At 23.8% G+C, this 230686-nt stretch carries 232 protein-coding genes, 13 pseudogenes and 1 other annotated feature (2 of these 246 only partly in view); of the genes and pseudogenes, 126 read left to right on the plus strand and 119 right to left on the minus strand.

Annotated features, from left to right (window positions below; translation table 4 throughout):
- The 4 genes in view from AACK89_RS04555 to AACK89_RS04570 are tightly spaced (at most 16 nt apart) and all read left to right on the plus strand, a layout consistent with a single transcriptional unit that may run on beyond the window.
- A protein-coding gene (locus AACK89_RS04555; RefSeq protein WP_338977503.1) for a hypothetical protein crosses the window boundary here: on the plus strand, positions 1 to 19 show its end. Its footprint begins 764 nt before the window's first position; only the last 19 of its 783 coding nucleotides appear in the window; its start codon lies off the left edge, out of view; its stop codon occupies positions 17 to 19.
- Positions 3 to 1571, plus strand: a complete 1569-nt coding sequence (locus AACK89_RS04560; protein WP_338977505.1) for a hypothetical protein — start codon at positions 3 to 5, stop codon at positions 1569 to 1571. Before AACK89_RS04555 ends, AACK89_RS04560 begins: the two co-directional genes overlap by 17 nt.
- Positions 1572 to 1575: 4 nt before the next feature.
- Positions 1576 to 1698, plus strand: coding sequence for a hypothetical protein (locus AACK89_RS04565; RefSeq protein ID WP_338973392.1), 123 nt, complete (start codon positions 1576 to 1578; stop codon positions 1696 to 1698).
- Between the two features lie 16 nt (positions 1699 to 1714).
- Positions 1715 to 1921, plus strand: a complete 207-nt coding sequence (locus AACK89_RS04570) for a hypothetical protein (RefSeq protein ID WP_338977508.1) — start codon at positions 1715 to 1717, stop codon at positions 1919 to 1921.
- A 37-nt stretch (positions 1922 to 1958) separates the two neighbouring features.
- Here AACK89_RS04570 and AACK89_RS04575 read toward each other — a convergent pair whose 3' ends face one another.
- The 12 genes from AACK89_RS04575 to AACK89_RS04630 all read right to left on the minus strand — a co-directional run bounded on the left by AACK89_RS04575 (position 1959) and on the right by AACK89_RS04630 (position 6712).
- Positions 1959 to 2795, minus strand: coding sequence for a hypothetical protein (locus AACK89_RS04575; protein ID WP_338977511.1), 837 nt, complete (start codon positions 2793 to 2795; stop codon positions 1959 to 1961).
- Between the two features lie 117 nt (positions 2796 to 2912).
- The gene (locus tag AACK89_RS04580; protein WP_338977513.1) at positions 2913 to 3170 is read right to left on the minus strand and encodes a hypothetical protein; all 258 of its coding nucleotides are present in this window, start codon (positions 3168 to 3170) and stop codon (positions 2913 to 2915) included.
- Between the two features lie 295 nt (positions 3171 to 3465).
- Positions 3466 to 3618, minus strand: coding sequence for a hypothetical protein (locus AACK89_RS04585; protein ID WP_338977516.1), 153 nt, complete (start codon positions 3616 to 3618; stop codon positions 3466 to 3468).
- 220 nt (positions 3619 to 3838) lie between these two features.
- Positions 3839 to 4003 (minus strand): hypothetical protein, encoded by a 165-nt coding sequence (locus AACK89_RS04590; protein WP_338977517.1) that lies wholly within the window; start codon positions 4001 to 4003, stop codon positions 3839 to 3841.
- Positions 3990 to 4178: a hypothetical protein gene (locus AACK89_RS04595; protein ID WP_338977518.1), complete on the minus strand. Its 189-nt coding sequence runs from the start codon at positions 4176 to 4178 to the stop codon at positions 3990 to 3992. Before AACK89_RS04595 ends, AACK89_RS04590 begins: the two co-directional genes overlap by 14 nt.
- Positions 4179 to 4193: 15 nt before the next feature.
- Positions 4194 to 5018: a RecT family recombinase gene (locus AACK89_RS04600; RefSeq protein WP_338977520.1), complete on the minus strand. Its 825-nt coding sequence runs from the start codon at positions 5016 to 5018 to the stop codon at positions 4194 to 4196.
- Entirely contained in the window at positions 5011 to 5139 is a 129-nt protein-coding gene (locus tag AACK89_RS04605) for a hypothetical protein (RefSeq protein WP_255495922.1), read from the minus strand. The genes AACK89_RS04600 and AACK89_RS04605 overlap by 8 nt, the downstream gene beginning before the upstream one ends.
- A gap of 9 nt (positions 5140 to 5148) precedes the next feature.
- Positions 5149 to 5340: a hypothetical protein gene (locus tag AACK89_RS04610; RefSeq protein WP_338977522.1), complete on the minus strand. Its 192-nt coding sequence runs from the start codon at positions 5338 to 5340 to the stop codon at positions 5149 to 5151.
- 95 nt (positions 5341 to 5435) lie between these two features.
- A complete protein-coding gene (locus tag AACK89_RS04615) occupies positions 5436 to 5726 on the minus strand; it encodes a hypothetical protein (RefSeq protein WP_338977523.1) in 291 nt (96 codons plus the stop codon).
- A complete protein-coding gene (locus tag AACK89_RS04620) occupies positions 5719 to 6369 on the minus strand; it encodes a PD-(D/E)XK nuclease family protein (protein ID WP_338977524.1) in 651 nt (216 codons plus the stop codon). The genes AACK89_RS04615 and AACK89_RS04620 overlap by 8 nt, the downstream gene beginning before the upstream one ends.
- A complete protein-coding gene (locus AACK89_RS04625) occupies positions 6362 to 6484 on the minus strand; it encodes a hypothetical protein (RefSeq protein WP_338977525.1) in 123 nt (40 codons plus the stop codon). The genes AACK89_RS04620 and AACK89_RS04625 overlap by 8 nt, the downstream gene beginning before the upstream one ends.
- Positions 6485 to 6502: 18 nt before the next feature.
- Entirely contained in the window at positions 6503 to 6712 is a 210-nt protein-coding gene (locus tag AACK89_RS04630) for a hypothetical protein (RefSeq protein WP_338977528.1), read from the minus strand.
- A gap of 776 nt (positions 6713 to 7488) precedes the next feature.
- Between AACK89_RS04630 and mgtA (AACK89_RS04635) the strand changes: the two genes are divergently transcribed.
- The 17 genes from mgtA (AACK89_RS04635) (at position 7489) to AACK89_RS04715 (ending at position 17874) form a co-directional block, all read left to right on the plus strand.
- On the plus strand, positions 7489 to 10212 hold the full coding sequence (gene mgtA, locus AACK89_RS04635; protein ID WP_338977531.1) for a magnesium-translocating P-type ATPase: 2724 nt from the start codon (positions 7489 to 7491) through the stop codon (positions 10210 to 10212).
- A 147-nt stretch (positions 10213 to 10359) separates the two neighbouring features.
- Positions 10360 to 10662 (plus strand): hypothetical protein, encoded by a 303-nt coding sequence (locus AACK89_RS04640; protein ID WP_338977533.1) that lies wholly within the window; start codon positions 10360 to 10362, stop codon positions 10660 to 10662.
- A 40-nt stretch (positions 10663 to 10702) separates the two neighbouring features.
- Positions 10703 to 11266 carry a hypothetical protein gene (locus AACK89_RS04645; RefSeq protein ID WP_338979285.1) on the plus strand — a complete coding sequence of 188 codons (564 nt, stop codon included), beginning with the start codon at positions 10703 to 10705 and terminating at the stop codon, positions 11264 to 11266.
- Entirely contained in the window at positions 11163 to 11948 is a 786-nt protein-coding gene (locus AACK89_RS04650) for a hypothetical protein (RefSeq protein WP_338977534.1), read from the plus strand. Before AACK89_RS04645 ends, AACK89_RS04650 begins: the two co-directional genes overlap by 104 nt.
- A gap of 217 nt (positions 11949 to 12165) precedes the next feature.
- Entirely contained in the window at positions 12166 to 12585 is a 420-nt protein-coding gene (locus AACK89_RS04655) for a hypothetical protein (protein ID WP_338977537.1), read from the plus strand.
- 141 nt (positions 12586 to 12726) lie between these two features.
- On the plus strand, positions 12727 to 12906 hold the full coding sequence (locus AACK89_RS04660) for a hypothetical protein (protein ID WP_338977539.1): 180 nt from the start codon (positions 12727 to 12729) through the stop codon (positions 12904 to 12906).
- A gap of 352 nt (positions 12907 to 13258) precedes the next feature.
- Positions 13259 to 13459 (plus strand): hypothetical protein, encoded by a 201-nt coding sequence (locus AACK89_RS04665; protein ID WP_338962426.1) that lies wholly within the window; start codon positions 13259 to 13261, stop codon positions 13457 to 13459.
- An 18-nt stretch (positions 13460 to 13477) separates the two neighbouring features.
- Entirely contained in the window at positions 13478 to 13600 is a 123-nt protein-coding gene (locus AACK89_RS04670; RefSeq protein WP_338977542.1) for a hypothetical protein, read from the plus strand.
- Entirely contained in the window at positions 13593 to 14249 is a 657-nt protein-coding gene (locus AACK89_RS04675; protein ID WP_338977544.1) for a PD-(D/E)XK nuclease family protein, read from the plus strand. The genes AACK89_RS04670 and AACK89_RS04675 overlap by 8 nt, the downstream gene beginning before the upstream one ends.
- Positions 14236 to 14397 (plus strand): hypothetical protein, encoded by a 162-nt coding sequence (locus AACK89_RS04680; RefSeq protein ID WP_338977546.1) that lies wholly within the window; start codon positions 14236 to 14238, stop codon positions 14395 to 14397. The genes AACK89_RS04675 and AACK89_RS04680 overlap by 14 nt, the downstream gene beginning before the upstream one ends.
- A gap of 96 nt (positions 14398 to 14493) precedes the next feature.
- Entirely contained in the window at positions 14494 to 14688 is a 195-nt protein-coding gene (locus AACK89_RS04685) for a hypothetical protein (protein ID WP_338977547.1), read from the plus strand.
- On the plus strand, positions 14679 to 14876 hold the full coding sequence (locus tag AACK89_RS04690; protein ID WP_338977548.1) for a hypothetical protein: 198 nt from the start codon (positions 14679 to 14681) through the stop codon (positions 14874 to 14876). Before AACK89_RS04685 ends, AACK89_RS04690 begins: the two co-directional genes overlap by 10 nt.
- Entirely contained in the window at positions 14869 to 14994 is a 126-nt protein-coding gene (locus AACK89_RS04695) for a hypothetical protein (RefSeq protein ID WP_338977550.1), read from the plus strand. The genes AACK89_RS04690 and AACK89_RS04695 overlap by 8 nt, the downstream gene beginning before the upstream one ends.
- A complete protein-coding gene (locus AACK89_RS04700) occupies positions 14987 to 15904 on the plus strand; it encodes a recombinase RecT (protein ID WP_338977551.1) in 918 nt (305 codons plus the stop codon). The genes AACK89_RS04695 and AACK89_RS04700 overlap by 8 nt, the downstream gene beginning before the upstream one ends.
- A gap of 15 nt (positions 15905 to 15919) precedes the next feature.
- Positions 15920 to 16261 carry a hypothetical protein gene (locus AACK89_RS04705; RefSeq protein WP_338977554.1) on the plus strand — a complete coding sequence of 114 codons (342 nt, stop codon included), beginning with the start codon at positions 15920 to 15922 and terminating at the stop codon, positions 16259 to 16261.
- A gap of 501 nt (positions 16262 to 16762) precedes the next feature.
- Complete coding sequence (locus AACK89_RS04710) at positions 16763 to 17020, plus strand: hypothetical protein (RefSeq protein WP_338977556.1); 258 nt, start codon at positions 16763 to 16765, stop codon at positions 17018 to 17020.
- Between the two features lie 2 nt (positions 17021 to 17022).
- The gene (locus tag AACK89_RS04715; RefSeq protein WP_338977558.1) at positions 17023 to 17874 is read left to right on the plus strand and encodes a hypothetical protein; all 852 of its coding nucleotides are present in this window, start codon (positions 17023 to 17025) and stop codon (positions 17872 to 17874) included.
- A gap of 32 nt (positions 17875 to 17906) precedes the next feature.
- On the opposite strand, the gene AACK89_RS04720 is transcribed toward AACK89_RS04715, so the two are convergent.
- From AACK89_RS04720 to AACK89_RS04775, 12 genes are all read right to left on the minus strand, one after another.
- On the minus strand, positions 17907 to 18113 hold the full coding sequence (locus AACK89_RS04720) for a hypothetical protein (RefSeq protein WP_338977560.1): 207 nt from the start codon (positions 18111 to 18113) through the stop codon (positions 17907 to 17909).
- A gap of 19 nt (positions 18114 to 18132) precedes the next feature.
- Positions 18133 to 18255, minus strand: coding sequence for a hypothetical protein (locus AACK89_RS04725; protein ID WP_338977563.1), 123 nt, complete (start codon positions 18253 to 18255; stop codon positions 18133 to 18135).
- A 4-nt stretch (positions 18256 to 18259) separates the two neighbouring features.
- On the minus strand, positions 18260 to 19630 hold the full coding sequence (locus AACK89_RS04730; RefSeq protein ID WP_338977565.1) for a hypothetical protein: 1371 nt from the start codon (positions 19628 to 19630) through the stop codon (positions 18260 to 18262).
- Entirely contained in the window at positions 19614 to 20390 is a 777-nt protein-coding gene (locus AACK89_RS04735) for a hypothetical protein (RefSeq protein WP_338977568.1), read from the minus strand. Before AACK89_RS04735 ends, AACK89_RS04730 begins: the two co-directional genes overlap by 17 nt.
- A gap of 5 nt (positions 20391 to 20395) precedes the next feature.
- Positions 20396 to 21589 (minus strand): hypothetical protein, encoded by a 1194-nt coding sequence (locus AACK89_RS04740; RefSeq protein ID WP_338977570.1) that lies wholly within the window; start codon positions 21587 to 21589, stop codon positions 20396 to 20398.
- A gap of 20 nt (positions 21590 to 21609) precedes the next feature.
- Positions 21610 to 21795 (minus strand): hypothetical protein, encoded by a 186-nt coding sequence (locus AACK89_RS04745; RefSeq protein ID WP_338977573.1) that lies wholly within the window; start codon positions 21793 to 21795, stop codon positions 21610 to 21612.
- A 4-nt stretch (positions 21796 to 21799) separates the two neighbouring features.
- Positions 21800 to 22285, minus strand: a complete 486-nt coding sequence (locus tag AACK89_RS04750; protein WP_338977576.1) for a hypothetical protein — start codon at positions 22283 to 22285, stop codon at positions 21800 to 21802.
- Positions 22286 to 22301: 16 nt separating this feature from the next.
- On the minus strand, positions 22302 to 25157 hold the full coding sequence (locus AACK89_RS04755; protein WP_338977578.1) for a hypothetical protein: 2856 nt from the start codon (positions 25155 to 25157) through the stop codon (positions 22302 to 22304).
- Positions 25126 to 26433: a hypothetical protein gene (locus tag AACK89_RS04760; protein WP_338977581.1), complete on the minus strand. Its 1308-nt coding sequence runs from the start codon at positions 26431 to 26433 to the stop codon at positions 25126 to 25128. The genes AACK89_RS04755 and AACK89_RS04760 overlap by 32 nt, the downstream gene beginning before the upstream one ends.
- A gap of 3 nt (positions 26434 to 26436) precedes the next feature.
- Positions 26437 to 27789 carry a phage terminase large subunit gene (locus AACK89_RS04765; RefSeq protein WP_338977583.1) on the minus strand — a complete coding sequence of 451 codons (1353 nt, stop codon included), beginning with the start codon at positions 27787 to 27789 and terminating at the stop codon, positions 26437 to 26439.
- Positions 27783 to 28178 carry a terminase small subunit gene (locus tag AACK89_RS04770; protein WP_338977586.1) on the minus strand — a complete coding sequence of 132 codons (396 nt, stop codon included), beginning with the start codon at positions 28176 to 28178 and terminating at the stop codon, positions 27783 to 27785. The genes AACK89_RS04765 and AACK89_RS04770 overlap by 7 nt, the downstream gene beginning before the upstream one ends.
- A gap of 167 nt (positions 28179 to 28345) precedes the next feature.
- A complete protein-coding gene (locus AACK89_RS04775) occupies positions 28346 to 28681 on the minus strand; it encodes a hypothetical protein (RefSeq protein ID WP_338977587.1) in 336 nt (111 codons plus the stop codon).
- Between the two features lie 225 nt (positions 28682 to 28906).
- Here AACK89_RS04775 and AACK89_RS04780 point away from each other — a divergent pair, with 225 nt between their 5' ends.
- The 4 genes from AACK89_RS04780 to AACK89_RS04795 all read left to right on the plus strand — a co-directional run bounded on the left by AACK89_RS04780 (position 28907) and on the right by AACK89_RS04795 (position 32146).
- The gene (locus AACK89_RS04780) at positions 28907 to 30082 is read left to right on the plus strand and encodes an Mbov_0401 family ICE element transposase-like protein (RefSeq protein ID WP_338977589.1); all 1176 of its coding nucleotides are present in this window, start codon (positions 28907 to 28909) and stop codon (positions 30080 to 30082) included.
- 356 nt (positions 30083 to 30438) lie between these two features.
- Positions 30439 to 30921 (plus strand): hypothetical protein, encoded by a 483-nt coding sequence (locus tag AACK89_RS04785; protein ID WP_338977590.1) that lies wholly within the window; start codon positions 30439 to 30441, stop codon positions 30919 to 30921.
- A 12-nt stretch (positions 30922 to 30933) separates the two neighbouring features.
- Positions 30934 to 31614, plus strand: coding sequence for an AAA family ATPase (locus AACK89_RS04790; protein WP_338977592.1), 681 nt, complete (start codon positions 30934 to 30936; stop codon positions 31612 to 31614).
- Positions 31586 to 32146 carry a hypothetical protein gene (locus AACK89_RS04795; RefSeq protein ID WP_338977594.1) on the plus strand — a complete coding sequence of 187 codons (561 nt, stop codon included), beginning with the start codon at positions 31586 to 31588 and terminating at the stop codon, positions 32144 to 32146. Before AACK89_RS04790 ends, AACK89_RS04795 begins: the two co-directional genes overlap by 29 nt.
- Positions 32147 to 32213: 67 nt before the next feature.
- On the opposite strand, the gene AACK89_RS04800 is transcribed toward AACK89_RS04795, so the two are convergent.
- The 6 genes and pseudogenes from AACK89_RS04800 to AACK89_RS07680 form a co-directional block, all read right to left on the minus strand.
- Positions 32214 to 32450: a hypothetical protein gene (locus AACK89_RS04800; RefSeq protein WP_338977597.1), complete on the minus strand. Its 237-nt coding sequence runs from the start codon at positions 32448 to 32450 to the stop codon at positions 32214 to 32216.
- Positions 32451 to 32641: 191 nt separating this feature from the next.
- Positions 32642 to 32920 carry a hypothetical protein gene (locus tag AACK89_RS04805; protein WP_338977598.1) on the minus strand — a complete coding sequence of 93 codons (279 nt, stop codon included), beginning with the start codon at positions 32918 to 32920 and terminating at the stop codon, positions 32642 to 32644.
- 60 nt (positions 32921 to 32980) lie between these two features.
- A complete protein-coding gene (locus AACK89_RS04810; protein ID WP_338977599.1) occupies positions 32981 to 33739 on the minus strand; it encodes a hypothetical protein in 759 nt (252 codons plus the stop codon).
- 144 nt (positions 33740 to 33883) lie between these two features.
- Positions 33884 to 34222: a hypothetical protein gene (locus tag AACK89_RS04815; RefSeq protein WP_338962903.1), complete on the minus strand. Its 339-nt coding sequence runs from the start codon at positions 34220 to 34222 to the stop codon at positions 33884 to 33886.
- Between the two features lie 9 nt (positions 34223 to 34231).
- Positions 34232 to 35791: a PTS fructose transporter subunit IIC gene (locus AACK89_RS04820; protein WP_422397459.1), complete on the minus strand. Its 1560-nt coding sequence runs from the start codon at positions 35789 to 35791 to the stop codon at positions 34232 to 34234.
- 99 nt (positions 35792 to 35890) lie between these two features.
- A pseudogene (locus tag AACK89_RS07680) lies at positions 35891 to 36299 on the minus strand (fructose PTS transporter subunit IIA); the annotation flags it as partial.
- 279 nt (positions 36300 to 36578) lie between these two features.
- Between AACK89_RS07680 and AACK89_RS04830 the strand changes: the two are divergent.
- Positions 36579 to 37844 carry a rod shape-determining protein gene (locus tag AACK89_RS04830; RefSeq protein WP_338977603.1) on the plus strand — a complete coding sequence of 422 codons (1266 nt, stop codon included), beginning with the start codon at positions 36579 to 36581 and terminating at the stop codon, positions 37842 to 37844.
- A 39-nt stretch (positions 37845 to 37883) separates the two neighbouring features.
- Here the strand turns inward: AACK89_RS04830 and AACK89_RS04835 are convergent, their stop codons facing one another.
- Positions 37884 to 38420: a BspA family leucine-rich repeat surface protein gene (locus tag AACK89_RS04835; RefSeq protein WP_338977604.1), complete on the minus strand. Its 537-nt coding sequence runs from the start codon at positions 38418 to 38420 to the stop codon at positions 37884 to 37886.
- Positions 38421 to 38518: 98 nt separating this feature from the next.
- Positions 38519 to 39181 (minus strand): FMN-dependent NADH-azoreductase, encoded by a 663-nt coding sequence (locus AACK89_RS04840; RefSeq protein WP_281749612.1) that lies wholly within the window; start codon positions 39179 to 39181, stop codon positions 38519 to 38521.
- 337 nt (positions 39182 to 39518) lie between these two features.
- Here AACK89_RS04840 and AACK89_RS04845 point away from each other — a divergent pair, with 337 nt between their 5' ends.
- A complete protein-coding gene (locus AACK89_RS04845) occupies positions 39519 to 39869 on the plus strand; it encodes a hypothetical protein (RefSeq protein WP_338977607.1) in 351 nt (116 codons plus the stop codon).
- Here the strand turns inward: AACK89_RS04845 and AACK89_RS04850 are convergent.
- Complete coding sequence (locus tag AACK89_RS04850) at positions 39866 to 40069, minus strand: hypothetical protein (protein ID WP_338977609.1); 204 nt, start codon at positions 40067 to 40069, stop codon at positions 39866 to 39868. The genes AACK89_RS04845 and AACK89_RS04850 overlap by 4 nt on opposite strands.
- A 368-nt stretch (positions 40070 to 40437) precedes the next feature.
- Between AACK89_RS04850 and typA the strand changes: the two genes are divergently transcribed.
- Positions 40438 to 42282 (plus strand): translational GTPase TypA, encoded by a 1845-nt coding sequence (typA, locus tag AACK89_RS04855; protein ID WP_338977612.1) that lies wholly within the window; start codon positions 40438 to 40440, stop codon positions 42280 to 42282.
- A 74-nt stretch (positions 42283 to 42356) separates the two neighbouring features.
- Here the strand turns inward: typA and AACK89_RS04860 are convergent, their stop codons facing one another.
- Both AACK89_RS04860 and AACK89_RS04865 read right to left on the minus strand, forming a co-directional pair.
- Entirely contained in the window at positions 42357 to 42722 is a 366-nt protein-coding gene (locus AACK89_RS04860) for a hypothetical protein (RefSeq protein ID WP_338977614.1), read from the minus strand.
- Between the two features lie 14 nt (positions 42723 to 42736).
- Positions 42737 to 43087, minus strand: coding sequence for a hypothetical protein (locus AACK89_RS04865; protein WP_338977615.1), 351 nt, complete (start codon positions 43085 to 43087; stop codon positions 42737 to 42739).
- Positions 43088 to 43480: 393 nt separating this feature from the next.
- Here AACK89_RS04865 and AACK89_RS04870 point away from each other — a divergent pair.
- Positions 43481 to 44601 (plus strand): IS3 family transposase gene (locus tag AACK89_RS04870; protein ID WP_338977618.1). Its coding sequence is split into 2 segments (ribosomal slippage): positions 43481 to 43724 and positions 43724 to 44601, totalling 1122 coding nucleotides; the frame shifts between segments, so codons are not numbered across the junction.
- Here the strand turns inward: AACK89_RS04870 and AACK89_RS04875 are convergent.
- Entirely contained in the window at positions 44567 to 45019 is a 453-nt protein-coding gene (locus AACK89_RS04875) for a hypothetical protein (RefSeq protein WP_338977621.1), read from the minus strand. The genes AACK89_RS04870 and AACK89_RS04875 overlap by 35 nt on opposite strands.
- A 69-nt stretch (positions 45020 to 45088) precedes the next feature.
- Positions 45089 to 45577 carry a hypothetical protein gene (locus AACK89_RS04880; RefSeq protein WP_338977622.1) on the minus strand — a complete coding sequence of 163 codons (489 nt, stop codon included), beginning with the start codon at positions 45575 to 45577 and terminating at the stop codon, positions 45089 to 45091.
- Positions 45578 to 45859: 282 nt separating this feature from the next.
- Here AACK89_RS04880 and AACK89_RS04885 point away from each other — a divergent pair, with 282 nt between their 5' ends.
- From AACK89_RS04885 to AACK89_RS04905, 5 genes and pseudogenes are all read left to right on the plus strand, one after another.
- Positions 45860 to 47218, plus strand: a complete 1359-nt coding sequence (locus AACK89_RS04885) for a DEAD/DEAH box helicase (protein WP_338977624.1) — start codon at positions 45860 to 45862, stop codon at positions 47216 to 47218.
- 19 nt (positions 47219 to 47237) lie between these two features.
- Complete coding sequence (locus AACK89_RS04890; protein WP_338977627.1) at positions 47238 to 48137, plus strand: deoxyribonuclease IV; 900 nt, start codon at positions 47238 to 47240, stop codon at positions 48135 to 48137.
- A complete protein-coding gene (locus AACK89_RS04895) occupies positions 48137 to 49234 on the plus strand; it encodes a nicotinate-nucleotide adenylyltransferase (protein WP_338977629.1) in 1098 nt (365 codons plus the stop codon). Before AACK89_RS04890 ends, AACK89_RS04895 begins: the two co-directional genes overlap by 1 nt.
- Positions 49235 to 49520: 286 nt before the next feature.
- Complete coding sequence (locus AACK89_RS04900; RefSeq protein ID WP_338977630.1) at positions 49521 to 49643, plus strand: hypothetical protein; 123 nt, start codon at positions 49521 to 49523, stop codon at positions 49641 to 49643.
- Between the two features lie 57 nt (positions 49644 to 49700).
- Positions 49701 to 50922 (plus strand): annotated as a pseudogene (locus AACK89_RS04905) (IS256 family transposase).
- Positions 50923 to 51127: 205 nt separating this feature from the next.
- Here the strand turns inward: AACK89_RS04905 and aspS are convergent.
- From aspS to obgE, 11 genes are all read right to left on the minus strand, one after another.
- Complete coding sequence (gene aspS / locus AACK89_RS04910) at positions 51128 to 52870, minus strand: aspartate--tRNA ligase (protein WP_338977632.1); 1743 nt, start codon at positions 52868 to 52870, stop codon at positions 51128 to 51130.
- A complete protein-coding gene (gene hisS / locus AACK89_RS04915) occupies positions 52854 to 54146 on the minus strand; it encodes a histidine--tRNA ligase (RefSeq protein ID WP_338977635.1) in 1293 nt (430 codons plus the stop codon). Before hisS ends, aspS begins: the two co-directional genes overlap by 17 nt.
- 260 nt (positions 54147 to 54406) lie before the next feature.
- Positions 54407 to 56659: a RelA/SpoT family protein gene (locus AACK89_RS04920; protein ID WP_338977637.1), complete on the minus strand. Its 2253-nt coding sequence runs from the start codon at positions 56657 to 56659 to the stop codon at positions 54407 to 54409.
- A gap of 13 nt (positions 56660 to 56672) precedes the next feature.
- Positions 56673 to 57194: an adenine phosphoribosyltransferase gene (locus AACK89_RS04925; RefSeq protein WP_338977639.1), complete on the minus strand. Its 522-nt coding sequence runs from the start codon at positions 57192 to 57194 to the stop codon at positions 56673 to 56675.
- A gap of 9 nt (positions 57195 to 57203) precedes the next feature.
- A complete protein-coding gene (secDF, locus tag AACK89_RS04930; RefSeq protein WP_338977641.1) occupies positions 57204 to 60368 on the minus strand; it encodes a protein translocase subunit SecDF in 3165 nt (1054 codons plus the stop codon).
- A gap of 121 nt (positions 60369 to 60489) precedes the next feature.
- On the minus strand, positions 60490 to 61434 hold the full coding sequence (locus tag AACK89_RS04935) for an AAA family ATPase (protein ID WP_338977643.1): 945 nt from the start codon (positions 61432 to 61434) through the stop codon (positions 60490 to 60492).
- On the minus strand, positions 61424 to 62056 hold the full coding sequence (gene ruvA / locus AACK89_RS04940; RefSeq protein WP_338979287.1) for a Holliday junction branch migration protein RuvA: 633 nt from the start codon (positions 62054 to 62056) through the stop codon (positions 61424 to 61426). Before ruvA ends, AACK89_RS04935 begins: the two co-directional genes overlap by 11 nt.
- Complete coding sequence (locus AACK89_RS04945; protein ID WP_338977646.1) at positions 62053 to 62775, minus strand: YebC/PmpR family DNA-binding transcriptional regulator; 723 nt, start codon at positions 62773 to 62775, stop codon at positions 62053 to 62055. The genes ruvA and AACK89_RS04945 overlap by 4 nt, the downstream gene beginning before the upstream one ends.
- A gap of 12 nt (positions 62776 to 62787) precedes the next feature.
- Entirely contained in the window at positions 62788 to 63534 is a 747-nt protein-coding gene (gene nadE / locus AACK89_RS04950; RefSeq protein WP_338977649.1) for an NAD(+) synthase, read from the minus strand.
- A gap of 2 nt (positions 63535 to 63536) precedes the next feature.
- Positions 63537 to 64628: a DNA recombination protein RmuC gene (locus AACK89_RS04955; protein WP_338974852.1), complete on the minus strand. Its 1092-nt coding sequence runs from the start codon at positions 64626 to 64628 to the stop codon at positions 63537 to 63539.
- A gap of 23 nt (positions 64629 to 64651) precedes the next feature.
- Positions 64652 to 65938: a GTPase ObgE gene (gene obgE / locus AACK89_RS04960; protein ID WP_338977651.1), complete on the minus strand. Its 1287-nt coding sequence runs from the start codon at positions 65936 to 65938 to the stop codon at positions 64652 to 64654.
- A gap of 1079 nt (positions 65939 to 67017) precedes the next feature.
- Here obgE and AACK89_RS04965 point away from each other — a divergent pair.
- The 10 genes and pseudogenes from AACK89_RS04965 (at position 67018) to AACK89_RS05010 (ending at position 71528) form a co-directional block, all read left to right on the plus strand.
- The gene (locus AACK89_RS04965) at positions 67018 to 67536 is read left to right on the plus strand and encodes a hypothetical protein (protein WP_338977652.1); all 519 of its coding nucleotides are present in this window, start codon (positions 67018 to 67020) and stop codon (positions 67534 to 67536) included.
- Positions 67537 to 67670: 134 nt separating this feature from the next.
- Positions 67671 to 67874: a hypothetical protein gene (locus tag AACK89_RS04970; RefSeq protein ID WP_338977655.1), complete on the plus strand. Its 204-nt coding sequence runs from the start codon at positions 67671 to 67673 to the stop codon at positions 67872 to 67874.
- Positions 67875 to 67882: 8 nt separating this feature from the next.
- The gene (locus AACK89_RS04975) at positions 67883 to 68347 is read left to right on the plus strand and encodes a hypothetical protein (RefSeq protein WP_338977657.1); all 465 of its coding nucleotides are present in this window, start codon (positions 67883 to 67885) and stop codon (positions 68345 to 68347) included.
- Between the two features lie 2 nt (positions 68348 to 68349).
- Positions 68350 to 68643: a hypothetical protein gene (locus tag AACK89_RS04980; RefSeq protein ID WP_338977658.1), complete on the plus strand. Its 294-nt coding sequence runs from the start codon at positions 68350 to 68352 to the stop codon at positions 68641 to 68643.
- A gap of 3 nt (positions 68644 to 68646) precedes the next feature.
- A complete protein-coding gene (locus tag AACK89_RS04985) occupies positions 68647 to 68808 on the plus strand; it encodes a hypothetical protein (RefSeq protein WP_174480223.1) in 162 nt (53 codons plus the stop codon).
- Complete coding sequence (locus tag AACK89_RS04990; RefSeq protein WP_174480108.1) at positions 68808 to 69044, plus strand: hypothetical protein; 237 nt, start codon at positions 68808 to 68810, stop codon at positions 69042 to 69044. The genes AACK89_RS04985 and AACK89_RS04990 overlap by 1 nt, the downstream gene beginning before the upstream one ends.
- Before the next feature lie 11 nt (positions 69045 to 69055).
- Positions 69056 to 69238, plus strand: coding sequence for a hypothetical protein (locus tag AACK89_RS04995; RefSeq protein ID WP_338977660.1), 183 nt, complete (start codon positions 69056 to 69058; stop codon positions 69236 to 69238).
- Between the two features lie 119 nt (positions 69239 to 69357).
- On the plus strand, positions 69358 to 70155 hold the full coding sequence (locus tag AACK89_RS05000; protein ID WP_338977663.1) for a hypothetical protein: 798 nt from the start codon (positions 69358 to 69360) through the stop codon (positions 70153 to 70155).
- A gap of 17 nt (positions 70156 to 70172) precedes the next feature.
- Complete coding sequence (locus AACK89_RS05005) at positions 70173 to 70382, plus strand: hypothetical protein (RefSeq protein WP_338977665.1); 210 nt, start codon at positions 70173 to 70175, stop codon at positions 70380 to 70382.
- 47 nt (positions 70383 to 70429) lie between these two features.
- Positions 70430 to 71528 (plus strand): annotated as a pseudogene (locus tag AACK89_RS05010) (IS3 family transposase).
- Here the strand turns inward: AACK89_RS05010 and AACK89_RS05015 are convergent.
- From AACK89_RS05015 to rplU, 4 genes and pseudogenes are all read right to left on the minus strand, one after another.
- The gene (locus tag AACK89_RS05015) at positions 71502 to 71804 is read right to left on the minus strand and encodes a flavoprotein (protein WP_338977668.1); all 303 of its coding nucleotides are present in this window, start codon (positions 71802 to 71804) and stop codon (positions 71502 to 71504) included. The pseudogene AACK89_RS05010 and the gene AACK89_RS05015 sit on opposite strands and share 27 nt — an antisense overlap.
- A 102-nt stretch (positions 71805 to 71906) precedes the next feature.
- Positions 71907 to 72194: a 50S ribosomal protein L27 gene (gene rpmA / locus AACK89_RS05020; protein ID WP_338977671.1), complete on the minus strand. Its 288-nt coding sequence runs from the start codon at positions 72192 to 72194 to the stop codon at positions 71907 to 71909.
- Positions 72195 to 72196: 2 nt separating this feature from the next.
- Positions 72197 to 72508, minus strand: a complete 312-nt coding sequence (locus AACK89_RS05025; protein ID WP_281748879.1) for a ribosomal-processing cysteine protease Prp — start codon at positions 72506 to 72508, stop codon at positions 72197 to 72199.
- Positions 72509 to 72842: 334 nt separating this feature from the next.
- Positions 72843 to 73133: pseudogene (gene rplU, locus AACK89_RS07685) on the minus strand (50S ribosomal protein L21); the annotation flags it as partial.
- A gap of 11 nt (positions 73134 to 73144) precedes the next feature.
- Positions 73145 to 73217 (minus strand) — a sequence feature (ribosomal protein L21 leader region).
- Positions 73218 to 73513: 296 nt separating this feature from the next.
- On the opposite strand from rplU, the gene AACK89_RS05035 reads away from it, so the two are divergent.
- The 4 genes and pseudogenes from AACK89_RS05035 to AACK89_RS05050 all read left to right on the plus strand — a co-directional run bounded on the left by AACK89_RS05035 (position 73514) and on the right by AACK89_RS05050 (position 77963).
- Positions 73514 to 74023, plus strand: coding sequence for a hypothetical protein (locus AACK89_RS05035; protein WP_338976128.1), 510 nt, complete (start codon positions 73514 to 73516; stop codon positions 74021 to 74023).
- A gap of 139 nt (positions 74024 to 74162) precedes the next feature.
- Entirely contained in the window at positions 74163 to 76385 is a 2223-nt protein-coding gene (locus AACK89_RS05040) for a PQQ-binding-like beta-propeller repeat protein (protein ID WP_338977673.1), read from the plus strand.
- An 82-nt stretch (positions 76386 to 76467) separates the two neighbouring features.
- Positions 76468 to 76767 (plus strand): annotated as a pseudogene (locus tag AACK89_RS05045) (transposase); the annotation flags it as partial.
- Between the two features lie 75 nt (positions 76768 to 76842).
- Positions 76843 to 77963, plus strand: a protein-coding gene (locus tag AACK89_RS05050; protein WP_338977674.1) for an IS3 family transposase whose coding sequence is annotated in 2 segments (ribosomal slippage) — positions 76843 to 77086 and positions 77086 to 77963 — 1122 coding nt in all. Because the reading frame shifts where the segments join, the coding sequence is not laid out codon by codon here.
- Between the two features lie 84 nt (positions 77964 to 78047).
- Here AACK89_RS05050 and greA read toward each other — a convergent pair.
- Entirely contained in the window at positions 78048 to 78569 is a 522-nt protein-coding gene (greA, locus tag AACK89_RS05055) for a transcription elongation factor GreA (RefSeq protein ID WP_338973629.1), read from the minus strand.
- A gap of 109 nt (positions 78570 to 78678) precedes the next feature.
- Complete coding sequence (locus tag AACK89_RS05060) at positions 78679 to 79026, minus strand: HPr family phosphocarrier protein (protein ID WP_338977675.1); 348 nt, start codon at positions 79024 to 79026, stop codon at positions 78679 to 78681.
- A 218-nt stretch (positions 79027 to 79244) separates the two neighbouring features.
- On the opposite strand from AACK89_RS05060, the gene rpmB reads away from it, so the two are divergent.
- The 5 genes from rpmB (at position 79245) to phoU (ending at position 84237) form a co-directional block, all read left to right on the plus strand.
- Positions 79245 to 79436 (plus strand): 50S ribosomal protein L28, encoded by a 192-nt coding sequence (rpmB, locus tag AACK89_RS05065; protein WP_252320665.1) that lies wholly within the window; start codon positions 79245 to 79247, stop codon positions 79434 to 79436.
- A 224-nt stretch (positions 79437 to 79660) separates the two neighbouring features.
- Complete coding sequence (locus tag AACK89_RS05070) at positions 79661 to 80626, plus strand: PstS family phosphate ABC transporter substrate-binding protein (protein WP_338977676.1); 966 nt, start codon at positions 79661 to 79663, stop codon at positions 80624 to 80626.
- A 14-nt stretch (positions 80627 to 80640) separates the two neighbouring features.
- Positions 80641 to 82662, plus strand: coding sequence for a phosphate ABC transporter permease PstA (pstA, locus tag AACK89_RS05075; protein ID WP_338977677.1), 2022 nt, complete (start codon positions 80641 to 80643; stop codon positions 82660 to 82662).
- An 80-nt stretch (positions 82663 to 82742) separates the two neighbouring features.
- The gene (pstB, locus tag AACK89_RS05080) at positions 82743 to 83522 is read left to right on the plus strand and encodes a phosphate ABC transporter ATP-binding protein PstB (protein WP_422397460.1); all 780 of its coding nucleotides are present in this window, start codon (positions 82743 to 82745) and stop codon (positions 83520 to 83522) included.
- A 37-nt stretch (positions 83523 to 83559) separates the two neighbouring features.
- Positions 83560 to 84237: a phosphate signaling complex protein PhoU gene (gene phoU, locus AACK89_RS05085; protein WP_174480791.1), complete on the plus strand. Its 678-nt coding sequence runs from the start codon at positions 83560 to 83562 to the stop codon at positions 84235 to 84237.
- 588 nt (positions 84238 to 84825) lie between these two features.
- Here the strand turns inward: phoU and AACK89_RS05090 are convergent.
- Genes AACK89_RS05090 through AACK89_RS05100 form a run of 3 tightly spaced genes read right to left on the minus strand, consistent with a single transcriptional unit; the run spans position 84826 to position 90750 of the window.
- Complete coding sequence (locus tag AACK89_RS05090; protein WP_338973638.1) at positions 84826 to 85830, minus strand: ABC transporter ATP-binding protein; 1005 nt, start codon at positions 85828 to 85830, stop codon at positions 84826 to 84828.
- 20 nt (positions 85831 to 85850) lie between these two features.
- Positions 85851 to 89846, minus strand: coding sequence for an ABC transporter permease (locus AACK89_RS05095; RefSeq protein ID WP_338977680.1), 3996 nt, complete (start codon positions 89844 to 89846; stop codon positions 85851 to 85853).
- 40 nt (positions 89847 to 89886) lie between these two features.
- Positions 89887 to 90750, minus strand: a complete 864-nt coding sequence (locus tag AACK89_RS05100; protein ID WP_338973642.1) for a hypothetical protein — start codon at positions 90748 to 90750, stop codon at positions 89887 to 89889.
- A gap of 118 nt (positions 90751 to 90868) precedes the next feature.
- Between AACK89_RS05100 and AACK89_RS05105 the strand changes: the two genes are divergently transcribed.
- Positions 90869 to 91165, plus strand: coding sequence for a hypothetical protein (locus AACK89_RS05105; protein WP_338977682.1), 297 nt, complete (start codon positions 90869 to 90871; stop codon positions 91163 to 91165).
- A 21-nt stretch (positions 91166 to 91186) separates the two neighbouring features.
- On the opposite strand, the gene AACK89_RS05110 is transcribed toward AACK89_RS05105, so the two are convergent.
- The 4 genes from AACK89_RS05110 to AACK89_RS05125 all read right to left on the minus strand — a co-directional run bounded on the left by AACK89_RS05110 (position 91187) and on the right by AACK89_RS05125 (position 93832).
- Complete coding sequence (locus AACK89_RS05110; protein WP_338977683.1) at positions 91187 to 91669, minus strand: hypothetical protein; 483 nt, start codon at positions 91667 to 91669, stop codon at positions 91187 to 91189.
- Positions 91670 to 91740: 71 nt separating this feature from the next.
- Positions 91741 to 91884 (minus strand): hypothetical protein, encoded by a 144-nt coding sequence (locus AACK89_RS05115; RefSeq protein WP_338977685.1) that lies wholly within the window; start codon positions 91882 to 91884, stop codon positions 91741 to 91743.
- 26 nt (positions 91885 to 91910) lie between these two features.
- Positions 91911 to 92033: a hypothetical protein gene (locus tag AACK89_RS05120; protein ID WP_338977688.1), complete on the minus strand. Its 123-nt coding sequence runs from the start codon at positions 92031 to 92033 to the stop codon at positions 91911 to 91913.
- Positions 92034 to 92077: 44 nt separating this feature from the next.
- The gene (locus AACK89_RS05125; RefSeq protein WP_338977691.1) at positions 92078 to 93832 is read right to left on the minus strand and encodes a hypothetical protein; all 1755 of its coding nucleotides are present in this window, start codon (positions 93830 to 93832) and stop codon (positions 92078 to 92080) included.
- A gap of 90 nt (positions 93833 to 93922) precedes the next feature.
- Between AACK89_RS05125 and AACK89_RS05130 the strand changes: the two are divergent.
- Positions 93923 to 95022: pseudogene (locus AACK89_RS05130) on the plus strand (IS3 family transposase).
- Here AACK89_RS05130 and AACK89_RS05135 read toward each other — a convergent pair.
- The 3 genes from AACK89_RS05135 to AACK89_RS05145 form a co-directional block, all read right to left on the minus strand.
- The gene (locus AACK89_RS05135; RefSeq protein ID WP_338977693.1) at positions 94996 to 95301 is read right to left on the minus strand and encodes a hypothetical protein; all 306 of its coding nucleotides are present in this window, start codon (positions 95299 to 95301) and stop codon (positions 94996 to 94998) included. The pseudogene AACK89_RS05130 and the gene AACK89_RS05135 sit on opposite strands and share 27 nt — an antisense overlap.
- A 105-nt stretch (positions 95302 to 95406) precedes the next feature.
- Entirely contained in the window at positions 95407 to 97218 is a 1812-nt protein-coding gene (locus tag AACK89_RS05140) for a PTS transporter subunit EIIC (RefSeq protein WP_338975477.1), read from the minus strand.
- Positions 97219 to 97703: 485 nt separating this feature from the next.
- Positions 97704 to 98072, minus strand: coding sequence for a transposase (locus tag AACK89_RS05145; RefSeq protein ID WP_338977694.1), 369 nt, complete (start codon positions 98070 to 98072; stop codon positions 97704 to 97706).
- Between the two features lie 307 nt (positions 98073 to 98379).
- Between AACK89_RS05145 and lepA the strand changes: the two genes are divergently transcribed.
- Positions 98380 to 100188 carry a translation elongation factor 4 gene (gene lepA, locus AACK89_RS05150; RefSeq protein ID WP_422397462.1) on the plus strand — a complete coding sequence of 603 codons (1809 nt, stop codon included), beginning with the start codon at positions 98380 to 98382 and terminating at the stop codon, positions 100186 to 100188.
- An 80-nt stretch (positions 100189 to 100268) separates the two neighbouring features.
- Here lepA and AACK89_RS05155 read toward each other — a convergent pair whose 3' ends face one another.
- Together AACK89_RS05155 and AACK89_RS05160 are read right to left on the minus strand one after the other, a co-directional pair.
- Positions 100269 to 100460, minus strand: coding sequence for a hypothetical protein (locus AACK89_RS05155; RefSeq protein ID WP_338973909.1), 192 nt, complete (start codon positions 100458 to 100460; stop codon positions 100269 to 100271).
- 181 nt (positions 100461 to 100641) lie between these two features.
- A protein-coding gene (locus tag AACK89_RS05160; RefSeq protein ID WP_338977698.1) for an IS3 family transposase occupies positions 100642 to 101762 on the minus strand; the annotation gives its coding sequence in 2 pieces (ribosomal slippage) (positions 100642 to 101519 and positions 101519 to 101762; 1122 coding nt in all).
- A 105-nt stretch (positions 101763 to 101867) separates the two neighbouring features.
- Between AACK89_RS05160 and AACK89_RS05165 the strand changes: the two genes are divergently transcribed.
- The 3 genes from AACK89_RS05165 to AACK89_RS05175 all read left to right on the plus strand — a co-directional run bounded on the left by AACK89_RS05165 (position 101868) and on the right by AACK89_RS05175 (position 104240).
- Positions 101868 to 102221 carry a hypothetical protein gene (locus AACK89_RS05165; protein WP_338973908.1) on the plus strand — a complete coding sequence of 118 codons (354 nt, stop codon included), beginning with the start codon at positions 101868 to 101870 and terminating at the stop codon, positions 102219 to 102221.
- 75 nt (positions 102222 to 102296) lie between these two features.
- The gene (locus AACK89_RS05170) at positions 102297 to 102809 is read left to right on the plus strand and encodes a hypothetical protein (protein WP_281747851.1); all 513 of its coding nucleotides are present in this window, start codon (positions 102297 to 102299) and stop codon (positions 102807 to 102809) included.
- Positions 102810 to 103001: 192 nt separating this feature from the next.
- A complete protein-coding gene (locus tag AACK89_RS05175) occupies positions 103002 to 104240 on the plus strand; it encodes an IS256 family transposase (RefSeq protein ID WP_281749630.1) in 1239 nt (412 codons plus the stop codon).
- Positions 104241 to 104270: 30 nt separating this feature from the next.
- Here the strand turns inward: AACK89_RS05175 and AACK89_RS05180 are convergent, their stop codons facing one another.
- The 4 genes from AACK89_RS05180 to mnmA all read right to left on the minus strand — a co-directional run bounded on the left by AACK89_RS05180 (position 104271) and on the right by mnmA (position 106422).
- Positions 104271 to 104471 (minus strand): hypothetical protein, encoded by a 201-nt coding sequence (locus AACK89_RS05180; protein WP_338977700.1) that lies wholly within the window; start codon positions 104469 to 104471, stop codon positions 104271 to 104273.
- Positions 104472 to 104512: 41 nt separating this feature from the next.
- The gene (locus tag AACK89_RS05185) at positions 104513 to 104791 is read right to left on the minus strand and encodes a transposase (RefSeq protein WP_338977702.1); all 279 of its coding nucleotides are present in this window, start codon (positions 104789 to 104791) and stop codon (positions 104513 to 104515) included.
- A 69-nt stretch (positions 104792 to 104860) separates the two neighbouring features.
- Complete coding sequence (locus AACK89_RS05190) at positions 104861 to 105109, minus strand: hypothetical protein (protein ID WP_338977703.1); 249 nt, start codon at positions 105107 to 105109, stop codon at positions 104861 to 104863.
- 197 nt (positions 105110 to 105306) lie between these two features.
- Complete coding sequence (mnmA, locus tag AACK89_RS05195; RefSeq protein WP_338977705.1) at positions 105307 to 106422, minus strand: tRNA 2-thiouridine(34) synthase MnmA; 1116 nt, start codon at positions 106420 to 106422, stop codon at positions 105307 to 105309.
- A gap of 240 nt (positions 106423 to 106662) precedes the next feature.
- On the opposite strand from mnmA, the gene AACK89_RS05200 reads away from it, so the two are divergent.
- Entirely contained in the window at positions 106663 to 107823 is a 1161-nt protein-coding gene (locus AACK89_RS05200) for a hypothetical protein (protein ID WP_338976157.1), read from the plus strand.
- Positions 107824 to 107875: 52 nt separating this feature from the next.
- Here AACK89_RS05200 and AACK89_RS05205 read toward each other — a convergent pair whose 3' ends face one another.
- From AACK89_RS05205 to AACK89_RS05215, 3 genes are read right to left on the minus strand one after another with little or no spacing between them, the layout of a single operon-like run.
- Entirely contained in the window at positions 107876 to 109237 is a 1362-nt protein-coding gene (locus AACK89_RS05205; RefSeq protein ID WP_338977708.1) for a Sapep family Mn(2+)-dependent dipeptidase, read from the minus strand.
- Between the two features lie 26 nt (positions 109238 to 109263).
- Positions 109264 to 110274 carry a hypothetical protein gene (locus AACK89_RS05210; protein ID WP_338977710.1) on the minus strand — a complete coding sequence of 337 codons (1011 nt, stop codon included), beginning with the start codon at positions 110272 to 110274 and terminating at the stop codon, positions 109264 to 109266.
- 43 nt (positions 110275 to 110317) lie between these two features.
- Complete coding sequence (locus tag AACK89_RS05215; protein ID WP_338977714.1) at positions 110318 to 111868, minus strand: hypothetical protein; 1551 nt, start codon at positions 111866 to 111868, stop codon at positions 110318 to 110320.
- Between the two features lie 513 nt (positions 111869 to 112381).
- On the opposite strand from AACK89_RS05215, the gene AACK89_RS05220 reads away from it, so the two are divergent.
- The 21 genes from AACK89_RS05220 to AACK89_RS05320 all read left to right on the plus strand — a co-directional run bounded on the left by AACK89_RS05220 (position 112382) and on the right by AACK89_RS05320 (position 133725).
- A complete protein-coding gene (locus tag AACK89_RS05220; protein WP_338977715.1) occupies positions 112382 to 112984 on the plus strand; it encodes a hypothetical protein in 603 nt (200 codons plus the stop codon).
- A gap of 122 nt (positions 112985 to 113106) precedes the next feature.
- Positions 113107 to 113355, plus strand: coding sequence for a hypothetical protein (locus AACK89_RS05225; protein ID WP_338977716.1), 249 nt, complete (start codon positions 113107 to 113109; stop codon positions 113353 to 113355).
- Between the two features lie 377 nt (positions 113356 to 113732).
- Complete coding sequence (locus AACK89_RS05230) at positions 113733 to 114362, plus strand: hypothetical protein (protein ID WP_338977718.1); 630 nt, start codon at positions 113733 to 113735, stop codon at positions 114360 to 114362.
- Between the two features lie 181 nt (positions 114363 to 114543).
- The gene (locus AACK89_RS05235; protein WP_338976166.1) at positions 114544 to 115653 is read left to right on the plus strand and encodes an AEC family transporter; all 1110 of its coding nucleotides are present in this window, start codon (positions 114544 to 114546) and stop codon (positions 115651 to 115653) included.
- A gap of 130 nt (positions 115654 to 115783) precedes the next feature.
- Positions 115784 to 116788, plus strand: a complete 1005-nt coding sequence (locus tag AACK89_RS05240; RefSeq protein WP_338977719.1) for an NAD(P)-dependent oxidoreductase — start codon at positions 115784 to 115786, stop codon at positions 116786 to 116788.
- 182 nt (positions 116789 to 116970) lie between these two features.
- Positions 116971 to 117366 (plus strand): hypothetical protein, encoded by a 396-nt coding sequence (locus AACK89_RS05245; protein WP_338977721.1) that lies wholly within the window; start codon positions 116971 to 116973, stop codon positions 117364 to 117366.
- 189 nt (positions 117367 to 117555) lie between these two features.
- Complete coding sequence (locus tag AACK89_RS05250; protein ID WP_338977723.1) at positions 117556 to 117948, plus strand: transposase family protein; 393 nt, start codon at positions 117556 to 117558, stop codon at positions 117946 to 117948.
- Between the two features lie 2 nt (positions 117949 to 117950).
- Complete coding sequence (locus AACK89_RS05255; protein ID WP_338979293.1) at positions 117951 to 118373, plus strand: transposase family protein; 423 nt, start codon at positions 117951 to 117953, stop codon at positions 118371 to 118373.
- Between the two features lie 249 nt (positions 118374 to 118622).
- The gene (locus AACK89_RS05260; protein ID WP_338977726.1) at positions 118623 to 119156 is read left to right on the plus strand and encodes an XRE family transcriptional regulator; all 534 of its coding nucleotides are present in this window, start codon (positions 118623 to 118625) and stop codon (positions 119154 to 119156) included.
- 20 nt (positions 119157 to 119176) lie between these two features.
- Entirely contained in the window at positions 119177 to 120229 is a 1053-nt protein-coding gene (potA, locus tag AACK89_RS05265; RefSeq protein WP_338977729.1) for a spermidine/putrescine ABC transporter ATP-binding protein, read from the plus strand.
- Between the two features lies 1 nt (position 120230).
- Positions 120231 to 121334, plus strand: coding sequence for a spermidine/putrescine ABC transporter permease (potB, locus tag AACK89_RS05270; protein ID WP_174481536.1), 1104 nt, complete (start codon positions 120231 to 120233; stop codon positions 121332 to 121334).
- Positions 121334 to 123736, plus strand: a complete 2403-nt coding sequence (locus AACK89_RS05275) for an extracellular solute-binding protein (protein WP_338977730.1) — start codon at positions 121334 to 121336, stop codon at positions 123734 to 123736. The genes potB and AACK89_RS05275 overlap by 1 nt, the downstream gene beginning before the upstream one ends.
- An 88-nt stretch (positions 123737 to 123824) precedes the next feature.
- Positions 123825 to 124109, plus strand: a complete 285-nt coding sequence (locus tag AACK89_RS05280; protein ID WP_252319983.1) for an HNH endonuclease signature motif containing protein — start codon at positions 123825 to 123827, stop codon at positions 124107 to 124109.
- 450 nt (positions 124110 to 124559) lie between these two features.
- Positions 124560 to 126551 carry a hypothetical protein gene (locus AACK89_RS05285; protein WP_338977732.1) on the plus strand — a complete coding sequence of 664 codons (1992 nt, stop codon included), beginning with the start codon at positions 124560 to 124562 and terminating at the stop codon, positions 126549 to 126551.
- 17 nt (positions 126552 to 126568) lie between these two features.
- On the plus strand, positions 126569 to 127903 hold the full coding sequence (locus AACK89_RS05290; protein ID WP_338977734.1) for a hypothetical protein: 1335 nt from the start codon (positions 126569 to 126571) through the stop codon (positions 127901 to 127903).
- A gap of 99 nt (positions 127904 to 128002) precedes the next feature.
- Entirely contained in the window at positions 128003 to 128347 is a 345-nt protein-coding gene (locus tag AACK89_RS05295) for a hypothetical protein (protein ID WP_338977736.1), read from the plus strand.
- Positions 128348 to 128370: 23 nt separating this feature from the next.
- Positions 128371 to 129222, plus strand: coding sequence for a hypothetical protein (locus tag AACK89_RS05300; RefSeq protein WP_338977738.1), 852 nt, complete (start codon positions 128371 to 128373; stop codon positions 129220 to 129222).
- Positions 129223 to 129370: 148 nt separating this feature from the next.
- Positions 129371 to 130708 carry a hypothetical protein gene (locus AACK89_RS05305; protein ID WP_338977740.1) on the plus strand — a complete coding sequence of 446 codons (1338 nt, stop codon included), beginning with the start codon at positions 129371 to 129373 and terminating at the stop codon, positions 130706 to 130708.
- Positions 130709 to 130794: 86 nt separating this feature from the next.
- Entirely contained in the window at positions 130795 to 132936 is a 2142-nt protein-coding gene (locus tag AACK89_RS05310) for a hypothetical protein (RefSeq protein ID WP_338977742.1), read from the plus strand.
- Positions 132937 to 132956: 20 nt separating this feature from the next.
- Entirely contained in the window at positions 132957 to 133511 is a 555-nt protein-coding gene (locus tag AACK89_RS05315; RefSeq protein ID WP_338977745.1) for a hypothetical protein, read from the plus strand.
- A 19-nt stretch (positions 133512 to 133530) separates the two neighbouring features.
- Positions 133531 to 133725 (plus strand): hypothetical protein, encoded by a 195-nt coding sequence (locus AACK89_RS05320; protein WP_338977747.1) that lies wholly within the window; start codon positions 133531 to 133533, stop codon positions 133723 to 133725.
- A gap of 196 nt (positions 133726 to 133921) precedes the next feature.
- Here AACK89_RS05320 and AACK89_RS05325 read toward each other — a convergent pair whose 3' ends face one another.
- Positions 133922 to 135082, minus strand: coding sequence for an Mbov_0401 family ICE element transposase-like protein (locus AACK89_RS05325; protein ID WP_338977750.1), 1161 nt, complete (start codon positions 135080 to 135082; stop codon positions 133922 to 133924).
- A 72-nt stretch (positions 135083 to 135154) separates the two neighbouring features.
- Here AACK89_RS05325 and AACK89_RS05330 point away from each other — a divergent pair, with 72 nt between their 5' ends.
- Positions 135155 to 136861 (plus strand): hypothetical protein, encoded by a 1707-nt coding sequence (locus AACK89_RS05330; RefSeq protein WP_338977752.1) that lies wholly within the window; start codon positions 135155 to 135157, stop codon positions 136859 to 136861.
- A gap of 244 nt (positions 136862 to 137105) precedes the next feature.
- On the plus strand, positions 137106 to 137348 hold the full coding sequence (locus tag AACK89_RS05335; RefSeq protein ID WP_338977753.1) for a hypothetical protein: 243 nt from the start codon (positions 137106 to 137108) through the stop codon (positions 137346 to 137348).
- A gap of 3 nt (positions 137349 to 137351) precedes the next feature.
- Here AACK89_RS05335 and AACK89_RS05340 read toward each other — a convergent pair whose 3' ends face one another.
- The 7 genes and pseudogenes from AACK89_RS05340 to AACK89_RS05370 form a co-directional block, all read right to left on the minus strand.
- Positions 137352 to 139379 (minus strand): hypothetical protein, encoded by a 2028-nt coding sequence (locus tag AACK89_RS05340; RefSeq protein WP_338977755.1) that lies wholly within the window; start codon positions 139377 to 139379, stop codon positions 137352 to 137354.
- A complete protein-coding gene (locus tag AACK89_RS05345; RefSeq protein ID WP_338977757.1) occupies positions 139330 to 140571 on the minus strand; it encodes a hypothetical protein in 1242 nt (413 codons plus the stop codon). The genes AACK89_RS05340 and AACK89_RS05345 overlap by 50 nt, the downstream gene beginning before the upstream one ends.
- Positions 140572 to 140589: 18 nt before the next feature.
- The gene (locus AACK89_RS05350) at positions 140590 to 140712 is read right to left on the minus strand and encodes a hypothetical protein (protein WP_338977759.1); all 123 of its coding nucleotides are present in this window, start codon (positions 140710 to 140712) and stop codon (positions 140590 to 140592) included.
- A gap of 4 nt (positions 140713 to 140716) precedes the next feature.
- Positions 140717 to 142795 carry a hypothetical protein gene (locus AACK89_RS05355; protein WP_338977762.1) on the minus strand — a complete coding sequence of 693 codons (2079 nt, stop codon included), beginning with the start codon at positions 142793 to 142795 and terminating at the stop codon, positions 140717 to 140719.
- A 3-nt stretch (positions 142796 to 142798) separates the two neighbouring features.
- Positions 142799 to 144517 (minus strand): hypothetical protein, encoded by a 1719-nt coding sequence (locus tag AACK89_RS05360; protein ID WP_338977765.1) that lies wholly within the window; start codon positions 144515 to 144517, stop codon positions 142799 to 142801.
- Positions 144518 to 144573: 56 nt separating this feature from the next.
- A pseudogene (locus tag AACK89_RS05365) lies at positions 144574 to 145287 on the minus strand (IS3 family transposase); the annotation flags it as partial.
- Positions 145288 to 145395: 108 nt separating this feature from the next.
- On the minus strand, positions 145396 to 145674 hold the full coding sequence (locus tag AACK89_RS05370) for a transposase (protein WP_338977702.1): 279 nt from the start codon (positions 145672 to 145674) through the stop codon (positions 145396 to 145398).
- 470 nt (positions 145675 to 146144) lie between these two features.
- Here AACK89_RS05370 and AACK89_RS05375 point away from each other — a divergent pair, with 470 nt between their 5' ends.
- Together AACK89_RS05375 and AACK89_RS05380 are read left to right on the plus strand one after the other, a co-directional pair.
- Complete coding sequence (locus AACK89_RS05375; RefSeq protein ID WP_338977766.1) at positions 146145 to 146711, plus strand: hypothetical protein; 567 nt, start codon at positions 146145 to 146147, stop codon at positions 146709 to 146711.
- Between the two features lie 289 nt (positions 146712 to 147000).
- Positions 147001 to 148182, plus strand: coding sequence for a TIR domain-containing protein (locus AACK89_RS05380; RefSeq protein ID WP_338977767.1), 1182 nt, complete (start codon positions 147001 to 147003; stop codon positions 148180 to 148182).
- A gap of 52 nt (positions 148183 to 148234) precedes the next feature.
- On the opposite strand, the gene AACK89_RS07690 is transcribed toward AACK89_RS05380, so the two are convergent.
- Entirely contained in the window at positions 148235 to 148336 is a 102-nt protein-coding gene (locus AACK89_RS07690) for an IS3 family transposase (protein ID WP_422397463.1), read from the minus strand.
- Between the two features lie 57 nt (positions 148337 to 148393).
- Here AACK89_RS07690 and AACK89_RS05385 point away from each other — a divergent pair.
- From AACK89_RS05385 to AACK89_RS05400, 4 genes are all read left to right on the plus strand, one after another.
- Positions 148394 to 149493 (plus strand): IS3 family transposase gene (locus tag AACK89_RS05385; RefSeq protein ID WP_338977768.1). Its coding sequence is split into 2 segments (ribosomal slippage): positions 148394 to 148637 and positions 148637 to 149493, totalling 1101 coding nucleotides; the frame shifts between segments, so codons are not numbered across the junction.
- A gap of 30 nt (positions 149494 to 149523) precedes the next feature.
- The gene (locus AACK89_RS05390) at positions 149524 to 149958 is read left to right on the plus strand and encodes a hypothetical protein (protein ID WP_338977771.1); all 435 of its coding nucleotides are present in this window, start codon (positions 149524 to 149526) and stop codon (positions 149956 to 149958) included.
- A gap of 259 nt (positions 149959 to 150217) precedes the next feature.
- The gene (locus AACK89_RS05395) at positions 150218 to 150523 is read left to right on the plus strand and encodes a J domain-containing protein (RefSeq protein ID WP_338977772.1); all 306 of its coding nucleotides are present in this window, start codon (positions 150218 to 150220) and stop codon (positions 150521 to 150523) included.
- 101 nt (positions 150524 to 150624) lie between these two features.
- Positions 150625 to 150951 (plus strand): hypothetical protein, encoded by a 327-nt coding sequence (locus AACK89_RS05400; RefSeq protein WP_338977773.1) that lies wholly within the window; start codon positions 150625 to 150627, stop codon positions 150949 to 150951.
- 20 nt (positions 150952 to 150971) lie between these two features.
- On the opposite strand, the pseudogene AACK89_RS05405 reads toward AACK89_RS05400, so the two are convergent.
- A pseudogene (locus AACK89_RS05405) lies at positions 150972 to 152071 on the minus strand (IS3 family transposase).
- A gap of 908 nt (positions 152072 to 152979) precedes the next feature.
- On the opposite strand from AACK89_RS05405, the gene alaS reads away from it, so the two are divergent.
- Both alaS and AACK89_RS05415 read left to right on the plus strand, forming a co-directional pair.
- Positions 152980 to 155706 (plus strand): alanine--tRNA ligase, encoded by a 2727-nt coding sequence (gene alaS / locus AACK89_RS05410; RefSeq protein ID WP_338977775.1) that lies wholly within the window; start codon positions 152980 to 152982, stop codon positions 155704 to 155706.
- A 410-nt stretch (positions 155707 to 156116) separates the two neighbouring features.
- Positions 156117 to 157532, plus strand: a complete 1416-nt coding sequence (locus AACK89_RS05415; RefSeq protein WP_338977777.1) for a DUF3626 domain-containing protein — start codon at positions 156117 to 156119, stop codon at positions 157530 to 157532.
- A 258-nt stretch (positions 157533 to 157790) separates the two neighbouring features.
- On the opposite strand, the gene AACK89_RS05420 is transcribed toward AACK89_RS05415, so the two are convergent.
- From AACK89_RS05420 to AACK89_RS05445, 6 genes and pseudogenes are all read right to left on the minus strand, one after another.
- Positions 157791 to 158890 (minus strand): IS3 family transposase gene (locus AACK89_RS05420; protein ID WP_338977780.1). Its coding sequence is split into 2 segments (ribosomal slippage): positions 157791 to 158647 and positions 158647 to 158890, totalling 1101 coding nucleotides; the frame shifts between segments, so codons are not numbered across the junction.
- Between the two features lie 85 nt (positions 158891 to 158975).
- Positions 158976 to 159836, minus strand: a complete 861-nt coding sequence (locus AACK89_RS05425; protein ID WP_338977783.1) for a hypothetical protein — start codon at positions 159834 to 159836, stop codon at positions 158976 to 158978.
- A gap of 221 nt (positions 159837 to 160057) precedes the next feature.
- Entirely contained in the window at positions 160058 to 160261 is a 204-nt protein-coding gene (locus tag AACK89_RS05430; protein ID WP_338977785.1) for a hypothetical protein, read from the minus strand.
- A 49-nt stretch (positions 160262 to 160310) separates the two neighbouring features.
- Entirely contained in the window at positions 160311 to 160598 is a 288-nt protein-coding gene (locus AACK89_RS05435) for a hypothetical protein (RefSeq protein ID WP_338977787.1), read from the minus strand.
- A 332-nt stretch (positions 160599 to 160930) separates the two neighbouring features.
- Positions 160931 to 162029 (minus strand): annotated as a pseudogene (locus AACK89_RS05440) (IS3 family transposase).
- Positions 162030 to 162076: 47 nt separating this feature from the next.
- Positions 162077 to 162322 carry a hypothetical protein gene (locus AACK89_RS05445; RefSeq protein WP_338977788.1) on the minus strand — a complete coding sequence of 82 codons (246 nt, stop codon included), beginning with the start codon at positions 162320 to 162322 and terminating at the stop codon, positions 162077 to 162079.
- Between the two features lie 240 nt (positions 162323 to 162562).
- Between AACK89_RS05445 and AACK89_RS05450 the strand changes: the two genes are divergently transcribed.
- Positions 162563 to 163662, plus strand: a protein-coding gene (locus AACK89_RS05450; protein ID WP_338977790.1) for an IS3 family transposase whose coding sequence is annotated in 2 segments (ribosomal slippage) — positions 162563 to 162806 and positions 162806 to 163662 — 1101 coding nt in all. Because the reading frame shifts where the segments join, the coding sequence is not laid out codon by codon here.
- Between the two features lie 216 nt (positions 163663 to 163878).
- Here AACK89_RS05450 and AACK89_RS05455 read toward each other — a convergent pair.
- Positions 163879 to 164667, minus strand: a complete 789-nt coding sequence (locus AACK89_RS05455) for a rolling circle replication-associated protein (protein WP_338977792.1) — start codon at positions 164665 to 164667, stop codon at positions 163879 to 163881.
- Between the two features lie 227 nt (positions 164668 to 164894).
- Complete coding sequence (asnS, locus tag AACK89_RS05460; RefSeq protein WP_338977794.1) at positions 164895 to 166310, minus strand: asparagine--tRNA ligase; 1416 nt, start codon at positions 166308 to 166310, stop codon at positions 164895 to 164897.
- 180 nt (positions 166311 to 166490) lie between these two features.
- On the opposite strand from asnS, the gene AACK89_RS05465 reads away from it, so the two are divergent.
- The 3 genes from AACK89_RS05465 (at position 166491) to tsaE (ending at position 168505) form a co-directional block, all read left to right on the plus strand.
- A complete protein-coding gene (locus tag AACK89_RS05465; RefSeq protein WP_338977796.1) occupies positions 166491 to 166964 on the plus strand; it encodes a hypothetical protein in 474 nt (157 codons plus the stop codon).
- Positions 166965 to 167045: 81 nt separating this feature from the next.
- Positions 167046 to 167939: a nicotinamide riboside transporter PnuC gene (gene pnuC, locus AACK89_RS05470; protein WP_338977798.1), complete on the plus strand. Its 894-nt coding sequence runs from the start codon at positions 167046 to 167048 to the stop codon at positions 167937 to 167939.
- A gap of 95 nt (positions 167940 to 168034) precedes the next feature.
- Positions 168035 to 168505, plus strand: a complete 471-nt coding sequence (gene tsaE, locus AACK89_RS05475; RefSeq protein ID WP_338977800.1) for a tRNA (adenosine(37)-N6)-threonylcarbamoyltransferase complex ATPase subunit type 1 TsaE — start codon at positions 168035 to 168037, stop codon at positions 168503 to 168505.
- Positions 168506 to 168545: 40 nt separating this feature from the next.
- Here tsaE and AACK89_RS05480 read toward each other — a convergent pair whose 3' ends face one another.
- Genes AACK89_RS05480 through ileS form a run of 4 tightly spaced genes read right to left on the minus strand, consistent with a single transcriptional unit; the run spans position 168546 to position 174204 of the window.
- On the minus strand, positions 168546 to 169892 hold the full coding sequence (locus tag AACK89_RS05480) for a hypothetical protein (RefSeq protein WP_338977802.1): 1347 nt from the start codon (positions 169890 to 169892) through the stop codon (positions 168546 to 168548).
- Complete coding sequence (locus tag AACK89_RS05485) at positions 169892 to 170758, minus strand: RluA family pseudouridine synthase (RefSeq protein WP_338977805.1); 867 nt, start codon at positions 170756 to 170758, stop codon at positions 169892 to 169894. Before AACK89_RS05485 ends, AACK89_RS05480 begins: the two co-directional genes overlap by 1 nt.
- Positions 170703 to 171410 (minus strand): signal peptidase II, encoded by a 708-nt coding sequence (lspA, locus tag AACK89_RS05490; protein ID WP_338977808.1) that lies wholly within the window; start codon positions 171408 to 171410, stop codon positions 170703 to 170705. Before lspA ends, AACK89_RS05485 begins: the two co-directional genes overlap by 56 nt.
- A 31-nt stretch (positions 171411 to 171441) precedes the next feature.
- Entirely contained in the window at positions 171442 to 174204 is a 2763-nt protein-coding gene (ileS, locus tag AACK89_RS05495; protein WP_338977809.1) for an isoleucine--tRNA ligase, read from the minus strand.
- A gap of 244 nt (positions 174205 to 174448) precedes the next feature.
- On the opposite strand from ileS, the gene AACK89_RS05500 reads away from it, so the two are divergent.
- The 7 genes from AACK89_RS05500 to rpoC all read left to right on the plus strand — a co-directional run bounded on the left by AACK89_RS05500 (position 174449) and on the right by rpoC (position 186462).
- The gene (locus tag AACK89_RS05500; RefSeq protein ID WP_338977812.1) at positions 174449 to 175174 is read left to right on the plus strand and encodes a TIR domain-containing protein; all 726 of its coding nucleotides are present in this window, start codon (positions 174449 to 174451) and stop codon (positions 175172 to 175174) included.
- A gap of 394 nt (positions 175175 to 175568) precedes the next feature.
- On the plus strand, positions 175569 to 177149 hold the full coding sequence (locus AACK89_RS05505) for a hypothetical protein (protein WP_338977814.1): 1581 nt from the start codon (positions 175569 to 175571) through the stop codon (positions 177147 to 177149).
- A gap of 152 nt (positions 177150 to 177301) precedes the next feature.
- A complete protein-coding gene (locus AACK89_RS05510; RefSeq protein WP_252320294.1) occupies positions 177302 to 177514 on the plus strand; it encodes a hypothetical protein in 213 nt (70 codons plus the stop codon).
- 364 nt (positions 177515 to 177878) lie between these two features.
- On the plus strand, positions 177879 to 178370 hold the full coding sequence (gene rplJ, locus AACK89_RS05515; protein WP_338977816.1) for a 50S ribosomal protein L10: 492 nt from the start codon (positions 177879 to 177881) through the stop codon (positions 178368 to 178370).
- A 41-nt stretch (positions 178371 to 178411) separates the two neighbouring features.
- Entirely contained in the window at positions 178412 to 178792 is a 381-nt protein-coding gene (gene rplL / locus AACK89_RS05520; RefSeq protein ID WP_252320298.1) for a 50S ribosomal protein L7/L12, read from the plus strand.
- A gap of 182 nt (positions 178793 to 178974) precedes the next feature.
- The gene (locus tag AACK89_RS05525; protein ID WP_338977817.1) at positions 178975 to 182685 is read left to right on the plus strand and encodes a DNA-directed RNA polymerase subunit beta; all 3711 of its coding nucleotides are present in this window, start codon (positions 178975 to 178977) and stop codon (positions 182683 to 182685) included.
- Positions 182686 to 182709: 24 nt separating this feature from the next.
- Positions 182710 to 186462, plus strand: a complete 3753-nt coding sequence (rpoC, locus tag AACK89_RS05530) for a DNA-directed RNA polymerase subunit beta' (RefSeq protein ID WP_338979295.1) — start codon at positions 182710 to 182712, stop codon at positions 186460 to 186462.
- Between the two features lie 106 nt (positions 186463 to 186568).
- Here rpoC and AACK89_RS05535 read toward each other — a convergent pair.
- Positions 186569 to 186998 (minus strand): annotated as a pseudogene (locus AACK89_RS05535) (transposase); the annotation flags it as partial.
- Positions 186999 to 187074: 76 nt separating this feature from the next.
- Between AACK89_RS05535 and AACK89_RS05540 the strand changes: the two are divergent.
- Positions 187075 to 188174, plus strand: a protein-coding gene (locus AACK89_RS05540; RefSeq protein ID WP_338977819.1) for an IS3 family transposase whose coding sequence is annotated in 2 segments (ribosomal slippage) — positions 187075 to 187318 and positions 187318 to 188174 — 1101 coding nt in all. Because the reading frame shifts where the segments join, the coding sequence is not laid out codon by codon here.
- Positions 188175 to 188224: 50 nt separating this feature from the next.
- Here the strand turns inward: AACK89_RS05540 and AACK89_RS05545 are convergent.
- Together AACK89_RS05545 and AACK89_RS05550 are read right to left on the minus strand one after the other, a co-directional pair.
- A complete protein-coding gene (locus tag AACK89_RS05545) occupies positions 188225 to 189406 on the minus strand; it encodes a TIR domain-containing protein (protein ID WP_338977767.1) in 1182 nt (393 codons plus the stop codon).
- A 289-nt stretch (positions 189407 to 189695) separates the two neighbouring features.
- Entirely contained in the window at positions 189696 to 190262 is a 567-nt protein-coding gene (locus AACK89_RS05550) for a hypothetical protein (RefSeq protein WP_338977822.1), read from the minus strand.
- Between the two features lie 470 nt (positions 190263 to 190732).
- On the opposite strand from AACK89_RS05550, the gene AACK89_RS05555 reads away from it, so the two are divergent.
- Positions 190733 to 191832, plus strand: a protein-coding gene (locus AACK89_RS05555; RefSeq protein WP_338977768.1) for an IS3 family transposase whose coding sequence is annotated in 2 segments (ribosomal slippage) — positions 190733 to 190976 and positions 190976 to 191832 — 1101 coding nt in all. Because the reading frame shifts where the segments join, the coding sequence is not laid out codon by codon here.
- A gap of 4 nt (positions 191833 to 191836) precedes the next feature.
- Here the strand turns inward: AACK89_RS05555 and AACK89_RS05560 are convergent.
- Positions 191837 to 192265, minus strand: a complete 429-nt coding sequence (locus AACK89_RS05560; RefSeq protein ID WP_338977825.1) for a hypothetical protein — start codon at positions 192263 to 192265, stop codon at positions 191837 to 191839.
- Between the two features lie 211 nt (positions 192266 to 192476).
- Between AACK89_RS05560 and thyA the strand changes: the two genes are divergently transcribed.
- The 3 genes from thyA to AACK89_RS05575 are packed head-to-tail and all read left to right on the plus strand — an operon-like array spanning position 192477 to position 194577.
- Positions 192477 to 193346, plus strand: a complete 870-nt coding sequence (gene thyA / locus AACK89_RS05565; protein ID WP_338977826.1) for a thymidylate synthase — start codon at positions 192477 to 192479, stop codon at positions 193344 to 193346.
- Positions 193346 to 193837 carry a dihydrofolate reductase gene (locus AACK89_RS05570; protein ID WP_338977827.1) on the plus strand — a complete coding sequence of 164 codons (492 nt, stop codon included), beginning with the start codon at positions 193346 to 193348 and terminating at the stop codon, positions 193835 to 193837. The genes thyA and AACK89_RS05570 overlap by 1 nt, the downstream gene beginning before the upstream one ends.
- A 2-nt stretch (positions 193838 to 193839) precedes the next feature.
- Positions 193840 to 194577: a lysophospholipid acyltransferase family protein gene (locus tag AACK89_RS05575; protein WP_338977829.1), complete on the plus strand. Its 738-nt coding sequence runs from the start codon at positions 193840 to 193842 to the stop codon at positions 194575 to 194577.
- Positions 194578 to 194621: 44 nt separating this feature from the next.
- Here the strand turns inward: AACK89_RS05575 and AACK89_RS05580 are convergent, their stop codons facing one another.
- The 5 genes and pseudogenes from AACK89_RS05580 to mgtA (AACK89_RS07695) form a co-directional block, all read right to left on the minus strand.
- A complete protein-coding gene (locus AACK89_RS05580) occupies positions 194622 to 195335 on the minus strand; it encodes a hypothetical protein (protein WP_338977831.1) in 714 nt (237 codons plus the stop codon).
- A 175-nt stretch (positions 195336 to 195510) separates the two neighbouring features.
- Positions 195511 to 196749 (minus strand): IS256 family transposase, encoded by a 1239-nt coding sequence (locus AACK89_RS05585; protein WP_338979300.1) that lies wholly within the window; start codon positions 196747 to 196749, stop codon positions 195511 to 195513.
- Between the two features lie 47 nt (positions 196750 to 196796).
- Positions 196797 to 197081: a hypothetical protein gene (locus tag AACK89_RS05590; protein ID WP_338977834.1), complete on the minus strand. Its 285-nt coding sequence runs from the start codon at positions 197079 to 197081 to the stop codon at positions 196797 to 196799.
- A 112-nt stretch (positions 197082 to 197193) separates the two neighbouring features.
- Positions 197194 to 198342, minus strand: coding sequence for an ankyrin repeat domain-containing protein (locus tag AACK89_RS05595; RefSeq protein WP_338979302.1), 1149 nt, complete (start codon positions 198340 to 198342; stop codon positions 197194 to 197196).
- Positions 198343 to 198549: 207 nt separating this feature from the next.
- Positions 198550 to 201260: pseudogene (gene mgtA / locus AACK89_RS07695) on the minus strand (magnesium-translocating P-type ATPase).
- Positions 201261 to 201642: 382 nt separating this feature from the next.
- On the opposite strand from mgtA (AACK89_RS07695), the gene AACK89_RS05610 reads away from it, so the two are divergent.
- From AACK89_RS05610 to AACK89_RS05640, 7 genes are all read left to right on the plus strand, one after another.
- A complete protein-coding gene (locus AACK89_RS05610) occupies positions 201643 to 201843 on the plus strand; it encodes a hypothetical protein (RefSeq protein ID WP_252320689.1) in 201 nt (66 codons plus the stop codon).
- A gap of 69 nt (positions 201844 to 201912) precedes the next feature.
- The gene (gene yihA, locus AACK89_RS05615) at positions 201913 to 202527 is read left to right on the plus strand and encodes a ribosome biogenesis GTP-binding protein YihA/YsxC (RefSeq protein WP_286640905.1); all 615 of its coding nucleotides are present in this window, start codon (positions 201913 to 201915) and stop codon (positions 202525 to 202527) included.
- 901 nt (positions 202528 to 203428) lie between these two features.
- A complete protein-coding gene (locus AACK89_RS05620; RefSeq protein ID WP_338977841.1) occupies positions 203429 to 203947 on the plus strand; it encodes a hypothetical protein in 519 nt (172 codons plus the stop codon).
- A 134-nt stretch (positions 203948 to 204081) separates the two neighbouring features.
- The gene (locus AACK89_RS05625; protein WP_338977655.1) at positions 204082 to 204285 is read left to right on the plus strand and encodes a hypothetical protein; all 204 of its coding nucleotides are present in this window, start codon (positions 204082 to 204084) and stop codon (positions 204283 to 204285) included.
- Positions 204286 to 204293: 8 nt separating this feature from the next.
- Positions 204294 to 204758 carry a hypothetical protein gene (locus AACK89_RS05630; RefSeq protein ID WP_338977657.1) on the plus strand — a complete coding sequence of 155 codons (465 nt, stop codon included), beginning with the start codon at positions 204294 to 204296 and terminating at the stop codon, positions 204756 to 204758.
- A gap of 2 nt (positions 204759 to 204760) precedes the next feature.
- On the plus strand, positions 204761 to 205018 hold the full coding sequence (locus tag AACK89_RS05635) for a hypothetical protein (protein ID WP_338977844.1): 258 nt from the start codon (positions 204761 to 204763) through the stop codon (positions 205016 to 205018).
- A 47-nt stretch (positions 205019 to 205065) separates the two neighbouring features.
- On the plus strand, positions 205066 to 206304 hold the full coding sequence (locus tag AACK89_RS05640) for an IS256 family transposase (protein WP_281749630.1): 1239 nt from the start codon (positions 205066 to 205068) through the stop codon (positions 206302 to 206304).
- Between the two features lie 171 nt (positions 206305 to 206475).
- Here the strand turns inward: AACK89_RS05640 and AACK89_RS05645 are convergent, their stop codons facing one another.
- The 7 genes from AACK89_RS05645 to AACK89_RS05675 form a co-directional block, all read right to left on the minus strand.
- Positions 206476 to 206658, minus strand: coding sequence for a hypothetical protein (locus tag AACK89_RS05645; RefSeq protein WP_281748424.1), 183 nt, complete (start codon positions 206656 to 206658; stop codon positions 206476 to 206478).
- A gap of 11 nt (positions 206659 to 206669) precedes the next feature.
- Positions 206670 to 206906 (minus strand): hypothetical protein, encoded by a 237-nt coding sequence (locus AACK89_RS05650; protein ID WP_281748423.1) that lies wholly within the window; start codon positions 206904 to 206906, stop codon positions 206670 to 206672.
- Positions 206906 to 207067: a hypothetical protein gene (locus AACK89_RS05655; RefSeq protein ID WP_174480223.1), complete on the minus strand. Its 162-nt coding sequence runs from the start codon at positions 207065 to 207067 to the stop codon at positions 206906 to 206908. The genes AACK89_RS05650 and AACK89_RS05655 overlap by 1 nt, the downstream gene beginning before the upstream one ends.
- Positions 207068 to 207070: 3 nt before the next feature.
- Positions 207071 to 207364, minus strand: a complete 294-nt coding sequence (locus AACK89_RS05660; protein WP_281748421.1) for a hypothetical protein — start codon at positions 207362 to 207364, stop codon at positions 207071 to 207073.
- On the minus strand, positions 207354 to 207791 hold the full coding sequence (locus tag AACK89_RS05665; protein ID WP_338977849.1) for a hypothetical protein: 438 nt from the start codon (positions 207789 to 207791) through the stop codon (positions 207354 to 207356). The genes AACK89_RS05660 and AACK89_RS05665 overlap by 11 nt, the downstream gene beginning before the upstream one ends.
- Positions 207792 to 207799: 8 nt before the next feature.
- A complete protein-coding gene (locus tag AACK89_RS05670; RefSeq protein ID WP_281748672.1) occupies positions 207800 to 208003 on the minus strand; it encodes a hypothetical protein in 204 nt (67 codons plus the stop codon).
- 134 nt (positions 208004 to 208137) lie between these two features.
- Positions 208138 to 208656, minus strand: a complete 519-nt coding sequence (locus AACK89_RS05675; RefSeq protein WP_338977851.1) for a hypothetical protein — start codon at positions 208654 to 208656, stop codon at positions 208138 to 208140.
- Between the two features lie 835 nt (positions 208657 to 209491).
- Here AACK89_RS05675 and AACK89_RS05680 point away from each other — a divergent pair.
- The gene (locus tag AACK89_RS05680) at positions 209492 to 210229 is read left to right on the plus strand and encodes a hypothetical protein (protein ID WP_338977854.1); all 738 of its coding nucleotides are present in this window, start codon (positions 209492 to 209494) and stop codon (positions 210227 to 210229) included.
- Positions 210230 to 210258: 29 nt separating this feature from the next.
- On the opposite strand, the gene AACK89_RS05685 is transcribed toward AACK89_RS05680, so the two are convergent.
- The 3 genes from AACK89_RS05685 to AACK89_RS05695 all read right to left on the minus strand — a co-directional run bounded on the left by AACK89_RS05685 (position 210259) and on the right by AACK89_RS05695 (position 213198).
- Positions 210259 to 210426 carry a hypothetical protein gene (locus AACK89_RS05685; RefSeq protein WP_338973776.1) on the minus strand — a complete coding sequence of 56 codons (168 nt, stop codon included), beginning with the start codon at positions 210424 to 210426 and terminating at the stop codon, positions 210259 to 210261.
- A gap of 128 nt (positions 210427 to 210554) precedes the next feature.
- Positions 210555 to 211463: an ABC transporter ATP-binding protein gene (locus AACK89_RS05690; protein WP_338977856.1), complete on the minus strand. Its 909-nt coding sequence runs from the start codon at positions 211461 to 211463 to the stop codon at positions 210555 to 210557.
- Positions 211464 to 211476: 13 nt separating this feature from the next.
- On the minus strand, positions 211477 to 213198 hold the full coding sequence (locus AACK89_RS05695) for a hypothetical protein (protein WP_338977858.1): 1722 nt from the start codon (positions 213196 to 213198) through the stop codon (positions 211477 to 211479).
- 228 nt (positions 213199 to 213426) lie between these two features.
- Between AACK89_RS05695 and AACK89_RS05700 the strand changes: the two genes are divergently transcribed.
- A complete protein-coding gene (locus tag AACK89_RS05700) occupies positions 213427 to 213705 on the plus strand; it encodes a transposase (protein WP_338977860.1) in 279 nt (92 codons plus the stop codon).
- A gap of 151 nt (positions 213706 to 213856) precedes the next feature.
- On the opposite strand, the gene AACK89_RS05705 is transcribed toward AACK89_RS05700, so the two are convergent.
- The 4 genes from AACK89_RS05705 to AACK89_RS05720 all read right to left on the minus strand — a co-directional run bounded on the left by AACK89_RS05705 (position 213857) and on the right by AACK89_RS05720 (position 217227).
- On the minus strand, positions 213857 to 215095 hold the full coding sequence (locus AACK89_RS05705; protein WP_338979304.1) for an IS256 family transposase: 1239 nt from the start codon (positions 215093 to 215095) through the stop codon (positions 213857 to 213859).
- A 57-nt stretch (positions 215096 to 215152) separates the two neighbouring features.
- Positions 215153 to 215842 carry a hypothetical protein gene (locus tag AACK89_RS05710; protein WP_338977863.1) on the minus strand — a complete coding sequence of 230 codons (690 nt, stop codon included), beginning with the start codon at positions 215840 to 215842 and terminating at the stop codon, positions 215153 to 215155.
- A gap of 89 nt (positions 215843 to 215931) precedes the next feature.
- On the minus strand, positions 215932 to 216198 hold the full coding sequence (locus AACK89_RS05715; protein WP_338975443.1) for a hypothetical protein: 267 nt from the start codon (positions 216196 to 216198) through the stop codon (positions 215932 to 215934).
- Between the two features lie 168 nt (positions 216199 to 216366).
- Complete coding sequence (locus AACK89_RS05720; protein ID WP_338977864.1) at positions 216367 to 217227, minus strand: ribonuclease HIII; 861 nt, start codon at positions 217225 to 217227, stop codon at positions 216367 to 216369.
- A 131-nt stretch (positions 217228 to 217358) separates the two neighbouring features.
- On the opposite strand from AACK89_RS05720, the gene acpS reads away from it, so the two are divergent.
- From acpS to AACK89_RS05755, 7 genes and pseudogenes are all read left to right on the plus strand, one after another.
- Positions 217359 to 217679, plus strand: coding sequence for a holo-ACP synthase (gene acpS / locus AACK89_RS05725; RefSeq protein ID WP_338973757.1), 321 nt, complete (start codon positions 217359 to 217361; stop codon positions 217677 to 217679).
- A gap of 28 nt (positions 217680 to 217707) precedes the next feature.
- On the plus strand, positions 217708 to 219015 hold the full coding sequence (locus tag AACK89_RS05730; RefSeq protein ID WP_338977865.1) for a thymidine phosphorylase: 1308 nt from the start codon (positions 217708 to 217710) through the stop codon (positions 219013 to 219015).
- A 74-nt stretch (positions 219016 to 219089) separates the two neighbouring features.
- Positions 219090 to 220418: a hypothetical protein gene (locus AACK89_RS05735; RefSeq protein WP_338977867.1), complete on the plus strand. Its 1329-nt coding sequence runs from the start codon at positions 219090 to 219092 to the stop codon at positions 220416 to 220418.
- A 154-nt stretch (positions 220419 to 220572) separates the two neighbouring features.
- Positions 220573 to 221325, plus strand: coding sequence for a segregation/condensation protein A (locus AACK89_RS05740; RefSeq protein ID WP_338975399.1), 753 nt, complete (start codon positions 220573 to 220575; stop codon positions 221323 to 221325).
- Positions 221318 to 221899 (plus strand): SMC-Scp complex subunit ScpB, encoded by a 582-nt coding sequence (scpB, locus tag AACK89_RS05745; RefSeq protein ID WP_252319679.1) that lies wholly within the window; start codon positions 221318 to 221320, stop codon positions 221897 to 221899. The genes AACK89_RS05740 and scpB overlap by 8 nt, the downstream gene beginning before the upstream one ends.
- Positions 221892 to 222629 carry a pseudouridine synthase gene (locus AACK89_RS05750; protein ID WP_281748443.1) on the plus strand — a complete coding sequence of 246 codons (738 nt, stop codon included), beginning with the start codon at positions 221892 to 221894 and terminating at the stop codon, positions 222627 to 222629. The genes scpB and AACK89_RS05750 overlap by 8 nt, the downstream gene beginning before the upstream one ends.
- A gap of 134 nt (positions 222630 to 222763) precedes the next feature.
- Positions 222764 to 223102 (plus strand): annotated as a pseudogene (locus AACK89_RS05755) (transposase); the annotation flags it as partial.
- A gap of 41 nt (positions 223103 to 223143) precedes the next feature.
- Here the strand turns inward: AACK89_RS05755 and AACK89_RS05760 are convergent.
- A protein-coding gene (locus tag AACK89_RS05760) for an IS3 family transposase (RefSeq protein WP_338977869.1) occupies positions 223144 to 224243 on the minus strand; the annotation gives its coding sequence in 2 pieces (ribosomal slippage) (positions 223144 to 224000 and positions 224000 to 224243; 1101 coding nt in all).
- A 459-nt stretch (positions 224244 to 224702) separates the two neighbouring features.
- Between AACK89_RS05760 and AACK89_RS05765 the strand changes: the two genes are divergently transcribed.
- The 3 genes and pseudogenes from AACK89_RS05765 to AACK89_RS05775 all read left to right on the plus strand — a co-directional run.
- Positions 224703 to 229052 carry a PolC-type DNA polymerase III gene (locus AACK89_RS05765; protein WP_338977871.1) on the plus strand — a complete coding sequence of 1450 codons (4350 nt, stop codon included), beginning with the start codon at positions 224703 to 224705 and terminating at the stop codon, positions 229050 to 229052.
- An 86-nt stretch (positions 229053 to 229138) separates the two neighbouring features.
- Positions 229139 to 229900 carry a Pr6Pr family membrane protein gene (locus AACK89_RS05770; RefSeq protein WP_338977873.1) on the plus strand — a complete coding sequence of 254 codons (762 nt, stop codon included), beginning with the start codon at positions 229139 to 229141 and terminating at the stop codon, positions 229898 to 229900.
- Between the two features lie 102 nt (positions 229901 to 230002).
- Positions 230003 to 230686 (plus strand): annotated as a pseudogene (locus tag AACK89_RS05775) (class II fructose-bisphosphate aldolase) (it continues 50 nt past the right edge of the window).

Raw genomic sequence — 230686 nt, forward strand, 5'->3', positions numbered from 1 at the left:
TTATGGAAAACAAAAATAATATTGATTGAAATGTAAATTTAAATTATATTACAAAAGATGATTTAAAAACTATATATGGTTTTATACCAGATGCTGACCAAACTACTACTGATAATACTAAAACTGATTTTACTATTATGGCAATTGCTATTAGTAGTGAACGTATTAATACTATTACTGGTAATTTAATTGAACAAACTGGATTTAATAATTTAAATGATACTCAAAAACAATTAGTTAAAAGAGCAACAGCAAGAATGACTATATATTATTTAACTGATGGAATGGCTTTTATAAGAAGTAGTGTTTCAATTAGTGGTAATGGTTTATCAAGTAGTATTAGTCCTCCAAGTGAACCAGATTATGTATTAATGGAAGTATATAATTTATTACAACAAGCAAATTTACATACTCCAAGAAAAGCAATTAATAATTCTATTTCATGTAATACAGATAATTTTAATACACCTAATATTTTTGATGAAAGTGATAGAAGAGTAATAACATGAGATTCTGGTAATAAAACATTTTTACAAAAAATGAGTTTAATTGAAGGTACTGGTATAAAAATAGATGATGTTAGTGATACTATACCTAAATTAAAAATTCATGCTGATAGTAATATTGATTCATTATGAGAAGTTGATAAAGAAAATTCTAATTTTATTAAACCAAAAGATTTTAAAGGTATTGATGTTAATGGTAAAAGAATAATTGATGTAGGTACACCAACATTTTTAAGTGATGCTACAACTAAAGTATATGTTGATAATTTATTAGATAAAAAACAAGATAAATTAACTGCTGGTGAAAATATTAAAATTGAAAATAATGTTATTAGTGCTAATGGTGGTAGTGGTGACAGTTTATGAAATAATTCAAGTAAAGATGTAAATTTAAAATTAGCAAAAAATATTAATTTACAAGGATATAATATTACAAAAATTGCTGACCCAATTGATAAAGATGATGGTACTAATAAAAAATATGTTGATGATAAGATAAAAAATTTTAATTTAACTATTGATAAATTAGAACCATTATTTGATAATAATGTTTTTGATATACAAGAAAATAAATTTGTTGTAAAAGCTAATTTTATTACTAATATTTTAAAAAGTGCTTATATTAAAGAATTAGAAACTACAAATAAAGGTATAGTTGATGCTATTAATGAATTACATAAACGTGTTTGAAAACTTGAAGGTGATTTTGTAAAAATACAAAAAGAATTAATTGATGATGAAAAGAAAATAATAAATAATGGTAATTGAAAAGAAGTAGGAATTATTTCCGGTAAAAATCAATTTATTACTTATGATTTTAAACCTAATAAAGAGTATAGACTATCATTTACTTGACTTCCTCATGATATTAATAATTCAGTTATTCAATTTTTAAATTTTTATATTTTAAAAGAAAAAACTCCTTTTTCAGTTTTACAAACTTTTTATCAAGAAAAAAATGCTGATTTAAAATTATGTATAAGCAATAATTTAATAGCGGTTTTAAACTATAATAATGAAAAAATTGACAATTGTTTATATAAATTAGAAGAATTACAGGAATAATATTATGTTTTTTAAAATTATAAAAATTATTTTAGGTTTAATTGGAGTTTTATTATCTTCTGCAACTGCTGGTTTAATTATATTTATTATTGTAAAAATTGTATTAAAAATTAATCAAATATTTTAGAAAGGTGGTGATTAATATGGATACTACAACAATTATTATAGTTGCTAATTTATGTATTAATGGGGGTTATGTTTTAATTAAATTAGGAAAAGCATTTATTGCTTTTGGTAAATCTTTAACAGACCCTAATAAAAAAGAACTAAAAAAACAAAATAAAATTAATAAATTACAAACTAAATTAAATTCTATTAATAAACAACCAGAAATAAAAAGTATTTATTAATAATAAAAAAATGCCTATTAAAGGCATTTTTACTTATTTATAAACTCATGTGATTATAATCTCAATTTAATGAAGCATTATCGTGATTTAATGGTACTTCGCTCATATTATCACTACCATAATATTGACTTGCAGTTTCACTATTAATAGTAAATCTATTATCATTAATTAATCTTGCAGTTTCATTATTAAATGGTGTTTCTTGCATTTCTTCAATATGATGAGAAGTTTCAATAGGTAATAAATTATGTATAATTTCACTTGCACCAGCAACTATGGTAGGTACTGCATAAGCATTATTAAAATCATTATTAATACCCATAGCAACACCACTTGAAATCAAACATCCACCAGTAGCCATATTACAAATCTTTCTTATTGCTTCAAATTTATTAGGTATTAATTCTAGAATTCCATTAATAAGATTTGAAATACCATAAGCATTTAATGAAATATAAGTATCTCAATCCATTAAATGATTATCAGTAGTATTAGTAGTACTTAATAATAAATCTGGTGGAAATGGGTCAACAGTAGTAGTTGTTATTGGATTTTCTGTTGGATTAGGATTAATGGAAGAATTAGTAAACTTACTATAATTTGCTAAACCAATTGTTCCTAAACCTAATAAGATTTTTTTAGAACTATTAATTAATTTAGTTTTAGTATTTGGTCTTTGATTTAAATTTCATATATCTAAACCTAATTTTTTACCAAATAATAAACTATTAATTGAACCTAATAATGGATTACTTATTACTTGACCATAATAAGCACTTGTACCAATCATTGCACAAATTGGACTTATACCAGTTCTTATTAATTTAATTAAAGTATAATTATTCAATTGTGTAGTCTCAGCATATTGTGGCATTTTCTATTCTCCTTTATTTTTACTTATTAGTAGTTGATAGTATGTTATTAAAAGTTCTATTAGTTGTTCTTTTTTCATTTTTAATGCCCTTTTTCTTAATTCTTCTGAAGTCATTTTTTATTCTCCTTTTATAAATTTAAATTGCATATTTCCAATAGTATCTCTATTATTACCACAAATAATTAAATATCCAGTTTGATTATTTTCTAATATTCATGAATAATAAATATCTTGTGGATATAATTTTGGATATAAATTTAATGCTAATAAATAACATAAAGCATCTTCTTTATTTTTTAATAATCCAACTGTTGGACATGTTATTATTTTTGGACTTTTTTCATTATAAAATCATTCAGTTCTAATGTTTCTCATTATTTCACATCCTTTTATGAACTCATCAGCACCGTAATAAACGGTGGACTATAGAATTATAATGTTATCCAAATTTTAATAATTCTATAGTTTCGTTCTGTATAAAATAAAATTTAGGACTTACATTGACATATTTAAATAAAAATAGGAGTTAAATAGTTTATATGTCAAATGCCTATCATTTAATCTTTTATTATTGCTATTGCTCCTAAAATAAGAGCAACTAAACAAAATAATAATATGATTACTACTGGTGTAGTTGCTATCACTATTAATAATATTCCTCATCAAGGCATTATTCACTTTCCTCTTTTCATGTCATTTCAAATTCAATTTTAAATTTACCAAATAAAATAAATGTTAATAAATTATAAGGAATAGAGATTAAAGATAATAATAAAAATAATGGTAGAATTAATATTCTTAATAAGATATAAAATAATTTCATTAGTCAAATTCTCCGTTTTTTATTTTTTGTACTATCATTCATAAATTACCAGCTTCACATTCTTCACATCAGTCATTCATATTTTCAATTAAATATTTAAGTAATTTTTCTTTATTCATAATTTAACCTTTCTTTCCTAACTCTTTTATTTTGTTTTTGTTTACAAAAGTTATTACATTTATGAGCATAAACTCTACCATAGCCACATTTATTATTCTTTTTAATTTTTATTATCATTATTTAATTCTTCATTTTCATATGCTATAAAGCAGATTTGGTGCATATATCATTTTATTTTTTTAAATCAAAAAATTTTTCGATAATTTCTTATTCAATTACCATCAATTATTGATTTTTGACAATAATCACATTTATAAATTATCATTATCAAATTCTCCATTTTCTATAAATTCAAGTACTTTATAATAAGCAGTAAGTTTACCTACTTCTTTTAAAGAATCACATAAACAAATACTAATTTGTTTATTTAATCAAATAATTAATTTTTGTTTATATTCGTTTTTATATTCATCAATAATATCTTCAGTAGTAATTTCCATTATTTATTCTCCTTATTAAACTTCAAACTTTTCTATTATTTCTTCTTCTTTTTCTAATTCTTTTAATTTAGATAAAGTAGAATTTATATCAGTATTATCAATATTATTATTTGAATTAATAATTTTAACTTCATCACCAGTATTATCTTTATAAGCAATTGTTTCTTCATCAATTACTACACTTTGGTCTAATTGAAGTGCTAAATTAATATCATCTTGATTATTTAATACTATAATTGGTGTTTTATTAATTTCACGAATTAATGCTTTTACAACTGTTTTTAATGCCATTTGGTCAAAACTAGTATTTCAAGGACTATCTTCACGCTTAGTTTTACTAAATTTTTTTCTTCATTCTTGACATTCTTCAACAGTCATTCCTTTATAAAAATTATTAATTTTTCCATTTTTATCTAAAAGTGAAATATAACAATAATAACCAATTGTATTAATAGTTTTTCTTTCAAAAATTAATGCTGGATTTATTTCTCATTTATTATTTTCTTGATTAAATTTATGTGCAGTTGTTATTTTTTCTCTTTGAAAATCAACTACTAATCCAGTTCTTTGTAATAATGTTAATCAACCATCTTCTTGAATTTGCACTTGTAATTCATCACCATAAGGTATTAATGCTAATTCTTTTTTAATAGGATTAATTGAAAGATTTAATTTATATAAATTAAATAAAGCATTAAATAAACTTTGTTGATTCATATTTCTTAAATCTTTACTAGAATTTTTAATCATTTCATAATAATTTCTAAATTTTAATAATTCTTCTTTATTACTTTTAATAAAATTAGGAATTTTTAATTCATTTTTACTATTATTACTCATTATTTTCTTCTCCTTTTTTATTTAATAATTCTAAAATTTCATCTAATTTTTTATTAATTTTTCCTATATGTTTTAATAAAATTAAAATTGATTTATCCATACCAGAACTTTTCTTATCCATAATTTTCTCCTATCATTTTTTAATTGTTTTAAATCTATTATCTAAATGTATTTCAATATTTTTACTAGGATTAACTATTAAATGACTATTAATCTCAATTCAATTATTTAGATTACTATCTAATTTTTTAGGTAACTTATCAAATTCAATTGAATTACAAGAATAAATAGTTTTTTCTTTAATTGTTTTTTCATTAATCATTTTATTTCTCCTTAATTAGTTCATTAACTATTTTTTCTAAACATTTCAGACATCAATATTTACTTAATAAAATTCTTTTATTACAATATTTACATTTATTCATTATTTTCTTCTTTTTGCATTTCTTTGAATTTAAGTCAATTTAAATCTTCACAATCATTATTAAAGTCTATAAATATTCTTTCTCTATAAAGGTTTATTTGACTTTTAATAAACTTAATATCTTCTTGTAAATCTTTAATCATATTTCAAATAAATATATTTTGTTCTGGTTCATTATCTTGAAAAGTAAATAAAAAATATTTATGTAAACACATTTCTTTATATTTTAAATCTTGTTTTAAAATTCTCATTTTTTCTTTATTCTCAGGTATTTTTTTAATCATTTTTATTTTCTCCTTTAAAATATTTTGTTTTTACCTTAAATCATTCAAGTAATAATTCATTAGTTATTTCAATTTCTATTTCTTTTTGAATATTTTTATTAGTTAAATAAACATAGGTTTTATAAGATGGAAGTATGCCATTATCAAGTAACATACAATAATAAGCAGTTAATTGTAATTTAATTCTTTTTAATTTATCTTCATCAATACAAGCATAAGTTTTATAATCTACTAAATAATATTTATTTTCTTTTTTATTTAAATAAACTAAATCGGGTGTTCCAGCAATTACATTATCATTAATAGGTTTTTCAATAATAAATTCATAATTATTTTTATCTTTAAATTTTTCTTTTAAAAACATAAGTGATTTTTTACAATAAGAATAATTTATATTATTAGTTACTGGTTTTAATTTTTTTAATAAATTATTAATAATATTTTCTTGATTAATATTTTGTAAATATAATTCATTAAGTTTATGAACTCATTTACCACGAACTGAAGCATTTTTTAATACTTCTGGTGCTATATGACTATATCCAAAACCTAAATAATTATCAATAATTCTAGAAACTGATATTAATTCTTTATCATCTAAAAAATATTGATGTGTTTCTTTTTTAAAAATTAATTTATTCATATTTATTTCTACCAATTAATATTCAAAAACATTTATTACATAATCTATTACCAAAAGAAGATTGTTTTCTACATCTATCACAAGAACCAACCATTCTATATTCTCTATATTCCATAAATATTTTTTCCTTTCATTAATTAAGTTTTTCTTGATTTGTTTGATTTGTATATTGCATATCTAATTCGAATGCTAATATTTCATAATGGATAATATATGCATCTTCTAATAAATGATGTTTATAATTTTTATGAAAATTATTTGCTTCCTTAAATGTATAAAAAACTTTATACTTTGTTTCAAATGTATAATTAACTTTATATTTTATTAAATAAACGTATGCCATATTTATTTTTCTCCTTTTAAATTTTTATTGTGTTATGATATTGTTAATGAGGTATGTATTTATATATAAAACCCCCTATTTTTTTAAATAATACAAATGTAATTATTAATTAGATTAATGGGGTATTTACTGAGCCATAATAAGGCTATTCAAATTAATCTATAATTACATTAAGCGATACAGTGTAACATTTTAACTTGCTTAACATTAAATGCTCTTTTATTCTGATATAGAAGTATTTACATAAAGTACTCACTATTAGACTTCTACGACAGTTTTATTAAGTTTTAATCTTTTAACAAAAAAAGAACGATAGTTATATCGTTCTTTGTTATCCGTTTTATTTTATGAATCTATCCATTAAAGTTATGCGCCCTTTTCAGTCATTTTAACTACCTTTTATAAATTAATTATTTAAAAAATAATTAATTTATATTTCCTTTCATTTTTCTAAATAAAAAACTATTATTCTTATTTAAAAATAATAGCTTAAAAACTCATATCAAGTTTAACTAAATACTATCATATTTGATTAATAAATATAGAAAATTGATTAGAAGATTTATAATTATATTTCAACTCCTTTTAAATCATTGATGTTTACTCCTATTTTTGATATAAATAATTTGTATTTAAAATAATACAAATTTTTATTGAAAATAGAAGAATATTATTCTTAAATATTTGGTAGTTTTAAGAACTTTATTCACTAAAATAAAGTTCTTTTGATTTTAGTATACAATTAAATTATACGTTTGAAGAAAGGTTGGTTGATAATGCAATTTTTTAAAAAGAAGCATATAGAACAAAAAACAACAACCATGTTTAAACAATTTTCGCAACTATCGAAAGAAGAAGTTATCCAACAATTAGATGGTAGTATGTACGGATTAAAAAAGGAAGAAGTAGAAGACAGACTTAAAAAATATGGTAAAAATGTTTTTTCTCATAAACGATTTGTTTGATACAAAAAATTAATGCACAATATTTTTAATCCTTTTATTATTGTTTTAATGATAATAGTTATCTATAATTTTATTAGTTACAGTATTATTGATACTAATACTGATAAAAATGTTGATTTGTACAGTGCTATTATTGTTTTAGTAATGATTATTTTGAGTGTTTTTATATCTTACTTTCAAGATTATCGTTCCTATAAATCTTCAGAAAAATTACGACAATTAATTGAAACAACAGCCAGTGTTTTTAGATTTAGTAATAAAAATAAAAAAATTGATTTTAATGCTTTAAATAGTGTTGCCAATTTTACAAAAGAAGTATTAATTGAAAATTTAGTACCAGGTGATATTATTTTCTTATCTTCTGGTGATATGATTCCTGCTGACGTTCGAATTTTAGTTTCAACCGATCTATTTATTAATCAATCGGCACTAACTGGTGAAACATTTCCTGTTGAAAAACACGCTATTCATACTAAAGATGATAATAAAAAAAGTAGTATCCTAGAATTAGAAAACATATGTTTTATGGGTACTAGTATTGTTTCAGGTGGTGCTATTGCTATTGTTATTGCATCAGGTGTTAATACTTATTTTGGATCAATTGCTAGTGCAGTAACTAGTAAACGTCCTGTTACTAGTTTTAGTAAAGGTATTAAAAAAGTTACTTACATTCTTATTGGTTTTATGTGTGTAATGGTACCATTAATATTTATTGTTAATGTAATTACTAAAAATAATATTTTAACAGCGTTAATATTTTCAATATCAGTTGCTGTTGGTATTACCCCCGAAATGCTACCAATGATTGTTAGTGCTAACTTAGCAAAAGGTGCAATTAGATTATCACATAAAAAAGTAATTGTTAAAAATTTAACTAGTATTCAAAGTTTTGGTGCAATGGATGTTTTATGCACTGATAAAACTGGTACTTTAACTGAGGATAGAATTGAGTTGGTTAAACACTTAGATCCAGAAGGTGTTGAATCAAACAAAGTTTTAGAAATGGCATATTTAAATAGTTCTTTACAAACTGGATTAAAAAATAATATTGATAAAACAATTGTCCAACACATTAAAGCTCATCATAATAAAATAGTTGAAATGCCCTATCGTAAAATTGATGAAATACCTTTTGATTTTATAAGAAGACGAATGTCAATAGTAGTTTCAAAAGATAAAATTAATAATACTTTAATTTGCAAAGGAGCAGTAGAAGAAATATTAAAAATTTGTACTAAAGTTGAAATTGGAGGGAAAGTAATTGCCTTAACTGATAAAATTAAAGAAAATGTTTTAAAATTAAGTACGGAATTAAATAATGATGGTTTACGAGTAATTGCAATTGGTTATCAAGACTTTGCTAGTGACAAAACAATTTTTAAAATAGAAGATGAATCTAATTTAGTTTTATTAGGATATATAGGTTTTTTAGATGTACCTAAACCTAGTGCTATTAAAGCAATAACAACTCTTAATCAACACGGAATTGATGTTAAAATTTTGACTGGTGATAATGAAATTGTTACTAAAGCAATTTGTAAAAAGGTGGGGTTAGAACCAGGAATTCCTTTATTAGGTAGTGACATTGAAGATATGGATGATCAACATTTACAAGCATTAGTAAATAAAACTACTATTTTTGTGAAAATGGACCCATTACAAAAATCAAGAATTATTGATATTTTAAAGTTAAATGGTCACACTGTTGGCTTTTTAGGTGATGGTATTAATGATGCTGTTGCTTTGCATCACGCTGATGTTGGAATATCTGTTAATAGTGCTACTGATATTGCCAAAGAAGCATCTGATATTATTTTATTAGAAAAAGATTTAGATGTTTTAGAGCAAGGAGTGATCAGTGGTAGAAATACTTTTGGTAATATTTTAAAATATATTAAAATTACTATTTCCTCTAATTTTGGTAATTCATTAAGTATTTTAATTGCTTCAATTTGATTACCTTTTTTACCAATGATGGCAATTCAAATTTTACTACAAAATTTATTATATGATATTTCTCAATTAGCAATTCCTTGAGATAGGGTTGATGAAGACTTTATTAAAAAACCACAAAAATGAAATGCAAAAAGCATTTTACCTTTTGCATTCTGGAATGGACCGCTAAGTTCAATATTTGATATAACCACCTTTTTATTTTTAGGATACGGTTTACATATATTTGCCAACTTTGCTAATGTAGATCCTAATAGTGCTGCTGGCATATATCAACAATCATTATTTCATACTGGATGATTTATTTTAGGAGTTACTTCACAAACATTAATTGTACAATTATTACGAACTTCTAAGGTACCTTTTATTCAAAGTATGCCATCTCATCAGCTATTTTTAACAACAATTATAATTACTATTATTGGCATTAGTATTCCATATACACAATTAGGAGCTACTATTGGTTTAACACCAATTCCTTTAATTTTTTATGCTTATTTAGCTGGCGTTGTCATTGTTTATTTCATTGCTAGTCAATTATTAAAAATGATATATATAAAGGTTAATAAACGCTGATTGTAAACTAAATTTTAATTTTAAGATAAATATATTCGATTTTTTTAAAAATTATGATATAAATAAGTGTAAAACTAAAGAAAGTTTTTGTATTCCTGTTACTTTTAATAAAGTAACAGGAATTTCATATTATAGATAGGAACAGATAAAAGTATGCTAACATTAAATTGCCTTATTGATCAATTTCAAAATAAAAAAATTCAATTTTCTATTATTGAAGATTTTATGAATAATCCAAACATTAGTGATGAGGAAGTTATTGGTTTAGATAATAATAATAGAAATGCCCTTCATAATAGTTTTTTATTAGATTTAGATGAAGGAGCAGAAATAGAAGATGAATATAACTATGATCCACACGAGGAAGGTTGAGAAACTTCAAGTGAATTAATAGAATTTACAACTAATAAAATAAAACTTATTAATTGATTAATAAATTTTAAAAAAAAATGATAAAAATTTTTTAAATCAACAAGATATTGAAGGAAATTCACCTTTACATTTAGCAATTATGAAACAATATATTGTAGACTGAAAACTTGGAGGAGAGTTTAAAAATATAGCAAAGCAACTAATTAATAATTCACAAGTTAATCCCAATTTAGTAAATTTGCAAAATGAAACTCCATTTTGCAAATTATTAATACAAGAAATTAATAAAGCTGATGCATATCCGACAAATAAAGAAATTCGTGAATTAGTTAATGATTTTCAAAATAATTCTCATTTTAATATTAATAGTGTTAATATTAAAAATCAAAATCTTTTACATATTATTGCTAAAGAAGGTAATAAAACTGATTTTAGAATTAATTTTGCCATCACTAAAAAAACTAATTTTTATCAAATAGATGATAATGGTAATATACCTTATGAAATAGCAATCCTAAACAACAATTTTGATATGTTAGAAATAATAGAAAATTGCAAATATTTTGATATTAATACACCTATTGATGAGTTTAATAACACTATATTACATAGAGCAATTAGAAGTAATAATAAAAAAAATTATAAGAACACTATTATTAAAAAATGAAAATGGTGATTTACAAATTAATTTTGATATTAAAAATAAAAATAATGAAAAACCTTTTAAATTTGAAGATATGATAATTGATTGATTACATCAATTACCAAGAAATCAAAATCAAATTGAAATGATGATTATTGATTTTTTAATAACAAATGAATGTAATTATAATAATTATATAACTAGAGAAGGATTAACTTGATGAACTTTAGCTATTAAATATAACTTAAAAGAAGTTACTAATTATTTGGTTAATAGTGTATTAACTGATATTAACAAAATAGATAGTAATCCTTTTAAAAATAAAAATTATCTTCTTGATAATGAGATAAAAGAAGAAGTAGATAGTATGTTAGATGATTTATCATATGTTGATTCAAAAATTATAACATTTATTAAAAAACTTCCAAATTGTCCTAATTTTAATGAATTACAAAAAGATGTTTTAGAACAACGAGTAACTGCTTTTCATAATTTCAAAAAATATCAAACTGATCAAAATTTATCTGATAATGAAAAAGCAATTTTTAAGATATACCTAGATGCAATATTAGATGAAGATGATACAAATTGATCAGAAGAAAAGAAAACAGATTTTAATAAAGTAAAAGAATGATTAACAAAAGAAGAAGTTAACAAAGAAAAGCGTAAATTAGAAAATACAGAAAAAAATGATAGCGAAAAAAGAAGAAAGTTATCAATTGGATAACTACTACTAAAACTTTTCTTAAAAATTAATATTTTAATAAAAAAAACTGTAAAATAATAATAAATAGTTTCCATATTATTTATAAAAATAGATAAACATTATTGTAAAGTTAATTAAATTTGTTAATATTGTTACGTTGTATAAATAAAAATATTTTTATTTTTCAAAATATATATTAATTTTCTTTATTATATTAGATTTAAGGGAGCAAAAATAAATGAAAAAAATACAAATAATAACAATATTATTATTTATTTTAACTATTTTATTTATAATTTCTGGTTTAATTCTCATAGATTTTTGTGATTATCATTTTCATATTCGTAATCAAACAACGTTAAAGTTTGAAAATATAGAAAGAAATGGATTTCAAATATTAGCTATAACTAGCATATATCATATTTTAGAATATTCACCAAAATACGTATGTTATATAAGTCAAAATATTGGAAATTATTATAATTGAATAGAATTACAAATTGGAGTTATTTTTTGTATAATTTTAACTCCAATTTTTGGATTTTTTACTATTGCATTAACTTTTTTAATTATTGGTTTAAAAGTAAAAATAAAAAATAATAATTTTTGAGATGCAATCGAAAATTGTGAAATAATTAACAATTACTATATTCATTAAAATTTAATAATTTATATTTATTATTAATATTTCAATACTAACAATAATATATTATTTTTTACTATTATTATTTTTCTACATTTTAATAATGTTAAATGTTATTATATTTATATAGTTTAAAATGATATATAGGTGATATAAATGAAATTAAAAATAAAAAATATTGGTCCTTTTAATGATACTTCTTTAAATATTGGTGATATTACTATTATTGCTGGTGTTAATGATACTGGTAAAAGTTACTTAAGTAGGTTAGTTTTTGCAATGGTGAAAATTGCTACTAGTGATATTAAGTCAGAAATAATGGGCGCATCACTTTAACCCTTGGATTAATAATTGGATAACAAAGAACGATATAACTATCGTTCTTTTTTTGTTAAAAGATTAAAACTTAATACCCTGTCGGAAGAAAAATAAATTACTGTTGGTTATAGACCTATTCTTCTATCAGTATAAAAGGATTCTAATGTTAAGCAAATTAGAAAGTAACAGTATATCGCTTAATGTAATTATAGATTAATTTGAATAGCCTTATTATGGCTCAGTAAATACCCCATTAATCTAATTAACAATTACATTTGTATTATTTAAAAAAATAGGGGGTTTATATATAAATACATACCTTATTAACAATATCATAACACAATAAAAAATTAAAAGGAGAAAAATAAATATGACATACGTTTATTTAATAAAATATAAAGTTAATTATACATTTGAAACAAAATATAAAGTTTTTTATACATTTAAGGAAGCAAATAATTTTCATAAAAATTATAAACATCATTTATTAGAAGATGCATATATTATACATTATGAAATATTAGCATTTGAATTAGATATGCAATATCCAAATCAAGAAAAACTTAATTAATGAAAGGGAAAAATATTTATGGAATATAGAGAATATAGAATGAATGGTTCTTGTGATAATTGTAGAAAACAATCTTCTTTTGGTAATAGATTATGTAATAAATGTTTTTGAATATTAATAGGTAGAAAAAAATATGAGTAAATTAATTTTTAAAAAAGAAACTCATCAGTATTTTTTAGAAAATAAAGAATTAATATCAGTTTCTAGAATTATTGATAATTATTTAGGTTTTGGTTATAGTCATATAGCACCAGAAGTATTAAAAAATGCTTCAAATCGTGGTAAATGAGTTCATAAACTTAATGAATTATATTTACAAAATATTAATGAAGAAAATATTATTAATAATTTATTAAAAAAATTAAAACCAGTAACAAATTCAATAAATTATTCTTATTGTAAAAAATCACTTATGTTTTTAAAAGAAAAATTTAAAGATAAAAATAATTATGAATTTATTATTGAAAAACCTATTAGTGATACTTTAATTGCTGGAACACCAGATTTAGTTTATTTAGATAAAAAAGAAAATAAATATTATTTAGTTGATTATAAAACTTATGCTTGTATTGATGAAGATAAATTAAAAAGAATTAAATTACAATTAACTGCTTATTATTGTATGTTACTTGATAATGGCATAATTCCATCTTATAAAACTTATGTTTATTTAACTAATAAAAATAATCAAGAAGCAATTGAAATTGAAATAACAAGTGAGTTATTAATTGAATGATTTAATGCAAAAACAAAATATTTTAAAGGAGAAAATAAAAATGAAAATGAATAAAGAAAACATAGAGCAAATTAAAGAAAATATTAAATATTTAAATGAATTATTAGAATATTCGCATGATGAAGTAATTGAATTTGAAATTAGAAAACAAATTAAATATGAATTGAGTTTATTAAAAACAAGGATAAATAAGTATGAATAAATGTAAGTATTGTAATAAAAGAATTTGATTAAGTAAATATTGATGTTTGAAATGTTTAGAAAAAATAGTTGATGAAATAATTAAGGAAAATAAATAATGATTACTGAAAAATCAATTAAAGAAAAAACTATTTATTCTTGTAATTCAATTGAATTTGATAAATTACCTAAAAAATTAGATAGTAATCTAAATAATTGAATTGAGATTAATAGTCATTTAATAGTTAATCCTAGTAAAAATATTGAAGTACATTTAGATAATAGATTTAAAGGAGTTAAAAAATGAAGGTAGTTAATACTAAAAAATTACCAATATGAGCAAAGATATTATTGTCACCAATAGCAATATTGTTTATTCCAATTTGAATAATTGGTTTTATATTAACTTATATTGGTGGAATTATAACAATAATAGGGATGATGATAACATGTTCCATATTTGGAAAAATTAAAATTACAAAGGAAGAAACTTATGGATAAATCAATTTTAATTTTATTAAAACACTTAGGCAAAATTAATAAAAAATTAGATGAAATTTTAAAAATTTTAAATGCTGAAAAAATAATTTGAGATGAAGGAGAAGAAAATAATGAGTAATGATTTAATTAAAAATAAAAATTCATTAACTATTGAACAATGATTTACTAATAAAAATCAAGGTAATAATATGAGTGAAAAAGAAGTACAAAGATTTAAAAGTAATGCTTTAGCAATTAAAAATCAATTAGGTTTAGCAAAAACTAGTTTAACTACAATATTAGAAGCATGTTATCAAGCAACATTATTACAATTACCTTTAGAAAAGAATTTTGGTTATTGTTGAGTTGTACCATTTAATCGTAAATATAAAGATGAAAACGGTGATTGAATAACTGTTAAAGAAGCACAGTTTCAAATGGGATATAAAGGTTATATTCAATTAGCGCAAAGAAGTCAACAATATAAAAAAATTAATGTTATTGAAGTTAGAGAAGGAGAATTAAAAAAGATTGATTATTTAAAAGATGAAATAAAATTTAAATTTATTGAAAATCCTATTGAAAGATTAAAATCAAAAATAGTAGGTTATTGTGCCTATTTTAAATTAAAAAATGGTTTTGAAAAAAATTTATATTGAACAAGCGAACAGATAATAGAACATTTTAATAAATATAGTGAAACGTATAAAAAAAATAAAAAATTTATTGTTAGTGATTTTGATAGTATGGCATTAAAGACTGTATTAACTCAATTATTAAGAAAATGAGGAATTATGTCAGTTGATATGCAAATTGCTTATGAAAATGACCAAGCAATTATTACTGAAAATGAAAAAATATATATTGATAATCCAAATAATCATATTATTGATATTATTGATTCAAATCCTAAGTTTAAAGAATATCAAGATACTATTGATACTATTACTAATTCAACTTCAACTGATAATACTGATTTAAATTCTACTTTATCTAAATTAAAAGAATTAGAAAAAGAAGAAGAAATTATAGAAAATTTTGAAGTTTAATAAGGAGAATAAGTAATGAATAGATGTACATGAACTGAAACAATAACATTTGAAAAATTTATTCATGAACCACATTATGATGAAATTAAAAATGAACAAAGACAAAGACAATGTGAAAATATGACAGAAGAGCAATTTGATGAATATTGTAGAGCATATTGTAAAGAACATAGAATTAAAGTTGATGAAATTAATAAATCAAGGCATAAAAATTGTATTAATAAAGAAAAATTAATTATTTGATTAAAAAAGCAAATTAGTATTTGCTTATGTGATTCTTTAAAAGAAGCGGGTAAACTTACTGCTTATTATAAAGTACTTGAATTTATAGAAAAAGGTGAATTTGATAATGACTAAACAAGATATTTTAGAAATAATAGATAAATTAAAAGAATTAAAAAATTTAGATGGAATAACTATCAATATAAATATTGATGATATTAATATTGAAAATAATTAAGGAGGATACTTAATGCCTTGATGAGGGATTTTATTAATAGTAATAGTTAGTACACCAGTTGCAATAATATCATTATTTTGATTAGTTGTTCTTATTTTAGGAGCAATAGCAATAATCAAAGATTAAATAAAATGATAGGCATTTGACATATACTGTTCTTAATTTAACTCCTATTCCCTATTTTTTATTCTTGCTTAAAATATGTCAATGTAAGTCCTAAATTTTATTTTATACAGAACGAAACTAGGTAAGTGTGAAATTATGTCGCGAGAGCGGAATTCTAGAATAATAAGTTATATATTTAATATATACGTACCGTTGGACACTTATAAAGAAACAGGTCTACCTAGTCCACCGTTTATTACGGTGCTGATGAGTTCATAAAAGGATGTGAAATAATGAGAAATATTAGAACTGAATGATTTTATAATGAAAAAAGTCCTAAAGAAATAAAATGTCTAACAGTAGGATTATTAAAAAATAAAGAAGATGCTTTATGTTATTTATTAGCATTAAATTTATATCCAAAATTATATCCACAAGATATTTATTATTCATGAATAATAGAAAATAATCAAACTGGATATTTAATTATAGTTGGTAATAATAGAGATACTATTGGAAATATGCAATTTAAATTTATAAAAGGAGAATAAAAATGGAAACAAATAATTATACATTAACAAAAATAATACGCTCTTCAATAAGTCCTTTATCAGCAATGATTGGCACAAGTGCTTATTATGGTCAAGTAATAGGTAATCCTATTTTAGGTTCAATTAATAGTTTATTATTTGGTAAAAAATTAGGTTTAGATATTTGAAATTTAAATCAAATACCAAGTACTAAAACTAAATTAATTAATAGTTCTAAAAAAATATTATTAGGATTAGGAACAATTGGTTTAGTAAATTATAGTAAATTTATAAATAATGAAATTAACCCTATACAACCTACTACAACACCATTTCCTATTACAAGTACTACACCATTAATAACTACTACAAGTACTACTACAGTAGACCCATTTCCACCAGATTTATTATTTAGTAATTCTAATACTACTCATAAGAATTTAATGGACTGAGATACTTATATTTCATTAAATGTTTATGGTATAGCAAATTTAATTGCTGGTATTACAGAATTAATACCTAATAAATTTGAAGCAATAAGAAAGATTTGTAATATGGCAACTGGTGGATGTTTGATATCAAGTGGTGTTGCTATGGGTATTAATAATGATTTTAATAATGCTTATGCAATACCTACCATAATTGCTGGTGCAAGTGAAATAATCCATAATTTAATACCTATGGAAACTACAAATCATATTCAAGAAATGCAAGAAACACCATTTAATAATGAAACTGCAAGATTAATTAATGATAATAGATTCACAATTAATAGTGAAACAACTAGTCAATATGGTAGTGATAATATGAGTGAAGTACCATTAAATCATGATAATGCTTCATTAAATTGAGATTATAATCACATGAGTTTATAAATAAAAATGCCTATTAAAGGCATTTTTTAATATTAATAAATACTTTTTACTTCTGTTTGTTTATTAATAGAATTTAATTTACTTTGTAATTTATTAATTTTATTTTGTTTTTTAAGTGCTTTTTTATTAGGGTCTGTTAAAGATTTTCCAAAAGCAATAAATGCTTTTCCTAATTTAATTAAAACATAACCCCCATTAATACATAAATTAGCAACTATAATAATTGTTGTAGTATCCATATTAAATCACCACCTTTCTTTAAAATATTTGATTAATTTTAAATATAATTTTTACAATAATAAATATAATTAAACCAGCAGTTGCAGATGATAGAATTACTCCAATTAAACCTAAAATAATTTTTATAATTTTAAAAAACATAATATTATTCCTGTAATTCTTCTAATTTATATAAACAGTTATCAACTTTTTCATTATTATAATTTAAAACTGCTATTAAATTATTACTAATACACAATTTTAAATCAGCATTATTTTCTTGATAAAAAGTTTGTAAAACTGAAAAAGGAGTTTTTTCTTTTAAAATATAAAAATTTAAAAATTGAATAACTGAATTATTAATATCATTAGGCAGTCAAGTAAAAGATAATCTATACTCTTTATTAGGTTTAAAATCATAAGTAATAAATTGATTTTTACCAGAAATAATTCCTACTTCTTTTCAATTTGAACCACTTGGTGGAATTGGAGTTGGTTGTTGTTGTTTTTTATTTAATTCATTAATAGCACCGGCAATAGTTTTATCAGTAGTTTCTAAATTAGGGATTTCAGTACCAATAGTATTAATAGAAAAATAATATTTAAATTGGTCTTTATCAATTTTATCTTCTATTTTTTTATCTACTTCTTCTTTTTTATAATAATCAGATAAATCTACTTTACCACCACTTGCACTAATTTTATTATTTTCATCAATATTAATATTTTCACCAGCAATTAATTTATCTTGTTTTTTATCTAATAAATTATCAACATATACTTTAGTTGTAGCATCACTTAAAAAAGTAGGTGTACCTACATCAATGATTCTTTTTCCATTAACATCAATACCTTTATCATCTTTTGAATTAATAAAATTAGGATTATCTTTATTAACTTCTCATAATGAATCAATATTACTATCAACATGAATTTTTAATTTAGGTATAGTATCACTAACATCCTCTATTTTAATACCGGTACCAGCAATTAATCCTTCTTTTCGTAAAAATGTTTTATTTCCAGAATCTCAAGTAATTATTCTTCTATCACTTTCATCAAAAATATTAGGTGTATTAAAATTATCTGTATTACATGAAATAGGATTATTAATTGCTTTTCTTGGAGTATGTAAATTTGCTTGTTGTAATAAATTATATACTTCCATTAATACATAATCTGGTTCACTTGGTGGACTAATACTACTTGATAAACCATTACCACTAATAGATACTGAACTTCTTATAAATGCCATTCCATCAGTTAAATAATATATAGTCATTCTTGCTGTTGCTCTTTTAACTAATTGTTGTTGAGTTTCATTAAGATTTTTAAATCCTATTACTTCAATTTGATTACCAGTAATAGTATTAATGCGTTCACTTGAAATAGCAATAGCCATAATAGTAAAATCAGTCTTATTATTATCATTAGTAGTTTGGTCAGCATCTGGTATAAAACCATATATAGTTTTTAAATCATCTTTTGTAATATAATTTAAATTTACATTTCAATCAATATTATTTTTGTTTTCCATAATCTTTATACCTTCCATATCCTTGTACTACTTGTGATTTATTAACTGTACTAATAACTGATTTATTAGGTTTAGTTACTGCTCTATTTAATTGACTAACATTTTTTCTAACAGTAGCATCCATTTCTTTTCTAGTTTTATCAACTCCACCTAAATATTGATTAACAAAAATTTTATTAGCACCACTACCATGAGAACCTGTGGCTTTACACATATCAATTCAAGTTTCTCTTGAAACATTAAAATAATCATAACTTTTATTAGATGTCCGATACGTTAATGAAGCAATACCATATGTACCAGATTGTGCTTGTACTATTGGAGTTCATATACCACCTGCTAATGCACTACTAGAAAGATTTATATAAATTCCAATCATATTGTCATAATCTTGTTCTGTTAAAGAATTCATAATAATTTCTTTACCTTTATCCATTAATGACTTACCATTTAAATATTGTTTTTGAATATGTTGTAATTTAGCAATATTATTATTAGTAATATGTGTCATTATTTTTTTATGAATTACTGGTAAATTAGTTAATTTTTGTAAAACTTGTTGAAATTCAGATAATTCTTTTTGTGATTTACCTTGTCCTAATACTTTTGACATTAATTGATTTTTTAATATTCCTGCTGGATTTTTTAAAAAACTATTAAATAATGAATTACTTTTTTTAAATTTTTCTATTAATTCAGCAGTTTGAATATCACTAACAGCAGTTTCTAATATCATTCTTAACAATAATATAATAGGCATTTAAATTACTTCTTTTTTGTAAAAGTTACTTGTAAAGAACCATCATATAAAGTTTTACCTTCAACATTAGCACTTGTTGCTGTTAAATTTGAAAAATTAGCATTACCTTTTCGATAATTAGGATTTTTAGCAATAACTGCTTTTTCTACTTCATCTGCTGTTGGAGTATCACCAGCCATAGTAATAGCACCTAAATTAGTAAATTCAATTGCTGTTGCAATATCAATACTTGAAGTAACTGTAAATCCTTTAACTAAATCTGGACGTAATGCTTTACCTTCTGATACTAAAAACTTATGAAAATTCTTAACATTACCATTAGTTTGTAAAACAAAAATATTATCTTGACCACGATTAAAAGGAAATGCTAATGCTTCTTTATGAACTAATACAGCATCACATCCTAAAAAATTAAATCCTTCTTTTTTATCAATAGTTCCAATTGGATAATTTCTACCTAATCAAGGACATTCTACAATTTTAATGCCACCAATTTCTACAATTTTACCATCTTTTAATGATTGATTTGCACTATCACTACCTAATGTAGTTGTTGATAATAATACTAATGGTTTAAAGAAACTAGATACTCATAATGTATAATCTTCTTCATCTGTACCAATATATTCATCAGTAATTCTTGCTTTTAATGTTGCTAATGTATTTGATATTTTTAATCATAAAAGCATACGATAATCATCTATTTTTGGTGTACTTGGTAATGCAATTTTAATAATGTCATTATCTTTTGCTGTTTTAACTGCTAATGATAATAATTTTGCTACTAAATAAGTCTCTACTGATTTTGCTTTAGCATCAATTCAACTTGATGCTAAACTATCTGATACTAGAACATTACCATCTTCATATTTTGCACCTAAACGTTTTAAATCAAGTGTTTCTTCTTCAAAAACAATTTGTTTCTTTTTATCTAATAAAATTTGTTCAACTCTTGTGGCTGTTAAATCATTAGCACCAGCACCTGCTGTATAATCATCTGTAAGATTTCTTTTAGTAATATTATAAATAGCAGTACCAGCATCTAATTGCTCTCTATTTTCTATTGTAGCATTAATTAATGCAACTCTTTTTGATAATAAAACTTTTAAATTTTTAATATATTTAACTGATAAATCTAATTTCCCAGTTGGATTACTTGGGTCATTAATTGTTGTTGATTGTGTTGTAATAATTGCCATTTTATTATTCTCCTTCTATATTATCCTAATAGTCAATCTTTAACTAATTGTGGCATTTCATTTATTAATGTTTTATAATCATTAATTGCATTTTGTAACATATCAACATCAGTAAATTTAAAATAATTATCAATATGTAATTCAAAATCACTATCAATTCTAATATCTTGTTTTCTATATTTTTCATTAAATTCAATTTTTGTCATATTTTTAACCTACCATTCCTATTTTTCTAGTATCTACTTCATCTTCTTTTTCTTCTTTAAATTTATCTTTTACATCTAAAGAATTACTAATATTTGTATCTTTATTTTTATTAAATAAATGTGGAAAATCTTTATTTAAATTTGATAATTCTTCATCAATATCTTCTTTATCTCCAAGATATCTTTTTAATAAATTAATATTTTCTTGTGATAAATCATATTTTTTATAACTTTCTGAATGTCTAATTTCTCTATCTTTATCAGTTTTTTCTTTATATAAAGCATTATATTTTTCTTCTAATTCTTTATATTTATCTTCTAAAGTTGGTTCTTTAACTTCTTCATTTTCTGGTTCTTTTTTTTCTTCAAATTCAGATTCTTTTTCAGTATTTTCTTCTGATTTTACTTCTTCTTCCTTAGTTTCTTCTTGTTCATCTTTTTCTTTTTCTTCCATATTATTACCTTCTTTCATTTCATTTTCATTTAACATAATTACCACCACCTTTCTATGTCGCACTTTTAGGATTAATTACCAATGATACAGTTTGAAGATTTCAATTTTCTTCAAATTTTTCATAAAACGGAGCAACTGCTTGATTAGTTAATGGAGTTGTAATAATAAATTGATATTGAATTGATATTCAATCATCACTATCACCTTTAAATGCCATTATTTTAAATCAAATTGAATTTAATATTTTAACACCACTACTTGGATTGTCATTTGTTGATATTAAATTATTGATATATATATTTTTTAATCTTTCAGTATTAGTTAAAGAAGCAATTTGGTCAAATTTATTATCTTTAAAAATATTATTAATATTAAATGTTCAATTATTATTCATATCTATGTGATTACCAGAATTATTATTATAAATCGTATCATTATCTTGAAAACTTGCATTTAAACCTTGACTATCAGCAATATTACCAATATCATTTAATTTAATAATAATAGGTGTAAATCAGTTTTTAGAATTAGTATAATTTAATCCTAAATATTTATTTGAATATATTGCATTCATATTAAAATTAAAATTAAATGTGATACTTTCATAATCATCTTTAAATTTATCAATATTTTCATATCCATAATCTTTAACATTAATATCTATATAGTTTAAAAATTTACCTTTTTCTTGATTTTCTCTTCAATTTGGTTTCATTCTATAGTAATGTATATCTTTACTTGATAATGGTTCAGAAATATTATTATTAATTCCATATTGACTTTGATTACTTAAATCAATAAATATAGGATGCGCTCTCTCTATTATTGGAGGTGGTTGTATTGCTTGTGGATAATTAAATGGTCGGTCAAATTTAAAAGTATTATTGGCTAAAATAAATGTATTTTGAATTAATCTACTATTATTACTTGCTTTACCCACTGTTTGATAAGTACCACTTCAAATACTAAAATTATCATTAACAGCACCATTTCTATTATCTGGCATACTATAAAATGTTATTTTAAAATTGCTTTTACCAACAACTTTAATATCAATCATATCAATTGCTCATTTTATTATATTTGTATTAGTAAAATCTGATGGTTGTAATAATGATGTATCATTATCATCTTTTGCTAATAAATTAACTAAATTTTTATTTTTAATATCTAATTGGCCTAAATTTACTGTTTCTTGTACAGTATTATCATTAAATGATTGATTATTAATATCAAACCTTGCCATTGATAATTTATCAGTTAAATTAAATGTAAATGATGTCATATGACTTGCCGAACCTAATCCTGCTTGAATTGAATCTGGTGTATCATTTCTAAACATATCAAGTGGTATAGGATTACCACTAGGTGGTGTTGAATATAATAATTTTGTATAAAAAGTATATAATTCAGCAGATATTAAACCATTTATGTAATTAAATTGTGGAATTAACAAATTACTACTTAACTTTGCTCCAATATCTAATCCACCAACAAAAGCATTCATAAATGAGCCAAATATAGGTATAGTATTAAGATTAATTTTAATAGTTTCTCTAATTGTTAAAGGTATTTCACTAATAGGATTATAAATAAAATAATGTAAAGCATTTATAGTATTTAATTGCTTAAATTTATTATTATTCATATTATAATGAGTATTACCAATAAATTTTTTATTATTTTTATTATAATATTGAAAATATGGATTACCAGCAGTTGCATAATTATAATCTTCAATTTCAGCACCATTTAAAAAATTATTATCTCAATAATTAACTAATCTATTTGATACATCAACCTTATTAGTATTTTTAGTTTTTTCTAAATTAGTAAGTAAATGACCTTCATAATGTTGAGTTGCACCATCATCATATAATGGTAGTACTTCTTTTCTTCATTCTGTATAACCATCCATAGTTGATTGCCCTTGCACAGTTAATACATAATTAGTTTCTGGTAATGCTTGAAAACTTACTGGGTCATAAGTTGAACATTGATATTGTCATGGAAATAATAATTTACTTGGATATTGTCTATATTTATGTTGTTTAGTATTTTCAGGATTATTATCAATATCTCTTCCTCATAATGCTATTGAAATAGGTTTTACTGAACCATAAAAAGATATTTGACAATGAGTAACTGGTAATGGTGTTAAATAATTATCATCTAAAATAATATTATTATTTTCATCTAATGCTGGTAATGCTACTGGGTCAGCAGGTGCACCTAATTGCACATATTGATTAATTGCTAATCCACTATGGGCTAATTTATCATTTAATGAACTAAAAGTACATTGAATATAAGCCAATTCTTTATTTTCGTTATTATAAGTTTTACTTGCAACTTCCAGAATATATCACTGTCTATCAACTTTAATTGATTTATCAGTATTTATAACTTTATTAATTTCTGGAATCATATATAATTTATATAAATTTGAAACAATATTATTAATAAAATTAAAATTCTTTTTTTCATTTGGAATATTAATAACTACATTTTTAATTGCTTGTTCTTGAATAAAAGCATTATTTGCTGGAGTTGCTGAATAAGTAATACCTAATTGATCACTTAAAATATTTCCATAAAATACATCACCAATTTGCAATTGTTTATATGCTTCATCTGGATTATCTTTATTTTGAATAGGATAATAAGAATGGTCTCATACTGCTTGTATTGCTTCTCTACCAGTAAAGATTTTACTAAATGAAGTATAATCATTAGGTATTGAAGTTGGTGGTTTATAGCCCGTTTCTGTTGAATTTATCGCACCTAAAATAATAGTAAAAGGACATACACGAAATTGTAAATCTTTATTTTGTGTAAAATCTTTTTCAATTTCACCAGTTGATTTTCAAACTGTTTTAATTAATTGATGATTTATTTTCGGTATCATTTTTAGTTTCTCCATCAATATCTTTTACTAATCCATTATCAAAATCAATTTCTTCTTTTCTCATTCTTCTATTTTCTTTAAGAATGTTCATTGCTTCTTCTTCACTAACACCATATCTTTTAACAATAATACGTTTTCTGTTAGTTAAATCTAATGCTAATTCTGCTTCATCAATTTCAAGTGATTTTAATCTATCTGTAATAGTATTTTCTTTAATTTCAAATGTTCATTTAGATTTATCACCATCTAATCCCATTAATATAAAACATCTTTGAAATATTTCATTTCAATCACTTTGATTTAATGTTCTTTTAATTCTTGTAGTTTCCATATCTCTTGAATTAGTAATTAATACTTCTGCTTCAGTTTTTTGACTTGTAGTATCATTTACTGGACTATATCCACTACCTTCAAATGCTTTATCAATAATAAATTGAATAAATTCAGCATATTTATCTAATATTGGACTACCTTGTAAAATAGCAATTGGTGGTGTTCCACTAGTACTTCCTAAACTTCTTAAATTTGCTTGTAAAATAAATTTACCTATTAATTTTTTTAAATCAAAAGCAGTTTTAGATTGATTTATTTCTTGTTCAGTAATATCTAAAAATACACGAGTAACATTATATTCAAGTTCATGTTCAATTGATTCAAATGTTTTATTTAACAATTTTTGTAATTTTTTAATTGGTGTCATATCTGGATAATAATCACCAATAACTCCACCAAAGAAATTCTTTTTAGGTAAATTTTGCATAAATTTAACTGGAATAATACCTAAATTATGATTTTCTATTAAAGGTAATTGTAAATCTTTACTTATCTTTTCTTGTAAACCATCTAATGTAATAAAATCACTAGTAAAATATCTAATTATTTGATTTGGAGTATATGTTGTTTTAACATAAATACTTTGGTCATCATATTGTAATCTTGACCATGTACTAGCACTATATTCAGTTTCTAATACTCTTGCAACTCTTGATTGAGCATATGGCTGAGCAAAATTTAATGAAATTCTACCAGTTTTACTTTTATCAATTTGAACAATACTATAACCATAACCAGATTTAATATGACAATCTTGATAAAACAAACTATCAAAATTATTTCATTCTTTTAATTTTTCAATAGCATCTTTATATTCTTTATGTTCACTTGTTAAAGTATAACCATTACCTCATAGTAATTTTGAAGCATGATTTGCTATAATTTCTTGAAGATTTATCATACATCAATTAGGAGTTAATATTTCAGTATTATGATTATTCATATGTTACTTCCTTTCAAAATAAGGATTTATATTTGCACTTAAATTTCTAATATATGGTTCTATAGCATAATCAAATGCATCACGTAAATGGTCATTACCTGCTAATGGTATTTGTTTAATACTTTTAGGGTCTCATACAGCCAATCTAAATTCATCTAATAATGGTTGTGCATTCATACTAATATTTAAGCGTTCTGAAGCCATTAAAGCAACATTCTTACCTATTCTAAACTCAAGTCTTAATTTCACACAATCTTTAAAATATAATCATGAATTAACTTGATATTTAATTGCTGTATCATTAAGCATTTCAATAAATGTATAATTACTAAAATCACAATATACAGTTAAACCATATTCATATAACAAATTATTTTCTTTTGCTAATTTAATATAAAACTCAACTACTAATCTTGCTAATTGTTTATTATCATAACGAATTAATTTATTTTCTATTTTTAAACAATCAATAACATTAACAAATTTAAAATTATAATCAAAACCTATTAATAAACATGCTAAAGCATCATCTTTAAACCCATAATCTAATCCAGCACTAAATCTATAACTTGGTTGTAATAAGCGAGATATCTTATGGATAAGATGTGAATATATACCACCAGATTCATAACCTACTAAACCATGACTTCTTACTCTTGCAGATATTGGGTCTAGAACTTCTATTTCTAATAATTGTTGTTTATCACTATCTTTTAAATAAGTATTTAATTTTCAATTTTGATAATGATAAATAGTATTATCAATAATAGTAAATTGTTCATATTCATTAATAATTTGTTTTTCATTTTGTGGACAAGCATTTATAGTTTTTTTAATAAATTCATTTAAAATACTTCAAGGATTACAACTTTCAATTTCTAATAATTGATTTGCTCCTCTTATTGCATCTTTTAAATCTTGATAATCATTTTCAGTAATTTCATATCTTTCATCACTTCATATAATTACATAATCATATAAATAATTACTTGCTAATCCAGTTAATTTAACATTACTATTATCTTGTGAATGTAAATATTTACAAGTTATTTTACTACCATTAAATTCAATAGTTTTTTTAGTTTCACTAATAATAAAATTAATACTAGGATATGTTGCTCTAATAATTTGTTTTAATTCTTGTCAACTATCATTTAATTGTTTTGACATATTACGAATTAAATAAGCATGAATATTAATATTATCTAACATTAATAAAATACCAAGAAATTCAATATCACTAAATGTTTTACCAGATTTACGACTACCTAATTGTTTAATTTTAGTAATATTTAAAGGTTGTTTTAAATACATTCTTTTAGCAATATCTAATAAATAACCAAAATTACTTAACATTTATTTTTACCTTTATTTTCTAAACTAATTGCTATAGGGGCTGTATTATCACTACTTTTTATATCAATTTTTGTAGATAAATGATATTCTTTCACAAATGCTCTTTCTAAATATCATGCAGTATTATTTGCATTTGCTTTTAAATATCTTTGTGTATTAATATGGCGTATTTGTAAATATGCTCAATTAATTTGTTGTAAAAAAGTATTTCTCTTTTTTTGTTTTCAACTATAAAGAGTATTTTCTGTAATATCTAAATAAACTAACATACCAATTTTAGTAGGTACTTCTTCAGTTTGTTTACAATAATTAAAATATTCTTCTAATTTTTCTCTTAATGCTTTTGCATCATTAAAAATTGTTCTTATTTTTATTTTTTCTTCTTGCACATAAAAATCTCCTTTCATATGCTTTAAAAAACAAAAATTTATGCTATAATTAATATAATCTTTAAGTTAAACATCTCAAACTAACTTATTAACTTTATTAATTACTTCATATATTCTTTTATTTAATTTTTATAATATAATTATAACAAAAAATAGCATTTATAGTGCTATTTTTCAAATTTTTTTAAACAATTAGTACATATAGTTTCAGGATTATCTTTAACTTTAAAACAAATTCCACAAACTTTTTTTTTCTGTTCATCATTTAAAATATTAAAAATGCCTAATTCTTTTATTTTTTCTTCTTCTTTTTTATTACTAAAATTTTTATTATTTCATAAAATAGCTCATCCTAAAACTAAACCAAATATGTTTAATGTAACGAATAAAATAAACACTCCCATAGCATTATTTTTAAAACAATATTTAATACCATAGCGTATTAATAAAATTCAAATTACTGTTCCTATTATTCCAAAAGATATTCATAATCCTAAATCCATTTTTACTTTTATTTTCCTTTTCTATTTATATTTTCTTTTATTGTACATTATTTTATTAAAAAAGAAAAGATAACTAATAAAAGTTATCTTTTAAACGTAAATAGAATTTGCAGTTTATTTTATCGTTCTTTAATATTATACTCTAAAACAAAAAATTTTCAACAATATTTTAACAAATTTGTTAGAATAGTTAGGACAAAAAAATAAATAGAAAGGTGTTAAAAAATGTTTAGTTTTAAAGAATTTCTAAAATCTGAAATCACTAATATTTTAGCAAAATATTTTCAAAAAATCCATGATTTTGATGAATATTTTTTTCTAAATAGAGATAAAAATCAATATAAAGTTGCTTGAACATGTAATAGAACAGTAAATACTCCCATTGGAATAGGAACTTTTAGACAAAGAGTTTATTTAGATAAAATTAATAAAAAAACTTATTATCCAATTTATGAAGAATTTGGTATTAAAAAAAGAGCAAGAATTACTAATGATTTATATTTTGATATATTAGATAATTTAATTGAAAATTTAATATCAAAAAAAGGTTATTTTAATATTCAATCAGAATTTAAATATACTTCTTTTTCTAAAAATCTTATTTCAAGAATTTTTAAAGAAGCAAAAATTGAAAAATGAATACCAGAAGAAAAATTTAAAGTATTAGATAATCAAAAATTAAATATATGTGCAGATGATGCTTTTGTTACTTGTTGAGATGAAAATGGTTTAAAACAACAATATTGTTGTAGACTTTTAACTTTTAATTTAGGAAGAAAAGAGATTTATTCATATAGAAATAAATTACAAAATAAAACAACTGCATTTTTATTATTTAAAGTTAATCATCGTTTAAATCAACATGAATTATATCAATTTACCACACAAACTATTCTTAATCATTATGATATTAAATTAAATATATTAGGTGTTCAATGAGAATATCATAATTATAATTTAGTTGTTGCTGGTGATGGTGCATTATGAATTAAAGCCATGGCTAGTTGATTAAGATGTTATTATATTTTAGATAAATATCATGCTTTTAGTTATTTATGAAAATCTTTTGTTGGAGTTCGTGGTAAGAAAAAAGAATCTCATGACTGAAAAAAATTTTTAGATTCTTCAACTACTTTTTCAAGTGGTAATTGTAATAAATTACTTGATTTTTTAAAACTTAATGTTAATACTAAAACTTATAATTATTTTAAAAATAATGCTCATGGTATTGTCAATCAAAATGCTAGTTGAAATATTGGCTGTTCTGCTGAAAGTGATGTTTATCATTTTTTAAAATCTTTAACTAATGGAGCAAAAATATATAATTATCAAACATTAAATAATATGTTAATAGCAAAAGCCAATTATTTAAATAGTAGAAGTTATCTTAATAGTGGTTAATAATTTGAAATTTCATATTTTTAAAAACTAATTTTAAGATTAGGATTTTTGTGTTATTTAAATGTAATTTTGTAATTATATTTTTTAACATTTTTAAAATTTATGGTATAATTTAGTTAACAAATCATAGAATTTGCAGTTATATTGTTAATGTTACTCATAATTCTAAGGGTTAATCTCATACGTCCGAAATAATTAAGAATTTTTTTAACTTTGCTGAAGATACTTTTACACAAATTGAAAATACTGGTAGTAATTTTCTTGAAACAAATTTTAATAGTAGTGAAAAAGAAAGTACTTTATTTAAAGAAATTGAATCTATTTATAATAATATTAATCTAAATAATAAAACATTTATGCAAAAATGAATAACAAATTTCAACTATAAAATTGAAAAATTTAATAATTTTTGAATTAATTTATTAACAGACTATCATCAATTGCTAAAAATAAATGATGATTTAATTACCAAAACATTACAAAGAATTGAATTAGATACTAATAAAGATAGTTACAAAATTAAAATTATTAAATATACAATTAATATTATTAATAATGATATTTTACAAACCTTAGAATTATTTAATAATAAAGATACTGATATCATTTCATATTTAATGGCTAATATTCTTCGTGAAAACTTTCATGGTGAAAACTTAAGAAATAAAAAATATAATAATAAAGATAGTTATTTAAAACTTAGTTTAGACAATAACAAAACTTTAACGATCAATATTAATGAAAATAATAAATTTTCTTTAGAACATGAGTTTAATTATTTAGAAAATATTATTGAAAATCCAATAATTGATGCTACTTATATTAGTGATACTGACTAAATTTTAAATTTAATGATTGAAGAAAGTCTTAGTAAAAAACAATCATCATATATGTTAGAGAGTGAAAAATTAAAATTATCATTAAATAACATTTTCAAATTTAAAAAGTGTCACTACTTAGATGATTTTAAAAATAAAATTAATATTCAAAAAAATATTGAACAGTATAGTAATTTGAAATTAGTATTAATTAAACAAAAAATTAATCAAGAACTTGAAAACTATTTTGGTAATGAAAATAAAATTAACTTTGAAAATGGTAGTTTAACTAAAAATGGTATTACCATTAAACTTGCTAACTCCTCACGTGGATTAAAAATTATTGAATCATTTAAAGAAATGGTTAAAAGTGACTTTTTTAAAGAAGGTAACTTAGTAATTATTGATGAACCCGAAGCCTATATTCATCCAGAATGACAATATTTATTTACTAAACTATTATTAAATATTTCTAAAATAATTAATTTTAAATTAATTATTTCAACACATAGTCGATATATTCTTGAAAAAATAACTTCACTAGCAAGTCGTGACTTTAAAAACTTAAATTTTAAATATAATTTTATTAATAAAGATAAAAATTTTGATTCTTGTATAATTGAAGAGAATAGTTTAGATCACATTAATGAAGCTTTAAGTTATCCATATAGGGAGTTAGACGAATATGAATTTAAATGAGACATTAAAAAATAATTTAATATTTATTTATAAAAAAAATAAAAAAACATTTCGTTTGTTATCTTATAGTACTGCTTCTAAAACATATTCTTCAGAATCTGAAGAATATGCAATTGATGGTGATAATCTTAAACTTTTATGTTGTAGTCATTCACGTGGTATTAAGTCAATTGATGCTATCACTTATAATAAAAGAAATGAATTTTTATTCATTGAATTTAAAATTCAAAAAAATTTTCATGAAGACATTATTAATGATTTATCAAAAAAATTTACTGATAGCTTTATTTGTTTTCAACATAATATTGATAAAAAACATGAAATTTCTTTTGACAAAATTAAATGTTTTTTTGTATTTAATATTAGAAGAGAAACTGATCGTAATATTAGAAATATCAAAAGAATTAAAAAGAAATTAAATAATAAAGTTGATGAATTAAATAAAGAACATCGCATTTCTTTAAATTTTAAAATCATTTATTCGTCAACTTTTGATCATAGTATTGATTATTTTAAAATGGATGACTACTTTAGTGAAGTTAAGTAAAATTTATATTTTAAAATGAAAAATGCACCGTAATTAGATTATAAAATCATTATGGTGCATTTTATTTTTATTTTACTAAAATTTTTTTAGTAAACTTTTTTGATTTACTTGTTGTAAGTTTTGTATTATTTACTACTGGTTTTAATTTGTCAAAATTAACATTTTTAATATCATTATTTAGTTCTTGATTTTTACAAATTTTATATATTTTTTTTATTCTTTCATTTTTTAACATTGACTTTCTTGCTTTATAAATCTTAAATGCTATAACTGATCCAATTACTCCACCAATTGCATATGGCATAATTTTAATTAAAGTTTCAATTCCTGAAAAAAATGAAGTAATACCATTATAAAATGATTCAATATTATTACCAATATTATTAAAGAAAGTTTTTACATTATTACCAAAATCTTTAAAGGCAGTTTCAAAATTATGAACAAATGTTTAAAAACCTTCACTAATTTCATTACTCAGAGATTGAAACTCCTTACCTAAATCATTAAAAAAAATTCTACATCATTACTAACAATTTGAAAACCTTCACTAATTTCATTACCAAGAGATTGAAACTCCTTACCTAAATCATTAAAGACATTACTTGCATCATTGCTAAAAGATTGAAAATTAGTATTTAAATCTTTTGTAAATACTTCAAATTCTGAACTTATATTATCACTAAAATTATTAAAGAAAGTTTCAGTATTATTTCCAAAAGACTGAAACTGTGAACCTAAATCATTAAACAAGTCTTCGATAGGATCAAAATGCATAAGTAATCCTCCTTTAAACTATATCTGATTTTATTATTTGTTTCATTAACGTATATGATATTACATAGAAATAAGAGATTTTTGGTTTTCTTGTTTATCAGCAACAGGTTTTGAAGATAAACTTATAGACATTAAATTAGCAGCATTTATTACATCTTGAGAAATAGGATTATCCTTATTTAAAGTAGCAAAAGTCATAGGAGCAGTAGATAATGTGTTTGCTAATTCTTTTGTAAGAATATCATCGACTGAATTATTTTGAATACTCAATTCTTTTAATTGTTGTTCTTGCTTTTGAAATTTTGCATCTAATTTCATGTTTCGTAATAAAAGTTCTCTCTTTTTTATTGCTTCTTCTTTTAATGCTAATTTTTTTTCAAAATCAGTATACAAACTATTTTCTTTGTTTTGTTCAAATTCTTCTTCGGATTCTGAATCTGATGAATTATTTATATTTTCTAATAGCATGTTTTGTAATTTTTCTTGTCGTTTTGCTTTTTTTTCAGCAATATTAGCTTTGTAATTTTGTTTTACAACAGATCCTATTATTGCTCCACCAACAGCTGATGAAATTCCAATAGGCACATCAAAAATAGTATTAGGATTATTATCAGTAAGTCCTGCACCAAATCCACCTGCTAAAAACCCTATCGCACCACCTAATGTTGGTGCATGATTAGTAGCAATTTTTCCCGCTTTTTTTGCTGTACTTTTTGTTTTGGATATCATTTCTTCTTGTATTGCTTTTTGTTTTTTATAATTTTGAAAATTTTTATATTCTTTTTCTGTCATTTGTATATTTTGTATATTTTTAGGCATATCTTTTTATCTTCCTTTCAAATATTTTAATTTAATAAAAAACCTAATATAAAGAAATATCTATATTAGGATTGGACATCTATTAAATTATAATTAGAATTGTAATTTATTTTTTTAATATGTCAATTAAAATGCTTTTTTAGTTTAAATAATTAAATTATCAATAATACTCTTAATTTCTTCTGCTTCCTTAAATTCATTTTTTCGTTTGAAGGCTATACATAAATTAGATAATAAAATTTCTTGATTATTAGTTTTTTCAATTTCATTTTTTAAAACAAAATAAAGGTACCCACACTGTCAAAAAGTTGGCTTTCTAAGAACTAAATAATTAATATTATTAATCATAATAGTATTTTTAGTTTGTTTTTTTAAACTAAAAGTTGTTAATCCTTTATGATAAATAGTTATTTTTTTATCATCAATAGTTATTGTACTTCGACTATATTGATTTTCAAATCATCAATTTTTTTTATTATTCATATATTAATATTATTTTCTTTTTTTATTTTTAGTTTTAATTCCAATTTTATTTAATAACGTTAAAATTGAAGATCTATATAATCCTTGCTTTTGCAATAAAAGTGAAGTATAAATAATAGATTGTACTACCGTACCAATAATAATATCTACTGCATATCATAAAATACCAATATAACTACCATCAATATTAGTAACACCACCAAATAAAGCAATAATAAAAGAACCTCAAGCCCCAACATGACCAAGTACACCAAAACCAAATGCTAAAGCACCCGCAACAGCACTACCAATAACATTAGCAACTATTGTTCTTCATGTATCTCTCACTGCAAATGGAATAGCAGATTCAGAAATTCCCATAAACCCTAATAATCAGGCATTTCACCCTAATGATTGTTCTTGTTTTGTAAATAATTTACGACTAAATACTGTTGATGTTAATGCACAACCCAATGGTGCAATCGGAATCGCTGCTGCTACTGGTCCCATTAATCGACCACCATCTTGTACCATTAATGATGTTGCAACAAGAACAGCTGTTTTATTAATTGGACCACCCATATCAAATCCAACCATTGCTCCTAATAATAATCCAACTAAAAACCCTATATTTGGATGTAACCCCATTCAACTTAAACCATAATCCAATGCACCCATTACATATCCAAACGGTGCTGCTAAAAAGAAAGCTGTTGGAATTGCAATAATTGCTGTACAAAAAACAGGAATAATAATAATTGGCATAATTGGTAATAATCATTTTGGCACTTTTCATGAATTTACAAATCTAACTAAATAACCAGCCATTAGTCCTCCATAAAGAGCACCAAATAATGTTCATGAAACATTAGCATTACCCTGAAAAGGTTGACTTGCATCAATTTTAGAACTAGCAGTAAGATTAAACACTCCTCATCCAAATCACATTCCCGTACCAGGTGATACTAATAAAAATGTAATAATCATTAATACATGCATTAGCGTTGTACCACCAATTAATCCAGAATTAACTCCCGGTGGATTTGTTTTTAATCAAGCAAGTTGTTCTTCTCATGAATTTTTAAATTCAAATCCATTACCAAAAGTGCCTTTTGCGATACCACCAACAATAGCAAAAATTAAACCAGCAAAAACAACAAATGGTATCATATATGATACTCCACTTAATAAATGTTTTAAAATTGCTGGTTTACCTTTCGAAGCATTTAAAATGAAATCACCACTATTTCCATTGGTTTCACCGTATATTTTTGCTTTTGTTAAACTTTCTTTAATAGTTTGTTTAGCATCTTTAACTACTGGTTTTGTACCACAAGTATATGTTTTTTTACCAATAAAACGTTCTAAGTCAATTGCAACATCTGTTGCTAAAATAACGACATCCGCTTCTTTAATTTCTTGTTCTGTTAGTACATATTCTGGTCCTTTTTGACCTTGACATTCAATATGTACTTGATAGCCTAGTTCTTTTCCTGCGGTTTCTAATAATTCTTTACAAATGTAAGTATGAACTACTCCAGTTGTACAAGAAGAAACTCCAACAATTTTTTTTGTTTCCTTATTTTTCATTGTTTTTATTTCTTTTTTAGTACTATTTTTAACTGTTTCATCATTAATAAGCAATATTATTTCTTGTGAATTTGTTGCATTTTTTAATTTTTTACGAAAATCTTCATTTACAAGTTTGATTGCAAGTGTACTTAAAATATCTAAATGTAAATTTTCTGATTGTGTTTTAGGAATTATTAAAGCAATAATAAAAGTTGTTAATTGTCCATCTATTGCTTTTCAGTCAATACCATTATTATTACATAATATTAGAATTGCAGGTTTTTTTAATTGATTTAATTCTAGCGTGTGGAATTGCAATTCCACCTTCAAAACCCGTTGATGATTCTTGCTCACGAGCAAGAAATGCTTTTAGTAATTCATCACGATTAGTAATATAACCTAATGAAAATGCCAAATCAGTAATTTTAGTTAGTGCTTCTATTTGATTTTTAATATTAGATTCAAAAATAATATGTGAGTTGTTTAATAAATCATTAGTTATTTTCAATTTTACCTTCCTTTCCAATGATTATTTTATCTCCTTTTTTTAATAAAAACCAGAGATTTTTTCAGATAATTAAAATATATTTTTAACTATTTATTCAATTAAATTTAATATTTATAAAATTAGATATATTAAATACTTCAAAGTTTTTGCTGTTTTTTAAACAAAATATAATAAATAAAAATTATCAACATTAATCCCATATTTCCTTATAAATTAATATAAATAACTTATTTATAAAATCATGTAAAATTAATTTAGATAAAATTTAAGTATTTAAAGAAAGGGAAAATTAGAGAAATGTTTAAAACAAGAAAAGAAAATTTAAATCAGAAAAATAACAAACTTAAATCAATAACTGATTATCAATGATTAGCTTTAGATATCGGAACAGAAAACTTTAAAGCTAGACATATTAATATAGGTCTTAGATATGATGCTCCAACCTATTTAGCTGAAGACTATGAAAAAAATAGAATTCTTTACGGTGAAGAGGCTAAGGCTTTAACTGACAAAACAAATGAAAACGTTATTATTAAACGTCCAGTTCGTGATGGTAATATTGCTGATCCAGATGCTTTACAACGTATTCTTACTAAAATTTTTCAAGATTTTAGACTTGAAATTAAAGATTTAAAACAAAGTAAAAACAATTCTATAAAAAAAGATGAAAAATTAGATAAAAATCGTAACTTGATTGTGTTGATGGCAACACCAAGTGAAATTAATTCAGTACAAAAAGAAGCTTTAGAAAATATTGTATATCGTTTAGGAGCACTCCGTGGATTTGTACAAGAAGAAGTAAAAATGGCATCCTTAGGTTCAGGGCAAGATATTTTTGGAAGTGCAATTATGTGCATTGATATTGGTGGTGGCAGTACTGATGTTGCTATTATTAGTAATAATTCAATATTATATTCATATACAACACATTGTGCTGGTGACTATTTAATACAAAAAGTTCAAGAATATATTATAAAAAAACATGCCTTAAAAGTTGGAATAAAAGAAGCTGAAGATGTTATTAAAAATATTGGTTCACTTATGAAATATCAAGATGAAAAACCATACACAATTTCGGGTTTTTCATTACCTAGATTAAATTCTCAGCCATGAGAAACAATGTCAATTTCTAAAACTATTGAAATTACACCAGAAGAAATTCGTGCAAATGTTATGCAAGTTCAATTCAAAGAACATATTATTCCAGCCATTCGTAGAGTACTAAGAACTGCTGGTGACAAGGCTGCTGGAAGTATTAGTGATTTAAAGAAAAAAGGTAAGGGAATCACAATTTGTGGTGGTGGAGCTTATATTAAAAAAGTTGATAAATTTATTGAAGAAGAATTAGCTAAAGAATATTATATTGAAGTTAAAACTGAAAAAGGTACAAAACCAATGCGTCAAAAATATGAAGGAGATCTTTTTGAAGTGCGGACTGCTCCAAATCCTTTAGATAATGTTATTGATGGTTGTGTAAAATATCGTGATACAATTTACAAACAATTAATAATTGAACAAAATCCTAGTCGTGAAATTCTAATAAAGGACGAAGATTTAGGATAAAAAACTATAAAAATCTTAAATCAATTTAAAAATAGTATTTTAAATTATTAAAAATTTTTTAAACTTTGGTAATTTTTTTGAGTTATCAATTCCTGATTCAAAAGAAAAACATTCGTATTTCATAACATTAGATACATCTCAATTTGATATATTTTGATTAAAAGATATAGCACCATGAAACATTCAATTCATATTCGTAACATTTGAAGTATCTCAAGATGATAAATCTTGATTAAATGTTTCACAAAATATAAACATAAATTGTAAAGATGTAATTTCTGATGGTAATTGATTAGGTACTTTTTCAATTGTTCTTGGCATATTAACAACTTGAATTTCTCCCTGATCATTTTTATAAAAACCAATTTGAACAATTTCTTTACTATTTATATTTGATAAATCTCTTTCATTAGTTGTTATTTGTTTGCCATTTTTATCAATGTAAATTGTACCTTGTTGAGTTTTATTATTTAAAACATCATTTTTTTGTGAATTTGTGTTTAAAACAGTTACAGTTAAATTTCCTGCAACCGATGCAAGTGTTAAAACACTTAATGCTGTCAATATTTTTTTCATTTTTTCATCCTTCTATGAAGTTAATTTTACTTTACTACTTTTTGAAGGTAAATTCACAAAAATTATATTTTTTGACTAAAAATTTTTATTTTTTAAAGTTAAAACTTTTTTGCTGCTTCTTTAATATACTGTTCAAATTTATCTATCGTTTTTTCTGGTCCTAATGCTGGTAAACCTCCACCTTTTGCTAATATTTTAGAACCAATAAGCAAATTAGCGTCATTTTGATGAAGTTCTTGAACCTTAGTACCACAAATAAGAATTGGTTCTACTACTTTAGCACCTACAAATTCTCATGTTCCTTTTAAATAAGTTGCATGATTACCTCATAAATATCAGCCATATGGTGCTCCTTGTGTCGCCAAAATTTGAACTTTTAAATGTGGTAATAATCCTCTAGCTTCACCTTGTTTGGTATATTTATAATCAAAAGTTTTACCAGCAACTAAGATGTGATCTAAATAATTTTTTGTCATGCTAGTAACATTAAAATTTGTCATTGGTGTTGTATATATAACTTTATTAACATTTTTTAGTTGATTAATATAATAATCAGAATCTTTTTCATTAAAATATGAAGTAAAGTTTTTTTGCGTAATAGTAATACTTGCCATTGGTATTTGATTTAAATCTAATTCAATTATTGAATCTTCTGGATGAAATTCACGATAATATTTAACAAAACGAGATACTAAACTTTCAGAATAAGATAGTTCTTTTTTAATCATAGAAGAACGAATTACTAATACTTTATTTGCCATTATTTTTGCCTCCGAAATATCTAAAATAACTTTGTAATTTGATTTTATCAGTTTTTATTTATTATTTTTTAAAAAATATTAAAAAATAATAAATAAAAATATAGTTTTAGAAAAAAATGAAATATTTATTATAATTTTATCAATTTCTATAAAGTGTTATTATTAAAGTGTGTAAAAATTTTAAAAAAGTTTATAGAAAAATTTTAAATTAAATAGATATTAAATCTAAAAAATAGATATAAGTTAGTTATTATAGAGATTTTAGTACTTGTACACAAATTATAATTATTAAGAAATTTGAGATCAGACTATCAAAAAAATGGAAAGAGGTAAAAATATGAATGAAAGAAAACAAAAATTACTTGAATTGATGAATAGAAATTTAAAAATTAGTACTTTAATTAATTACAGATTTAAAATTTCTGAAATAACTAATGCAATTGCAAGTATCAATAATGATTTATATAAACAAAAAAAATATTTTTTAGAATTAGAAAATAATAGAAAATATAGAAATAAAATTCAAAGAAAATTCAATAAAAACAAAAAGATAAAAAAGAAATTAAATAAAATTTTAAACAAATATTTAGCACAAATAAAAAAATTTAGTTTTTTTATTAATAAATATAAAAAAGAACCTCAACAATTATTTGAAATATTAAGTGAATTAAATTTATTTGTAGGTTAATTAATAAATCAAGAAAACATAACAGATGAAAAATTACAATATTTATTTACAATATCTCATCAATTTTCAGAACAATTAAAAAATGAAAAACCATTAGATTTATCACTATCAAGTAAAAAACAAAGACTACAACAAGAACCATTAGATTTATCATTACCAAATAAAAATCAAATATGAAAATTAACAACAAAAATTAACACATCTTTAATTAATAAAAAACATTATACTAATACATTAGAAACACACACTAAAGACAGTTTATTTATTGAAATAAAAATATCAAAACCTAGTAGCAGTTTTATATATACAAATAATTTTAATGATATACAAACATATTTATTAACCCAACAAATGCAACAAAATAATTTTTTAAATAATAATGATAAAAGTAAATATAGAAACAAAACTGATGAAAATGAAAAAAAATCACAAATCATAAGATTTAGATAATTATTATATGTCAAAAAATCATTTTAAATAAATTATTTTTTTAATTATTTTACTAAATTTAAAAATATTGCGTATAATTTATATAATGTCAAAATTTAAGAATAACGGAGAATGAATAATGTCTGAACAAGAAAAAGTTTCTGCTGAACAAAAAATTATTAATATTGCAGTGATAGCACACGTCGATGTTGGAAAGTCAACATTAGTTGATGCTTTATTAAAGCAATCAAATATTTTTCATCAAAACCAAGTTATTGTTGAACAAATAATGGATAGTAATGTTCAAGAACGTCAACGAGGAATTACTATTTATTCTAAAAATTGTTCAATCATGCATGGTAATACAAAAATTAATATTATTGATACACCTGGTCATGCTGACTTTTCCTCTGAAGTTGAAAGAATTATGAAAACAGTAGACTGTGTTATTTTACTAGTTGATAGTGTTGAAGGACCAATGCCACAAACTCGTTTTGTATTGCAAAAAGCACTAGAACATAACTTAAATCCAATTTTAATGATTAACAAAATTGATAAAAAGGACCAAAGAATTGAAGAAGTAAAAGATGAAGTATTAGAACTTTTTATGGAATTAAATGCTAATGATGAACAGTTAGACTTTCCAACACTTTATGGAATTACTAAACAAGGTATTGCCCAATATGAATTGAATCAACCAAGCGAAAATTTAGAACCATTATTTGAAACAATTATTAAACATGCTAAAATTTCTAAATTAGTAAAATATAATGAGCCTTTACAAATGCAAATTAGTTCATTAGATTATGATAGTTTTATTGGCAGAATTGGAATTGGTAGATTATTTCAAGGTACTATTTCTGAAGGACAAGAAATAATTGTTGTTGATGATTATGATTTAAAAAGAAAAGCAAAAGTAAAATATTTATTTGTTTATCAAGGATTAAAACGAGTAGCTGTTAAAAACGCTGTTGCTGGTGATATTGTTTGCATAGCGGGTATTGAAAATATAACAATTGGTAATACTATTTGTGATAAAGATAATGTTGTGCCAATGGAACCAATTACAATACAGGCTCCAACAATGTCAATGAATTTCCTTGTCAATAATTCACCATTTTCTGGAACTGAAGGTAAACTAGTAACTAGTAATAAAATTAAAGAACGTTTAACAAGAGAATTAGAAACTAATGTTGGTTTAAAAATAGAACAATTATCCGGAAGTAATGCTGATGGTTTTAAAGTTTTTGGTCGTGGTGAATTACATTTATCTGTTTTAATTGAAAATATGCGTCGCGAAGGCTTTGAATTAGGTATTTCTAAACCGGAAGTAGTATTTAAAAAAGATGAAAAAGGACACACCACTGAACCAGTCGAAGAAATTATTTTAAATCATCCTACTGAATATAGTAGTACTGTTATTAATAATTTAAATCTAAGAAAAGGTATTATGACTAATATGGATTCTGATAATGTTCGTGATAAAATTATTTTTCATATTCCAACAAGAGGATTAATTGGATTTGGTCGTCAATACGTTAATATTACTCGTGGAACGGGTGTTATGGTTCGTAGTTTCCTTACATATGAACCATTAAAAGGCGAAATTAATAATAATAGAAATGGCGTTCTAGTAAGTATGATTACAGGGACAACATTACCTTATGCTTTAAATTCTTTAGAAGAACGTGGTACTTTATTTGTTAAACCACAAACTAAAGTGTATGAAGGAATGATTATTGGTTTAAGTAATCGTGATAAAGATTTAGATGTTAATCCTTGCAAAGCAAAACAATTAACAAATACTAGAAGTTCAGGTAATGATGAAGCTGTTAGATTAACACCACCAACTATTTTTAGTTTAGAAGAATCTTTAGAATTTATTGCTAGCGATGAATTAGTTGAAGTAACACCACAAAATATTCGTATGCGTAAAAAATTCTTGACTGAAAATGAACGTAAACAAAATAGAAATCGTAAGTAATACTTACGATTTTTTGTTTAAAGATTAAAAGGATTATAATTTACACAGTTAACTGTAGATACTCAATATTCTGATTAAATATCAATAATATCATTTAAAGACAGAATTTTTTGATTTTCTTGCAATATATCTTCTATCTGTATTGTTTCATAATTAGCAAAGTTATTAACTTCATTAATCATTAATTGAATTTGCTTATCAAGCAGTTCTTTATTTTTTTTCTTTTCAATATATTTTTTTCTGCGTCTTTTTTCTCCTTCTCTTTTTTTTCTAATAAATTCAGGATTTGATTTATTTTTTTCTAAATATTGTTTTTGTCTTTCTGCATGTTTTTGTTTTTTAGTTTTAATGTTTTCAAATGAAATTTCTACAAAAATAGCGGGAGAAGGCACAAAAATAGATTCATCTTTTGTTTTTTCGTTATTGTTATTCTCTAACATTATATCCATCCTTTTTAAAATAAATAGTGTATTAAACTTATTTTATTTATTTCATCAATAAAATTATTATCTTTTTCTATATCTCAACCATTTTTTTGATCAATTTCTTTTGTTATTTTTTCCAATTCTATTTTGATTTCTTTTAAACTAGTTTTATTAATATTATTATTTAATCTTTTTTCAATATTTTGAATTTTTATATCAATTTCATAATATCAAGTGGTATCTACAACATTGCAAAGTGGTTCTTGTATTCAAGCATGGTACATTTTTCTTTCTTCAAATCCTTCTGGAAGTTTTATTTCTTCTTTAATTTCAGCAATTAATTTATATATACTTTTTATTTTTTTAACTTTACTATACATATCTTTTTATCTTCCTTTCAAAAAAATAAAAAACCCATATACTTTAAAAATTAAAATAATGAGTTGAAAACTTAAATTAAGTTTAAAAAATTATATCATAATATCTAGAATATTTGGTGTTAAATTTTTATACATATTTTTAAAATATAAAAAAATAGTTATAGATAAATAAAACTACTCAATTGAGTAGTTTTATTTATCTTCTTCAATTTTTACTGTCATTTCTTGATCATCAAAAACAAATTTAACTTTTTTATCATCTTTTTTTATTAACAGCATCACTGGGTTTATCATTTTTTTTATTTTCAAATAAAGGTTGGATGGGTTACACTTTATTGGACACTAATTACGTAGACAAGTGAACAAATTAGTGAAAAGAAAGGAACTATAATTATGGCCAATATTAACTCATATTCAGATGAATTTAAAAAACAAATAGTAGCTTTATATCAAAGTGGTAAGTCAGTGTCTTGTCTTGCTAAAGAGTACAATGTTACAAGAGCAGCTACTTACAATTGAATTAAGCAATTTACTAATTCAGGCAGTTTTAAAACTAAAGATAATCGTTCTGTTGAAGAAAATGAATTAATTAAATTAAGAAAAGAATTAAAACAGTTACGAATGGAAAATGACATTTTAAAGCAAGCAGCACTAATAATAGGCAGAAAATAGAAATTATTGCTAAAAATAAAGTTAAATATAAAATTCGTAAAATGTGTCGTTTTTTAAAAATTTCTAAATCAACATATTATTTTAATTTAAATAAAAAAGAAGATAAAATTAAAAATAATATGTATGATGAAGCTGTTATTAGTGCTTTTAAAGAAAATAAAGAAGTTTATGGAACAAGAAGATTAAAAGTTGTTCTAGAAAATAAAGGAATTTATTTATCAAGACGAAAAATTAAAAAAATTATGAATAAACATAATTTAATATCAAAATACACTAAATTATCATTCAAAAATCATAATAACAGAGTTAATAATAGTCAAGTAACAAATCTTGTTAATAGAAATTTTAATAATAGGGTTAAAAATGAAGTTATTGTCAGTGATTTAACTTATGTTCAAGTTAATGGCAAATGAAACTATATTTGCCTATTAATAGACTTATTTAACCGCGAAATTATTGGACATAGTGTTGGATTTAAAAAAGATGCATTATTAGTATATCAAGCATTTATGCAATCAAATCGCTGTTTAAAAAATATACAAATATTTCATAGTGATCGCGGTAATGAATTTAATAATAAAATTATTAATAATCTTTTATTAGCATTCAACATTAATCGTTCTTTAAGCAAAAAAGGTTGTCCTTATGACAATGCTGTTGCTGAAGCAACTTTCAAAACTTTTAAGACCGAATTTATCAATGATAAAAATTTTACATCATTAATCCAATTAAAATTAGAATTATTTGATTATATCAATTGATACAACAACATAAGAATCCACAGCACTTTAAACTACTTAACCCCCATTAAATATCAAACACAAATGTCCACCAAAAAATAGTCCTAAAAAGGGTTGCCATTCCAGGTTTTGGTTTTTTCTTTAATTCTTTTTCATTTTTTAAATAATATTTTTGAACTATATCAAAAAGTTCATTATTTAAACTACCATCTTTATATCTCTTTTTAAATTTATAAAAATACTTATAACGCTTATCTAAAATTATTGATTTAATTTCATTAAAGAGTATAAAAGCATTTCTACTTGAAAATTTATAATTATTTTTACCTATTTTTACTAAATTATCACTTATAATATTATTTATTTTAAACTTAAATCTTTTTCTTTTAAAAAGAAAAATAACTAAAATAAAAATAAAAGTTAGCATTAATAATAATATTGATAATCCTATGATTATTCAGTCCTTTATTGAAAAATCTGATCAATTAACTAAAAACATTATATTTAAATTATTTTGCATATAAATAACCCCCTAAATTTTCTTAATATATAAATTTGCGTCATTTTATAAACAAGTTCTTCTTATCTTTTATTTTGGATAAATTACATTTAAAATTACACTTCCAATAACTAAAGGGTCATCATAAGTCATTTCAACTGTTAAAGTAGTTGGTTTAATGTTCATATTATTATATTTTAAATTACCTAAAATAATTTTTTCTTTTATTAAATTTGATTGTGGATTACTTTCAATTAGTCTCTCTTTAATAACCTCCTTTACAGTTTCTGGACTTGTCATTTTCAATTTGTCTTCAGGTTTTAATTGCAGATTTGTTTTGTTTTTGAAAATTACTGCTAAAGTTTGTTTATTATCACTAATTGATGATTGTTTAGAGATCGAATCATTTGATTTTTTTTTATTTTTTTCTTCCTCTTCTTCTTCTTTTTCTCCTTCTGTTTCGGCAATAGCTGTCATACCACCAGCAATGGTGGCTCCAATTAAAGCTGCAGAGCCGATAAGACCAGCAATAATTTTTGTTGATTTCTTCTTCTTTTTCTTTTCTTCTTCTTCTGACATAAATTACAAACCTCTTTTCTAAGCCCTTAATTTTTTTCTAAGTTAATTTTACATGATTAAAAATAATCTATTGACATTTTACTTTTATTAGAGTAGAAATTTAAATAAACAATTAGTTGTATAAATTACTGATGTATTTTTTTATTTTTTGAAAATTAATAATCTTAAACATTAAAATAGTAATTATTATTACTTTTAATAAAGTTTTTTATCTTATTTTTTAAAGAACTTAGTAAAAATAAGATAAAATATTAATATTGCATTAAAGAAAAAGGTGAACGCATGTCATTTCAACAATTTAATTTACAACCATGACTAATTGAAAATTTAAAAAAAGAAAAACTAATTAATCCAACACCAGTCCAAACCGAAATTATTCCTTTAGCATTAACTAATAAAAACTTAATTATTAAAAGTGCTACTGGTAGTGGTAAAACTCATACTTATTTAATTCCAATTTTAAATAATTGTAATGTTACTTTAAAAGTAACACAAGCAGTTATTATTACACCTACTCGTGAACTTGCTCAACAAACGTTCAATTTTTTAAAAGCTTTAATCAAAGATCAAAATATTAGCATTGCTTGTTTAGTGGGTGGCAAAGATATTATTCGTCAAAATAATAATTTAAGTAATAATCAACCACAAATTGTAATTGGAACTCCAACTAGATTAAAACGTTTATATGAACTTAATATGTTAGCAATTACTACTACTAACACTTTAGTTATTGATGAATGTGATATGTTATTTGATATGGGATTCATGGAAGATTTAGATTTTTTAATTACTAAAATGAATAAAAATACTCAAATTATGACTTTTTCAGCAACAATATTAGCCCAACTAGTTACTTGATTAAAAAAATATATTACTAACGCTACTACAATTAGTATTGATAATAAATCTCAAAAAATTCAACATATTTTTATTAATCGTCATCATCAAGATAGTAAAAAACAACTACAATCATTATTAACAATGTTTGATCCTTATTTATGCTTAATTTTTGTTAATAACAAAGAAAATATTGAAGAAATTGCAAACGTCTTAATTGAAGAAAATAAAAAAGTAGCAATCTTACATGGTGGATTACCAGCACGAGAACGTTCTCAAACTTTTAAACGTATTAAAAATTTTGAATATCAATATGTTGTTTGTTCAGATATCGCAGCACGTGGTATTGATATTGAAGGGGTATCTCATGTTATCTCTTTACAATTACCGACAAATAATCTAGAATATTATTTTCATCGAGCAGGGCGAACAGGACGAGCTAACTATTCAGGTATTTCTTATGTATTTTATGATAAGAGTGATAATTCTACTATTCATAAGTTAAAAAATTTAAATGTTCCAATAGAATACTATAAAATTAAAGATAATAAGTTACTACCAGAAATTAGTAATGACAACATCGTTGCTCATAAACGAAAAATAGAAAGAAATAAAGAAGAGCAATATGTTATTAATCGCTTTAAAAAAAATAAAAATGTAACTCCTGGTTATAAGAAAAAATTTAATAAAGATTTAGAAGCAATAAAAAAAGAAACAAGAAAACAACACATTAAAGCATCAATTAAGAAAATTAAAAAAACACAAGCAATTGCAAGAAGAAAAAAACTTTTTGATGAAAATTAATAATGAAAGAGGAAGCAAGATGGAAAATGACAAATTAATTATTGGATCTCATGTTTCAATGAAAGCACCAAAATATTTATTGGGTGCTCTTGAAGAGGCTCTAAGTTATAATGCCAATACGTTTATGTTTTATACAGGTGCTCCACAAAATACAATTCGTAAACCAACCAAAGCATTATTTATTAAAGAATTTACAGAAAAACTAATTGAAAAAAATATTGATATTAATAATCTTATTGTTCATGCTCCTTACATTATTAATCTGGCTAATAGTATTAACAAAAGTACTTACCAATTAGCAGTAGATTTCTTACGACAAGAAATAATTCGCTGTCAAGATATTGGCATTAAAACTTTGGTTTTACATCCAGGTAGCGCTGTTGGTGCTTTACCACAAACTGCTTTAGAACAAATTGTTAAAGGACTAAATGCAGCATGTTTAGAAAAACAAACTGTAAAAATTGCTTTGGAAACAATGTCAGGAAAAGGTAGTGAAGTAGGAACTACTTTTGAACAACTTCAATATATTATTAATAATGTAAAAAGACCCGAACTAATTGGTGTTTGTTGAGATACTTGTCACTTATCTGATGCTGGTTATGATCTTAATAATAATTTAGAACAAATAATACAAAAATTTGATCAACTTATTGGATTAGATAAATTATTAGTTATTCATGTTAATGATTCTAAAAACCCAATCAATGCTCATAAAGATCGTCATGCTAACTTAGGAATGGGTTATCTTGGTTTTCAAACTTTAATTAACATTATTTATCATCCATTGTTGCTTACTAAAATAAAAATTTTAGAAACGCCATGAATTAATGGTCATCCACCTTATTTAAATGAAATTAAAATGATAAGAACAAAAAAATATAATAAAGAAATTTTAGAATCATTAGGAACTAGCAAATAATGAAAAGAATTGGCATTTTTGGTGGAACTTTTGATCCATTTCATAATCAACATTTAAACATTGCAAATACAGCTTATCATAAACTTTCACTTGATGAAGTTTGAATTTTACCAACAAAACAAAATCCGTTAAAAGATAGTGTCAGTGCCAGCGATCAACAAAGAGTCGATATGATTAATTTAGTTATTAAAAACTATTCTTGAATAAAATTAAATGATTATGAACTAACAAGTAAGCAACCTAGTTATACTATTAATACTATTAACTACTTTATTGAAAACTATCCAAATCACAAATTCTTTTTTATTATTGGTTCTGATAATTTATATACCTTAAATAAATGACAAGGAATTGAACAGTTAATTAATTTAGTTAAAATTATTGTTGTTAATCGCCCTCATTATCGTAAAACATTAGAACTAATGTCAAAATACAAATGTCAAAATTTAGTAGTTCGACCAAGCAGTGATATTAGCTCTGCCAAAATTAGAAATGGTGAAATTATTAATCAAATCGATATTAAAATTAATGATTATATTAACAATAATTTAATATATAGTTATGAGCGTTTAAAAGCAAATTTGGATAACAATAGAACTGAACATTGTATTAATGTTGGTAAAATGGCTGCTAAATTAGCAATCCATTATAACGAAGATGCTAATAAAGCCCTAATTGCTGGAACTTATCATGACCTTTGCAAACAATGAAGTAAAAATAAAATGACTAAATTTTTAACAAAATATAATAAAGAAATTTTACAAGAACCATTTCCAGTTTGACATGGTTATGTAGCAGCATTGTATTTAAAAAATCATTATCAGTACCATGATGATTTAGTTCTTCATGCAATTGCTAAACACACTACTGGTGCAAACGAAATGAAAACTTTAGAATTAATAGTATTATTAGCAGATAAAATATCAATTGAACGTAACCATTATTATGTTGAAGAATTAAGAAAACTTGCCTTTCAAGATTTAACTGTTGCTTTTAAATACTATCTAGAAATTTTAAAAAAGCATTTACTAGAGCAAAAAAAACCATTAAATAATAAGTTTTTAACAATATATGAAGCGTGAAGTAATAAAAATTAACAAATAGTATCTATAGTAAAATACTTATTTATTAATTATTTAATATATAATATTAAAGAAAAGGGAAGTATAACTTAAAACAGAAGATGTATTTGTTCAGTAATGATTCCAAAATTGAATACTGATATTTATTAAGTGATTGATTTAAAAAACCAGAATATAAAGATACTTTAAATTATATAATAGATAGTAATTGTCGTTATTTTTTTAATTATATTCCATTAAAAGAATTGGGTTTACCACTATAACAAATAAAAATAAATTATTAATAAGGAGAACAAATATTATGTCCAAAAAAAATAAAACAAAAATTACTGCTTCGCCGACAAAAGAAAATACAACAGCAAAAATAAAAAAAAGCGTGACTGATAAGGAAATGTTTAGTAATCTGTGTAACTTACAAAAATAACTATGTTTAATTAATTCTAGTAAATATAATTAAATGACTAGAAAGAGTGAGTTACAGATGGCTAAAAAAGATAACTTTAATAATAATGATTCAATATCAAAAGCAGTAGATTTATTACTAGAAAATACTGAAGATTTAACAACAGTTTTTAAACCTGGCGGTTTATATAAAGAATTAACAAAAAGATTAGTTGAAAAAATGTTGAATTCTGAAATGCAAAATTATTTAGGATATGAAAAAAATCAACATAGTACTACTGAAAATGCTCGTAATGGTACAAGTTCAAAAAAATTAATAACTCAACAAGGTAAAATTGAAATTGATGTACCAAGAGATCGCAATAGTAATTTTACTCCTGTAATAGTTCCTAAAAGGCAAAGAAGATTTGATGGTTTTGATCAACAAGTTCTTTCCTTGTATGCAAAAGGAATGACATTATCTGACATTAGAATGCAGTTGCAAGAGTTATATCATGGTGCTGATATTAGTGAAAGTGTTATTAGTCAAATTACTGATGATGTTATTGATGATGTTAAAGCATGACAAAATCGACCATTAGAAAGTATTTATCCTATTGTTTATTTTGATTGTATAGTAGTTAAAGTACGACAAGATAAACGGATTATTAACAAATCAGTTTATATAGCATTAGGAGTTGATTTAGAAGGCAAAAAAGATGTTTTAGGATTATGAATTAGTGAAAATGAAGGTTCTAAGTTTTGATTATCTAATTTCACAGAAATGAAAAATCGTGGCTTAAATGATATTCTTATTGCTTGTAGTGATAATTTAACAGGCATGTCAGAAGCAATACAATCAGTTTATCCTAAAACAGAACATCAATTATGCATTGTTCATCAAATTAGAAATAGTTTAAAATATGTTTCATACAAACATCGAAAAGGTCTAGTTGCAGATTTAAAACCAATTTATAGTGCATGTAGTGAAGAACAAGCAATGCAAGCTTTAGAATCGTTTGAAAGTAAATGAAATAAACAATATCCTCAAATTACTAAATCTTGATATAAAAATTGAGATAATTTAATGGTTTTTATTAGTTATCCAGATTTATACTACAAATGCTATTGAATCTGTTAATAGTCAATTACGAAAAATCATCAGAAATAAAAAAGTTTTTCCTAATGATATGGCAGTTTTCAAAATATTTTACTTGGCAATTGAAAATATAACAAAAAAATGAACATTGCCTATTCAAAATTGAAATACAGCAATTGCTCATTTTATGATAAAATTTGAAGACAGAATTAATCTAAATTAGTAACTTTGTAAAACAAAGATACACAGATTATTAAAAAGCCTCTTGAAATTAATAATTATTAATTTAACATTATTGAAAAATTGATTTCAATTAAATTACATAATTAATCTCTAATGAAAAATAATTAAATTATTTTTCATTAGAGATTTTTAATATTTATATTTTCTAATTTTATTAAACTTCTAATCACTTTAAAATTAAAATTTTACTTCTTAAATTCCAAATTTAATATTGATAACTGATCAGATGAAATTTCACTAGGACTATTTGTTAATAAACAAATACCACGATTATTTTTAGGAAAAGCAATAGTATCACGAATTGATTCATTCTTAATTAAAAGCATTAATAAACGATCAATGCCAAAAGCAATACCACCATGTGGAGGAACTCCGTAATTAAAAGCTGATAAGAAAAAACCAAATTTATTTTCAATTTCTGTTTTACTTAAATCTAATAATTCAAAAATCTTTTTCTGTAATTTATAATCATGAATTCTAATGCTCCCACCAGCAATTTCAAAACCATTTAAAACCAAATCATAAGCATCTGCAGTTAAAGTTCCTAAATCTTTATTTTTTATATCTAATAATTTTTCAGGATTTTTTGGACTTGTAAAAGGATGATGACAAGCTTGTCATTTATTTTCTTCCTGTTCAAACATTGGTCAATCAATAATTCAAATAAATTCAAAGTTTTCAATATTATTCATAAAATCTTTATGATTAATTCGTTTTGACAAATCATTAATATAAAAACTTCTAATAGCACCCATAACTTTATTAGCAATATCTTGTTGTTCATATACGAAAATTAAAAAATTATTATTATATTTTATTTTTGATATTTCTTCTGATAAAACTAAATCATCAAACTTTACTTTAGAATTATTATGAATAATTTTTTTCTTAATTAAGTCATAAATTATTAATGTTTTTCCTCCATGCTGATTGCTAATTTCTGTTAATTTTTTTATAGTTGTTTCGTTCATTTTATCATTAACTATAAAACCCTTATAAATAAATCCATCACTATTATTGTTAATATTAATATTTATTAACTTACATGTACAACGTAAATCGGGTTTATCACTACCATATAAATCCATTGCTTGATCATAGGTAATTGATGAAAATGTTGAAGGAATATTACCAATTTTTAAAGTATTAAAAAGACTTATTAGCATATTTTCTACTATTAATTTAATTTCTTTACTAGTAGTAAATGCCATTTCTAAGTCTAATTGTTGAAATTCGGGTTGTCTATCAGCACGAAAATCTTCATCACGAAAACATTTAGCGATTTGATAATATTTGTCAATACCTGATATCATTAATAATTGCTTATAAATTTGTGGTGATTGTGGTAAAGCATAAAAATTTTTTTTTTGAATACGAGCAGGAACTAAAAAATCACGAGCACCTTCTGGTGTTGATTTTGTTAAGCAAGGAGTATCAATTTCTAAAAAATTATTTTGATTCAAAAATGTTCGTAAACAACTAAGAACTTGGTGTTTAAATTTAATATTATAATTCATTGCTGGTCTTCTTAAATCTAAATAGCGATATTGTAAACGTAATTCTTCACTAGCAAGCGTATTATCATTTTTAATAACAAATGGTAAATTAATAGAATTGCTTAATATTTCAATATCTTTTGCTACTACTTCAATCATATCATTAGCAGTTTTTGCATCTTTATTTTTTCGTAAGACAACTGTTCCAATTACTTTTAAAACAGATTCAACTTTAACATTTTTTATTTCTTGATAATATCCGTTATCTGGTTTAACAATGACTTGTGTTGTTCCGTACATATCACGTAAATCAATAAAAATACCAAATTTATTAATACGAATATCTTTAACTCAACCACTAATAATAATTTCTTTTGTAATATCACCCTGCGTTAAATTACCACATGTATGAGTTCTAAAGAGTTTTTCCATATTCTTCATTCTCCTCTAATAATAGATTTTTAACCTTACTAAGCAATTGCTGTTCAGTATCAAAAATTAATTTTATCATTTCTTTTTTAACAAAAGAATAAAAACTAACCTGATTTTTTTCTTTTAAAAATAGTATATTTTTGGCTAAACTACGATCAATAATCTGTGACTTATTTTTATCTTGATATAAATTATATTCCATATCAATATGATAATTTTCTTTACGTAATTGTAATAATAAATCGGAAGCCATTATTAATCCTAATTCGCTTAAAGCAATAATTTGTAAATCAATAATTGGTGGTTTATTAATATTTTTATTTTCTACCAATAATAACATTAATCTTTCAATACCAATTGCAAAACCAATAGCAGGAATTTTTAATGGTGAGCCCAATTCATTAAATAAATTATCATATCTACCACCACCAAGTAAAGTATTTTGACTTTCACCAATTCGTGAATCAATAGTAGTTATTTCAAAAATAATACCATTATAATAATCTAAACCACGAACTAAATGCTCATCAATAATAAAATTAACTTTATTATTTTTTAAACTATTAATAATAGTTGTAAAATATGTTTTTTCTTCATTAGTTAAAAAATCATTTAAATATGGTATTTCTAAATTTAATTTAGTACAAATTTTACAATCAAGAACTCTTAGTGGTGATACATTAACTCTAATTTGACAATTTTCACACAATTGCTTACTTTGATTTAATAATTGTTCTTTAAGTGCTATTTGATATTTATTTTTTGTTTCATTAGATCCAAAATAATTAATATTTAAAGTTAAATTTGGTATTGAAAAACTTTTTATCATTTCTAAGGCCATCATCATTACTTCAACATCAACTAAAGGATGTTTAACACCAACAGTTTCGATACCAAATTGATTAAATTGACGTTGACGCCCTTTTTGAGGTCTTTCATATCGAAACATCGAACCATAATAAAAATACTTTAACGTTTGCTTAGATTTATATAATTTATTTTCAATTATAGCACGAACAATACCTGCTGTTCCTTCAGGACGAAGAGCTAATAATCTATCATTTTTATCATTAAATTGATAAATTTCTTTCTGAATAATATCAGTTGTATCTCCCACAGCTCGTAAAAATAGTTGAGCATTTTCAAAAATAGGAGTAATAAATTCTTGATAATTATATTTAATTGCAGACTGTGTTAAAGATTTAATAATATTACGATATATAATAACCTCTTCATTATACATATCACGTGTTCCTCTTGGCTTTTGAAATTGCATACTTTTTTTTACTCCTTTTAATAAAAAATAAATCTTCTAAAAAAACGTTCCTTTATTTTAGGAACGTTTCTTAACGCGGTACCATCCTAATTCATTTACAAAATAAATGCACTTAATTATAATTTATCATATTTAATTAATTAATAATACAAGCTATTTAATGTCATAAAATTAGTTAACCAGTGTTTGCACCAACCACACCGTCTCTTAATGTTTACCCTAAATTTACTTTTAAATGCTGAAAATATTATACTAAAATATTACATAATTATTCTGTTTATTGCAATAATATCAGGAATTTTTTTAATTGATGAAATAATTTGATGTAAACGTTCAATATTAGAAACTTTAATTAAAATTTTTAAACTTCCATGATTTTCCTTAAGTTTATTATTAGCATCAATACTTTGAATTTGTGCCTTTAAATAGCCCAAAATATTTAAAACATCAGTCATCAATGCTGGTCGATCTAAATATTGAATTTGAATTTTTGAATTATAAAGATGATGACTGGTTGCTAATAAATTTCATTTAGTATCAATAATACGTTCTTTCCGCTCTGGCAAACTAACATTACGACAAATTAAACGATGAACTTTAATACCTTGCCCTTTAGTAATATAACCCGCAATTGGTTCATCAGGAATAGGTAAGCAACAATGAGCCAATGATGTTTTAGTATTGGGGGCATTTTCAATAATAATTTCATTATTACTACTTAAATTCATTGTTGTTTGTTGTTTAGTTTTTAATTCTTGAAATGTTGCTGAATCACTATATAAAATAGTAGTAACCGCCTGTTCAATTGTATAAGTTCCATTAGCAACATCTAAGCAAAAATCTTCATACGTTTTATATTTTAATGATCTAATTCTTGACATAATAACATTACGTTTTGCAATTTTTCAACGAATGTGATTTTCAATAATATATTCTTCTATTTTTTCCTTTGTTTTTTTTATTTTCTCTTTGTTTTCTGTATCTTTAATTTTATTTTCTTGATTAAATTTTTCTTGCTGATTATTTAAATATTTTTTTATTTTATGTTGAGCAAAATTGGTCTTAACAATATTTAATCAATCACGAGAAGGACGTGCAGTTTTAGCAGTTTTAATTTCAACAATATCCCCTGATTTTAAAACAGTATTAATAGGAGAATAAATACCATTTATTCTTGCACCCACTGTTGTTTCACCAATTTCAGTATGAACTTTAAAAGCAAAATCTAAAACAGTTGAACCAAATGGTAATGTTATAACATTACCATTTGGAGTTAATACATAAATTAAATCACTAAAAATATCTTGTCGAATTTCTTTTTCTAAATTATTATCTTTGGCAATATTATCTGCTAATATGTTTTCATCAACATTTGGATTTAAGTCATTTAAATTTAATATTTCTTGAAAAATATTTAATTTTTCATCAATTTCTGCTTGACGTTTCTTAGGATTTTTATTTTCCCCTTCTTTATATCTTCAATGCGAAGCTGCACCTGCTTCAGCAAAATCTTCCATTTCTTCAGTTCTAATTTGTAATTCATAAATTTCATTATCAAAAACAACAGATGTATGTAATGATTGATACATATTATTTTTTGGTGTTGCAATATAATCTTTAAATCTACCCGGAACAGGAGTAAAACTTTGATGAATATAACCCAAAATGGCATAACAACTATCAATAGAATTAGTAACAACTCTAATTGCTAAAATATCATGTATATCATCAAAATCTTTTCCAAAATAATACATTTTACGATAAATAGAATATAAGTGTTTACTACGACCATAAATTTTAAAAATTAAATTTTTATGTTGTGATAATGTTTTACTTAATTCTTTAATAATTTCATTAACTAATTTTTCACGTTTTTCACGATCTAAATTAATAAGGTTATCAATTTTTTTATACTCTTTAGGATGTAATACTGCAAAAGAACGATCTTCTAGTTCTGATTGTAATTTACGCATACCTAAACGATGAGCAATAGAAGCATAAACTTCTAAAGTTTCTTTAGCAATAATTATTTGTTTTTCAGGATTTAAAAAATTAATAGTTCTAATATTATGTAAACGATCTGCCATTTTAATAATAATGACACGAATATCATGAGCTAAACTTAAATATAATTTACGTAAATAATTAGCTTTAATTTCATTTCTTTTTTCTTTTGCAAAATGGCTAACTTTAGTTACAGCTAAAACTAAATTAGCAACTTCCAAACCAAATTCTGCTACTAACTCATCAAAAGTTGTTGGTGTATCTTCTAAAATATCATGTAAAAATCCTGCTTGTATTGAAGAGACATCTAAATGCCATAATACTAAATTGTATGCTGTTGATAAAACATGATAAACATAAGGATCACCATTCTTTCGATATTGATCTTTATGTTTTAATAATGCATATTCATAAGCTACTTTAATTTTTGTAATTTGCTTAGGATCTTTGATAAATGTTTTTGCTTCCGCTAATAATTGATTAAAATCTTTACAAGTTAAATTATTCATTATTTACTACTTATTAAAACTTAATTATTTCTAACAGCGGAATATTATCAAAATGATGTTTATTAGCAAATTCAGAAAGCGAAATTAAAGCAGCAATACCAACTGATTGAGCGTTACTTTGCTTTATTAAATTAAGACAAGCATTAATTGTCCCTGAAGTTGCAATCAAATCATCAATTATTACTACTTTATCTTTTGTTGAAAGTACATTTTGCTGCATTTCTAATATAGCAGTACCGTACTCTAAATCATAAGTTACTTTATAGGTTTTACCTGGTAATTTACCTTTTTTACGTGCAAGAACTAATTTAATACCCAACTTATATGCTATAGCAGCACCAAAAATAAATCCTCTTGCTTCAGGTGCTAAAATTGCTGTTGCTCCACATTTTTTAATAAAATCTACAAAAATATTAACAACACTTTGAAATGCTTCTGGATTACTTAATATTGGGTTAATATCTTTAAATTGGATACCTTTAATTGGAAAATCAGGAATATTAATAATAATTTTTTTTAATGATTCTTTTGTCATTGCAACCACCTATTCATTAATACCTTTAATAACATATTCATCTGCACCAATGAAATGTTTTTTAATTTTATTAATACGTTTTTTATATCTATAAACTCTTCATTTCTCAAAATAAGTTCAAATAAAAGGAGCAATAAAGTAAGATGATACTAAACTTACTATACAACCTATTAATAATGATAAACTAACTATTCAGAAACTAGGAATAATAAACATAACAATTACTGATGTTATTAATACTACACCATTAATAACTAATGTTCTTGGTAAAGCCTTTTGAACACTTTTATTTGAAATTTGAATTATTTCTTCTGTGCTAATAACTTGTGTTTGATTATTATTAATCTTAATTTCACGAATATTATCAAAAATTGACATAATACTAATTATTGTTAAAATCATTACTCCCAATAATATTCCAACAATTGAAGTAGAAATTACAATTTGGAAAATACTAATAATAGCAAGTGTCATTAGTAAACTAAAAATAATAGCTAAAATTAAAGGAATAACATAAGTCAATTGAAATCTAATAATAATATAAATTAAAATAACAATAAAAGATAAAGCAATTGAAATAATCATATTAACTAATAAATCTACACCTGACTTAGCAACAACTAGATCAATTTCTCCTCATTGTAAAATAGATTCTTGTTTTCAATTTCTAGTAATCTCTCCTAAAAAATTCTTAAACCTTTGCTGCATACTTTGAGAATTTACTGTTGTTTGAACAATAATCTTAAACTGATATGGTTTTCCTTCACCACCAGCAATTAAGGAAAAATTAATATTTTTAAAATATTTACTAAATTGACTATTATTTTGAATTTCTTTATTAATAAAATCTTTTGCTAATTCTGCTTCTTTAATAATATTGTAACTAGGATCACTTGGATCTTGAGTAATTGTACCCATTCCAACAAAATCAGTTCGTTGATCAAAACCAGAACCAAAATTAGAACCAATTACACCATAAGTAATACCTGAAGCAAGAACAATAACAGCAGAACCTGAAAGAATTCATTTTGTTAATTTATGAAAATAATTTCAGTTACTTATTTTAAGTTTTGAAAAAACATTTTTAAAATTAACTAATATTTTTTTGTCTTTTGCTTTAACTATTTGAATTTTTAACGGTTTTAATGCATTAATTAATTCTTGTTTCAATTTATTAATTTCTTGTGAAAGATTTAATTTTAAATCTTTTACTTTTGACTTATAAACTGATCTTGATTTACTATGTTCTTTTTTTAATTGCTGCTTATCAACTTTAAATTTTTTAATTAATGGTTTAACTTTATTTTTATAATTAATTTTAAACTGACATTTTTCTGAAATTAATTGTTTTTTTATTTTTTTATCATCAGTTTTAATATTATTTGTATCTATTGAATTATTTAAAACTATAGTGCTTTTTCTACTAATATTATTAGTTCCTAAAAGTTGAGGTTTATTTTCTAACCAGTTATTTCGTAATAATGTTCATAACATTAATCTTAATAAGATAATTCCAAAAATAATTACACCAAAAGTAGCAATAGAAGTCATAATAATAAAATCTTTGATAGCACGAGTTCCAAATCAGAAAATAGTTAAATTAACAATTAAAATAATAGCGCTACAATCTAATGAAGAAGATAATGTTTTCTTATTTGCTGATTTAAAAGCACTAATCAAAGTTTTACCTTGCATATATTCATTTTTAAAACGTTCCAACAAATTAATAATCGTATCTAATAATAGTGCAAAACCAATAATTAAAGCAATTACGCTTTCAGGAGCAATTATGCCATTAATGAAAACAAAACTAACAATAGTAAATAATAAAAATAATGATATTATAATTAGAACAATAACTCCTAACATACGATAATAAAACAGAACAATAGTCATAAGAACAAAGGTAACTAATATAATAATAACAACTGCAATTTTTAAAGATGTTGCACCTAGCGTTGGACTAACATTAGCATAAGATAACATAGTAAAATTATTTTTTGACAATCCTGATGTTAAAACACTTTTCATTTGTTCAACTGTTTCAAGATTAAAAGTATCTGAATTAATTGAAATACTATTGTTAGTTACTTTAACTTCACCAACTCAATATGGAATATAACGATAATCAATAACATCTTCATGTAAAATATCTGAAACATCTGGTAAACGTAATAAATCTTTAATATAAGGCAATCATGCATTCATAGGTGAACCAACAATAGGGGAAGCAAAAGGATCAAAGCGATTAGCAGGATCATATGTATTTTTTTCATCATTAGTATCAACAGAAAGACTATGAACTGAACCTAAATTATCAGAATAAATTCAATTAATACCAAATTGACCATTTTGATTAGGATTTAATAGTCGTGCTAAAGTAGGGTCTTGTGCTTTAGCTCTAGCTAAAATATCAGTACCTTTACCAAGACCTGGTGTATTATTATCTAATAATGATGTTAATGATGCTTTAATCTTACCATCAGTATCATTTTTAAGATTATCAATTATAAAAGCAAGGGAGCGAATACCCTCCATACTACTTCGAATATAATCTAATAACTGACCAATATCTGAATAAATGTAAAATGTATTTTCTTTGGCAGAAGTAAGTTCTTTTAAAACTGAATCATTTTTAACATCAAAAACAAGTTCTGGGCGATGAGTAACAGAATTATTAACAGCTTTAATAGCAGAAAACACATCACTAGTTAATAATCTTTTATCTCTTTTTGTTCAAGTAGTATCTTTGTCATCTTTCTTTTCGGTTACTAATAAGTCATTACCATCTTTATCAACAATATAAGAATAACCACGTCGTGATACACTATGAACAAAAGTAGAAATATCAACTCCCGCATCTTTACTCAACGCTAAATTATACTTATTATTATTACTGCTAGTAATGCTTTCAATGTCAACGTTACTAGTACCTAAAGGGTCAACTCTGTCTTTTAATAAATTAATAACATCTTTTTGTTTACCTTTACCATCATATTGAACTTGTGTTTGATAACCACCAGCAAACTCAATACTTAATTTACTATTATTTTCAACATATTTAGCACTAAACACTACTGAAATTATTATTGTAGAAACAATAATTATTAAACTAAAAATTCTTAAAAAAAATCCAAGATTTTTAGTTTTTCTTGTCTTAGAAGAAGTGTTCATATTTCTTCACTCCTAAATCAATTTATTTGTATAAACATAGATTGTATATTATTTAAGCACTATATAAGAATACCAACATTCGTTATAAATAACAATTGTTTTACAGTAATATCAAAAATAATTATTTTCTAAATAAAATTATATTATTATTAATATACTCTTTACCAATAATTGTTATTTTACGACCCTTAGTTGTCTTAGTAATTAAACCACAATGAATAAGTCAAGGTTCATAATGAATTTCAAGATTTTTTCTTTCTTCATTCAAAAGTTGACAAATAGTTTCAATACTCAAACTTTTATCTAAATTTACATTATTAAACAATGCTAAATATGCCAATTGTAAACTATCTAACCCTAAAGGATAAATTTGCAAAAAAAATAAAATTTGCAAAATATTAGTTTCATTTAAATCTACATTCATAACAACGCAATAATTATACAATTGTTTAATGATGTTAATAATGAGTCGCGGAATATTACAACAATGATTAGCAATAATATTTATTATATTATTTTCTAATTTTCAATTTAAACTCAAAGAAACTTGTGAAATAATACTTTTAATATCCTGATAATTATAATCAGATAATTTTAAAATATTAGGAATACGACTTATCAACGCTTTAGTTAAGATTCCTACTTTATTAGTAGCACCAATAAATGTAAAAGTGGGTAAATTAATTTTAACAATTTTATTATTATAATCTTTACCAATCATAATATTAATAAAATTACCTTCTAATGCAGAATATAATACTTCTAATATTTCATAGTTAACAACATGAATTTCATCAATAAAAACTATATCAGATTGTTTGATATTTGCTAAAATACTAATAATATCACTAGTTTTATTAATGCTTGTTCCTTCTAAACTATGAAAATTTACTTGCAATTCTTCTGCTATTAATCGTGCAATAGTTGTTTTTCCAATACCAAGAGGACCAATCAATAAAATATGACTTAAAGCAATATTTTGAATTTTACTACCTTTGATTAAAATTAGAATACGTTCAATAACATTATTTTGTCCAACAAAATTATTAAAACTACTAATACCCATATTTTATTTCCTTAATAGCTAATGCAATAATTTCTTCAACTTCCAAATCTCAATTAATATTTCTTAATAAAAAATTATTAATTACTATTGAACTAAAACCTAATTTTAATAATGTATCAAATACTAAATCTGATTTTTCATTTTGACTAGTTGTTAAATTACTTACTACTTTAATATGATTACTAAAATAATTAATAATATTATTAGCAATTTTATGAGTTATACCTTTACACTTTTGCAATATCTTATAATCTTGTTTGCTTATAGCCAACTTAATACTATCAAGTGATAGTTGATTTAATAATCTTAAAGCAGTTTTTGGTCCAATATTACTAATATTAAGTAAGTGAATAAAAAAGGTTTTTATTGGTTTTGATACAAACCCAAAAAATTGTTCATAAGTTGGTTTTTGATGAAAATAAACATAAATTTTTACTTTAATATTTAATGGTAATGTTTGTAAATTAACACCTTCAATAATATATCCATGATCATTACATTCAAAAATAATTTTATTTTCATAAAATTCTTTAATAATACCTAAAAATATTCATCCATAACTTATTCCTCTTTTTCTATTCTTACTATTAATTAGATGAAAAAGAAAAATAAACCTTTTTATTTTTTAAAATTATGTTCAATTGAAAGCACATCATCATCATTTTCAATTGTTTCTAACAATATATCAATTAATTTAATTTGTTGTTGATCAGTAATGGTAATCAATTCATGGGGAATATTAACAATTTCATTACTAATAAAATCATTAATATTATTTTTTTCTAATAAATTAGTTACAGCATTTAACTGTTTAGGATTAACTTCAATATCAATAATATCTTCATTTTTTTCAATATTAAAAATTTCAAAATCAATTATTAACTCCAATATTTCTTCAACTGATAATAAACTTGAAAATTGAATTACCCCCGTTGTTTGAAATAAATATTGAACAGAATTAGTAGCAGCTAAATGACCACCCAATTTATTAAAATAACTTCGAATATTACTTCCAGTTCGATTTTTATTATCAGTTAAACAATGAATAATTATGGCAATATTACTTGGTCCATATCCTTCATAAGTGACTGCTTCATAATTAGTTGTTTCATTTTTATTACTAGCTTTATTAATAGCACGATTAATATTATCCTTTGGCATATTTATACGTCGTGCTTTTTCTAACATTAATTTTAATCGTGGATTATTTTCAACATTTGCACCACCTAATTTAACAGCAACATAAATTTCTCTTGATAATTTTTGAAAAATTTTACCACGTTTGTTATCTTGGGCATCTTTACGATGTTTAATATTTGCATATTGTGAATGTCCAGCCATATTCTCATTCCTTTATTTTTTTCTTGTTCATTTTGGAGCTTGCGGTACAGGTATTCTTTTGTGTGCACTATTCTGATGCATAAATTCAATTTTATTAATTACTGATGATGGTATTAATGATTTATTTCCTAGTAAATATTGATCTAATTGTTCATACTTAAATTGCATTTCCATTTCATCGGTTTGTCCATCTCATAAACCAGCAGTTGGCTTACGAATAATGATCTCTTCATTAACTTTTAATATCTTTGCTGCAGCAAAAACATCTTTTTTTAACAAATGAATAATTGGTAATAAATCAACACCACCATCACCATATTTAGTAAAATAACCAATGTGTCATTCGTCACTATTATCTGTTCCTACAACTAAATAATTATGATTTTGTGCATATGCATAAAGAGTATTCATTCTTAATCTAGCTTTTAAATTTCCTAAAATTAATTTTGATTTTTCTATATTAATTTCAGTTTCTAATGTTTTTTTAAAACTTAAAAAAACATTATTTAAATTAACTACTTTGGCATTTAATTTATGAATATTAACTAAATTATTTGCATATTCTAAATCAATATCTGGTGAAAAACAAGGCATAATTAATGCTAAATGATCATTAGGAAAAGCTTTTTTAATCAATAATGCTACTACTGCCGAGTCAACACCACCACTTAAACCAACAATTAAACCTTTGGCATTTGCTTTTTTTACTTCACTTTGTAAAAATTTAATAATTTCATCTAAATATTGTTCTAAATTCATAATTATTCACTCTCTTTTATTTCTTCAGACATTTCAAAAATATTGTTATAATGTCCAGCAATTTTATTATGGGTTTTATCTAAAGTTTCAATGGCTTTATTAGTTGTATCAAAACCAGACTTAACTTTTTCTCATCTATCAACCCAACGATCAAAATCATCTTTGAATAAACGTAATTTTTTTGCCATTTTTTCTAAATTTTTATTGAAATCAATGTCTTTACGATTTTTATCAACTGTAAATAAAACAGCAGATAAAGTAGTAGGAGAGGTAATTCAAACACGTTTCTTAAAAGCATATTCAACAATATCATCAGCAAATTGTGCGTAAATAAAAGCAAATATTTCTTCAGAAGGAATAAACATTACTGCGCTAGAAATCTTATTTTTAATATTAATATATTTTCCAACTTCATCAATTCGTTTACGAATATCATTACGAAAATCTTTTAAATAATTTTCTTTAACTTTAATATCTTCACTTACTAAATACCTTTGATAGTTATCAATTGAAAACTTTGAATCAATAGCAATTCCTTCTTTTTCAGAATCTGTTTTTACATAGGCATCAACAACTTTGCCATCAATTGTTTTATATTGTCGTTCTCATAATTTTTGATTTGAACCCAACATATTAGTCAAAATTTTTTCTAAAACAAATTCACCAACATTACCACGTTTTTTAGTATTAATAAAAACTTCTTGTAAACTTTGAATATTATCATTAATTTTTCCTAAAACAGTTGATGATTCTTGTAACTTTGCTAAATCTTTAATAACATCTACTACTTGTCTTTGAATGACATCAGCATTGCGTTTATAATCATCTTCTTTTTTATCTAAATTTTTTTGAAAATTATCAATATTACTCATTAAATTAATTAATTTTTCGGTTTTATCACGATCTGAACCATTTCATGATATTTTAAAATCATTTAATTGTTCTTTTAAAGTTTCTACTTGCATTTTTAAAAAATCTTGTGCAATTGGGTCACTAGTAACATTCTGACTTTTTTTAATTTGCATATAAATTATTAAGCCACCAATACTACTAATAATTAAAATAACTACCAATAAACTAATTACTATTTCCATTTCCTATTTTCCTTTGCCCTTTTTTATTCTTCTTCTCAAATCATATCATAATTAAAAATCTTAACATGATCACCTTTTTTTATTCCTTGCTTTCTTAATTCATCATAAATTCCTAAATCTTGTAATTTAATTTTAAATAATAAAATATTATGATAATTATTTAAAGGATTTTTTTGATATATTACTTCAACGGTTTTACCAGAAATAGTTCATTGATTACTTGCAATTTTAGTAATAAAAACTTGTGGAACTTCTTCTTTATTAATATATTCATAAAGAATATGTTCTTCATTATTTTCATCATTATTAACTTGATGCAGTTGTTCTTTTTCAACAGCTTTAGCAATATCTTTAATTAATATATCCAAACTAATATGTTTCATAGCAGAAATTGCAATTATTGGTAATTTAACTTGTTCTTTTAATTTCTCTAAATTAGTTTCTGCATCTGGTAAATCAATTTTATTTGCAACAATTAAATGCGGTTTTTTTGTCAAATCTTTATTATAACTTTCTAATTCACTCATAATTAATTGATAATTTAAAAAATGATCTTGAGTCTTATCACTAATATCAATCATATGTACTAAAACTTGACAACGTTCAATATGACGCAAAAATTGTAAACCTAATCCTTTTCCTAAACTAGCTCCCGCTATTAATCCAGGCAAATCCGCCATAACAAAATTATTATTTTTATCAACTCTAACAACACCTAAATGCGGATTAAGAGTAGTAAAAGGATAATCAGCAACTGCTGGAGTTGAAGCAGAAATAGCTCCTAATAATGTTGATTTACCGGCGTTAGGCAACCCAACTAATCCGGCATTAGCCAATAATTTCAACTCACAAATTATTTCAAAATGTTGTCCAGGCATTCCTTTTTCATATATTTTAGGTACTCGATTTATTGCCGAAGCAAAACGAGCATTTCCTCGTCCACCAAGACCACCGGCAGCAATTATTATTTCTTGTTTATCTTTAATAATATCACCAAGAATATTTTGAGTTTTGTTATCTCTAATAATGGTACCCAATGGAACTTTTACATAAGTATTGGTTCCTTTACGTCCATGCATATTTTTGGGTGCACCATTTTTACCATCTTCAGCAGTTATCTCTTTATTTTTACGTAAGTCTAATAGAGTATTCATACCCGAATCACCAATAAAGATAATATTACCGCCTCTTCCTCCATCTCCACCAGATGGACCACCTTTGGCTACATAAAGTTCACGACGAAAAGCAACAACACCATCACCACCTTTGCCAGCAGTAACTTTTAATTTTGTTACATCTATAAAACGCATTTCTTACTCCTTTTTTATATTAAAAATAACTCTTATTATATAGTGTTAACATTTTTGTGTAAAATACTATTTTATTTTTCATATAATTTTAGTATACAGATATTATTGTTAAAAAAATAATAATTTACTATATCTAGTTAATATTTTTTGTAAACCATTTTTGCTTTATGAAAATTAAAAAAACATTTTTTTAATGTTAAATATCATTTAAGTTATTTTCATATATGAAAAATTATATATTAAAATAAAACTTATAGGTGTTTTTATTAATTTGCTTAAAATCAAATAAATAGTTTTTTTATTTAGTTTTATCTTTGAAAAAATATATTGTATATTGTTTTTTTTCACATATAAACTTTATTTGAGATTTATTTAAAGTAATGGGAGCGTACCGAAGATGTCGATAACTAAAAAGTTTTAAATAGCTCCTTTCTTTTTTAAATCCTTAAATTAAAAATAAATGACAAAAGATGAGAATAAAAATCTTGTCTTTTTTTGTAATTGTAAAATTTTAAAATTTTTAAGAACCCTCTTTAACGCTATTATCAACACGTGTTAGGGAACTAAAAAAGTGAACTACAACACAGTTGTTAAAAATAGTAGCTAGCATGTGGACTTGCATGGATAAATAAAAAGTGGAGTGATACCTAATAAAATATACTAACCATTTAATGGTAATTCTTGGGGTGGGAGCGGATTGGAAACTAGTATATATAGACCTGCTTAGGGAACCTACTATATTAATTCTATTCTTTATTTAACCAACCTTGCCACTCACCAGTGAGCAAGTGTTGGTTTTATTTTTTATTTTTTTTGAAAAATTTTTGGGCGAGAAAATAAATTTCAAACTTGTAAAAAAAATTGAGCGGTGCCGGTTCAATTAAAATATTAATTTGCTAAATGCAAATTAAATAAATATTGAATCGAATGCCTCAATGTTTTTTAAAATTTCACAATTTATTTTTGAGCCCAGTTTTCATGGAATGAATAAAACGAATAGTAGTATTATTAATAATCTAAAAATCAAAATATATGTTCTTTATGCTAGAAGCAACAGAACATATTAGGAAAGGATTATTATGCAAATAGAATTTAAAAAAGAACAAATTGTTAAAGATAAACCACAATCTATTCTTATTGATTATGGTGAATATAAATTATCACTTCCAAAATGAATGGTTAAAAATAATAGTTTTATTGCTGATGATAAATATACATATTGAGTTTTTAATTTAGAAAATATTAAAAGAGAATTAAGTGGTAATGAATTAATAAAATTATTAGAACCATATATTAAAGACCAAAAAATAACTGTTAATAAACCAACTGCTCCAAAAGAATATTATCTTAATGATATAAAACTTGAACCATTAAAATTTTATGAACAGCATAATAGTTGATTTATGGGTGAAATAACAGATAACAAAACTAAAATTACTAATCCTTGTTTTAAATATAACATTACGTGAGAAGAAAACAGAAAAGGTTTTAAAATAAATAATCCATATAAACATGATGATTTACCAATTAATTATATAGTTACTTCTTATAAGGAAATTTCAACTCATAATGAAAAAGTATTTTTGTTGAACATGTAAACAAAATAAATTAGATTATTTATTCTTTAATACTAATGATATAAAAACAAGAAAATATTTTTTAAGAGATAAAAATAGTAAAGCAATTTGTTATGACTGTATTTTAAATATTAGGTTAAGTAGGAGGTATAAATATGGATAAAGAATATTTAACTAAAAGAGAAACGATTTGTATACCAGACAGTGATGATATTGAATTTAAAATAGGATTAATTAAACTGATTGATGATTTAAAAAAAGATAATTTAGTTTGTGGTCATAAAGAATTTATTGAAGAATGTAAATATTGTTGATGTAATTGTGATTTAGAAATTTTTAAAACAGTTATTAGAGGTTAACTTAATTAATGCAATATGACTTAATTATTGGAATTGACCCCGCTGGAATTGGTAATAATGGAATTGTTATATATTCACCTGAAACTAATAATATTGTTTTTAATGAAACATTTAATACATTAACTGTTTTATGAACTAAAAATATGTATAAAGAAAAATTTCAATTAATTAAAGAAAAATTTATTGATAAAAAAATATTAGTTATTGTAGAAAATTTCTTTTTAAGTTCAAAACAATTATTAACTAATCCATTAGCAACACCTAAAATTATTGGTGCATTAATGGTATTAGTACAAGATGTTTTCAACTGAGATTATCTAGAAAACCACCCAAAAAATAAAACTAAAATAAAAAATTATAAAGGAAATATAAAATTAACAAAACATGAACAAGATGCTTATAAGCATATTCAATATTATTTAAAAAATCATAAAAAAATATTAATTTTTAATAATTATTTAAGGAAATTATAAAAATGAAAGATAAAACAAATTATGTCAAATTAACAGTAAAACTAAGTAACACTATTGAAGCAAAATATTACGAAAAAGGTAATAAAGAATTATATTATAGTGTTAGAGGTCAATGAAATGGATTAAACTATGTTACTTTAATTTTTAACAACCCAAAATTTTATAGACGCTGTATTTTATTAAACAAAAATGATGAAATTATAGTAACTGGTCAAATCTTTAATACTTTAAATATTCCTAAAAATCGTGCATTTTGTTCAATTAATGTCAAATGATTTAAAAAATGAAAAGAGTAAAAAATGATATTATGAAAAATTTTATTAATAGTACCAATATTAATAACAAGCATAACACTAATAATATTTTTAATATTTATTATTAAAGAATTAAAAAATGAATATAAAGTATTAAAAATATTAAGTGAAATTGCTAATCAAATTAAAAATAAGGAGAATAATTAATGATAATATTACCTACTTTGTTTGAAAATAAAGATGAAATTGAAATATTATCACCATTTCCAAAAGCAATTCATACAAGTAATGATATTAGAGCAATTATTTTAAGACAATACCCAAATGTTAAATCCAAACACATAATTGTTTCTGACCCAGAAAGTAATGTTGCATTAATAGTTGGTGATAATGATGTTTATCAAGGTTGAATTAAAGTAACAATTAAAAAATTAGAAAATTAAAGGAAAATAAAATGATTAATGATTATGAATGACTATGATATTGTGATATTTATGGTTGTAAAAATAACAATAGTAAACAAGAAATATATGTTTGCTCAATTAAAAAAGATACAAAATTAGGATTTTGTAAAACTCATTTAAATAATTATAAAAATATAACAATCGATTATGTTATTGAAATTAAAGGAGAATAAACAAATGAAAAAGGAAAAAATTAAAATTAGAAATTATGAATTTGAATTAAATTCTTATGTAGTAGATTCTTTACTAGATGTTATAAGAGAACTAATAAAAACGAATAAAGGAGATTAAAATGCCAAACGAAAATACACAATCAAATTATACTTTAACTAAATTAATTAGAACTGGAATAAGCCCAATTTGTGCAATGATTGGTACAAGTGCTTATTATGGTCAAGTAATTGCAAATCCAGTATTAGGTTCAATTAATAGTTTATTTTTTGGTAAAAAATTAGGTTTAGATATATGAAATTTAAATCAAAGACCAAATACTAAAACTAAATTAATTAATAGTTCTAAAAAAATCTTATTAGGTTTAGGAACAATTGGATTAGCAAATTATAGTAAATGAAGTGAAAATAATATTACTCCTATTATTCCTACAACACCAATTCCAATAACTACTACAACCACAACTGAGGGTCCTCCATGATTATTATTAGATAAACAAGAACATCAGTCATTAATGGATTGAGATACTTATATTTCATTAAATGCTTATGGTATATCAAATCTTATTAGTGGATTAACTGAGTTAATACCTAATAAATTTGAAGCAATAAGAAAAATAGCGAATATGGGTACTGATGGATGTTTAATATCAAGTGGTGTTGCAATGGGTATTAATAATGATTTTAATAATGCTTATGCAGTACCTACCATAATTGCTGGTGCAAGTGAAATTATACATAATTTACTACCTATGGAAACTACAAATAATATTGAAGAAATGCAAGAAACACCATTTAATAATGAAACTGCAAGATTAGTAAATGATAATGTAAGTCATTATGGTAGTGATATAAGTGAAATATTATTTGATAGAGATAATGCTTCATTAAATTGAGATTATAGTCATCATCATTTATAAAAAAGGAGAATTAAGTAATGAAAAAATACATATGATGAATTTTAAAATTTATGGTAATTACTGGATGTATCATATTTAGTACAACATTAGGTTTAATTCCAACTATTATAATTTTAGGAATTAGTTCTATTAAACCAATAGTAGTAGGTGTTTCTATTGCTTTAGGTTATATTAGTATTCCATGAAATAATTTAAGAATGGATAGGTTACACTTTATTGGACACTAATTACGTAGACAAGTGAACAAATTAGTTAAAAGAAAGGAACTATAATTATGGCCAATATTAACTCATATACCGATGAATTTAAAAAACAAATAGTAGCTTTATATCAAAGCGGTAAGTCAGTGTCTTGTCTTGCTAAAGAGTACAATGTTACAAGAGCAGCTACTTATAATTGAATTAAGCAATTTACTAATTCAGGCAGTTTTAAAACTAAAGATAATCGTTCTATTGAAGAAAATGAATTAATTAAATTAAGAAAAGAATTAAAACAGTTACGAATGGAAAATGATATTTTAAAGCAAGCAGCACTAATAATAGGCAGAAAATAGAAATTATTGCTAAAAATAAAGTTAAATATAAAATTCGCACAATGTGTCGTTTTTTAAAACTTTCTAAATCAACATATTATTTTAATTTAAAGGAAAAAGAAAAAAACAAAATAATATTTATGATGAAGCTGTTATTAGTGCTTTTAAAGAAAATAAAGAAGTTTATGGAACAAGAAGATTAAAAGTTGTTCTAAAAGAAAAGAATATTTATTTGTCACGCAGAAAAATTAAAGAAATTATGAATAAACATAATTTAATATCAAAATACACTAAATTATCATTCAAAAATCATCATAATAAAGTCAACGATAGTCAAATAACCAATATCGTTAATAGAAACTTTAATAATAGGCTTAAAAATGAAGTTATTGTTAGTGATTTAACTTATGTTCAAGTTAATCGTAAATGAAACTATATTTGCCTATTAATTGACCTATTTAACCGCGAAATTATTGGACATAGTGTAGGTACTAAAAAAGATGCATCATTAGTACATCAAGCATTTATGCACTCAAATCGTTGTTTAAAAGATATTCAAATATTTCATAGTGATCGCGGTAATGAATTTAATAATAAAATTATTGATAAACTTTTACTAGCATTCAATATTAATCGCTCTTTAAGCAAAAAAGGTTGTCCTTATGATAACGCTGTTGCTGAAGCAACTTTTAAAACTTTCAAAATTGAATTTATTAATGATAAAAATTTTACATCATTAATCCAATTAAAATTAGAATTATTTGATTACATCAACTGATATAACAACATAAGAATTCACAGCACTTTAAACTACTTAACTCCAGTTAATTATCAAAAATAAATGTCTACCAAAAAATAGTCCTAAAAAGGGTTGCCATTCCACAACAATTAAATTTGTTTTAATCGCTAAATTAGTATGAGTAATTAAATCTCCTTTAACATATGATTCTTGTTCAAACATTTCAGAATAATAAGAAAATGTTTTATCTTCTAGAAAATGTAAAGAACTTTTAGTACAAATAATATCAACTAAAAATTCTTTTTTTAATTGTTTTAATAAAATTAAGGCTTTGTTTGCTGCAATACTACCAGTAATTATTAAAGTAATATGTTTCATTATTTTCTCCTATCATATTATTAAACATAAAATAAACAAACAAAACCTATCTTCAAAATATGATAGCATTGAAAATAGGTTTTTATTATTAAAAATTTATTTTTACTTTTTATCAAGTATAACTGAAACTCGTGTTTTATTTTTTTTAAAAATAGTATACTTAACAATTCCTGATTTTAAAGCAAATAAGGTATCATCACCACCACGTCCTACATTTTCACCAGAGTGAATTTTAGTTCCACGTTGACGATAAATAATTGTTCCCTCTTTTAAACTTTGTCCATCACCAATTTTAGCACCTAAACGTTTAGAATGTGAATCACGACCATTACGAGTTGAACCCACTCCTTTTTTTGAAGCAAATAATTGTAAATTTAATTTATAAAACATAATTACACCTCCTTTATGTTAATATATTTTGGATATTGTTCTTTAATAGTTTTTAATTGTCAAAGCATTGTTTTTAAAATGATTTGACTATTATTAGTGAAACTAGCAACTTTAAGTTTAACTAATCCAGCAGTATTATTAATTACTTGAACTTGATTATTATCAAGTTCATGAAGTGCATTTAATGTACCAATAACAATGGCTGAAATCCCTGCACAAACAATATCATTTCCAATTTTTGAAAAATTAGCATGACCAGTAATTATAACTTCTACAATGTTACTATTTTGGTAATTATAAGTAACTTTAACCATAATTTAATATTACCTTAAATTATTTTTTATTATTTTCATCATCTTCTTTAACAACTTTAACAGTCATATTTTTATGATCAAAAATAGTTTTTAAATTACCTTCACTAACAACAGTTTTAGTGTTATCTGGTTCTGTAATATTATCCTTAACAACTGATTTAGTTTTAACAACTTTTTCTTTTGTAAGTTCTTTTTTTACTTTACTAACTACTGATTTTGGCTCTTTAATAATAGGAGTTACTACTTCAGAAATTACTTCTTTTTTTACTTCATCTTTAATTACTGGTTTTGATTGTTCAGTCTTCTTATCAACAAGACTTTTACCACCAAGTAAGATATCAGTAATTAATACCTTTGTATATGGCTGACGGTGTCCATACATTGTTTTTGAATTTTTCTTAGGTTTATATTTAAACACTCGAATCTTTTTTGATTTATCTTGTTTAATAATCTCACCATGAACTTCAGCACCTTTTAGGAAAGGTTTACCGAATTGTTGATCAATCATCAATATTTTGTCAAAAATAATCTTATCTTTAGCTTTGCCAACAAGTTTTTCAACAAAAATCTCTTGACCATAGGAAACGTTAATTTGTTTTCCTCCTGTTTGAATAACTACAAACATTTTTCTTATTACCTCCAGTTTAGACTCGCCTTATAGGTGGAATAAATCACTTGTTAACCTAAAGTAGAGCGGTTGAAACTGCATAAACAGTCTTAAATATTATAAAGTATTTTTTATTAAAAGCAATACAAAATTTAGTAATTATACATATAATTTAAATATAAAAATTACTAAAAAAGAAAAATAAAAAAATATATCTTTAATATTTAATATTTAATGTAACTATAATTATATCTACACTAAATTATGTAATTAATATTTTTTTATAATTATTATTAAAATTATGATATTATTTTTCTAAACTTAATATAAGTTTTTAACTCATTACTTGTTAAAAAGTAAATGAGTTTTTTTATTTTTAGAAAGGAAGATTAAAAGAGATGGCTAAAGATAAAAATATCATTAATGAAACAATTGATTATTTACCGTTGTTTGGTGCTGGATTAGGAGCAATTGACGGTCTTTCATGAACAAATCCAGTGCCTGTTACCAACATTGCGATTGGTGCTGCAGCCGGAGGAATAGCAGGTTATCAAATTAAAAAAGCTGTAAAAAATAAAGATAAAAATAAAACTAAAGTTGGAACATCATTAATTTGTGGTGCTGGTGCTGGTGTATTAAATGCAGTATTAAATCCAGAAGCATCATTAATGAATACATTAAAAGCAACTGCTGGTGGTATTGTAATTGCTAAAGGTGGTAAATATATTGTTGATAAAGGCAGTAGTTATGTAAAATCTAGACCAGAATATCAAATATTGAAACAAGGATATAAAATTAATAAAAAAGTAAATAAGATTCAAGATTTTTCTTCAATAAAAAAAGAAGCAAATTCACTAAATTCACAAAAAAAATCTTCAACAAATCAATATAAATTAAAACTAATGTAAACTGATCAATAGTAAATTAAAACATTAAAAAATTATTTAGGAATGAAAATAAAATTGATATTCAATTTAACTCATTCCTTTTTAAGTATTGAAATTCAAACAAAAAAAACAATATAATAACACTTTGGAGTGGTGAAAGATGAAAAGAAAATTAAGTTATAAAAAAATGCTAGCAACAGTTGGTGTATTAACTGTTGTATTACCAATGTCTTTAAGTATTGCATCATGTGCAATAAAAGAAAAACAAAAAAATAATGATCAAAAAATAGTAAATGCAATTAATCAAACTAATTATTCACTTGATAATATTATAATTAATAGTACTATAGATGAATTAAAAACAAACATTAGTTCAGACTTTATTAAAAATTCATTAGATGAAATTAATCAAAAAAATTTTGATAATAATTTATTTTCATTAAATAAAATTATAAATGAAAAAAATGAAGAAATTAATAATAATGACTTTAAAAAAATAGGACTTATTAATGCAAAAATTAATTATAATTATGGAAAAATTAAAAATCAATTTGTTGATTTAAAAATCAGTGTAAAATATTCAGATAAACAAATTGTTGATGCTATTAGTGAAACTACATATACAGTTAATATAACAATGAAAGATAGTTTAGAATCTATCAATAAAAAAATTAATAAATCTGAATTTATTAAAAATGAAATAAAAAATAATGATATTAAAAATGTTTTTAAATTCGAAGATTTTAAATTTAATAAAATTACTAATAATGAAGAAGATTTAAAACAAGAAGATTTAGATAAATGAGGTATAATTAATGCTAAAATCATTTTTAATTATGGAGAAATTAAAAATAAAGAAACTTTATTAATAATTAATATTAATGCTTCTTCTGAAAAAATTGTTGATGCTATTAATGAAACAAAATATACAAAAAAAGTTAATTTTCAAAGTTCAGTAATGGAATTAAATGATTCAATTAATGCTGAATTTATTAAAAATTCATTAATTTCTGAAATTAAAAATTCTTTTAAAAATAATTTATTTTCATTAAACAAAATTACTAATAATAAAGAAATTGATTTAAAAGATGAAGACTTCACAGTTAGTGGTTCTATTAATGCAAAAATTAATTATAATTATGGAGAAATTAAAAATAAAGAAACTTTATTAATAATTAATATTAATGCTTCTTCTGAAAAAATTGTTGATGCTATTAATGAAACAAAATATACAAAAAAAGTTAATTTTCAAAGTTCAGTAATGGAATTAAATGATTCAATTAATGCTGAATTTATTAAAAATTCATTAATTTCTGAAATTAAAAATTCTTTTAAAAATAATTTATTTTCATTAAACAAAATTACTAATAATAAAGAAATTGATTTAAAAGATGAAGACTTCACAGTTAGTGGTTCTATTAATGCAAAAATTAATTATAATTATGATTCATTTAAAAATTTAACTACTAATCTAACAATTATCATAGGTGAAGGTCAAATTTCTAATAAATATGAATTAAATGATGGAAAAATAAATAAATTTCTTCAAATCTCAGATAGTATAATATTTGCTGCAACAGAGAACGGAAATATTTGAGAGATTGATTTTACTAATAATACAAAAATCAATAAATATCAATTAAATGAAGAACGTATAAATAGTTTAATTAAAGCATCAAATGGTAAAGTATATGTTGGTACAATAACAAATACAATTTGAGAAATTGATTTAGAAACTGAAACTGCAGAAAAGAAATTCATTGGATTTGGTGATAAGTATGATTCTAAAACTTTAATTGAAGGTTCAAAAGATAAGTTATATGTTGGTACTGGTATTGGTAATGTTTATGAATTAGATATTAATACTGGTAATACTAAAAAATATCGTTTTGACGATTGAGGTGATGTAAATGCCCTAGTTAAAATTGCAGAAAATAAAATATACGCTGGCACTAGTGAAGGGAAATTATGAGAAATTGATTTAGAAACTAAAACCCATAAATTAAAATATGATTTTAAAAATAAAAGTAATATTATTTTTGATATTAAAGCACTATCTGATACTGAATTAATATTAGCAACAAAAGACAAAATTTATCAGTATGATTTAATCAAAAATGAAATAACAGAAAAAATTAATTTGAAAGATGGTAAAATTTTTTCTTTATCAATAGAAGATTTAAATAACAAAATATATGCTACTACTGATAATAATAATGTTTATGAACTTGATTCAAGCTTTAGTCAAGTAAAAAACAAATATGAATTAAATACTTCAGTATATTCATCATTAATAGTTGATAAAAAACTATTTGCTGGAACAATTACAAATGAGAGGAAATGTTTAGTAATCTGTGTAACTTACAAAAATAACTATGTTTAATTAATTCTAGTAAATATAATTAAATGACTAGAAAGAGTGAGTTACACATGGCTAAAAAGATAACTTTAATAATAATGTTCCAATATCAAAAGCAGTAGATTTATTACTAGAAAATACTGAAGATTTAACAACAGTTTTTAAACCTGGCGGTTTATATAAAGAATTAACAAAAAGATTAGTTGAAAAAATGTTGAATTCTGAAATGCAAAATTATTTAGGATATGAAAAAAATCAACATAGTACTACTGAAAATGCTCGTAATGGTACAAGTTCAAAAAAATTAATAACTCAACAAGGTAAAATTGAAATTGATGTACCAAGAGATCGCAATAGTAATTTTACTCCTGTAATAGTTCCTAAAAGGCAAAGAAGATTTGATGGTGGATGGGTTACACTTTATTGGACACTAATTACGTAGACAAGTGAACAAATTAGTTAAAAGAAAGGAACTATAATTATGGCCAATATTAACTCATATTCAGATGAATTTAAAAAACAAATAGTAGCTTTATATCAAAGTGGTAAGTCAGTGTCTTGTCTTGCTAAAGAGTACAATGTTACAAGAGCAGCTACTTACAATTGAATTAAGCAATTTACTAATTCAGGCAGTTTTAAAACTAAAGATAATCGTTCTGTTGAAGAAAATGAATTAATTAAATTAAGAAAAGAATTAAAACAGTTACGAATGGAAAATGACATTTTAAAGCAAGCAGCACTAATAATAGGCAGAAAATAGAAATTATTGCTAAAAATAAAGTTAAATATAAAATTCGTAAAATGTGTCGTTTTTTAAAACTTTGGAAATCAACATATTATTTTAATTTAAATAAAAAAGAAGATAAAATTAAAAATAATATGTATGATGAAGCTGTTATTAGTGCTTTTAAAGAAAATAAAGAAGTTTATGGAACAAGAAGATTAAAAGTTGTTCTAGAAAATAAAGGAATTTATTTATCAAGACGAAAAATTAAAAAAATTATGAATAAACATAATTTAATATCAAAATACACTAAATTATCATTCAAAAATCATAATAACAGAGTTAATAATAGTCAAGTAACAAATCTTGTTAATAGAAATTTTAATAATAGGGTTAAAAATGAAGTTATTGTCAGTGATTTAACTTATGTTCAAGTTAATGGCAAATGAAACTATATTTGCCTATTAATAGACTTATTTAACCGCGAAATTATTGGACATAGTGTTGGATTTAAAAAAGATGCATCATTAGTATATCAAGCATTTATGCAATCAAATCGCTGTTTAAAAAATATACAAATATTTCATAGTGATCGCGGTAATGAATTTAATAATAAAATTATTAATAATCTTTTATTAGCATTCAACATTAATCGTTCTTTAAGCAAAAAAGGTTGTCCTTATGACAATGCTGTTGCTGAAGCAACTTTCAAAACTTTTAAGACCGAATTTATCAATGATAAAAATTTTACATCATTAATCCAATTAAAATTAGAATTATTTGATTATATCAATTGATACAACAACATAAGAATCCACAGCACTTTAAACTACTTAACCCCCATTAAATATCAAACACAAATGTCCACCAAAAAATAGTCCTAAAAAGGGTTGCCATTCCACAACAAAGTAATTTAGATACTAAAGAAAACAAAACTTATAATTATCATTCTGTTTAATTATTTATAATTGATTTTTTACTTCTATAATTTTTACCCTATATGTTTCTTTAATACCTTTAATATCAACAATATCACCAACAACACAATTCATAATTGATACTGCTAATGGGCACTCATTAGAAATTAATCCTTCAAATGGATTACTTTCAATACTTCCAACAATTTTAAATTTTTCTTCTGATTCAGAAACAATTTTACCATCTTTAATTTTTACAATTGTTACTCAACTACCAACACGAACTGCTTTGATATTACTATTTTTACGTTGTTTTTGTTCTTCAAGAATAACAGCACTAGTAATAATCGTTTCAAGTTCTTGAATGCGTGCTTCATTTTTGCCTTGCTCTTCACGCGCACTAGTATAATCAGCATTTTCTGATAAATCGCCATCAGCCCTAGCTGCTTTTAATCGTTCTTTTATTGATTCACGTTCAACATTAATTCGTTTATATAATTCAGTTTTTAACTTTTCTAAACCTTGTTCTGAAATTATTATTTCTTTATTTTTGTTAATTTCGCTCATTAAATGCCTCCATTTATATAATTTAATATTTTAAGAACGTAAATAATTATATCATAAGGATAAATGGTTTTAAAAAAAGTATTCTTTTGAATACTTTTTTTAAAACCATTTACTTTATTAATTTTTCTTCTTTTAATAAAGAAATAATTTCTGATTTAACTTCTTCAAGTTTTTTATCTTCTACTTTTTCATCCATTTTTGTAATAATAAAAGCAATTTTACTAAAATTTTTTGCTTGTAAACCTAGAAAATTAAGAACTGACTTAGCTTTAACTTTAGTTTCATTACCAGTAAGTTTTACTGACTTCGTAATATCTGCATTATCAGGTAATTTAATGACTTCTACCTCAATATTTTTATACTTACTAATAGCAGCTGCAATTTCTGCTATTGGTCGTGCATGTAAACCAATCTTTTTTTCATCATCAATTTGCACAGCATAAATAATACAATTCATTTTTTTCCTCCAAGATTTCTTAAAAATTTGTATAATATAGTTTATTTATAACATATTTTTTATTTTTTTAAAAAAAATATATAATTTAAATTTTTCTTATTAAAATAATGACCTAGTAAATATTCAATTTTTTACAAATAAATTTTAATTTTTTTTAAAATAAATAAATAAATATGGTATTATTTATTAGTTAAAACATTAATAAGGAGAAAATAACTATGGCAAGAAAATGTGCTTTAAGTGGTATTGGTCCACTAGCTGGTAACAACCGTTCGCATGCGATGAACTCTTCTAGAAGAAAATGAAATCCAAACTTACAACCAGTAAAAATTGGTGGAAAAACTTTAATGATTAGTGCTCGTACTTTAAAAACTTTAAAGAAAAATAATGCTTTAGATAATAAAAAATAAAGTTATTTTATCTTTTGAAATATATAAATAAAGAATACTAATAAAAGAAAGAAATACTTTTCTTTTATTTTTTATATTAAATTAAAAATATTTAATAAAAAATATTAATAATATAGTCTAGAACCTACATTTTTTATAAAAATGAAATAATTTTTCTACTTTTTATCAATTATATTGTTATAATACGTGTATGATAAAGAAAACTCTCAGTTGGGTGGATTTATATGCTAAAAAAAAGAATTTTGTCATTATTTTGATTAATCACAATGATTAGTATTTTTATTGTAACTTTAGTTAGTCATAAACCCTATTTTATTATGGGGGGTTCAACTTCAGTAGCACCTTTAATGCATACATTAATGGAAGACTATCCCGATAATCATAAAGAAGCAGACTTTACTTATAACAGTTTAGGTTCAGATGCAGCAGTAATTCCAGTTAATAAAAATATGTTTGGTATTGGCTGACTTTCGAAAGAATATACAACTCCTAATAATAATTTAATTTCTTTTGTTTTATCAAAAGATGGCATGATTTTAGTTTATAATTTGCCACAAGATTGCTTAGGTAATAATAAACCTCTAAATTTTACACAAGATAAAGTAAAAAAAATGTATTTATCGAAATCACCTATTTTCTGAATAGATTTATTTCCACAAAATACTTCAGAACCAAATCAAGGTTGAATCAAACCAACTTGTGACCTCAAAATTTTAGCTTATACTAGAGAAAATGGTTCAGGAACACGAGATGTTTTTAATGAAAAAGTTCTGGGTGATTCAAAAGCATATTATCCACAAGCAATAACTGTTAATTCAAGTACACAAATGTTTAATATGTCTAGTGGTGGTGTTGGCTATAGTTCATATTCAGATAAAAAACAATTAGATTCGAATAAACAATTCACTAATATTCATATTGCTAATTGAGAAAATATTGCTCCAAGTTTAGACACCATTAAAAATGGTACTTATCAGTTATCACGACCATTTACAGGTTTAATAAATAAAAATTTTAAACAAATTAATACTTTAGTTAAATTTCTAAAATTCTTGTTTATTCCTGACTATCAAGGTCATAACGAATACGTAGTTCCTGCTTTTTCAGAAACTCAGTACGCACAATCAGCAGTAGCATTAACTGACAAATTAAATTATGATTTAAATCAGTGATTAAACAATTTTCCATAAAGGAGTATTAATAAATGAAATCCAAATCTTTTAAAAAGTTTTGACATAAAATAACTTTTAATCATTTTAATAAAAATCATGATCCAAAAAATGTTTTTATTAGTGAACAAAAAAAACATACTTATGATCTGATTGCTAAAATTTGTGTATTGTCTATATCTTCATTAGCACTAATTGCCGCTTCATTATTAATTGGTTTTATTATCGGTCAAACATTTAGTAATATGAGTTTTCTAAATTGATTTAAAATGTTAGGAAATAGTAAATGATTACCTAGTGCTAATAGTTTTGGTATTATTGCCTTTATCGTTGCCACTTTTTGAGTTGCACTATTTTCAATGATACTTGCTGTTCCTTTAAGTTTACTAACATCATTATTTATATGTGAATTTTTACCACCAAAATTAACAAAAACAACATTAACTTTAGTAGAATTATTATCTGGTATTCCTTCAGTTGTTTTTGGTGCTTTTGGTTTAATGACCATTGGCCCTATTTTTGTAAAAATGGAAGCACCAACCAAAGAAAATATGATGACAGCAAGTTTTATTTTATCAATGATGGCATTACCAACAATTATTTCATTATCTGTTAATGCTATTACTCGAGTACCAAAATCTTATCTATATGCATCATTAGCACTAGGTATTAGCAGGACTGACACTAGTTTTAAAGTCATTTTTAAAGCGGCAAAAACCAAAATCATTGGTGCAATAATTTTTGGATTTGGAAGAGTCATCGGTGAAACAATGGCCGTTGTTATGATTGCTGGTAATAGTACTCTAACCCCAAATTTTGCACATGGTCCACTTGCATTTTTATTTAGTTCAATTTCTACTTTAGCGGGAGTAATTGGACTAGAAATTGGAGAAGCAGTTAGTTCTCAACAAATATCAGCATTATATGGAATTGGTTTATTTTTATTTATTATAGTTTCAATAATTAACTTTATTGTTTTAATAATTTATAAACGTAGTGATAAAAAAGCAAAAGGTCATAAAAAACCACGAAATTATAATTTAAAAAAAATAAATCTATCTGATAATCAACTAATGTTAACTATTAGTGAAAAAACTATTAAAAATCAAGGCTGAAAACACTTTAAAGACTATTTTCGATTATTCTTTATGGGGCTAGCTTGTTTTATTACTATGGGATTAATTATTTGAATTATTGGTGATATTATTATTAATGGTATCTTCAACATTAGTGGTAATGCTGGTAGTAGCATTTTCAATTTTAATTTTGCAGCTTTAATTTCAACAACTGGTGATGAAGGTTACTTATCAATTATCACAATGACATGTTTATTGGTATTAACAACAATTACTATTGCTATGCCATTAGGTATTATTGGTGCAATTTATCTTCACGAATATGCCAAAAATGGTTGATTTGCTTCAATATTACGTTTTGTGCTAAATACCTTAGCTTCTACGCCATCAATTATCTTTGGTATGTTTGGATTTACTTTTTTTATTACTTTCTTACAAATAAGTTTCTCAGCAATTGCTGCTAGTTTAACATTAACAATTGTTATTTTACCACTTATTATTAGAGCAGTAGAAGATACATTAAAATCAGTACCTATTGAATATAGCGAAGCATCATTAGCACTAGGTGCTAGTAAATTTGAAACAATAAGAAAAGTAGTTATTCCAGCTGCCATTGGTGGCATTATTACTAGTATGATTTTATCAATGGGTAGAATTATTGGTGAATCAGCACCAGTTTATCTAACATTAGGAAGCACTGTTGCTTTTCCCAATAAAGGTTTCTTAAGTTCAGGACAAACTTTAACAACCCATATTTTATTAGTTAATAAAGAATCAAATGACCCTAATAAATTAGGAATGATGTACCAAACAGCACTAATAACAGTTATACTAATATTTATTTTAAACTTTATAGCAAAACATTTTGAAAAAAGTTTAACAACAGGAATCGGGGTGAAAACAAAATGCTCAATTGAATTATTAAAAGAAAAAATGAAAGCAAGAAAGAATCAACGAATAGCAATAAAAAAAGAAAAGTAAATGTAATTAAACCTTACTTTTTAAAAGTGAAAGATAAATTTAAGAAAAAACCAAATAACAAATCAAATAATTTATCAAATATAGAAAATATTCCAAAAAGTAATTATGTTTTTACTATTAAAAATTTAAATTTCTTCTATAATCATGGCAAAAAACAGGCTTTATTTAATATAAATTTAGAAATAAGTCGTAATCAAGTAACCGCTTTTATTGGACCAAGTGGTTGTGGCAAATCAACATTACTACGAACTTTAAATAGAATGAATGATTTAATTGATGGTGTTAAAATTAATGGACAAATATTATTTAATAATGAAGATATTTATGAAAATAAAAAAAATATTATTTCATTACGAACTAAAGTTGGAATGGTATTTCAAAAACCTAATCCCTTTCCAATGTCAATTTATGAAAATGTGGCATATGGCCCAAAAAATCAAGGCATTAAAAATAAAAAGATTCTAAATCAAATTGTCGAAGATGCTTTAAAAAAAGCGGCTTTATGAGATGAAGTTGCTCAACACTTATTCGATTCAGCATTATCATTATCAGGTGGACAACAACAACGTTTATGTATTGCTCGTGCTATTGCCCTAAAACCAGAAGTACTATTAATGGATGAACCAACTTCAGCTCTAGATCCGATTGCCGCATCTAAAATTGAAGACTTAATGAATGATTTAAAATCAGACTTTACAATTATTGTTGTTACACATTCAATGCAACAAGCAGCACGAATTTCTGATAAAACTGCCTTTTTCTTAAATGGAGAAGTCATTGAATATAATAATACTAAAAAAATATTTTCACGACCAAAAGATAAAAGAACAGAAGATTATATTACCGGCAGATTTGGTTAAAAATATATATAATTAATTATAGAGAAAGGAGGAAAAAATGAAAATAATTAACCGTAGATTTGATTTAGATATCATAAATTTAAAACAAAACTTATTAACTTTATTAAAAGAAGTAAAAAAAGAACATAAAGACGCTTTAATAGCAATGGAAACCCAAGATTTTGACATGTCAAAAAGAATTGTTGAAACCGATAAAGAAATTAGAACAGTCGCTGAAAGTTTAACAATTACTGCAATTTGAAGTATTGCTCAACAAAATCCTTTTGCTACTGACTTACGTACTATTATTGGCTATATGAATATTATTCGTGATTTAGAACGTATTTCAAATTATGCTAAAAATTTATCCAAATTTAATGTCAAATATAAACCAGAAATTAAATTAACATCTCAATTATCAGGATTAATGAAAAAAGTATTTAAAATGATGGATTTAATTGGTGAATCTATAAATGAAAATGATATTAATAAAGCTTATCAAGCAGCAGAATATGATATTGATATTGATAATCGTTTTCGTGAATCAATGAAAAACATTGTCAATATGTTAAAAGTAAACAAAAATAATGATCAACTCTCTCAATATACATCAACAATGCAACAGTTGAAATATATTGAAAGACTAGGTGATCACTTAGTTAACATTTGTGAAACAATAGTATATATTATTAAAGGTAAATTTTATGATTTATCTTCAACAAAAATATCTGAATAATTTATCAATCAGTGTTAAAATAATTACTTTTTTGCAAGTTTCATTTAAATATTTTTAAGTCATACTTTAATATGATAATATTTATTATTATTTTATTTTTAATTGTATTAAATTAAGGTATGATTTTTTAATTTAATATTAAAATTTCTAAAAAGGAATATTTAACTTAGTTCTTCTATTTTAATATTACTATTAATATTTTTTTTGTTATCTACATTTTGCTTATTTTTATTATATAATAAAGAAATTCCTATTATTAAACCAATTAAATTTAATGTTAAAAATAATAATATGATGCCTAATGCATTATTACTATTACATAAAATTATACCTCAAATTAAAAATACTATTCAAATTACTAAACATATTCATATAATAAATGTAATTAAACCAATACTCATTGCCTTGCACCTTTTTCTTTCTAAAAAATAATTAAACTAAATAAAATATAGTATTTTCTATTAGATTCTTATAATTTAATATTTTTTTCTTTATACAAGTATTTACTCTATATAAATATAAGAAAAATGCATGAAAATATGCATTTTTCTTATATTTATTAAATCAACCCCCATCTATACCATTTTCTTATGATCAATTTATTTCATTTGGTTTCATTGGTTTTTCATTATTCTTTACACTAATAATTTTACCATTTTTAACGTTAATAACAGTATTTGCAACATATTGGAAGTTAGGATTATGAGTAACCATAATAATTGATGTTTTATATTCTCGATTAACATCCAATAAAATCTCTAATACCTTACGCCCCATTTCCTCATCAAGTGCTCCTGTTGGCTCATCACAAAATAAAATTGTCGGATTTTTTGCTAGTGCTCTACCAATCGATACTCTTTGTTGTTGTCCACCTGATAATTGACTTGGAAATTTATTCATATGTTCATCCATTTCAATAACTTGAAAAATATCATCAATACTCATATTTTTATTTTTATTTTTAGCAAGATTTTCACCAACTTCAGCATTTTCACGAGCAGTTAAGTTAGTTAATAAATTGTATTGTTGAAAAATAAAACCAACATTATCTCGTCTAAATTTAGTTAAATGACTATCTTTTAATAAAGATAAATTGTATCCCGCCACAAAAACATCACCAGTATTAGGTTTATCCAATCCCGAAATAATATTTAATAATGTTGTCTTACCACTTCCCGATGGTCCTAAGATAACAACAAAATCACCTAATTTAATTTTTAAATTAACTCCTTTTAATACTTCATATTCTAAGTCTCCAGTTAAGTAAGATTTTTTAACATCAAATAATTCAATAACATTAGTTTGAGTATCAGGAGTATTATTAGTCATTGATATAATTTTACCTGCTAAAATTTCTTTTGAATGAGTTTTTGTTAATTTTTTAATTGCTTTTTGATTATCTTTAAAAGCTTGCAATTTGGCTTTATTAGCTTCTATTTCTTCCTTTGATTCTGGTTTATCATGAGATTTATGGGTTACTGGTGGTATTGCACCTTCATTTTTAGATACTGACTTCTTTGTAAAACTAGATTCTAACTTATTTTTAGTTACTTGTTCACTTGAATTTTTAGTGTTTTTTTTATCATTTTTCATGTTTTTATTCCCTTCTGCTTTTAATCAATTTCATTTAAAGTTTTAATTGGATTAATCTTCTTCATGGCATATCAATCAATAATAAAGGTTGTTGCATAAATACCAAAGACAATTAAACCAACCACAAGCGGTAATCATCAAACAAAGAATAATGGTAAAACCCATGTTGTATTAGCAGCTAAATAGTTAAGAATAAACTTAACAATTATTCATCCTACGGGAAAACCAATAACAAACATAACAGCAATCACTGGTAAATACATACCAATAACAATATTAGTTATTTTTGCATCACTATAACCAAGTGTTTTCATTGTTGCTATTGTTTTACGATTTTCATAAATTACTAAATTACTTGTTAATAAAATAATAAAGAACGAAATGATTAATGAAAAGATAATAAATGCAACCAATACTGTATCAACTAAAGCAGTAATTTGATTTAACAACTGATGATGGATATCTTGTGGCGTAATATTAACAGCACTACCTGCACCATAACCTTGATAAGTACCAGAACCATCAGTACCACCATTTAAACCAAAAGCACTGTAATCTCCATACATTTGCGAAGTTGAAAATGAATTAGTTATATCTGGTAATGATTGCGAATTTGAAAATTTAAAATTAAAAATTGGATTTTCATTTTCAAATATTTGATTAAGTTTATAAATAACGGGATCATTTAATTGATTAAGAAAATTTTGATATTCATTAAATGATTTTAATTTACCAAAATCAACATCACAAGTTGTTTTTTTATCTTCTCATTCTTTTTTAAATAATAAAAATAAAAATTCTTTTGTTTTATTAAATGATAAAACTTTATCAGCATTAGTTTTACTAATATAAGCATTAGGTTGACCATAACCATTATATATACCAACTACTTTATACGTTGGTGTTTTAGAACTTATCTTATCATTATAAGAATTAACAACCTTACCAGCAGTAACTTCTTTTAACATATTTGTAGCATTAATACCCATATTATCATAAGCCCCATCCTTTAACTCATCAACTTGTGTATAACCAGTTTGTTGTCTTAATAATGTTACATTATTAACATTTTTACTATCACCAACAATGTTATCAATATTAATTTTATCCAAATCAAAAGGTTTCAATTTATTATTATCTTTAAATTTCATAGTATTACCATTACTACTCATTTTAAATTCATCATTTATTTTCAAATTTAATTGTTTAGCAATCGTTTGATTAATAACAAGACTAATACTATCATCACTATTTTCTTGTTCTAAAAGTGGATTTAATGAAGAACCTCCAGCATCATATAATTGCATCATTGAAGGTTTGCCTAACTGTTGTTGATTTTGTAAACCATAAACTTTCATTAAATATTTGTTCTGTTTAAATAATTTTTCAGGAGTACCAATAAAGTAAGTTCCTAATTCATCAGTTTCTTTATCAAAAGGCACAACATTAAAAGCAACATTAAAAGGAGCATTGGGATCACTATAAGCTTTGGCAATATTTTGACGAATAAAATATGGGCTTTTAGTATAAGCACCTTGCACTACAGTTTGTCCCATTCTATTATAAAATAAAGCACCAAATCAAATTCCAACTTTATTAATTCAACTATCACGCTCTTTGTCACTAATTTCAGATGCATTATTATTCAATAATTGTGTTTCATTAGTTAAATGTCACGGATATAATTTATCGCTAGTATCAAAACTTAAATTATCAATATCATTAATAAAAGTAGGACCCTTACTTGAGGCATTTTTGTAAGCAGGAATATTACTATTTGCTCAATCTTTGAATTTTGTAATATCTAAATCATTAGGATTAGTACTAATCTTACCAGTCTTTGAAATCGTACCACTAATATTCATTGCCACTGTTGTTCGATAGTTTTGATAAAATTTTCTAATAATATTATAAGTATTCTCACTATAAAAACTGTTAATATTAGTATTTTTTAAAACTGTGTCATACATTGGTAATGCATTTGGTCAAGCCATTTGTACCATAATTCCAACAATCACAGAAGCATCTTTAATATCACTAGAATCTAATCCATTTAAAAAGTTTTTAGTAAGCATTTTACCATTTAAATACGTTAAACCAGTATATCCTAAATCACTAATAGCACCACCGGGATTAGATTCATCTGACATTGGAGCATATGCTTCAGCATTAATATTATTTTCTAATAATTCTTTAACAAAAGTATCATTTAATGGTCCAGAATTATCAAAACGTGGTGGATGTCAATATGTATCACCAGTAGTACTATCAACAGTAGAAGTATAAGTTCAATCATCTTTATTATTTGGATTATAAGTTTTATAAAAACTATATGGAGAATTATAAGTCGGAATGTCATATTCAACTAAGGAGTGATAATTCATACCAGTAAAAGAAAGTAATTTATTATCAGCCATAATTTTTGGACCAATAATAGATGTTGTCATTAACGTTGTTCCTAAAAACATAGTTAATGATGCTGCTGCCATTTTTCCAATTGATGATGTAAATAGTGATAAACGGAATCTTGTTAAAAATCCACGATTAATACTTTTTGTTTTAATAATTCGACTAAAGCGAGAATTAACAGTAGCTGATTCGTTTTTAATTAAATCTATTAGTTTTTTAATAACTGTTAAAGCGCTAATAACTCATGCAATAATTGATAAAAAACCAAATATTAAAATTAAACAATATATAAATCCTAAACCATCAAAAATAAAACGACCAAAATCTAGATTAAAATAGTTGGCAAATGTTTGAACTATAATTACTTGTAAACCACTTGCTGGTAAAAACACTAAAATAGTACCAATAAGTGCTGCTACCATTGGATAAGCTAAAGATGTAATTAAAATTTTAATATTACTATAACCTAATGATTTTAAAATTCCAATTTGTGTTCGTGAATTATCAATATTTTTATAAGTAATTAATATTACTGTAATTCCTGTAATAATTAAAACAATTAACAATAAACCAATTAATAAACTTTTAAATCCAATAATAGTTGCATTCAAAGTAGCAGTACGATTATTAAATGTATACTTATTATTTCCTAACTTATATACTAAAGCAGCATCAGAATCAATAGTATTAATATATTTACTTCTTAAACTTTGTGAAATTAATTTAATATCATTAATTTTACCTATTGTTGATTTTCCAACAAAATAAATTTCGCGATCATTATCAGAAGAAATTGTGATTTTTTCATTAGCTTTATTATATGATCAAATATAATTATTTTTTTCTAACCTTTTACTTAAACCAAATTGCATTGGATCAACGTATAATAAACCTTCACGAGTTTTATTTGGAATTGGTGTAGTTTGATCAATAATTGGGGTTGTGAAATCAGCAGATACACCATATCCAACAATTTTTAATCAATTATAACTACTATAAGCAGCATCATTTAAATCATATCCTGAAACTTTTAAACTACTTCCTAATTGATCTGATTGCACACGAATTGTATCATTAATATGCAAATTATTTTTTTGAGCAAATTCTTTATTAATAACTACCTGTTTTCAACTTGGAGTTTTATCTGGATTTTTACTATCTCCTATTTGATAACCATCACTAATGATTAATTTATCAATACGAGCATCTTGATTATAAGTTAATATTTTTAAAATTCTAGGATTACTATTATTATCTAATTGCATAGTTCTGCCTTCAACACGATCTCATATAAATTCATTACCAGCATCATTTGCAATATTGTTAATATCAAAATCATTCTTTTCATCAACAGCAGTTGTTGATGTTGAGATTTTATTAGAAACAGTTTTTGGAGTAGTATTAGATAAATCAATAACAAAATCATGTAAATTAGATTTTGCAACTAATGTTGAATATTCATCAGAAATTCTTGCTAAACTTGTTTGCATTAATGAAAAAATAGTTGATGATAATAATACTAAAACAATTAAACCAACTAATTGAATTTTATTACGAAATGCTTGTTTAAACGCATTTTTAAAAAGCAAAAATGATTGTTTTTTCATATTCGTTCTTCCTTTCTTTTAAATTTTAAAACAAAAAAAGTTATTGAATTAAAGCCATTTTTCAACCATTAATTAAAGTTTTTAAATCTTGAATAGTTTTAGTAATAAGTAGTGTTAATTGGGCACTTAAAAAATAAGTTAAATTCTTCTTAAAAATAGCAATTAAAAGTTTTTTATTATTATCAGTAATAAAAACTTGGTGGTCAAAATTAGTAAACATTTGTTTTTTAAATTGCCATGTTAAAATGATAATTTTAGTTTTAGTATATGCTTTTACTGGAAATTGTTTATTAATAATATTAGGTAATGAAGAATTACTAAATAATGTCACTCAAGTTTTTTTCATTAAATTAAAAATTGTAAATAAATTATCACTAAACATTTTTCATGAAAAAAAACCTAATCAATAGTAAAAGAACACTAAAATTAGTATTGAAACAAAGTTATTTATTGATGGTAATGATATTTTAATCATAGTAAAATTAAATTGTAAAATAATGGCAATTATAATAATTGACAAAATAGTAAAACGCATCACTTTCATAATCTGATTATTATTACGGCTTAAAAAACTAAAACAAATAAATAAATGTAAAATTGAAATCAATGATAGCATTGGTAAACTTTCTAAATCTAAAAAATTAATATTAATTACCATTTCTTGAACTGGTAATAAAAATAAACAAAATTGTGCTAAAAATCATAAACTAAATTGAAGAATAATGATTTTTGTTTTATTAAATATTTTTTTATTATTAATACTATTTTTATGAAAATTAATAGTAATTAAAAAAGTTAATTTCATAATTAAAAGTAAAAAAAGAACTGGTAAACCAAAAAAAATAAATAATTGTTCAAAATTATTAATACTATTAATTTTTAAAATATTACTACTACGTAACATTATATTCACCTTTAAATAAACTTTGCTATTATTATAATTATAAACTATTAAAATTAAATAATGCAATTATTTAGTTTTAGATAGTGTTCAAATATTCAAAAAAAAGGAAAAAAAGAAAATGTTATGAAACTGCTGTATTAAATTCTTTAGTAATAATTTTGATAATGAATATCAATATTTACAACCTATGGATTCAAACTATATGTACTACCCCACTACTAATTATCAAACTACTACATCTACTACTAAAACAATAATTGTTGAACAACCAACTAAAAATACATCAACAGTTTTTTCAAATAGAAAAATTATTTCAAAACCATTGAAAAAAAGATACAAGAAATTAATATTAATAATATTACTATTTTTGAAGAAGAAAGTGAAAATCAAACTAAACATATATCTTTATAAATAAAAAAGAGTTAATAAATATTTATTAACTCTTTGTTTTTAATTTATAACTATCTTTAACTTTTTTAAAAACCATTGTTTTGTAATCTTTATTACGATAATCATCAAAAACAAATATACCTATAAAATGATAACCAATGCCTTTTGATTTTTCTTTTATTTTTACAAAAGTAACAAATTCTACTTTATCTTTAATATATTTTTCACCCAATTGTTTTCTTTTTTCACTTGTACTAGTACTATTAAATTGATAAATAACATTTCAATCTTCTGACAAAAAATTTGCATATCCTGTTTTAATTACTTTTTCTTTTTCGCTATTTGGAGTAATCGTTAAAAATCAAACTTGTTGATAATCATTTATTTTATAACCACTTTTTAATATTGATACACCATCTTCATTAGTAAAAAGAGTACTTAAAACCTCAAAAATTGTTTTAAATAATATTCTATCTTTGATAGTTATTTCTTTCTTGAATAAAATTGTTTTTAGTACCTCATTGTTCACTATATGGTCACCTCTATATAAACTATAACATAATTTTAATGATTCTTATTTATACGAAATAATAATACTAATTACATTGTAAATAATTTTGGTTGTAAACAAAATCCTGGTGTTAATTCATCAGCAATATGAACGTCTTCTCAATTTTCAGTCTCAATTGAAAATTGTTGACCTGTAGGTACTAAAACCGATAGTGGTGCAACTACTTCCATCATTTCACTAACTACTAATGTTTTTGATACTATTTTTTTTCAATAATTGGGTTAATATAAATACAAGATTTTATATCATAACTATCAGTAAATGCCACTAAATTTTGATTGTACTGTGATAACATTTGTATTTTTTTATTTAAAGTTGTCAACTTCTGACTACCTTTTTTATTTAAAGTTTCTAACTTTTCTTTTTCTAAAAGTAATCGTTTTTTTCTTTAAGTAGTTTTTGAACTTCTTCAGTTGCTTGATTACCAATTTTTGTTAATTTACCTTCTAGTAAAGAAATATTTTTTTCTTTCTCTTTTATTTGCATGCCATTTTCTTGTTGAATAGTTTCTAGTTTTATTTTTTCTTCCTTTAATTGATTAACTTCCATAACTAATTTTTGATTTTTATCTTCTACTGTTATTAATGTTTGTTGTGTTTTTGATAATTCTTGATTTAATTTTTCTAAAGCTTGGTTATTTTTATAATTTCTACTTTCTAATCTTTCTTTTTCTAAAGCTAACGCGAACTCTTTTTTTATTAATCTTTCAATACTTTTATTTTTTTGATCACGAATATTTCTCACTTTTTTTTGTACTTTTTCTAAATTATTACTTATTTGATTTATTTTTACACTATTTTGTTGCTTAATTTTTTCTAACTTTGTTTTTTCTCTTTCTAAGGTAGCAACTTTAGAAACTAAAAATTTAGTTTCATCAATTAATAGTTGTACTTTTTGCTTTTCTGCTATTAATTGTTGTTCTAATATTGCTGTTTCTTCTGCAGATTTAACTTTTGTTTTATCCAATTCTTCTTGTGTTTGCTTTAATTGTGCTTCTAATTCATTAATTTTTGCTTGTAAAATTTGATCTTGACTTAAAATTTCTGTTTTTTCTTCTTTTGCATCATTTTCTTGTTTTATACTTTGTTCTTTAATGTAATTTTCTTCTAAAATAAGATCAATTTTAGTAATATCTTTTTCAAGTAAAGTCGTTAAACTACTTGTTGTAGATGATTCTGAATTATCTGTTTCATTAGTATTAATAAATTTTAAATGTTCATTTTTTTTGTTGTCTTTTTTCTTATTTTTTCTTTTTTTAACATTTGTTTTCTTTGTTTCTATTTTATGAGAATTATTAAAACTTTCTACTTGCATTAACGTTTCCTTTTTTGAAACATCATTATCATTTAAAACTTCTTGCAATTTTTGCTTTAACTTTTTAATCATTTCAATATTACTATCAATATTTTTTTCAATCTCGCTTAAATATTGCATTGAATCATTTTCATCAAAAATTTGATTTACAATTTTCGTTAAAGGCAATGGAGAAGTAACTGGTTTTTGAAACATTTCAAAAATAATTTTTGACAAATCAAAAATATTTTGAATTTTTAATTTAATTCCCTTAATTTTCAATTCATTCTTTTTAGATTTATTATTTTTAAAATCATAAATTTTATTTTCATATTCATCGAATAAATTTACAATTTCCTTTTTAAAAATTTTATCAAGTTCTTCAATATTTAATTTATATGGAATTTCAGAATTACTATCTTTAACTAAAATATCCTTAAATTTATTTTCTCTTGACATTATGTCCTTAATTTTTTCATATTCATTGCTTGTTAAACTAATTTTATTATCGCAATCTTCATCAGTAACAAAATATTTTGATTGATTAGCAATAAAGTTATAAATATTTAATACACCTAATTGATGATTTTCACAAATTGATTTAAAATGTTTTAATATTTCAAAATTATTATTTAATTGCTCTCTTAGTTTATTTAGCTTATTTAAGTCCTTACACGAACTAATTTTTTTAATAAAAAAAATATTATCATTTTTCAGGATTTCTATTTTCGTTTTCATAAATTCAATATTAGTAATATCTTTTTTAATAAAATCACTAAATAATAAAGGATGATTAAAAACATTAATTATTAAAATAATTGAAATCAAACTTTTCAAACTGTTGGATAGGTTACACTTTATTGGACACTAATTACGTAGACAAGTGAACAAATTAGTTAAAAGAAAGGAACTATAATTATGGCCAATATTAACTCATATACCGATGAATTTAAAAAACAAATAGTAGCTTTATATCAAAGCGGTAAGTCAGTGTCTTGTCTTGCTAAAGAGTAGAATGTTACAAGAGCAGCTACTTATAATTGAATTAAGCAATTTACTAATTCAGGCAGTTTTAAAACTAAAGATAATCGTTCTATTGAAGAAAATGAATTAATTAAATTAAGAAAAGAATTAAAACAGTTACGAATGGAAAATGATATTTTAAAGCAAGCAGCACTAATAATAGGCAGAAAATAGAAATTATTGCTAAAAATAAAGTTAAATATAAAATTCGCACAATGTGTCGTTTTTTAAAACTTTCTAAATCAACATATTATTTTAATTTAAAGGAAAAAGAAAAAAAACAAAATAATATTTATGATGAAGCTGTTATTAGTGCTTTTAAAGAAAATAAAGAAGTTTATGGAACAAGAAGATTAAAAGTTGTTCTAAAAGAAAAGAATATTTATTTGTCACGCAGAAAAATTAAAGAAATTATGAATAAACATAATTTAATATCAAAATACACTAAATTATCATTCAAAAATCATCATAATAAAGTCAACGATAGTCAAATAACCAATATCGTTAATAGAAACTTTAATAATAGGCTTAAAAATGAAGTTATTGTTAGTGATTTAACTTATGTTCAAGTTAATGGTAAATGAAACTATATTTGCCTATTAATTGACCTATTTAACCGCGAAATTATTGGACATAGTGTAGGTACTAAAAAAGATGCATCATTAGTACATCAAGCATTTATGCACTCAAATCGTTGTTTAAAAGATATTCAAATATTTCATAGTGATCGCGGTAATGAATTTAATAATAAAATTATTGATAAACTTTTACTAGCATTCAATATTAATCGCTCTTTAAGCAAAAAAGGTTGTCCTTATGATAACGCTGTTGCTGAAGCAACTTTTAAAACTTTCAAAATTGAATTTATTAATGATAAAAATTTTACATCATTAATCCAATTAAAATTAGAATTATTTGATTACATCAACTGATATAACAACATAAGAATTCACAGCACTTTAAACTACTTAACTCCAGTTAATTATCAAAAATAAATGTCTACCAAAAAATAGTCCTAAAAAGGGTAAATTGGCTTGATCAATATATTGCAAAGAACTATGCAAATTTTTTCTAAACAATTGACTATCAAATTTTTCATCTTCCTGTTGATAATATTTGGCAATATTACTAATAGAACTATCAATAGCATTATATTCTGCACAAGTTATATAAATAATATTAAGTGCAGTAATAATATCTTCTTTAGTTAATGTTGGTACTTGTGATTTTATTTTTTGTAAAATGTTAGTAATTAAATGTTTACCTACTGACATTATTTTTACTCCTATCTTTTTTAATCAATTAAAAGCTCATATAGCTATTAAATAGTTATATGAGCTCTAGTAGCTTTAATATTATATTGTAATAATCACTTTCAATTATAGATTAACTTTAGCTTTAATATTCAAAGTTGCTGAATTTTGTAACTGTGCCTTTATTGCATTGGCTACATGTTCAACATCGGTACCAATAACAATTTGCAAAGCTTCTTTACTCAAAATTTTAGTACCAAATGCTCCTGCGGCCTTAACTTTTGCCAAATTAACACGTGATGTATCTTTAACAATCAAACGTAACCTAGTAGCACAATTATCAATTTCAACAAAATTATCTGCACCAATTGCTTCAATTAATTTTGTTGCCATTAGTGTATATTTATCACTTTTAAGATTTTTATTGCTTAACTCTGATTTTGTTGTTACTTTACTTTCTTCAACACCAAAATCTTCTTCTCTTCCTGGTGTTTCAATATTCATTTTAGTAATTAATGTATAAAATACAATAAAATAAACTCCACCAGCAGCCACAATTAATAATAATACTCATAGTGGATTTGAAGTAATATGATAAGCACCAGTAGCATGATTAGCAAATCCTCATGATTGAGCAAAAGAAATGCAATAGTCAATAATTCCAGCACTAAAACCAAAACCAACTTGGATATGCAATGCTGTCGTTATTGCAATAAATATCCCTGTTAATAAGGCATGAATTACCAATAATAATGGGGCAATAAATACAAATGAAAATTCAATGGGTTCAGTGATTCCACTAATAAAAGAAACTAAAGCAACTCCTCCTAAAAATCCTGATACCATTTTTCTATTTTCTTTTTTAGCTGCCATAATCATAGCTAAGGCAGCAGCGGGAATACCACCCATCATAATAGGAAAGAAACCTGATTGAAAAAATCCAGATCCTTCAATACCTCTAGTAAAAGCATTAATGTCTCCATTTACTCATTCTGTTGTTCCAGATGCAGCACCTGTAATTGGAGATATTATCTGACCATTAATTGGTAATTGAAATCAAAAAAAAGTATTTAAGATTTGATGTAATCCAAAAGGTAATAATAAACGATTTAATATTCCATAAACAGCTGTTCCTGGAATAGCAACTGCTGGATTATTTGGATTAGCAACTAATTGACCAAATTTCATTAATACTAATTGAATTCATGGTCAAACAATAGCAAATGCCAAAGCAGTGGGAATAGTTATTGCTAAAGCCACCATTGGTGCAAATCTTCTACCACCAAAGAATGATAACGCTTGAGGAAGTTTGATTTCTTTATATTTATTATATAAAACTGCAGATAAACACCCCGCTACAATTCCACCAAAAACACCAATGTTTAATACATAAATACCACCGATAATAGTTTTACCATCTGTTCCAAATTCTTCTACATAAAATAATGACGAAAATTTTTCACCTTTACTTGATGTAAAAGTTAAAACATTTTTATATAACATTTCTGGTAATGAGTGTTCAATTGACGTCATTGCAGCTATTGCTAAATAAAATACTGCTCCAACTAATGCAGCTTCACCACGATGATCTTTAGCTAAACCAAATGCTAAACCCAAAGCAAATAATAATGGTAAATTATCAAATACTATTTTTCCTGGTTGTTGAATAATATATGAAATTCAATAACCCACTTCATTAGTAACATGCATAACACCAGCATCAGTTGTAGTAGTAAATGTAAGTCCTAATGCTCCAAATCTGTTTAAAATAGCAGCGAATGGTAATACTGCGATTGGAAACTGTAATGCTTTACCTAAGTCTTGTAAAAATTTTAAAACATTATTTCAAGGACTTTTTTCTTTTGAGGTTTTTAATTCAATATTACTATTTTTTGTTTGATTTTTTTCTTTATGTTTTTTTCAGAAAACTAAACCCATATTTTAACCCCTTCCTAAAACTTTTTCTTAATTTTTCAAAATTAAAACATTGAACTTATTGAAACTGATAATAGCACAATGGCACCAACTGTTGCACAAAACATTAAAAATATATAAAGAGCTTTATTTCAAAAATGAAAAACTTGATATGTAACTTTTTTTGGTTTAAATAAAAATTGCTCGTTAATCAGGCTCCTTTCTTTACGTAATTTTCTTTTAAATAAAAAAAACACAAGAAAAATAATACCAACACAAATCAAACCAATGATAAACATTATTCACATTGCCGATGTTGATAAACTTTTATTGTGCGATTCTAATGTTAAAAAATTTAGCATAATCATTTACACTTTCTAATCATTAGTTTTTTATCTTAACAAGTATATAGGGGCTTTGCCCCTAGTTGCTTCGCAACTCACCCCAGTGGCGTAAACGCCACGGCCAACCAACCAAGGTTCTGGTTGGCTTCGACCAATAATATAGGTTTACTCTATTTTAACATTTTTCTTATTTTTCTTAGAATATTTATTTCTATAATAACAAGTACGGCATACAGCATTTTCAGTTTCTTTCTTTTCAGTTTGTAATATATTATCCAACTTATCTAATCCTACTGCTCTAATATCATCAACAGTAAAATCTAATGCTTGTGATTGTTCAAATTCATTTTCTTCAATAGAACGATTATCTTTAGTTTTAAAACTGCCTGAATTAGTAAATTGCTTAATTCAATTATAAGTAGCTGCTCTTGTAACATTGTACTCTTTAGCAAGACAAGACACTGACTTACCGCTTTGATATAAAGCTACTATTTGTTTTTTAAATTCATCGGTATATGAGTTAATATTGGCCATAATTATAGTTCCTTTCTTTTAACTAATTTGTTCACTTGTCTACGTAATTAGTGTCCAATAAAGTGTAACCTATCCATTTTCATATTACTAACACCCTCCCTCCTTTATTTTTTGTTATTATAATTTTACATGATTTTAAAAACTAGTTATTTATGTATATATCTTTTCATATATTGTTAAGTGATAGTTTAATTATATTTATAAGATTATCTGCAACTTTCGATTTAATTTTATTTAAACTTTGATATACTAAAACATAGTAAATAGTTTATAAGCAAAAGATAGGTGAATAAATAATATTATGAGTATCGATAAAAAATACATTAGAAATTTTTCAATTATTGCCCATATTGATCATGGTAAATCAACTTTGGCTGATCGTATTTTAGAATTAACTAATGCCGTTTCAAAAAGGGAAATGAAAAATCAATTGTTAGATTCACTGGATTTAGAACGTGAACGTGGCATTACAATTAAACTAAATAGTGTACAGCTTAAATATCAATCATTAGATGGTCATACTTATTTGCTTCACTTAATTGATACTCCAGGTCATGTTGACTTTACTTATGAAGTATCGCGTAGTTTAGCAGCATGTGAGGGTGCCATTTTAGTAGTTGATGCTGCTCAGGGTATTGAAGCACAAACTTTAGCAAATGTATATTTAGCATTAGATAATGACTTAGAAATTATTCCTGTTATTAATAAAATAGATTTACCAAGTGCTGAACCAGAAAAAGTTAAAGAAGAAATTGAAAAAGTATTGGGTTTACCTGCTGATTATGCGCCTTTAATTTCTGCAAAAACAGGTATTAATATTCGCGATGTTTTAGAAGCAGTTATTAAATATATTCCTTATCCAATTGATGCTGACGATAATGAACCATTACGTGCTTTAATTTTTGATTCATTATATGATAAATATCGTGGAGTGATGGCATTTATTAGAATCAAAACTGGTGTAATTAAAGTTGGTGATAAAGTAAGAATGATGTCAACTGGTGCTGAATATGAAATTACTGAATTAGGAGTACGCACACCAAAAGAAGAAAAGAGAGAAATGTTAACAGCTGGTGAAGTTGGTTGAATTAGTGGTGCAATTAAAATAATTAGTGATATTCATGTTGGTGATACGATTACTAGTGTTATTAATCCTGCTGATGCACCATTACCAGGTTATAAAACTTTAAAACCAATGGTTTATTGTGGTTTATATCCAATTGATACTAATAAATATCAAGAATTAAAGGATGCATTATATAAAATTCAATTATCGGATGCCTCATTAATTTTTACTGCTGAAACATCACAAGCATTAGGTTTTGGTTTTCGTTGTGGTTTTTTAGGGTTATTACATATGGATGTTATTCAAGAGCGTTTAGAGCGTGAATATAATTTAGTTTTAATTTCAACAGCTCCTTCTGTAATTTATGAAGTAAATTTAACTAATGGTGAAAAGTTAATAATTGATAATCCAGCAAAATGACCAACTGTGCAAACAATTAAAAGTGTAGAAGAACCATTTGTACAAGTAACAATAATGACACCAGAACAATATGTTGGTGCATTGATGCAATTATGTCAGGATAAACGCGGAACTTATTTAGATCTAAAATATGCTGATAATTTACGAAGAACTCTTATTTATAATATGCCACTGAATGAAATTGTCATTGATTTTTTTGATAAATTAAAATCAATATCAAAAGGTTATGCTTCATTAGATTATGAGTTAATTGGTTATCAGGAAAGTAAATTAGTGAAAATGGATATTTTATTAGCAGGTAATATTGTTGATGCATTATCTGTTATTGTTCATAAGGATTTTGCTTATGATCGTGGGCGTGTTTTATGTGAAAAATTAAAAAAATTAATTCCGAAACAAAATTTTGAAGTTGCTATTCAGGCTGCTATTAATAATAAAATTATTGCTCGTCAAACTGTGCAAGCAGTTAGAAAAGATGTTATTGCTAAATGTTATGGTGGTGATATTACAAGAAAAAGAAAACTTTTAGAAAAACAAAAAGAAGGAAAGAAAAAAATGAAATCGATTGGTAATGTTGAATTACCACCAGAAGCATTTCGTGCTGTTTTAAAAATAGATGAAGAAAATTAAAAAAAATGTATATATATATTTGATTTGTATTTTTATAAATCATATTTTTAGATTAAAATCAGATTTCTCACAATTTTATGTTAAATATATAGTATTTTTTTTAATTCTGCAATTATTTCCATTTTAATTTTGATGTAATTTTTTTGCATTTCAATATTAATTAAATTTTCTTGAGTTTTTGACTGATTATTTTCTAAATTATTTTTAATTATTGCGTGACACTCAATTTCTCTAGAGTAATTTTTAATCATATTTTTTATGTTATTAATCATTTTATATTCCCCATTTCAAAGTTTTATAAATAATTTATTTATATTTTTGATTATATCATTTTATTTATAAAAATTATAAATAAAATGATATAATAAAAAAACAATTCCCTAAGAAATTGATAAAATTTTAATTTATAATAAGTATATTAATAATAATTTGGAATGGCAACCCTTTTTAGGACTATTTTTTGGTGGACATTTGTGTTTGATATTTAATGGGGGTTAAGTAGTTTAAAGTGCTGTGGATTCTTATGTTGTTGTATCAATTGATATAATCAAATAATTCTAATTTTAATTGGATTAATGATGTAAAATTTTTATCATTGATAAATTCGGTCTTAAAAGTTTTGAAAGTTGCTTCAGCAACAGCATTGTCATAAGGACAACCTTTTTTGCTTAAAGAACGATTAATGTTGAATGCTAATAAAAGATTATTAATAATTTTATTATTAAATTCATTACCGCGATCACTATGAAATATTTGTATATTTTTTAAACAGCGATTTGATTGCATAAATGCTTGATATACTAATGATGCATCTTTTTTAAATCCAACACTATGTCCAATAATTTCGCGGTTAAATAAGTCTATTAATAGGCAAATATAGTTTCATTTGCCATTAACTTGAACATAAGTTAAATCACTGACAATAACTTCATTTTTAACCCTATTATTAAAATTTCTATTAACAAGATTTGTTACTTGACTATTATTAACTCTGTTATTATGATTTTTGAATGATAATTTAGTGTATTTTGATATTAAATTATGTTTATTCATAATTTTTTTAATTTTTCGTCTTGATAAATAAATTCCTTTATTTTCTAGAACAACTTTTAATCTTCTTGTTCCATAAACTTCTTTATTTTCTTTAAAAGCACTAATAACAGCTTCATCATACATATTATTTTTAATTTTATCTTCTTTTTTATTTAAATTAAAATAATATGTTGATTTAGAAATTTTTAAAAAACGACACATTTTACGAATTTTATATTTAACTTTATTTTTAGCAATAATTTCTATTTTCTGCCTATTATTAGTGCTGCTTGCTTTAAAATGTCATTTTCCATTCGTAACTGTTTTAATTCTTTTCTTAATTTAATTAATTCATTTTCTTCAACAGAACGATTATCTTTAGTTTTAAAACTGCCTGAATTAGTAAATTGCTTAATTCAATTGTAAGTAGCTGCTCTTGTAACATTGTACTCTTTAGCAAGACAAGACACTGACTTACCACTTTGATATAAAGCTACTATTTGTTTTTTAAATTCATCTGAATATGAGTTAATATTGGCCATAATTATAGTTCCTTTCTTTTCACTAATTTGTTCACTTGTCTACGTAATTAGTGTCCAATAAAGTGTAACCCATCCAAATTACTTAAATGGGGAGTAGGGGGTTATGTGAAAATTTTATTAAAAATAATTGATTGTTTGAACCCAATTTCTATTTTTAAAAGTATTAAAAAGTATATAGAAAATAGAGCTAAGATTGAAGCAAAATTAATTGATAAAGAAAAGCAAAGACAACATGAAAAAGATTTACAAGATTCTAGATTTAAACATGAATCACTTGAAAATGAAAAAGACAGAAAATTACAAAAAGAATTAGCTGAAGAAAAAACTAAAAGATTAGGGTTAATATTAGAAAATAAATTAATTATAAATAGACAAAATTATTATTTAAAACATGATAATAATCCTAAATTAGAATTAGAACTTAAAAGAAAACGAATTAAAGGTAAAAAAATAAAGTAATATTGTATTTACAAAAATATGAGGTTAAAATTGATATAATCACTCTATTGAAGGTGATTTTAAGGAGTTTTGATAATGGATTTAAATATCAATAAAAATTTAAAAACAAAAGTTTTAAATAATTTTTTAAATTTATTAGCAATTAATTTAGCAGATACTTATTTAGAAACCTTAAAAAAATATAAATCAAAAGATGTAGATGAATTAGTATTAAATTTTTTAGATCAAGTAGTTTATTTAGTGGATGAAGAAATTGATATAACAAACGTTAAAAATAGTTCTAAAATATCCAAAATGAATACTAAACAAAAAGAAAAATTTAATAATGCTTTAAGAAAAGATAATAAATATCGAAAAATGTGTTCAGTTCTTAATTTTATATATCGAGTAATAAAAGAAGAAGAAACACAAGAGCAAGTATTCAATAATATATATCATTTTTATGAAAAATCTGATGCTGAAACTTTAGAAATATTTTCTAATGATTATAAAGAAAAAGAAAAATTTGATTTTTTTAATGAAATAAAATTAAAGTTAAAAAATAGTAATAGTTTTTTATATAAATCAAATTTACAAGCAAATATATAAGTTTTAATATATGTAAAAATATAATAAATTAAAGTATTTTTAAAAACATCTCTAATAAAATATTAGAGATGTTTTATGAATAAACAAAATTATAAAAAGGAAATGTTTAGTAATCTGTGTAACTTACAAAAATAACTATGTTTAATTAATTCTAGTAAATATAATTAAATGACTAGAAAGAGTGAGTTACAGATGGCTAAAAAAGATAACTTTAATAATAATGATCCAATATCAAAAGCAGTAGATTTATTACTAGAAAATACTGAAGATTTAACAACAGTTTTTAAACCTGGCGGTTTATATAAAGAATTAACAAAAAGATTAGTTGAAAAAATGTTGAATTCTGAAATGCAAAATTATTTAGGATATGAAAAAAATCAACATAGTACTACTGAAAATGCTCGTAATGGTACAAGTTCAAAAAAATTAATAACTCAACAAGGTAAAATTGAAATTGATGTACCAAGAGATCGCAATAGTAATTTTACTCCTGTAATAGTTCCTAAAAGGCAAAGAAGATTTGATGGTTTTGATCAACAAGTTCTTTCCTTGTATGCAAAAGGAATGACATTATCTGACATTAGAATGCAGTTGCAAGAGTTATATCATGGTGCTGATATTAGTGAAAGTGTTATTAGTCAAATTACTGATGATGTTATTGATGATGTTAAAGCATGACAAAATCGACCATTAGAAAGTATTTATCCTATTGTTTATTTTGATTGTATAGTAGTTAAAGTACGACAAGATAAACGGATTATTAACAAATCAGTTTATATAGCATTAGGAGTTGATTTAGAAGGCAAAAAAGATGTTTTAGGATTATGAATTAGTGAAAATGAAGGTTCTAAGTTTTGATTATCTAATTTCACAGAAATGAAAAATCGTGGCTTAAATGATATTCTTATTGCTTGTAGTGATAATTTAACAGGCATGTCAGAAGCAATACAATCAGTTTATCCTAAAACAGAACATCAATTATGCATTGTTCATCAAATTAGAAATAGTTTAAAATATGTTTCATACAAACATCGAAAAGGTCTAGTTGCAGATTTAAAACCAATTTATAGTGCATGTAGTGAAGAACAAGCAATGCAAGCTTTAGAATCGTTTGAAAGTAAATGAAATAAACAATATCCTCAAATTACTAAATCTTGATATAAAAATTGAGATAATTTAATGGTTTTTATTAGTTATCCAGTAGAAATCAAAAGAGTGATTTATACTACAAATGCTATTGAATCTGTTAATAGTCAATTACGAAAAATCATCAGAAATAAAAAAGTTTTTCCTAATGATATGGCAGTTTTCAAAATATTTTACTTGGCAATTGAAAATATAACAAAAAAATGAACATTGCCTATTCAAAATTGAAATACAGCAATTGCTCATTTTATGATAAAATTTGAAGACAGAATTAATCTAAATTAGTAACTTTGTAAAACAAAGATACACAGATTATTAAAAAGCCTCAATTTTTCTGCGTGACAAATAAATATTCTTTTCTTTTAGAACAACTTTTAATCTTCTTGTTCCATAAACTTCTTTATTTTCTTTAAAAGCACTAATAACAGCTTCATCATAAATATTATTTTGTTTTTTTTCTTTTTCCTTTAAATTAAAATAATATGTTGATTTAGAAAGTTTTAAAAAACGACACATTGTGCGAATTTTATATTTAACTTTATTTTTAGCAATAATTTCTATTTTCTGCCTATTATTAGTGCTGCTTGCTTTAAAATATCATTTTCCATTCGTAACTGTTTTAATTCTTTTCTTAATTTAATTAATTCATTTTCTTCAATAGAACGATTATCTTTAGTTTTAAAACTGCCTGAATTAGTAAATTGCTTAATTCAATTATAAGTAGCTGCTCTTGTAACATTGTACTCTTTAGCAAGACAAGACACTGACTTACCGCTTTGATATAAAGCTACTATTTGTTTTTTAAATTCATCGGTATATGAGTTAATATTGGCCATAATTATAGTTCCTTTCTTTTAACTAATTTGTTCACTTGTCTACGTAATTAGTGTCCAATAAAGTGTAACCTATCCAATTTTTATGAATGTATTTTTATCATTAGTATATTTATAAATACCATCATTAGTTATTGAATATATTTCGCCTTTATTATTTTTATATAAATCAGAAAAAATAAAATCATTATTGCTTTGATGAACATTTTTTTTAAAACAATCATTTTGTAATGTGATTGTCCTTAAGTTAAAATTACTAATACAATTTTCAATAGTTATTGTAGATGCTAAGGTAGTTAATATTGTTAATATTTTTTTCATTAAAACTCTCCTTTTTGTTTTTTTCTATAACTTTTATAATAATAGGTTATTTTATATTTTAAGAACGTAAAAAAGAAAATGCAATAAAAGTATCTAAAAACTAAAAAAATAGTTTAATAGTAATTTTTGAATCTTGAAAATTATAAAAAAATATGTAATTAAAATTTTATTATTTATATTAGTTTTTTAATAATTGATTAGCGAAATATTTGGTCAATAACTCCACCACCAAGACAAATATCACCATCATAAAAAACAGCGGTTTGACCAGGCGTAATAGCGCGTATCTTTTCTGAAAATTCAACCTTAATTTCATCATTATTAATAAAATTAATAATAACAGCAACATCAGATTGACGATAGCGAAATTTTGCATTACATTTTAAAGAGTTTTTTAATGTACTATTATTAATTCAATTCAATGATTTAACAGTACAACCGCTATTCATTAGTCATTTATTTTCATTATCATTAGCAACATAAAGGATATTATTAGTAACATCTTTTTCAACAACAAAATACGGAACTTTCATTCCTGAAAGATTAATACCTTTTCTTTGGCCAAGTGTATAGTAGTAAACACCATTGTGATTACCAATAGTAGTTTTGGTATTAATATCAACAATTTTGCCCGGATTAGCTGGTAAATAATTTGTTAAAAATGTTTGAAAATTACGATTACCAATAAAACATATGCCAGTAGAATCTTTTTTTGTTGCTGTTGGTAAATTATATATTTTTGCTAATTCCCTAACTTCAGTTTTAGTTTTATTACCTAAAGGAAATAAACTATATTTTAATTGTTTTTGTGTTAATTGACATAAAAAATAACTTTGATCCTTATTATCATCAATTCCTTTTAATAACTGATATTGTTTAGTAATTGGGTTGTAGTTAATTCGTGCATAGTGCCCCATTGCAATATAATCTGTTTGTAAATTTTTTTGTGTATATTTTAAAAAAGCATCGAATTTAATATATTTGTTACATAAAATATCGGGATTGGGAGTACGGCTTTTTTTAAATTCTTCAAGAAAATAAGTAAAAACATTATCTCAATATTCCTTGACAAAATCAATTCTTTCTAATTTAATATTTAATTTTTGGCAAACAGCTAAAGCATCAAGATAATCTTGTTCTTGTGGACAAATATCTTGATTATTGTTACCTTGTAAATCATTATTTAAAAGTGAATCTCAATTACGCATAAAAAGACCAATAACTTCATGGCCTTCTGCTTGTAAAAGTGCTGCTGTTACTGATGAATCAACTCCACCACTCATACCAACAACAATGCGTTTTTTTTCTGTCATTTTATTACTCCTTAGTACTTTTCATAAATGCTTAATAATTGTAACAAATACATAATAAATACCCAAATAAATATTTTTAAATTATTGAATTTACATATTGATTATTAAGTGATAATCCTTTATACTAATGTTAAAACACATAAAAGCAATTTAACAAAATATGGTTTATAACCACTTTTGTAAAGTTTGTTACTAATGTGTTTTTTATGTTTTAATAAAGAAATAGAGAGAAGAGAAAAAATGCCACAAGAAGAAGAGTTATTAATAAATAATGATATAGATAGTAATATAGAAGCAAATACTATTAATAATAGTTGAAGTAGTTTAATATGATCAGATACTAAAAAAATAATTGGAACAGCTGGTTTATTAACAGCAGCAGTTGGTTTGAAAACTGTACAACGAGTATTTCAGGTAGCAGTTACTAGTATTGGATCATTTGATTGAAATAAAGTAAATCCTTTAAATAATTTAGTTGATTTTGGAGTAACTCCAGTACAATTGGTAATTAGTACACAAGCAATGAATTTATGAAAATGGGGAGCAGAAAAAATTTGACAAGAAGGAAGAACAGTATTTAATAGAACTGCTGATCAAGAAATGAGTCCACTTTTATCTTTATATTCCGAAATTGGTGTTGAAGAAGGTTATTCATGTCTTTCAAAAACATCTATTTTTGGAAAAATGCTAATAGCAAAAGTTGGATATTGAATTTCGAATCATTTTATGATTACTGCTTCTAGTATGTATTCAGTTGGTTCTTTAACTAGTTTAGCTGAATATTGAAGTAAAATTATTTATGGACCAAATATTTTATCAACAATTATACGAGCAGAAGTTTTATGTTATACTTCTATCTTAATAGATAAGGGTATAGAATATTTAACAAAAACACATATGTGGTTTGCTTTCAAAAGATATTTTAATTGTTTAAATAATAATATTAATGAAAATGATGAGTTAGAATCATTATTTTCTCAACAATCAAAATGTATGAGTCTTTTAAAAAGTGGTGGTTATTTAACAGCAATGGTAATAGCAACTATAATAGATAATGCAATTAAAACTGCAGCTGTTATGTATACTGCTGATAGATTACCAGAATTTGAATCTACATTTTTTCAAGTTCCAATGTTTGCTATTATGTTTGGTTTAATTATCAATGATACTATTGGTAATAAAGTATTAAATAAATATGCTAAAAAACAATGACAGAAATTTTTTAAGTCTACTCCAAATAATGAATTAGAGGAAATAGTAACTAATAGTAATTATATGAGTATTAATAGTAGTGATGAACGACAATTAACTAATAACTTTAATGATGAATTGGTGAGTGTTATTAATAGTATTAATGGTCCTGCATTTGGTGGTTGTCCTAGAAATCCTTCAATTGCATAAAATTTATTTGAATGAAAATAAAAAAAGTTAGAATAAACTATTCTAACTTTTTTTATAATTTACCAATTTCTAAACTTCCCAGTGTACTAATAGCACGTACATAAATTAACATTGATTTTCATAATTCGTCAACTTTAATACATTCATTATATTGATGTTCAGTTGAGTTAGTATGATCAAATATTGCACCAAATGCTACACAATTTGGCATTGCTCTAGCATAAGTTCCACCACCAATTGCAAATGGTTTTGCTTTTTTATCACCAGTAACTTCTTGATAAATTTCCATTAATTTAATAACAATTGTTGATTCTTGTGGCATATATAATGGTTTATCATAATGTTGTTGTTTTATTGTTAAATTATAAGGTTTTAATATTTTTGTTAATCTATTTAAAATTTCTTGTAAATCAGTTTTAACTGGAATACGGATATTACATCCTAATTTTGAATTTTTGCTATTAATTTCAACGATGCCAACATTAATAGTAAAACTTCCAGATTCATCATCTAAATCACCAAAATATTTTGTTAAAGCAGTATCTTCTTGTAAAATATCACCAACAAATTTAATTAGATTGTGTTCAACTTTAAGTTCATTTAAAATTAATAAACTTCTTAATCCTGCATTAATTCCTTCATCTGGTCGTGACCCATGTGCTGGTTTACCATGAATGGTAATTTGTTGATTATTATTTTCAATTCGATAGTTCTTATTTTTCCCAATTTTAACAAATGATTCAATATCAACACCATTAATATTACTAGTAGAACAAGTGACATTGTAAGCATCACCTGCATTAATAACAATGGATTTATGACCTATACCAATAATATCTAAGTTAATAATTCCTTTTTCAGCATATACTAGCGGAAACATACCATCAGGAGTAAAACCAAAAGTTGGAGTACCTTCTTGCTTCATATATGTGTTAATTGAATCTCATGTTGTTTCTTCAGTTAAACCAAAGATAACTCTAATTCGACGATTTGGTTGATAACCATGATCTTTTAAATATTTTAAACAGTATAGAATAATAATTGTTGGACCTTTATCATCTAATACACCTCGTCCATATAAAATATCATTAATAATTTCTGGCGAAAAAGGTGAAATTTTTCATTCTTCTAAATTACCTGGTGGTACAATATCAAGATGACCTAATATGGCAAATATTTCTTTACCCTCACCATATTCTAAATATCCATATTTATTGTTTTTGTCACGATAAGTTTTAAAACCTAATTCTTGCCCTAAATTAATAGCATAATCTAATACTTCTTTAACACCAGGCCCATAAGGTGCTGTTGTTGTGGGTGGTTGAGCATATGATTGAATTTTAACAATTTCTTTTATTTTTGTTAGTGCTTGAGGAAAATATTTTTCTTTTAACAATTTTTCATTGAATTTCATATTTATTCACTCCTTGATATATAAATTTAAATAGTAGTATTAGTTATAATATCAACTATTAAATCATTTAACAATAATCAGGAACTATTTGTGCAAGATAAATGATTATTTTTTATTTTTATTTGTTTATTTTTGATTAATTTACTAATCAGTGGCTGCTCTAGAATGTTATCACTTTTGTTAAATTTTATTCCCTTTTTTAGTAATAAACCTTGTATTAATTTTTGGATTAAAATTTCATTTGTTGATAAGATACTATTTTTTTGATTGTTATTATTAATGTTATTGCTATTAGTAATTATTATTGCTTTATCTTCTGTTTTAATATATGAAACAGCATTTGGACCAATTCCATAATAGTTTTCTAATAAACAATATGCAATAATATATTTTGATTGATTATTAGTATTTTTACTATAACTATAGTATTCATAGTTATCATATTTGTGTTTTTTTAAGAAATTATTAATGTATCTTTTAATAGTAAGATTTTGTTTGTGATTATAACTATCATAGCTAATATGAGGTGTTTTTAATTGCATACATATTTGTAAATCATTATTAACATCAATTACTGTTTGATGAGGAAGATTATATTTTAAATTAATTGAGAAATTATTAATTTTTAAGTTAATAGCATCATTAATAATTTTTATACTTTGTTGATAATTAAATTTGTTATTTAATTGATTTTGAAAACTAATTATTTTTCAAATTAAACGATTAATTTGAAATTTGGAAAATAATTGTAGAGTTGTGAAATTAGTATTATTAATAGTACATTCAAAGTTGTATTCTTTGATAGTGGTTGTCAATGGTTTAAGTAGTATTAATAATTGTTCTAAAAAAATAATTGGTAAAACTGACTTATTTTTGTTAGCAAGATAAATTGTTTTTAAGTTTAATTGGTATTTATTTATTATATTTGTTAATTCTTTTTTAATACTTTCTATAAAATAAGAATAGTTAGTATTTACTTCATGTTTAAAATTAGGTATTTCTATATATAAATGTTCAATAGTAGTTTGTGTATTCATAAATAAATGATACTATATTTATTTTAAATTACTATTATATTTATTATGTTCTTGCTTTTCAATGTTGTTCTTTCGCAATATTTTTATTTCCTTTTGAAGAAATTTTAGTTTTTCAAGAAGGGTAATTTTCACCTTTACTTTTTGCATTAACAATATTCATTGGATCTAGATTATATAATTCAGTTGTTCCTTGTTGACTAGTAGGACGATGTAGAACAATAGTTCAAGAGTAAGTTTCTAAGTTATCTGCTGCGCTATAATCAGTGGTAAATGAATCACGAAACATTCAAGCACCACTATAATCTTTACGATATAATTTATCACTAACACCATCAATTATTTCCGCTTTTTCTCAAACAGCTTCAATTTGTTCTAATGTTCAATGGTGAGTAGTAACTTTTTGCACTTCGATTGTTTCTTTTTTTGTTTTTGTGTTTGTTTTCTCTATTATTGGTTGTGTTTCTTCAACAGTTATTGTTGTTGCTTGTTCATTAAAATTAGATGTTTCAGATTCAGAATAACTACTGTCTTTAACATCAAAACCACCTTGATTTTTTGGTTGGTAATTAGTTTCGGTATTAATATTACTTTCTGTTGTTGGTGATTTTGAATATATTGTTGTATCTTCTACACTTGTTTTTTCAACTGTTGGTTCTGAATATATTGTTATATTTTCAATATTATCATTTATTTCTTCTTCATTTGTAATAGATTCGGATTTAAGATTAGTAAGAGTACCTGGTGTTGGTGAAACAGTTTCGGCATGATAGGCACCTTGCGTTGGTGTTTGTGATAGTTCATGATTAGTATAATGGACAGTTGCTGTTGAAGGGTTAGTGATTATTTTTTCTTGTGTTAGATCTTGCTTAAGAACAGTATTGTTAGTTTCTTGGTTTGCTATTTGTTGTTCTTCATTATTTTGAGTTACTGGTATTGGTACGACGTTAGGAAGCGTTATCGTATCATCAACTTCTTGTTTTGCTATTACTGTTTCTTGTTTTGCTTTTGGTTTAGCAATAGGCATTAATAGTGTATTTGATTTGTATTTAGAGGTAATATTAATAATTAATCAAAGACTGTGGATTAATAAAAGTATTGCAAATAGCTCAGCCAACATTCATGGTAAAAAAGTTATTAGAAAGTTACCAGTTGTATTTATTATTTCGCCGTCTTTTTTATTAGCTAAGAAAGTAAAAGTTTTAAATCTAAAAATAAAAAATACAATAAGAAAGATAACAAATATTGCTGAAAAAATAAAACTTATTAAACAAAAAAGTGCTGATACACTATTTTTAGTTTTTAAAAAAATAAAAGGTACGACTACTAATGCTAAAGATAAACCAGAAACTATGAAAACAATAATACTTATTATATTGAAACTAATTTGTAAATTAGAATTAGGCTGTTGTGGATTATTGAATCATTTAATATAGTTATCAACTGCATCTCGACCAATAGTTGCTCATAAAGCCCAACCTATCATTAAACTTGTAGTAATTAGAAGACCATTAATAAGAATTGTTAATTTGCTATATAGACCAATACGATAAATTTTTGGTTCTTTCATTGAACTAGAATTTATTTCCTCTATCATAAAAATACCCCAATCTATTTTTAATATACTTACTCTTTTTATAATTATATCAAATTAAAAATTAAGATAATGTCGTGTAATTAATTGGACTGGAAAAATGAATAATATTAATATATTATTCTAATTAATATTGGTTTTTTAAATAAAATGAAAGTCTTTTTATTAAGATTATAATATTTACTTACATTTTATAGTGTTAATAAAATTAGTAACAAGCATATTTATTGATAGACTAAAAAAATAAACTATAATTTTAATTACTAATTTAATAAAGTTAATTCCTAATATAGAAATTTATCTATATTAGGAATTTTTATTAAATTAAAGTTTTAGAGAAAAGGAAGATAAAAAGATATGTTAAATAAAACAGTAAAATAAATAAAAATAATAATTTTCGAATAACTATGTTATTTAAATAATGAATTTATTAATAGTTAAAATATTAGGCATTAATGGAGAACTTGGTCATATAATAAAATTAAATAAGATTATTAATTTGAATGGAGAAAATTTATGAATAAAGAAAAAAGTCAAACAAAGATTAGTCATTTAGATAGATTAAAGTTAAAAACATCACCTAATAAAAAAGCGGCTGCGTTAAAAATACTTTGAGTAGCAGCAACACAAGTATTTCGTAAAGAATTAACAACAGAAATAACTATTTCAAAGCAATTATTAGGATTAGAAAAAGAATGTTTACAATCAGTAGTATTGAACTGTATTAATAAAGATTCTAAGCAAATAATTTGAACTAAAAATATTTCTTTACCCCTTGATGAACTATGTTTATCATTTGGCATGTATAAATTAAGTGTTACTTTGAAAAATCCAAATAAAGAGGAATCTAATTATTCTGGTTTATTAAATACAAATGATAAATCTGAAGAAACAATAGTATATGAATTACTATTTGATGGAAAATGATTTAAAATAAATGATATTGAAAGTTCCAATATGAATTTGGCAGAAAGATTAAAATACAAAATTAATGAATTAGAAAGTAATTTAGAATGTGATAGTGATTTTGATGACATTGAAAAAAAAGATATCAACGCAATTGATTTACAAACTCAATCATCAACAGTTAAATCTAAATTAAATTTACCAAACTTGTAAAAAATATTAAAAAGTTTATTGCATAATTTTAAAACTTTAGCAAAAATAAGTGTAAACTAAATAAACCTATTGTTTTTTATTTTTAAAATAATGGGTTTTTATTTAAATAAGGGGGAATCAAAATGAGTTTACAAACAAAAACTATTATTGAAGAAGAATTAAGAAATGTAGCAGATTTAACATGATTTACTAAAAATTTTATTAGGTGTCATCAAAATTGACATCATGGTGAAACATGTAAATTTGAAAATCATTTTGATGAAAAATATAAAAAATGTTTTCAATTTAGAACAATTATTAAGAAACAAAATGAAGATTATTTTATTTATGATGAAATAATAAAAAGAGAAGATAAAACTTTTTTTTATTAAGATTATATGATGATAAAAGAAAAAAAGTTTGAGAATTATTAATTTATTTTGAAAAAAATGAAATTGTTCAACAAATTAGACATTTACGTTATAAGCAATTTTTAAATGAAATTAAAAATAATGCAAAGCTTATAAAAAAAGAATCTAAACATACAACTATCATTAGAACACCATTTTTAGAATTTGTAAGAACTATTACAAATCAAAAACAAGATAATATTACAGAAGAAGTACAAGATAAATATTGAATTTTTAAAAGGTTTATATGAAAGATTTTTCATGATTTAATATTTTTTATTGCGTGGGGTGCCACATCTCCTATTGCTAAAATAATTATCACACCAATAATTAGTACATTTGTTGTGTCAAGTGCTATTATGGGTTGATTACCTTTTACTATTGCTGGTATTTGTTACAAAATTTTATGTGAATGTGCTAAAAAATTAAGACCAGTAATGTCTTCAATTGTAAAAGACAAGTATCAACTTGAATTAGAACAAAAAATAAAAGAACTAGAAAATAGATCAAATAATTTAGAAGAAGAAGTTCAATATTTAAAAGACATATCTTTAAATTCAAAAGAAGTAATAGAAGAAAGAATTTTAAACTGTTTGCTACAAACTAGAGAAAAAAATGAATCAAAAACTTTTGAAACTTGCAAAAAAGAATTAAATCGAAAATTTAAAAGAAATAAATTTTCAAAAAAATATTACCAATCAATCAATAAATGAAACGAAAAATGACAAGAAAATATTGCATTTTCAAAATATTTAGAACCTAAACATATAAAAAAAATAAAAGATGTTTTTACTGAAAATAAAAAAGAAAAGTATCAAATTGAATCCGAAGAAAAAACAAAAGAAATATGATCAGAATTTCAAGAATGAAAAAATAAACTAAAAGAGTTAGAAAAAGAAACTAGTGAAACTAGAGTAAATGGATTTATTCCAGAAGAAGATAATAGACAAAAATCACCAGCTAGAACTATGAAAAGAATGGGTCTGTAACTTTAAAAAAATATTACAACTTTAATTTACCAAATTTATTACTCTATACACAATATTGAAAATTTGGTAAATTAGTTTTATTTTTTATTTGAAAGTTATATAATAACACATAAGTAGTTACAAAATACCTAGATTTTAGAGAAAGGAGAAAGTATTAAAGAAGGGAGAAATAGAAAGAAATATGCAATTTTATTTACAAGCTGATGTTGGTCAAGCTGTTATAAATACATTAAAAGCTTGAGGATTTTGAAGTGCAATTTTAGCAACGATATTTGTAATTTTTTTAGGTTGATTTTTAACGAAGAGAGGGACATTTAAAAAAGACTGAGAAGCGGTTTTAATTAAAATTGTTATGGTTGTTGGTTTACCATCTTTAGCTTTTGATGGTTTTATGACAAATACAACAACAGAGCAAGTTAAAACGCAAGTTGCAATTTTACTAGTTGGTTTTTTATTCTATATGATACTGGGAATAGTTGCTAAATATTTTTATATTAAATATGATAAGGATATTCAAGATACATTAGCAATGTGTACTGTATTTGCTTCAACAACATTTTTTGGAATTCCTGTAGTAACAGCACTATTTGATAATGGAGCTGCCACCTTACCGGCTAATATTTTTAATATTCCATATCGAATATTTTTATATTCATTAGGGTTTATTGTAATGAGCAAACCTATTAAAGCAGCAGTAGTAACAAAAGGACAAACTGGTGCTGATTTTATTGTTGATACAAAACTAAATACTGATGGATATGCACAAATTAAATCAGAAATGAAAGTAATAAAAAGAGAAAATTTAATAAAGAATGTAAAGCAGATTTTTTTAAATCCAATTTTAATTGCAACTATGGTTGGATTTATTTTTTGAGTTACACAATTAATTCCTGGAATTGCTATTGTTCCTGATCAAAATGATATTACTAGTGGTCAATATTTTTCACCATTACGATTAGATAATACATTTCCACCATTGTTTAAAGTAACAAAAACTTTAGAGGCATTATGTACGCCATTAGCATGATTGGCAATTGGAATTACTTTAGCAAAAGGTAATTTTAAAGATGCTGCACAAGATAAAAAAGTATGATTTGGAATGGTAATGAAAATTATTTTTGCACCATTATTTGGATTAGCATTAGTTTGTGCAGTTGCGGCAATTGGAAAAGAAACTGGAGCATGAAAATTAGATACTGTTGGATTAGGCGTTATTGTAATCATGTTAGCAGCCCCCCAACATCAGTTATTGTTGCCTATTCAATTGCTTATAAAAAACAGCCATTGTTAACAAGTAATTTAACATTAATTGCTACATTATTTTCAATTATTTCATTACCATTTTGAGTAATTATTACTACAGCGATTGGCGCAACACCGTTATTTAGTTAAAATATAAACAAAAGAAAGGGAATAAAAATATGGCAAAAAAAATTAAAATGGTTTGTTATGGTGTTCGTAAAACAGAAAAGCTTTTTTTTGAAACATTAAATAAAAATTATGGATATGATTTAACGTTAATTGAAGAGTATTTAACAAAGGATAATATTGAAACGGCAAAGGGACATGAAGCAGTAATGGTTCGTGCTAATTGTGACTGTTATGAGCAAAATTTATTAAAAATGAAAGAATATGGCGTTAAATATTTATTAACTAGAACTGTTGGTTATAATCATATTGATTTAAAAAAAGCTCATGAATTAGGTTTTGAAATGGCATATGTACCTGGTTATTCGCCCAATGCTGTTAGTGAATTAGCAGTAAGTATGGGAAACGGCTTACTTCGAAATTTATTTTATAGTGCTAATCATCAACAAAATCATAATTTTAAAATTGATGATTTTATGTTTGCCAAAGAAATTCGTAATTCAACAATAGGTATTATTGGAACTGGCCGTATTGGTTATCAAGCAGCTAAGGCATGACATGGAATGGGAGCAAAGGTATTGGGATATGATATTTATGAAAGTGATCAAGCAAAAAGTATTCTAACTTATTGTGATTTAAAAACTTTACTTAAAGAATCGGATTTAATTTCATTACATTGTCCATATATTAAAGAAGAAAATTATCATTTAGTTGACAAGAGTTTTTTAGCAAAAATGAAGCCTGGATCAGTTTTAATTAATGTAGCTCGTGGTGAATTAATGGATTTACAAGCAGTTTATGATGCAGTTAAAAGTGGTCATTTAAAAGGTGTTGGTTTGGATGTTTTAGAAAATGAAAGCAAAGTTTTTTTCAAAGATTTTGCTGGAAAACCAACTCCCGATAATATTACAAATAAATTATTATCATTATATCCGCGTATTATTGTGACACCACATATTGGATCGTATACTGATGAAGCTATTAAAAATATGATTGAAATTACTTATGAAAATTTAAAAGTAATTTTATCTGGTCAAGAATGTAAAAATAAAATTTAATTTAATAATTGATTATAGTTATTTTACATACTGTATATGAAAAAGGTAATATAAATTTTAAAATATACTGATCTATTATGTTATAATAACATCAAACTTAATATAAGTTTTTTACCTATTTACTTTAAAATAAAGTAAATAGGTTTTTTATTCTAAATTTCAAATAAGAAAGATTAAAAGATATGTTCATTATAGAAAAAAGAGAAAAATTAAATAATAAAGTAAAAAATAATGTTACTCCCATTGAACTTATTGCAGTGGGTGCTTCAGCGGGTAGCACTATTGGAGTTATTACTGGTGCTGCAAAAGTTGTTGGTATTGGTGTTGCGTCTGTTAATTTAGTTGCTTCTACGGTTGCTAATGTTGCTACTAATGTGGCCTCTATTACTTGTGCAGCCGGAGGAGTTGCTATTCTTGGTGCTCCTACTATTATTGGTTTAGTTGCTGGGGGAGTTGCTGTTGGTGCCATTAGTGGTGCTATCGGTGGTGGTTTTGAAATAACTCAAATGTTAGCAAAAAAAGATGATGAAAAACAAGAAGAGCAAAAATTAGATTTTGAAGATTCAAAAAAATTATAAATTCAAATTTAGAAAATTTATATTCTTCAACAAGTGTATACAATTCTAATACATCAACAATGTAAAAGGTAATTTATTAAAACATATCAATTTCTTCTTTACTAAAAAATAAAATATATTAGACTTGGTGCAAAACCTTTAATTTTAACGATTTAACGATTATTATTAATATTAAAGGTGATAGTTATTATGTTGGAAAAATATAAAGATGATAAGGAATTTTATAATTTAGTGGGCATAAAACCACAAACATTTCATAAAATGGTTGAAATTTTAAAAATTACTGAATCTAAACAAAAATATTATGGTGGTAGAAAAAATAAACTTGTAATTGAAGAGCGTTTATTAATGACTTTAGAATATTGAAAAGAGTATAGTAGTTATAGACTTATTGCAAAAAGATATAATATTAGTCATACTAGTTGCATTCGTAATATTTTTTGAATTGAAAATATTTTAATAAAAAGTGGAGTTTTTAATTTATCTGGCAAAAAAGATTTAACCAAAAATAAAGCAACTAATAATAGTTTATTAGCTATTGATGCTACTGAAACTCCAATTGAAAGAATTAAAAAAAACTAAAATTACTTTTTTCAGGTAAAAAGAAACATCATTCTCTAAAATCTCAAATCATTATTGATATTTCCAATGGAAAAATTATTTCAACTGCTTTTTGTCTTGGAAGCATTCATGATTTTAAATTATTTTTAAAATCTAAAACTTTTATTCATTCAGAAAAACAAGTTTTTGTTGATTCAGGATATCAAGGTTTACAAAATATTCATAAAAATACATTTTTGCCATTTAAAAAAAGTAAATATTATCCATTAATACCCATTCAAAAAGAATACAATAAAACTTTAAGTAAAATTAGAATTAAAATTGAACACGTATTTGCTAAACTAAAACGTTTTAAAATTTTAACTTTAAAATATCGAAATAAAATACGAAGATTTACTTTAAGATTTAATTTAATAGCAGGAATATATAATTTTGAATTAAGTTAGTTTTGCACCAAGTCTATTTTTTAAATTTATTACTTTAAAATAAAGTAATAAATTTTATTTTAATTTTATAGTAGAAAAATGAAAAAATTATTCTTTTTATTACACATTTTTACACTAATAATTTTATATTTATTTTATTTATTAAAAATAAAATAAATAATTGTTTTTTTAAAAAAATATTATATAATTTTATTTGTATTATTTAACTTAAAGTTTAGTATAAATAAACAAAAGGAGAAAATAATCAATATGAAAATTGGAAGAAAGTTAAAAACTTTAAGATTGAAACACAATTTAACTATGGAAGAGTTAGGGAAACGTTGTGATTTATCAAAGGGATTTATTAGTCAGTTAGAGCATGATGTTTCTTCACCCAGTATTGAAACACTAAAAAGTATTTTAGACATTTTTGATTGTCCATTATCAACCTTTTTTGCTGGTGAAGTAAAAGAAAAAATAGTTTTTAAATCACAAGATGTTACTGTTAGTGACGAAGAAGATTATCAAATAAAATGAATTATTCCTAATGCTCAAAAATTAACATTAGAACCAGTAATTTTAGCTTTAAAACCATTTGGTAATTCAAATAAAATTCCGCCATTTCAAGGTCAGATCTTTGGATATGTATTAAGTGGAACAGTATTTGTTCATTATGGTGCAACGAGAGTAAAAGCAGTAGCTAATGAAGCATTTTATATTAAAGGTAATGAAAAACATTATTTAGAAAATCCCAATAATTCAATTGCAACTATTTTATGAGTTTCAAATCCACCAATTTTTTAAACCATTTAAAGGAGGAAATTATGAGTGTAAATATTTTAGAATTACGTAATATTACCAAAGAATATGATGGTAAAGTTGTTTTAAAAGGAATTAGTTTAAATATTCATGAAGGTGAATTTCTTACCATTCTTGGTCCTAGTGGTTGTGGAAAAACAACATTATTAAGGATTATTGCTGGTTTTGAACAACCAAACAATGGTCAATTATTGTTTAAAGGTAAGGATTTAACTAAAATTCCAATTCATAAAAGAGAAATAAATACTATTTTTCAAAATTATGCTTTATTTCCACATTTAAATGTTTTTGATAATATTGCTTATGGTTTAAAGTTAAGAAAAATTGATCGTGAAAAAATCAAAAAAGAAGTTAAAAAAGCTTTAGATTTGGTTAAATTAAATGGTATGGAAGATAAAGATGTTAATGATTTATCTGGTGGTCAAAAACAAAGAGTAGCAGTAGCTAGAGCATTAGTTCTTAATCCTAAAATTTTATTATTAGATGAACCTTTTGCTGCTTTGGATTTGAAATTACGTCAACAAATGCAAGTAGAATTAAAAAAAATTCAAGAAGAAATTAATATTACTTTTATCTTTATTACTCATGATCAAGAAGAAGCATTTATTATGTCAGATCGGGTAGTTGTTTTAAATCAAGGTCAAATTCAACAAATTGGGACACCACAAGATATTTACAATGAGCCTGAAAATAAATGAACATCACAGTTTGTTGGTAGCTCGAATGTTATTGAAAATGGTGTATTTGTTAATGATTATTGTGTTCGTTTTGACGATAAAAAATTTGCATGCTCTGATACTGGTTTTGGTGAACAAGAACGTAATATTGATATTGTTATTCGACCAGAAGATATTGATTTAGTTAATGCAGGTAGTGGTTTTTTTGATGGAACTATTAAAACTATTGCTTTTAAAGGATTATTATGAGAAATTGAAATTATTGCTAATAAACGCAAATGGATAGTTCATACTACTGATAATTTTGAAGTAGGTAACCGTGTTGGTTTAAAATGAAATGTTGAAGATATTCATGTTATGTGAAAGGAAATTGAAGAGTAAAATGAAAAATTTGTTTAAACGTAATATTAAAACACAAATTTTAAAATCACAAGATATGTTAGTTAATAATTCAAATCCAGAAAAAATTATTGATAATCAAAATAAAAAAAAGTATAGATTTAAAAAATGGTTTAAACTTAAAAAAAATAATGTTTCTTTACAAGAGGTAGCAAAAAATAAATCGAAAATGAAACGAGTAAAAAAGAAAAAAGCATTGTTATGTTGAAAAAAAACAAACCAAAAAATAAGTTTTATTAAAAATAAAATCAAAGATAAATCAGTAAATTTTGGTTTTAAATCATGAGTTACGCTTGCTTATCCATATTTATTGGTGATGGTAATTTTAATTGTATTGCCATTATTAATTGTAATTTTATATTCAATTATTAAAGCAACTAATAATGCTTGAATATTTCGTTTTACATTTAGTAATTTTAATGATTTTTTTAAAGAAAATAGTTATGTTATGGTTTTATTACGTTCAATTGGTTATTCATTTGTTGCCACTTTAATTGCTGTTATTTTTGGTTATCCCATTGCTTATATTATGGCTTTTATGTCCACAAAAATTGCTTCAAAAAATATTTGGGTTTTAGTTACTTTACCAATTTGAATTAACATTTTATTACGTACAATTGGATTACAAATTATTTTTAGTATTTTAGGTCCTAATGTTTTATTAGGAACTCCAATTGGTATTATTTTAGCAATGGTTTATATGTTTATGCCTTTCGTTATTTTACCAATTTATAATTCTTTAGAAAAAACAGATCGCAATTTATTAGAAGCAAGTCAAGATTTAGGAGCTTCTAAGATGAAAACATTTTGAAAAGTTACCTTTCGTTTTTCAGTGCCTGGTATTGTTTCTGGTTTTACTTTAATGATGTTAAGTGCTATGACTTCACTAGTAGTAGTTAAATATATTGGTGAAGGAAAAACTATTTTAATTGCAAATATTATTGAATCATATTTTTATCGTGGTGCTAATTTTGCTTATGGTGCTGCTATTTCTGTTATTTTAGGTATTATTGTTTTAATTATTATTTTTACTTTAAAAGCGATTGGTAGTTGAGCTACTGGTAAAAAAATAGGAGGTATTAATTAATGAGATCTTTTTTTAAAAATAGTTATTTAGCTATTATCTTTTTATTATTTTATACTCCAATTTTAGTTTTAATGATATTCTCTTTTAATGGTGGCGATTCAGTTCGCAGTTGAAATTCTTGATCATTGCAACCTTATTACGATTTATTTCAACAAAGTGAACTTTGAGAATCGGTTAGTGTAACATTAATTGTTGCTTTTATTTCTACTTTTGTTGCTGTTATTATTGGTACGTTTGCTGCTTTGGGTTTAAGTAAAACAAAAAAAATAACACGTAATATTACTTTAGGGATTACTAATATTCCTTTAGTTAATGCTGATATTGTTACTGCTGTTTCTTTAATGTTATTATTTATGGCATTTGGTTTTAGTTTTGGTCTTGGAACATTAATTTTCGCTCATATTTCTTTTAATATTCCTTATGTTATTATTACTGTTTTACCAAAAATTAGATCAATAAATATGTCACAATTAGAAGCAAGTCAAGATTTAGGAGCGACCCCTTGATATACGCTACGTAAAATTGTATTACCAACAATTAAACCGGCAATAATTGCCGGTGCAGCTATTGCGTTTGCTATGAGTTTTGATGATTTTTTAATTTCTTATTTTACTGGCGGTAATACTTCTAACGTTTCAACTTTTATTTATTCTTTAAAACGAATTAAGCCTTATATTAATGCTTTTTCAACAATAATTATTTTATTAATTGCAGTACTTATTATTTCTTGAAATACTTATATTCTTTGCAAAAAACAAATTAAACAACGTAATGAAAAAATTGATAAAGGTATTTATCATGATAAAAAAATTATTAAAACTGAGAAGTTGTTAACTAAATATTATTTACAATTAAATGGTTTTAACTATAAAAAGGTTAAGAGTAAAGGTAGAAAGCGTAAATCATTATATAGTGATGGTAATTTTGAAATTGTAACTGAGCAAGATATTATTAAAATTCAAGATTATATTAAAAATCACCCGAAACTTATTAATCAAATTTCTAAACTTGAAGCAAAACTTGAGATGGAATCAATTTGAATTGAACATATAAAGAATAAGATTAAAAAAAAGAAAGAGTTAAAAGAAGAACGCTCAAAATTAAGAAGAGAGAAGTATCGTTTTTTACTATGACCGTGAAAATTAATTATGATTAGTATCATCTTATTATCAAGTTTTATTAGTTTGGGTGCTTTCTACATTTATACTAATGTTTATGATTTATCAATTGCTAATTGAGGCGAATATATCAATCCCAATATTTTAAAAGAATTTGAAAATAAATATCAAGTTAAAATAAAATATTCAACTTTTGATGATAATGAATCATTGTATGCTAAATTGTATACTACTAGTTATGATGTAATGGTTCCTAGTGATTATATGGTGGCTAAATTAGCAAGTGAAGATAGACTTTTTCCAATTGCATCAAAAAATTCTGCAGGTGATATTGAATATGATAGTAGAATTGATTTTAATCCCAAAGAAGATATAAATCATAATTTATATGAATTAATGAATAATTATCGAGTTGAAAATAGTGATGGAATTTTAAATAAATTTGGTTTAAATAGTTATAGTATTCCTTATTTTTGAGGTGATGTTGTATTAGTAATTAATACTACTAATACAAATAATCTTAGTGATCTTGGTATTAAAGCTGATGGTTCAAATGTTCAATGAAGTGTTTTAACAGATGCTGCAAAATTGGGTAAACGTATCGTTTTAAATGATGATATGCATAACTTATTTATGACTGCGCTTACTGATTTACACTATAAAAATAAATGAGGAGAAAATACTGGTTCAGGTCAATATAATCAAGTAGGAAATGAATTTTCTGATAATATTAATGCTCATAGTCCAATTGAAATTAAAGATGCAAGTGATTGGTTAGAACCAGTTATCAAAAATAAAAATACAAAATTATTAAATGATGATATTGTTGATGAAATTAGTAATGAAAATAAGTGGGATGTAGCAATGATGTATAACGGTGATTTATTATCTGCAATTGCTGATGATCCTGCTTCTTATAATGGTAAGTACCTTGTTGTTAGACCATATATGGGGACTAATGTTTGAAATGATGATATGGTAATTAGTAAAGATTCTCCTCATAAAGATTTAGCTTTTAAATTTATTAATTATATAATGCAAAAACAAACACAAGTTGATTTAAGTAGTGAATTTGGTTATACCTCACCTTTACAAGCAGCTATGGATGAAGTTAGTACTAATTTTTCAGCAGAAATTTGAAAGCATGTATATATTCCAAAAAATGGTCAATTACTTGATCCATTAGATCCAAGTAAGCATCATGAAGGATATTTTAACGGTTTATATACTCGTAGTTTTGACCCACAAATGCAAACTGCTTATAATAGATTATTAGCACGTTAATAAAATAAATTGTAATATTAAGTTTAAAAAAATATAAAAAAATATTGTAACTTATAGTATAATTTAATACGAAAGGGGTTAATTCATTGTGGCACGTCGTAAAAAGTGAGAAAAAGAAGACAAAGAAAAAATATGAAACTATTCTATTCAAAAAATGGAGAAATATTTTAAAGGATTATCTGAATTTTGAACATTGAATGTGCAAGCTCCTTGTCCGTGATGTTGTTTGCCAATGATAAAAGGTGCTTATCAAGGTGAACAACCAACTTCAGCATTTGCTTGAAATATTGATCACATTGATGGTGATCCAAATAATAATAGTTTAGAAAATTTACAACCAATGCATGTTGAATGTAATATTAAAAAAAATTAATCATAAATTAAAAATTCAATGACTATTTAATTCAATCATTGAATTTTTAATTTAATTTTTATCTTAATTAAGAAAAATTATTTTGAAAATTATTTTACTATTAGTGTTCTTTTTAATTAAAAATATTCAATCTTTTTTTAAAAAGAATATTGTCTTTTTTTATAATAAGTGTAATATTATTTTTAAGGACAGAGTATTTCTTTCCTTATAATTTTAATAGGTGTATAGCAAAGTTTATATAATTATTAAAATTATTAATATTAAAATATAAAAACTAAATTTAATTGGTTTACTTTAAACCTTAGTTTTATTTTATTAAAACTAAGGTTTAAACTATTTTAATATTTTTTCCTATTTTAATATTTTAGTTAAAAATAGCAAGTTAAAGCGTTAAGCTATATTTTTCACTTTAGATTATTTAAAAAATAATGCTAGGAAAGGATTGTTAAAATGAAATATAAAATAAATAGTAATAGCCCGAGTAAAGATATGGTTAATCAGGATAAACATAAAAAAATAAAAACAGGATCTAATTCAATATATACAATTAATGTTAAAAAAAATAAGAAGAAAAGAATCTTATTATTTTCGTTGTATTTATTAGCATTTGGTTCTACAACAGTTACTACAATATTACTCTTACATACTACTGCTGCTTTCAATAATTCTGAATTTAATCCTAATTCTAATAATAAATTATGAGATGATTATTATCAAAAACATCATCGTAACTCTAAACCTATTAGTTTAAATTCTACTATTGCTTATTTTAGTAAATCAACAAATATTGTTAATTTTAATGTTATTGAAAATGCTGCTGATAATGGTAATATTGATTTTACAAATGTTTTAAGTAGTATTGATAATAATTTACAAAAAACTGATCCTAAAATTGAAAGTGATATTGATAATGATAATTCAAATTTATTACCAATTAATTTTTTCTTAAATGCTAATTATAATCCAGCAGTTAAGTTTACTGTTGGTAAGGATAAAAAACCGATAACTAATACTTCTTTTATTTTGCCAAAGAACTTTAATGAGTCTAAAAGTTATGTTTTAAATTTAACAACTAATGATCAAGCATCAATTTTTGGTATTGAAAATACTAACATTAATATCGAAATTAATATTAATATTATAAATCAAGTTGCAATTAATATTGCTAGTTTACCAGTTAACTTTCCTGATAAAATTATTAATATTACTAATCCTGAAAATGCTACTATTGATTCAATAAAAGATAAATGATTAATTCCAACAATTCAAGATCAATTTGCAACAACTTTAAGTAAAGCATTAAATGTACCCAAAAAAGAAATTAAACCTAGTTATTACAAAATTGAATTTCAAAATGGTTCAGAATCACAAAACTTTACTAAAAGTGTTCCTGTTCAATTTTCAATTACATCTTTAGATAATAATCCTTGAAACTTTACAGGAAAAAAAGATGATTGCACTATAAATGTTAAAAATGATATTGCTGATTTAAGTAGTATGAAAGAATTAACTAATGAAATTGAAGCACAATATAATAATGATAAAGATAATAAAAACTTTCAAATTACTTTAGATAATCAAAAAGATAAAAATGGTAACTATATTAATGCTGATGTTAGTTTATCAGAAGATAATCTTAAATTTATTAATGATCAAATTATTAAAGGTGTTCAAACAATTTGTCAAAATTATTTCCAAAAAAATTATTCAGATCTTAATATTGAAGATAGTGATTATACAATATCAACAAATTTAAAAGTTGGTGATAATATCTTTAATAATAAGTTAGGTAAAAATATTGAAATAAAAATAACTGCTAGTCCTAATGATCATAAATTAACAAAAAGTTTAGATAGCATTAAGGCAATTGTTCATGGTCATAATAAAAATAATATTACTGGTAATTATTCTTCACCAAAAGATTTTGCATTAAAAGGTATTTGATTAAAAGATGGTCAAGATGCAAATATTTTACAAGAAGGTCAACATTTTTATGAACAAGATAATTTATTAGGTAATTGAATTACTAATAAAGATAGTTTATTAAATACAATTAATAACAATTCTTATCGTCCAGTTGAGAATGCATTTACTGGACAGTTCACTATGAATTATTTATTAGATGGTGACACAAAACCAAGTGGTATGTCAGTTGATATTAGTAAAGATATTAAAGTTGGTAAGGTAAATAATTTCTGAGATTTAATTACTCAAACAAAAAGTATTTTTCTAGAAACCGATGTTGCAGTAACAACAAAATCGGGTTGAGAGTTAAATAATGTAAAACTAGTATTTACTGACAGCGAAACACAACCAACTAAAGATAATACACTTTATACTCTTGATTTATCAGAAAGATTTGCTGGCAAAACTATTAGTGATCGTGCTACTTTAACATTCCCTGATTTTAATTTTAATTTTAATTACCAGTTAGTAAGTTAAAAAAAGGAAAAACTAATATGAAACAATTACTAATCATTTTAAATACATTAACAACATTAACTTTAACAAGTGGTAGTATTATTAATACTATTGATGATACTAGTACTACCATTAATAAATTATTAGCAAATAAATCATCAATAAGTGATTCTGTAACTTCATTATTTAATAATCAATATGGTTATTTAAATGATAGTGATATAATAACTAATCAATCAATAACTGATCATAAATATTATAGTTATGATACTAGTCATGCTAATTATTTATTAAGTGATGGTAAGACATCAGCACGAACATTATTTACTGTTGATAATAAAGGTGAATTAGTTTATAAAAAAGATGCTATAATACCAGCAAAAGATAAAGTTGATGTTAATAATACTAAACAAGAAATGCTTAGTCATAAAAAAATTGATAGTGTTAATAATATTTATAATCCATATAGTAAAAGTGAATATTTTAACAAATATTTTAGTGGTGATAATACTGATTGACAATATATTCAATTTGGTGGAGTTGAAAAACATATTGATATTTCACAACAAGTAGGTGCTGATAAAGTTGAACATAGCAATAGTTTAAGTGAAACATTAGGTTTATATTATATTGCAAAAGCAGCACGTGAAAATAAAATTACTAAAGTAGTAGCTGTTAATTTAGGAACATATTTTATGAGTCAAACAAGTATTAAAGATAGTTTTAATAAAGATTTAACTAGTAAAATTATTAATTTAATTAGTACTAATAATAATATTTTTAATTTTATATATGATTCACCAATGAACGTAAATGATAAAAATTATTCAATCAATTATATTTGTGATAGTAATAATAATATAATTTCTATTTATTATACAAAATGAAATAATGATAATCTTGTTTCAAATATCAATGTTAAAACTTATGAAAGTTATAGTGGAAATAATGATTATGGTATGTGATATTATGGACCTACAACTGTTATTAGTAATTTTACGCAAGATGGTAAGATTGCTAGCTGAAAAGATTTTATTACTATATATCCAACATTAACTTTTGATGATAATTCATTTTTTTCTTTTTATTGTCAATATGGTAAGGAACAATATAGTGGTTCAAAATTAAGCATTGATACTTCTAAAATTGATACTAGTTACAATTTTAATCATAACTTTTGATCAGTAAGTGTTAATCATGATGGAGGAATATTTGGGGCTCATGTTGAAATAAAAGCTGATGCACAAATTTGACATGATGATCATAATATTTATATTAGTTATAGATGATATGAATATTCTAAATTTGCAACGGAAGGTGCTTTTTTCTCAACTACACTAAATCAATCATCTTTTATTAACATTATGAAATAAAATTTATAAAATGTTATATCTATTATTATAGATTAATAAGATATTTTAATTTATAAAAAATATTATTTTAGGATACTAAAAATAGAAAGGAAAAATACAATGAAACAATTATTAATTACTTTAAGTACATTAACAACATTAACTTTAACAAGTAATAGTATTATTAATACTATTGATGCTACTAATACTACCATTAATAAATTATTAGCAAATAAATCATCAATAAGTGATTCTGTAACTTCATTATTTAATAATCAATATGGTTATTTAAATGATAGTGATATAATAACTAATCAATCAATAACTGATCATAAGTTTTATAGTTATGACACATCAGCTTTAAAAAGTTATACTTTTGCTAATGCAAGAGATGTTTTTTTAGTAAATAATGAAGGAACTTTAATTTATAATCCTGATGTTATTATTCCTGCTGATCAAAATTAAATATTGAAAATACGATGCAAGAAATGATTAGTCATAAAAAAATAACTACAGTTAAAGCAAATTACAATTCTTATAGTAATAGTCAGTATTCATCTACCGATTTTAGTCGTGATAATACTGATTGACAATATATTCAATTTGGTGGTGTTAATAAACATATTGATATTTCCCAACAAGCAGGTGCTGATAAAGTTGAACATAGCAATAGTTTAAGTGAAACATCAGGTTTATATTATATTGCAAAAGCAGTAATTGAAAATAAGATTAGTCAGTCAGTTGCTATTAATTTGGGAATATATTTTATAGCACAAAGTAGTTTAAAAGGAAAAATTAATAATGACTTAATTACTAAAATTATTGATTTAATTATTAATAATAAATATGTTTATAATTTTATGTTAAATATGCCATTTTCAAATGATGATACGAGTTATGCCATTAGTTATATTTTTGATCATAATAATAATATTATTGAGTTAAATTATAATCATTATAGTTACGAAAAAAGTAATACAAGTAATTTTGAAACTCATGTTAGTCCTGGTCCTTTTGCTTCAGTTGATTATACAGCTGATATTTATATTAATTATCAAGATTTATATTATTTAATTAATAATCAAAATAATTGAGATGTAATTTATAAGTATTTTACTAATGGAAACTTATTTGATTATAGTAATATGGAGCATGAAATTGGTGATAATTGAACTTTTAAAAATTTTTGAAATTCTATATTTAAAGATAATTTAACAAAATTTTTAAATAATGTGGGTGTTAATGGAATAATAATTCATATTGACTGTTATGGTACAGATATATGACATCCTTCATTAGTTGATAAATTTTATATTAAAAGTATTTCTCAATGAAATTAAATACTTACATACTAAATTTACTTTTTAAAATGAGCATTTTATTAATCTTCTTAAATAAAATTAATAAAGTGTTATATTTAGTATAGATTAGCCAGATATTTTTTATAAAATAATTTTTAGTAAACTTAAAACGAAAGGAGAATGTAACATGAAACAATTACTAATGACATTAAGTACATTAACAATATTAACTTTAACAAGTAATAGTATTAATAATACTATTGATGTTGCTAACACTACTGTTAATAAACTATTAACAAATAAATTATCAATAAGTGATTCTGTAACTTCATTATTTAATAATCAATATGGTTATTTAAGTAGTAGTGATTGAATTACTAATCAAATAGATAATAACTATTATAGTTATGATACTAGTCATGCTAATTATTTATTAAGTGATGGTAAGACATCAGCACGAACATTATTTACTGTTGATAATAAAGGTGAATTAGTTTATAAAAAGGATGCTGTAATACCACCAAAAGATAAAGTCGAAGTTGATGCTACTAAACAAGAAATGATTACTCATAAAAAAATTACCACAGTTAAAGATAAATATAATCTATATAGTAAAAGTGAATATTCTCATACATATTTTAGTGGTGATAATACTGATTGACAATATATTCAATTTGGTGGAGTTGAAAAACATATTGATATTTCACAACAAGCAGGTGCTGATAAAGTTGAACATAGCAATAGTTTAAGTGAAGCATTAGGTTTATATTATATTGCAAAAGCAGCAAAAAATAATTTAATTGATAATGCTATTGCTAATAAAATAGGTCAATATTTTATGACGCAAAGTAGTTTAAAAGGACAAATTAATGATAATTTAATTAATATTATTATTAATTTAATTAGTAACAATAATAATATTTTTAATTTTATATATAGTGCACCAATGAATGTAAATGATAAAAATTATTCAATTAATTATATTTTTGATAAAGATAATAATTTAATTGAAGTTTATTATACTGAATTTGATAAATCAAATATAGAAAATAACTTAAATTATAAATGAAATGATTCATATAATTGATTTAGTTCAAATTATAGTGATTATTCTAATACATATACAATAGTAAAATGAACTGACTATGCAAGTGATTGAAATACTTTTACTAATAAATATCCAACTTTTAATTTTGATGCTAATTCATATTTAAAAGTTTCAACGGGAAGTGGTAAAGAAGACTATAAATCTTTAAATTCTCAAGTCGCAACAACAAATATAAAAACTAATCAACAAAAAGATATTGATAATTCAATTTTTCAAGTCAATATTAGTACGTGACCACCATATGATCCAAATTACCCAGGAGGTGTAGGAACTGCTATTGATATTTATTTAGAACTTTGACGTGATGATAATAATATTTATTGAAAATGACATATAATGACAGCTACTTTTTTAGGTTCAACTTCATATTCTGATGTTAAATTAAATAATATAACATTTAATAATATTATGAATTAAATAAATATGTTTTTTCAAAGTAATTATTTATTATTAAATTTAATTACGATTTTAAAAATGGTAAAAAGTAAAAGAAGGTATTGTAAATGAAACAGTTTTTATTAACTCTAAGTACAGTAACAACATTAACAATAGCAAGTAATACAATGTTTAATAGTATGATGATAGTGGATCAAAAAAACAATAGTGCTAGTAAAAAGAAAATACTACCTGTCATTCCAATAAATCAAAATAAATCATTATTTAATAATCAATATGGTTATTTAAATAATAATGATTGAATTACTAATCAATCAATAATAGACAATAAGTATTATAGTTATGATACTAGTCATGCTGATTATCCATTAAGTGATGGTAAGACATTAGCACGAACATTATTTACTGTTGATAATAAAGGTGAATTAATTTATAAAAAAGATGCTATGATAACAGACAAAGATAAAGTTGACGTTAATAATACTAAACAAGAAATGATATTTCATCGTAAAGTTGCTACTATTAATAATCCAACTAACAGTTATAGTGGTAGCCAATATGATATTAATTATTTTGCTGGTGACGGTATTAATTGAAAATATGTTCAACAAAGTGAAGTGGAAACTCATATTGATATTTCCCAACAAGAAAATGCTAATAATGTTGAAAATAATAATAGTTTAAGTGAAGGTTTAGGACTATATTATATTGCTAAGGCAGTAAGAGAATCAGATGGCTCTTTTAAAGAACAAGATGCTGATATTTTAGCACACTATTTTATTACTCAAAGTAGTCTAAACGGTAGTTTAAGTGATGTTTTAATTGACAAAATTGTTCATTTATTGATTACTAATGATAATGCTTATGATTATATGACTAATGTTCCGTTTTTAACTAATGATAATAGTAAGTATACAATTAATTACATTTTTGATGAGTTTAACAATATCATTCAAATTTATTACAGTTATTATGATAAAGCTTTTGATCTTTCAACTTTGTCATTAATAATTCTACAACAAGTAATATCAGTAAAAACACCAGAAGCAACTCCAATTACTGATATAAAAGTTAATTTAGTTAGTAAAATTCAAACAGAATTTAAACAAAAATTAAGTCAGCAATTAAAAATTAATTCAGAAGATATTAATGATAAATATTACAATATTTTTATTAAAGATAATAAACAAAATCAAGATTTTACTAAGGCAGTAAATATTGATTATAAAATAACTAGTTCTTGAAAAAATGCTAATCAATTAAATTTTGCAGGTACTTATCAAGGACAAGTTAGTGTAATTAATAAGTGTGTTGATTTAAGTAATGAAACAGATTTAAAAAATATTATTGAAAATGCTTACTATCATCAAAATGATAAATCTAAATGATTAAATGTTGATGTTGATAATACTATTGATAATAAAAATGTTGACACTAAATTAACACAAACTACTTTAGATTTAATTAATACTAATATTAGTACTACTATTAAAGTTATTGTTCAAAATTATTTTAAAACTCATGATACTGAACTTATTATTGATGAAACAGATTATGATGTAACAACTACTTTAGCGGTGGGTGATAATATTTTTAATAATAAATTAGGTAAAGATTTTACAATTAGTATTAAAGATAACGGTTCTACTTATAAATTAAAAAATAGTTTAGATAATATTAACGTTACTATTCATGGTCATAATAAAAAAAGTATTGCTGGTAATTTTTCAAGAACACCTTTTGATTTAGATGGTATTTGGTTAAAAGATGGTAAAGATGCAAACGTTTTAGAGGAAGGTCAACATTTTTATGAACAAAACAAATTATTAGATAAATGAATTTCTAATAAAGATAGTTTATTAAATACAATTGTTAATAATTCTTATTATCCAATTGCTGATAGTTTTGGTGGAAACTTTATTATTAATTATATATTAGATGGCAAAAATAAAGGTAGTATGACAGCTGATATTAGTAAAGATATTACTAGCGATAAGGTAACTAATTTTTGAGATTTAATTACTAAAACTAAAAGTATTTTTTTAGAAACTGATGTTTCAGTAAGTTCAGATTGAGCTTTAAATAATGTAAAATTGATATTTACTAATGATGAAATACAACCAGCCAAAGATAATACGCTTTATATTTTTGATTTATCAGACAGATTTAAAGGTGAAACTGTTAGTGAACGTGCTACTTTAACATTTCCTGATTTTAATTTTAATTTTAATTACCAATTAATGAGTTAATAAAGAAAAGAGAATATAAAATGAAACAATTATTAATAATTTTAAGTACATTAACAACATTAACTTTAACAAGTAATACTATTATTAATAATATTAATGATAATACTGTTATTAACAGTAGATTAATAAACAAATCATCAATAAATAATATTTCAACTTCATTATTTAATAATCAATATGGTTACTTAAGTGATGATGATTGAATTACTAATCAATCAATAATAGACCATAAGTATTATAGTTATGATACTAGTCATGCTAATTATTTATTAAGTGATGGTAAGACATTAGCACGAACATTATTTACTGTTGATGATAAAGGTGAATTAATTTATAAAAAAGATATTATAATACCAGAAAAAGATAAAGTTGATGTTAATAATACTAAACAAGAAATGATAACTAATTGTCAAGTAACAATAAATAATAATGATAATTTTTATAGTAATAGTCAATATTCAACAAATTATTTTACTGGTTTTAATAGTAATAAGTGAATGTTTTTTTCAAGAAGGTGGAATTGAAAATCATATTGATATTTCACAACAAGCCGGTGGTCACAAAGTTGAACATAGTGATAATTTAAGTGAAACATTGGGATTATATTATATTGCTAAAGCAGTGCGACAAACAGGAGGAATTGATGAAAAAATTGCTGATTTATTAGCAAGTTATTTTATGGAACATAGTAGTTTAAAAAAAACATATGGAATAGTAAATAATATTATTAATTTAATTATCAATAATAATGATTTATATAATTTGGGAGCGTACCGATGTTGTCAATAATATTCAAATTTGTCTTTAAATTATAAGATTAGACGAGAATAATTTAGACTTCAATATGCAATTGTATGTTAATCTTAACACTTGTAAAATATTAGTCAACAATAATACTTACTTTTATAACTCAAAAATTCTTATTAAATTTTACTTTAATAAGTTTTATTTTATTTTTAGTTATCTTTAAATTGAAATGGTTAATTTATAATAATTGTATTGCTGTATTTATTTGATAACATTTAAAATTAACCATTTTGGTATACATATCAATGTTATAAGTTCTATCACCAATCATATGCTTTAAAATTTGTTTAATATTAGTTTCAGTAAAGCAACCAATATTTTCAACTAATGCTTGATTTAATACGCCATCTTTTGCATTAACAAAATAACCAACTTTTAATTTTTTATATTGTAAAGTCAATGATTGTAAAAAATCAATTAATTCATAATATTGACCTTTGGAAAATAAATTTATTGCATTTTTATAGTGTAATTTAGCAATTTTATTTTTTCTTCTTCCAGCCATTATGCCAAGAAATAAAACATGAAAAGCATGGAATTTATCTAAAATAAATTTAGCATTTAAAATTGTAGCAGTTTTTCTAATTCATTTTGCACTATCTCCACAAACTATTAAATTTGCTTGGTCAAAATTTTCAAAAAATAAATTACCATATTTTTCAATTAATTTGGCAGTTTTTTCAGCACCAATTTCTGTTTTTGATACTCTAATTTTACATACAGCTCTTTTATTAATTAATTTTCCATTCTTCTTTTTACCAGTACAAAATACTAATAATCTCATTGAACATTTTTTACAATTTTTAGTATTATGTTTTTCATTAAACTTAAATTTTCTATGTCCATCATCAATATTTACATATAAATTTTGATATGGTTGTAATGGTATTTTGAGGATATTGGCTTTTGGTAATTGAAACTTTTTATATGTTCTACAAACTGTACTATTACTTATTAAACCTTCAATAAAAGTATCACAAACATCATGATACTTTTTACCATCTGCAAAATATTTCAAAATTTGTTTAATAACATTAGGTGCAAGTTTACTATATTTTTTAACACCAAGATAATTATCTAACAATGAAAGAAATTCCATTTTTTGTGTTTTTGGGTTATAATATGTACAAATACGTCGTTTATAAGTTAATAAACCTTTTTTTGTTTTTAATTTTCTTTTTCTAAATCTATATGACTTATATAAAGATTTATCACATGCATTTCATAAATAATCATCTATTTTTTTAAATAATTCTTCTGTTTGTTGTAAATTTAATTCATCTTGATTAAAATTGTGTTTGTCTCAATCAAAATGATTTACAAATGGTAATATAAACATTTTTAATGTTCCTTTCAAAATTTTATTTGTTAATAATTTAAGTTTAATTTTTTTTAAAAATAAGGAGTAAATATGGCTTTTATCACTAGTTATGTACAATTAAATAAAAAATATAATCTTAATTTTAGTGATAATAATTATGGTTTTAGTTGGGATATTTTTAAAGAATTTGTTGGTGATGAATGAGCAGAATATTTTACTACCAATTGTTTTTATCGTTTTGTACCAACAGCACGTGGAACAAGAAAAACTTGAAATTGTTTAGCATTTGATTTATTTATATGTTGTAATTTTAGTGATAGTAGTGTTCAAGAAGTAAGAAGATATGAAAATACTCATAGTGAAACTACAATTGGTGCTTTAATGAATGTTTGTCAAGTTTTATTAGATACATATAATATTAATTTATTACCTAATAATCCACATGGTATTAAATGAAAAATAACTAAGGATGGTGGATGTATTATTTTTCCTAATAATCAACAAATTGACTTTATTGGTTATGCTAATGGTAATAAGATTTTTGGAAAAGAAGCCGGTGGTTCAAGTTTTTTAGGTTCAAGAACAGATGAAATTATTATGGCAGAAGAAAAAGAAACACTAACAGAAAAGCAATTAACATATCGATATGAACGTTTACAAAACTCTATGTTTAGAAGTAATCGTATTAAAGTATCAAAAGAACCTATTAAAGAATGAAGTTGAACGTTTATTGATAAAAATATATATAGTCCTAATTTTGGAAAAAAAATTACTCGCTATTTTTATAAAAGTTTCTTTATTACTTTTACATGTAATCCTTATGATAAATATCATCCATTTTATTTAAAATACTGTATGCCATTTTTACCATTAAATGATAAAGTGATGGAAAATCTTAAAAAAAATGGCAAAATTTATTATGAAAATCAAGATATGTTTAGTGGTTTAGGTTTATTTGTTTTAAGATTTACTATTCAACCATTTTGAAATAAATTACCAGATATTCAAAAAAGAACATTATTAGAAATGAAAAAAAGTAATCCTGATGAATTTAATACTATTTTTTATGGTTTTGAATTTTTAGATAGTGATGCAACAATTTTCCCATTTCAAAAAACTGTAAAGTGCTGACAACCATATGATTTAAAAGAATTTTATAATTCAAAAAAAGATATGTATAAATTTGATTTTTATTCAGTTGGTGTGGATTGAGCAACTGGTCATAAAGACCATACTGTATTTATAGTAGTGGGTTTTAAAGAATATAATAATACTGGTTATTATGATGCTTATATTATTTGTGAATTAGTAGTTACTCCAAATGATTTTATAAATGAAAATGAAAAAATTAATGCTTATGTTAATGAAATTTTAGGATTAATTGATAATTTTGAAAATTTTGAACAAGCAATTTATTTTTATGATGATAAAGCACGAACTGCCATTGATTGATTAAATCAAAAATTAATAGATGAACATAATACTATTTTAATCACACAAACTGCTATTAAACATGCTTCAAATTTAAATCAAGAAGCAGGATTAACTAATAGAGTAGTTTGAATGAGAAACATTATGAGTTATGGAAACTTTTATGCAAATAAAGATGATTTACCAAAGACTACTCAATGTTTAGAAGAATTACGTTATGACCAAACCAAAACTAACATTCCTGATAAAAATATGTATCAAGACCCGTATGATGGATTATTTTATGCATTGTATCCATATAAAAATGTAATTAGGGGTAAAAATAATGCTACTGTGAAAAAAAGCATCTTCACATTTGCCATATAATAAACAACTACAATATCATTAATAGTATAGGTATCACAAAATAAACGCCTTTTATTTAGGCGTTATTTTGCGTTTAAAAACGTACTTGTAAAAATAATCAAAAATAGTACAATTTATAAGTAAAATCAAGGAAAAAAGGAGTAATTTAATATGAAAACATGAATAAAAGCAAATTTAAGTAAAATAACATTAGCATTAGCACTAACTAGTGCTACAACTGGAACAATAGGATTAATCATGGGGGGTGCTTACCCATAATCTTAGTGGACTTAAATATTATTTAAATTCATATAAAGAACCTATAATGGGTGTTCAGAAAATATGAATGTTTGACATTCATGGTATTTCAGTTTCTATAAAAAGTGAATTTAAAATATACTTTGCTGATAATCCTAAAAAAACAAAATTTTATAATGGTGGAGATACTATTGAAAGAATAGATATACCATGAGATGGCAATTATCCATATGGTTATTTTAATAAATAACATTTAAATTTCTAAATTAATATAAGAAATATTTTCATTATATTTGTCAAATAAATTAATATTAGTTAAGTTTATTTCTTGTTTGTCAGTTATTAAAATTAAATAATAATTACCAGCACCAAATATTCCACTAATTTCAATCCGATTTAAATTATTAATTGGATTTTTAATTTGCAATTCAAATTCATTTTTATTATCAATTTGTAATATCTCTTCATAAAATTCTAATTTAGAAAATAATTGAGATTTATTTGAACCATATAAATTTAAAGCATTCTCAATTTTATTGTTACTAATAATTACTCTTGTAAAGTATTTTCCATATTCGCCATTTCCTAATGTTCAATCTGCTGGAATTAATGACGGAATATTATTGCTTTCTAATTCATTTGTAATAGATAATCAATTAAATTGATTATCATCAAGTTTAAATAATTCATTTTGACTAATATCATTATTTTTTAATTTAATATTATTCATATCTGTAAAATCAAAATATTCAGATTTTAGTATTACTTTTACATCTTTATATTTTCAACTATCATCCTTATTAGAATGTATAGGATTTGATTTTAATTCAAAATAATAAGGTAATAAAATTTTATTATCATCATTTAGACCTTTATTTATTGATAATGTTGAATAAATATACTTTGATAACATAATAAATACTTGTTTAAATATTTTAACTTGTTGCAAATTTATGTAATTTGGATAATCAAGTTCTCATTTTCTAAATAAATTAGTAATAACTTCATCAGGTTTTTGACCTGAGAATTTATCACGTAATTTTGCTATTTCATTTGTTGGTTTACCTTTATCATCATAATCTGCGCCATCAAAATTACGATTATAATTATAGGTATAACTTAGCATATCTAATAATAATTGTTGTAAGCTATCAATAGTTGGTGCATCTTTAATTTCAATTTCAATATCATTAAATTTATTATTAGTTGCAATATAACTATAAAATTGACTTTCACCTACAAAATCTCAAACTTCTTTATCCTTTAATTCTTTTTGACTTTTTAATGGTCATTTACCACCTAAAACATTACTAAACTCATATCCTAATCAAGCATGAGTTATTCTTGCATTATTAATAACTTCTCTTCTTGTTACAGAACCACTACTAATTTTAATTAAATCTAAAACTGATTTTTCTTGTCCGATAAATTGTTTTGCTAAATTTCAAGGTAATATTTGCTCACTAAATCATTGTTGTAAAATTCTAACTTTTGGTTGAGTTTCAATAGGCATTGATAACAGCGGAAATGCTATCTTATTTTTAACAAATAACTTTGGGTATACTTCCATATTGTCAACTTCACCAAGTACCTTTATATTGCCAAAAATCATGCTTCTAGGGGCTTTAATTTTTAAACCAGTAACTTTTTTATCTTTATCTAATGGTTTTTGTAATTTAATAATGATTGGATAACCATCTCTTGTTTTAAAATCTTTAATTTTAATAATAGTTATACTTTTAGTACTTCTAGTTTTTGGATTTTGATAAGGTTGTGAATAATTATTAATTATATATAAATTATCAATATTATTTTCAGTTAAAGGTTCATTTATACTAACTGCATATAACTTAAATTGATTTAATAAATTTATTTCTTGAAATATTAAATTTTTAATATCAGTCATACTATATTCAATTGTATTATCATTAATATTAGTACTTGCTCTTTGATTTAATTGCATAGTAAAATCAGATGTTTCAACAGCAGTAGTTTTTAATACTTTATCAATATCAATAAAACCTATTTTAATAGTATTTGCTGAAAATTTTAAACTATTATTTTCATTATTTTTAAATAAACGTTCAATTTCATAAATATATATCGTTCTTTTTTTAAATTCATCATATGCTCTATTAATATCTGGGTCACTAGTAGCACGCATCATATTAGTAAAGTCATAAGGAATGTTATCAATTAAATAATCATTTTCTACTTCTGCTTGATTAAGTTTAGTTTGTTTCTGTGGAAATTTCGTTTGTGGTTTGTTGTTGTTTTCCATTGTTCTCTCCTATTAATTGGTTATTTTCGGGATTAAATAATTTTAATTTAACTATTAAATTATTAATTTCTTGATCATCATTAATATTAAATGTTTTACTATTTAATAAATCTTTATCTACACTTACTAATATTTGAATAAATTTAAGAATATCAATATTAAATTGTCATAATTTTTGTTCAATATAATTAATAGTTGAAATATTTACTGCTGTACTTTCGGGAACTGATTGTTGTGCTGATTTCTTTTGACTTGGTATATGAATACCACAACGTTTAAATATTTCATTAACATTTCAATCATATATATCAGTTAAATTTTTACCTTTAAAATTACTATTTGTCATATTGATATTTTCGTTTTGTTCATTATTATCTCCACCGCTTTTAAATATGTAATTTTTAGTAACTAATGTTCTTACTGCGTCTTCTATTAAAGATTGAACATTGCCATAAGTTTGACTAAATATAAATTTAGGTGAGTTTAAAATAGTATCTAAAACAATTTGTTCATAAATAACATCTAATGCTTTAATTTTATCCATTACTTTATTACAATCTGCTAGCTCATTTGCTTTATTTCTCATAATTGCTATTGGTATATAGTTAATATTTAGTGTTTGTTCTTGTGCTAAATTAGGGTTATTAATGAATGATTTAAAATCTAATGGAAATTGTTTTTTATTATCATTAATACTATAAATTGCACGATTAATAGTTATTTGTTCATTATTTAATGTATAAACTTCAAATAATCTTACCATTTGTGCATTTTGTTCATAACTATCATAAAAAATAGTACATTCAATTAATTTACCAGTAATATCATAAACTCTTTGTTGTATATCTACTACTTGAAAATATAAGTCATCATTAGCAATATAAATTAAATAAGCACTAATTCCTAATTTACTTAATTTAAAAATTGAATTTCAATTTTTTCTGTAAAATTCTTGTTGAATTAAATATTGTTTAATAGTTTCATTATTAATATCTAATGGAGCATTATATAAATTAGCATTATTTTCTGCTACAAAATCAGTGAAATAAGTTTCATGGTTAAAATCATTAAAACCAAAATAATTTAAAATTGAAGCATGAGTACTTTTATTTTTATTAGTTAAAAATTTTACTTTTTCATTTTGATTATTACTAATATTACTTTTTTCTTTTCTTTTAAATAGACTTAACATAATATTCACCACCTTTTTTTAAAATATTTGATTAATTTTTAATACAATTTTTATAATAATAAATATAATTAAACCTGCTGTTGCTGATGATAAAATTACTCCTATTAAACCTAAAATAATTTTTATAATTTTAAAAAACATAATATTATTCCTGTAATTCTTCTAATTTTTTAAAAATATAATCTCTACCCATACCCCACATTATTCTATTATTATAAATATTAATTTCAGTATCCGCATTAACATTATTATTTGATATTCATAAACTATTTTTTAAAACATTTGTATCTAATTGATAATAAAAATTAATTATTTGTCAACTATAATTTTTATTATTTTCTTTACTAGTATAATCACCAAAACTATAATATATTCTATAATGTGTTTTATCTTTAAATATATATTCTATATGTGTAATATTATTTTTATCTACTACGACTTTACCTACTTCTTTTCAATTTGAACCACTTGGACTGGGTTGTGGTTGTTTTTCTAATATTTCATTAATTGCTTGTAATAATTTTTTATTTTGATTTTTTAATAATTTATATTCATTATTTTCTAATAAATCTTTACAAAGTAATGAATTTTCTTCATCATTTAATGCAATTTCATTTGTTTCAGTATTATATTTAAAATAATCATTTGAAAATTTTTTATCTTTTATTTTTTCTTTTAATTCATTAATAGCACCGGCAATAGTTTTATCAGTAGTTTCTAAATTAGGAATTTCTGCACTAATAGCATTTATTTGAAATGCAATAGGAAATTGTGATTTTACATCTTCTAATTTTTTATCTACTTCTTCTTTTTTATAATAATCAGATAAATTAGGAATTTTATTATTGATTTCATTAATTGCAGGAACGATTTGTTTAGAAACTGTTTGTAAAGCATCATCATTGATATTTTGCTTTTTATCTAATAAATTATTAGTTTCTAGTTTTGTGTAATAATCATGTTCAGTACTTTCTTCTGTTATAAATTCAGTTGGTGTATCTATTCCTTGATATTGATATATTTCTTGTATATCACCAATTAAATTAATTTTTCCACGTTCAGGATAGGAATTACCTCCACCACTAAATTTTTTATTTCTATTGTCATAGTAAATAGTTCCAATATTTAAAATATTTTTATTTTGTATTTGTTCTTTATAAGTCATGGAATCAACATTTAACAATTCAAATTCATGAAAAATATTATTTAAATAAATTTTAATTATTTTATAAAATTTCATAAAGTTATTTTCTGTTGAATATTGATAACTGATTTTAATAAAATATCATTTCAACATTTCTATATTATTATTTTCAACTTTTTTTCATAAAGGACTAGTTTCAATATTAAATCAATTATTTTTGATATCATCAATGTTTTCATTTGTTTTAGTTAATTCACTATTTAATTTGGTAATTTCATTTTCATTAGTAGTAATTCGTTTTTGTTGTTTAGCAGAAAAATCACAAGTTGGTGCATGAGTAAAATCACCAATTTGCGGATTATTTTGTAATGCTTCTGGTGGTAATGTTCCAATTTCATCTGGTCAATCTAAAATCATTGTTTCAGTTTCTTTATCATAACCAGTTGCAACATAACCTTTATTAACAAATTTACTAACAGGACCTCTATATATTTCATTTTCATTATCATCAACTAAATCATCATATAATTTAATTTGTTTTAATAATGTAAATTCTTTTTGTTCTTTAATTAATTCATCAACTTGATTTCTAGTATAAAATGCTTTTAAGTCAATTTTTTCAACATCTATTTCATCATTATTATAACTTGAAAATATTTGTTTTAATTCTGTTAATCTTGCTCATATTTTCATTCTACTAGGTGCTAAATCTCAAACATTAATTGTAGGAGTACTATTTGCACTAAATTGATTACCATTATTAAATTGAATAGTAGCATCAACATTAAATTCAATTGGTGTACGATTAAATACTCAATGTTCAACCATAACATAAACCATATCTCTTAATGTTTCTTTAATTAATTCATCTTTAAAACTATCAAAAGGAAATTTAGATAAAATAAAATCAAGATAAGCATTAATATCATTTTGCGCGCGAATAGCAAAAGTTATAAATCAATCATTAATATTTGGTCATGTTTGTATATATTGTTGTGGAGTTTCTGTAATTTTTCCAGTTAATGGATATCAGTTATTATAATTTTCAAGACTGACATCAGTTCAAAGTTTATTAATCATAATTTATCATTCCTTAAAAAATGCTTGTTTATAATGATGAGTATGTTTTTTTGTTTTTTTATGTGTTATATGTTCAATTTCTTTTTGTATTTTATTTTTACCTTTTTTTATTTTTTTCTTACTTTTTGTTACAACTTGACTATATGCAAACTTTTCTAAATGATGTAATAATCCAGTACCAAATAAAGTATTAACACTAAATTTTAAACCAACATTTTTAAATGATTTGTTAATATTTTCAATAGGATTATTAATAACATTTACTACTTTATGATAAGTTCTAATAGTTCTAAATATTTCTCTATATACTTTAAAACTATCTCTAATTACTTGTTGCACCACTGGTGGAGCAAATGCTATTGCTTTTAATCATTTATTTTGATTAACTCCATAACCAATGTATCAACCACTATATCAACGATATCAATGGAATGGATGTATTTGAGTAACAAAAGTTTTTGCTTTAAGAATACTATCAACAACTGTAATTGGTTTATATTTAGGATTGCGATGATAAATAGTAATTGCACATTTATCTAATGACAAAGGTTGAATTTTACAACCCATAAATACTGGTGAATTTAATGGAATTAATTGTGCGTGTTTAATTGCTCTTTTTTCTGCACTAGTAAATAAATCAGTTGCTTTTTCTTTTAATTTCTGAATTTTTTCAAATACTTGTTTTTCTAACTTTTCAAATTTTTCTTGTAATTTATATATACTTTCTCGTATTTTTTCAAAATATGGTGTATCTTTTCAAAATTTATTTAAACCTTTTTTTAAATAAAATCTAATATCAAAATATTTAAAAGTTTGATTTGCTTTTAAAACAAGTTGATGAATAACATTATTTTTAAAATTAAATTTAATAGCATTAGCACGAATTTTTTGTAAATCTAAAATTAAAGTTTTTCCATATCTATTTTCTGTATGTATTGTATGAACTAAATTTAATCAATCATGTTGATTCATTTTTAATACTTCTTTTAAATCAGTATTAAATTTTTTTAAAAAGTTATTTGCTTTTTCAATATCTTTAATTTTAAATTTAGGAGTTAATTGTGGACTTAATTTTATTAATGTATTTTGTAATAATAAGTGTTCCATTAATTTTTCTGTTTCTAGTTTTTGAAAATTATTCTTATATTGTCTTTCAGCAACATATCCTAAATCTCGTAATACTGTTTCACGATTAGGAGTAAAACTATACTTCATTAAATAACGTTTATTACCAATAATTTTATCTGTTAAAATTTCTTTTCCACTTACTTGACTAATAATTTCTTGTAAGTTTTTTGCTTCTTTAATACCAACTTGTTCTAATGTTTTAGTTTTTTGTGCTAACTTAATAAATTTAGTTGTACGATAACCACGACTAATTTTATTAAGTCCAGCAAATGCTGGTAATATATTAAAAAAAGTATTTAATGGTGTTACATTTCCTTTTAAATAATCATAAACTTGATTAATAGTAAAATCAGTTAAAAATTCTACACCAACAGCACTAATACTAGCAATTAAATCACTTGCACCTAATCCAAGTGCAAAACTTTCACTTAAACCACCAGTAAAAGGAGCAAGTGCTACTGCTATAACTTGTACACCAATCATTTCTAAAATTTCTCATCATAAACTTTTATGTTCTTGTTGTTGACTAATTCTAGTATGTTTGGGTTTATTTATTTTTAAGAGTGTGGCTGTATTTGCTGTACCAATAGGCATAATTAATGTCCTTATTGGAATGGCAACCCTTTTTAGGACTATTTTTTGGTAGACATTTATTTTTGATAATTAACTGGAGTTAAGTAGTTTAAAGTGCTGTGAATTCTTATGTTGTTATATCAGTTGATGTAATCAAATAATTCTAATTTTAATTGGATTAATGATGTAAAATTTTTATCATTAATAAATTCAATTTTGAAAGTTTTAAAAGTTGCTTCAGCAACAGCGTTATCATAAGGACAACCTTTTTTGCTTAAAGAGCGATTAATATTGAATGCTAGTAAAAGTTTATCAATAATTTTATTATTAAATTCATTACCGCGATCACTATGAAATATTTGAATATCTTTTAAACAACGATTTGAGTGCATAAATGCTTGATGTACTAATGATGCATCTTTTTTAGTACCTACACTATGTCCAATAATTTCGCGGTTAAATAGGTCAATTAATAGGCAAATATAGTTTCATTTACCATTAACTTGAACATAAGTTAAATCACTAACAATAACTTCATTTTTAAGCCTATTATTAAAGTTTCTATTAACGATATTGGTTATTTGACTATCGTTGACTTTATTATGATGATTTTTGAATGATAATTTAGTGTATTTTGATATTAAATTATGTTTATTCATAATTTCTTTAATTTTTCTGCGTGACAAATAAATATTCTTTTCTTTTAGAACAACTTTTAATCTTCTTGTTCCATAAACTTCTTTATTTTCTTTAAAAGCACTAATAACAGCTTCATCATAAATATTATTTTGTTTTTTTTTCTTTTTCCTTTAAATTAAAATAATATGTTGATTTAGAAAGTTTTAAAAAACGACACATTGTGCGAATTTTATATTTAACTTTATTTTTAGCAATAATTTCTATTTTCTGCCTATTATTAGTGCTGCTTGCTTTAAAATATCATTTTCCATTCGTAACTGTTTTAATTCTTTTCTTAATTTAATTAATTCATTTTCTTCAATAGAACGATTATCTTTAGTTTTAAAACTGCCTGAATTAGTAAATTGCTTAATTCAATTATAAGTAGCTGCTCTTGTAACATTGTACTCTTTAGCAAGACAAGACACTGACTTACCGCTTTGATATAAAGCTACTATTTGTTTTTTAAATTCATCGGTATATGAGTTAATATTGGCCATAATTATAGTTCCTTTCTTTTAACTAATTTGTTCACTTGTCTACGTAATTAGTGTCCAATAAAGTGTAACCTATCCAACTTCACTTTCAACTGCAACTAATGAACAAATCAAAAAATTATTAAACTACACAGATCAGTATAAAATACATAAAAAAGAAACATTATAAAAATAATTTTTTTAAAAAAATTCTTATATTATGTTGCTTTTTAATAGATTTTTTAAATTATATATGTATATAATTAAAATGGAAAATTATTATTAATATCATAATAATTTTCAATAAATATTAATAAGAAACTAAAATAAAATTAATAACTAACACAAAACAAGTAACTATTTAATTAAAAAATTATAATACTAAATTTTTTTATTTTTTTTAAACTAATACCCTAAATTATAAATATAAAAGTTATATATTTTTTTGTCGTATTATGTTTAACATTTTATGGATAAAACTAAGGAAAAGCAGATTGACTACAACTAAAATATTTAATTGAATAGCTTATATTTCAAGTATTGCTTTACTTATTTTTTTCATATTACTTTTAATGTTTTTACTAATAAAATTTTTATTAAATTATAAACAAAAAAACAAAGTTAAAAGGATACTTTCTTCAAATGATTTTAATCAAATCATAGGAACGAAAAAAGAATTAAAAATAAAATTAAGAAAATATTTTAAAGAAATATTTATTAGAGATGTTGATATAAATTTATTTAAAAAATTCCTAAAATCAGAAAGTGGAGTTAATAAAAAACCAACAAAAATTGCCTGAAATTTTTTTATAATTTTGACAAGTTCAATATTAGTAAATAAATCCGAAGGAAGAGTTTCTGAAGCAATCAAAAGTATTAAAAATACTTTTGATGAAAGTAAACAAATATTATTAACTTCCGATAACAATAACTTAGTAACAGATGTAATTTTAAAAATTATGAATTTAAAAATCAGACCAATCTTAATTGCTAGTAGATCACTAACAAAAATAGATACTAATGGTAATTTCATCATTAATGATAAAAATTTAAGCAAATAAGAAATCGAAGATTTTTGAAAACAAATTGATAAAGTTAGAAAAGATTTAATAGAAAACAAATACTTATATTTTATTTCAATACTTTCACTTTCAACTGCAATTAATGAACAAATCAAAAAATTATTAAACTACACAGATTAAAATATTAAATGTTTAAATAAAATATAAGTAAAAAACAAATTTAAATTTTTAAAACAATATCTTTAAAATTACCTATTAAGACTTATGTTTTATAATCAAAAAAATTATAAAACATAATTTTTAATAATATTAAAAAAGGAGTTAAACAGTGAGAAAAATTTTTATTTCATATCATCATCTAAGAGAACAAGAAGAAAAAGACCAATTAGCAGAGTTAATTAAAAAGTATGCTAATTATTTAAATATAAAAGACATGTCTGTAGAAATAGGGGATATTGATACCACATGATCAAATAATGAAATCGCTAAAACTATTAGACAAAATCATTTAAAAGATACAACTATTACTATTCTTATTCTAGGAATACATACAAAATGTAGACAACATATTGACTGAGAAATTGAAGCTTCATTAAATAAATATGGAAGTTTAAATAGAAGAAAGAAGATAAATAGTTTTATAATACTTTTAACTGCTGATTTTATTAAAAAAGCAAAAATAAATTGTAATTTTAATAACACTTGTGATTATTCTTCTTTAATCACCCAAGAAAATGCTGGTCAAAGAATATATGAAACCGTAATAAATAAACATGCAATTATTGCTACTTATGATGAAATCTTTTCAGATATAATAATTCTTAAAAATTTACTTGATAAAGTTCAATCTAATCATAAAAAAGAAGAAATGTTTTATCAAAATGTTATCAGCCCTAGTTTTTTAAAACCAACTGTTTTAAAAGATAATACTAAAGATACTGTTTTTAATGAAAAAAAAGAAATAGATAATGCAATATTATCTTCAAATAAAGATAATGGTGTTAACAAAGAAAATGATGATAATGATAGTGTAGTACCTTCTAAATCAGAGGAAAAAATAAATGATGCAATATTAACTTTGAGTAAAGATAATGATTTTAACAAAGATGATGATAGTAATATTGTAGTACCTTTTAAATTAGAGGAAAAAATAGATAATGTAATATTAACTTCAATTCAAGATAGTGAAATTAATAATCAATTACTACAAGAAACTACAACCAACTTTACTAAAGATGATAATAAAAGTAATCTTTTAAGAAAATTATCTTTAAAACATAATAGTAAAGATAGTGGAATTGGTAGTGAACTACAAAAAATAAGTATAATGAAAGATGAAAATTTTAAAAGAATACATCTCCATAAAAAAGGTAATTCAGAAGAATGTGAAGCAAAAGAAAAAGAAGAAAAAACAATGCAAGAGTTTACTAAAAAAACAAAAAAATTTATAAATTCTGGTAAAACTAATTATACACAAGAATGTCCAGAAATATATTTATCCTATCTTTAAAACATACAACTTGGAATGGCAACCCTTTTTAGGACTATTTTTTGGTAGACATTTATTTTTGATAATTAACTGGAGTTAAGTAGTTTAAAGTGCTGTGAATTCTTATGTTGTTATATCAGTTGATGTAATCAAATATGGATAGGTTACACTTTATTGGACACTAATTACGTAGACAAGTGAACAAATTAGTTAAAAGAAAGGAACTATAATTATGGCCAATATTAACTCATATACCGATGAATTTAAAAAACAAATAGTAGCTTTATATCAAAGCGGTAAGTCAGTGTCTTGTCTTGCTAAAGAGTACAATGTTACAAGAGCAGCTACTTACAATTGAATTAAGCAATTTACTAATTCAGGCAGTTTTAAAACTAAAGATAATCGTTCTATTGAAGAAAATGAATTAATTAAATTAAGAAAAGAATTAAAACAGTTACGAATGGAAAATGATATTTTAAAGCAAGCAGCACTAATAATAGGCAGAAAATAGAAATTATTGCTAAAAATAAAGTTAAATATAAAATTCGCACAATGTGTCGTTTTTTAAAACTTTCTAAATCAACATATTATTTTAATTTAAAGGAAAAAGAAAAAAAACAAAATAATATTTATGATGAAGCTGTTATTAGTGCTTTTAAAGAAAATAAAGAAGTTTATGGAACAAGAAGATTAAAAGTTGTTCTAAAAGAAAAGAATATTTATTTGTCACGCAGAAAAATTAAAGAAATTATGAATAAACATAATTTAATATCAAAATACACTAAATTATCATTCAAAAATCATCATAATAAAGTCAACGATAGTCAAATAACCAATATCGTTAATAGAAACTTTAATAATAGGCTTAAAAATGAAGTTATTGTTAGTGATTTAACTTATGTTCAAGTTAATGGTAAATGAAACTATATTTGCCTATTAATTGACCTATTTAACCGCGAAATTATTGGACATAGTGTAGGTACTAAAAAAGATGCATCATTAGTACATCAAGCATTTATGCACTCAAATCGTTGTTTAAAAGATATTCAAATATTTCATAGTGATCGCGGTAATGAATTTAATAATAAAATTATTGATAAACTTTTACTAGCATTCAATATTAATCGCTCTTTAAGCAAAAAAGGTTGTCCTTATGATAACGCTGTTGCTGAAGCAACTTTTAAAACTTTCAAAATTGAATTTATTAATGATAAAAATTTTACATCATTAATCCAATTAAAATTAGAATTATTTGATTACATCAACTGATATAACAACATAAGAATTCACAGCACTTTAAACTACTTAACTCCAGTTAATTATCAAAAATAAATGTCTACCAAAAAATAGTCCTAAAAAGGGTTGCCATTCCATCCAATAAAATTAATAAACTGAAAACAGTATACTAATAGTTGAGAACAATTTAAATCAGTATATTCTAAATTATCATTTGATTCAAATTCTTATTTAAAAGCTAAAAATGGTATCACAGGCAACTGAGATACAAATAATAATTTAAATGCTAATATAAGTGATATTAAAGATAAAGTTGTTTCATTAAATAGTATTGATGATGTAGTAAATTCATTTAATTCTTCTGATTATTATAAAATTTATGCACAAGCAGGTGCTTTTTCTGATGACGGTTGAACAAACACAGCATTATATTTATGACATGATGATAATTATATTTATTGTAGACTTGATTGTATAGCGGCTATTTGTATTCACTATAGTGTTGGCCCTGGTTATGATATTTCTTTAAATAATGTAACACTGACTAATACAATGAGTTAATAATTAAAATTTGTTATGAATATAAATTTTAATTGATAAATATGTGAAATTATGTTTCTTTTATAAAGAATATTAACATTAAATATTTTTTTGAATTTGTTACTTTTTTAAAAGTAAAGTTTCAATAAAAATAAGTAAAAAAGAATAATATTTTTTCTTATTTTAGTATATAATTAATTCGAAAACTGAATATAAGTTTTTAACTTATCTATTTTATTTAAAAGTAGATAAGTTATTTTTTTAAAAGGAAGTATTAATAATGAAAACTTATTATGAAATATTAGAAATAGCAGTAAATGCCACACACAATGATATTCGTAATGCTTATAAGAAAAAATCAAGAGAATGTCACCCAGATAAACATTCTCCTGATGAAGTAAAATTGTGAACTGAAAGATTTAAAGAAGTTGATTCTGCATATAAGACACTTATAGATGAAGAATTAAGAAAAAAAATGATCAACAAATTTATAAAAATTTTTATAATACCAGTCAAACCACAACAAATAGAAAATCTGATGTTAAAAATTTTACTAATCAAACTACTAATAAACTTAATAATTTAATTTCTGAAATTTTTAATCTTTTAAATAGTATTAAAAATTTTGAAATTAAAGAAAATAATTTAGAATATTTAAAACAATTAAAAAAAGATATTGATCAAAAGATGGAAAGTTTTAATTCTTTATTTAAAAGATTAGATTGAGTTGTTGTTAATTGTTCATCAAAATGTCAAGAAGAAGTATATTTTTTAAAAAAAATAGTATCTGAAGTCAAATTAAGAGATAAAATAGAAGATGCTTATTTATTTTTATTTTTTCAAGAGCTAAAATTTAATTTAGTTCAAGATAATGAACTTTTAGAAATGATAAATAATAATCATGATTTACTTGCAACAAAAAAATGAAAATTTAATGATATTTCTTTCGACTTTTTAAAAAGTATGAGTAAATATAATGCTGCAAAGAAAGATTGGAATGGCAACCCTTTTTAGGACTATTTTTTGGTAGACATTTATTTTTGATAATTAACTGGAGTTAAGTAGTTTAAAGTGCTGTGAATTCTTATGTTGTTATATCAGTTGATGTAATCAAATAATTCTAATTTTAATTGGATTAATGATGTAAAATTTTTATCATTAATAAATTCAATTTTGAAAGTTTTAAAAGTTGCTTCAGCAACAGCGTTATCATAAGGACAACCTTTTTTTGCTTAAAGAGCGATTAATATTGAATGCTAGTAAAAGTTTATCAATAATTTTATTATTAAATTCATTACCGCGATCACTATGAAATATTTGAATATCTTTTAAACAACGATTTGAGTGCATAAATGCTTGATGTACTAATGATGCATCTTTTTTAGTACCTACACTATGTCCAATAATTTCGCGGTTAAATAGGTCAATTAATAGGCAAATATAGTTTCATTTACCATTAACTTGAACATAAGTTAAATCACTAACAATAACTTCATTTTTAAGCCTATTATTAAAGTTTCTATTAACGATATTGGTTATTTGACTATCGTTGACTTTATTATGATGATTTTTGAATGATAATTTAGTGTATTTTGATATTAAATTATGTTTATTCATAATTTCTTTAATTTTTCTGCGTGACAAATAAATATTCTTTTCTTTTAGAACAACTTTTAATCTTCTTGTTCCATAAACTTCTTTATTTTCTTTAAAAGCACTAATAACAGCTTCATCATAAATATTATTTTGTTTTTTTCTTTTTCCTTTAAATTAAAATAATATGTTGATTTAGAAAGTTTTAAAAAACGACACATTGTGCGAATTTTATATTTAACTTTATTTTTAGCAATAATTTCTATTTTCTGCCTATTATTAGTGCTGCTTGCTTTAAAATATCATTTTCCATTCGTAACTGTTTTAATTCTTTTCTTAATTTAATTAATTCATTTTCTTCAATAGAACGATTATCTTTAGTTTTAAAACTGCCTGAATTAGTAAATTGCTTAATTCAATTATAAGTAGCTGCTCTTGTAACATTGTACTCTTTAGCAAGACAAGACACTGACTTACCGCTTTGATATAAAGCTACTATTTGTTTTTTAAATTCATCGGTATATGAGTTAATATTGGCCATAATTATAGTTCCTTTCTTTTAACTAATTTGTTCACTTGTCTACGTAATTAGTGTCCAATAAAGTGTAACCTATCCAATTTTAATAAAACACAAATTTAGAGTAGAAATTAAATTATTTTTTTGTTTTTTGAAATAATAAATAAATTCAGTTGTTTAAAATTTCATTTTAAAAAAATGAATAGTAATTTAATAGTTATTGTTCTTACAAGGATTAATTTTAATAAATTAATAAAATTTTTAATGCTAGATTTGATTGTAAAACTTCAATTAATTATCATTTTTATTTTTTATATTTAAGATTTAATTAAAATATTTTTTTATTTAAAATTATAGATTTAAAAATATAAAAAATGCATTAATATATTAAATTAGTTACTATATTAAATAGTAAGTAATATTGAATTAAATGAATTAATTTTATATAATTTAATGATAAATTTTTATTTTTTAAAAGTTATTCTAAGCAAATCTTAACTAAAGTTTATATCTGAAAAAATGAATATACAATAAAAAAAATACCAGTTAAATTATATTTTTAATTAAATAGAAAAAATCTTTCTTGTAATTTTTATTATATAAAGTTAATAATTAATATTTTTTTCTTTTTAATTTATAAAAATATTTCATAATTTTATCTTTTTGCTTGTAATAACTAATATTTATGGTTAATATTAAAATTGAAATTAATATTTATATTAATCTAAATTAGATAAGTATAATTAATAATAATTAGTTTTCAGCGAGAGTGAATAGTGTAAGCACTTAACCATTATTAATTAGAAGCTCCTAATTTAACAATTTTAATCATTAATTAAGCGCATTTACTTTGTAAGTGAATTAGGATGGTACAGCGTTAAAAAACGTTCCTATTTTGATAGGAATTTTTATTATTTTGAGGAGAAATTATTATGTCAATAAAATGAACAACAGATAAAGTTAGAACAACTTGATTAAATTTTTTTAAAAGTTATGATCATCACATTTTAGAAAGTGCATCACTTGTTCCAAATGATGATCCTTCATTATTGTGGATTAATTCTGGAGTTGCTACATTAAAACCATATTTTGATGGACGACAAACCCCAATTGCTAAAAGATTAGCAAATTCACAAAAAGCAATTAGAACTAATGATATTGAAAATATTGGTATTACAGCAAGACATCAAACTTTTTTTGAAATGTTAGGTAATTTTTCAATTGGTGATTATTTTAAAAAAGAAGCTATTATTTGAGGATGAGAATTTTTAACTAGTAAAAAATGATTAAATTTAGATGCTAATTTATTATATGTAACAGTTTTTAATGAAGATGAAGAAACATATAATTTATGATTAAATATTATTAAATTACCAAAAGAACGTATTATTAAAGGTACAAGATCTACTAACTTTTGAGATATGGGTCAAGGTCCTTGTGGTCCTAATACTGAAATTTATTATGATCGTGGTATTAAATATGATCCTAAAAATATTGGTATTAAATTATTAAAAGATGATATTGAAAATGATCGTTATATTGAAATTTGAAATATTGTTTTTTCACAATTTAATAATGATGGCAAAAATAATTATACTGATTTACCAAGAAAAAATATTGATACTGGTGCAGGATTAGAAAGACTAGTAGCAATTTTACAAGATGTGCCAACTAACTTTGATACTGATTTATTTCAAAATATTATTCATGAATGTGAAAAATTGACAAATTTTCGTTATGATATTAATAATTATTTTACACAAGAGATTAAGCAAAAAACTATTAATACTGCATTTAAAATTATTGCTGATCATATTCGTTGCTTAGTTTTTGCAATTAGTGATGGTGTTTTTCCTAGTAATAAAGATCGTGGTTATGTATTACGAAGATTGATTAGAAGAGCTGTTGTATATGGACAAAAACTTAATATTAATGAACCATTTTTGTTTAAGTTAGTTTCAATTATTATAAAAGTTATGGGTCAACATTATCAAGAATTACATGAAAAAGTCGATTTAGTAACTAATATTATTAAAAGCGAAGAATTAAAATTTTGAACAACATTAATAACAGGAAAACAATTATTATTACAAGTTATTAGTGATAATAAAAAAGTAGATGCAACTGCGGCTTTTAAATTATTTGATACCTATGGTTATCCTATTGAATTAACATTAGAGATTGCAAATGAAGAAAATGCTACTGTTGATTTAAAAGGTTTTCAAAAGTTATTGGATAACAGTAAAGATAATACAAGAAAAGTAAGAATTAATCATCAAGCATTAACAATTCAATCTTCATTACTAACTAATTTAAAAGTTCCTTCAACCTTTGTTGGTTATGATAAAGAACAAATAAATACAAATATTGTTTTTATGTTTAAATCAGAGCATGAGGTAAAATTTTTAAAAAATGAAAAAGGTTATTTAATTTTAAATGAAACACCTTTTTATGCAGAAAAGGGGGGACAAGCATCTGATGATGGCATTATCACAGGAGAAAATGGAACGGCCTCTGTTATTGATGTACAACAAGGACCACAAAAACAGCATATTCATCAAGTGGAAGTAAAAGGTGAATTAACACAAACAGAAATTGTTGAAGCACAAATTAATAGTTCACATCGTTTTTATACAAGAAAAAATCATTCAGGAACTCATTTATTACATGCTGCTTTAAGAAAATTATTAGGTTTACATGTTATACAATCTGGAAGTTTTAATAATTATCAATATTTACGATTAGATTTTAGTCATTATCAAATGTTAACTTTAGAACAAATTATAAGTATAGAACAACAAGTAAGTAAATGAATTAAAGGTAAATATCCTTGTGAAATTATTTATTGTACATATGAAGAAGCAATCAAAATTGGAGCTTTAGCTTTTTTTGGTGAAAAATATGAAGAAAAAGTTCGAGTAATTAAGTTTGGTAATTTTTCAATTGAACTTTGTGGGGGTACTCATTGTTATAATTCACAAGAAGTAGAACAATTATTAATAACTAATGTTGAGTCAAAAGGATCTGGTTCTTATCGAATTCATGCTTTAACATCATTAAAAACTATTAATGAATACTTAACACAACAAATAATGATGATTAAAGAACAAAGCAATAGTTTATTTATTCAATATCAAAAAAATAAAGATAATTGTATGCAAGAAGAAGAAATTGAAAAAATATATGATACTATTAATAATTTAAAAGTGGTAGCTGCTGATTGAAGAAAAGGAAAAATGTTATTACTAGAATTACATGGTTTATTTAAAAAATGACAAATTAATTTTGAAGAATTAAATCGTCAGAAGATAGTGAAAAAATATTTAACTTTAGTTCCAAAAAATGAAAATAATTATAAATTATTAATTGCAAATTTTGAAAATTTAGATATTAAAACATTAAGAGAAATAATTGAACATTATCGTAATCAATATCAAAATATTATTATTATTTTTATTAATAAAATTAATAATCAAGAATATTTAGTATTAGTTGCTTCAAGTAAAGAATTGCATAATAATAAACAGTATCAAAGTAATAATATTTTACAAAAAATATTAAAAACATATAATGGTAAGGGTGGTGGTAGCCCAATCTTAGCGCAAGGGAAGATTGATAAGTTTATTACAGAAAAAGAAATTAATAAAATTATATATTAAACTTAATACTTATATGTATTAATTTATATAAATATTATGATATACAATAATATATGTTCAACGTCAATAATTTTTTACAATCATATATAACATTATTATAGTAATTGCAGAATCTTTTATAATTTCTTATTGATGAAATATAGGAAAATAGTAGTGATAATAATTTTGAAAAAAATATATTTTTTTAATTAATAACTTGTATTTTTTCTAAAATTTAATAAAATGATTAAGTGTAAACTAAATATTGGTTTTTTAACTCATTATTTTAATTTAAAAAATAAATGAGTTTTTATTATATTTAATAAATAAAAAACATAAAAAATACAATAGGTGTATTGGAAATACTCTATTGTTTAGACCAATAAAATAGATTTCAAATGTCCATCTTAAGTATAGAGGAGATAAATATTATGGCATATAACAAACAATCTGATTTATCACATATTAATGGTGGTTTGCCTTCAACTTCATCAAATAATTCAAAAGATGAAGAAAGATTAAAAAAAGAGATTTATGGTCAATTGTTTAGAAGTGAAATTTTACATCAAATTTATGAACTATGCGAATCCTCTCAACAAGAAGATTATGAATCTGCTTTAAAAATATTATCTAAAAAATGCAAGATGAGTCAAGAAAATGCAAAAGATTTATTAGAAAAGATTACTAAAATATTACAATCATCAAGGTTAACAATTAATTTTGATTTTTCAAAAATATACGATATTAATAATAAATGACCAGAGGTTTTAAATTGTTTTGCTTATAAGGAAAAACCAAATGAAATTTCTAACTATAATGTAGGTCGAGCAAGTGTAGAGGAAGTTGCATTTTATCTAAATCAATTATTTGATAATAGTAAATATGAAAAATTTGGACGTTTTTCAACCCCTACTGGTGATCAAACAAAAAGAAGTGCTAATTTTCAGTGAACAAGTAGACCTTGCTATGCGGCATTAGATTTTTTGGAAAATCCTATGGGTGGAGCTCCTATGTATGGAAAATCTTTTATTATACTAAAAGATTATATAAAACATAATTGTACATATAGTCCTTATGATACGTATTCACCACCTACGTTCACTCGTGGGAAATTAAAAGATAAAATATCTACTTTTTTACACTTCCCAAGATTGATAAGATATTGTCAAAATGATTTATTTGGATATAATTGTTTAGAAAGTTTAATTAATAAAGCTAATGGAAAAAATTTTGTTCCTCATAGTAATTATGGTAAAAGTGAAGGAAATTATATAGAGGCTCATGTTTATTCTAGAATCTTATTTGCACGTGATATAAAACAAATTTGTTTATCAAAATTGGAATTTGATAGTCATCCACCTAATAAACAAAAACAAATATTAGAAAAAATAAATGAAATAAATTCACGTCTAGGAACTTCATTTATTATATTCATAACTGAAGAAGAATATAAAATAAAACAAGAAGAAAGACATTTAGAAGATAAATTATCATTAAAACAAGAAAAAATAACAAAATTAAAAAGTGATATTGTCAAGCTAGAGAAAAAAAAGATAAATCCAATTTTAAATTTTATTATTAAAATTTTTAGTTTTGGATGTATTAATAAAAATAAAGAAATAAAAGAAATAATAAATGCTAAAAATATTGAAATTAAAAATTTGTTATTAGAGATAAAAAATAATGAAACACCAAATTCACAATTAATTTCAAGGGAAACTATTCCATTATTACAAGATCAAAGAGTAACTGATGAAAAAAAATTTGATAAACAATCAGCAAATGATGAAGAATTAAATAATCCCTTTTTAAACAGTTGTTCAAATTCACAACAAAATCTTCTTTAATAAAATATATATTGAACCATTTTAATAACTATACTGATATTATTATTTTTCTATTTTTTTTAATTAAATATGGTAAAGTTAAATCATAAAAATTATATATCATAGTTAGTATTAGTTACTATTAAAATTTCTAATTTTTATTTACACTCTTTTATTGTAAAACAATAAAAATAATTTAGTAACAATCTAGTTTATTAATTATAATTTTTATTTATAATGGAATGGCAACCCTTTTTAGGACTATTTTTTGGTAGACATTTATTTTTGATAACTAACTGGAGTTAAGTAGTTTAAAATGCTGTGAATTCTTATGTTGTTATATCAGTTGATGTAATCAAATAATTCTAATTTTAATTGGATTAATGATGTAAAATTTTTATCATTAATAAATTCAATTTTGAAAGTTTTAAAAGTTGCTTCAGCAACAGCGTTATCATAAGGACAACCTTTTTTGCTTAAAGAGCGATTAATATTGAATGCTAGTAAAAGTTTATCAATAATTTTATTATTAAATTCATTACCGCGATCACTATGAAATATTTGAATATCTTTTAAACAACGATTTGAGTGCATAAATGCTTGATGTACTAATGATGCATCTTTTTTAGTACCTACACTATGTCCAATAATTTCGCGGTTAAATAGGTCAATTAATAGGCAAATATAGTTTCATTTACCATTAACTTGAACATAAGTTAAATCACTAACAATAACTTCATTTTTAAGCCTATTATTAAAGTTTCTATTAACGATATTGGTTATTTGACTATCGTTGACTTTATTATGATGATTTTTGAATGATAATTTAGTGTATTTTGATATTAAATTATGTTTATTCATAATTTCTTTAATTTTTCTGCGTGACAAATAAATATTCTTTTCTTTTAGAACAACTTTTAATCTTCTTGTTCCATAAACTTCTTTATTTTCTTTAAAAGCACTAATAACAGCTTCATCATAAATATTATTTTGTTTTTTTTCTTTTTCCTTTAAATTAAAATAATATGTTGATTTAGAAAGTTTTAAAAAACGACACATTGTGCGAATTTTATATTTAACTTTATTTTTAGCAATAATTTCTATTTTCTGCCTATTATTAGTGCTGCTTGCTTTAAAATATCATTTTCCATTCGTAACTGTTTTAATTCTTTTCTTAATTTAATTAATTCATTTTCTTCAATAGAACGATTATCTTTAGTTTTAAAACTGCCTGAATTAGTAAATTGCTTAATTCAATTATAAGTAGCTGCTCTTGTAACATTGTACTCTTTAGCAAGACAAGACACTGACTTACCGCTTTGATATAAAGCTACTATTTGTTTTTTAAATTCATCGGTATATGAGTTAATATTGGCCATAATTATAGTTCCTTTCTTTTAACTAATTTGTTCACTTGTCTACGTAATTAGTGTCCAATAAAGTGTAACCTATCCAATTTTCACTTTAAACACCACCACCTAATGTATAAGCATAAGAATAATCCCAATTTAAACTTGCTCTATCCAAATTAATCTCAGACATACTATCATCATTTAAATCAACATCAACCATATCATCATCTATACTTTGATAATCATTAACACTACTATTAATTAATCTTGCTCTTTCATCAGTAAATATTTCTTGTAACTCTGTATTATTATGTGTATTTCCTAATGGCAACAATAAAGTATTTATAATCTCACTTGCTCCGGCAATTATCGTAGGAATAGCAAAATAATTATTAAAATTATTATTAATTCCCATAGCAACACCACTACTAATCAAACAACCACCAGTACCCATATTTGCTATCTTTCTTATATTTTGAAATTTATTAGGTATTAATTCAGTTAATCCACTAATAACATTCGCTATACCAAAACTATTTAAAGATATATAAGTATCTCAATCTACAAAAGGCTTATCAACTACTGGCTTAGGTGTTGGTATTGGAGTAGGAATTGGTGGTTCAGTTGGACAAGGTCGTCAAAAACAAGGTTCATCTCTTAATAAAGAAATTGACTTATCTATATACTGAACAAACTTAGCATAATTTATTAAACCGATTGTTCCTAAACCTAAAAATATCTTTTTATAACTATTAATGACTTTATTTCTAGTAGTAGGTCTTTGATTAATATTCCATATATCAATTCCTAATTTTTTACTAAATAACAAAGAATTAATAGAACCTAATACTGGGTCTTTTAAATATTGACCATAATAAACACTAATTCCTACCATAGCACTTAATGAACTTAATCCAGTTCTTAATATTTTAGTTAAAGTATAATTACTAGTTTGTTCTAACTCATTAGGCATAAATAAAACTCCTTATTTTTTTTATATACTAATAAGGAGCTTGTATATGAATTATAATCTAATCCATTGGGGCTTAATGAAAAATATATAATCCATATATAAGCCCCTTATTTAATTTTTACTTTTTTCTTTTATTCTCTTTTCTTATTCGTTCCATTTCATTAGCAACTCTGTAACACATTTCACAACCATATACTCTTTCATAAGTCCAATCGCTACATTTATGTCTCATAATTTAACTTACTTTCTTGCTGTTTCATTGCCTTATTTAAAGCAATATCTAATATACAATTTGGACAATAATATTTTTTATTATATAAGTTTTGTAAAACTCTTTTAGGACAAATAACTTGGTCACAAAGTTTACACATATAAATTGCTAAATGAAATGCTTGTTCACATGAACAATTATCATTTTTAGCCATAACTTAAACTTAACTCCTAACATATTAATAATTATTTAAAATTACCCTTTTAATAAATAACTATTTTCAATTTTGAAAGTTTTTTAATATTACCGCTTAAATCAAGTTCAAGTGAATAAAAATTACCAACTTTTAAATCAACAGTAGATAAACAATTATTAAAATCACTAGCAAATTCTGGATTATATCATTTATCACGTGTTTGGCCAGTTGGCACGCTTGTTTGCTTATTTATTTCTACAAACTTCAAAACATCAAACTTTAATCTTTGACCTTTATTATTTTTATCGGGAATAATACGCCCTTTTTCAATATTAACTAACTGTACTTTAAACATAAAAAAAACTTAACCTTCGCAATTCATTAAAATTTAATTTAATAAGTTAAGCATAGTAGGGTAATCTACGCTTAATAATAATATATCATAAAAAAATAAAAATACAATAAAAATAAAAACTTTGTATCATTATTTAGTGATAATGGTACTTTAATATTAATTTCTAAATTTTTGGTAATTTTAATTCATTAATATATGCATTTGTTGATGATTGATTTAACAAGTCAATATAATCTATATCATTACTTTGTAAATTTTTATTTATGTTAATAATTTCTTTTTTTCAATGAATGGAATGGCAACCCTTTTTAGGACTATTTTTTGGTAGACATTTATTTTTGATAATTAACTGGAGTTAAGTAGTTTAAAGTGCTGTGAATTCTTATGTTGTTATATCAGTTGATGTAATCAAATAATTCTAATTTTAATTGGATTAATGATGTAAAATTTTTATCATTAATAAATTCAATTTTGAAAGTTTTAAAAGTTGCTTCAGCAACAGCGTTATCATAAGGACAACCTTTTTTGCTTAAAGAGCGATTAATATTGAATGCTAGTAAAAGTTTATCAATAATTTTATTATTAAATTCATTACCGCGATCACTATGAAATATTTGAATATCTTTTAAACAACGATTTGAGTGCATAAATGCTTGATGTACTAATGATGCATCTTTTTTAGTACCTACACTATGTCCAATAATTTCGCGGTTAAATAGGTCAATTAATAGGGAAATATAGTTTCATTTACCATTAACTTGAACATAAGTTAAATCACTAACAATAACTTCATTTTTAAGCCTATTATTAAAGTTTCTATTAACGATATTGGTTATTTGACTATCGTTGACTTTATTATGATGATTTTTGAATGATAATTTAGTGTATTTTGATATTAAATTATGTTTATTCATAATTTCTTTAATTTTTCTGCGTGACAAATAAATATTCTTTTCTTTTAGAACAACTTTTAATCTTCTTGTTCCATAAACTTCTTTATTTTCTTTAAAAGCACTAATAACAGCTTCATCATAAATATTATTTTGTTTTTTTCTTTTTCCTTTAAATTAAAATAATATGTTGATTTAGAAAGTTTTAAAAAACGACACATTGTGCGAATTTTATATTTAACTTTATTTTTAGCAATAATTTCTATTTTCTGCCTATTATTAGTGATGCTTGCTTTAAAATATCATTTTCCATTCGTAACTGTTTTAATTCTTTTCTTAATTTAATTAATTCATTTTCTTCAATAGAACGATTATCTTTAGTTTTAAAACTGCCTGAATTAGTAAATTGCTTAATTCAATTATAAGTAGCTGCTCTTGTAACATTGTACTCTTTAGCAAGACAAGACACTGACTTACCGCTTTGATATAAAGCTACTATTTGTTTTTTAAATTCATCGGTATATGAGTTAATATTGGCCATAATTATAGTTCCTTTCTTTTAACTAATTTGTTCACTTGTCTACGTAATTAGTGTCCAATAAAGTGTAACCTATCCAGAATTTCTTTTCATTTTTCAATTTTTATTTTTTTCTGTTGACATGCAATATCTGCTAATAGTTCTAAATTTTCTAAATTTTCTTGTTTATTTAATCATTTTTTTACTTTTTCAAAAGAATTTAATTTTGCTTGTTCTTTTTCAATAGAATCAATTAATTTATTAAATTTTTTATTAATAATTCTTTTTCAAATTATATTTTTCTTTTTATCTTTCATACAAACTATCCTTTCAAAATAAAAACCCATTTACTTTTAAAATAAAGTAATGGGTTAAAAACTATAATAAAAATGAACATTAATAAGAATTGCGATAATTACTAATGTTCATTAACCATTATATATATATATATATATATATACAAGTAAAATTATAGAAAAAATGGATAGGTTACACTTTATTGGACACTAATTACGTAGACAAGTGAACAAATTAGTTAAAAGAAAGGAACTATAATTATGGCCAATATTAACTCATATACCGATGAATTTAAAAAACAAATAGTAGCTTTATATCAAAGCGGTAAGTCAGTGTCTTGTCTTGCTAAAGAGTACAATGTTACAAGAGCAGCTACTTATAATTGAATTAAGCAATTTACTAATTCAGGCAGTTTTAAAACTAAAGATAATCGTTCTATTGAAGAAAATGAATTAATTAAATTAAGAAAAGAATTAAAACAGTTACGAATGGAAAATGATATTTTAAAGCAAGCATCACTAATAATAGGCAGAAAATAGAAATTATTGCTAAAAATAAAGTTAAATATAAAATTCGCACAATGTGTCGTTTTTTAAAACTTTCTAAATCAACATATTATTTTAATTTAAAGGAAAAAGAAAAAAAACAAAATAATATTTATGATGAAGCTGTTATTAGTGCTTTTAAAGAAAATAAAGAAGTTTATGGAACAAGAAGATTAAAAGTTGTTCTAAAAGAAAAGAATATTTATTTGTCACGCAGAAAAATTAAAGAAATTATGAATAAACATAATTTAATATCAAAATACACTAAATTATCATTCAAAAATCATCATAATAAAGTCAACGATAGTCAAATAACCAATATCGTTAATAGAAACTTTAATAATAGGCTTAAAAATGAAGTTATTGTTAGTGATTTAACTTATGTTCAAGTTAATGGTAAATGAAACTATATTTCCCTATTAATTGACCTATTTAACCGCGAAATTATTGGACATAGTGTAGGTACTAAAAAAGATGCATCATTAGTACATCAAGCATTTATGCACTCAAATCGTTGTTTAAAAGATATTCAAATATTTCATAGTGATCGCGGTAATGAATTTAATAATAAAATTATTGATAAACTTTTACTAGCATTCAATATTAATCGCTCTTTAAGCAAAAAAGGTTGTCCTTATGATAACGCTGTTGCTGAAGCAACTTTTAAAACTTTCAAAATTGAATTTATTAATGATAAAAATTTTACATCATTAATCCAATTAAAATTAGAATTATTTGATTACATCAACTGATATAACAACATAAGAATTCACAGCACTTTAAACTACTTAACTCCAGTTAATTATCAAAAATAAATGTCTACCAAAAAATAGTCCTAAAAAGGGTTGCCATTCCAAAATTAAATTTTTCTTCTAATGTAAAACTTTTTTCTTAAAATCTATTTTTTCAACTTTATTACCAAAAATTTTATCTACCCAAGTCAAAACATCTTTATCTCTTTGAATTAAATAACCAATTTCACTAGTCCGTAAATAATGCTTATGCGATAAAGCACTTAAATATACATAGCGTTAATAATCTTCATACTCTTTAAAATAATCATTTACAACAATACTTTCAATAATACCACCAATCATAACAGTATTACCATTACTATCTCTTTGAGTTTTAAAATAAAATAAATTTGTAGCATTAAAACTTGCTTTAATTATATCTCCAATTGTTAATTTCTTAATACCACGAACTACAATAGGATTTTTACAATTACGACTAAAAGCATAAGCCTTTACACCTACATCTGTTTGATTTAAAGACTTAACATCATCTATTGCTTTTGTAACATACTTTCCTAAATATTTAATAACAAATTCATTAGTACCTTTTTTAACTAGTCTTAAATCATTAAAACCATGAATTCATCATTCTGCTAACATACTTTTATGTATCTTTCTATTGAAAATTATATGAAAATGTATAGCACCACGAGACTGATACTCATAAACATAAAAATATTTTAATTCTCCTAAATGCGAAAAACGTTTAGGGTCATTTCATCACTTTTGTAATTTAATAAAAAATAAACCAATATGTTTTTTTGCTTTTTTAACATCTTGCATATTATCTTTATAAGTTAAAGTAACAAAACTTAACATTTTACTATTATAAAAATTATGTAATGCTTTTTGAATTAAATTAGTTTTAGTACGAACAGTACTATTTCTTAATTTTTGCTTATTACCAACATAACATTTACCTTTTTTATTTCCAATATTAGTCAAAAATGAAATAGGTAATACTATATTTTTTACATAACAAGCATAAAAAACTTTTTTAATATAAAAATCCTGTTGAATATCCATATAAAATTTCGCAATTCTAGGTTTTAAAAAACCAATTTTATATATTTTAATAACAAACAAATCTTAACATAAAAAAATATAAAAACAAACAATAAAAGAAAAACGTTACTTAATAATTATTTAATACTAAATTAATTATATATTATGTTGGATTTTAATGTGGTAATAGGATTTTTAAATAACATTATAAGTTTAATTTAAAAAGATATTATTAAAATATTATTATTTTAGAATAATAAGTTATTTGGTGTACGAGGAAAAGGAATAACATCTCTAATATTATTAATACCAGTAATAAACATTAAAAATCTTTCTAGACCTAAACCAAAACCAGCACTTGGTGCATATCCATATTTTCTTAAATCAAAATATCATTGTAGATCATTACCTTCAATTTTGAATTGAGTTTTATTTTTTAGTAATTGTTCATAATTATCTTCACGAACAGAACCACCAATTAATTCACCAATCCCTGGCACTAATAAATCCATAGCTGCCACTGTTTTTTGTTGTGGATGATTACTATCAATTGGATTAAGTTTCATGTAAAAAGCTTTGATGGTTTGTGGATAGTTAATAACAAAAGTTGGTTGTTTAGTTATTTCTTCACATAAATATCTTTCATGTTCTGATTGTAAATCAATTCCTCATTTAATTTCATTAAATTCAAATTTTTTTCCTTTTTTTTGTGCATTTAAAAGTAATTCAATGACTTCTGTATAAGTAATAACTTTAAAATCAGATTTAAAATCGGCAATTTTTTCTAATTTTTCAATTAGTGATTGTTCATTTTTAGTTTCTTGTTTTTGTTCTAAGAATTTTAATTCAGAATTACAATTATTTAGAACATCTCTAATAACAGTTTTTATTAGTTTTTGGGCTAGTATAATATTATCTTGTAGATTACTAAAGGTAAATTCTGGTTCTACCATTCAAAATTCTGCTGCGTGACGTGTAGTATTAGATTTTTCAGCACGAAATGTTGGTCCAAATGTGTAAACTTTTTGTAAAGATTGAGCGTAGGCTTCAGCATTTAACTGACCACTAACAGTTAATGAGGCTTTTTTCCCAAAAAAATCCTTTTCATATTTATCATTAGTTATAGTAGTAACAATAAAATTTTCACCAGCACCTTCAGCATCATTAGCTGTAATAAGAGGACTATGTAGGTAAATAAATTGATTATCATGGAAAAATTTATGAATAGATCATGATACTTGATCACGAATTCTAAATAATGACAAGAAAGTATTAGTACGAACACGTAAGTGTGCGTGTTCACGAAGAAATTCATTTGTATGTTCTTTTTTTTGGATTGGATAATCATTAGCGCATATGTTGTAGACAGTAGCAGTAATTACTTTTAGTTCAAATGGTTGTTTTGCATTTGGTGTTAAAATTAAATTACCAATAATAGTAACAGCACTACCAGTAGTAACATTAGTTAAATTGTTATTATTTTCTAAATTTGGATCATATACTACTTGTAAGTTATTAATTGAAGAACCATCGTTTAAATCTAAAAACCCAACTTTTTTACTATTTCGATTAGAACGAACCCAACCGTTAACAGTTACTTGTGTTGGTATTTTTTTAGTTTTATCGTTACTATTAATAAATAAATTATTAATTGTGTAAATCATTATTGTTCCTCCTATTTATATATAATAAATAAATTATATATTAACTATTATCTTAGTAGGGAATTATTTATGATTTTTTTCATTAATATTTGGGATAAATTTTATTTTTAATTAGTATAAAATTTGAAATTCAATTTTAAGTTAATGTTATAATATTACTTATAGTAAAGGGGGTTTATTATGGGCAAATTTTTAAAGTTAATTACTAATGGCTTTATGATAGATGTTAGTGAACCATGATGTAATAATGAAGGAGTTGCAGTTTTACCTTTTGTATATAAATATAATCAATATTGATTTTTATTAATGAAAGAAAATAATCCTTTATTTGAAAATAAAAAGATATCATTTTTTAGTACTCTAACAGGTGGTTGTAAATTAGGTAAATCATCACTAGAAACTGTTAAGAATGAAATTTTAGAAGAGACAGGAATTAATATTAGCAGTTTAAAACTTGATTGTATTTATAGACTTGGTAGTTATTATGCTAATAAAACTTCAATAAAAATATGACATTTTTATGCTGTTGATTTATCTAGTTTGAATTTAGATTTAAAGTTAAGTTATTTTGGTAAAGGTGATGGTAGTATTGGTGAAAATGGTATTAATGGTATTTTTATTAATGAGAGTGAACTAGATAAAGTTAATGATTAACTTACATTGGCAATTTATGGAAAATTACGATTGAATAATACAATAGTGAACATAAATAAATAAATTTAAAAGGAAGAAAATATGTTTAAAGATATAAAATTTAAATTTATAAAAAGAAAGAAAAATATAAAAGAATTTTTATTATCAATACCCAAAGATCTTAATAAAATTCCATTTTCTGCTAAAGTAGCTATTATTTGTTTGGGGATTTTTATGTTATGAAATACATTTTTTGATTTGAATCATTTTATTAATCCTAATTTATATCCTTCGGTCTGAACTATTGTAAATCGTCAAGCTTATCATCCTTGACAGCAAGTATTATTATTCTTAAATGGTATTGCTGCTTTTACTAATGTTATTTGTATAATTTTAATTTCGTTTGGTAAAATTTCTAATTTTTTTTGAGGTTTTTTTGTTGTTAGTATTTATGGTTGTATTGCTTTAGTTTGAGATTATGTTGGTGATATGCAGTTGAATTTATTTTTCTTTTTGCCTTTTCAATTTATTGGCTATAGTTTATGGAAATTTCATTTAGATTCACAACAAGAAATAATTTCTAAACGTTTAAATTTAAAAACAAGTATTGCTACTATTTACTTTGCAATTGTTTTATCAGTATTTTTTTATTTTGAAATTCCTGAATTTTCACCTGTAATTTTAGGGAAATATGATTTTGATGGTAATACTTTTCAACAAGTTTTACCACATATTCTAGATTCATTAACTAATTCTTTAAGTATTGTTGCGCAAATACTAATGTTATTACGTTTTCGTGAACAATGAATTTTTTGAATAATCGTTAATATTTTTCAAATAGCTATGTATTCGGGAGCTGCTCATAATCGTTTGGATGTAAATCTTTTATTAATGTGAATTGTTGCTCTTGGTAATTCATGCTTTGGTTTTTATCAATGATTTTTTGTAAGAAGTAAAGAAAAAGTGGTAGTTAAAAAAGAAACATATGAGCAGTAATAACTTTTAAATAAGAAAAATAATAATTTAGAAAATAAGTTATTATTTTGTATAATAGTTTGTAAAGTATAAAATAATTATCAAAGAAGGTTATTATGAAAAAAAATGTATATATATTAAAAAAATTAGATGACACTAATACTCTTGCCAAAATAATTGCTAAAATTGCTAAACCAAATTTAATTTTATTATTAAATGGTCCGCTTGGTAGTGGTAAAACGCAAATTACTAAATTAATTGGTAATTTACTTGGAGTTAAAAATATTATTAATTCACCAACTTTTATTATTTGAAATAAGTGTCAAACTAAATATGAATGAAATTTAATTCATATGGATGCTTATCGTTTAATTAATCCTCATTTAGAAGAATATTATGAAATAATGATGAATAATTTTATGATAATTGAATGATCAGAAAGATTAAAAATTAATTTTAATAATTATTCATATATTGCTATAGATTTTAAAATTATTGATATTAATAGTAGACAAATAGTTATTAATACTAATCTTCTTACAAAAGAGGAAGAAAAGTATTTATTTGACGCATTAAAAAAAATATAGAATTTTATTTATAAAAAAAGTAGGAAAAATCCTACTTTTTTTATACTTGTATATGAAAGTAATTAAGCATAATGCTATTAATAGTACTTTGACTAATTAAACCAAGTTTTTGATATTGTTTTAATACTTCTAAAGTATAGTTATTATCATCAACAGGATAATAATTATTTAAACCTCAAAGCAAACCAGCAAATAATATTAATGAACCAATAGCAATTGGACTAAAAGCATAATACACAGTTATTTTACGATTATGATATCCGATTAAAGAAGCAAATAATCATCCTGTGACAAAAGCAATCATTCAATATAATAATGTCACTACTTGTTGATCAGTTATAAATCAAAATATTAACATTAATAAAATAGTTGTAAAGAAACGACTCATAATTGGAGTTTTAAATAATTTATAATTTCAAATGAAAGGTAACATTGCTCCTAATGAAATTACAGGAAAAACTCAAAATCCTGACATGATATTAATATTATCAACAACACTTTGTAAAATACCAGTTAGAATCATTGCACCAATTCAAATGAAAATTGCTTTTCATCATCCATAAAATCCTTCAACAAATCTGCCAACACGATAAAACATTCAAAGTGAAAATATTAAATTAATAGGAGCTGAAGGATTTATATCATTACCAGCAAATGGATAAATTAATCACCTTCAATATTGATAAGCACCAAATATTAAGTTATGATAATTGGCACCAAAAAGCAAATGTTGTTTTTTATAATCTAATGCTAATCAATCATCTTGACTAAGATTTATAATTACTAGAAAAACAACAAGTGTAATAATAGGAATTATAAAAAGAAATCAGGTAACTGCCAAATTAGCATTAGTACATTTTTTTAATGTTTCGCTTAAGTAACGACGATTTTGAAAATTAACTTTTTTTCAATTATCACTTAAAGTTCCAGTACTATTATCTTCATTATTTTCAGTTTCAGTTTCAAGTTGGGGTAAGTCTACCTTAATAAATTTAGTAATACTAGGATAAAATTTAGATAATTCTTGAACAATTTTATCACTAGTAGCAATAATAACATCAACTGCTGGTGACATTCGATTTTCGTTTTGGTTATCATCATTTAAGATAACCATTAAATAACGAATATCTTTAACACCTTCATCTGCTAATTGTTTATGTAAAATTTCATAAACTTCATCTTTGTTTTTTAAATGGTGAGGATTAAAATTATTTTCTTTAATAATTTTAATGATATGATAAGTATTACTATCTTTATTAGTTAGATATACTTCACCTTTAACATGTAGTTTTAATTCTTTAGGAACATTAAATGGTCGATAATCTTGATGACTAATAAAATAATCAACTAATTGTAAACCTAAAATATCTAGAATATTATCATCCATTATTTAACACTTTCCTTTCGTAATAATTGTAATTTATTTTCAAAAAAATCAGGTAAATTACATTCAAAAGTCATAACTTTTTTAGTTGTGGGATGAGTAAAAGTAATGACTTTAGCATGTAAGTATTGTCCAATATTAGCATTTTCCAATTTAAACTTGCTGTATAAAGGGTCATTTACAATTGGATGTTCAATTCACTCAAAATGAACACGAATTTGGTGTGTTCGACCAGTTTCTAATTGACATTGAACTAAAGTATAGTCTTTAAATCGCTCAATAACTGTAAAATGAGTAGTTGCTTTCTTACTATTTTGTTCATTGACCATCATTTTTAGACGATTATTATTGCTTCTAGCAATAGGTGCTTTAATGGTTCCTGATCTACCTTTAATTGTACCATGAACTAATGCAATATAAATTCGTTTAATTTCATGTTTTTGTAATTGTTCTGCTAAAATATGATGACTAATTTTATTTTTAGCTACTAATAATAATCCTGTCGTTTGTTTGTCAATACGATGAACAATGCCTGGACGTAAATTATTTTCTTCAATATTTTCAATTTTAGACTGGAATAATAATCCGTTAACTAAAGTATTATCTCAATTACCTGCTCCTGGGTGGACAACCAAATTATTAGGTTTGTTAATAACAAGAATTTCATTATCCTCATAAACTATTTCAAAATCAATTGCAGTTGTTTTTAAAGTGTTATCTTTGTCATTTTTAATAATAATATTTATTTCATCATTATTTTTTAATAATAAGTTAGCTGATGAAATAGTTTTATTATTAACTATTACTTGCCCATTAGTGATTAAATTTTGGATAAAATTTCGTGAATAATGATGTTCTGTTAATACCATTGCTAAATATTTGTCGATGCGGATATTTTTGTTTTCATGATATTTTAGTTTTATCATCTTTTGATTTTCTGTCATTGATGATTGTTGTAAATGTTCCATTGTTGACTTCATTATTGTGTTCTCCAAACTTTTCTTGATAGGCATTAATTATGGTTCCAATAATTATTTGTAGAATAATAATTGTGATACCAATGGTAATGAATATATCCGCAGTATTAAAAATAGTATATGGTGGGAATAGTTGTCATAATAAAAAGTCAATAACACCAGCTTTGTGTAAAAATCTATCTGTTAAATTACCGATTGTTCCTGCAATAACAAAACTGAGACCTAGTGCTCTGTTAATAGATTTAGTAAATAATAGTCAGGTGCTACTAGCAATTGCTACTAGAAAAGCAAAAGTTATTAGAAAGATTCTTTGATTTTGAAAAAAACTAAAAGCAGAACCATAATTAATAATAAATTTTAAATTAATAAATCCGGGTATGAATTTATATTCTTCACCAGCTTTTATTCCATTTTGTACTGCTAATTTTATCATTTGATCAGTGATAATTAGAATAATAATTACGCAAAAACAAATTATTTTAGTTAATCATTTTCAATCACGTGTTTTTAAATGATTTTTAATTGCTAATCAAGAAAATTCCATAATTACTTCTTTCTAAACTAATATTAGTTATTTACATTATTAAGGATAACACTTCAAAACAACGATTACAAACATCTTCTTTTGTTTCATTAACAATTAATCAACAGCGAGGACATTTAGTACCATCTTTTGTTTTAACATTAATAGTTCAATCATTAACGTTGCTATTATTATAATTAATATTAACTTCACTAACAATTAATAATTGTGCTAATTCTTTTTCATCAATTGTTGATAAGATATTATGATTATCTTTAAAAATAATAGTTACTATTGTTTCTAGGGCTGTTTTAACAATTTTGTCTTTTTTAGCTTGTTCAATAACTTTATTAACTTCATTTTTAAAGTTAATAAAATATTCTCATTTTTCCATTAGTTTTGTTGGTTTGTTTAAATTTCATGGTTGTGGAAATTTTTTTAAATGAATAGAATCACTGCTTGTGTTTAAATCTTTTTTAGTTAAACTTTGGAATGCTTCTTCAGTAGTGTGTGGTAAAATAGGGGCTAATAAACCAATTAAAGTTTTTACTATTAAAAACATTGTTATTTGTACTTGTTTTCTTCTAATGTCTTTTTTGCTATTAACATATAAAATATCTTTAGTAAAATCACAATAAAAAGCAGACAAATCATTAGTAACAAAATTTAAAATTAAATGATAGATAGTATTAAATTGGTAAGTTTGATAATTTTCATTAATTTTAATCACTAATCCGTTTAATTTATTTAAAATATATTGATCAACTTCTGATAAACTATTAATAATTTCTTCTTCTGTTTTATTTTCAATAGTTTTGATATCTAAATCAAATAAATTACCTAGTAAGAAACGAAAAATATTTCTGATTTTACGATAGTTTTCACTAACTTGTTTTAAAATTTCAGTACCAATTCTTGTATCATCAGTAAAATCAACACTGGCTACTCATAATCGTAAAATATCAGCACCATTAGTATCACAAATTGATTTAACACTAATAACATTACTAATTGATTTTGACATTTTATTGCCTTTAGCATCAGTTACAAAACCATGTGCTAACAAGTTTTTATATGGACTACTATTATTAGTAATAGTTCCTGTTGTTAAACTTGAATTAAATCAACCACGAAATTGATCATTACCCTCCAAATATAAATCTGCTGGTCAAGGTAAATTATTATTTTTAATAACTGCTAAGTGGGAAACACCACTATCATATCAAACATCCATGATATCTTGTTCTTTATAAAAAATACCATTTGGGCTATCTTTATGTTGATATTTAGGTGGTAATAAATCTTTTGCTTCTTTTTCAAATCAAATATTTGAACCATGTTTAGCAAATAAATCAGCCACATGATTAATAAGGTTTATATCCATGATTGGTTCTTTTTTTTCAGTGTAAAAAATTGGAATTGGTAATCCTCAAGCACGTTGACGAGAAATGCATCAATCATAGCGATTATTTGTCATTAATAACATTCTTTTTTTTGCTCATTCAGGAACAAAATTTACTTTATTAATATTTTTAGTAAGTAATGGTTTGATTTTTTCAATAGCGATAAATCATTGTAAAGTAGCACGATAAATAACGGGTTTTTTAGTTCGTCAATCATGTGGATATTGATGTTTAAATCATTTCATACCAATTAATGTACCATTATTTTTTAAGCGCTCAACAATAATTTTATTAGTATCATCATAAAACTTATTGACTAATTGTTCATCATTGATTTCTGCTGTAAATTGACCTTGATCATTAATTGGACAAAGAATTTTGATATTATGTTTTAATCCTAAATCAAAATCTTCTTCACCAAACGCTGGAGCAGTATGAACAATTCCAGTTCCATCATTTATAGTAACATGAGAACCATGAACGATTGGGGTTTTTCTTTGATATAATGGATGTAATGCTGTTAATCCAATTAAATCTTTACCAGAAATTGTTTTAACAATTGTAAAATCGGTGATGTTGTTTGCTTTAGTAAAAGAATCAATCAATGGTTGTGCAATAATATATTGTTGTTCATTAGTCTTAATAATACTATATGTAAATTCTTCATTTACTGCTAACATTTGATTGCTAGGAATGGTTCATGGTGTTGTTGTTCAAATTACTAGTGAGGTAGGTAAGTTAAATATTTTTTTTTCATCATTTAGTAAAAAGGCAACATAAATAGCAGCACTAGTTTTTGTTAAATATTCAACTTCAGCTTCAGCTAAGGCACTTTCACTTGATGGTGATCAATATACAGGATATAAATTACGATATACTAGTTTTTTTTCTACCATTTTAGCAAAAACTTTAATTTGTTCAGATTCATATTTTTTATCATAAGTAACATAATGATCTTCAAAATCTGTTAGTAATCCTAATGTTTTAAATTGATTAATTTGATTAGCAACTTGCAGTTCTGCATATTTTTGACATTGTTTTCTAAAATCTGATACTGCTATTGTTTTACGATTAATTCCTGAGTTAGTAACTGCTGTTTCAATAGGTAAACCATGCGTATCTCAACCTGCAATATAGGGTGCATAATAATTGCTACTATTATAATAGCGAACAATAATATCTTTTAAAATTTTATTTAATGCATGTCCTAAATGTAGATCACCGTTAGCATATGGAGGTCCATCATGAAGGATAAAAGTTTTCGTAGATTTTTTATTTTTGTTAATTAGTTGTTGATATATTTTTTGGTCTTGTCAATATTTTTGTAGTTGTGGTTCTTTTATAGTTAAATTAGCACGCATTTCAAAGTTAGTTTGAGGCATTAATAATGTATCTTTATAGTTTTTATTCATGTATATTATTCTCCTTTAAAATAACAAGTTTTATTTGTACTAATTATTCTTTTTTATTCTTAAATCATTATACTAGTAATTACTTGAAATTTGTATAATATTTACTTTATTTTAATAATAAGATTTTATAAAACTTAAAAGTTAAAAATATTACTTTTAGTGAGTATTATTTTATAATAAAGTATAAACTTATTAAAGTTTATAAAAAATATTTTTAAAATTTTAAAAAAGAGGTTAATGAATAATGTTAAAAATTTTTATTTCATATCATCATTTAAGAGAACAAAAAGCAAAGGATGAATTATCAGAATTAATTTTGCAGTGTTATGGAGAATATTTTGAAGTGAAAGACGTATCTGTAAAACTAGGTGATATTGATCCGCAATTGCCTCCTAAAAAGATATTTAAAACTATTAGAGAAGAGTATTTAAAAGATTCAGATATTACTGTAGTTATTTTAGGAAAACATACAAAATGTAGAAAACATATTGATTGAGAAATTGCATCTTCATTATCAATATATGGTAGTCTTCATCGAAGGGGAAAAAATGGTTTATTAATACTTTTAACTGATGATTTTATTAAAAAAGCAAAAAAAAATTGTGATTTTAATGATAATGATTACAAAACTTTAATTAATGAACAAAATTCTAGTCCAAGAATTTATGAAAATGTAATAAATAACTATGCAATCGTTGAAAGTTTTTCAAATGTAGTTTCAAATCCTTTAAAGTTTAAAAAATTACTTGATAAATGTCAAGATAAAGTTAAAACTGAAAAATTGAAAAAAAACTTTGATCTTTTCAAAGAAATAAATTTGTTTGAAGAAAATATAGAAGATTGTCCAAAAAAATCTAAAAATAAACTAAATTGTTATTTCTCTTCACAAAAACAGAAATCACAAAAAAATTTATTTGAAGACATTAAAACAAAAGTGAATAATATAGACTCTATTTCTGCAACTATTTAATATTTATTTGTTGATTTCTTTTTTTAAATCAAATTATTATCAAAAATATATAAAATTAAAAAGGTTTTATTTTTTTTAGTAAATAAAACTAAAAAAACTTTATTTTAGTAGTATAATAAAAATACTTACTTAGTTAAGGGTAAGTAAATATTCATTGCGGTTGGCACCTAACAGTGAATAGGAATTACCATTATTGGTAACTCTTTTATTTTAAATAATTATTATATACCTCAAAATTTAATAATATTTAAATTATTTATATAATATGAAAATAAAAAATATTGTAAAAATTTCTAAAATTTGGTAAAAGATAAGTGTAAAACTAAATATAGTTTTTAACCCATTGCTTTGTTTGTAAGTAAATGGGTTTTATTTTACTAAGAAGGTGTATAAAATGCGTGATAATGATAAAAGAAAATCAACAACATTTCAGCGAATAATGGAAAATAATCCAGAAAATATTTTTGCTCAAACCGATGGTTCTATAAAAAAAAGACATGGAGGTTTAGCAATAAAATCTTCTAGAAGTGAAAATAGTTTAAATGAAGCAAATAATGATAGTAATGTTTTAAATAAATATAAATATAATTGTCTTACAATTATAGAAGATCAAAAGATAAGTAAACTTAGAGAAGAAATTTTTAATTTTACAAAACAATTAGAAGATGTCAAAAGAACAAATGATGATTTAAATAAAAAATTAACTATTATTAGAGAAAATCTTTTTGAATTAGAAATTATTCAACTTAAACCTTTACTTGATGATTTAAAACGTAAAGAAAGAAAAATGGAAATAAATAAAACTAAGAAACAAAATACAACCGATAGTGAATTTAGAGAATATTTTGCGCTTAAAGAAACAATATCAGATAAAGAATTAGAAATTGAAGAACAAAGAAATATAAAAAAAGAATTGAATAATAATATTGAAAAAAATAATTCTAAAATTGAAGAATTAGAAAATACTATAAGCAATTTAAATAGTGAACTAGATAGTTATAGTGATGATTGGATGCCGTTATCATTAAAAGAAAATATTAATAGAAGAATAGAACTACAAAGAAAAATTGATGAAGAAAATTTAACTGAAGAGCAAAAACTAGAAATATTAGAAAATATTTCTAAGTTAAAAAAAGAAATAAAAAAAGAATGAAATATTAAAAGTCAAAATGTTCAAAAAATTTATGAAGAAATTTTTCCAATTGAAGATAAGATATTTTATATAACAACTTTAGTTTATAATGATGAATCAATTTTTGAAGAAATAATATATTTTGATAATAATGAAAAAAATGAGGTTGAAGTTTGAAAACAGACTAAAAAGTACCAGAGTATTGAAGAATATAAAAAAAGCACTTGTTTAATTGATAAAGAAAATGCAAATAATATTAGTACAATGCCAGTTAAAGAATTATTAAAAGAACAAATGGAATTAAAATCAAAGCCATCTAAAACGGAGTGAAAAGTTTGGGTTATTATTTTAGTCATTACTATTGTTATTGCTGTTCTTCCAAATTTGCTTCCTGTGATTTTAGCTCCTTATTTGGCTGCTGCAGTAGTGGCAACAATTAAGATTGATATTGCTATTGCTTCAGTTTTTATTAGTGGAGGTTTTAAAGCAATTACATCAGTTTTTTCAACTGCATCAAAAAAAGTTGAATCATGAATTTATAATAAAATATTTAAAAATAATAAAGATAAAAAAGAAAAAGAAAAAAAAGAAGTTAAATCAGTATCTAAGGATTTAACAAGTGATAAATTAGAAACTAAGTTAGAAACACAATTTAATATATTAAAACAAGAACTGGATGGTAGAAAACTTAAAACTATAAATGAACTAATGAATGATAAAACAATAATAAATGTTGAAAATAATATAATTCCAGTTGAAAATCAGTTTGATGTAGATAAAGCAAATTCTATGAACAATATGCAACCTCCTACAAATGTAAGACAACGACGTTACTCATTTTAAAATATAACGATAATTAGTTTAATTATTCTTACTTAATTAAGTAAGAATAATTTTTTATATATTTTTATATATATTTTTAATAAAAAATATATAATTTTATTGAGTATTTAAAGGTAGAAAAAATATTCAAAAAGTGAAAGGAATAATAAATTATGCCATGAAAATCTATTGAGAATAATAAATTAAAACAAGAAGCACATGCTAAAAATGCTGATAAAATAAATAAAGCTTGAGGAGAAAAAAATGAATCTGAAAGAAGAGAAAGAGTTTGTAAAAATCTTGAGTTAGATAAATCAAAAATAAATAGTGAATCTTCTTCAAGTGAAAGCAAAAACTCTAGTAGTAAAAATAGTAACCAGTTATAAAAAAAAACAATTTTTTTAATTAAAATAAACTTCAATATGAAGTTTATTTTAATTTATTTTTTTAATCTTAATTAAGATATTGATGAAATTAGCATTTATGTTATTAAAAATAGTGTTTATAACTTAAAAGATATATAATAAAAAATTATTTATTTAATCTTTTGTAAATTTTTCTTGATTTTAATATATATATATCATATAATATACAAGCTAGAATAAGCCAAAGACAGCAACGGACTTTTGTCTTAATTATGTTGCTCAGGTAATTTCCATCATTATATATGCATGTGATTTACTCGGTTTTGCTCCGAGTTTTATTTACTACTTATTGCTAGTTATTTCAGAATAATAAGGAGGTGTACTTATGCGCCCAGCAATGGTTGAAAAACAAAAAACTATTGATTTAATTGCTAAGCAAATTAATGATTCAAAAACAACAATTGTTGTACAATATCAAGGTATGGATGTTGAAGAAATTAGTTCTTTACGTAAGGAATTAAGAGCTAAAGGTGCAACATTCACTATTTATAAGAATAATTTAGTTGCTCGTGCTTTAAAAAAAGAATATTCATCGCTTGAAAGTAGTTTAGTTGGTCCAAATGGTTTTATCTTTGGATTTGAAAACGACTTAGAAACAGCTAAAATAGTTTCTAATTATGCTAAAATTAATAAATTATTAGTATTAAGAGGTGGCATTTTTGAAGGGAAAGTTATTGACCAAAGTGAGTTACAAAAAATAGCTTCATTACCATCAAAATTAGAATTAATTTCAATGTTAGCTTCTTGTTTACAAGCACCAGTTCGCAATTTGGCTTTAGCAATTAAAGCAGTAGCCCAACAAAAAGAAAACGCATAATTAACACTTATTAAATAAAAAAATATATGGAGGAAAAAATAATGGAAAATATTACAAATAAACAAATTATTGAACATGTTAAAACAATGACAGCAGTTCAATTAAAAGAATTAGTTGAATTAATTGAAACAACTTTTGGAGTAACTGCAGCAGTTGCTTCTGCACCAGCAGCAGCTAAAGAAGAAGCAACAAAACCATCAACAGTTTCTGTAATCTTAAAAGAAGTAGGAGACAAAAAAGTTGATGTTATTAAAGCAGTTAAGGCAATTGTTGGTGGAACAATGTCTTTAATGGATGCTAAAAAAATGGTTGATGCAGTAGCAACAGGACCACAAAAGATTTTAGAAAATATTGATACAGCAAAAGCAACAGAACACGAAGCAACGTTAAAAGCCGTTGGTGCTATTGTTGAAGTTAAGTAATTCAAATATTAAAAATTTATATGAAAACCAGTTTTAATTAATACTGGTTTTCTGTTTGTTATTTAACTAAAAATTATCAACTTAAAACTTAATATTTTATCAAACTAATTAGTAATTTAATACTAATTAACTGAAATCAAATTATTTGATTTTAATAAATTTTTAAAATTGGAGATGAACCAATGTCATATACTACAAAACAATTTGGTCATTATGCTAAAAGACGTGACTATACTAAAGTATCAGGAAATTTAGATCTTCCTGATTTAATTTCAATTCAACGTGATACTTATAAATGATTTATTGATACAGGAATACAAGAAGTATTTAATGAAATATTTCCGGTAACTGATAATGATAATCGTATTATTTTATCATTGATTGATTGAGAATTTCGTAAACCAAGAAGAACATTAAAAGAAGCAAAAGATGAGTCAAAAACTTATGAAGCACCAATCTATACAAAATTATCTCTATCAATTCATGAAAATAATCGTCATTTAACTATTGCTGCTAAAGATAATATTTTAGATTATTTAATGCGTTGAATTAAAGACCAATTTGGTATTAAAAACATTAATGAACCAAAAGTTAGCGATAATATATATTATTTTGAAGAAAAAAATGTTCATGCTAATAGTGAATTTTCAACTATTGAAGTTACTATTAAAAGTAGAGAAGAAGATGTTTTAATTGTTGATTATACATTAACTCGTGAAGGAGATGTATTTTTAGGTGATTTTCCATTAATGACACAAAAAGGAACATTTATTATTAATGGAAGTGAAAAGGTTGTTGTTTCACAATTAGTTCGTTCACCAAGTGCATATTTTAAAATTGAAATTGATCCAAAAACCGGATTATATAAATTTTTAGGTGATTTAATTCCATCACGTGGAACTTGACTAGAATTTGAAACTGATTCTAAACGTAATAAATTAGTTCGTAATAAAAATGCAATTAAAGATATTATTCAAGTTAAAATTGAAAAATCACGTAAAATTGCAGTAACCACTTTACTTACTGCCTTAGGATTAACTAAAGATGATGTTATTAATATCATTGGTAAAGATGATGTTTTATTAAATACTTATGAATATGATGAACATCAAAATTGACCAGCAGCAGTACAAGAAATTTATAAAAAAATTAAAGCCGGAGAAACTGCCAGTGTTGATGGTGCTGCAAAATTTTTAACTGGATTATTATTTGATTCAAAAAAATATGATTTAACAAAAGCAGGAAGATATAAGCTAATTCAAAAATTAGCTATTACAGATCGTGTTTTAAATTACACTCTAGCTGAAGATATTAAAGATATTAGAGGTAATGTTGTTTTATCCAAAAAAACAGTAATTGGTAAATCACAATTAGAAATTCTAAAAACAGTATTAGAAGAAGGAGCATGTTTAGTACCTTTAAAAACATCAATCAGTGATAGTGAACCAAAACATTATGTGCAGTTAATTAAAGTTTATAATGATAAAGAAAGATTAAATGAAGTTATTAATGTTGTTGGAATTAATCCTAAATGTAAAGAAGTAATTATTACTATTGCTGATATTTTAGCAACTCTTTCTTATATTTTAAATTTTGTTCATGGTATTGGTAATGCTGATGATATTGATCACTTAGCAAATCGTCGTATTCGTACAATTGGTGAATTACTACAAAACCAATTTCGTATTGGAATGGGACGTATTGAAAAAAACGTTAAAGAAAAAATGTCAACTACTGATAGTGATAAAATGAAACCAGCAAATATTACAAATAATAAACCATTAACAGCTGTTATTGGTGAGTTTTTTAACTTATCACAATTATCACAATTTATGGATCAAACTAATCCATTAGCAGAATTGGCTAATAAAAGACGTTTAACTGCTTTAGGACCTGGTGGATTATCACGTGATCGTGCTAGTTTAGAAGTTCGTGATGTTCACTATTCTCACTATGGAAGAATTTGTCCGATTGAAACTCCTGAAGGACCTAATATTGGTTTAATCAATAATTTAGCCACTTATGCTCGTATTAATGAATACGGTTTTATTGAAACACCTTACCGTCAAGTAATTGCAGGTAAAATTACTAATGAAATTAAATATTTAACTGCTGGTGAAGAAAAGAATTATATCATTGCACAAGCTAATATTGAATTAGATACTAATAATGTTATTAAAAATAATAATGTTATTGCTCGTAGTAATGGTCAAAATATTATTGTTGGACCAAACGAAGTTGAATATATTGATGTTTCACCAAAACAAATTGTGTCAATAGCTACAAGTTGTATTCCCTTTTTAGAAAATGATGATGCTAACCGTGCTTTAATGGGAGCTAATATGCAACGTCAAGCAATTCCATTATTAAAACCCCAAACACCAATTGTTGGTACGGGTGTTGAGTATGCTGTTGCTCGTGACTCAGGATTAGCTATTGTTGCTAATTTACCGGGAGTTGTACAATATGTTGATTCTCATGAAATTATTATTAAATCAGAAGATGAAATAACAACTTATGAGTTAAGTCGTTTTGAACGTAGTAATCAAGGAACAGCAGTAACTCATGTGCCATTAGTAAAAGTTGGTGATAAAGTTGAAGTTAATCAAATTTTAGCAGATGGACCTTCGATGAAAGATGGCGAACTTGCATTAGGACAAAATGTAATTATTGCTTTCATGACTTGACATGGTTATAACTATGAAGATGCTATTATTATTAGTGAACGTTTAGTAAAAGATGATGTTTATACTTCAATGCATATTGAAGAATATAATTTAGAATGTCGAAAAACAAAACAAGGTAAAGAAGAAATTACACGTGAAATCCCTAATACTTCTGAACAATCAAGACGTTATCTTGATGATGAAGGAATTGTTTTAATTGGAACTGAAGTTAAAGAAGGAGATATTCTTGTTGGTAAAGTTACACCAAAAGGTCAAACACAATCAACTGCTGAAGAAAAATTATTAGCAGCTATTTTTGGTGAAAAATCACGTAATGTTAAAGATAATTCATTACGAGTACCTAATGGTGGTGCTGGAATTGTTCAAGGTATTAAACGTTATAAACGTGAAGATGGTTTTGACTTACTTTCAGAAGTAGAAGAAGTAGTTAAAGTATTTATTGTCCAAAAACGTAAAATCCGAGAAGGAGATAAAATGGCTGGAAGACACGGAAATAAAGGTGTTATTTCTAAAGTCTTACCAATTGAAGATATGCCTTTCCTAGAAGATGGAACACCGGTTGATATTATGTTAAATCCATTAGGAGTACCATCGCGGATGAATATTGGACAAATTCTTGAATTACACTTAGGAATGGCTGCTAAAACTTTAGGAATTAAAGTAGCAACCCCTGTTTTTGATGGTGCAAAAAATCAAGACTTGTTAGATATTATGAAAGAAGCAAAATATAATGATTTTGATAAATTAACATTATATGATGGTTTAACTGGTGAAAAGTTTGCCAAGAAAATTTCTGTTGGTGTTATGTATATGCTAAAACTATCACATATGGTAGATGATAAATTACATGCTCGTAATGTGGGTCCATATTCATTAATTACTCAACAACCATTAGGTGGTAAGGCACAAAATGGTGGACAAAGATTTGGAGAAATGGAAGTTTGAGCATTAGAAGCTTATGGTGCTGCTCATACTTTACAAGAAATCCTAACTATTAAATCTGATGATATTAAAGGTAGAATTAAAACTTATGAAGCGATTATACGTAATAAACAGATTCCAACGCCAGGTATCCCTGAATCATTTAATGTTTTAACAAAAGAACTACAAGGTTTAGGAATAAATATTGTGTTAATTGACGAAAAAGGTCAAGAACAAAAAGTGGTAACTTACGATGAAGAAGTCGAAAGTTATCTTGAGGATTAGAAAAGGAGTAATAAATATATGCAAATGCAAAAAAATTCAAAACATTATACTGCCATTAAAATTTCTCTTGCTTCTCCCGATCAAATTCGCTCATGATCACATGGAGAAATTACAAAGCCAGAAACAATTAATTATAAGTCATTAAAACCTGAAAAAGATGGATTATTTGATGCACGAATATTTGGACCAACTAAAAATTATGAATGTACTTGTGGTAAATATAAGAAAATAAAAAATAAAGGTAAAGTTTGTGAACGTTGTTTAGTAGAAATTACTGAAGCAATTGTTCGACGTGAACGTTTAGGACACATTGAGTTAGAAGAGCCAGTAACTCATATTTGAATGTTAAAGGCTTCTCCTTCAAGAATTGCGTTAGCATTAGATATGAAAGCTAAAGACTTAGAAGAAGTAGCATATTTTGTTTCTTATATTGTTTTAGACCCAGGGACCGCTAAAGGTTTAAAACAAAAAATGATTATGGATTTAGGTAATGCTAAATCTTCAACTGATACTCGTAATCGTTTACGTAAAGTATTTGCACAAATTTTAGAACAATTAGAACCTTCTTCTTTTGCTTATACTCGTGCTCAAATGTTAACTGATACTTTAGCAGATACTTCACGTCCATTTTCAATGGATGAATGTGCTCAATTTATTACTAAACATACTGGAACAAAATTTGGAATTGGTGCTTCAGCTATTGAGTATTTATTAAAAAATATTAATTTAGAAAAAGAATTTCTTGCCATTAAAAAACAATTGACAAACAAGAAATCACAAACTGATCGTAGAAAACTAGAACGTCGTTTAGATGTTATTGATTCATTTGCTAAATCAGGAAATAAACCAGAATGAATGGTATTACACGCTATTCCGGTGATTCCACCTGATATTCGTCCAATTATTCAGTTAGATGGTGGTCGTTTTACAACATCAGAAATTAATGATTTATATCGAAGAATTATTATTCGTAATGAACGCTTAAAAAAAGTAAAACAAATGGGAGCACCAATCTTAATTATTAATAATGAAAAAAGAATGTTGCAAGAATCAGTTGATGCTTTATTTGATAATGAACGTAAAGCACGTCCAGTAACAGGAAGAGATAAACGTCCATTAAAATCTTTAACTTCAACATTAAAAGGAAAACAAGGACGTTTCCGTCAAAACTTATTAGGTAAGCGTGTTGATTATTCAGGTCGAAGTGTTATTGCTGTTGGTCCGGAATTAAAAATGTATCAATGTGGTATTCCTCGTGATATGGCAATTATTTTGTTCAAACCTTTTGTTGTGCAAAGATTAGTTCATCAAGAATTAGCTTTAAATATTAAAATTGCTGAAAAATTAATTGAAATCCAAGATGAACGAATTTGAGATGTTTTAGAAGAAGTAATTAAAGATCGTCCTGTTTTATTAAACCGTGCCCCAACTTTACACCGTTTAGGAATTCAAGCATTTGAACCAATTCTAGTTAAAGGGAAAGCTATTCGTTTACATCCACTAGTAACTCCTGCTTTTAATGCTGACTTTGATGGTGATCAAATGGCTGTTCACGTGCCAATTACCCAAGAAGCAGTAGCTGAAGCAAGAAGTTTAATGTTAGGTTCAAAAAATATTTTAAGTCCTAAAGATGGTAAACCAATTGTTACGCCAACTCAAGATATGGTTCTTGGTAATTATTATTTAACTATTGAAAAATTAGATGAATTAGGTCAAGGTTCAATTTTTAAAGATGTTAATGAAGCAATTAAAGCTTATGATACAAAACAAGTTTCATTACATGCTATTATTGGAATTCGTGTTGCTAGTTTAGGTGCAAGTAAATTTGCTGCTACCGATCAAAACAAATTTTTAATTACTACTATTGGTAAGATTATTTTTAATCAAATGTTTTCAGAAAGAATGCCATTTATTAATCGCCCAAATATTATTAATTTAACTGAAACCCATAATGAAGATTTAGTTACAACTGATGTTGATTTTCGTGAATTTATTAAAAAAAGAGTTATTGTTGAACCATTTAAGAAAAAAGATTTAGCAGATATTATTCATAAATATTTTAAAACTTTTGGAACTCAATTAACTGCACAAATGTTAGATAAAATGAAAAATCTTGGTTTTAAATTTTCAACAATTTCAGGAACAACAATTTCTGCAGGCGATGTTGTATCTTATTCAGGTAAAACAAGATTATTTAAAGAAGCAGATGAATATGTTAAAACAATTAACAAGTTTTATAAACAAGGTATGTTAACTAATCGTGAGCGTCATTACCATATTATTAATAAATGAAGTGGTATTAAAAATAATATTCAAGTTGAACTAGAAACAGTTTTAAGAAAAGATATTGAAAATCCAATCTTTATGATGTGAGATTCAGGTGCTAGAACTAATATTAGTAACTTTACTCAATTAGTAGGGATGCGTGGTTTAATGAATAATCCAAAAGGAGAAGTTATTGAATTACCAATTAAATCTTCATTCCGTGAAGGATTAAATGTTTCAGAGTTCTTTATTTCTACCCATGGTGCTCGTAAAGGAATGGCAGATATGGCGCTTAAAACTTCTGACTCAGGTTATTTAACAAGAAGACTAGTTGACGTTTCACAAGATATTATTGTTACTGAAGAAGATTGTAATACCGGTAATGGCTTTATAATTAGTGACGTTGTTGACCAAAAACGTAATAATATTATTGTGCCCTTACGTGACCGTTTATTTGGACGTTTTGTTCAAGGTGATGTTGTTGATAGTAACAATAATGTAATTGTTGCAAATAATGAATTAATTACTGAAAAATTAGTAGAAACAATATTAGAGGCAAAAATTACAAAAATAAATATTCGTTCAGTTTTAACTTGTGAAGCAACTTATGGTGTTTGTCAAAAATGTTATGGTATTAATTTAACAACAGGTTCTATTGTTGCTATTGGTGAAGCAGTTGGAATTATTGCAGCGCAATCAATTGGTGAACCAGGAACTCAACTAACGATGAGAACTTTCCATACTGGAGGAGTTGCTGGTGGTAGTGATATTACCCAAGGATTACCAAGAATTAAAGAATTATTAGATATTACTAATCCCAAAGGTGCTGTTGCTATTATTAGTGAGTTTGATGGTAAAGTAACAGATATTCGTGAAGAGCAAGGAATTTATACAATTACTGTAAAGTCAAAACTTGACTATAAAGAATATAAAACTCAATATAATGCGCAGGTAAGAATTAAAATTGGTGATAATGTTAAGATTGGCCAAAAACTAACTGAAGGTGCAATTAATATTACACAATTACTAGAAGTAGCAGGAATCATTGAAGTTCAACAATATATTTTAAAAGAAGTACAACGTGTTTATCGTTTACAAGGAATTGAAATTTCTGATAAGTATATTGAAATTATTGTAAAACAAATGTTGAATCGTATTTTTGTAGTTGAAGGTAATGATTCACCATTATTGCCTGGAGCGATTGTTGATATCAAAGAATTTAAGAATGTTAATGCCAAAATTATTGTTGCTGGTAAAAAACCCGCTTTTGGTCATCCAATTATTTTAGGGATTAAAAAAGCACCATTAGAATCAGAATCATTCTTGGCTGCTGCTTCTTTCCAAGATACAACAAGAGTATTAACTAATGCTGTTATTAAGTCAAAACAAGATAATTTACGTGGTTTAAAGGAAAATGTTATTTTAGGAAACTTGATACCGGCCGGTACTGGTTTAATGCCAACTGAGAAGTTAATAGGTATGGGTAATTCTTCACTTGAAGAAGAATACTAAATTAAAATAAAAATAAAAAGTGAAAATTTTATTCTCACTTTTTAAATATTTATATTTTATTTTCGAGGCTTTTTAATAATCTGTGTATCTTTGTTTTACAAAGTTACTAATTTAGATTAATTCTGTCTTCAAATTTTATCATAAAATGAGCAATTGCTGTATTTCAATTTTAAATAGGCAATGTTCATTTTTTTGTTATATTTTTAATTGCCAAGTAAAATATTTTGAAAACTGCCATATCATTAGGAAAAACTTTTTTTATTTCTGATGATTTTTCGTAATTGACTATTAACAGATTCAATAGCATTTGTAGTATAAATCACTCTTTTGATTTCTACTGGATAACTAATAAAAACCATTAAATTATCTCAATTTTTATATCAAGATTTAGTAATTTGAGGATATTGTTTATTTCATTTACTTTCAAACGATTCTAAAGCTTGCATTGCTTGTTCTTCACTACATGCACTATAAATTGGTTTTAAATCTGCAACTAGACCTTTTCGATGTTTGTATGAAACATATTTTAAACTATTTGGATAGGTTACACTTTGTTGGACACTAATTACGTAGACAAGTGAACAAATTAGTTAAAAGAAAGGAACTATAATTATGGCCAATATTAACTCATATACCGATGAATTTAAAAAACAAATAGTAGCTTTATATCAAAGCGGTAAGTCAGTGTCTTGTCTTGCTAAAGAGTACAATGTTACAAGAGCAGCTACTTATAATTGAATTAAGCAATTTACTAATTCAGGCAGTTTTAAAACTAAAGATAATCGTTCTATTGAAGAAAATGAATTAATTAAATTAAGAAAAGAATTAAAACAGTTACGAATGGAAAATGATATTTTAAAGCAAGCAGCACTAATAATAGGCAGAAAATAGAAATTATTGCTAAAAATAAAGTTAAATATAAAATTCGCACAATGTGTCATTTTTTAAAACTTTCTAAATCAACATATTATTTTAATTTAAAGGAAAAAGAAAGAAAACAAAATAATATTTATGATGAAGCTGTTATTAGTGCTTTTAAAGAAAATAAAGAAGTTTATGGAACAAGAAGATTAAAAGTTGTTCTAAAAGAAAAGAATATTTATTTGTCACGCAGAAAAATTAAAGAAATTATGAATAAACATAATTTAATATCAAAATACACTAAATTATCATTCAAAAATCATCATAATAAAGTCAACGATAGTCAAATAACCAATATCGTTAATAGAAACTTTAATAATAGGCTTAAAAATGAAGTTATTGTTAGTGATTTAACTTATGTTCAAGTTAATGGTAAATGAAACTATATTTGCCTATTAATTGACCTATTTAACCGCGAAATTATTGGACATAGTGTAGGTACTAAAAAAGATGCATCATTAGTACATCAAGCATTTATGCACTCAAATCGTTGTTTAAAAGATATTCAAATATTTCATAGTGATCGCGGTAATGAATTTAATAATAAAATTATTGATAAACTTTTACTAGCATTCAATATTAATCGCTCTTTAAGCAAAAAAGGTTGTCCTTATGATAACGCTGTTGCTGAAGCAACTTTTAAAACTTTCAAAATTGAATTTATTAATGATAAAAATTTTACATCATTAATCCAATTAAAATTAGAATTATTTGATTACATCAACTGATATAACAACATAAGAATTCACAGCACTTTAAACTACTTAACTCCAGTTAATTATCAAAAATAAATGTCTACCAAAAAATAGTCCTAAAAAGGGTTGCCATTCCATTGTATGTTTTAAAGATAGGATAAATATATTTCTGGACATTCTTGTGTATAATTAGTTTTACCAGAATTTATAAATTTTTTTGTTTTTTTAGTAAACTCTTGCATTGTTTTTTCTTCTTTTTCTTTTGCTTCACATTCTTCTGAATTACCTTTTTTATGGAGATGTATTCTTTTAAAATTTTCATCTTTCATTATACTTATTTTTTGTAGTTCACTACCAATTCCACTATCTTTACTATTATGTTTTAAAGATAATTTTCTTAAAAGATTACTTTTATTATCATCTTTAGTAAAGTTGGTTGTAGTTTCTTGTAGTAATTGATTATTAATTTCACTATCTTGAATTGAAGTTAATATTACATTATCTATTTTTTCCTCTAATTTAAAAGGTACTACAATATTACTATCATCATCTTTGTTAAAATCATTATCTTTACTCAAAGTTAATATTGCATCATTTATTTTTTCCTCTGATTTAGAAGGTACTACACTATCATTATCATCATTTTCTTTGTTAACACCATTATCTTTATTTGAAGATAATATTGCATTATCTATTTCTTTTTTTTCATTAAAAACAGTATCTTTAGTATTATCTTTTAAAACAGTTGGTTTTAAAAAACTAGGGCTGATAACATTTTGATAAAACATTTCTTCTTTTTTATGATTAGATTGAACTTTATCAAGTAAATTTTTAAGAATTATTATATCTGAAAAGATTTCATCATAAGTAGCAATAATTGCATGTTTATTTATTACGGTTTCATATATTCTTTGACCAGCATTTTCTTGGGTGATTAAAGAAGAATAATCACAAGTGTTATTAAAATTACAATTTATTTTTGCTTTTTTAATAAAATCAGCAGTTAAAAGTATTATAAAACTATTTATCTTCTTTCTTCTATTTAAACTTCCATATTTATTTAATGAAGCTTCAATTTCTCAGTCAATATGTTGTCTACATTTTGTATGTATTCCTAGAATAAGAATAGTAATAGTTGTATCTTTTAAATGATTTTGTCTAATAGTTTTAGCGATTTCATTATTTGATCATGTGGTATCAATATCCCCTATTTCTACAGACATGTCTTTTATATTTAAATAATTAGCATACTTTTTAATTAACTCTGCTAATTGGTCTTTTTCTTCTTGTTCTCTTAGATGATGATATGAAATAAAAATTTTTCTCACTGTTTAACTCCTTTTTTAATATTATTAAAAATTATGTTTTATAATTTTTTTGATTATAAAACATAAGTCTTAATAGGTAATTTTAAAGATATTGTTTTAAAAATTTAAATTTGTTTTTTACTTATATTTTATTTAAACATTTAATATTTTAATCTGTGTAGTTTAATAATTTTTTGATTTGTTCATTAATTGCAGTTGAAAGTGAAAGTATTGAAATAAAATATAAGTATTTGTTTTCTATTAAATCTTTTCTAACTTTATCAATTTGTTTTCAAAAATCTTCGATTTCTTATTTGCTTCAATTTTTATCATTAATGATGAAATTACCATTAGTATCTATTTTTGTTAGTGATCTACTAGCAATTAAGATTGGTCTGATTTTTAAATTCATAATTTTTAAAATTACATCTGTTACTAAGTTATTGTTATCGGAAGTTAATAATATTTGTTTACTTTCATCAAAAGTATTTTTAATACTTTTGATTGCTTCAGAAACTCTTCCTTCGGATTTATTTACTAATATTGAACTTGTCAAAATTATAAAAAAATTTCAGGCAATTTTTGTTGGTTTTTTATTAACTCCACTTTCTGATTTTAGGAATTTTTTAAATAAATTTATATCAACATCTCTAATAAATATTTCTTTAAAATATTTTCTTAATTTTATTTTTAATTCTTTTTTCGTTCCTATGATTTGATTAAAATCATTTGAAGAAAGTATCCTTTTAACTTTGTTTTTTTGTTTATAATTTAATAAAAATTTTATTAGTAAAAACATTAAAAGTAATATGAAAAAAATAAGTAAAGCAATACTTGAAATATAAGCTATTCAATTAAATATTTTAGTTGTAGTCAATCTGCTTTTCCTTAGTTTTATCCATAAAATGTTAAACATAATACGACAAAAAAATATATAACTTTTATATTTATAATTTAGGGTATTAGTTTAAAAAAAATAAAAAAATTTAGTATTATAATTTTTTAATTAAATAGTTACTTGTTTTGTGTTAGTTATTAATTTTATTTTAGTTTCTTATTAATATTTATTGAAAATTATTATGATATTAATAATAATTTTCCATTTTAATTATATACATATATAATTTAAAAAATCTATTAAAAAGCAACATAATATAAGAATTTTTTTAAAAAAATTATTTTTATAATGTTTCTTTTTTATGTATTTTATACTGATCTGTGTAGTTTAATAATTTTTTGATTTGTTCATTAGTTGCAGTTGAAAGTGAAGTTGGATAGGTTACACTTTATTGGACACTAATTACGTAGACAAGTGAACAAATTAGTTAAAAGAAAGGAACTATAATTATGGCCAATATTAACTCATATACCGATGAATTTAAAAAACAAATAGTAGCTTTATATCAAAGCGGTAAGTCAGTGTCTTGTCTTGCTAAAGAGTACAATGTTACAAGAGCAGCTACTTATAATTGAATTAAGCAATTTACTAATTCAGGCAGTTTTAAAACTAAAGATAATCGTTCTATTGAAGAAAATGAATTAATTAAATTAAGAAAAGAATTAAAACAGTTACGAATGGAAAATGATATTTTAAAGCAAGCAGCACTAATAATAGGCAGAAAATAGAAATTATTGCTAAAAATAAAGTTAAATATAAAATTCGCACAATGTGTCGTTTTTTAAAACTTTCTAAATCAACATATTATTTTAATTTAAAGGAAAAAGAAAAAAAACAAAATAATATTTATGATGAAGCTGTTATTAGTGCTTTTAAAGAAAATAAAGAAGTTTATGGAACAAGAAGATTAAAAGTTGTTCTAAAAGAAAAGAATATTTATTTGTCACGCAGAAAAATTAAAGAAATTATGAATAAACATAATTTAATATCAAAATACACTAAATTATCATTCAAAAATCATCATAATAAAGTCAACGATAGTCAAATAACCAATATCGTTAATAGAAACTTTAATAATAGGCTTAAAAATGAAGTTATTGTTAGTGATTTAACTTATGTTCAAGTTAATGGTAAATGAAACTATATTTGCCTATTAATTGACCTATTTAACCGCGAAATTATTGGACATAGTGTAGGTACTAAAAAAGATGCATCATTAGTACATCAAGCATTTATGCACTCAAATCGTTGTTTAAAAGATATTCAAATATTTCATAGTGATCGCGGTAATGAATTTAATAATAAAATTATTGATAAACTTTTACTAGCATTCAATATTAATCGCTCTTTAAGCAAAAAAGGTTGTCCTTATGATAACGCTGTTGCTGAAGCAACTTTTAAAACTTTCAAAATTGAATTTATTAATGATAAAAATTTTACATCATTAATCCAATTAAAATTAGAATTATTTGATTACATCAACTGATATAACAACATAAGAATTCACAGCACTTTAAACTACTTAACTCCAGTTAATTATCAAAAATAAATGTCTACCAAAAAATAGTCCTAAAAAGGGTTGCCATTCCAGTATTTTTAATACTTTTGATTGCTTCAGAAACTCTTCCTTCGGATTTATTTACTAATATTGAACTTGTCAAAATTATAAAAAAATTTCAGGCAATTTTTGTTGGTTTTTTATTAACTCCACTTTCTGATTTTAGGAATTTTTTAAATAAATTTATATCAACATCTCTAATAAATATTTCTTTAAAATATTTTCTTAATTTTATTTTTAATTCTTTTTTCGTTTCTATGATTTGACTAAAATCATTTGAAGAAAGTATCCTTTTAACTTTGTTTTTTTGTTTATAATTTAATAAAAATTTTATTAGTAAAAACATTAAAAGTAATATGAAAAAAATAAGTAAGCTAGAACCAGAAATAACACCTATTCAACTAAATACTTGATTTTGACTCAATTTAATTTTCCTTTCAAATAACATGAAATATGATGTTGATATTTTATTTTAATTATACATAGACATAATAAAAATTAAATATTTATTAAGTGTATTTTACAAATTTTTGAATATGTATATAAAATAAATAATAAAATTAAAACTTAGATAAAAAAATATTTTTTGTTAAAATATAATTGATTTAATTTGATTTATGAAAGAGGTAATGATTATGAAACAATATTTAGATTTATGTCAATATGTTTTAGAAAAAGGATATAAAAAAGCTGATAGAACAGGCACTGGTACTGTTTCTACTTTTGGTTATCAAATGCGTTTTGATTTACAAAAAGGTTTTCCCATATTAACTACAAAAAAAGTTCATTTTGCTTCTATTGTTCATGAGTTATTATGATTTATTGCTGGTGATACTAATATTGAATATTTAGTTAAAAATAATATTAGAATTTGAAATGAGTGACCTTATAAGAAATTTATGGAAAGTAAAAAATATCAAAATGAAACTTTAGAAGAATTTGTTGAAAAAATTAAAACTGATCATCAATTCGCTCTTGAATTTGGTGATTTAGGACCTGTTTATGGTAGACAATGACGTAATTTTAATGGTGTTGATCAGTTGCAGGAGTTAATAGAAAATTTAAAAAACAATCCTTTTTCACGAAGACACATTTTATCAGCATGAAATCCTGCAGAAATTAAAAATATGGCACTACCACCATGTCATACTTTAATTCAATTTTACGTTTCTGATGATAAAAAATTATCTTGTCAATTATATCAACGTAGTGCAGATATTTTTTTAGGAGTTCCTTTTAATATTGCTTCTTATGCATTATTAACAATAATGTTAGCACAAATATGTGGCTATCAGTTAGGAGAATTTATTCACACTTTAGGTGATGCTCATATTTATAGTAATCATTTTTCACAAATTAATGAACAATTAATTAGAAAACCAAAATCATTACCAATTTTAGTTATTAATAAAAATATTACTAATTTATTTAATTTTAAATTTGAAGATTTTAAATTAGAACAATATGATCCATATCCGTTGATTAGAGGTCAGGTTGCAGTATAATGGTAATTTTAGTTTGAGCAATGACCAAAGAAAAGGTAATTGGTTTTAATAATAAATTGCCCTGAAAAATTAAAGAAGAAATGCAATATTTTCAGAGCATTACTTTAAATAAAAATGTATTAATGGGTTCAAAAAATTTTGAAAGTATTGGCAAACCATTAAAAAATCGTTACAATATAGTTGTTACTAATCATCAAGAACGTTATCAACAATTTCTAAATGATAATAATATTACTTTCACAAATGATATTATTTCATATTTAAAACAATATCAAGGTAATAAAAAAACAGATATTTGTATTATTGGTGGTGCTGAAATTTATAAGCAGGCATGAGATTATGCTGATTATTTATATGTTTCAGTCATTAAAAATTTATATAATGGTGATCTTTTATTTCCTATTAGTAATTTTTCTGATTTTAAATTAATCAAAACAACAGAATTTGCAGAATTTGTGGCGAATGTGTATCAAAGAAAGGAAAAAAAATAATAATGAACATTTGAAAAGCAATTTTAACATGACCTTATTTATTACAAACTTATAGTAAATCAGGTTCAATGACAAGAAAGGTATTAAAAGACCCAAGTTTAGTTTCTGAAGCAAAACGATATATTTGATTGAAAAAACGTGTGCGTTATATTAAATGATTATATAATATTAAATTAACCGTTCATAACATTGAGAATTGACCAAAAAGAAAAGGTTGTGTAATGGTTGCCAATCATCAATCAAATTTTGATCCATTATTAGTATTATCGGTAAATGATTATAGTTTATATGCACCTTTAGGTTTTATTGCAAAAGAAGAATTAAAAAAAAGCCATTTGGCACGAAGATTTATTTTTTTAATTGATGTTTTATTTATTGATCGTAATAATCCACGAACAGCCGTTACGGCTTTTCAAGAAGCAAAGGAATTAATTAGAATTCCGCGTACAATGATGATTTTTGCAGAAGGAACAAGAAGTCATCAACAAGAAATGCAAGAATTTAAAGCAGGTGCTTTTAATATGGCATATCAATCTTATGTACCAATTATTCCTGTTACTATTATTAATTCTTATCAAATTTTTGATCGAAAATATAAAGGCAAAAAAGATATTCATCTTATTTTTCATAAGCTAATTGAGCCAAGTGAATTTATTAAATTATCTACTGATGTATTATCAAAGCAAGTATTTAATATTATTAAAAAAGGAATTGATGATTTTAGCAATAATAAAATTTAAGTAGTAATAATAAAAGGTTGTTAATTAACAACCTTTTATGATGTTTAAGAGTCAATAATTAATTTCTGATGTGATTTTTGTTTTTTATAATTACGTAAATTTTTTACTGATGTAATTATTAGTGAAGAAGATGTATATCAAATTATTACGATAATTAATCATAGTAGGATATTAATAAATTGTTCTTTATTTAAGCCAAGACCATTTTGTAATAATAAGAATACACTTAAGTAAGCACAAATAACACCAATTGATCCACATAGTGTGAAAGCAATTGCTGGTTTAATTTCATAGTTTTTATCTTTAATAAAACGTGTGCCAGCAACTGGCATTAAAAAAGCTGCAGATCCCATCATAATTGGAAAAGCACATTCAGCGTTAAGACCTAATAAATAAGTAGTTGCCATTGCTGGAGCATAAATACCAATGCCTAATGCCATGAAAGCACCAAGGATAAAGAATATACTAATACCAACCAAATATTTTCATCAAATATCAAGACTATTATTATTACCCGCTGTTGGCATAATTCCAATTTGTTTTTGACCTAAAAGCATGATAATTGAAACAATAAATAATAGAATACCAATAAATAGTTGTGATCAACTAAGTTTAATTTTATTTGCGATAATGGCGCCTAAATAGGCACCTAATGTTGCAGCAGAAATTAATGAAACTAGTGTTGGTCATGCTACTTGAATTAAAGCAATAAAAATAATTGCTTCTAAGCAAGTAGGAATACTATGACCAACATTCATAATTCCTAAAATTTTTTTATCATTACGTACTTGTTTTGTTAATTTTAATAAAATAATACTTACTGCAAATGAACCAATACCAATTGTGTCACAAAAATCAGCAATAAAACCAATTATTCCTAGTTTTCAAAATGAGGCTTTTTAATAATCTGTGTATCTTTGTTTTACAAAGTTACTAATTTAGATTAATTCTGTCTTCAAATTTTATCATAAAATGAGCAATTGCTGTATTTCAATTTTGAATAGGCAATGTTCATTTTTTTGTTATATTTTCAATTGCCAAGTAAAATATTTTGAAAACTGCCATATCATTAGGAAAAACTTTTTTATTTCTGATGATTTTTCGTAATTGACTATTAACAGATTCAATAGCATTTGTAGTATAAATCACTCTTTTGATTTCTACTGGATAACTAATAAAAACCATTAAATTATCTCAATTTTTATATCAAGATTTAGTAATTTGAGGATATTGTTTATTTCATTTACTTTCAAACGATTCTAAAGCTTGCATTGCTTGTTCTTCACTACATGCACTATAAATTGGTTTTAAATCTGCAACTAGACCTTTTCGATGTTTGTATGAAACATATTTTAAACTATTTCTAATTTGATGAACAATGCATAATTGATGTTCTGTTTTAGGATAAACTGATTGTATTGCTTCTGACATGCCTGTTAAATTATCACTACAAGCAATAAGAATATCATTTAAGCCACGATTTTTCATTTCTGTGAAATTAGATAATCAAAACTTAGAACCTTCATTTTCACTAATTCATAATCCTAAAACATCTTTTTTGCCTTCTAAATCAACTCCTAATGCTATATAAACTGATTTGTTAATAATCCGTTTATCTTGTCGTACTTTAACTACTATACAATCAAAATAAACAATAGGATAAATACTTTCTAATGGTCGATTTTGTCATGCTTTAACATCATCAATAACATCATCAGTAATTTGACTAATAACACTTTCACTAATATCAGCACCATGATATAACTCTTGCAACTGCATTCTAATGTCAGATAATGTCATTCCTTTTGCATACAAGGAAAGAACTTGTTGATCAAAACCATCAAATCTTCTTTGCCTTTTAGGAACTATTACAGGAGTAAAATTACTATTGCGATCTCTTGGTACATCAATTTCAATTTTACCTTGTTGAGTTATTAATTTTTTTGAACTTGTACCATTACGAGCATTTTCAGTAGTACTATGTTGATTTTTTTCATATCCTAAATAATTTTGCATTTCAGAATTCAACATTTTTTCAACTAATCTTTTTGTTAATTGTTTATATAAACCGCCAGGTTTAAAAACTGTTGTTAAATCTTCAGTATTTTCTAGTAATAAATCTACTGCTTTTGATATTGGATCATTATTATTAAAGTTATCTTTTTTAGCCATCTGTAACTCACTCTTTCTAGTCATTTAATTATATTTACTAGAATTAATTAAACATAGTTATTTTTGTAAGTTACACAGATTACTAAACATTTCCTTCAAAATCGTTGTTTAAAATTATCTTCAAAATTATGGATATGTTCTTCATCAAATTGTGAATAACTATTTTTTATAAGATATCATGTAAAAATTGCTACTATTATTAACAAAATAGTAATAAAAATAATAGCAACAATTGAGGGTTTTCAAATATTTGTTAAAAATAAAGTAAGTAATAATACAAATAAAGAAATAGGAATTATTAATAAACTATAGTATATTGTTTTTTTATTCATAGTTATGTCCTTTTTTCTTTTAGATTTACTTTATGTTATTTAAGATTTTATCATGAAAAAATCCAAAAAAATATTATTATCTTTTAATTTTTTTTATTTCTTTTTTTAAAAATTATATTTTTAAAGAATTTGATTTATCACATTTGTTCTGTAAATTATGATTTTGTAAATCTATAGAATTTATTTGTTCTTTTCAATAATTTGATTCATTAATTATATTTTGTATTTCTAAATGTCCATTTCTAGTAGCTCATGTTAAAGCACTATCACCATTAGCATCTAAATGAGTAATATCTATATCATTTTTTATTAAAGTGTTAACTACATCTAGGTGTCCTTCTTTGGCAGCTCATATTAGAGCATTATCACCAAAATAATTAATATGATTAAGGTCAATTCCACTTTTTATTAAAGTGTTAACTACATCTAGGTGTCCTTCTTTGGCAGCTCATATTAGAGCATTATTACCATATTTTGTTTTATGATTAATAATATCACTATTTTTTGTTAATAAAGCGTTAATTACTTCTGTGTGTCCGTTTCTGGCAGCTCATATTAAGGCATTTTCACCAACATTATTTTCGCGATTAATATTAATATCATTCTTTATTAAAATTTTTACTATATCTAAGTGTCCATTTTTAGCCGCTATTATTAAAGCAGTATTATTAAATTTAGTTCTATGTAGAATTACATCAGAGTTTATTTTAATTAAAGTATCAACTATTTCCAAATAACGTTTTCTGGCGGCTATTATTAAAGCAGAGTCACCAAGGTTGTTTACATGATTATTAATGTCATTATCTTTTGTTATTAAAACTTTAACTGTTTCTGTGTGTCCGTTTTCAGTAGCTCATATTAGAGCAGTATCACCAAATATATTTGTATCATTAATATAAGCACCACTTTTTAATAAAGTTTTAATTGTATTTACATGCCCATTTTGTGCTGCTGATATTAGAGCGCTATCACCAATTCAATTTTTGTGATTAATAATCTTACTATTTGTTGCTAATAAAGCGTTAACTACTTCTGTGTGTCCCTTTTTAGCAGCCATTCTTAAAGCATCATCACCAAAATCATTTATATGGTTAATATTAACGTTATTTTTTAATAAAATTTGAACAATTTTTAAATTACCATGTTCAGCAGCTATTGTTAATGGACTATTATAATGTTCATCTACATAATTAACATCAGCATTATTTTTTAGTAAAGTTTGGGTCAATTCTAAATCATCATGTTTAGCGGCTTTAATTAATTTTTATAGTTGTATTTAATTTAGATATTTCTTTTAAATTAGACATTTTTTTCTCCTATCAAATTAAAAAACCTATTTATTTTAAAACTAAAATAAATAGGTTAAAAACTTATATTAAGTTTGAAAAAATTATATCATAAGATTTATTTCTATAGTAAATATAGATAATTTCTATTTAAAATTGCAAACTTTAATATTAATTAGCCGTTATAATCATTTTTTAAATACTTTAATGTATCCCATTTTTATTAATTGACTTAGCACACAATAAGTCATGATTATTCCTAAAACAATTGGAATATAGACTGGCGGTGGTCCTATCATATTCATTTGATGACCAATGTAAGTATAAGGTAAACCTAATCCAATGGTACAAATAACAATTGCCATTATATTCACCGGTCAAGTACCACGACTTTGAATAAAAGGAATTTTTTCAGTTCTAAACATTTGTACTATTAATGTTTGTGTTAATAAACCTTCAATAAATCATCCTGAGTTGAACATATTAATATTTTCTGCAGAAGGATTACCAAAGACACCAAATCCAAATCCTAAAATTGCAAAAGTAGAGATATCAAAAATGCTACTTATAGGTCCATTAATAAAAGCAAATGGTAACATTCCTTTTGGATTTCAGCGTTGTGGTTTTAATAAAAATGATGGATCAACACGATCAAAGGCAATTGTAAATTGTGAAATATCATATAATAAATTTTGAAATAATAATTGTACTGGTGACATTGGTGCAAAAGCAAATCATGCTGATGCTACTAGCACACTAAAGACATTACCAAAGTTAGAAGCAATCGTGATTTTAATATATTTTAAAATATTACCAAAAATGCGACGACCTTCAATAATACCTTTTTCTAAAACTAATAATGATTTTTCTAATAAAATGATATCTGATGCTTCTTTTGCAATATCAGTAGCATTATCAACAGAAATTCCAACAGCAGCATTTCTTAATACTAAAGCATCATTAATACCATCACCCATGAAACCAACGACGTGATCATTACTTTTTAAAGTTTGAATAATCTTTGCCTTTTGTAATGGGTTTAGTTTAACAAAAATATTATTATTTTCAACAATTCTTTTTAATTCATATTCAGTTAGGCCAGTTAATTGTTCACCAGAAATTAATCCTTTAATTTCTAGATTAACACGATTACAAATTGCTCTTGTTACTAATTCATTATCACCAGTTAATATTTTAAGATCAACACCATGTGTTTTTAGCAATTTGATCATTTTTGTTGCTGTAGGTTTTGGTGTATCAAGAAAAGTTACAAAACCAAGAAAAATTAAATTTTTTTCGTTTGTTTCATTATATTTATTATTAGTAAGATTTGTATCTTCATATGAGACACCTAAGACACGTAATCCTTGTTCATTTAATTTTGTTATTTTTTTATTAACCATTTTCATTAAATCAGAATTTAATGGTATTACTTTATCTTGATAAACTATACGATTACATGTATTAATAACTTCTTCAATTGCACCTTTACAAATTAATTTTTTATTATTTAATTTATTTTCTAAAACAACTGTTAATTTACGACGATTAAAATCAAAAGGAATTTCATCAATTTTTTGATAATAATTACTTATATTTTTTAATTTGTTTTTTTCTCCAAATTCAAGTATTGAATTATCCATTGGATTTTTTATTCCTGTTTGAAAATAACTATTTAAATAAATAAACTTAATTAAGTCATTATTTGTTTTATTATCCAATGTTATATGGTTGACTACTTCAAATTATCATTAGTTAAAGTTCCTGTTTTATCAGTACATAAAATATCAATTGCACCTAAATTTTGAATAGCAGCTAGTTGTTTAACAACTACTTTTTGTTTACTCATTTTACTAGCACCTCGCGCTAGATTAGAGGTAACAATCATTGGTAGCATTTCAGGAGTCAAACCAACAGCAACCGAAATTGAAAAAATAAATGCTGCAGGTCAATTGTTTTTTAAAAGACCATTGATAATTAACACAATGGGTACCATTACTAGCATAAAGCAAATTAACATTAAAGTAACGCGTTTAATTCCTTTGGAAAAACTGCTTAATGGACGTTGTTTATTTATTGTATCAACAATAGTAGCGAAGTAGGTGTTAGTAGCTGTTGCTATAACAATAGCAATTGCACTTCCAGAGACAACACTTGTTCCCATAAAACAAATATTTTGTAAATCAAATAAGTTTTGATATGTAGGATCGTTAATAGCGTGTTTTTCAGCAAGTAGTGATTCTCCTGTTAATGATGATTGATTAATAAATAAATCATTGCTTAATAAAATTTTTAAATCAGCAGGAATTAAATCACCCGCTGATAAATAAATTAAATCACCTAGTAATAATTCATTAACATTTATTTCTTGTGCTTGTTTAATTATTTTAATTGAGTTTTCTTTAGTAATTTGATTAATGTTTATATTACGAATAACAGTAGTTGTATTTTTGACCAAAATTGTTAAATGTTTAGTAATAAAAAAAGCTCGTATTGATTGAATGTAAATTAGGGTTCCACTTAATAAAATCATAGTTCCAACAATAATAGCGGCAACCAATGAATAAATTGAAGTATCATTTGTTGTAAAATATGAGAATAAATTATAGATAGTAATAATTGCTAAAATTATATTGAATGGTCCAAAATATGCTTTTAAAAATTCTAAAATTCAATTAAATTTTGTATTTTTTAAAGTATTAATACCATATTTTTTTCTTCTTATTTCAATTTGGTCTGTTTTAAGACCAAAATTATGTAAATCTAAATTTTTTAGTAATTGTTTTTGGTTAAAATGTGCAATTTGTTTAATATAATCACCATTTGTGTAAACTAATGGTTTTTTAAAACTAAATTGTAATTTAAAATAAATTTTGTTTAAAAAAATCTTCATAATTTCTTTACCTCCTTATTTTTCTTATTTTAAGACTTTTAAATAAGGATTTAGAAATTTATTAACACGTTAAAAAAATATTTTTTTAGTAAAAATACCAGGAGAATATTTAACTGAATCTTTATTTAAAAGTGTACTTTTAAAATTACTAATTTTTAAATTAGTATTATTTTTCTTATTATAAACGGAATCGCTGTCAGTCATGATATCACTCTCCTTTATCCTTTGACATTTTAACATGTTTCTCTTTAAAAAGATAACTTTTTTTAATTTATATAATTTTAAGAAAAAGATGATTACTATAAAATATTCGAATTTATTTTATGTTATTATTAATTAATGTTACGTGTTACTTTAATAATTAAAATAATAGGAGGTAAACATGAATACATTTGTAATAGTTGGTATTATTATAATAGCTATTGCTATTATTAGTTTTATGTTATTATTTAAAATTATAAAATGACTTGCTATTTGTATTATTGTTGGTGGTATCATTTTGGCTGCATTATTTTTTGGTTTTGGTATATGGCCATTAGATAATATTCATTTTACTAATTTTATTAATATTAATAAAAATTAAAATAATAAATAATAATTAGTTTAAATCTTAACTATTAACTATAATATATTTTTGAATAAGAGGTAAAAAATGGAACGAATTAAGCAAGCACAATTTTTAACTAGTGCTATTAAAGAAGAACAATGGCCGCAGGATGAAATTCCTGAATTTTGTTTTGTTGGTCGCAGTAATGTTGGTAAATCAACATTTTTAAATACAATTTGTAATAATGGTAAGTTAGCTAGAGTTTCACAAACACCTGGTAAAACACAAATGCTAAATTTTTTTACAATTAATAATAATATTTGTCGCTTTGTTGATGTTCCTGGCTATGGTTTTGCTAAAGTATCAAATGAAAAAAAAATCCAATTTGCGACAATGATGGATGAATATTTTCAGTCACGAAAAAATTTAAAAGCAGTTTTTTTATTATTAGATTTAAGACATGCACCCAGTAAAGATGATATTGATATGTTGGAATATTTACAACATTATCATTTAAAAATTCATTTAATTGCTACTAAAGTTGATAAAGTGAAAAATAGTCAATTAGTAAAAAATAAAAAATTAATATTATCAACTTTAAAACTTAGCACTAATACTCCTATTATTTTATTTTCTAGTATTAGTAAACAAGGAATTGATTTAGTAATTAGTAAATTAGCAGATGATGTTAATACTAATGAAGTTGAAGTAGAAACTTAATAGTATAATATTTGTTGCTATAAAAAAAGATAAAAGTTGTTTAATATGTATATATTTATTAAAAATATCAATATTCAGTATAGAATAGAATAGGACGGTTGTCAAAGTTACGAAATAATTAATTATCATATTAGTAACTTATTTCCAAAAATGAATTATTTGAAAAATAATGAAAATTAGACAAAATTACTTTCTTTAACCCTTAAATTTAAATTTATATTCGACGTATTTTAAAAAATATACATTTAAAAAATAAAATAAAAATTATTAACAAAGTTATTAAGGAAAAAGGCAAGAAATAATCTTGTCTTTTTTTTGTAATTGTAAAATTTTAAAATTTTTAATAAACCTCTTTAGCACTATTATCAACACGTGTTAGGGAACTAAAAAAGTGAACTACAACACAGTTGTTAAAAATAGTAGCTAGAACATGTGGACTTGCATGGATAAATAAAAAGTGGATGATGCCTAATAAAATATACTAACCAGTAATGGTAATTCTTGGGGTGGGAGCGAATTGGAAACTAGTATATATAGACCTGTTGTAGGGACCTATTGTATTAATTCTATTCTTTATTTAACCAACCTTGCCACTCCCCAGTGAGCAAGTGTTGGTTTTATTTTTTATTTTTTTTGAAAAATTTTTTTGGGCGAGAAAATAAATTTCAAACTTGTAAAAAAAATTGAGCGGTGCCGGTTCAATTAAAATATTAATTTGTTTAACACAAATTAAATAAAGATTGAATCGAATGCCTCAATGTTTTTTAAAATTTCACAATTTATTTTTGAGCCCAGTTTTCATGGAATGAATAAAACGAATAGTAGTATTATTAATAATCTAAAAATCAAAATATATGTTCTTTATGCTAGAAGCAACAGAACATATTAGGAAAGGATTATTATGCAAATAGAATTTAAAAAAGAACAAATTGTTAAAGATAAACCACAATCTATTCTTATTGATTATGGTGAATATAAATTACAATTTCCAAAATGAATGGTTAAAAATAATAGTTTTATTGCTGATTATAAATATACATATTGAGTTTTTAATTTAGAAAATATTAAAAGAGAATTAAGTGGTAATGAATTAATAAAATTATTAGAACCATATATTAAAGACCAAAAAATAACTGTTAATAAACCAACTGCTCCAAAAGAATATTATCTTAATGATATAAAACTTGAACCATTAAAATTTTATGAACAGCATAATAGTTGATTTATGGGTGAAATAACAGATAACAAAACTAAAATTACTAATCCTTGTTTTAAATATAACATTACGTGAGAAGAAAACAGAAAAGGTTTTAAAATAAATAATCCATATAAACATGATGATTTACCAATTAATTATATAGTTACTTCTTATAAGGAAATTTCAACTCATAATGAAAAAGTATTTTTGTTGAACATGTAAACAAAATAAATTAGATTATTTATTCTTTAATACTAATGATATAAAAACAAGAAAATATTTTTTAAGAGATAAAAATAGTAAAGTAATTTGTTATGACTGTATTTTAAATATTAGGTTAAGTAGGAGGTATAAATATGGATAAAGAATATTTAACTAAAAGAGAAACGATTTGTATACCAGACAGTGATGATATTGAATTTAAAATAGGACTAATTAAACTGATTGATGATTTAAAAAAAGATAATTTAGTTTGTGGTCATAAAGAATTTATTGAAGAATGTAAATATTGTTGATGTAATTGTGATTTAGAAATTTTTAAAACAGTTATTAGAGGTTAACTTAATTAATGCAATATGACTTAATTATTGGAATTGACCCCGCTGGAATTGGTAATAATGGAATTGTTATATATTCACCTGAAACTAATAATATTGTTTTTAATGAAACATTTAATACATTAACTGTTTTATGAACTAAAAATATGTATAAAGAAAAATTTCAATTAATTAAAGAAAAATTTATTGATAAAAAAATATTAGTTATTGTAGAAAATTTCTTTTTAAGTTCAAAACAATTATTAACTAATCCATTAGCAACACCTAAAATTATTGGTGCATTAATGGTATTAGTACAAGATGTTTTCAACTGAGATTATCTAGAAAACCACCCAAAAAATAAAACTAAAATAAAAAATTATAAAGGAAATATAAAATTAACAAAACATGAACAAGATGCTTATAAGCATATTCAATATTATTTAAAAAATCATAAAAAAATATTAATTTTTAATAATTATTTAAGGAAATTATAAAAATGAAAGATAAAACAAATTATGTCAAATTAACAGTAAAACTAAGTAACACTATTGAAGCAAAATATTACGAAAAAGGTAATAAAGAATTATATTATAGTGTTAGAGGTCAATGAAATGGATTAAACTATGTTATTTTAATTTTTAACAACCCAAAATTTTATAGACGCTGTATTTTATTAAACAAAAATGATGAAATTATAGTAACTGGTCGGAAATGTTTAGTAATCTGTGTAACTTACAAAAATAACTATGTTTAATTAATTCTAGTAAATATAATTAAATGACTAGAAAGAGTGAGTTACAGATGGCTAAAAAAGATAACTTTAATAATAATGATCCAATATCAAAAGCAGTAGATTTATTACTAGAAAATACTGAAGATTTAACAACAGTTTTTAAACCTGGCGGTTTATATAAAGAATTAACAAAAAGATTAGTTGAAAAAATGTTGAATTCTGAAATGCAAAATTATTTAGGATATGAAAAAAATCAACATAGTACTACTGAAAATGCTCGTAATGGTACAAGTTCAAAAAAATTAATAACTCAACAAGGTAAAATTGAAATTGATGTACCAAGAGATCGCAATAGTAATTTTACTCCTGTAATAGTTCCTAAAAGGCAAAGAAGATTTGATGGTTTTGATCAACAAGTTCTTTCCTTGTATGCAAAAGGAATGACATTATCTGACATTAGAATGCAGTTGCAAGAGTTATATCATGGTGCTGATATTAGTGAAAGTGTTATTAGTCAAATTACTGATGATGTTATTGATGATGTTAAAGCATGACAAAATCGACCATTAGAAAGTATTTATCCTATTGTTTATTTTGATTGTATAGTAGTTAAAGTACGACAAGATAAACGGATTATTAACAAATCAGTTTATATAGCATTAGGAGTTGATTTAGAAGGCAAAAAAGATGTTTTAGGATTATGAATTAGTGAAAATGAAGGTTCTAAGTTTTGATTATCTAATTTCACAGAAATGAAAAATCGTGGCTTAAATGATATTCTTATTGCTTGTAGTGATAATTTAACAGGCATGTCAGAAGCAATACAATCAGTTTATCCTAAAACAGAACATCAATTATGCATTGTTCATCAAATTAGAAATAGTTTAAAATATGTTTCATACAAACATCGAAAAGGTCTAGTTGCAGATTTAAAACCAATTTATAGTGCATGTAGTGAAGAACAAGCAATGCAAGCTTTAGAATCGTTTGAAAGTAAATGAAATAAACAATATCCTCAAATTACTAAATCTTGATATAAAAATTGAGATAATTTAATGGTTTTTATTAGTTATCCAGTAGAAATCAAAAGAGTGATTTATACTACAAATGCTATTGAATCTGTTAATAGTCAATTACGAAAAATCATCAGAAATAAAAAAGTTTTTCCTAATGATATGGCAGTTTTCAAAATATTTTACTTGGCAATTGAAAATATAACAAAAAAATGAACATTGCCTATTCAAAATTGAAATACAGCAATTGCTCATTTTATGATAAAATTTGAAGACAGAATTAATCTAAATTAGTAACTTTGTAAAACAAAGATACACAGATTATTAAAAAGCCTCTTTAGTCATGTTTATTCTCCTTTATTTGTTTTTATCAGTTCTCTTATAACATCTAATAAAGAATCTACTACATAAGAATTTAATTCAAATTCATAATTTCTAATTTTAATTTTTTCCTTTTTCATTTTTTTATTCTCCTTTAATTTCAATAACATAATCAATTGTTATATTTTTGTAATTATTAAAATGAGTTTTACATAATCCTAATTTTGTATCTTTTTTAATTGAGCAAACATATATTTCTTGATTACTATTATTATTTTTACAACCATAACTATCACAATATCATAGTCATTCATAATCATTAATCATTTTATTTTCCTTTAATTTTCTAATTTTTTAATTGTTACTTTAATTCAACCTTGATAAACGTAATTATCACCAACTATTAATGCAACATTACTTTCGGGGTCAGAAACAATTATGTGTTTTGATTTAACATTTGGGTATTGTCTTAAAATAATTGCTCTAATATCATTACTTGTATGAATTGCTTTTGGAAATGGTGATAATATTTCAATTTCATCTTTATTTTCAAACAAAGTAGGTAATATAATCATTAATTATTCTCCTTATTTTTAATTTGATTAGCAATTTCACTTAATATTTTCAATACTTTATATTCATTTTTTAATTCTTTAATAATAAATATTAAAAATATTATTAGTGTTATACTTGTTATTAATATTGGTACTATTAATAAAATTTTTCATAATATCATTTTTTACTCTTTTCATTTTTTAAATCATTTAACATTTATTGAACAAAATGCACGATTTTTAGGAATATTTAAAGTATTAAAGATTTGACCAGTTACTATAATTTCATCGTTTTTGTTTAATAAAATACATCGGTTATAAAGCTTTGGATTGTTAAAAATTAAAGTAACATAGTTTAATCCATTTCATTGTCCACGAACACTATAATATAATCCTTTATTACCTTTTTCGTAATATTTTGCTTCAATACTGTTACTCAGTTTTACTGTTAATTTGACATAATTGGCTTTATCTTTCATTTTTATAATTCCTTAAATAATATTGAATGTGTTTATATGCATCTTGTTCATGTTTTGTTAATTTTATATTTCCTTTATAATTTTCTATTTTAGTTTTATTTTTTGGTTCACTTCCTAAATAATCTCAATTCATAACATCTTCTACTAATACCATTAATGTACCAATAGTTTTAGGAGTTGCTAATGGATTAGTTAATAATTGTTTTGAATTTAAAAAGAAATTTTCGACAATAACTAATATTTTTTTATTATCAGAATGTTTTTTAATTAATAAAAAGTATTTTTTATACAAATTTTTACTTTCTAAAACTGTTTTAGTTTTAAATGTTTCATTAAAAATAATATTATTAGTTTCATTTGAATATATAACAATTCCATTATTACCAATACCAGCGGGGTCAATACCAATAATTAAGTCATATTGCATTAATTAAGTTAACCTCTAATAACTGTTTTAATAATTTCTAAATCACAATTACATCAACAATATTTACATTCTTCAATAAATTCTTTATGACCACAAACTAAATTATCTTTTTTTAAATCATCAATCAGTTTAATTAGTCCTATTTTAAATTCAATATCATCACTGTCTGGTATGCAAATCGTTCCTCTTTTAGTTAAATATTCTTTATCCATATTTATACCTCCTACTTAACCTAATATTTAAAATACAGTCATAACAAATCGCTTTACTATTTTTATCTCTTAAAAAATATTTTCTTGTTTTTATATCATTAGTATTAAAGAATAAATAATCTAATTTATTTTGTTTACATGTTCAACAAAAATACTTTTTCATTATGAGTTAAAATTTCCTTATAAGAAGTAACTATATAATTAATTGGTAAATCATCATGTTTATATTGATTATTTATTTTAAAACCTTTTCTGTTTTCTTCTCACGTAATGTTATATTTAAAACAAGGATTAGTAATTTTAGTTTTGTTATCAGTTATTTCACCCATAAATCAACTATTATGCTGGTCATAAAATGTTAGTGGTTCAAGTTTTATATCATTAAGATAATATTCTTTTGGAGCAGTTGGTTTATTAACAGTTATTTTCTGTTCAGAAATATATGGTTCTAATAATTTTGTTAATTCATCACCATTTAATTCTCTTTTAATATTTTCAGAATTAAAAACTCAATATGTGTAATTATTATCAACAATAAAAGAATTATTTTTAATCATTCATTTTGGAAGTGATAATTTATATTCAACATAATCAATAAGAATAGATTGTGGTTTATCTTTAACAATTTGTTCTTTTTTAAATTCTATTTGCATAATAATCCTTTCCTAATATGTTCTGTTGCTTCTAGCATAAAGAACATATATTTTGATTTTTAGATTATTAATAATACTACTATTCGTTTTATTAATTCCAGCAATTCTGGGCTCAAAAATAAATTGTGAAATTTTAAAAAACATTAAGGCATTCGATTCAATATTTATTTAATTTGTGTTAAACAAATTAATATTTTAATTGAACCGGCACCGCTTAATTTTTTTTACAAGTTTGAAATTTATTTTCTCGCCCAAAAATTTTTTCAAAAAAAATAAAAAATAAAACCAACACTTGCTCACTGGGGAGTGGCAAGGTTGGTTAAATAAAGAATAGAATTAATATAATAGGTCCCTACAACAGGTCTATATATACTAGTTTCCAATTCGCTCCCACCCCAAGAATTACCATTAAATGGTTAGTATATTTTATTAGGTATCACTCCACTTTTTATTTATCCATGCAAGTCCACATGCTAGCTACTATTTTTAACAACTGTGTTGTAGTTCACTTTTTTAGTTCCCTAACACGTGTTGATAATAGCGTTAAAGAGGGTTCTTAAAAATTTTAAAATTTTACAATTACAAAAAAAGACAAGATTATTTCTTTTCTTTTCCTTAATAACTTTGAGAATAATTTTTATTTTTTAAATGTATATTTTTTAAAATACGTCGAATATAAATTTAAATTTAAGGGTTAAAGAGAGTAATTTTGTCTAATTTTTCATTATTTTGCAAATAATTCATTTTTGGAAATAAATTACTAATATAGGAATAAATTATTTCGTAAATTTGACAACCGCCCATTTTTTTAGGATATAGAGTCTTTGTTCAAAATATGAATATGGGTGCGTGAAGTCCTTTTACAAGCAAAATAATTATCTATGGTGGTCCAATTATAATGATTATTAGTGGGTTAGCTTTAAAAATTAATATCGCAATGCAAAACGCTTTATATGGTGGTACCACATTACAGCCGCTTTCTAAAGAAGGATATATTTCTAATAAGTTATTTAATTTAAATAAAGATGGAATTCCTGTTAAAGCAGCAGTTATTAATTTAATAGTAACATCTGTTATGTTAATTTTATGATTAGTTATTCCTGATTTGATTAAAGGAATTTGGTTAGTTTCACATCCTGATCAACAATATTCATCAGCTTTTAATGTTGCTAATTTATCATCAGCTTTTTCTGTAATTACAATGTTTATTTATATCATGGTTTTAATTACAGTATTAAAATTAGCATTAGATAAAAAATTAAAACTAAATTGATATGAAAAAATTACTTTTCCATTTATTTTAGTAACTTTAGGTTTAATGTTTGTTTGACATTATTATTTTATTATTTATGATGCAGTTACAGCAACTGATTCAAGTGCAATAGTTGCTATGGTTATTGAATTAGTATTTATTTTAAGTAATGTGATTTTTGCAATAACTTGATACTTTGCTTATTACTATAAAAAATATAAAATTCGTTTAAAAACAAATCCTAATTTACAAGTAGAATTGAATAGTGAATTTACTTTTAATTTAGAACATCAATCAAAATTAGCAAAATGTAATAGTTAATAAAAAAATAAGTTACTCTATAGAGTAACTTATTTTTTTATTAAATTAGTTTTTTTATATTTGTTGTTTATTTCTTCTTTTAAATTATTAATTATTTTGTATTCTTGTTCTCAATTTATTTTTATTTGATTTTTTTCTTCAAGTGTTTTCTTAAATTCATGTTGATGTTTATTTATTCATTCATTAACTTTTTGCATTTTTTCTCCTTATTAAAATGAAAAGGTATTTATTTAAAATAATTAAACTTATATTAAGTTTATAAATAATTATACTATAAGAAATTAAAAAGATTAGAAATTTTATAGTTAAATTTTTGTTTTTTATTTTATAAAAAATTTTTTAAATGTGATAAATCTATTTCTTTTTCATAAAGATTTTGAATACCAATTTTATATTTATTTAAAATTGAACTAAGATTATTAATTTTTTCTTGTGTATCTAAGCGAATTAAGATTTCATTTAAATCTTTAAGATATTTAAATTGATATTGATATTTTATTAATATAGTGGCTGTTAATGGTAAATTGTTAGTAGTCAAAATAAAAATTTTGCCAACATCAAATTTTGCTATTGGTCCACTATAAAGCATTTTTCCCAAATCAATAATAGTACAATCATCAATAATATCTTTAACCTCGTTAATCATATGAGTTGTTAAGAAAATAGTTTTACCTTCTGCTTTTAATCTTTTTAATACATTTGTAAAATATTTTCGTGACTCTGAATCTAAGTTTGAACCAGGTTCATCAAGAATTACTAGTTCTGGATCATGTGCTAAGGCTTGAATTAGCATAATTCTATTTTTCATTCCTGAAGAGAAAGAATTTAAACCCTTATTACGATGTTCTCATAAATTAAAATTATTTAATAATTTTTGTAAATTAACTTCTAGAGCACTATCGGTAATAGTGGTTGTTTGTCCTAAATATTTTAAAAAATTATAAGCTGTTAAACCTTGTGGAAAGTTTTCTAAATTTAAGGAATAACCTAAACTTAATTTTGATTTTGCACTTCCTGCTTTGTAATCATTAACCTTAATTGTACCACTGTATCTGTTACTAGGCATTGCACCAATGATAGACTTTAATAAAACAGATTTTCCGCTACCAGATTGACCAACCAAAGCATGAATAGTTCCTTTAAATACAGTAAAATTTATATTACTAATATTAAACTTTTTAAATTTTTTGTTATAGTTTCTGACACTAATCATAATGTCTTCTGTAGTTCCCATAATAAGTTTTCTCCTAACTAACAATTTTTCGATTATACATTAAATAAGAAAGTAAGAATAAAAAGATAGAAAATCCACAATATATTTCAAGAACTGATTGATTATTTTGAAAATAATCAATGTTATCAGTTTTTATTTTTTTATTATTTAGTGTTAGTTTAAAATCAGGATAACTAAATAAAGTATTTTTTTGTGTATCAAAATCGATACTAGATGTTGCATAAGGTTCAAATCAAAAATCACCATAGTAGTCCATAAAATAAGTTCAAATTTGATTTCAATGTTCAATAAAATTTATTGCATTGATAAATTGATAACTATTTGCAATACTAATGTAATTTTTATAATTTTTATCATTAGTAACAGAATTATTAGTAATCTGACGATAAGTATGAATTTGATTATAAATATATTCTTCGGTTGTTCTAACTAAAAAATAAACAGGATTATAAAAAATTTTATTAAATTCATTACGAAAATCAAATTTATATGCATATGTATCAATAAAAATATTTTTAATTTCCTTGGGTGATAGTGGAACGGGTTTTTCTAATATTGGACCTGTAATTTGTATATAAGTATTATTAATATCAGTATCGTATGTTAATAGTGAAGGTGCTTTACCACTTTGCAGATCCATAAATGAATCAATATTATACTTTTTATCATAATCATTAATTATATTAATTAAGTCTTCTGTAATTTGATTATTATCAACATTATTTTTTAATTCATCTAAGTTTTTAAAATAACTATTAAAAGTAATTTTCATAAATATATCTTTATTTTGAAATTCAATTGGTTTTCAAGTGGTTGTTTTACCACTAAGAGTTTTAACAGTAGGATTTGTTTTAATAAATCCTAATTTTTGATAAAAATCAATACGCTTATTAATAACATTATTTTTTTTAATATCCTTTAATTCTTGATCACTAAGATTAGAATAAAAATCAAAAATAGCTTTTGTTAAATTTGGATATTTAATTAATCCTTTTTCTAAATTTTGTTTAAATAAAATTGCTTCTTTGATTTCACTAACAGTATATTGGATATTATTTTCAAAATTAATTTTAATAATGTCACTATTTATTTTGGTTAATGAGTAAGGCAAACCACCTAATAAAAATAGACTACAGAAAATAACAAAAATTAAAAAAACTGTTTGTGATGGAGTAAAAACTAACATTGTTACTACACCAACAGTAACTAAAACAGCAAATAAAGAGCAAAAGCCAAAAAACTTTAGGATAGTTAATACGTAAAAAGCTAAATAAGAAACTTTTATAATAATTCCACAAATCCCGCCAAATATTAATAAAGCAATAATATTTATGAAAATAAAAGTTAAACTCATAAAAAATAAAGTAGCGTATTGAGTTAAAATAATAAAATTTCTTGTATAAGGTTTAGTAAGTAATAATAAGAAAGAACTATCTTCAAATTGAGTACCAAAAATTTTTATAGCATTTAATAAAATAAAAATAAATAAAAATATATTATAAAAAATCATAATATAATATTGTAAATCAATAATAAAATCTTCTATTGATAAATTTAAAAAAAACAAAACACTAATGCTCAATACCGAAATTACTATTGAAAATAAAAATAAAAATGCCGTAATAAAACTGTAACTAATTTTAATTATAATTAATCTAAATAACTTAAATCAACTTGCCTTTTTGGTTTTAGTTTTTTCTATAGTTTTCGTTGTGGTTTCTAGTAATCTGTCCATTATTTTTTCTCCTTTACATATTATCAATTATAATCAATTATTTTTTTTGTTTATAAAATATAATTTAATGAAAAAGAAAAATTATTTTTTATTAAACTGCATAAAAAAAGAAAAATTATTTAAACATTTTAATTATAAGTAATAAAATTTAATGGATAGGTTACACTTTATTGGACACTAATTACGTAGACAAGTGAACAAATTAGTTAAAAGAAAGGAACTATAATTATGGCCAATATTAACTCATATACCGATGAATTTAAAAAACAAATAGTAGCTTTATATCAAAGCGGTAAGTCAGTGTCTTGTCTTGCTAAAGAGTACAATGTTACAAGAGCAGCTACTTATAATTGAATTAAGCAATTTACTAATTCAAGCAGTTTTAAAACTAAAGATAATCGTTCTATTGAAGAAAATGAATTAATTAAATTAAGAAAAGAATTAAAACAGTTACGAATGGAAAATGATATTTTAAAGCAAGCAGCACTAATAATAGGCAGAAAATAGAAATTATTGCTAAAAATAAAGTTAAATATAAAATTCGCACAATGTGTCGTTTTTTAAAACTTTCTAAATCAACATATTATTTTAATTTAAAGGAAAAAGAAAAAAAACAGAGGCTTTTTAATAATCTGTGTATCTTTGTTTTACAAAGTTACTAATTTAGATTAATTCTGTCTTCAAATTTTATCATAAAATGAGCAATTGCTATATTTCAATTTTGAATAGGCAATGTTCATTTTTTTGTTATATTTTCAATTGCCAAGTAAAATATTTTGAAAACTGCCATATCATTAGGAAAAACTTTTTTATTTCTGATGATTTTTCGTAATTGACTATTAACAGATTCAATAGCATTTGTAGTATAAATCACTCTTTTGATTTCTACTGGATAACTAATAAAAACCATTAAATTATCTCAATTTTTATATCAAGATTTAGTAATTTGAGGATATTGTTTATTTCATTTACTTTCAAACGATTCTAAAGCTTGCATTGCTTGTTCTTCACTACATGCACTATAAATTGGTTTTAAATCTGCAACTAGACCTTTTCGATGTTTGTATGAAACATATTTTAAACTATTTCTAATTTGATGAACAATGCATAATTGATGTTCTGTTTTAGGATAAACTGATTGTATTGCTTCTGACATGCCTGTTAAATTATCACTACAAGCAATAAGAATATCATTTAAGCCACGATTTTTCATTTCTGTGAAATTAGATAATCAAAACTTAGAACCTTCATTTTCACTAATTCATAATCCTAAAACATCTTTTTTGCCTTCTAAATCAACTCCTAATGCTATATAAACTGATTTGTTAATAATCCGTTTATCTTGTCGTACTTTAACTACTATACAATCAAAATAAACAATAGGATAAATACTTTCTAATGGTCGATTTTGTCATGCTTTAACATCATCAATAACATCATCAGTAATTTGACTAATAACACTTTCACTAATATCAGCACCATGATATAACTCTTGCAACTGCATTCTAATGTCAGATAATGTCATTCCTTTTGCATACAAGGAAAGAACTTGTTGATCAAAACCATCAAATCTTCTTTGCCTTTTAGGAACTATTACAGGAGTAAAATTACTATTGCGATCTCTTGGTACATCAATTTCAATTTTACCTTGTTGAGTTATTAATTTTTTTGAACTTGTACCATTACGAGCATTTTCAGTAGTACTATGTTGATTTTTTTCATATCCTAAATAATTTTGCATTTCAGAATTCAACATTTTTTCAACTAATCTTTTTGTTAATTCTTTATATAAACCGCCAGGTTTAAAAACTGTTGTTAAATCTTCAGTATTTTCTAGTAATAAATCTACTGCTTTTGATATTGGATCATTATTATTAAAGTTATCTTTTTTAGCCATCTGTAACTCACTCTTTCTAGTCATTTAATTATATTTACTAGAATTAATTAAACATAGTTATTTTTGTAAGTTACACAGATTACTAAACATTTCCAATATTTCTTTATATTTTTCAAAGTCACTGGTATTAAATTGGTTGATTTCAATGGGATTTGTTTTGTTTTTTTTATTAAAAAAAACATCTCGTGATCAACTTGAAGCTGCTGAAGTGAAAAATGTGCCAAGTGCAGTATCAAGTAATACCATAACATAATTTTGTCAATTTCAAAATATAGCATCAATATAATCTTGGGATGTGTGTTCTTTACCATCAATGGGAAAATTAGAAACTACTCTTTGTAAATTTTTACCAGTAAGTCCAATATAAATTTCTAATAATCCTAAAAATTTATATGCAATATTTCTTATTATTCCTGGTTTTGTTTGATCAATAAAATTTTGTATTATTGTTAAATATTTATATAATTTTAATAAAACATTTAAATCTCTATTATTAGAATTTTCTTTAAATAATTTTAATTGTTCATTAAGTGCGTTGGTATTTGTTATAAATTTATTAAGATTATTAATAGTTTTTATAGTAATACCTTCTAAGAATTGATTTTCGGGTGATAATTTTCTTTCTTTTTTTTGAAAAGTTTTTAAATCTAAATTATCATCAATATATTTATCAATATCATTGTATTCTTTTTTATATATTTCTATTGTATTTCTATTAAAGTTTATTTTTAATAATTCTAAAATCACTATAATTACTGTTCCATTTTTTTCAACAAATGTTAGTTTTTGTCAGTATTGATTGTTATTAATGGTAATAGTGCTTTCATTAAAAAAAGTTAAACTATCAAAGTTATTTTTAATTTGGGTTTCATATTTTCAATTTCCATTATCATCGAGTTTTTTTGTGTTGTTCCTCCATAACGACTACTACAATTTATTCAATTATTTTCTTCACTATCTTCTATTTCGATAATTGTACTTGAACTATTAAGACTTTCAGTACTACTTGAATTGCTATCATTTATAGAAGGTTGTTGATGAGTAACTCCATAATTACTATGTTTATTTTTTTCTAATAAAGGCTTTTTTTCTTCATTTGGCATTTTATTTTCTCCTTTAAGTATAAAAGTCCTATTTTGTTTTTATAAACAAAATAGGACTTAAAAATATATTTAAACATATATCTGATTTGGATTATATCATTTATTTAATAGTTTTTAAATAAAAAATATCTTTTTATATATAGTTAATAAAAATTAAGTTTTAATTATTTATTTAAAAAATTCAGTAAATGATTTTTTGCTATGACGTTCAAGAAATTTATTAAATTCAATTGTTTTTTCATTTTTAATTTTTTCTAAAAATACATTAACTTCTTTTCCAGTACCTAATGGAATTGTATTAGTGTCAATACCTTTTATTTTTTTAATTTCTTCTAAAAATAAATAACGACTAATAATAGTACTACAAGCGATAGCTAAATACTTACTTTCTGCATTAGTAACAAATTGAACTTTATCTTTAATAATTTTATTACGATTATCTTTCATATTTTCAATGTATTTGTAATATGTATCTTCATTAATATATTGATCAATAACTATAGTATCATATTGAATTCTATGTTGTAACATACGAACTAATGCTTGATTTTCTCCTCAAGTTTTAATAATATTGGGGCTATAACCCGCATCAATTCATTGATTATATTTACGATTGTTAATGATTACTGACTCAAAAATAATTGTTTTCATAATATCTTGTGCTAATTCAATAAATTTACTTTGTGATAAGTCTTTATAATCGCGAATGTTAAGTAAACGTAATTTTTCTAAATTACCTGAACCAATATAAGAACTAATAATAACAAGTGGACCAAAAAAATTATTAATACCAAATTCAGCATTGCCAATGCATGGTGATTGATTTTCATCAAGTTGATTTCAAATACTGCGATATTCTGCAATAATATCTTCTTTAGTACCTTTAAAAATAACTTTTTCTTGATAAATTTCAATTTTTATATTATGATATTGAAATAATTCATAACTACTATTTTTATTATCAACTTTATAGTTTTGGTAGTGTTCTTTAATTAATGATTTTTGTTTTTGATTTAAGTAAAATGTCATTAATATACCACCATCTTTTCAAAATTTATTTGATTTATTGAAATTAATATCACACTTTCTTTCATATTAATTATATAATAAAAACAAGGATTTTAGGGTTTTAACCTTTTATTTTATATAAGGAGTTAACAATGCGTAGTGTAGGTATAGATATTATTGAAGTAAATCGAATAGAAAATATTGAAGAACTTGCTAAAAGAATTTTAAGTAAAAAAGAAATTATACTTTTTAATCAATATTCTTTACAACGTCAACAGGAATTTTTGGCAGGAAGATGAGCATTAAAAGAAGCAATTTTTAAGGCATTACCACAAGAAAAGTTAACATTTAAAAATATTGATATTAGCTATAATCAATATAATCAACCAATAACTATTATTAAGAATTATCAATTACTTTTATCTTTATCACATAATGAAACTAATGCAATTGCAATTGCAATTGTTATTTAATAAAAAGAAAGTAAGGTGTTTTATTAAAATGTATATGATTGATTTAATTTCTAAAAAGAAATTAGGACAAAGTTTAAATAAAGAAGAACTAAAATTTTTAACAGAAGGTATTGCCAATGAAACAATACCAGACTATCAAATTAGTGCTTGAGCAATGGCTGTTTATTTTCAGGGAATGACTAATGATGAATTAGTAGAATATACAAAAGCTATTATTAATAGTGGTGAAACCATGGATTTATCACAAATTACTGGTTTTAGTATTGATAAACATTCAACTGGTGGTGTTGGTGATAAAACTAGTTTAGTATTTGGTCCAATAGCTGCTGCTTGTGGATTAAAGGTTGCAAAAATTTCTGGAAGAGGATTGGGTATTACTGGTGGTACTATTGATAAACTGGAAATAATTCCAAATTTTAAATGTGATTTAGCAATATCAGATTTTATTAAAGTTGTTAATAAAGTTGGTATGAGTATTATTAGTCAAACTAGTAATTTAGTGCCTGCTGATAAAAAATTATATGCATTACGTGATGTTTCAGGAACAGTTGATTCATTACCATTAATTGCTGCTAGTGTTATGTCTAAAAAAATAGCAATGGGCGCTGATTTAATTTTACTAGACATTAAATGCGGAAAAGGTGCCTTTGTTCAGGATATAGTAACTGCAAGAGAGTTAGCAAAATTAATGGTACATATTGGTAAAGCTTTTAATAAAAAAATTTATGCTATTATTAGTGATATGAATAAGCCTTTAGGACGAACAATTGGTAATGCACTAGAATTACAAGAAGTTATTTTAAGTTTAAAAAATAAAGGACCAGAAGATTTGAAGATCCTTGTTAGTAATTTAGTAGCTTTAGCCTTATTGGGAGCTAAAAAGGTAAAAAACTTAAAAGAGGGTATTGATAAAGTTAATGCTATGTTTACTAGTGAAAAACCACTACAAATTTTTTATGATTTTGTTAAAAGTCAAGGTGGAGATACTAAATATCTTGATAATATTGATAAATTACCACCACCTAAATATATTATTAAAGTTAAGGCGCAATTATCGGGCTATTTAGATTTTACTAATAATTATGCTTTAGGTGAATTATCAGTAATATTAGGAGCAGGAAGAACTATGAAAACTGATATCATTGATCCGGTGGCAGGAATTTATTTAAAACAAATTCATGGTCAAAAAGTTGAAAAAAATAGTGTAATTATGGAACTCCATACTAATAAAGATCAACATTTCCATCAACAATTTTTAGATTTGGCAATTTCTACATTTCAGATTACTAATAAAAAATACGATATTAAACCAATAATTTTAGAAATAATAATGTAATTTAGTTTAAAATTGTTTATAATGTTACAGTATTTTAAAAATATTAATTAAATGAAATGATAAGGAGCGTTTTTGTGAAATCTTTATTAAAATTACTGGGCACACTTGCTTTAGCAACAACACCAGTTGTAACAGTTGTTGCTTGTGGTAGTGAAAATAATCAAATGACTCCAAGGGATATTCTTAATTTTGCTGCCTCTTTTGTTACTGATAGTAGTGTGCAAATTAAGGCTGATCTTAATTTATCAGATGATACCAATATAGGAGAAATGAAAGGTAAAATTTTTAGCAAATTAGATACTTCTGTGCAAACAGCTATTGGTAACTTTTTCTCTAGTAAACTTAAAGAAAGTACCAATGAACATCCAACAAATTGATATCACCCTGATGCACATGTCAAAATTATGGACTATGTTCCAAAAAAAGATAATGATAATGATGAAAAAGAAAAACCTAAGTTTGTTTTACCAACTGGTAGTGAATTAGTCAATGGTTATTTATGAGTAAAAGCGGAAATCTCTTATTTAAATTTACCATCAGTTACTAAAGATATTAAAATTACAATTAATAATGATACAAGTCATACTAGTGATCAAAAAAAAGCTGATGCAATTAAATATTTTATTGAGAAACTTATTAATGGAGAAATTAAAGATAATGTTTTAAATGTTAATGTTGAAAACTTACCAATTAGTGGAAAAATTGATGCACCTTCAAAAGAAGATATTGCTAGAACTCAGTTATCATATATTAAACAAAATTTAAATGTTGCCATTAAAGATAAAGTTCAATATTCTGGTTTAAGTTTAAGTTTTGAATTTTCAGGTGATTTTTCAGATGATGCTAAATCAACTTTATTTAAAATGGCAGATCCAACGGTGACCAATAATGATGATAAATCAATTGTATTTAATGGTAATGTTAGTAATATTACTATTGATTTCTTAGTTGGTAATCATGGTAAATCTACTTTTAATACTGGTGATATTGAAAGTAAGTCTGCTATTCAGATTAACCAAACTTTTGTTGATGCAACAACACAAATTTCAAAAATATTTTCTGAATGAACAGTTGATGCAGTAAAGGAATTACCAAATGCTTCAGAAAGTTTTTCAGATTATAAGGAAATGAATAATATAAAAGAACAAGTTATAACAAAGGGTTATTTTGCTAATATTAATAAAATTTATAGTATTTTTGTTCCCAAATGAAATGATAGTGTAATAACTATTACTAATCCCGAAAGTGGATTTAATCTTAATCCTAACGAAAAAAATGGTTATTTTAATTTAAACTTTAAATTAGAATATGACCTAAGTAAAGGCTTTCCAGATATAAAGACATCTTCAAAATTTGAAATAAATGTTGAAAATATTCATATTACGTTACGTGAAGTTAAATAATAATATTTAAATATATAATAACTTTTAAAACTTATTTTAATCATTAAAAAATTAAAAATAAGTTTTTTTATTTATTAAAGATTAATCAAGTACTATTAAATTAAGTTATAATTAATATTAATAAGTATAAAATGATATTGAGGGAACGAGAATAATGTTACAACCAGTAATTACAATTGAATCTTTTCAAGGACCAATGGATTTGCTTTTGCATTTAATTAAAGAAAAAAATATTGATATTTTAGATTTAAATCTAAATGATGTTACTAACCAATATGTTCATTTTATTAATGAAGAATTAATTAAAAACATTGATTTAGTAAGTGAATATTTACCGATTGCTGCTTATTTATTAGAATTGCAATCAAAACAATTATTACCAAAACAAGAACTAGTGGTAGATAGTGCTTATGAAAATGAAGTTAATCGTCAAAAATTAATTGCTCGTTTATTAGAATATAAAAAATTCAAAGAAATAAGTAATTATTTTAAAGAACAGGCTTTATATAGAACCCAATTATTAACAAAAACACCTAGTGATTTAAAAACATATTTAGTTGATGAAATTACACCAATTTTGGTAAAAAATAATATTAATAAATTAACACAAGCAATGTTAAACTTATTTAATAGACTACAAAATGAAAATAAATTACCAGTTAATTTAGCATTAAACTTAATTTCAGCTGAAGATCGAGCTAAAGAAATTAAACAGTTACTGAAGAAAAACCCCAAGCAACACTTTACTTTAGAACAATTATTTTTTACTAAAGCATTAACTTTACATTATTTTATTATTACTTTTATTGCAATTTTAGATCTTGCAAATCATCAAATTTTACATATTATACAAACTAATACTTTTACTGAAATTACAGTAATTTATCGAGGTGAGAAAAATGAATAATAGCAATTGAAAAACAAACGAAAGATTAGCAGTTTTACAAGGTTTATTATTTATTGCTGGCAATGAAGGCCTTGATTTATTAACACTTGCTGAATATTTAGAATTAACAAAAAAACCAAAGACTGTTGAAAATTTAATTGTGTCTTTACAAATGAAATTAAATGATGATGATACCAGTGGTTTAAGTTTAATTAAAGTTGGTAATATTTATAAATTAACAACAAAACCTATTCATTATAATCGCTATCAAGTATTAAAACAACAACCTTTAATACGTTTATCACAAGCAGCTTTAGAAACACTAGCTATTATTGCTTATAATCATCCAGTTACTAAACCACAAATTGAAGATATTCGTGGTGTAAATTGTGATTCTATTATTTTTAAACTAAAAAGTTTAAATTTAATTACTGAGATTGGTCGTAGTGAATTACCAGGAAAACCAATTTTATATGATTTAACTGATGAATTTATGGATCATTTTAATATCGAATCTTTAACTCAATTACCAACTTTGCCTCAATTTAATAACCAAAATGATGAACAAGAAATCTACAACTTTACTAATGAATAATGATTTAGAACGCTTGCAAAAAGCTATTGCTAATTCTGGAGTATGTTCACGACGAAAAGCAGAATTACTAATTATTAATGGGCAAGTAACAGTTAATGGGCAAATTATTACAACGTTAGGTTTTAAAGTTACAAGTAGTGATGTTATTAAAGTTAATAATCAAATTATTAAGCAATCTAATCATATTTATTTAGCATTTTATAAACCACCTAATTGTTTAACAACAGTCAGTGATCCTAAAAATCGACCAACGGTAATGAATTATTTTACTAATATTAATAGTAGAATTTACCCAGTCGGTCGTTTAGATTTTGATACTTCAGGTTTGTTGTTAATGACTAATGATGGTGAATTTACTAATGCTATTATTCATCCTCGTTATAAAATAGATAAGGTATATGAAGTATTGGCAAGTGGTATTTTGTCATCAAATGCTATTAAAAAACTACAAGACGGTATTATTTTATCAACTTCATTTACAACTTCTCCTGCTATTGTTAAAATAATTTATAAAAATATAAAAAAAGAAAATACTTTACTACATCTAACCATTCATGAGGGACAAAATCAACAAGTTAAACGTATGATTAAAGCAATAGGAAGTAGAGTAATTACTTTAAAACGTTTACAAGTTGCTAATATTACTTTAAAAGGTTTAACAATGGGTGAATATCGTTATTTGACAGAAGAAGAAGTAACAACATTGATGAAATTGAGTCAAAAGAGTTAAAATAAAAGAATAATTTATTTTTTAATATAACAACTTTTTAGGAAATGTTTAGTAATCTGTGTAACTTACAAAAATAACTATGTTTAATTAATTCTAGTAAATATAATTAAATGACTAGAAAGAGTGAGTTACAGATGGCTAAAAAAGATAACTTTAATAATAATGATCCAATATCAAAAGCAGTAGATTTATTACTAGAAAATACTGAAGATTTAACAACAGTTTTTAAACCTGGCGGTTTATATAAAGAATTAACAAAAAGATTAGTTGAAAAAATGTTGAATTCTGAAATGCAAAATTATTTAGGATATGAAAAAAATCAACATAGTACTACTGAAAATGCTCGTAATGGTACAAGTTCAAAAAAATTAATAACTCAACAAGGTAAAATTGAAATTGATGTACCAAGAGATCGCAATAGTAATTTTACTCCTGTAATAGTTCCTAAAAGGCAAAGAAGATTTGATGGTTTTTGGAATGGCAACCCTTTTTAGGACTATTTTTTGGTAGACATTTATTTTTGATAATTAACTGGAGTTAAGTAGTTTAAAGTGCTGTGAATTCTTATGTTGTTATATCAGTTGATGTAATCAAATAATTCTAATTTTAATTGGATTAATGATGTAAAATTTTTATCATTAATAAATTCAATTTTGAAAGTTTTAAAAGTTGCTTCAGCAACAGCGTTATCATAAGGACAACCTTTTTTGCTTAAAGAGCGATTAAGATTGAATGCTAGTAAAAGTTTATCAATAATTTTATTATTAAATTCATTACCGCGATCACTATGAAATATTTGAATATCTTTTAAACAACGATTTGAGTGCATAAATGCTTGATGTACTAATGATGCATCTTTTTTAGTACCTACACTATGTCCAATAATTTCGCGGTTAAATAGGTCAATTAATAGGCAAATATAGTTTCATTTACCATTAACTTGAACATAAGTTAAATCACTAACAATAACTTCATTTTTAAGCCTATTATTAAAGTTTCTATTAACGATATTGGTTATTTGACTATTGTTGACTTTATTATGATGATTTTTGAATGATAATTTAGTGTATTTTGATATTAAATTATGTTTATTCATAATTTCTTTAATTTTTCTGCATGACAAATAAATATTCTTTTCTTTTAGAACAACTTTTAATCTTCTTGTTCCATAAACTTCTTTATTTTCTTTAAAAGCACTAATAACAGCTTCATCATAAATATTATTTTGTTTTTTTTCTTTTTCCTTTAAATTAAAATAATATGTTGATTTAGAAAGTTTTAAAAAACGACACATTGTGCGAATTTTATATTTAACTTTATTTTTAGCAATAATTTCTATTTTCTGCCTATTATTAGTGCTGCTTGCTTTAAAATATCATTTTCCATTCGTAACTGTTTTAATTCTTTTCTTAATTTAATTAATTCATTTTCTTCAATAGAACGATTATCTTTAGTTTTAAAACTGCCTGAATTAGTAAATTGCTTAATTCAATTATAAGTAGCTGCTCTTGTAACATTGTACTCTTTAGCAAGACAAGACACTGACTTACCGCTTTGATATAAAGCTACTATTTGTTTTTTAAATTCATCGGTATATGAGTTAATATTGGCCATAATTATAGTTCCTTTCTTTTAACTAATTTGTTCACTTGTCTACGTAATTAGTGTCCAATAAAGTGTAACCTATCCAAAAGAACAAAAAAAATCTTTTAATAAACCATCTATACAAACAAGAAATCAACAATTAAATTCAAATTTTAATGTGAATAATATAAATGCTATTTTTGAAACCGAAACATTACCTAAAACAAATAATCCAATAACACCTTCATGATAAAAAGTAATGCCTAATATTTAGGCATTACTTTTTATTGTAATTAAATTATTTTGTTTTTATTTTTTTTTATAACTAAAATTTCATACTTTTTTTATATAAGAATAAGAATAAGAATTTTAATTAAGTTATAATTAAAATATGAAATTTGATTAAACATTAGAATAATGATTTAATATATTTTAATTAAAATATAGTTATTATTGTTAATTATTTAGTATTAAGAGAGGGAAAAATATATGAACCAAGATTTGCAAAAACTTTTCCATGAAATGGATTTTAATGATGTTAATAATGAATTTAATCATGCCACTATTAAAAAAGTACAATATTTTCATCATAATCAACAAGTAATAATTACCATCAATTTACCTAATTTTCTAACAACTACTACTTTAAAAAGTTTTGAACAACATTTTGAAAAATTACCTGTTTCGAATATTAGTGTCGATTTTAATGTTTCTCTTACTGCTGATGAATCAACTGTATTAACATATTTTCATTATATTAAAACTCATAAATTGCAACTATTAGCTGGCATTTATTATTCTTTACCCGACTCAGCAATTAATTATAAAAATAATATTATTACCATTACTATTCATAATAGTATTGAAGAGAAATTAATAACTAATGAATTTTTACAATTTATTAATTACTTTCAACAATATGGTTTTAAAAAAATTCAATTAAAAACTAAAATAAATAAAGCAGAGCAACCATTTATTAGTTATGAAAATGAATCTAAAACAGAAATTAGCAAAATTACCAACAATTTAAAAACTAAAATTACTAAAAATAATGTAAGTAAAAATTTTAGTACCACTACTTATCGCAAAAAAGCAAAAGTTAATTTAGAAATAACAGACCCAACTCATAGCATTAAAGATATCATTGGCGACGAACCCAATATTATTATTAGTGGTAAAGTTTTTAAAATTAATAAATTTTTAACCAAAACTCAAAAATGATTTTATTCATTTTGAATTACTGATTATAGCGATGCAATTACTTGCAAAGCATTTATTAATAGCGATCAACGAGATGAGAAATTTGATAATATTAAAGTTGATGATTGAATAAAAATTAATGCTAATAGTCGTTATGATAATTATAGTAAAGAACAAGTACTATGAATTGATGATTTAATTATCGATTTAAATAATAAAAATGCTAACAATAATGATGATGCTAAAACTAAAAGAATTGAATTTCATACTCATACTAAAATGAGTGCTATGGATGGTATTACTTCAGCAAGTGATTATATCAATCAAGTAGCTAAATGAGGACACCAAGCAATTGGTTTTACTGATCACTTAAATGTACAAGCATACCCAGATATTGCTAATGCTGCTAAAAAACATCCAAACTTAAAAGTAATGTATGGTGTTGAAATGGATTTAATCCCCGATAATATTAGTATTACTAAAAATAATATTAATACATCATTATTAGATTTAGAATACATTGTTCTTGACTTAGAAACAACTGGTTTATCAACCAATTATCACGAAATTATTGAATTTGGTTATACAATTGTTAAAGACAATATGATTTTAAAACAAGATACAATTTTAATTAAACCAAATAATCCCATACCTGAACATATTACTGAACTTACTAGTATTACCAATGTTATGCTAAAAGATAAACAAACATTACAACAAATATTGCCAACAATTATTTCAATAATTGGTAATAAAACAATAGTTGCTCATAATGCTAACTTTGACTTTGGTTTTTTACAAGCAGCAATGAAACAATTGGGTTTCATGCCTTTAAATAATCCTGTCATTGATACTTTGCAATTATCTAGAGCAATTCTACCACAACTAAAATATTATCGATTAGGTACTATTTGTCGTACTTATGGCATTAAATATGATGATGAAATTGCTCACCGTGCTGATTATGATGCTAATGTATTAGCACAAGTATTTTTAAAAATGTTACAACAATTAAAAACAGAATTTAATTGTATTAATTTACAAGAAATTAATAACTTAATTAATGAACAAATTAATTATAAACTTCGTGGTGAACATATTACTATTTTTGCAAAAAATCAATTAGGTTTAAAAGATTTATATCAATTAGTTTCACTATCTCATACAAAGTATTTTTATAAAACACCAAAAATCATATCAGAAGCAATTAATGAAAATAGAAAAGAATTATTAATTGGTAGTAGTTGTATAAATGGTGCTGTTTTTGAAACAGCATTAAATAAAAGTGAAGAAGAACTAATTAAAATAATGAAGTGATTTGATTTTATTGAAATCCAACCACCTGCTGTTTATAAACACTTAATACAGTTAGGAAATATTACTAAAGAACAATTACATGATACTATTAAAAAAATTATTAATAATGCCCTTAAATTAAATAAATTAGTAATTGCTACTAGCGATGCCCACTATTTACATCCCCATGAAAAAATATATCGTGATGTTATTATTAATAGCAAAGCAATTGGTGGTTTATTGCACCCATTATTTGATCGTAAAGGTAAAGTTACATCATATCCTGATCAACATTTAAGAACTACTAATCAAATGTTAACAGAATTTAATTTTTTAGATGACCCTAATTTAATTAATGATATTGTTATTAATAATCCTTTGCAATTAGCTAAACAATTTGAAATGATTAAACCAATCAAAGATGGCTTATTTACACCAAGTATTATTAATGTTGATACTAAATTACGTAATCTTTGTTATGAACAAGCATGAAATCGTTACGGTAATCCATTACCAACATATGTAGAAAAACGTTTAACTCGTGAATTAGATGCAATTATTACTCATGGTTTTGCTGTTGTTTATTGAATTGCACACAAATTAGTAGAAAAATCTTTACAAGATGGTTATCTTGTTGGTAGTCGTGGCTCAGTTGGTTCATCTTTAGTAGCTACTTTTGCTAACATTACTGAGGTTAACCCACTACAACCACACTATTTATGTCCACAATGTAAAACTAGTGAATTTATTAGTAATGGTTCTTATAAGTGTGGTTATGATTTACCAAAAAAAATGTGTTCACAATGCAATATTGATTTAATTACTGATGGTCATGATATTCCTTTTGAAACATTCTTAGGATTTGATGGTGATAAAACACCTGATATTGATTTAAACTTTTCTGGTGAATATCAAAATAAAGCTCATGATTTTACTAAAGAAATGTTTGGTGAAGAAAATGTTTTTCGTGCCGGAACAATTTCAACAATTGCCAATAAAACAGCTTATGGTTATGTTAAAGCTTATGCAGAAAAAATTGGTCAATCAGATATGCGTGCAGCAAAACTAGAGTTACTAAGTCAAGGATGTGTTGGAATTAAAAGAACAACTGGTCAACATCCTGGTGGTATTATTGTTGTACCAAAAGAATATAATATTAATGATTTTACACCAATTAATTTTCCAGCTGATGATACTAGTTCTACATGAAAAACTACCCACTTTGATTTTAATGCTATTCATGATAATTTATTAAAATTAGATATTCTAGGTCATGTTGATCCAACAGCATTAAAAATGTTAGAAAATTTAACTGGTATTGATCCAAAAACAATTCCTAATCAAGATGAAAAAGTTTTATCATTATTTTCTAATTTAAGTTCCTTAAATATTACTAGTGATGATTTACTTGGCGAAAAAACAGGAGCAATTGGTATCCCTGAATTTGGTACTGGTTTTGTTCGTAAAATGTTAAGTGATACATTACCTACTTCATTTTCTGAATTAGTACAAATATCTGGTTTATCACATGGTACTGACGTTTGATTAAATAATGCTGATGAATTAATTTCACAACAAGGTTTAAAACTAAAAGATGTAATTGGTTGTCGTGATGATATTATGACTTATTTAGTATATCAAGGCTTACCAGCAAAAATTGCTTTTAATATTATGGAAGATGTCCGTAAAGGAAAAGGCATTAAACAAGAATATGAAAAGTTAATGCAAGAAAAGAAAGTTCCTAATTGATACATTCAATCTTGCAAAAAAATTAAATATATGTTTCCTAAAGCACACGCTACTGCTTATGTATTAATGGCATGAAGAGTAGCTTGATTTAAAGTTTATTATCCACATGAATATTATGCTACTTATTTTACAACAAGATGCGAAATTTTTGATATTAAAACTATGTTACAAGGTATTGGTGCTATTACTAATAAATTAAAAGATATTAATAACAGATTAAGAAAAAATGATGGTCAAAAAAATACAGTTACTACTAAAGAAAAAGATTTAATCCCATTATTAGAAGTGGCATTAGAAATGAATGCTAGAAATATTAAATTTAGCAATATTAGTTTAGAACATTCTGATGCTAAACTTTTTCAAGTTAAAGTAATAAATGGTGAAAAACAAATTTTACCACCATTTATTACTTTAGATGGATTGGGTGAAATTGTGGCTAATTCAATTGTTAAAGCAAGGAGTGAACAAGCAATTACTTCAAAAAATGATTTACAACTACGAACTAATATTACTAAAACTAATTATCAACTATTAAATAAGTTAGGAGTATTAGAACATTTAGAAGAAAATACACAATTAATGTTAGAATTATAATACAAAGAAAAAAGAAAAGATGTGGGATTATTATGTATAAATTAAGTAACAAAGCCAACTTTTATATACGTTTATCTGCATTAATAATGATAATTTTATTTTTAATTATTGATTTAATTAGTGCAATATATTATCCAATGGAAAAATTTGAACATTTAGGATATAGTGAACGAGTAAGTAACTACTATGCTTTTTTTACTACTGAGAGTAATTATATGGTTGTTATTTATTTTTGTGTTTATTTATTTGATTCTTATTTTCGTGGTACTAAACCAAGTTTTCAAACTCGATTAGCAGTAACTGTTTATATTACTATTACGATGTTAGTATTTTGAATAGGTATTTTCACTGCTGAGCAAGATCCAAAACAATACAGTGCTTATAATTGAATTGCAACATTAATTTTACACTTATTAATGCCAATAATTATGATTACTAGTTTTATTGTTACGTCAGGTCATCAATATATTAATATGAAACAACAACATAAAATATATTTATGATTAATTGTTATTTATCCAGCAATTTATTGTATTGTTATTCTAATTAGAGGTCATTTACGTTATTTAGATTTTATAGAAACTGGTCATCCACCAAGAGATACATGATATCCATATTTTTTCTTTGATTATTCAAATGGCGAATATGGATGATTAATCGCTGCTAGTGCTGTTGTTTTTGTTTTTGGTTTAGTTTTCAGTTTACAATATTTTTATATTTGAATTAATAACTTAATGTTCAAACGTTATCAAACTTCTGAACATCGTTTATATGATTTTTATCAAAAAATATTACGTCAACTTAATAAAAAAAAGAAAAGCAAAATTAAAAAGAAAAGAAAAAAGTAAAAATTTAAAACATATCTTATATTCCTTACATGATAAATATTATTGATATAATTAAAAAAAAGAAAAGTTAGGTGATTGTAATTGAAAATTAACTTGAAAACAATGTTAAAACATGCACAAATTAACAAATACGCAATCCCAAGTTTTAACTTTGATAATTTAGAAATGTTAATTGCAATTACTAATGTAGCCGAAAAACAAAAAGCACCAATATGTTTAATGATAACACCTAACACTATTAATTGTATTGATTTAAAATATGTACTTGCTATTATTAATAATGTTATTAATCGTGCAAAAGTACCAATTTTTTTACAACTAGACCACTGTCTTGATCCACACTTTATTAAAACTAAAATTACATCTGATTTTAGTTCAGTTATGTTAAATTACAGTAACTATCCAATTAAAGAAAATATTGAAAAAACTAAAGATATTGTTCATTTTGCTGCTCCTTTTGTATTATTGTTGAATCAGAGATTTTTTACAATAATACAAAAGGAGATATTACTAATGACATTAATTTAATTGAACAAGCAATATTATTTAGAAATAAAACTAATATTAATTGTCTTGTATTTACTGCTATCAATAGTCATCATCAAGATAATAGACAAGATTTAAAAATTTCTCTAATTAAAGAAATTGCTATTAAAATGCCTGAATTTTTTTTAGTATTACATGATAATATTACTATTAATGATGAACAATTAACTCTAGCAATTAAAGCTGGTATTACTAAAGTTAATATTAGTAGTGATTTAAGAAAGATTTACGTTGAAAGTC

This window comes from Spiroplasma endosymbiont of Panzeria rudis, assembly GCF_964019705.1.
Lineage (GTDB): Bacteria > Bacillota_I > Bacilli_A > Mycoplasmatales > VBWQ01 > Spiroplasma_E > Spiroplasma_E ixodetis_A.